At 45.5% G+C, this 182,181-nt stretch carries 164 protein-coding genes, 2 tRNA genes and 1 pseudogene (1 of these 167 only partly in view); 85 read left to right on the top strand and 82 right to left on the bottom strand.

Annotated elements, in window-relative coordinates; all coding sequences use genetic code 11:
* Positions 1-219, top strand: a 219-nt coding sequence (locus tag ABD846_RS12260; protein WP_344827364.1) for a hypothetical protein, incomplete at its 5' end; no start/stop codon positions are given.
* Here the strand turns inward: ABD846_RS12260 and ABD846_RS12255 are convergent.
* Positions 202-1,707: a glycosyltransferase family protein gene (locus ABD846_RS12255; protein WP_344827362.1), complete on the bottom strand. Its 1,506-nt coding sequence runs from the start codon at positions 1,705-1,707 to the stop codon at positions 202-204. The genes ABD846_RS12260 and ABD846_RS12255 overlap by 18 nt on opposite strands.
* A 107-nt stretch (positions 1,708-1,814) precedes the next feature.
* On the opposite strand from ABD846_RS12255, the gene ABD846_RS12250 reads away from it, so the two are divergent.
* The gene (locus ABD846_RS12250) at positions 1,815-2,588 is read left to right on the top strand and encodes a hypothetical protein (RefSeq protein WP_344827359.1); all 774 of its coding nucleotides are present in this window, start codon (positions 1,815-1,817) and stop codon (positions 2,586-2,588) included.
* A 3-nt stretch (positions 2,589-2,591) separates the two neighbouring features.
* Here the strand turns inward: ABD846_RS12250 and ABD846_RS12245 are convergent, their stop codons facing one another.
* From ABD846_RS12245 to ABD846_RS12230, 4 genes are all read right to left on the bottom strand, one after another.
* Positions 2,592-3,722, bottom strand: a complete 1,131-nt coding sequence (locus ABD846_RS12245; protein ID WP_344827356.1) for an endonuclease/exonuclease/phosphatase family protein — start codon at positions 3,720-3,722, stop codon at positions 2,592-2,594.
* A gap of 88 nt (positions 3,723-3,810) precedes the next feature.
* On the bottom strand, positions 3,811-4,788 hold the full coding sequence (locus ABD846_RS12240) for an electron transfer flavoprotein subunit alpha/FixB family protein (RefSeq protein WP_344827354.1): 978 nt from the start codon (positions 4,786-4,788) through the stop codon (positions 3,811-3,813).
* 31 nt (positions 4,789-4,819) lie between these two features.
* The gene (locus tag ABD846_RS12235; RefSeq protein WP_344827351.1) at positions 4,820-5,563 is read right to left on the bottom strand and encodes an electron transfer flavoprotein subunit beta/FixA family protein; all 744 of its coding nucleotides are present in this window, start codon (positions 5,561-5,563) and stop codon (positions 4,820-4,822) included.
* Between the two features lie 106 nt (positions 5,564-5,669).
* The gene (locus ABD846_RS12230) at positions 5,670-6,224 is read right to left on the bottom strand and encodes an IS1096 element passenger TnpR family protein (RefSeq protein ID WP_344827348.1); all 555 of its coding nucleotides are present in this window, start codon (positions 6,222-6,224) and stop codon (positions 5,670-5,672) included.
* A gap of 124 nt (positions 6,225-6,348) precedes the next feature.
* Between ABD846_RS12230 and ABD846_RS12225 the strand changes: the two genes are divergently transcribed.
* The 19 genes from ABD846_RS12225 to ABD846_RS12135 all read left to right on the top strand — a co-directional run bounded on the left by ABD846_RS12225 (position 6,349) and on the right by ABD846_RS12135 (position 32,579).
* Positions 6,349-7,584, top strand: a complete 1,236-nt coding sequence (locus ABD846_RS12225) for a DEAD/DEAH box helicase (RefSeq protein WP_344827346.1) — start codon at positions 6,349-6,351, stop codon at positions 7,582-7,584.
* A gap of 3 nt (positions 7,585-7,587) precedes the next feature.
* Complete coding sequence (locus ABD846_RS12220) at positions 7,588-8,019, top strand: YybH family protein (protein WP_344827343.1); 432 nt, start codon at positions 7,588-7,590, stop codon at positions 8,017-8,019.
* Between the two features lie 65 nt (positions 8,020-8,084).
* The gene (locus ABD846_RS12215) at positions 8,085-13,346 is read left to right on the top strand and encodes a S8 family serine peptidase (protein ID WP_344827340.1); all 5,262 of its coding nucleotides are present in this window, start codon (positions 8,085-8,087) and stop codon (positions 13,344-13,346) included.
* Between the two features lie 91 nt (positions 13,347-13,437).
* Positions 13,438-14,106, top strand: coding sequence for a DedA family protein (locus ABD846_RS12210; protein WP_344827337.1), 669 nt, complete (start codon positions 13,438-13,440; stop codon positions 14,104-14,106).
* Positions 14,107-14,140: 34 nt separating this feature from the next.
* Positions 14,141-16,240 (top strand): bi-domain-containing oxidoreductase, encoded by a 2,100-nt coding sequence (locus ABD846_RS12205; RefSeq protein WP_344827334.1) that lies wholly within the window; start codon positions 14,141-14,143, stop codon positions 16,238-16,240.
* Positions 16,241-16,254: 14 nt separating this feature from the next.
* Positions 16,255-16,857, top strand: coding sequence for a DUF445 domain-containing protein (locus ABD846_RS12200; protein WP_344827332.1), 603 nt, complete (start codon positions 16,255-16,257; stop codon positions 16,855-16,857).
* Positions 16,858-16,876: 19 nt separating this feature from the next.
* Positions 16,877-17,647, top strand: coding sequence for an ABC transporter ATP-binding protein (locus tag ABD846_RS12195; RefSeq protein ID WP_344827330.1), 771 nt, complete (start codon positions 16,877-16,879; stop codon positions 17,645-17,647).
* A gap of 11 nt (positions 17,648-17,658) precedes the next feature.
* Positions 17,659-19,371, top strand: coding sequence for a hypothetical protein (locus tag ABD846_RS12190; RefSeq protein WP_344827327.1), 1,713 nt, complete (start codon positions 17,659-17,661; stop codon positions 19,369-19,371).
* Positions 19,372-19,396: 25 nt separating this feature from the next.
* Positions 19,397-20,644 (top strand): peptidase T, encoded by a 1,248-nt coding sequence (gene pepT / locus ABD846_RS12185; RefSeq protein ID WP_344827324.1) that lies wholly within the window; start codon positions 19,397-19,399, stop codon positions 20,642-20,644.
* Positions 20,645-20,658: 14 nt separating this feature from the next.
* Entirely contained in the window at positions 20,659-22,053 is a 1,395-nt protein-coding gene (locus tag ABD846_RS12180; protein WP_344827322.1) for a hypothetical protein, read from the top strand.
* On the top strand, positions 22,050-25,052 hold the full coding sequence (locus ABD846_RS12175; RefSeq protein WP_344827320.1) for a M1 family metallopeptidase: 3,003 nt from the start codon (positions 22,050-22,052) through the stop codon (positions 25,050-25,052). The genes ABD846_RS12180 and ABD846_RS12175 overlap by 4 nt, the downstream gene beginning before the upstream one ends.
* A 35-nt stretch (positions 25,053-25,087) precedes the next feature.
* Positions 25,088-26,056: an isoaspartyl peptidase/L-asparaginase family protein gene (locus ABD846_RS12170; protein ID WP_344827317.1), complete on the top strand. Its 969-nt coding sequence runs from the start codon at positions 25,088-25,090 to the stop codon at positions 26,054-26,056.
* Between the two features lies 1 nt (position 26,057).
* Complete coding sequence (gene rdgB / locus ABD846_RS12165; protein ID WP_344827315.1) at positions 26,058-26,630, top strand: RdgB/HAM1 family non-canonical purine NTP pyrophosphatase; 573 nt, start codon at positions 26,058-26,060, stop codon at positions 26,628-26,630.
* A gap of 372 nt (positions 26,631-27,002) precedes the next feature.
* On the top strand, positions 27,003-27,218 hold the full coding sequence (locus tag ABD846_RS12160) for a hypothetical protein (RefSeq protein WP_344827312.1): 216 nt from the start codon (positions 27,003-27,005) through the stop codon (positions 27,216-27,218).
* A gap of 4 nt (positions 27,219-27,222) precedes the next feature.
* Positions 27,223-28,896 (top strand): T9SS type A sorting domain-containing protein, encoded by a 1,674-nt coding sequence (locus ABD846_RS12155; protein ID WP_344827309.1) that lies wholly within the window; start codon positions 27,223-27,225, stop codon positions 28,894-28,896.
* Positions 28,897-29,358: 462 nt separating this feature from the next.
* Complete coding sequence (locus ABD846_RS12150) at positions 29,359-30,111, top strand: FkbM family methyltransferase (protein WP_344827307.1); 753 nt, start codon at positions 29,359-29,361, stop codon at positions 30,109-30,111.
* Positions 30,112-30,241: 130 nt separating this feature from the next.
* On the top strand, positions 30,242-30,553 hold the full coding sequence (locus tag ABD846_RS12145) for a GIY-YIG nuclease family protein (protein ID WP_344827304.1): 312 nt from the start codon (positions 30,242-30,244) through the stop codon (positions 30,551-30,553).
* A gap of 124 nt (positions 30,554-30,677) precedes the next feature.
* On the top strand, positions 30,678-31,799 hold the full coding sequence (locus ABD846_RS12140; RefSeq protein WP_344827301.1) for a GNAT family N-acetyltransferase: 1,122 nt from the start codon (positions 30,678-30,680) through the stop codon (positions 31,797-31,799).
* Between the two features lie 24 nt (positions 31,800-31,823).
* On the top strand, positions 31,824-32,579 hold the full coding sequence (locus ABD846_RS12135) for a tRNA pseudouridine synthase A (protein WP_344827299.1): 756 nt from the start codon (positions 31,824-31,826) through the stop codon (positions 32,577-32,579).
* Positions 32,580-32,588: 9 nt separating this feature from the next.
* On the opposite strand, the gene ABD846_RS12130 is transcribed toward ABD846_RS12135, so the two are convergent.
* The 15 genes from ABD846_RS12130 to ABD846_RS12060 form a co-directional block, all read right to left on the bottom strand.
* Positions 32,589-33,743: a lytic transglycosylase domain-containing protein gene (locus ABD846_RS12130; RefSeq protein ID WP_344827296.1), complete on the bottom strand. Its 1,155-nt coding sequence runs from the start codon at positions 33,741-33,743 to the stop codon at positions 32,589-32,591.
* Between the two features lie 142 nt (positions 33,744-33,885).
* Entirely contained in the window at positions 33,886-34,107 is a 222-nt protein-coding gene (locus ABD846_RS12125; RefSeq protein ID WP_344827293.1) for a Sec-independent protein translocase subunit TatA/TatB, read from the bottom strand.
* A gap of 199 nt (positions 34,108-34,306) precedes the next feature.
* On the bottom strand, positions 34,307-35,926 hold the full coding sequence (locus ABD846_RS12120; protein WP_344827290.1) for an ABC-F family ATP-binding cassette domain-containing protein: 1,620 nt from the start codon (positions 35,924-35,926) through the stop codon (positions 34,307-34,309).
* Positions 35,927-36,031: 105 nt separating this feature from the next.
* Positions 36,032-36,994, bottom strand: coding sequence for a WD40/YVTN/BNR-like repeat-containing protein (locus tag ABD846_RS12115; RefSeq protein WP_344827287.1), 963 nt, complete (start codon positions 36,992-36,994; stop codon positions 36,032-36,034).
* Positions 36,995-37,075: 81 nt separating this feature from the next.
* Entirely contained in the window at positions 37,076-37,270 is a 195-nt protein-coding gene (locus tag ABD846_RS12110) for a cold-shock protein (protein ID WP_344827283.1), read from the bottom strand.
* Positions 37,271-37,370: 100 nt separating this feature from the next.
* Entirely contained in the window at positions 37,371-38,624 is a 1,254-nt protein-coding gene (locus ABD846_RS12105; protein WP_344827280.1) for a CinA family nicotinamide mononucleotide deamidase-related protein, read from the bottom strand.
* Positions 38,624-39,037, bottom strand: coding sequence for an acyl-CoA thioesterase (locus ABD846_RS12100; protein ID WP_344827277.1), 414 nt, complete (start codon positions 39,035-39,037; stop codon positions 38,624-38,626). The genes ABD846_RS12105 and ABD846_RS12100 overlap by 1 nt, the downstream gene beginning before the upstream one ends.
* A 105-nt stretch (positions 39,038-39,142) precedes the next feature.
* Positions 39,143-39,358, bottom strand: coding sequence for a hypothetical protein (locus tag ABD846_RS12095; RefSeq protein WP_344827275.1), 216 nt, complete (start codon positions 39,356-39,358; stop codon positions 39,143-39,145).
* 13 nt (positions 39,359-39,371) lie between these two features.
* Complete coding sequence (locus ABD846_RS12090) at positions 39,372-39,764, bottom strand: hypothetical protein (protein WP_344827272.1); 393 nt, start codon at positions 39,762-39,764, stop codon at positions 39,372-39,374.
* An 11-nt stretch (positions 39,765-39,775) separates the two neighbouring features.
* Entirely contained in the window at positions 39,776-40,696 is a 921-nt protein-coding gene (locus ABD846_RS12085) for a transporter family protein (protein ID WP_344827269.1), read from the bottom strand.
* A 72-nt stretch (positions 40,697-40,768) separates the two neighbouring features.
* Positions 40,769-41,152: a hypothetical protein gene (locus ABD846_RS12080; RefSeq protein WP_344827266.1), complete on the bottom strand. Its 384-nt coding sequence runs from the start codon at positions 41,150-41,152 to the stop codon at positions 40,769-40,771.
* 32 nt (positions 41,153-41,184) lie between these two features.
* Positions 41,185-41,883: a 2-C-methyl-D-erythritol 4-phosphate cytidylyltransferase gene (locus ABD846_RS12075; protein ID WP_344827263.1), complete on the bottom strand. Its 699-nt coding sequence runs from the start codon at positions 41,881-41,883 to the stop codon at positions 41,185-41,187.
* A gap of 137 nt (positions 41,884-42,020) precedes the next feature.
* Complete coding sequence (rpsT, locus tag ABD846_RS12070; RefSeq protein ID WP_344827261.1) at positions 42,021-42,275, bottom strand: 30S ribosomal protein S20; 255 nt, start codon at positions 42,273-42,275, stop codon at positions 42,021-42,023.
* 126 nt (positions 42,276-42,401) lie between these two features.
* The gene (locus ABD846_RS12065) at positions 42,402-44,375 is read right to left on the bottom strand and encodes a T9SS type A sorting domain-containing protein (RefSeq protein ID WP_344827259.1); all 1,974 of its coding nucleotides are present in this window, start codon (positions 44,373-44,375) and stop codon (positions 42,402-42,404) included.
* Between the two features lie 27 nt (positions 44,376-44,402).
* Positions 44,403-45,305, bottom strand: coding sequence for a hypothetical protein (locus ABD846_RS12060; protein ID WP_344827257.1), 903 nt, complete (start codon positions 45,303-45,305; stop codon positions 44,403-44,405).
* Between the two features lie 161 nt (positions 45,306-45,466).
* On the opposite strand from ABD846_RS12060, the gene ABD846_RS12055 reads away from it, so the two are divergent.
* Genes ABD846_RS12055 through ABD846_RS12045 form a run of 3 tightly spaced genes read left to right on the top strand, consistent with a single transcriptional unit; the run spans position 45,467 to position 48,057 of the window.
* Positions 45,467-46,786: a 4Fe-4S dicluster domain-containing protein gene (locus tag ABD846_RS12055; RefSeq protein ID WP_344827255.1), complete on the top strand. Its 1,320-nt coding sequence runs from the start codon at positions 45,467-45,469 to the stop codon at positions 46,784-46,786.
* Positions 46,787-46,789: 3 nt separating this feature from the next.
* Positions 46,790-47,251, top strand: coding sequence for a DinB family protein (locus ABD846_RS12050; protein WP_344827253.1), 462 nt, complete (start codon positions 46,790-46,792; stop codon positions 47,249-47,251).
* A gap of 26 nt (positions 47,252-47,277) precedes the next feature.
* The gene (locus ABD846_RS12045; RefSeq protein WP_344827250.1) at positions 47,278-48,057 is read left to right on the top strand and encodes a (Fe-S)-binding protein; all 780 of its coding nucleotides are present in this window, start codon (positions 47,278-47,280) and stop codon (positions 48,055-48,057) included.
* Between the two features lie 68 nt (positions 48,058-48,125).
* Here ABD846_RS12045 and ABD846_RS12040 read toward each other — a convergent pair whose 3' ends face one another.
* Genes ABD846_RS12040 through mqnB form a run of 5 tightly spaced genes read right to left on the bottom strand, consistent with a single transcriptional unit; the run spans position 48,126 to position 53,099 of the window.
* Positions 48,126-49,091, bottom strand: coding sequence for a proline and serine-rich protein 1 family protein (locus tag ABD846_RS12040; RefSeq protein ID WP_344827248.1), 966 nt, complete (start codon positions 49,089-49,091; stop codon positions 48,126-48,128).
* Positions 49,092-49,098: 7 nt separating this feature from the next.
* Positions 49,099-49,599, bottom strand: a complete 501-nt coding sequence (locus ABD846_RS12035) for an acyl-CoA carboxylase biotin carboxyl carrier protein subunit (RefSeq protein WP_344827246.1) — start codon at positions 49,597-49,599, stop codon at positions 49,099-49,101.
* 50 nt (positions 49,600-49,649) lie between these two features.
* Complete coding sequence (locus tag ABD846_RS12030) at positions 49,650-51,557, bottom strand: RecQ family ATP-dependent DNA helicase (protein WP_344827244.1); 1,908 nt, start codon at positions 51,555-51,557, stop codon at positions 49,650-49,652.
* Positions 51,558-51,562: 5 nt separating this feature from the next.
* Positions 51,563-52,393 carry a 1,4-dihydroxy-6-naphtoate synthase gene (locus tag ABD846_RS12025; protein WP_344827242.1) on the bottom strand — a complete coding sequence of 277 codons (831 nt, stop codon included), beginning with the start codon at positions 52,391-52,393 and terminating at the stop codon, positions 51,563-51,565.
* A gap of 34 nt (positions 52,394-52,427) precedes the next feature.
* Positions 52,428-53,099 (bottom strand): futalosine hydrolase, encoded by a 672-nt coding sequence (gene mqnB / locus ABD846_RS12020; protein ID WP_344827240.1) that lies wholly within the window; start codon positions 53,097-53,099, stop codon positions 52,428-52,430.
* Positions 53,100-53,166: 67 nt separating this feature from the next.
* Here mqnB and ABD846_RS12015 point away from each other — a divergent pair, with 67 nt between their 5' ends.
* The 4 genes from ABD846_RS12015 (at position 53,167) to ABD846_RS12000 (ending at position 54,489) form a co-directional block, all read left to right on the top strand.
* The gene (locus tag ABD846_RS12015; RefSeq protein WP_344827239.1) at positions 53,167-53,580 is read left to right on the top strand and encodes a 6-pyruvoyl trahydropterin synthase family protein; all 414 of its coding nucleotides are present in this window, start codon (positions 53,167-53,169) and stop codon (positions 53,578-53,580) included.
* A gap of 41 nt (positions 53,581-53,621) precedes the next feature.
* Positions 53,622-54,218, top strand: a complete 597-nt coding sequence (folE, locus tag ABD846_RS12010) for a GTP cyclohydrolase I FolE (protein WP_425568040.1) — start codon at positions 53,622-53,624, stop codon at positions 54,216-54,218.
* Between the two features lie 47 nt (positions 54,219-54,265).
* Positions 54,266-54,339: transfer RNA gene (locus ABD846_RS12005), tRNA-Pro, on the top strand.
* A 76-nt stretch (positions 54,340-54,415) separates the two neighbouring features.
* Positions 54,416-54,489, top strand: a tRNA-Pro gene (locus ABD846_RS12000).
* A gap of 742 nt (positions 54,490-55,231) precedes the next feature.
* Here ABD846_RS12000 and ABD846_RS14775 read toward each other — a convergent pair.
* The 4 genes and pseudogenes from ABD846_RS14775 to ABD846_RS11985 all read right to left on the bottom strand — a co-directional run.
* Positions 55,232-56,065: pseudogene (locus tag ABD846_RS14775) on the bottom strand (recombinase family protein); the annotation flags it as partial.
* Between the two features lie 70 nt (positions 56,066-56,135).
* Positions 56,136-56,585 (bottom strand): recombinase family protein, encoded by a 450-nt coding sequence (locus ABD846_RS11995; protein ID WP_344827237.1) that lies wholly within the window; start codon positions 56,583-56,585, stop codon positions 56,136-56,138.
* The gene (locus tag ABD846_RS11990) at positions 56,582-56,842 is read right to left on the bottom strand and encodes a hypothetical protein (protein ID WP_344827235.1); all 261 of its coding nucleotides are present in this window, start codon (positions 56,840-56,842) and stop codon (positions 56,582-56,584) included. The genes ABD846_RS11995 and ABD846_RS11990 overlap by 4 nt, the downstream gene beginning before the upstream one ends.
* Before the next feature lie 355 nt (positions 56,843-57,197).
* The gene (locus tag ABD846_RS11985; RefSeq protein WP_344827233.1) at positions 57,198-57,419 is read right to left on the bottom strand and encodes a hypothetical protein; all 222 of its coding nucleotides are present in this window, start codon (positions 57,417-57,419) and stop codon (positions 57,198-57,200) included.
* A gap of 362 nt (positions 57,420-57,781) precedes the next feature.
* Between ABD846_RS11985 and ABD846_RS11980 the strand changes: the two genes are divergently transcribed.
* The 25 genes from ABD846_RS11980 to ABD846_RS11860 all read left to right on the top strand — a co-directional run bounded on the left by ABD846_RS11980 (position 57,782) and on the right by ABD846_RS11860 (position 81,348).
* Positions 57,782-57,988: a DUF4248 domain-containing protein gene (locus tag ABD846_RS11980; protein WP_344827231.1), complete on the top strand. Its 207-nt coding sequence runs from the start codon at positions 57,782-57,784 to the stop codon at positions 57,986-57,988.
* A gap of 319 nt (positions 57,989-58,307) precedes the next feature.
* On the top strand, positions 58,308-58,562 hold the full coding sequence (locus tag ABD846_RS11975; protein ID WP_344827229.1) for a hypothetical protein: 255 nt from the start codon (positions 58,308-58,310) through the stop codon (positions 58,560-58,562).
* 3 nt (positions 58,563-58,565) lie between these two features.
* Complete coding sequence (locus ABD846_RS11970; protein WP_344827227.1) at positions 58,566-59,066, top strand: hypothetical protein; 501 nt, start codon at positions 58,566-58,568, stop codon at positions 59,064-59,066.
* Entirely contained in the window at positions 59,063-60,958 is a 1,896-nt protein-coding gene (locus tag ABD846_RS11965; RefSeq protein ID WP_344827226.1) for a hypothetical protein, read from the top strand. Before ABD846_RS11970 ends, ABD846_RS11965 begins: the two co-directional genes overlap by 4 nt.
* Before the next feature lie 30 nt (positions 60,959-60,988).
* A complete protein-coding gene (locus tag ABD846_RS11960) occupies positions 60,989-61,660 on the top strand; it encodes a hypothetical protein (protein ID WP_344827223.1) in 672 nt (223 codons plus the stop codon).
* Positions 61,661-61,765: 105 nt separating this feature from the next.
* The gene (locus ABD846_RS11955) at positions 61,766-62,476 is read left to right on the top strand and encodes a hypothetical protein (protein ID WP_344827220.1); all 711 of its coding nucleotides are present in this window, start codon (positions 61,766-61,768) and stop codon (positions 62,474-62,476) included.
* 37 nt (positions 62,477-62,513) lie between these two features.
* Positions 62,514-62,978 (top strand): hypothetical protein, encoded by a 465-nt coding sequence (locus tag ABD846_RS11950; RefSeq protein ID WP_344827217.1) that lies wholly within the window; start codon positions 62,514-62,516, stop codon positions 62,976-62,978.
* Position 62,979: 1 nt separating this feature from the next.
* Positions 62,980-63,555 (top strand): hypothetical protein, encoded by a 576-nt coding sequence (locus tag ABD846_RS11945; protein WP_344827214.1) that lies wholly within the window; start codon positions 62,980-62,982, stop codon positions 63,553-63,555.
* Between the two features lies 1 nt (position 63,556).
* Positions 63,557-63,985: a hypothetical protein gene (locus tag ABD846_RS11940; protein WP_344827211.1), complete on the top strand. Its 429-nt coding sequence runs from the start codon at positions 63,557-63,559 to the stop codon at positions 63,983-63,985.
* On the top strand, positions 63,978-64,322 hold the full coding sequence (locus ABD846_RS11935) for a hypothetical protein (RefSeq protein WP_344827209.1): 345 nt from the start codon (positions 63,978-63,980) through the stop codon (positions 64,320-64,322). The genes ABD846_RS11940 and ABD846_RS11935 overlap by 8 nt, the downstream gene beginning before the upstream one ends.
* A 7-nt stretch (positions 64,323-64,329) precedes the next feature.
* A complete protein-coding gene (locus tag ABD846_RS11930; protein WP_344827206.1) occupies positions 64,330-65,202 on the top strand; it encodes a hypothetical protein in 873 nt (290 codons plus the stop codon).
* 20 nt (positions 65,203-65,222) lie between these two features.
* Positions 65,223-65,420, top strand: a complete 198-nt coding sequence (locus ABD846_RS11925; protein ID WP_344827204.1) for a hypothetical protein — start codon at positions 65,223-65,225, stop codon at positions 65,418-65,420.
* A 2-nt stretch (positions 65,421-65,422) separates the two neighbouring features.
* Entirely contained in the window at positions 65,423-65,959 is a 537-nt protein-coding gene (locus ABD846_RS11920; protein ID WP_344827201.1) for a hypothetical protein, read from the top strand.
* Positions 65,960-66,036: 77 nt separating this feature from the next.
* Positions 66,037-66,933, top strand: coding sequence for a peptidoglycan-binding domain-containing protein (locus ABD846_RS11915; RefSeq protein ID WP_344827199.1), 897 nt, complete (start codon positions 66,037-66,039; stop codon positions 66,931-66,933).
* Positions 66,934-66,955: 22 nt separating this feature from the next.
* On the top strand, positions 66,956-67,348 hold the full coding sequence (locus ABD846_RS11910) for a hypothetical protein (RefSeq protein WP_344827196.1): 393 nt from the start codon (positions 66,956-66,958) through the stop codon (positions 67,346-67,348).
* A gap of 40 nt (positions 67,349-67,388) precedes the next feature.
* On the top strand, positions 67,389-68,096 hold the full coding sequence (locus tag ABD846_RS11905; protein ID WP_344827193.1) for a hypothetical protein: 708 nt from the start codon (positions 67,389-67,391) through the stop codon (positions 68,094-68,096).
* Positions 68,097-68,403: 307 nt separating this feature from the next.
* Positions 68,404-69,042, top strand: a complete 639-nt coding sequence (locus tag ABD846_RS11900; RefSeq protein WP_344827191.1) for a DUF6549 family protein — start codon at positions 68,404-68,406, stop codon at positions 69,040-69,042.
* Positions 69,039-70,094 carry a hypothetical protein gene (locus tag ABD846_RS11895; protein ID WP_344827188.1) on the top strand — a complete coding sequence of 352 codons (1,056 nt, stop codon included), beginning with the start codon at positions 69,039-69,041 and terminating at the stop codon, positions 70,092-70,094. The genes ABD846_RS11900 and ABD846_RS11895 overlap by 4 nt, the downstream gene beginning before the upstream one ends.
* Complete coding sequence (locus ABD846_RS11890) at positions 70,091-70,273, top strand: hypothetical protein (protein ID WP_344827185.1); 183 nt, start codon at positions 70,091-70,093, stop codon at positions 70,271-70,273. Before ABD846_RS11895 ends, ABD846_RS11890 begins: the two co-directional genes overlap by 4 nt.
* A gap of 2 nt (positions 70,274-70,275) precedes the next feature.
* Positions 70,276-70,995 (top strand): hypothetical protein, encoded by a 720-nt coding sequence (locus ABD846_RS11885; RefSeq protein ID WP_344827182.1) that lies wholly within the window; start codon positions 70,276-70,278, stop codon positions 70,993-70,995.
* Between the two features lie 5 nt (positions 70,996-71,000).
* The gene (locus ABD846_RS11880; RefSeq protein ID WP_344827180.1) at positions 71,001-71,657 is read left to right on the top strand and encodes a hypothetical protein; all 657 of its coding nucleotides are present in this window, start codon (positions 71,001-71,003) and stop codon (positions 71,655-71,657) included.
* Positions 71,658-71,682: 25 nt separating this feature from the next.
* Positions 71,683-71,916, top strand: coding sequence for a hypothetical protein (locus ABD846_RS11875; protein ID WP_344827177.1), 234 nt, complete (start codon positions 71,683-71,685; stop codon positions 71,914-71,916).
* Between the two features lie 18 nt (positions 71,917-71,934).
* Positions 71,935-78,768 carry a DNA (cytosine-5-)-methyltransferase gene (dcm, locus tag ABD846_RS11870; protein WP_344827174.1) on the top strand — a complete coding sequence of 2,278 codons (6,834 nt, stop codon included), beginning with the start codon at positions 71,935-71,937 and terminating at the stop codon, positions 78,766-78,768.
* 19 nt (positions 78,769-78,787) lie between these two features.
* Positions 78,788-80,674: a hypothetical protein gene (locus ABD846_RS11865; protein ID WP_344827171.1), complete on the top strand. Its 1,887-nt coding sequence runs from the start codon at positions 78,788-78,790 to the stop codon at positions 80,672-80,674.
* Between the two features lie 215 nt (positions 80,675-80,889).
* Positions 80,890-81,348, top strand: coding sequence for a hypothetical protein (locus ABD846_RS11860; RefSeq protein ID WP_344827169.1), 459 nt, complete (start codon positions 80,890-80,892; stop codon positions 81,346-81,348).
* A 121-nt stretch (positions 81,349-81,469) separates the two neighbouring features.
* Here the strand turns inward: ABD846_RS11860 and ABD846_RS11855 are convergent, their stop codons facing one another.
* The 4 genes from ABD846_RS11855 to ABD846_RS11840 form a co-directional block, all read right to left on the bottom strand.
* Complete coding sequence (locus tag ABD846_RS11855; protein ID WP_344827166.1) at positions 81,470-82,171, bottom strand: sensor histidine kinase; 702 nt, start codon at positions 82,169-82,171, stop codon at positions 81,470-81,472.
* A gap of 61 nt (positions 82,172-82,232) precedes the next feature.
* Positions 82,233-82,847, bottom strand: a complete 615-nt coding sequence (locus tag ABD846_RS11850; protein WP_344827163.1) for a hypothetical protein — start codon at positions 82,845-82,847, stop codon at positions 82,233-82,235.
* Positions 82,848-82,889: 42 nt separating this feature from the next.
* Positions 82,890-83,372 (bottom strand): hypothetical protein, encoded by a 483-nt coding sequence (locus tag ABD846_RS11845; protein WP_344827160.1) that lies wholly within the window; start codon positions 83,370-83,372, stop codon positions 82,890-82,892.
* A gap of 18 nt (positions 83,373-83,390) precedes the next feature.
* Positions 83,391-84,104 carry a response regulator gene (locus ABD846_RS11840; protein ID WP_344827157.1) on the bottom strand — a complete coding sequence of 238 codons (714 nt, stop codon included), beginning with the start codon at positions 84,102-84,104 and terminating at the stop codon, positions 83,391-83,393.
* Positions 84,105-84,351: 247 nt separating this feature from the next.
* On the opposite strand from ABD846_RS11840, the gene ABD846_RS11835 reads away from it, so the two are divergent.
* From ABD846_RS11835 to ABD846_RS11820, 4 genes are all read left to right on the top strand, one after another.
* A complete protein-coding gene (locus ABD846_RS11835) occupies positions 84,352-85,089 on the top strand; it encodes a hypothetical protein (RefSeq protein WP_344827154.1) in 738 nt (245 codons plus the stop codon).
* Positions 85,090-85,394: 305 nt separating this feature from the next.
* Positions 85,395-87,044 (top strand): T9SS type A sorting domain-containing protein, encoded by a 1,650-nt coding sequence (locus ABD846_RS11830; protein ID WP_344827151.1) that lies wholly within the window; start codon positions 85,395-85,397, stop codon positions 87,042-87,044.
* Between the two features lie 234 nt (positions 87,045-87,278).
* Positions 87,279-88,685: a hypothetical protein gene (locus ABD846_RS11825; RefSeq protein WP_344827148.1), complete on the top strand. Its 1,407-nt coding sequence runs from the start codon at positions 87,279-87,281 to the stop codon at positions 88,683-88,685.
* A gap of 3 nt (positions 88,686-88,688) precedes the next feature.
* On the top strand, positions 88,689-90,878 hold the full coding sequence (locus ABD846_RS11820) for a hypothetical protein (RefSeq protein WP_344827145.1): 2,190 nt from the start codon (positions 88,689-88,691) through the stop codon (positions 90,876-90,878).
* A gap of 74 nt (positions 90,879-90,952) precedes the next feature.
* Here ABD846_RS11820 and ABD846_RS11815 read toward each other — a convergent pair whose 3' ends face one another.
* Both ABD846_RS11815 and ABD846_RS11810 read right to left on the bottom strand, forming a co-directional pair.
* Positions 90,953-93,373 carry a T9SS type B sorting domain-containing protein gene (locus ABD846_RS11815; RefSeq protein ID WP_344827141.1) on the bottom strand — a complete coding sequence of 807 codons (2,421 nt, stop codon included), beginning with the start codon at positions 93,371-93,373 and terminating at the stop codon, positions 90,953-90,955.
* Positions 93,374-93,445: 72 nt separating this feature from the next.
* Entirely contained in the window at positions 93,446-96,403 is a 2,958-nt protein-coding gene (locus ABD846_RS11810) for a DUF7948 domain-containing protein (protein ID WP_486374924.1), read from the bottom strand.
* Between the two features lie 441 nt (positions 96,404-96,844).
* Here ABD846_RS11810 and ABD846_RS11805 point away from each other — a divergent pair, with 441 nt between their 5' ends.
* From ABD846_RS11805 to ABD846_RS11795, 3 genes are read left to right on the top strand one after another with little or no spacing between them, the layout of a single operon-like run.
* A complete protein-coding gene (locus ABD846_RS11805) occupies positions 96,845-97,291 on the top strand; it encodes a helix-turn-helix domain-containing protein (RefSeq protein WP_344827136.1) in 447 nt (148 codons plus the stop codon).
* Positions 97,292-97,316: 25 nt separating this feature from the next.
* Positions 97,317-97,652, top strand: a complete 336-nt coding sequence (locus tag ABD846_RS11800; RefSeq protein WP_344827134.1) for a hypothetical protein — start codon at positions 97,317-97,319, stop codon at positions 97,650-97,652.
* A gap of 56 nt (positions 97,653-97,708) precedes the next feature.
* Positions 97,709-98,116, top strand: coding sequence for a helix-turn-helix domain-containing protein (locus ABD846_RS11795; RefSeq protein ID WP_344827131.1), 408 nt, complete (start codon positions 97,709-97,711; stop codon positions 98,114-98,116).
* A gap of 85 nt (positions 98,117-98,201) precedes the next feature.
* Here the strand turns inward: ABD846_RS11795 and ABD846_RS11790 are convergent, their stop codons facing one another.
* From ABD846_RS11790 to ABD846_RS11750, 9 genes are all read right to left on the bottom strand, one after another.
* Complete coding sequence (locus ABD846_RS11790; RefSeq protein WP_344827128.1) at positions 98,202-101,228, bottom strand: S8 family serine peptidase; 3,027 nt, start codon at positions 101,226-101,228, stop codon at positions 98,202-98,204.
* Positions 101,229-101,373: 145 nt separating this feature from the next.
* Positions 101,374-102,333, bottom strand: coding sequence for a T9SS type A sorting domain-containing protein (locus ABD846_RS11785; protein WP_344827125.1), 960 nt, complete (start codon positions 102,331-102,333; stop codon positions 101,374-101,376).
* A 137-nt stretch (positions 102,334-102,470) separates the two neighbouring features.
* The gene (locus ABD846_RS11780; RefSeq protein ID WP_344827122.1) at positions 102,471-102,902 is read right to left on the bottom strand and encodes a T9SS type A sorting domain-containing protein; all 432 of its coding nucleotides are present in this window, start codon (positions 102,900-102,902) and stop codon (positions 102,471-102,473) included.
* A 76-nt stretch (positions 102,903-102,978) separates the two neighbouring features.
* On the bottom strand, positions 102,979-103,737 hold the full coding sequence (locus ABD846_RS11775) for a prolipoprotein diacylglyceryl transferase family protein (protein ID WP_344827120.1): 759 nt from the start codon (positions 103,735-103,737) through the stop codon (positions 102,979-102,981).
* 2 nt (positions 103,738-103,739) lie between these two features.
* Positions 103,740-105,254, bottom strand: coding sequence for a matrixin family metalloprotease (locus ABD846_RS11770; protein WP_344827117.1), 1,515 nt, complete (start codon positions 105,252-105,254; stop codon positions 103,740-103,742).
* A 19-nt stretch (positions 105,255-105,273) separates the two neighbouring features.
* Positions 105,274-106,056, bottom strand: coding sequence for a hypothetical protein (locus ABD846_RS11765; RefSeq protein WP_344827115.1), 783 nt, complete (start codon positions 106,054-106,056; stop codon positions 105,274-105,276).
* 630 nt (positions 106,057-106,686) lie between these two features.
* Positions 106,687-107,160, bottom strand: coding sequence for a response regulator (locus tag ABD846_RS11760; protein WP_344827113.1), 474 nt, complete (start codon positions 107,158-107,160; stop codon positions 106,687-106,689).
* Between the two features lie 259 nt (positions 107,161-107,419).
* A complete protein-coding gene (locus ABD846_RS11755) occupies positions 107,420-107,701 on the bottom strand; it encodes a hypothetical protein (RefSeq protein WP_344827112.1) in 282 nt (93 codons plus the stop codon).
* 14 nt (positions 107,702-107,715) lie between these two features.
* Entirely contained in the window at positions 107,716-107,961 is a 246-nt protein-coding gene (locus ABD846_RS11750; protein WP_344827111.1) for a hypothetical protein, read from the bottom strand.
* A gap of 158 nt (positions 107,962-108,119) precedes the next feature.
* Here ABD846_RS11750 and ABD846_RS11745 point away from each other — a divergent pair, with 158 nt between their 5' ends.
* Complete coding sequence (locus ABD846_RS11745) at positions 108,120-108,620, top strand: helix-turn-helix domain-containing protein (protein ID WP_344827110.1); 501 nt, start codon at positions 108,120-108,122, stop codon at positions 108,618-108,620.
* Positions 108,621-108,710: 90 nt separating this feature from the next.
* Here ABD846_RS11745 and ABD846_RS11740 read toward each other — a convergent pair whose 3' ends face one another.
* The 3 genes from ABD846_RS11740 to ABD846_RS11730 all read right to left on the bottom strand — a co-directional run bounded on the left by ABD846_RS11740 (position 108,711) and on the right by ABD846_RS11730 (position 112,798).
* Positions 108,711-111,650 (bottom strand): DNA polymerase III subunit alpha, encoded by a 2,940-nt coding sequence (locus ABD846_RS11740; RefSeq protein ID WP_344827109.1) that lies wholly within the window; start codon positions 111,648-111,650, stop codon positions 108,711-108,713.
* A 9-nt stretch (positions 111,651-111,659) separates the two neighbouring features.
* On the bottom strand, positions 111,660-112,076 hold the full coding sequence (locus tag ABD846_RS11735) for a DinB/UmuC family translesion DNA polymerase (RefSeq protein WP_344827106.1): 417 nt from the start codon (positions 112,074-112,076) through the stop codon (positions 111,660-111,662).
* A 65-nt stretch (positions 112,077-112,141) separates the two neighbouring features.
* Positions 112,142-112,798: a DNA polymerase Y family protein gene (locus tag ABD846_RS11730; RefSeq protein WP_344827103.1), complete on the bottom strand. Its 657-nt coding sequence runs from the start codon at positions 112,796-112,798 to the stop codon at positions 112,142-112,144.
* 331 nt (positions 112,799-113,129) lie between these two features.
* On the opposite strand from ABD846_RS11730, the gene ABD846_RS11725 reads away from it, so the two are divergent.
* From ABD846_RS11725 to ABD846_RS11710, 4 genes are all read left to right on the top strand, one after another.
* On the top strand, positions 113,130-113,531 hold the full coding sequence (locus tag ABD846_RS11725) for a hypothetical protein (protein ID WP_344827101.1): 402 nt from the start codon (positions 113,130-113,132) through the stop codon (positions 113,529-113,531).
* A 25-nt stretch (positions 113,532-113,556) separates the two neighbouring features.
* Positions 113,557-117,447 (top strand): nSTAND3 domain-containing NTPase, encoded by a 3,891-nt coding sequence (locus tag ABD846_RS11720; RefSeq protein ID WP_344827098.1) that lies wholly within the window; start codon positions 113,557-113,559, stop codon positions 117,445-117,447.
* 962 nt (positions 117,448-118,409) lie between these two features.
* The gene (locus ABD846_RS11715; RefSeq protein WP_344827095.1) at positions 118,410-123,809 is read left to right on the top strand and encodes a T9SS type A sorting domain-containing protein; all 5,400 of its coding nucleotides are present in this window, start codon (positions 118,410-118,412) and stop codon (positions 123,807-123,809) included.
* A 9-nt stretch (positions 123,810-123,818) separates the two neighbouring features.
* Positions 123,819-125,057 (top strand): T9SS type A sorting domain-containing protein, encoded by a 1,239-nt coding sequence (locus ABD846_RS11710; protein WP_344827092.1) that lies wholly within the window; start codon positions 123,819-123,821, stop codon positions 125,055-125,057.
* A gap of 485 nt (positions 125,058-125,542) precedes the next feature.
* Here the strand turns inward: ABD846_RS11710 and ABD846_RS11705 are convergent, their stop codons facing one another.
* The 3 genes from ABD846_RS11705 to ABD846_RS11695 all read right to left on the bottom strand — a co-directional run bounded on the left by ABD846_RS11705 (position 125,543) and on the right by ABD846_RS11695 (position 132,488).
* A complete protein-coding gene (locus ABD846_RS11705) occupies positions 125,543-126,406 on the bottom strand; it encodes a hypothetical protein (protein WP_344827090.1) in 864 nt (287 codons plus the stop codon).
* A gap of 343 nt (positions 126,407-126,749) precedes the next feature.
* Positions 126,750-130,592, bottom strand: coding sequence for a hypothetical protein (locus tag ABD846_RS11700; RefSeq protein ID WP_344827088.1), 3,843 nt, complete (start codon positions 130,590-130,592; stop codon positions 126,750-126,752).
* 57 nt (positions 130,593-130,649) lie between these two features.
* Positions 130,650-132,488 carry a hypothetical protein gene (locus ABD846_RS11695; RefSeq protein WP_344827085.1) on the bottom strand — a complete coding sequence of 613 codons (1,839 nt, stop codon included), beginning with the start codon at positions 132,486-132,488 and terminating at the stop codon, positions 130,650-130,652.
* Between the two features lie 475 nt (positions 132,489-132,963).
* On the opposite strand from ABD846_RS11695, the gene ABD846_RS11690 reads away from it, so the two are divergent.
* The 4 genes from ABD846_RS11690 to ABD846_RS11675 are packed head-to-tail and all read left to right on the top strand — an operon-like array spanning position 132,964 to position 139,047.
* Positions 132,964-134,322 (top strand): hypothetical protein, encoded by a 1,359-nt coding sequence (locus ABD846_RS11690; RefSeq protein ID WP_344827082.1) that lies wholly within the window; start codon positions 132,964-132,966, stop codon positions 134,320-134,322.
* Positions 134,298-134,972 (top strand): condensin complex protein MksE, encoded by a 675-nt coding sequence (locus tag ABD846_RS11685; protein WP_344827078.1) that lies wholly within the window; start codon positions 134,298-134,300, stop codon positions 134,970-134,972. The genes ABD846_RS11690 and ABD846_RS11685 overlap by 25 nt, the downstream gene beginning before the upstream one ends.
* Positions 134,969-138,130 (top strand): AAA family ATPase, encoded by a 3,162-nt coding sequence (locus ABD846_RS11680; RefSeq protein WP_344827075.1) that lies wholly within the window; start codon positions 134,969-134,971, stop codon positions 138,128-138,130. Before ABD846_RS11685 ends, ABD846_RS11680 begins: the two co-directional genes overlap by 4 nt.
* Complete coding sequence (locus tag ABD846_RS11675) at positions 138,127-139,047, top strand: hypothetical protein (RefSeq protein WP_344827072.1); 921 nt, start codon at positions 138,127-138,129, stop codon at positions 139,045-139,047. Before ABD846_RS11680 ends, ABD846_RS11675 begins: the two co-directional genes overlap by 4 nt.
* Before the next feature lie 327 nt (positions 139,048-139,374).
* Here ABD846_RS11675 and mgtA read toward each other — a convergent pair whose 3' ends face one another.
* Both mgtA and ABD846_RS11665 read right to left on the bottom strand, forming a co-directional pair.
* On the bottom strand, positions 139,375-141,921 hold the full coding sequence (gene mgtA / locus ABD846_RS11670) for a magnesium-translocating P-type ATPase (RefSeq protein WP_344827069.1): 2,547 nt from the start codon (positions 141,919-141,921) through the stop codon (positions 139,375-139,377).
* A 360-nt stretch (positions 141,922-142,281) separates the two neighbouring features.
* The gene (locus ABD846_RS11665) at positions 142,282-142,503 is read right to left on the bottom strand and encodes a hypothetical protein (RefSeq protein WP_344827065.1); all 222 of its coding nucleotides are present in this window, start codon (positions 142,501-142,503) and stop codon (positions 142,282-142,284) included.
* A gap of 733 nt (positions 142,504-143,236) precedes the next feature.
* Here ABD846_RS11665 and ABD846_RS11660 point away from each other — a divergent pair.
* Positions 143,237-143,980 (top strand): fatty acid desaturase, encoded by a 744-nt coding sequence (locus ABD846_RS11660; protein ID WP_344827062.1) that lies wholly within the window; start codon positions 143,237-143,239, stop codon positions 143,978-143,980.
* Positions 143,981-144,759: 779 nt separating this feature from the next.
* On the opposite strand, the gene ABD846_RS14770 is transcribed toward ABD846_RS11660, so the two are convergent.
* From ABD846_RS14770 to ABD846_RS11645, 4 genes are all read right to left on the bottom strand, one after another.
* A complete protein-coding gene (locus tag ABD846_RS14770) occupies positions 144,760-145,008 on the bottom strand; it encodes a hypothetical protein (RefSeq protein ID WP_425568039.1) in 249 nt (82 codons plus the stop codon).
* 104 nt (positions 145,009-145,112) lie between these two features.
* The gene (locus ABD846_RS11655) at positions 145,113-145,379 is read right to left on the bottom strand and encodes an RNA recognition motif domain-containing protein (RefSeq protein WP_344827059.1); all 267 of its coding nucleotides are present in this window, start codon (positions 145,377-145,379) and stop codon (positions 145,113-145,115) included.
* 153 nt (positions 145,380-145,532) lie between these two features.
* On the bottom strand, positions 145,533-145,751 hold the full coding sequence (locus ABD846_RS11650) for a hypothetical protein (protein ID WP_344827057.1): 219 nt from the start codon (positions 145,749-145,751) through the stop codon (positions 145,533-145,535).
* A 98-nt stretch (positions 145,752-145,849) separates the two neighbouring features.
* Positions 145,850-146,410 carry a helix-turn-helix domain-containing protein gene (locus tag ABD846_RS11645; RefSeq protein ID WP_344827053.1) on the bottom strand — a complete coding sequence of 187 codons (561 nt, stop codon included), beginning with the start codon at positions 146,408-146,410 and terminating at the stop codon, positions 145,850-145,852.
* A 657-nt stretch (positions 146,411-147,067) separates the two neighbouring features.
* Here ABD846_RS11645 and ABD846_RS11640 point away from each other — a divergent pair.
* From ABD846_RS11640 to ABD846_RS14765, 3 genes are read left to right on the top strand one after another with little or no spacing between them, the layout of a single operon-like run.
* Entirely contained in the window at positions 147,068-147,796 is a 729-nt protein-coding gene (locus ABD846_RS11640; RefSeq protein ID WP_344827050.1) for a porin family protein, read from the top strand.
* 33 nt (positions 147,797-147,829) lie between these two features.
* On the top strand, positions 147,830-147,994 hold the full coding sequence (locus tag ABD846_RS11635) for a hypothetical protein (protein ID WP_344827047.1): 165 nt from the start codon (positions 147,830-147,832) through the stop codon (positions 147,992-147,994).
* Complete coding sequence (locus tag ABD846_RS14765) at positions 147,994-148,626, top strand: TMEM175 family protein (RefSeq protein ID WP_425568038.1); 633 nt, start codon at positions 147,994-147,996, stop codon at positions 148,624-148,626. Before ABD846_RS11635 ends, ABD846_RS14765 begins: the two co-directional genes overlap by 1 nt.
* Before the next feature lie 601 nt (positions 148,627-149,227).
* Here the strand turns inward: ABD846_RS14765 and ABD846_RS11625 are convergent.
* The 9 genes from ABD846_RS11625 to ABD846_RS11585 form a co-directional block, all read right to left on the bottom strand.
* Positions 149,228-150,643: a hypothetical protein gene (locus ABD846_RS11625; RefSeq protein WP_344827042.1), complete on the bottom strand. Its 1,416-nt coding sequence runs from the start codon at positions 150,641-150,643 to the stop codon at positions 149,228-149,230.
* Between the two features lie 143 nt (positions 150,644-150,786).
* Entirely contained in the window at positions 150,787-152,514 is a 1,728-nt protein-coding gene (locus ABD846_RS11620; RefSeq protein WP_344827038.1) for an ATP-dependent nuclease, read from the bottom strand.
* 282 nt (positions 152,515-152,796) lie between these two features.
* Complete coding sequence (locus ABD846_RS11615) at positions 152,797-153,486, bottom strand: hypothetical protein (RefSeq protein ID WP_344827035.1); 690 nt, start codon at positions 153,484-153,486, stop codon at positions 152,797-152,799.
* A 287-nt stretch (positions 153,487-153,773) separates the two neighbouring features.
* Entirely contained in the window at positions 153,774-154,934 is a 1,161-nt protein-coding gene (locus ABD846_RS11610) for a hypothetical protein (protein ID WP_344827032.1), read from the bottom strand.
* Positions 154,921-155,448 (bottom strand): RNA polymerase sigma factor, encoded by a 528-nt coding sequence (locus ABD846_RS11605; RefSeq protein WP_344827029.1) that lies wholly within the window; start codon positions 155,446-155,448, stop codon positions 154,921-154,923. Before ABD846_RS11605 ends, ABD846_RS11610 begins: the two co-directional genes overlap by 14 nt.
* A 99-nt stretch (positions 155,449-155,547) precedes the next feature.
* The gene (locus ABD846_RS11600) at positions 155,548-155,976 is read right to left on the bottom strand and encodes a hypothetical protein (protein WP_344827026.1); all 429 of its coding nucleotides are present in this window, start codon (positions 155,974-155,976) and stop codon (positions 155,548-155,550) included.
* Between the two features lie 65 nt (positions 155,977-156,041).
* Positions 156,042-156,362, bottom strand: coding sequence for a hypothetical protein (locus tag ABD846_RS11595; protein WP_344827023.1), 321 nt, complete (start codon positions 156,360-156,362; stop codon positions 156,042-156,044).
* Between the two features lie 5 nt (positions 156,363-156,367).
* On the bottom strand, positions 156,368-157,186 hold the full coding sequence (locus tag ABD846_RS11590) for a choice-of-anchor J domain-containing protein (RefSeq protein WP_344827020.1): 819 nt from the start codon (positions 157,184-157,186) through the stop codon (positions 156,368-156,370).
* Positions 157,187-157,312: 126 nt separating this feature from the next.
* Positions 157,313-157,474, bottom strand: coding sequence for a hypothetical protein (locus tag ABD846_RS11585; protein WP_344827017.1), 162 nt, complete (start codon positions 157,472-157,474; stop codon positions 157,313-157,315).
* On the opposite strand from ABD846_RS11585, the gene ABD846_RS11580 reads away from it, so the two are divergent.
* The 3 genes from ABD846_RS11580 to ABD846_RS11570 are packed head-to-tail and all read left to right on the top strand — an operon-like array spanning position 157,473 to position 160,534.
* The gene (locus ABD846_RS11580) at positions 157,473-158,477 is read left to right on the top strand and encodes an aldo/keto reductase (RefSeq protein WP_344827014.1); all 1,005 of its coding nucleotides are present in this window, start codon (positions 157,473-157,475) and stop codon (positions 158,475-158,477) included. The two genes, ABD846_RS11585 and ABD846_RS11580, sit on opposite strands and share 2 nt — an antisense overlap.
* 9 nt (positions 158,478-158,486) lie before the next feature.
* The gene (locus ABD846_RS11575; RefSeq protein ID WP_344827011.1) at positions 158,487-159,377 is read left to right on the top strand and encodes a helix-turn-helix domain-containing protein; all 891 of its coding nucleotides are present in this window, start codon (positions 158,487-158,489) and stop codon (positions 159,375-159,377) included.
* Positions 159,378-159,436: 59 nt separating this feature from the next.
* Positions 159,437-160,534, top strand: a complete 1,098-nt coding sequence (locus ABD846_RS11570) for a TraB/GumN family protein (protein ID WP_344827007.1) — start codon at positions 159,437-159,439, stop codon at positions 160,532-160,534.
* Between the two features lie 49 nt (positions 160,535-160,583).
* Here the strand turns inward: ABD846_RS11570 and ABD846_RS11565 are convergent, their stop codons facing one another.
* Entirely contained in the window at positions 160,584-160,946 is a 363-nt protein-coding gene (locus ABD846_RS11565; RefSeq protein WP_344827004.1) for a winged helix-turn-helix transcriptional regulator, read from the bottom strand.
* Between the two features lie 131 nt (positions 160,947-161,077).
* Here ABD846_RS11565 and ABD846_RS11560 point away from each other — a divergent pair, with 131 nt between their 5' ends.
* The gene (locus ABD846_RS11560; RefSeq protein ID WP_344827001.1) at positions 161,078-161,440 is read left to right on the top strand and encodes a DoxX family protein; all 363 of its coding nucleotides are present in this window, start codon (positions 161,078-161,080) and stop codon (positions 161,438-161,440) included.
* A gap of 127 nt (positions 161,441-161,567) precedes the next feature.
* The gene (locus ABD846_RS11555; protein ID WP_344826998.1) at positions 161,568-162,281 is read left to right on the top strand and encodes a DsbA family oxidoreductase; all 714 of its coding nucleotides are present in this window, start codon (positions 161,568-161,570) and stop codon (positions 162,279-162,281) included.
* A gap of 251 nt (positions 162,282-162,532) precedes the next feature.
* Here ABD846_RS11555 and ABD846_RS11550 read toward each other — a convergent pair whose 3' ends face one another.
* A complete protein-coding gene (locus tag ABD846_RS11550) occupies positions 162,533-163,543 on the bottom strand; it encodes a LamG-like jellyroll fold domain-containing protein (RefSeq protein ID WP_344826995.1) in 1,011 nt (336 codons plus the stop codon).
* Positions 163,544-163,785: 242 nt separating this feature from the next.
* Between ABD846_RS11550 and ABD846_RS11545 the strand changes: the two genes are divergently transcribed.
* Complete coding sequence (locus tag ABD846_RS11545) at positions 163,786-164,289, top strand: PH domain-containing protein (protein ID WP_344826992.1); 504 nt, start codon at positions 163,786-163,788, stop codon at positions 164,287-164,289.
* Between the two features lie 11 nt (positions 164,290-164,300).
* Here ABD846_RS11545 and ABD846_RS11540 read toward each other — a convergent pair whose 3' ends face one another.
* The 7 genes from ABD846_RS11540 to ABD846_RS11510 form a co-directional block, all read right to left on the bottom strand.
* A complete protein-coding gene (locus tag ABD846_RS11540) occupies positions 164,301-165,230 on the bottom strand; it encodes an SRPBCC family protein (protein WP_344826989.1) in 930 nt (309 codons plus the stop codon).
* A gap of 246 nt (positions 165,231-165,476) precedes the next feature.
* Positions 165,477-165,860: a hypothetical protein gene (locus ABD846_RS11535; RefSeq protein ID WP_344826986.1), complete on the bottom strand. Its 384-nt coding sequence runs from the start codon at positions 165,858-165,860 to the stop codon at positions 165,477-165,479.
* 105 nt (positions 165,861-165,965) lie between these two features.
* Complete coding sequence (locus ABD846_RS11530) at positions 165,966-166,157, bottom strand: cold-shock protein (protein ID WP_344826983.1); 192 nt, start codon at positions 166,155-166,157, stop codon at positions 165,966-165,968.
* Between the two features lie 55 nt (positions 166,158-166,212).
* Positions 166,213-167,322 (bottom strand): DEAD/DEAH box helicase, encoded by a 1,110-nt coding sequence (locus ABD846_RS11525; RefSeq protein WP_344826980.1) that lies wholly within the window; start codon positions 167,320-167,322, stop codon positions 166,213-166,215.
* 34 nt (positions 167,323-167,356) lie between these two features.
* Positions 167,357-167,599, bottom strand: coding sequence for an RNA-binding protein (locus ABD846_RS11520; RefSeq protein WP_344826977.1), 243 nt, complete (start codon positions 167,597-167,599; stop codon positions 167,357-167,359).
* A gap of 357 nt (positions 167,600-167,956) precedes the next feature.
* Positions 167,957-168,223, bottom strand: a complete 267-nt coding sequence (locus tag ABD846_RS11515) for an RNA recognition motif domain-containing protein (RefSeq protein WP_344826974.1) — start codon at positions 168,221-168,223, stop codon at positions 167,957-167,959.
* A gap of 74 nt (positions 168,224-168,297) precedes the next feature.
* On the bottom strand, positions 168,298-169,023 hold the full coding sequence (locus ABD846_RS11510; RefSeq protein ID WP_344826971.1) for a fatty acid desaturase: 726 nt from the start codon (positions 169,021-169,023) through the stop codon (positions 168,298-168,300).
* Between the two features lie 329 nt (positions 169,024-169,352).
* On the opposite strand from ABD846_RS11510, the gene ABD846_RS11505 reads away from it, so the two are divergent.
* The 4 genes from ABD846_RS11505 to ABD846_RS11490 all read left to right on the top strand — a co-directional run bounded on the left by ABD846_RS11505 (position 169,353) and on the right by ABD846_RS11490 (position 172,895).
* Positions 169,353-169,679: a rhodanese-like domain-containing protein gene (locus ABD846_RS11505; protein WP_344826968.1), complete on the top strand. Its 327-nt coding sequence runs from the start codon at positions 169,353-169,355 to the stop codon at positions 169,677-169,679.
* Between the two features lie 352 nt (positions 169,680-170,031).
* Positions 170,032-171,324, top strand: a complete 1,293-nt coding sequence (locus tag ABD846_RS11500; RefSeq protein WP_344826964.1) for a T9SS type A sorting domain-containing protein — start codon at positions 170,032-170,034, stop codon at positions 171,322-171,324.
* A 176-nt stretch (positions 171,325-171,500) separates the two neighbouring features.
* Positions 171,501-172,250 (top strand): glucose 1-dehydrogenase, encoded by a 750-nt coding sequence (locus tag ABD846_RS11495; RefSeq protein WP_344826959.1) that lies wholly within the window; start codon positions 171,501-171,503, stop codon positions 172,248-172,250.
* A 63-nt stretch (positions 172,251-172,313) separates the two neighbouring features.
* Positions 172,314-172,895: a TetR/AcrR family transcriptional regulator gene (locus tag ABD846_RS11490; RefSeq protein WP_344826956.1), complete on the top strand. Its 582-nt coding sequence runs from the start codon at positions 172,314-172,316 to the stop codon at positions 172,893-172,895.
* A 15-nt stretch (positions 172,896-172,910) separates the two neighbouring features.
* Here ABD846_RS11490 and ABD846_RS11485 read toward each other — a convergent pair whose 3' ends face one another.
* The 6 genes from ABD846_RS11485 to ABD846_RS11460 form a co-directional block, all read right to left on the bottom strand.
* Positions 172,911-173,207: a hypothetical protein gene (locus ABD846_RS11485; protein WP_344826952.1), complete on the bottom strand. Its 297-nt coding sequence runs from the start codon at positions 173,205-173,207 to the stop codon at positions 172,911-172,913.
* 303 nt (positions 173,208-173,510) lie between these two features.
* Positions 173,511-175,034, bottom strand: coding sequence for an FAD-dependent oxidoreductase (locus ABD846_RS11480; protein ID WP_344826949.1), 1,524 nt, complete (start codon positions 175,032-175,034; stop codon positions 173,511-173,513).
* Positions 175,035-175,183: 149 nt separating this feature from the next.
* On the bottom strand, positions 175,184-175,660 hold the full coding sequence (locus tag ABD846_RS11475; protein WP_344826946.1) for a CinA family protein: 477 nt from the start codon (positions 175,658-175,660) through the stop codon (positions 175,184-175,186).
* Between the two features lie 22 nt (positions 175,661-175,682).
* Complete coding sequence (locus ABD846_RS11470) at positions 175,683-176,336, bottom strand: DUF6766 family protein (protein ID WP_344826943.1); 654 nt, start codon at positions 176,334-176,336, stop codon at positions 175,683-175,685.
* A 217-nt stretch (positions 176,337-176,553) separates the two neighbouring features.
* Positions 176,554-177,228 (bottom strand): YciE/YciF ferroxidase family protein, encoded by a 675-nt coding sequence (locus ABD846_RS11465; RefSeq protein WP_344826940.1) that lies wholly within the window; start codon positions 177,226-177,228, stop codon positions 176,554-176,556.
* Between the two features lie 118 nt (positions 177,229-177,346).
* Positions 177,347-178,345, bottom strand: a complete 999-nt coding sequence (locus ABD846_RS11460; protein WP_344826937.1) for a hypothetical protein — start codon at positions 178,343-178,345, stop codon at positions 177,347-177,349.
* Positions 178,346-178,590: 245 nt separating this feature from the next.
* On the opposite strand from ABD846_RS11460, the gene ABD846_RS11455 reads away from it, so the two are divergent.
* Together ABD846_RS11455 and ABD846_RS11450 are read left to right on the top strand one after the other, a co-directional pair.
* Positions 178,591-180,300, top strand: a complete 1,710-nt coding sequence (locus ABD846_RS11455) for an RluA family pseudouridine synthase (RefSeq protein WP_344826934.1) — start codon at positions 178,591-178,593, stop codon at positions 180,298-180,300.
* 21 nt (positions 180,301-180,321) lie between these two features.
* The gene (locus tag ABD846_RS11450) at positions 180,322-180,729 is read left to right on the top strand and encodes a hypothetical protein (protein WP_344826931.1); all 408 of its coding nucleotides are present in this window, start codon (positions 180,322-180,324) and stop codon (positions 180,727-180,729) included.
* Positions 180,730-180,819: 90 nt separating this feature from the next.
* Here ABD846_RS11450 and ABD846_RS11445 read toward each other — a convergent pair whose 3' ends face one another.
* Positions 180,820-181,593, bottom strand: a complete 774-nt coding sequence (locus tag ABD846_RS11445) for a DUF6515 family protein (RefSeq protein ID WP_344826929.1) — start codon at positions 181,591-181,593, stop codon at positions 180,820-180,822.
* Positions 181,594-181,735: 142 nt separating this feature from the next.
* A protein-coding gene (locus tag ABD846_RS11440; RefSeq protein WP_344826925.1) for a T9SS-dependent choice-of-anchor J family protein crosses the window boundary here: on the bottom strand, positions 181,736-182,181 show its 3' end. 3,352 nt of this gene lie beyond the right edge of the window; only the last 446 of its 3,798 coding nucleotides appear in the window; its start codon lies off the right edge, out of view; its stop codon occupies positions 181,736-181,738.

Genomic DNA, 182,181 nt, shown 5'->3' with positions numbered 1-182,181 from the left:
CCCCCCCCCCCCCCCCGTCCGTTTGATATCGTCCGGGATGGGCTGCACATTGTTACCGTAATTGGTCGGGGAAGTCCCGGCGATCAAACATTCCCGGTAGTGTGCGTAACGAGCGATCGCCAAGCTTACGATTATGCGACCGGTCTTTTTTTGAAAGGCTTAAGGAAAAAGGGCGATGAGTTTCAACTCATCGCCCTTTGTTTATTTGGAAGTATTTAATTCGTATAAAGTATATGGATTACTTCTGTCTACCCAGCCGTTGAAGTTCAGTTTATAGGTCCAGGTAGGAAGCCTTCTCCAAATAACCTCTGCTTTAGAACTGTCGAAGAAGGGGCCTGCGTACTGGAAAATAAATTCTTCTGACGGATAGCGGTATTCGCTGAAGAGCCATACATTTTTTCCGCGGAGTTTATTCGTGTCGTTCATTACCTCATCAATGCAGTAGCTTTCGATGAGGGGATTGGAGTAAAACGTTGCACCAAGCGTGTCGCCGTTTATATAAGGGTTAAATTCCTTGCTATAGATTACAATTGTGGGCTTTGCGATATGGCGGAAAATTTTCTGATTCAGTGCCAGCAGATCGTTCGCCGGTTTGGTGATCATGAGTAGCAGTGTGGCTGCGTTCACGACCCAGAATGCATTGCGCAGCAGTTTTACACTACGTTTATAACCCTTTTGCTCGTGGTGCTTTTTAAACCGTTCGTGCAGATATTCTATTGTCGTGATTGCAAAAAAAGGATAGAAGAATTCGAGTGGCCAGAGGAAGCGGAACTCCTTGTGCGCAACGACCATATGGCCCAGGAAAAATACCGGCATGATCCAGGAAAGAATGTGCCTGGGTCGTGCTACAGGCACAATAAAGATGCTCAGCAGCATAATAATGCTGAAAGGGAACAAGGCTTCTTTCAGGATTTCGGTAAAGTACCAGTACCAGGGAGATACGCCATAATAGGCCGCCTTGTTGTGGAAGATATTCTGTTCCACATACGACCATCCGCTGACGGTCCAGGTGCCGTAAAGCCAGCGTTCAAAACACAGACCTATTGCAAAAGCGACGAGGAACCCTGCGAATACATTTGCGATATTGCGGAATTTCGTTCTGTCGGAAAAGAGCATCCAGAGTCCCGCTCCGCCCAGCATGAAGATTGCCTGGAAACGGAATACCATGGACAGTCCCCCCATAAAGCCGAACAGCAGGTAACGGTTTCTGTTTTTTTCATCCCAGAGGAAGATCAGTGCCCAGGCAAAAGCCATTGCTGCCCAGTTTTCAGAAGAAAAGCGGACATGTATATAAACAAGTCCCCAGCCCAGTACCGAAAGAACAAGATGCACGCGGCGCATCAGATCGCTTTTCAGCTGCGGCGCCATTGCTTTGTGAAACGCAAATGCGGTAAGGAAGCCTGCCAGACCACTGATAAGTCGAAGCAGGAAAGCAAAATTGTACGGATCGCTGAATCCGGCAGCGTAATATGCTTTCAATGCGATATAAGCCATATAGGGCTGTAATCCGGGCCTTATTTGGGCAGGATACTCCCACGCAAGCTTGCTAAGTGGTGTTAAAGGGGACCCGAGCTTATAATTCGCAAATTCAACTATCTGATAATGTTCATCCGGATGGTGGAAGCCGATCGAAAACCAGGCTGCAATGATATGCGCAATAAGTCCCAGTAACAGGATTTTCTTTTCAAATGCAGAGAGGTTTTTCATCCAGAGGTATGTGTGGTCGCTTTAAATTTTGCGCAAAACTAAAAAATGTATTTAAGATAAGAATATTCTGTGCACACACTATTTTTGCCGGAACTAAAACAACAACCTTGAAACGTTTATTTTACGCTGTTTGCGCATTGCTTCCTACTGTTGTAACTGCACAGAATCAGTCAGTTTTCGTTGCCGCAGGTGGTGGCTATACACTGCATACCGGTGCTCATCATTCTGAGTACAGTTCCACGCTCATCAGCAGCGGATCCTATAAAGGCGATAAGAAACTTACTTATTCCTCGTTCCTTAAAACCGGATACCGTATGGGCAACCTCGGCCTGGGGGTCGGATTGGAAACGGGCAATTTCCAGAATCAGCATGATGCCACGATAACGCCGATCACATCGATTACACTTGACGGTACGGTGTATACAACCGGCAGATACTGGACGCCGCACGCTTTTGTGCAGTACCGCATTCCGGTCTGGAAGCGGATTTTTATAGAGCCGGGCGTTGCAGCAGGTATTTTTCTTACAAAAAGCACGCAGGGAGAAGGTATAGGCGTATTTGATGTTCCCGGCCAGTACAGTACATTGCTGTCGCTTGCCGGTATCAATGTGCCTCAGTTAGGCGGACTCGCAACAGCAGGCAGTAATGGGTCTTCCGGATCTTTAAAGGCAATGGTGGGCGCACAGATTGCCGTTGGTTGCCGTATAGCACGTAGATGGGCGGTATGGGGAGAAGCGGTATACCGTTATTCCAAGGCAGACTATCAGCTGGATCTTGGGGGAGTAGTAACACAGAATGTGAGTTTCCCGATTCATTATACTGCATTCCGGCTGGGCGGATCATTTGATATCTTTATACAAAAGAAATCCGGCGCTCAGTAACGGTTATTTCAGCACGAAGTTGGCGATCACGGGGTTGTGGTCGGAAAACTGCGGCGTTTTCAGGGATTGATAGCCGATGAGCTTCAGTGCCGAATCGCTGTAAAAGATATAATCAATCCTGAGGGTTGGGGAGATCATGTTATAGGTTCTTCCCAGCCCTTTTCCTTTTTGCGCAAAGGCGTCCGCAAGTCCACCCCTGATTGTGGTGTAGGTATAGGAGCATGGAACATCGTTCAGGTCGGCACACAATACCACAGGGTAGGGGCTTTTGTCGATTTCTGCCCTTGTGAGAATTGCCTGCGGTGCTCTTTTCTGATACGCACGATTCAGTTTTTCCAGGAAAGTATGTGTGTACGCTTTTTGTTTTTCCAGCTTCTTGGCACTTTTCTGAGCTTCCTCAAGCATTGCCTTTTCTTTGTCGGCTAACAGAAATGACTGAAGGTGTACGACGAATAATCTTACCTGCTGGCCATGCGGAAGCTGTACATCGCACTGCATGAGTTTAATGTATTCGTCGATCAGTGTTTCTTTAAAATTGGAAAGCGGATATTTAGAGAATATCGCATTGCCTATAAAGATCTTTGCACCCAGATCATTGTCGTACATAAAGCGGTACTCTTTGTATCCTGCATGCTCGAAATATTTACGCGCCTTCGGGTTGCTGCCGTCGTTATTGGTATAGAATTCCAGCATGCAGAGTACATCAGGCTGCTGCTCTTCGATAAGCGCAAACATTTTTTCCGGTCTTCTCTTATCCACCGGTCGATCGTACAGGCCCAGTCCATGCACGTTCCAGGTGAGGACTTTTAATCCGCCCAGCTGTGGCAGCATATTGTTCTGTTCAAAATAATTCAGTCCGAATACGGCAGGGATCATGCGGAAGCAAATGCCCAGAACGGCAAGTGACAAAAGACTGCGCCATTTTTTACGACTGAATAACCAGACGACGAAGAAGAGCGCATTGACGATCAGAGCGAATACTGTGCTCAGGCTTATAATGCCCAGGTACCGCACATCTGCAGGGTCTGTAGTGGATGCATAGCGGCATAGCAATAACCAAGCCGCCACTCCGAGATTGATCAGGAACAGGGTATGGCTAAAAAATGCCCGGATGAATAAGCCGAGTTTTTTCACTACTGCAAGTTATATGCTTTGAATATATGTTGCAATAAAAAAGAGCAGGACTTGTGATCCGGCTCTTTTTATAACAAAGAATGTTTAATTAGTGTTGTGTAGCCTTGAATTTCTTCAGTGCTTCATTCAGTTTGGGTGTTACCTCCAGCGCATCTCCCACCACGCCGTAATCTGCGGCTTTGAAGAAAGGCGCTTCCGGATCTTTATTGATCACCACGATGGTCTTAGAACCGTTTACACCTGCCAGATGCTGGATAGCACCGGAAATTCCGATCGCGATGTACAGGTTTGGACGAATCGTTCCGCCGGTCTGACCTACGTGCTCGTGATGCGGACGCCAGTGTGAGTCGGCAACCGGGCGGGAACATGCTGTAGCCGCACCCAGTGTGGCAGCAAGGTCTTCAATCACTCCCCAGTTTTCAGGACCTTTCAAGCCGCGTCCGCCGCTTACCACCAGTTCTGCTTCGCTCAAGGGAACAGAACCGCTTACTTTGTTCACTTCTTTTACCTGAACAGCAAAGTCTTTATCGTCGAATGTAACGGAAAGTGCTTCAACAGGGCAACTTCCTTCAGCTTTCGCCACCTGGAAAGAATTTGCGAGCAGGGTTACCACTTTGATGTCTGAGGTGATATTTACAAACGCAAAAGCTTTGCCGGCAAATACATTTCTTTTGATCACAAAACCGTTGGAGGTATCCGGGTAAGATACAGCTCCTGCTGCCAGACCTGCTTTCAGTCGGGATGCCACCTGAGGTGCGACTGTTTTACCAACCACATCGTGTGATGCGACAATTACTTTTGCTGCAGTATGTCCTGCTGCGGCAACCACCGCTTTTGTATAAGCGCGCGCGCTTAATTTATCCAGGCGTGCATCGGAAACATGCAGCACTTTAGCAGCACCATAGGCACCCAAAGCAGCCATTGCATCGTTACTGCAGGTACCCAGTACCAATGCAGTTGCCTGAGCACCCATTTTGGAAGCTACAGCCGCGGCATACTGAACCAGTTCAAAAGACTTCTTTTTAAAAGAGCCTTCGATATTTTCTACGAGAACTAAAACGCTCATGATTTATATTGAAAAAGAGTGTTTGAAAATATTAGATAACTTTTGCTTCGTTGTGCAGGGCGGCAACCAGTTCGTCCATCTGATCGATTGTGAACATCTTTACGCCTGTTTTTGCCGGAGGCATTTCATAAGAAACGATCTGCGTGAGGGTGTCCACGGTTGCGGGAGCCACCACTTTCAATGGTTTCGTACGGGCAGCCATAATACCGCGCATATTCGGGATACGTGCTTCAGCCATACCTTTCTGGCAGCTTACCACTAAAGGCAGCGGACAGGTATCCACTTCTTCTCCGCCCTCGATCTCTCTGGTAACGGTTGCGGATCCTCCGGCTGCTTCCAGCTTGGTTGCAAATCCGATATAATTATAATCGAGCTGGTCGGCAAGCATAGCACCTACGGCGCCATTATTGTAATCGATCGTTTCCTTACCGCAAAGCACCAGGTCGTACTGCTCTGCTTTTGCATAAGCGGCAATCTGTGCTGCGATTGCATAAGGATCGTTGGAGTCAGTGTCAATACGGATGGCTTCGTCTCCGCCCAGTGCCAGGGCTTTACGGATAACCGCTTCAGCATCAGCTTTTCCAACAGTTACGAGGTGCACAGCCGTTGCAGCGCCCGATTCTTTCAGTTCCAGCGCACGCACCAAAGCATACCACTCGTCGTAAGGATTGATCACCATAGTAACACCCTGTGTATTGAATTGGGTATTGTTGTCGGTGAACGCAATTTTTGTAGTTGTGTCCGGTACAGGACTGATACAAACTAATATCTTCATCGTCTTGTTTATTGATGTATTAAGAAGGTGTTCGTAAAATTTTGGGCAAAATTACGGTAAAATGCTGCATCGCAACACGCTACCGGTAAATTATGACCTGCAATGTTTAAAAATCGCTCTCGCTGTAGGATTCTTCGCTTCCTCCCTCTTCACTATCGCCTTCACTGCCAAAGCCTTCAGCCATTTCATCTTCTCCCAGGTCATACTTTTCCTCAATCTCCATCAGCATGCCGGAGCCACCGCCCGGCTTGTATTGCATAGGTGCCATCCCTTCCTTGCGTGTGCATGTGGGATAGCTGCGTTTGGGGTCCACATCATTTGATACGCCGATCAGCTCTACGAGAAAAGTCCATTTTTTCGCAGGGTCGTATTCATAGATAAATTTCTGATCGGGTACGGAAACCAAGGCGGATACCGGAGTTTTCACCATCGAAAGCTCTGCTGCTCCTTTTTTATTCGACAGTACTTCCGAAGAAAAAATGCGCAGGCGCTCCCAGCGGTCATTGCTTTCAAAAAAGCGCGCACTGTGCTTTCCATCAAAATCATAGGCTTTCAGAATGGCCTGATGGAAATCCATAAAAGTCTGGGAAGACAAAATATCAATGTCTCTGTAGATGAGATCGTCCTCTTCCCAGTAAATGCGGAATTTTAATAATGGCATAGCGCCAAAAATACGTCAAAGCCGAGAATGCCTGCATTTTTTTTGCAAAAGTGACGCAGATGCAGGCCCTTTTTTCATTTGCTTCCGTTCCGCATCGGCTAATTAGTTAATTTTGTATCATTATATGAAGTTTGAACAATACAATATTTCACCCCTGATCAAGCAAAGCCTGGACGAATTGGGTTTTCGTAAACCGACTGATATACAGTACAAAGCGATACCCTCCATTTTGAAAGGCGATGACGTTCTGGCCATAGCGCAGACAGGCACCGGAAAGACTGCAGCTTTTGCTATCCCGGTTTTGCATGTGCTGCTACGGCGTGACCGCTTTAATGTGCGGAAGCAGGTGAAATGCCTGGTAATGGTGCCTACGCGTGAGCTGGCGCTGCAGATTGCCGGCGTATTTAAAGAAATCGGCAGGCATACTCCTTTGCAGATACTGGGGCTTGTGGGCGGCGTCGCCGAAGAGCCTCAGATAAAAAAACTGGAAAAGGGTATTGATATACTGGTGGCCACCCCGGGAAGGATGTTTGATCTGTGCAGCCGTGGTATTATTGACCTCAGTCGTGTGGATATACTGATCCTGGATGAAGCAGACCATATGCTGGATTTGGGCTTTATCAAAGATATACGCGATATCCAGTCATATTTACCGGCGCGGCACCAGACGCTGTTTTTCTCTGCCACAATCGACGAAAAGATCAAGGCTCTTGCCTATTCGCTTGTGCGCGACGCGATCCGTATCCAGATATCCCCTAAAGATCCGGTTGCTAAAAATGTACAGCATTCTGTGGCTTACATTCCTATGGATGATAAACGTTTTTTCCTGGAACGGTTGATTAAAGAATATCCGGAAAGTAAGATCCTTGTATTTGTGCGTACCAAAGTACGTGCAGAAAGGGTTTTTGCCGCAATGGCGCGTGTGGGTATTGAGACCTTGACGATGCACGGGGACAAAGAGCAGACCGACCGCCTGAAGGTGATGCGTCGCTTCCGCGACGGCGAAGTGAAAATACTCATAGCCACCGACGTGAGCGCAAGAGGTATTGATATCCCGGGTGTTGACTATGTGGTGAATTACGACCTCCCCGACGTGCCGGAGAATTATGTGCACAGGGTGGGGCGTACAGGGCGCGGTACCGCACGTGGTATAGCCGTTTCCTTCTGCGCGCCGGAAGAAAAGCCGCTGCTTACGGCTATTGAGGAATTCATATCGAAGCCCGTTGCCGTAATGAATATCGATAAGGAAGACTATGTAAGTACGATCACCTTTACGGAAGATATTCCGAATACCAACTGGCAATTGCTTATCGATGAAGATGAGCGCGAGGAAAAAACGAAAAAGCGGAAAAAGAAATAAGCTATGATACGCTTCCGTTTCCTTTTCATAATACTCGCTTCCCTGATCTCTGTTGCTGCACAGGCAGGAAGGCATGACGAAACGGCCATCCGCGCTGTGTTGTCCAGGCAGCAGTCCGCCTGGAATCGCGGGGATATTCCGGCTTTTATGCAAGGCTACTGGGAAAGTGACAGCATGATGTTCATGGGTAAGAAGGGTCCGCAATATGGGTATGCGACCACGCTCAGCAATTACCTGAAGTCTTACCCCGACACAGCGCATATGGGTCAGTTGCAATTCGATATCGTGACCGTCAGGAAACTGGGCCGGAAGTATGCGATGGTCATCGGCAGGTGGCAACTGCGCCGTAGCGTCGGAGATGCAGGCGGCTATTTTTCGCTGCTGTTCCATAAAATACATCGTCGCTGGTTCATCATCATCGATCATACATCTTAGTCATATGTAGCTATAGTTTTCGTACCTTTCGGAATAACAGTTCAGTGTTCTCACCCGGTTTTCACATGAAATTTCCGAAAGCTCTCCGGCGCATATGCTGCTTTACTTTTTTATTGCTGATTTTTTGTCTGCCTGTCCGGGCTTACCGTATCAATAACAATGTTGTTTCGTTTACCGGTGATGTTATTTCCTGGAAAAGGAATCTGCAGTACACTGCCACAGATACGCTGAGTGTACTCCTGCATGCGCGTCACCTGTTGTCGGATGCGGAGCTGGATATGTTACCGGCTGCTGATATCTTCGTAAAAGAGTATGTGGGCGATTCTGTGTATACAGCATTGGTTCCTGCGTCACTTTCCTTTCTTCCTGCGGCATTTGATGGTATTGCCCTGCTCCGGCCGGAATTTAAGATAGATGTTTCATTGAATGAGCGGCTCGCAAGCGTAACGCCCCTTACCGTATGGGTATCCTTTTTTTCTTCAGTTACTCCGGAGCTGGTGCAGGATTGGATAACAGCGAATGGCGCGGAGGTAAACAAGCAAAAATGGGAAAGCCGGAATATTTATGAAATACAAATTCCGGCAAATAAGCTACCCGAAGCAGCACAATGGTATGGCGTGCAATGGGTTCAGCCTGCAATTACTATCCGGCCGCTGGATCAGGACAGTAAAATGTCAATGGGTGTTGCGCTGGTTGCTGCACCACCTGCTCTGGGCGGATGGGGGCTTACCGGCGATGGCGTGACGATCGGTCACGGCGATAACTGTTCCGGTATCTATCATATAGATCAGCGGGACCGTGTGATCAACCATAATTACGGTTACAAAACCAACCACGGAGTACTGGTGAACGGTCTGATGGGCGGACTGGGAATCATTGATCCCGCGGGTCAGGGTATTGCAACGCACAGCCGTTTTGTGAGTACGTATTTCGACGATGCTTTATTGTTGAAAACCGCGTTTTACAACCGTTACAACATGACACTCACCAATAACTCTTACCGCGCAGACAGAACGGATCTGTGCAGCTATTCGGGAGTGTATGATGTATTGTCTGCAAATCTGGATAAGCTTGCGCTGGAGAATCCCGCTCAGTTGGATGTATTTGCTGCTTCGAATGATGGTGCGACTACGTGTAATCCTTACCCCGCCGGGTATTACACTATTTCCGGTGGCTACCAGACCTCGAAAAATATTCTTACGGTCGGCTCGTGTACACGGGAGCTGGTACTGGCAAACAGTTCTTCCCGTGGCCCGGTAAAAGACGGGCGTCTGAAGCCGGAAGTCACGGCGCCGGGGCAGAATATTTATGTGCCGATACCGGATAATACTTACATGTATGAATCAGGTACCAGTCTTTCCTGTCCGCAGGCCACCGGCATACTTGCACTGCTTACCGAGCGCTATCGTCAGCTGAAGTCCGCTACGCCTCCGGGTGCGCTGCTCAAAGCTATTGCGATCAATGGCGCTACGGATATAGGGCGAAAAGGACCGGATTTCTGGTTCGGATTCGGATTGCTGAATGCCCGCAGATCATTGGCCATCATCGACAGTAATCACATCTACAGTGATCTGATCAGCAATACGGCCGCGCCGGTCAGGATCAACATTCATGTTCCTTTCGCCGCAGCTCAGCTGAAGGTATTGTTGTATTATCACGATTCCGCGGCTTCCATGAGTGCTGCCACGCAACTGGTGAATGATCTGGACCTTACGGTCGAAGACTTGTCCGGCGTGGTGCATCGTCCGCTTGTGCTCAATCCGGATCCGGTGCATGTGTCGGATATTGCCGTGGAGAAGGCAGATCATCTGAATAATGTGGAGCAGGTGGTTATTGATAATCCTGTTCCCGGTGACTATGAAGCTGTCGTAAGCCCCTTCGCTGTGCCGATGCGTACGCAGCGTTTTTACCTGGTGTATGATATTGTCCCTTCGGAAATTAAATTACTGTACCCTGTTACCGGTGTCGCGGCTCCTGCATCTTCAGATATGTACATCTATTGGTCCGGAACCGCAGATTCGTCTGTTCCGGTTACCCTTTCTTTTTCACAGGATGGTGGCGCTGTATGGACTACGATTGCGACGATTGTGAGCAGTGTTCGGATGTACAAGTGGGCGGTGCCGGCCATCAATTCCGGTAATTGTAAAATGCGCATTACCCAGGGTACAATGGTGGATGAGACCGGACCCTTTGCAATCAACGTGCAACCCATATTGTCCCTTTCGGCTGATCAGTGCCCCGGCTCTGTCTCGTTGCAATGGTCTGCCATTCCCAATACAGATATGTATTATCTCCTGCAGAAGCAGGGTTCAGATTATATAGTTGCGGATTCTGTAATGGGAACAGATACGACTTACACATTCAACGGCCTTTTCGTCGATTCCGAATATTGTTTTTCCGTTGTGCCTTCGCTTGGGGGATTGAATGGCTATCGTGCAAAAGGCCTGCTGCGCCGGCCCAACAGCGGTGCCTGCCTGAGCGCCGCTCCGGGAGATCTTGCTATTGAGGCTATTGCTGCTCCGGTGTCCGGACGCAGGTATACCGCATCGGCCTTGTCCACTGCAACATGGTTGCGTGCGAGGATCCGGAATCTGGATAAGGTTCCGCATAATTATCGCATCCGCTATAATATTAACGGCACCGGATGGAAGGTCGTGGACGGCTTCAGTATAGGGGCCGGCGTGCTGGCTGTTCAGGATGTTGATACGGTGGATATGAGTGCCGTGGGTTCTTATTCCATTGTGATGACGGTGCAGGATAAGGATATTCTTGATCCCGTACGGGTAAATGACACTGCGCGCAGCTCTGTACGCCTGATCGCAAATGATACCATTCTCCTGACGGACCCTTTCTTAGAGGATTTTGAAGATTTTCCGGATCTTCAGCTGACAAGCGATCGGACGGGTGTAGACTTCCCGGGTTACTGGGATTTTGCGAACAGCAATGACACAGGACGTTTTTTCAGTCGTGTACCTGTTGCGGCTTTCAGTACCGGGATAGCCTCTGCAAGCCTTGACGTATTACTCAACAAAGACAGTGTATTTAACGCTTTTACAGGCACCTTCAATCTGGGCGCTTATGATACGGCTGCAGACGAAGTCCGCTTTGATTTTGATTATGTGCTTCGGGGCAATCCAATCATCACCGACAGTAATGCTGTACAGGTGCGTGGCTCAGATCAGGACCGCTGGCTGACAGTCCTGCGCTTAAAGGCCGCCAGGGGATTACAGTCTTCCGGCACGCTTTCATTGCGTGATATTTTCCGGCGCAACGGTCAGAATTTTTCCGCTTCCACGCAGATCCGCTTTGTACAGTCGGATACCACAGTGATTACAGATGATAATGGCGCGGCAGGGTTGAGTATTGATAATGTCCGCCTGTATCAGGTGCTGAAAGAAATCAGTCTTGTAAGTATTATTAATCCGGACCCCGAGCTTTGCTCAGACGTTCCGCAGACACTCAGGGTGCGGCTGCGGAATGGTACAAAGACGCCGGCAACTTCAGTTAGTCTCGGATATATAGTCGACAATAATGCGGCAGTAAACGAAATGCTGAGCGGCGATATTCCGCCAGACGATAGTCTGGATTACGGCTTCGTTTCTGTTCTGTCGGGACTGGGTAAAGGTTTTCATGAACTGAAAGTCTGGGTGCACATGCCCGGAGATGATCATCCGGAGAATGATACGCTCACCCTGCGTTTCCATATATCGTCTTCCATCGACCAATATCCTTCACTACAGCAATTTGAGCAAAAGGACAGCAGTTGGTATGTCGATGGTGTCAATGCCAGCTGGATAATGGGCACACCTCAGTCGGCCACAATCAATAATGCCGCTTCCGGATCGGTTGCCTGGAAAACCAATCTGCGCGGTGGATACAATATCTCCGAACATTCTTATCTCGTTTCTCCTTGTCTCAGCACCGCTACTATGGCAGCACCTATGCTCAGCTTCAGTCTCGCGTTCGAGATGGAAAACTGCGATCCGGAACCCTGCGATTATCTCTATATGGAATATTCCACGGATCGGGGACGTAGCTGGAATTTACTGGGCAGGCGCGGGGAGGGTACCAACTGGTACAATAAATACGGCAACAACTGGTCCGGCTCCTGGCAGCGCTGGCACGCCGCAAGTATAGAATTGCCGCGGGCAGCCTGGCTTAAGCTGCGTTTTGTTTTTGTAAGTGATAAAGCGAAAGTGCTGCAGGGTGCGGCTATTGATGATATTCATATCTACGATCGGGATGGTCGCACCGTATCTGTGCGGGAAAAAGATTATGTAAAGAGTTCCGTAAGTGTAACAGTCCCCGGCGTATGGATTCCGTTATTGTCCGATACGCTGATTCTTGCCTCTGTGAACACCACAGGCAGCAACCTTTCTTCAGACGCTGCCGTCTACCGGCAACCTGTTGTTTCCGACGGTTTCAGGAGGCAGTACACAGTGCCGGTCAGCTGGCGCTTACAGGCAAGTCCTGTGCCTGCGGAAAAATCACTGATCCGGTTGTACCTGGAAGACAGTGCGCTGATACCACTCTGGACAGATAGTTCCTGCAAAGACTGTACCCGCCCTCCGGATATCTACCGTATGGGTATTACACATTTCGGGAGCCCCGGCAGCAATGACAGCCTCCTTGCCAATAATAAAGAAGGGGTTGCGAGCTATCTGAAGTGGCCTCAGATAAAATGGGTACCCTATGATAAAGGCTATTATGCAGAATGTGCTGCCATACCCGATGGGGAATTCTGGCTGAATGACGGTGGTATCACCGGTAATCTGCTGCTGAACTCGGATTATGTGGATCTGAATGCCCTCCGGTACGGACCGTATTCTGTGCAGGTAGCCTGGACTTGTCCGGTCGATCCGGATATGCAATCGTATCTGCTGGAGCGGTCTTTCGACGGTGTGCATTTCCGGACAGTGCTGGAGCAGGCGGCGGGAGGGTCTTTAAACTATCAAACCATAGATGAGGTTTTCCTGAAATATGGGGACTCTGTGAGCTACCGGATTCTGGGTACGGCAAAAAACGGGAAGTCGTTTTATACACCTGCGCGCGTGGTGTACTGGGAAGACGCAAAGGGCATTCTGGACGTATATCCGGTTCCGTCGACAGATCACCAGCTGACAATCCGTTGGAATGCAGCGGCCGGAACACCGCTGGGAGTACAGCTCTTTGATATGGCCGGCCGTTTGGCGGCGCAGCAGCAGCTTGTTGCCGACAAATGGATCAGCGAGCAGCAGGTATCTCTGAGATCGCTGCCGGCAGGCACCTATGTGCTGGATCTGGAGCTGGACGAACAGCATCAGCGGCGCCTGGTTGTGATTCAGTAGCGATACAATCGTTATATATGTATTGCTGCGGGCATTTCTTAAGGGGATTTGCCTAAATTCGCCATCTGAACAATACACCCAATCCACTTTTATGTCAAATTTTGTTGAGCTGCTGAAAGAACTCATGAACGCCGAAAAACTGGCGCATCTTGTTGAATTATACGGCGGCTTGTACCTTGTGGCACTGATCATCTTTGCCGAAACCGGATTATTCGTTGGTTTCTTCCTGCCGGGAGATTCTCTTTTGTTTGTTACCGGGTTGATGATCGCAAACTCTTCGTCTCCTTTTGGTAATAGCTTTGCGAATCTCGCTTACTGGATTTCGCTTATTGCCCTGTCCGGGGTGATCGGGAATATGGTCGGCTACTGGTTCGGTTGTAAAACCGGCCCGCTGATCTATGAACGGAAGGATACCTGGCTGTTTAAGAAAAAGCATATTAAAGACGCACACGACTTTTATGAAAAGCGTGGCGGGGCCGCTATCATCCTTGCCCGTTTCCTGCCGATTGTACGCACTTTTGCACCTATCGTTGCGGGAGTGGTGGGTATGGACCGGAAAAAATTCCTGAGCTATAACATTGTTGGCAGCTTCCTGTGGGTGGCAAGTATGGTGCTTTCCGGATTTTTCCTCGGAGAAATTCCCTGGGTGAAAATGAACTTTGAAAAAATCGTAATCGGACTGATTGTCGTGACAACAGCGCCGGTGTTATTTAAAATGTTCTTCGGAAAGAAAAAGCCGGAAACGGAGGTAACTCAGTAAAACCCGATGGTGCGGGTTTCCGGGGTCGAAGTTTATGAAGCAGATCATTCAGAATCTAAACAGCGGTGAGACTTCAGTGATAGAAGTGCCGATGCCTGTTCCGGGTCCGGGTCAGGTAGTGGTACGCAATACGCGGAGTCTTGTGTCTTCGGGGACCGAACGCATGCTGTTGGATTTCGGAAAGGCAGGCTGGCTGGGTAAAGTACGTCAGCAACCGGAACGTGTACAGGAGGTGATGCGCAAGGTGCGTACAGACGGCTGGATGGCCACGCTGGACGCTGTTCAGAATAAAATCAATAAAGAAATACCGCTCGGCAACTCCTCTGTAGGGGTTGTTGTCGCTTTAGGTAATGAGGTCACCGGATTAAAGATCGGGGACAGGGTAGCCTCGAATGGCGCTCATGCGGAAGTCGTCTGCGTTTCCCGGAATCTGTGTGCATCGGTGCCCGATTCTGTTTCCGACAATGATGCGGCTTTTACGGTGATCGGCGCTATTGCGTTGCAGGGTATCCGGCTGATCAACCCGGCTTTCGGAGAGCACGTGGTCGTATACGGATTGGGACTTATCGGTCAGCTTGCGGTGCAATTGCTCAAAGCAAACGGTTGTCGTGTTACAGGAGTTGATCCGGATGCGCAGAGATGTGCGCTTGCCCGTAAATGGGGCATTGCGGTTGTTTGTAATGCAGATGGCAGTCGCGCTGCATCTTTTGTAAAAAGTCTGAATGATAACAAAGAAGCAGACGCCGTTCTGATCACCGCGTCTGCAAAAGATGACGAGATCCTTTCCGACAGCGCAGACATGTGCCGGAAACGCGGACGGATCGTACTTACAGGAGTGGTTAATACGCAGTTTGCCCGTAACGATTTCTATAAAAAGGAGCTTAGCTTTCAGGTGAGCAGCGCTTATGGACCGGGGCGTTACGATTATGAATATGAATCCGGAACAACTGATTACCCTGAAGCATTTGTCCGTTGGACGGCCCGGAGAAATATGGAGGCCGTATTGCAGGCTATGGCAGCCGGACAATTATCTCCTTCGGAGACAGATGTGGTAATCAGGCCATTTTCTGAATATAAAGAAGTATATGAGGCATTGGGTAGCGGCGACGGGATTGCTACGCTTTTTGCCTATCCCGAAGATGTTTCTGTAAGTGATATCGTCAGATGCCCCTCTGCCAGAGCCGGCTCCGGTGAGGCTGTTGCGGTAATAGGAGCTGGTAACTTCTGCACGAGGGTGATATTGCCGGCTTTGCAGAAGCATCATCTGCGTGTGGAGATGATAGCCAGCGAACACGGACTTTCAGCCGCTCAAAGCGCAAAGAAATTCGGTATAGCGGCAGCTACGTCTTACACCAGGCATATATTCGAACATGACAAGGTAGATACTGTATTCATTGCCACGCCGCATAATACCCATGCCACTCTGGTAATCGAATCACTACAGGCTGGTAAAAATGTCTTTGTTGAAAAGCCGCTGGCGATTAACAGTGAAGAACTTGAGGCAATAACCGCTGCATACAGGAAGGCGGGTAAAGTGCTGGACGTAGGCTTCAACAGACGCCATGCTCCGTATGCCGTTCAGGCAAAGCGACTGATGGGCGATGGCGACAGGAACATAAATATTACGGTAAATGCAGGTGCAATCACTTCGGCGAACTGGCTCAGTGACAGAGCCGCGAGCGGGGGCAGGTTGATAGGAGAGGTCTGCCATTTTATTGATCTGGCTGCTTTTTTTGCCGGAGCTCAGGTACACTCCGTTTGTGCACAGACATCTTCTTCAGATGAGGAAAATGTAAGTATGCTGCTTCGGATGGACAATGGTTGCTGTGCAGTGATCAACTACTTTACAAACGGAAATCCTGCTTACGGGAAGGAACGCATTGAGCTGTACGGATCGGGCAAGACAATCGTGATCGATAACTGGAAGAGCATGAAGGCATATGGTTTTAAACGTACACCTTCCTTTGCTGCCGGACAGGATAAAGGCCATGCGGCTCAATTTGCCGCAATAGCGGAAAGAATCAAAAAAGGAGGAACAGCGCTTATCCCTTTTGAAAGTATTTACAACACAAGCAGCACGGCGCTTGCTGCACTTGAGAGTCTGCGTGACGGATGCTGGAAGTCTGTACGCTGAAAATGATTTGATTTATGGGAACTGCCAATTTGATTTTATTACCGCTTATCTCTGCTTTTATCGGATGGTTTACGAACTGGATAGCTATAAAAATGCTGTTCCATCCGAAACAGCCGAAGCGTATATTGGGAGTGACCTTTCACGGAATCTTTCCCAAGCGCCAGCAGCAATTTGCGCGCAAGCTGGGAGCAGTGGTTGCGTCTGAACTGCTGCATTTCAACGACATCGCCAAACGTATTGCCGATCCGGTACATCTGGAAAAAGTAAAGCCTTTCATCAGCGAGCATATCGATAACTTTCTGCAGCATAAGCTGGCAGAGAAACTGCCGGTGCTCTCTATGTTTATAGGCCCGTCCACGCTCACTCCTATAAAGGAAGGTCTTATTGAAGAAATCGATTTATTGCTGCCGCAACTGATGGAGCGCTATGCTGCAAACCTGAGTACTTCTATCGATATCGAACGTATGGTCGTGGAAAAGGTGGAAGGTTTTTCTTCTGATAAACTGGAAGAACTCCTTGTGGCAATTATGAGCAAAGAATTCCGTTTTGTTGAACTGATCGGTGCGGTGCTCGGATTGGTGATCGGAATTATTCAGATTTTGCTTACCCGTTTATAACTAATAAAAGAACCCATTCATGGAACCTATCATTCAATTAAAAGGCGTTTCCAAGCAGTACGGAGAAAAAGAAGTACTGAAGAACGTAAATCTGGATATCATGCCCGGTCAGATTATCGGGTATATCGGTCCGAACGGTGCGGGAAAATCCACCACTGTGAAAATTCTCACCGGTGTGATACAGGATTATACCGGCACGGTTATGGTGAATGGACGCGACATCAGGGAAAATCTGCTGGGCGTAAAGCAGCTGATCGGATATGTGCCTGAACTGGCCGATCTCTATGATCTGCTGACACCAAACGAATATCTGCACTTCATTGGTGCGCTGTATAATATGCAGGACGATGTGGTTACCGAGCGTGCAAAACGGATACTTGATTCATTCGGTATCCTGGAAAATTTTGACCAGCGCATGGACAGCTTTTCAAAGGGTATGCGTCAGAAAGTATTGCTTACCGCGGGTATCATTCACAATCCTTCTATTGTGATATTGGACGAGCCCATGAGCGGGTTGGATGCGAATGCGGTGATTGTGGTGAAGGAGTTGCTGCAGATGCTGAAGCAGGACGGGAAGACGATTTTCTATTGTTCGCATATGATGGACGTTGTGGAAAAAGTGTCTGACCGTATTGTGCTGATCGATAAGGGCACCATTATCGCAAACGACACGATTGAAGCGCTACGTGAGGGAGGGAACCAATCGCTCGAATCAATTTTTGCAGAAAAGACCAGCACCGGTGATCTGAATCGCTCTGCAGGTTCTATTGCTCAGGCTTTACACGATTAATCCGCCCGCATATGAATCGATTTTTTCTGTTTCTGATCATGTTGCCTAAAGGGCTGTGGAAGCCTTTAGGCGCGGATATTCCGCAGCTTCGTGCTATTTTGAACGTCCGCCTGAAGTTAGACGACCGCCGTCCGCTCGCATTTGGGCGGGGAGCGGCTAAACGTAAAAAGCCCGCGCGCTTCATGAGTGCGCTGAGTGTTTTTTTGTCGGCCATTTTTGGGATGATGTATATTTTCCCGATGATGATCGAAGATACCTACATGGGGCTCTGGCTGTATTTTTCCTTGTTTATCGTGATGCTGAGCATCATGCTCATCAGCGATTTTTCCACCGTACTTTTCGATACCCGTGACAAGACTATTCTTTTGCCGAGACCTGTGAACGAACGCACGTTGCTGCTCTCACGTATGCTGCACATGCTCATCTATCTGATGCGTATCGTATTGCCGATGTCGCTTGCGGGGTGGGTCGTAATGGGTCTTGATAAAGGATGGAAGGCTGCATTGTGGTTCCCGTTTGGTGTAACGATGCTTACCCTGATTGCGCTGTTTCTCGTAAACGGAGCTTACCTGCTGCTGCTGAAATGGGTGAAGCCTGAAAAGTTCAAAGATGTGATCAACTATTTTCAGATCGCGTTCTCCGTTGGCTTTTTCGCGATGGCGTATATTATGCCCCGGGTTACGGCAACGGAAAGTTTCAGTCTGCTGAAATATACCAATTATCCCTGGGCGAAGTTTACTCCGAGTTTCTGGCTTGCAGCGTCTTACAGCTGGGTCGCTCCCGGTACAGCGGCGCTGCGCTGGGTCAGTATCCTTGCTGTGGTCGGGCCGCTGATCCTGATCTGGCTTACCATAAAATATCTTTCTCCAAGCTTTGCCTCCCGCATTGCTTTGATTGATACCGTTGCGGAGACGAAGCCGCAGCAGGCAAAGCCAATGGTTACGGAAGGGCAACGCATTTCTCCGTCTGGTAAAAATAAGTTATACCTGTTGCTGGCCGATAAGTTGAATAAGAATCCGTTATCCAAAGCGGGTTTCAGCATTGCCTGGCTGCAGACCGACAGGAGCCGCAATTTCAAAATGCGCGTCTATCCGACCTTCGCTTATGTGCCGGTATATTTTTTCTTTATTACTACCCAGAGCAAGATACCGCTGAATGAGATATGGGAAAAAATGCCGGGGACCTATAATTATATCACGCTTCTGTACATGACCTCTTTCATTGTAATGCAATTGCTGGCCATGACTGTGTTCAGTGAGCAGTACAAAGCTTCATGGATTTATTACAGCGCGCCTGTGGAGAAGCCGGGAGCGGTGATGGCCGGCGCATTCAAGGGAATATGGGTTAAATATTTTGTGCCGATCTTCATTATCGTGAGTGCATTCGTGTTATATGTGTGGGGCATGGGAAAGCTGGTGGATATAGCATTGGCATTTGTAAATATTACGGTGTTCGGATTACTCATTTCACGCGTTGCCTACCGCAGGCTGCCTTTTTCCTCTGCCGAGCAGATGAATGAAAAGGGCAACCGTTTCCTGAAAACCCTGTTCGTGATGATCGTGCCTTTTGCATTCGGATTCGGGCATTACTGGGCAGCACATACGCCTTTCGTATGGCTTCGCTGGCTTTTCCTCGTTCTTTCCGGGGTACTGCTGTGGCTGTTCTGGGACAGTTACAGTAACACAAACTGGACAGAAGTAAGAAAGGCGGATCTCGATGCCTGATTTAAAGATAATTATACAGCATATTATGTCAATACAGAATTATGAACACACTACTGCCGAGCGCCTGATGCGTTATGTGCAGATCGATACACAAAGTGACCCCTCGTCTTCCACACAGCCCAGTACCGAAAAGCAGAAGGATCTGAGCCGTATGCTGGTGGAGGAATTGCATGCATTGAGCATCACCGATGCACACCTGGATGAACATGGCTATGTATACGCAACCATACCGGCTACCACGGATGGCGACATACCGACCATCTGTTTCTGTTCCCATGTGGATACAGCACCGGATTGTTCCGGCAAAGATGTTCGTCCGATCCTGCACCGTAATTATGATGGTTCGGATATTGTATTGCCCGATGATACTTCAGTGGTGATCACTACACAGGAGCACCCTTATCTGCTGAAACGTATCGGTGACGATATCATTACTGCTTCAGGCAAAACATTGCTCGGTGCGGATGATAAAGCAGGCGTAGCAATCATTATGGATCTCGCCGCTTACCTGATGCAACATCCGGAGATTCCGCATGGTAAGATCCGCATTCTGTTTACTCCGGATGAAGAAGTAGGCAGGGGTGTAAACGCCGTTGATATGAAAAAGCTGGATGCCCGTTTCGGATATACCTTAGACGGAGGGGAACGCGGCCATCTCGAAGGAGAGAATTTCAGTGCAGATGCTGCTGTGGTTACATTCCATGGTGTAAGTGCACACCCGGGATATGCAAAAGGGAAAATGGTGAACGCAATGAAGGTGGCGGCAGCTTTCCTGGATATGCTTCCCAGAAATGAATGGTGCCCGGAAACCACTTCCGGTGATGAAGGCTTTGTTCATCCGGTAAGCCTGCAGGGAGAACTGGAGCGTGCAAGTGCTACGTTTATTGTGCGTGATTTTAACACGGCTCAGTTGCAAGTGCATGAGGAACGCCTTAAGTCGCTTGCAGCAGCGGCCGTCGCATCCTTCCCCGGTTCTTCCTTTGAGTTTACGGTGAAAGAGCAATACCGCAATATGGCGGAAATACTGGTGCAGTATCCTGAAGTGATGGCAAATGCCGAAGAGGCCTACCGCCGCGCGGGTGTGCCTTGCGAACGCATCAGTATCCGCGGTGGTACCGACGGTTCCCGTCTTTCTTTTATGGGAATGCCCTGCCCGAATATTTTTACCGGAGAAATGGGTATTCACTCTAAGCAGGAATATGTAAGCGTTCAGGATATGAACGCTGCTGTGTCTATTTGTGTTCATCTGGCTCAGGTTTGGGCCGGCAAATAAACGGGGAGCGATAATTGGAAACAGCAAAGCTGCCTAAAAAGCTGATCTTCTGGACAGGCACCATCGGTTTTCTGCTGATGGTGCTGGGTTCATTGTTTTATTGGAAAGAACGCATGGCTTTCACAGATGCGGCATACCATTTGTTCCACATCCTGGCGAGAAATGAATACGCAATTCAGAGCTCACGTTTTGTCGCGTATTTCACACAGAGTTTCATACTCTGGCCCTCACGCTGGGGCGCACCGTTGTCTGTTGTAGCGCAGTTGTATTCGGCAAGTTTTCCTGTTCTTTACCTGTTATGTTTCTGGACCCTGACACTGGTGTTCCGTAATTACAGACTGGGATTAGCCTACCTTTTGCTGAGTTTCCTCATGACGACAGCCTCTTTCTTCTGGTGTCTTTCGGATATCATTCAGGGCTATGCGTTCCTGTTTATTTATCTCGCTTTTGTGCTGCGGTATGTCGAGCAAGGAAAGCGATTGAATCTGCTGCACCGGCTGCTGATGCTGGTGTGCCTGGTTTTTTCTGTCTTTTCACATCCGCTGATGCTGTTTTCCGCAGGTTTTATTTACCTGTTTTTTATCGTTCGTTATCCGGCATTCCGGCGCATGCTGTTGTTTGAGTCTGCCGTCTTTCTGGTATTATTTGCGATCAAAACTTTTGTGTTCATCAGTCCTAATGACGCGAATGCTTCAAGTGCGTTTAAGAGCGGACTTAAACTGTTTCCCTACCTCGACTTACGTGCCAACAGGGATTTTCTGGGTTTCCTGGTACGGGATTATTACTGGGTGGGCATACTGTTCTTCGGGGCATTATGGTTCTATCTGAAAAACGGAAAAAAGTGGCATGCAGCTTTCCTCGCCTGCGCTTTTATCGGTTATGTACTGCTGAATAATATTACAGCTCCCGGCGGAACAGATCAGTTCTATGTGGAGAACCACTACATGGGCATCTGTGTATTTGTGGTATTCCCTTTTGTATGGGATATGCTTCCCGGTATGCGTATCACAAGGCTACGATCACTTTTTTTGCCTTTCGCCATAGCAACCAGTTTGCTGGGTGTATACCGGCACCATTTCATTTTCACGGAACGGGTCGATTGGATCGAAGGTCTGATCGGCCGTATGAAAAGCGAGAGGAGCGACAAGTGGATCATACGTAAAGAAAATGCTCCGCAGGACAAATTATTTATGTTCTGGGGTGCAAGCTTCGAGGTATGGTTACTGTCTACCGTGGAGGAAGGACAAACCTATTCTGCGATCATACAGGAGCGTGATGGAGAATTTGACGATGGGCTTTACTGCAACACCTGTTTGCGTACCACCTGGGAGACGTTCCCGTATGAAAAGCTGAATCCCCGTTATTTTGTATTCCGGCACACCGGCTTTCCTTATTCCTTTCATCAATGATCCGGAATGCCACACTTTTATTGTGCTGTTTCCTGCTGGCGCAAACAACATGTGTGCTGGCTTACTGGCAACAGCGTACGGATGTTTCCATAAATGTATTACTGGACGATCAGGCGCATATGCTCCATGGATTCGAATCCCTGAAATATGTGAATCAGTCACCCGATACACTGCATACCCTGATCTTCCATCTGTGGCCGAACGCATATAAAAATGACCGGACTGCCTTCTGCGACGAAATGATTCAGCGCGGCAAAACAGATTTTTATTATGCAAAGGAATCGGAGCGCGGATGGATAGACAGCCTGAGATTCCGCTCTGAAGGACTGTTAATCGACTACAAGCCTTTCGAAGAAGCCTCAGATATTATTCAGCTGGAACTGAATCGTCCTCTGCCACCGGGTGACAGTATGGTCATTGAAACACCTTTTCGCGTAAAGATACCACGCCAGTTTTCCCGCCTCGGACATTCAGGCAATGCTTACTTTATCAGTCAATGGTTCCCCAAACCGGCCGTCTATGACAGCCGGGGCTGGCATCCGCTTCATTACCTCGATCAGGGCGAATTCTTCAGTGAGTTTGGCTCGTATGACGTAGCGGTAACATTGCCGGAAAATTACGTGATACTGGCTACAGGTCAGCTGCAGGACGAAAGAGAGCGACATTGGCTCGATTCACTTTCCGAGCTTCCTTTACAAACGGATTCTTTTTACAGAAGCGCATCTGCACTTAAAACGGCAGGGACAAAAACCGTTCATTTTTCCGGACAGAACATCCACGATTTTGCCTGGTTTGCGGATAAACGCTGGATCGTCCGTGCAACATCATATGAAGGCCCGGCAGCTGCGGGACCCGTTAAGATATACACAGCCTGCCTGCCTGCTCATCGCCGTCAATGGAAGGATGCACCGCAAATGGTACGTTTCGCGCTCGAACAATATGGCACACGCGTGGGGCCTTATCCATATCCGTCGCTTAGTGTGGTGGAGGGAGATCTCCTGGCCGGTGGCGGGATGGAGTATCCCGGCGTGGCACTGATCGACCGGTCCGCAGTATCCGCGCTTTCCGAAGTAATTTTTCATGAGGTAGGCCATAACTGGTTTTACGGTACGCTGGCTTCCGATGAGCGTTCTTTCCCCTGGATGGACGAAGGCATGAATAGTTATTACGAGCGATTGACACAAAGGCTATGGCAGCAACAGCATAGCCTGCGCTCCGGACCCGGTATCGACGATGTGATCCCGTTTTACCTGCAGTCCGTACAGGAAGATCAGCCTGCCGGTCTTCCTGCCCCGGAATACCGCTACGTCAATTACGGCGGAGATATCTACGCAAAAGTCCCTCTTTTATTTGAAAGCGTTGCCGCATGTAACGGAACGGAGGAAGTTGACAGTATGTTCCGGGAATATTACCGTTCCTTCCGATTCCGGCATCCGTACCCCGCAGACTTCGATACTATTTTCGCACGCCACTTTGCGGCGAAGGGCTTTTCGTCGTCTTGGCTGCATGCATCACTTGCGTCCGATCAGCCGCTTAAACTCAGCATCCGTTCTGCACGCTCTATCAATCATGGGGTACAGGTGCGCCTGCAAAACAAATCTGATATCGCTACAACAGCGCTGTTGCAGATTGGGGAATCCGGGTTATTAGTGCAAAAAGCAGTTCTGTTTCCGGCGCATAGTGACACCACGCTGACCGTCGATTCCGTAACTTCCTGGAAGTATGCGTCGATCGCTGGCGCATGTACGGATTATTCCTTAAGGGATAATAGTGTCTTCAACAGACTGTTTCGTCGAAAGGGTGTATCCATCGGGCCGGGTTTCGGACTGCAGCGCACACCCGCGTATCGTATTTTTGCGGCACCGGTTCCCCTGTACAATATTTACGACGGCCGGTCCGTCGGTATCATGCTGCATAATCTCAGCTTTCCGCTCAGCCGGTTTCAATTTATTATTGCACCGGTGTTCAGTATGGGTTCCGAAAGGATGAACGGAGTAGCGGGACTATCTTATTCCTGGTATCCCCGAAAATCATTTCTGAAGGAAATCCTTCTGCAAACAGATCTGAAAACGTTCAGCCGGGATAAAAGCGATCTGAATATAAAAGACCCGCTCTTTGCCCGTTATTTTAAAGAAGCCTCCGCACTGGAAATCGTATTCCGTAACAAGGATCTGGTCTCGCCCGTTCATCAACATGTCCTGTTCAGGCACTACCATGTTTATGAGCAGGGTTTCGGATACAGTCTTAGTCCCGCCGATAGTTTGTACCGGCCTTATCTGGTCGGGCAGTCAAACAATTATTTTTTAGTGAAATATGCTTATCAGAACCGGCAGACTTTCCACCCCTACGGTTATGCCATGCAGGCGGAGCTGGGAGCGACTTTTGTTAAGTTAGGACTTGAAGCGCGTAAACGCATCGATTACGATTTACCCCATAAGTCGCTTTATCTGAGAGCCTATGCGGGTAAGTTCTTAGATCTGCAAAACACCAGTTCAAATTCCCGCTATTGGCTCAATAGCACATTCACCGGAAAAAATGATTACCTGTATGACGCATTGTTCACCGGCCGCTCAGAAATAAGCGGTTTCAGCGCCGCACAATTGTATGAAAAAGAAGGCGGGGCCAAGACGCCCACCAACCAGTACATTAATCCCCTGGGCCGTTCGGGGAATTGGCTGCTTGCGTTAAATCTCAGTTCAGACCTGCCCTTGGGCAAACTTCCGTTACGAGTGTATCTTGACGTACAGACAACCGCTGATGCGAAACGTCTGAATCCTGCAGGGAATGCCGTTTCTTTTCAGTCCGGACTAGAACTCCATCTGATCCGCAATCTGGTACACGTCTATATGCCGTTATTGCTCAGCAGCGACTACCAGGATTATCTTAAGAGCGTTTTCCCTAAAGACCGTTTACTGAAAAGTGTTACGTTTTCAGTACAGATCACCGACTTCAACTGGATGCGCACGCACGAGCGGTTGTTCGGTTTGCTCGTGCAATAAATCGTCTATCTTTACAGCTTAAATCAATGCCGATAATGCAAAAATTGACTCTCATCATACATGGTGGCGCCGGTAATATCTACAAAGGGATGCTCACGGAACAGCAGGAAACTGATTATACAGACGGACTCCGGTTTGCACTGGACAAAGGTTACGGGATACTGCAGCAGGGCGGAACTTCCATAGATGCTGTGAAGGCTGCTATCGCGGCAATGGAGGATAATCCTTTGTTCAATGCGGGACGCGGGGCGGTGTTCACCAAGAAAGGCTTGCATGAGATGGATGCATGCATCATGGATGGAAAGGATCTGAGCGCAGGTGCAGTAGCGGGTGTTCGCCATATTAAAAATCCTATCCGGCTTGCAGATGAAGTCCGTTGCCATTCCGGACACGTATTTCTCAGCGGTTCCGGCGCAGGAGAGTTTGCGTTGCAGCAGGGAATAGAAACCGCTCCCGATGAATATTTTTTCAATAAAGAACGCTATGAGCAATGGATAGAGATTCGTGACAGTAATTTTTATCAGCTCGATCATAAAGCAGATAATCTGAAAGGAGTGGCTCCCAATCCCGATCATAAGTTTGGGACGGTGGGTGCCGCGGCTTGTGATATGTATGGCAATATTGCTGCCGGTACTTCCACCGGAGGTATGACCAACAAAAGGTTCGGTCGTATCGGTGACAGTCCTGTAGTGGGCGCCGGAACTTATGCAAACAATGATACCTGCGCCATTTCCTGTACGGGACACGGAGAGTTTTTCCTTCGGGCCGCGGTGGCACACGATATATCCTGTCTTATCGAATACAAAGGGCTGTCGCTTGCAGACGCATGCCGCCTGGTGGTGAAAGACAAACTCGTGAAAATGGGCGGAGAAGGCGGATTGATAGCGGTGAATAGAATAGGCGAGTTTTGTTTTTCTTACAATTCGGCAGGAATGAACCGGGGCGTGCGTACCAGTGAAGGAACAGATTACGTTGCGTTTTATGGCGATTCCAAAGACAATTGATATGACGCAACTCGTACTGGCATCACGCAATAAAAAGAAAATTAAAGAACTGGCTGAGCTATTATCCGGGGTGCAGGTCCTGTCCCTGGACGATATCGGATTCAGGTCTGAAATTGAAGAGCCTTATCTGACATTCCGCGAAAATGCCTGGCAGAAGGCGAATACCGTATTTCAGTTTTGCGGATTAAATGTGCTCGCTGACGATTCCGGTATTTGCGTTCCGGTACTGAATAATGAACCTGGTGTTTTAAGTGCACGGTATGCCGGCGAACACGCAAGCGACGACGCAAATCTGCGGCTCCTGCTGAAAAATATGGAAGGTCACACAGACCGGCGTGCATTTTATAAAGCGGTTTTGTGCCTGTTCTGGAACGGCGTGCCAAATTATTTCGAAGGCACCTGTCATGGTATGCTGTTGCGGCACGAACAGGGTAGCGGCGGCTTTGGGTACGATCCCATATTTGTACCGGATGGCTATGATGCCAGTTTTGGAGAGCTGGATGCTTCCGTAAAACAGCAGATATCGCACCGGGCAAATGCGATGCGACAGTTGATTGCATTCGTGCAGCAGTAATAAAAATGAACTTTTTTTGAGGCCCCTGCGTAAGTAGGGGCCTTTTTGTTTTTTATACCACTCTTCTATCTCGTCTTGCTGATTGTCAATTCGTTTGCACAATACGCGCAATGGTTTTCTTTAAAATACACTACAAAAGTACTGTTCGGTATTTTCGGACGCGGACCAGTTTTTGAATTGAGTATTGTACTCTTTGGCTACGCTTTAGTGAAAAAATACATAGAATAATTTTGGAACGTTTTTAGTATTTGTATTTCATGGGCGAAGGTTCCTTATAGGAAGAGGTTGCAGCACCTGTTTTTTACCGGCATTGTGACTTTGTACGATCAGGAGGGAGGAGTTCATTATTAATAACTAATAAACAGATTGACTATGCAGTATCTTTTGCATGATTTGATTCGACTACCCCTGGTCGAACGCCTGCGCATCATCGAACAGGTGTTACACGCAGATCCGGACACCTCAATTGTCTCGGAAGCGCTCAGCGATGTAATGAGCCAGATTTTTCCCTCTGGCGAAGCAATTATTATCGCCGATACCACAAACATAAAACCCGCTATTAATAATAATTCGACTCGTTATGCATAATAAAATGAAAAAAACAATTAAGGCGCTCGGACTGTTGGTTGCTCTGGGCATTGGCAGTGACGCGATGGCGCAGAGTGTTGCACTATATGGCGGTTCCAGTGCCGGTAAAAGTATCGGCGTAGGAGGGACAGATGCGGATGGTGCGGACTCCCTGTATATCGGTGCAGGAGCACACACCATCGATGGTACCTGGGAAATATTCAGTTCCTGGGTGATGATTGATCCGGCCGCAGTTATTACTGGTTCCGGTACGATCATTTTCAGAAATCCCGCCCTCGGTTTCGGCAGTTCCGTTCCCACCAAGATCGATGCCAATAATCTTAGTACCGCTATCGGGGTAAACGTGGAAATTGATAACGACCAGGCTCTGGAGATAACCGAGCTGCCCTGGTCCGGCGAGCTTTTAGCCATAGGCTGGACGCATAATACTGCCAACAATACACTTAGTTCTTCCGCGGATATCAACTTTAATGTTGACGGAGGAAACATCGTGTTGGGTACAGGTGTGAAAGGTGATCTGCACCTGACCAGCTCCGGAACCTTAACCGGTTTCCGCCCTACGCGGTATGTTGTTACAAACAACAGTATCCTCAGCCACGTACAAAAGGATGCATTTACCACGTTTACCTTCCCGGTCGGCAAAGGCAGCTCCGGCGATTACACTCCTGCAAAAATTACGAATACTTCCAGTAATACGGTTAGTGTAAGCGTTCAGGACTATGGAGCATCGACATCAGTGGAAGCGGTTGCAGATGGTACTGTTGCTACAGCTGACGGAATGAACCGTACATGGCACATTTTTGCGACAGATGCATTCGGAGCAAATGTAATGCTGCAGCACAACAACCTTACCAATCAGACTGATTTTGATGCCACAAGCAATTTTGTTACTCAATGGAGTGCCACTACACCGAATACAACGGGTGATAAATCCGTTGCGTTTTCCAATTCACCCTGGCAGACAAATACTGCAAAGTCAAGCAGCACAGGGGCATTGTCTTCGTCCGGATCTGTGTCCGGATCCAATGTGAATGACCGCGACTACAGTGCGCTGGCTACAAGTGGTACCGCTCCCGAAAGTTATTTCTCCAAAAGCTCTGATATAACTCATCCGCTGCCCCTGCAACTACTCAGTTTTACGGCCAAGTCGCGGGAGTGCGGTACGCAGTTGGAATGGACTACCGGTTTGGAAGACGGCATTTCATCTATGGAATTGCAGCGCAGTACAGACGGAAACGTATTTACTACTTTAGCTACCCTGCAGCCGCAAGGAAAACCGGCTTATTATACTGTCAACGACATTACACCGGTTGAAGGTATGAACCTGTATCGTTTACGGTTAAACGCTGCATCGGGATCATACAGCAATTCCACAGTTCTGAAGGTAAATATACATTGCGGTAATAAAGCAACAGTGAAGCATATTTCCACTTTCCCCAACCCTGTTACAGATGTACTGAATGTAAGCGGTCTGTCTTTGTCTGAACTCGCGCAACAGCAGGCACCGGAAAATTACAATCTGCGTATTGTGGATATGTACGGACGTGTTGTGCTCACTCAGGCAATCAAAGGAGATAAAGAGATCGTTGATATGAGTCAGCTCGCTCACGGAAATTACATATTACAGGTACAGAACGGAGGAACGATCACCGAAAATATTCACGTGCAAAGAGACTAATCAGGTATTCATTTTTCACGTCAGGACGATATTGTAACCAAAGGAATTTGATCAAGCAAGTACCTTATTCCCGATACAGGATACAGGTAACTTAATTCTTGTAATCCTCATCTGAAGAATCGGTTTTTATTTGTCGTCAGGCGTGTAATCAGGTGCACTCTGTATCCTTCAAAGGATCTCAGAGGCACCTTTTTTAATGCGTATATCGGAAGTAGCCCTACATTTTTTTTGCGGCATTGCAGAATCACTACAAAAGTAGGGTATGTCCTATAATAGCATGGTATGTGGTTTGTTTTATCATTCTATCAAATCGGAGTATGCACCCGTGTGCACATTCATCTTTCCGGATAGACTAATAAAATTAAAATGAGCACTACACTTCGTCGGTTGACTGTCCTCTGGTCCGTAACCTCCTTTAATGAATTTTTAATTATTCTTTACCATCACTTTTTAACCCGGCGATTGGCAAGTGTCCGTCCTGAGCTACATCGTTTATTGTTGTTCGTGGTTGGTTGTGTTAAACGTGATATCATCATGGACTGGCGGGGCGAATTACTGCTGCTGCATTGGAATGAGGCCGGACGTGAGGTTACTTTTTCAGTACGCAAGTACAGCCGTGACCTTTTTGTATTTGCCGATTTTTTCCTTGAAAGAGATTACGATAAATTTTGTGTTCTGCTGGAGAACAGGGTAGGTAATATGCGTTTCATCGTAGACGCAGGTGCCAATATAGGTTGTTCCGCTATTTTTTATAAATGCCGGTTCCCCGATGCAAAAATCGTTTGTATTGAACCGGAGTCTTCCAATTTCGATCTGCTCAACCATAACATTCAGGTTAACCAGATGCAGGACCAGATCGTGTCTCTCAAGAAAGCATTGTGGACGGAGAAAACTTCTCTCGATCTGATGCAACGGGACTGGTCGCACGATGGCTTCCTGGTTATGACAGGCGAACGTGAGGACGAGGTGATCGATCAGGTAGAGACCGTAACCTTAGCGGAAATTCAGGAGATTTTCGAATCAGGTCACATAGACCTGCTCAGGAAGATATTGAAGGTGCGGAAAAGGAATTTTTCTCTAAAAAGGAGCATACTTCATCACTCTGCGATCACACCAACGCCATTTTTATGGAAGTGCATCCTGAGTTTATTCCGGAATCTGAGGTTGTGCGATCCCTTTCCCTCATGCAATTCCGCTGCGAACCAATCCATATAACGGGGCAACCTGTTTCTATCTGCGCCACCCGCATACTGCAGTTGCTTTAGCAAAGGCCAAATCAAAATACTCGACCAACCTGTAAATAATCAGAAGAGAAATGCAACCACGAAACTGTGATCGATACAAAATGTTATACTCCGGAGATTTTACTGCTGAAGTTTACTACGTGTACATCACCGCAAATAAAAATAAGTCTATCATATATACCGGCGTAAGCACAGACTGGCGTCAGAGCATCGAGGAGCATCGCGAAGATGCACAAGGCGTCAAGCAGACTTTCCCCGGAAGGCACAATTGCGAATGGTTGTTATTGCTTGAGGAATACGGCACGCCAATCGAAGCAATCCGCCGCGAAAGACAGATTAAGAGCTGGGTGCGCGCCAAGAAAGAGGCCCTTATTTCGTCCGTAAATCCCAAATGGCGCTTCCTGAATAAATAGTTTCTGTAGTATGCCGCAAGTCCTGTTTTAAGGATGCTTTCCTGCACGCAAGGTAAGTGCTCCCGTTTCGTTCGCTTAACAAAAATGAACTATCTTGCTGCTCAGTTTATCAATCTACAGTGTTATGTCCGTTCAGATCAGGCCTTGTTCCAGTTCCGCAGATTTTAAAGCTTTTGTACAGTTTCCGTTCGACTTGTACCGGAACAATGCATATTGGGTACCTCCTATGAAAAAGGATGAACTCGCTGCGTTACAACCTGCTACTAATCCGGCGTTCCGCAATTGCGAAGCTCAGTTCTGGATAGCACTTGACGGAGACAAAGTGGTGGGGCGCATCGGCGCTATCGTGAACCACGTGTACAACGAAAAGACAGGGACTAAATTATGCCGTTTAAGCCGTCTGGAATTTGTGAATGATCGCTCTGTCAGCACAGCGCTGCTCCGGACAGCTGAAGAATGGGCAAAAAGCAAAGGCATGTCCGGTATACACGGTCCTTTGGGTTTTACTAACCTCGATCACCAGGCTATCCTCATAGAAGGTTTTGATCACCTGCCTTCCATCGCATCTGAATATCATTTGCCTTACTATAAAGAACATCTTGAAGCTGCAGGCTACGAAAAGGAAATGGATTGGGTCGAGTTTCGCCTGAAGCTTGAAAAAGAAATTCCTGAAAAGGCATTGAAGCTGAATGAAATGATCCAGAAGCGCTATAGTCTCAAGGTTGTTCATTTCAGCAACAGAGACGAAATGAAGGCCTATGCTCAGAAGATATTCGATCTGCTCAATAATGCATTCAGCGATTTGTTCAGCTTTGTGCCTATGGACCAGGAATTATGTACATTCTACATCAACAAATATTTCAGTTTCCTCAATCCCGAATTTGTAAAGGTGATAGAGGATAAAGACGCAAATGTGATCGGCTTTATCGTAAGCCTGCCTTCCCTGAGCGAGGCAATGCAAAAAGCCGGCGGAAAACTATTCCCATTGGGTTGGTGGTACCTGTCTCAGGCACTTAAAAAGCCCAGGGTGGTTGATTTGCTGCTTACCGGCATTCATCCCGACTGGCAGGCGCAGGGCGTAAGCGCATTGCTGATAACGGAGTTGCAGAAAGTGATGCAACGCCACGGCACGGAATTTGTCGAAACAACAGGGATGCTGGAAACAAATGAAAAGGCCATCAATCACTGGAAAAACTACGATCATATACAGCATAAGCGGAAACGGTGTTTCCGCAAAATGTTCTGATATCAGTAGTTTTGCAATCTGCCTATGCCCCGCTATTTTATTGAAGTAAGTTACAATGGTACCGCATTTCACGGTTCTCAGATCCAGGGAGACACACCCACCGTGCAATATGAACTGAACAAAGCGCTCAGTATCCTCTTGCGCCGCCCTGTGGATACCTGGGGGGCCAGCCGCACGGATGAGGGCGTACATGCCAGCTGCAATTTCTATCATGCGGATATGGAGGAAGCGCTTACTCCGCGACATATCTACAGTCTTAATGCCATTCTCCCTGCGTCAATGAGCGTTAACCAGATTTATATCCCGCAAAAGCAGGACGCGAACGCCCGTTTCGATGCAACAATGCGCCAGTACCGGTACCGGATTTACCACCGGAAAAATCCTTTTCTGTTTGAACGTGCTTATCATTTCCCCTATCAGTACGATCCGGAGATACTCAAACAAACGGCCGCAATACTGATGGAGTACACCGATTTTGAGAGTTTCAGCAAACGGAATGCGCAGACAAAAACGTATAACTGCACGCTGAGCAGATCAGAATGGGAACAGCATGGTTCCGAGCTGCACTACGTTGTTTGGGGAAACCGTTTCCTGCGTGGTATGGTGCGCGCTCTTGTAGGTACGCAATTGCGCGTGGCAAGAGGGAAACATGATCTGTGTGCATTCCGCGCTATTATAGAATCACGGGATTGTAACCGTGTGGACTTCAGTGTTCCGGGTTTCGGACTATACCTGGAGAAGGTTGTTTATCCCGAGGGACTGTTGCTGCCGGTTTCTTAAGGTTGCAGGTTACAACAATAATTCCTGGAAGTATTTTTCGGATTTAGCTGCTATAGCCGCACGTTTCTCCGTGTACTCATCCATTTTGTCTTTAGGGAAACGGAATTTATATTCCGAATCCGGATAGATGTTCATCACAAACAGGTCGTAATCCGGGTTCCATCTTTCCAGCAGATGTTTGTCTACCTGAAGTTCCTGCTCAATGATCTCAAAGCTCAACGGACGTTTGAGGTGCAGGATAGACATGTTTTTGAGTTCTGCTTCTGTGAACGCAACCTTAGGTTTCGGCTTTTTGATTTCATTTTTCAAAGTGGCCATTTCCGGATGCATGACGAAATCGTCGGGAATGTTGCCGCTTGGAATGAAATGCTTCATGTTTTCAAAAATCGAAGCCGTGGCGATAAAAGCAAGCACATGTCCCTGGGTTTCAAGCGGGAGGTATTGTTTGATTTCCCAGAAGTTGTGGCTTCCCGTTTTCTCAATAGCGCGTTTTACCGGAGTCGGACCACAGTTGTAGGAGGCGATCACAAGCAGCCAGTCCTGCATTTCCGCGTACAGGTAATTCAGGTACTTAGCGGCTGCATTGGTGCTTTTGAACCAGTCTGTGCGGTCATCGCGTTTGCCGTTAACGGTAAGTCCCATAAGACGTCCTGTTTCCTCCATAAACTGCCAGGGGCCTACAGCCCCCACCGGTGATACCGCCCTGTTATTAAGGGCCGATTCAATAACGGCAAGGTATTTCAGCTGATGTGGCAGATTGTTTTTGGTCAGCACATTGTCGATCATCGGAAACTTACTCTTAGACCGCGTGTCAACGGTGAGCAAAGTTTTATTATGACTGGCCAGGTATTTGCGGACGAACTCGATAACGTAATCGTTCATGCCTTTGAAATAGCTCTTCTGGCCGGCCAGCGGAACCATTGCTTTCTGGCGCTGGTCGCGGGATTCAGCCAAAGCGATCGCAATCACGGAGCGCGCTTCCTCTTCTTTACAGAACTGTTCTCTTGCTTTTGCAGAGTCGATACGCAGTTGCTCGCGTTTTTTCTCCTTTACAGGATCTGTTCCGCGGCCTGCGGCCATCCGTTCTTTCCAATACTGTCCGGAGCTGCTCAGTGAAAAGCAGCCAAGTAAACCGGCGATAAAAAAAACTTTTAGTTGCATCATTTCTTGTTTTGCTAAAAATCAAATAACCACGTCAATGATTGTTGATTGAGGGCATTCCAAAAAAGCGCAATGGCTTTAGACAGAAATGATGCAATGCAGGAAGACCAGCATTGCATCATCGAATAAAATTAAGGGAAAAAGACTACTTTTTTTCAACTTCTTTGGCACTCATTCCCGCCTCAATATCACTCTTCACGCCTTCTTTCGCATCATTGAATTCACGGATTCCTTTGCCGATTCCGCGAGCGAGTTCGGGGATTTTTTTACCTCCGAACAATACAATCACTACCAACAGGATTGTGATCCACTCACCACCACTCGGCATCGAAATCAGGAACTGTGGGTTGATGTTTGCAATAGTCATAATTGTGTTTTTAAAATTGCTTGTTTACTAATACAAATATACGGCCTTTTGCGTAATAGGGATGTAAAAAAGGTAGGTTTAACAGCTTTTCCGCCGCAAGCGGCTTCAGATATGTTTCGCAATCAGTTGTTATGGATATATCTGAAATGAAAACAGCCCCGCTGAAGGGGCTGTTTTATAGATGTAATAATCGCTATGATCATGCGTACATTTCCGCACGCAGGGCTTTCACTTTGTCGTCGTTGATATATTCATCAAATGACATTTCGCGGTCGATCAGTCCTTTGGGTGTGATTTCCAGGATGCGGTCAGCGACTGTCTGGGCGAGCTCATGGTCACGTGTGGTGAACAGAATTGTTCCTTTGAAGTCTTTCATGCCATTGTTCAATGCGGTGATGCTTTCCAGGTCCAGATGGTTCGTCGGTTCATCCAGGCACAGCACGTTGCCTTTCAGCATCATCATGCGGCTCATCATGCAACGCATTTTTTCACCTCCGCTGAGTACCGTACATTTCTTGAGGGTTTCTTCCCCGGAAAACAGCATACGGCCCAGGAAACCACGGATGAAGGTTTCGTCCTTCTCTTCGGAATACTGACGCAGCCAGTCGATCAGGTTGTCGTCAGAGCCCGCGAAATATTCGGTGTTGTCATTGGGCAGGTAAGTAGCGGTAATGGTTACTCCCCATCTGAAGCTGCCTTTGAAGTCGGTGTCTTCGCCCATGATGATTTTGTAAAATGCGGTTGTGGCAAGACTGTTGTCGGAAAGCACCGCGATTTTCTGTCCCCGCTTCAGGTCGAATTTCAGATTGGAGAACAATACTTCGCCATTCTGAACTTTGGTGAGTCCGTCCACTTCAAGAATCTGGTCGCCTGCCTCACGAACCTGGTTATTGAACAGGATCGCCGGGTATTTACGGTTGGAAGCCGTCATATCTTCCAGCTTGATCTTATCCAGGGCTTTTTTACGGCTGGTTGCCTGCTTGGATTTGGAGGCATTTGCCGAGAATCGCGCAATGAACTCTTTCAGTTCGGCAATTTTATCTTCTGCTTTTTTATTCTGCTCACTGCGTTGTTTCAGCAACAACTGGCTGCTCTCGTACCAGAACGTATAGTTACCGGTGAAGATATTGATCTTACCGAAGTCGATGTCCGCAACGTGGGTACAAACCGTATCCAGAAAGTGACGGTCATGCGATACCACCAGTACGATCTTGTCGTATTCCGCCAGGAAGTTTTCCAGCCAGGCAATTGTTTGCAGGTCCAGATCGTTGGTAGGCTCATCCAGCAGCAGGATATCCGGATTTCCGAACAGTGCCTGGGCGAGCAGTACGCGTACTTTCTGATTGCCATCCAGCTCCTTCATCTGCTTATAGTGCGTGTCTTCCTTAATGCCAAGGTTAGACAGGAGTGTGGCAGCGTCGCTTTCTGCATTCCAGCCATCCATTTCTGCAAACAGGCCTTCCAGTTCTCCCGCGCGGATACCGTCCTCTTCGGTGAAATCTTCTTTTGCATAGATCGCGTCTTTCGCCTCCATGATTTCATAGAGCCTGGTATTGCCGCGCATTACGGTTTCCAGTACCGGTGTTTCGTTGTACTCGTGGTGGTTTTGTTTCAACACACTCATGCGCTGGTCTTTGGATATCTCCACGCGACCTGTAGTCGGTTCGATTTCCCCGGACAGGATTTTCATGAATGTGGATTTACCCGCACCGTTTGCGCCTATGATGCCATAGCAATTGCCTTCTGTAAACTTGATGTTTACGTCTTCAAACAATACGCGCTTCCCGTAACGGAGGGATAGATTTTGAACTGAGATCATTTTATTTTACTGCTTATGAAATTCTGGAAGAAAAAGGAAATGCAACATGTGGTTGCATTCAGGGGCGCAAAGATACGAAAAGATTAGCGCTAATCGGGATAGTCTTTAGTGCCTGAGCCGGAACAAAGTTCCCTGCTCTCCGCCGGCCAGCCACTCGCCCCAGGGACAGTGCAGGATAAAACGGAGATGCTTATCCGTAAAGCGGTCCAGCTCAGACCAGTGCGATCCGCCATCGCTTGTGTAGATAACAAGCCCGTTTTCGCCGACCGCATACCCTTCCTGTGCATTCGCAAAACAGATATCCCACAGCCGGTATTGGGGATAGGTAATGTTTCCTCCGTTGCGTAAGCGTTTCCAGGTTTTCCCGCCATCAGCGGACTTGTATATATAGCCGCTTAATCCGCAGGTGTACAGCAGGTTTCTGTCTGCTGCCGTAATGCTCGTGAAATTATCACCCGTAAGTGGCAGTGTAAGCCAGTTTTTGCCTGAGTCGTCTGTTCGTACGCCGATACCGCTGCCTACCGCAATGCCGCTTTTTTCGTCGAACATCAGTACGTCATGCATTGCGCGGGTAAGATTGGTGTACCGGATGAGCCGGAAATTACTATCACATTGTGCAATGCCACCGGTGTCGGTCGTGGTGCTTACGGTAATGAATCCGTTGTTGGTTCCGGGAAAGCTGATCGCTTCGGAGAAGGAGTAGGGACCAGCCACACGCCCGTTAGACCAGGTTGCAAATCCGTCACTGCTTTTGTACACATTGAGGCCATAGCCACAGCAAAACAGCTTCCCGTCGCGGCTTTCGGCAGCGCCGAAAAACCCTTTGCTGTCATCCGGTAACTGCTGCAGTGTCCAGGATTTGCCGGCATCTGCAGAACGTAGCGCAATGGCTGTGCCAAAACGGCTGCCGCCCCCAATGATGCACATCCCGTTTTGCAGCACCATTCCGGTGTTCAGGTTTTCGGTAGTACCGGTAGAGATCTGTTCGGCAAGCTGCCAGTGGAGCCGGTCTTTCCTGCAGGATGAAATGCAGAGCAGCAGCGGTAACAGGAGACGGAGCGATTTCATAACGAAGCTCAAAAATAGACGCGTTGCGGCATAAAAAAAAGCAAGCCGGAGCTTGCTTTTCAGGAAAAGATATGAATGAGATTAGATAAGCTTTACATTAACCGCATTTAGACCTTTTTTTCCGTTTTGAACCTCGAAAGAGACTTTGTCCTTTTCACGGATACGGATTCCGTTGAGGCCTGTCACGTGAACGAAAACATCCTGACCACCATCGTTAGGGGTGATGAAGCCGAAACCTTTCGTCTCATTGAAGAATTTTACTGTACCTTCTTGCATTGTAATAGAAAATAAAAAAATGAAATAATCACGAATGTATGCAAAAAGACATTAGAAAATCAGTCCGGGGCAGAAAATATTAAAAAAGTAAAAGAAACCCCTATTCCGGACGTATAAATTCGAATGCCTGGTAAAGGGCCAATTGCGTCGCAGTTTCCTTATTCTGAACGCGATCGTAATGCAACTGGTACTTTTTTGCGCGTATTTCTCCGGGACCGGCTACGCTGATAAAAATTGTTCCGACCGGGGATTTATCTTCGTACGGATCGGCGCTGAGTATGCCTGTAATGCCGATTCCGATGTCACTATGCAATAATTTGCGTGCGGCCTGCGCCATTTCTGTTGCGATTGCTTCGCTTACCACTCCTTCTTTTTCGATAACAGCGGCGGGGATGCCCAGGATGTCGGATTTTGCAGATGTAGCGTAAGAAATAATGCCGCCTTTGAAAAACGCGGATGATCCGTTGATCTGAGTCAGCTTATGCCCGATATAGCCACCGGTGCAGCTTTCCGCAAGGCCGATGGTGAGATTCTGTTTCTTTAAAGCATTGGCCAGCAGCAATTCAATCGGGTGGTCTTCCAATGCAACCAACCTGTTTTGCACCCTTGCGGCAATAAGGTCGCGATGGTGTTCTACTTCTTTTGTGAGCGCCGCTTCGTCTGTTCCTGTTCCCGTAAGGCGCAGTTTTACGGCCATAGGGGAGGGCAGGTAGGCCAGGCGTATGTGTGCGGGCAGGGCCGCTTCAAGGTCGCTGATGCGCTCGGCAAGAAAGCTTTCACCTTCGCCGATGGTAAGGATATTGCGATGAACGATTGCCTGGGTAGACCCGAATCTGGTTGCAAAATCAGGCAGCAGTGTTTCCGTCATCATCGCTTTCATCTCAAAGGGTACGCCCGGGAGCGATACGATCCATTTGCCGTTCTGTTCAAACAGCATACCGGGTGCAGTGCCCATAGGATTGTGTATTACCCGGCAATTATCCGGCACTTCCGCCTGTTTCATATTGCGTTCTATAATGGGTCTGTTGCGCTTCCGGAACAATTCCGTTACGTGTGCCAGCACATCTTCATTTACAACAAGTTTGCCTCCGAAGAAAGAACAGAGCACGGGCTTGGTGATGTCGTCCGAAGTGGGGCCGAGTCCGCCTGTCAGCAGGATCAGGTCTGCTTTGGGTATTGCCTCCGACAGCGCTTCAATGATCGCATCACGGGTGTCTCCGACCGCAATGCGTTCTTTTACCGATATACCGAGTATATTGAGCTGTTGCGCGATCCATGCGGAGTTGGTATCCACGATCTGTCCGATCAGCAGTTCATCGCCGATCGTGATAATAATTGCTTGCGTATTGTTCATCAGGAATGAAAATATGGTTTGAGTTTGTCGAGCAGTATTTCCGGAATCAGGGTTTTCTTCTTTGCTGCGATATCATAGAATACCAGCCGCGTAAGTCCTTTATTGATCAGCTTGTTTTTTTCATTGTAGATTTCGGTATGAAACTCGATGAATGAATCTTCCGGTAATGTGCGGATGCTTGTCTTCACAAGCAGCAGATCGTCGTAAAATGCCGGGCGCAGATATTGCAGGTTGCATTCGGCCACAGGTAAAGCCACACCGGCTTCTTCCATAGCTTTATAGGTCAGACCCAGGTTGCGGATCGCATCGGTACGTCCCACCTCATAGTAAAGCGCGTAATTACCATAATAGAGATAGCCCATCTGATCTGTTTCGCCGTAGCGAACCCTGATTTGCGTACTGTATTCATACATAGAGCGCAAAGGTAGTGCTGAATCGGGTCTTCATTGTGAGAATAAGTGTCTGTATCACAGGCAGGCAAAAAAAGGCCGCTCATAAAGCGGCCTTTTCGTCATTTTTTATGGTTGAACAGTGCGCTGTCCCGATGCGATTCTTGCAGACATGGTATAGGTCTTGGTGAGCATCAGTATGGCTGCTGCTGCCGCTCCGATCATCAGTGTAAGCCAGTCGTTGCCGGCAAGCCCGAACAACAGGTCGGGCAGCGTATCTATCATGATGAGCGCTCCGATGCTGATGGCTGCTGCGATACCAATAATGGAAAAAGGACTTTTCATAAAAGTATTGGTTTTATTGAATGCTGAAGGTACGATTTTCTGTTTTCTGATGACCGTCGTGATCTGCTTCCACGGTGAGGGCGAGATTCAGGGTTTGTGCTTCGCTCTGGTCATCTACCCAGAATGTGTCGATGCTGAAGCTGCTGCCATGCACATGTTCATCCATGCCCCATATTTCCGTGGAGTCTTTCCCTGTAATGGAAATTTCATAGCCATGCATTTCTGTAGTGTAGGATGCTGCGGCTTTGATGAATACCGTATCGCCTTTTTTATAGGTCTGCGTGGCAAGCGGACTTTCGATGCTCACTTTGAGGTTGTCCGGATTGAAAGCGGTACTGTCTTTCTTCTGACAGGCCGTTATGCAAAGGATGAATATTGTACTGAGTGTTATAAGTTGTTTGTTCATTATTGTTTTTTTTAAAAAAGAAAAAATACACTGCATTCCCAGCGCGTCCGGGTATGCACATAACCTGTGGCATAATGCTGGTAGGCCGGAATATAGGCCATTGCCCGGAGGCCCGCCTGTTTCAGCATTACCTGCGCACCCGCTGTGACAAAGGAGAGTACACCACCGGTTTGCTCGTTGAGCCACTTTTTGTCGTAATTATCGTAGTCGTGCAGCGCATGCTCTACGCGCAGGCCGCATTGCGGCACAAACGTAAAGGCTCCCGACTTTTTCCAATAGAAGGCGTTCAATGCCAGGGCTGTTTTATTGCCAAACTTATACCGGCTCCGGTTGGGCGTGGTCATTGAAAACGAACCTTCGGCATTGTATCCCCATCGGGAAAAGCGGCGGGTATAACTGAGATTCCCGTTCATGTCCCAGGAGCCGGTGCCGGTTTGAACGTTCGGCAGTCCCGTACCTGTATTTGCCAGTGAATCGTAGTGCCCCGTAGGTGCTTTAATGCCCAGGCCGGCCAGCAGCAGGCGTTCTCCTTTGGACGGACGCTTCAGCGGTACGGAATAGTTGACCATAAGGGTAACATCGCCAATGCCGCTTTTGGTAATTGATGCACTCGTATCCTGGTTGGTGTTATGCAGGTAAGGCACAAAGGCGAGCAGCTGAAAGCGTTGACTCAGCCTGATCCTTCCCCATAGCTGCAGACTGCGGAATTGCTGTTCCGTATGTTCATCCGGTTTGCCCTCAAATAAGGCCGGATGGTTACTGACTGAGTGATAAGTGAGGTATTGCAACCCCACGAAATTGTTTGAAAACTGGGGTAGCAGCCCCAGGCTCTGGATGTTTGCCGAACAGCCGCATACATCACAGGCTATACTGTCGGGGGCTCCTGCAGACAAAACAGATGTCAGTAGGAGGCCAAGCGTAATACGCCGCATAATAATCAGATTTTTACCAATAAGAAATCTGCGATACAGGATCGCAATTGTCCGGATGGAGCTATCGTTCTGCTATGCAGCGGGGGGATGGAATACGGAAGCCTGAAATATAGTGCAGGGAAGGTCTTTGACAATACCGTTCCGCGGACTTAAAGATTCCGGCAGTATAGAAGGTGCTGTGTCGACAGACGCAGGCAGAATAAAAGAGGTGATTTCGGTTTTGTCCGGTTTGGCACTGTGCTGCTTCGGATTGTTTTTTTCGATACCGTCCGCTTTAGCCAGGTGTCTGGTGAGTACACATTTACCGCAACATACAAGTTCGGGGCGATCCCTGTTCTCGCAGAGTGTGGCCGCGATATACTCTTTATTCAGCTCAAACCATGTGTAAATGGAGAGTTTCAGCACGCATTGGCAGCTGAGGCATAAAAAAAGTAGTATGGCTACGATTTTACTCATCGTCGCGCAAAATTAGGGAGAAACGGAAGCAGCTAACTGTTTTTTCTCAGAATAATATTTTCTGCAAGTATCAGATCTTCAGGTGTGGTGATCTTAATGTTTGTTTTTTCTCCTTCCACCAGGCGGATCGGGTGGTTCAGGCTTTCCACCACGGTTGCTTCATCGGTAAATTCGATGTGGTAATCCTGGCGGAACGCTTCCAGAATCCATTCGGAACGGAATGCCTGCGGCGTTTGTATCACGCGGAGTTTTGCGCGGTCGATGGGTGTGAAACTGTCATCAGCGCCGGCGATACGAACACTGTCTGTCATGGGAATTGCGGGTATGGCGCTGCCGTATTCCGCTGCGGATCTCAGGCATCGTTGAATCAGTGCATCACTTACAAACGGACGTACACCGTCGTGTACAAGAACCAGAGAGGTTTCTCCGACCTGTGCAAGTCCCCGCTTTACGCTTTCAAAACGGCTTGTTCCTCCGGCAACCACCGTAAGGTCTATACGGTCTGAGAAGTGCGAAAGGATCATCTGCAATTTGCTGATATCGTCTTCCGGCAACACCAGCACCATATGCGCCTGTGGCAGCGCCCGTGCAAAAGCAGCGATGGTATGATACAGGATCGGTTTCCCGGCAAGCGGAAGAAACTGCTTGGGTAAAGCCATTCCCATCCGGGTGCCTTGCCCGCCGGCAACGATAACCACGTAAACAGGGATGTCGGATGTTGTGCCAATCATATCACAAAGATAGGAGCGCGCTGCACTGCGCTGTGTTAAAGAGGTTTGTCTTTAACGGAATGATAGTGTTAAAAACAAAAACGAAAAGGTCGTTTGCCCGGAAGCAAACAACCTTTTTCAAAAAGATTTCCGGCGGATTAAGCCAGTTTATTAACCGCTACCGTGATACCTGATTTCAGGTTGGAAGCTTTGTTTTTGTGAATGACGTTGCGTTTAGACAGCTTATCAATCATAGAGATAACTTTCGGCATTTCCTTCAATGCTTCTGATTTATCAGAGATTGCTAAAAGCTTACGGATAGCGTTACGGGTAGTTCTACCGTAATAACGGTTACGCTCACGGCGTTTTTCGCTCTGCCTTACGTCTTTTTTGGTTGCTTTATGATTAGCCATTACAATTCGGTACTTTTAGTAATTTTTTAATTTTCGGAGGGCAAATGTACGAATATTTTTATTCCGAACAATTAATTTCTGACACCTATTCAAAAATAATATCGGAATTCGTGTTTTTCTATCCCGTTATTGCCTGACAATTTTTTGTACTGCCGGTTTTGTGCCGGGTATATCGAGCGTCAACAGGTAATAGGCGGCGGACAGTGAAGAGATATTCAGGCTGACCGAAAGTTCTTCTTTGTCTGCATACACCGTCTCGCTCATCACCGTACGGCCGTTGATATCGCTGAGTTGCAGCCTTCCTGTTCCTCTTACACCGTTTGTATTCACATGTACGGTGAGTATGCTGTTTGCCGGGTTGGGAAAGCAGATCATGGACGGTGTGCGGAGCGCGATTTCATTTATAGCGGCAGGTTTCGGATAGCTTACCGTGGCTGTATCGCTGATGCCCAGCCCCAGGTTGTAATAAGTGCCGGACGGGTTAGCCTGCAGTTTGCAGGGTCTTACCATAAAATAATGCAGACCGTTAACTCCTGTAGTATCTCTGTACGAAGTGCCGGTAAGGAGATGCGACAGACGGGTGTAGGTGCCGTATAAGCTGTCGGTGCGGTATACATAATAGCCGATCACGTCCGGATCGGGAGAGGCCGTCCAGCTGATAGTGGCACCCTTATCGGGTACGGTTGTGATTGTAAGGGATCCTGCAGGTTTTATATAATCGGTACGCAGGCTCAGGTCGCCCATAAGCGCGACGTGGACCGCCTGGGCCATATACCCTCCGGGAACATATACCGATCCTCCCATTGTCTGCGTGGTAAGCACCGAGTAGCCGATATTTTCGCCCATTGCCATATGATGCAGGTACCAGTTAGGGCGTCCTGCCCAGCAGGAGGTAAGTGCCGGTTCCGGAGCGCAAAGGGGCGCCCTCAGGAAGTTATTCTGCACATCCCAGTCGGCAAAATAGCTCCCGAACATCATAACAAATATGCCTTTGAAGTTCTTTGCCGCAAAATCAGCGCTCACGCCGATACCGCTGCTGCTGGTGTAGGAGCCTCCACCGCAGCCGTAAGACCATTGGTAGGCAGAGTCTTTCATCGTGGTGATCAGATCGCCGGATATAATATTATTTCTGCCGATCATCACCGGGTAATTACGCCATGCATTGGCCGCAAAAGCTTCTCCGCCAAATGCGCCGAAGTTGTCGTCCACCACTGCTTTATGCGAAACGGTCAGTGTACCTGTTTTGTAAGCGTGGGCTTTATTCAGGTAGCTTTTCATCAACCCTGCTTCGGTTTTCAGGAAAGCAGGCATTTTGTTGAAATCGATCCGGCTTACCTGCAGGACGGGTGGGGCGGGAGGGTTGTTCTGGTCCCATTTGCCATCGCCCGGAATATTCTGGTTTTCCGGACGGGCCGCGGCAGCGTCATTGATCGTGGCGTCTGTCCAGGTTCCGCTCATATCTGCATAATACACGTCTGCGGGCCATGCACCAAGATGGTCGGCATGGCCATCTGGGTTCAGATCGCCGCTGTAAGGGACGGATATATGTCCTAAAATCAATACTGCTTTCAGGTCCGGACGGGCCGTGTAATCTGCGCGGATCATTTTTTTAACGACAGAGTCCGGAACAGAGCGCGATACATCGTGGCGCATTACCGACCAGCCGTCTCCGCTGAGGTCCTGCATCAGTCGTGCAACTTCGGTAGCGCAGGAGTCGCGGAACAACGTGTCGCAGAGGATCAGCAGCGAGCCCCGGTTGTGTGTTGCCGGATTATTGATACCTGCATATATATAGCCGAATGCGGACGCGATACCGCCGAGACTGAATATCTTGTATTCGTAGGCAGAGTCGCTTGCAACGGAATTGTCAATATAGAAACTGTCTGTGGTGGAAGCAAGGATGGACCATGCCGGCGCTCCTTTAGCTTTTTTCTGGATGGTATAGGAAGATGCCCCGCTGATTCTTTTCCAATTGAGCGTCACCTGAGCGGGCGCAACCCGTACATTAGCCTCAACCTGGATCGCATAGTCTGCCGCTGTCTGGGCAAAAGCGATACTTCCTGTGCATAAAGCAGCAGTGGTAAGTAGTAGTTTTTTCATATATACAGAGTGGTTTTCCTGTTGGGATCACTTTCCTGCATCCGGCGCCGCCCCGTCTTTCAATTCCATTACCGGTATGAGGTTTTCAATTACGCGCCATTTGCCATTCGACCAGCGCAGGCCGTTGTATTGTCCCGTAGGAATATAAGTATATTTCCTGTTGGGGTCGTTCACTTCAGATGCCAATTCATCATATACGATCGCATTGTACTCTGCGTCCCAGTTCATACCCACCGATGCTTCCTTCTTGTATTCGAGGATAAAGCGGTTAACCGGCTTGTCCGGGGATTCCATCGAGCCCATCGCAAATAAAGGCGCTCCGAACCGGACACTGTTCCCGCTGAAGGTCATCGGATCGATCATTTTTTTATTGCTGATCGGGTTGCCGTTATTCACTCCCAGTATAAAATAGACCGTTCCCTCCTCTGTCTCTTTAGGGATAATATTATAAATCAGGGTTCCCATCCAGTCGTTGCTGGTACATTCCTTGTACGGATCGGGTTTGCTCAGCATATCCGTTTTGTCGAACAGCGGAATCAGTTTCAGCTCCGGCTCATTCATCTGGATAGCCGCATAATAGCGGACGCGCACGTCACTGTAAGCGAGCGGCCAGTTGAAAATGCGGAATTTGTTATCGGGAGAGGAGACGATGTTGATCGTCTTTTTCAGGCTGTCGAAGGGGTAATTGTAAGATCCGGGTGTTTTCAGCGTGCGTATCAGCTGTTTTACGAACAGCTCACATTGCTCTGTACGGAAATCGGGGATCATGATATTGTAGATGGAATCGGCTGTTACCAGCAGCGAATCTTCCATCTTTCTGAAATAGTCTTTATCAATTGCAGGCGCATTGTCCTGGGCATGCGCTTTCAGTCCGGGAATCAAACAAAATACGGTCAGACACAAAAGTGTGTTGCGGAAAAACTTTTGCATTGGTAACAACTTCATCTACCAAATTTACTCGTTATAATCGAAAAGGTCAATATCTGAATATGAAAAAGATACCGCTTTTCGTTGCTTAAAAAAAAGGAATTACTTTCGTGCCGGGTAAGCATTCCCGCGCGGAATCGTATCTAAGAATCAAATAACAGCTTATGCACGTATTGCAACAAATCCTCTTTCTCTTATTGCTCGCGGGCGCATCTTTTCTGTTTTATAAAAAGATCCGTTCCATCCGTCGTAATATCCTGCTGGGTAAAGACCGCAGTTTCGGAGGCGACAGTGCACGGCGCTGGCGCAATGTGCTGCTGCTGGCACTCGGACAGAAGAAGATGTTCAAAAGAATGACACCGGCAATACTGCACTTCTTTGTATATGCCGGGTTCGTGATCATCAATATCGAAATGCTGGAGATCATCCTGGACGGTATGCTGGGCACGCATCGCTTGTTCGCACACGCGCTGGGAAGCCTGTATCCGGTGCTGATCGGCTGCTTTGAATTCCTAGCGGCCACCGTTCTGATCGGTTGCGCGATATTCCTGGTACGCCGCAATATATTACGTCTGAAGCGACTGAATCAGCCTGAACTGGACGGCTTTCCCAAGACAGATGCAAATGCTATCCTGATCACAGAGATCGTATTGATGGGCTTATTGTTTACCATGAATGCCGCTGATCAGCAATTGCAGCAGCTGGGTTCTGAGCATTATGCACAGACGGGCTCTTTCCTGGTTTCCGGTATGATCGCACCGCTGTTCAACGGTATGAGCGAAACTTCGCTGATAGCGCTGGAACGCACTACCTGGTGGCTGCATATCATCGGCGTACTGGCGTTCCTGAATTATCTGCCGTATTCCAAACACCTGCACATCGTGCTTGCATTTCCCAATGCTTATTATGCTCCGCTGGAGCCTGCCGGTGAAATGCACAATATGCCTTCCGTGCAGAATGAAGTACTGTATATGATGCAGCCCGAGCTTGCGCCTCCCGTAAGCGGGGATGCCGCACCGCAGCGCTTCGGAGCGAAAGATGTGATGGATCTGAGCTGGAAGAACCTGATGGATGCTTATGCCTGCACCGAGTGCGGACGCTGTACGAGCGTGTGCCCTGCGAACATTACAGGTAAAAAGCTGTCTCCGCGTAAGATCATGATGGATACGCGTGATCGTGTGGAAGAAGTGGGGCGCAATATCGATCAGAACGGCAGTTTTGCGGATGACGGGAAATCGCTGGTGCACGATTATATCAGCGTGGAGGAACTCAGGGCCTGTACCAGTTGTAATGCGTGTGTGGAAGCCTGTCCTGTCAGTATCAGTCCGCTCGAGATCATTCTGGATGCACGCCGTTATCTGGTAATGGAAGAGAGCAACAGTCCTCAGGAATGGAACATGATGTTCGGTAATATTGAAAATAATATGGCACCCTGGAAATTCAGTCCCGATGAACGGGATCTATGGGTAGCCGAAATGCAATAAAATATGGCAACTCAGATTTTCGACAATATCCGTGCTGTGCGGACTAAGATCGCGGCACAGCTCGACGGATTCTCCACAGAACAGCTCAACAAGATTCCCGAAGGGCTGAACAATAACCTGGTCTGGCAGCTCGGTCACTTGGTGGTGTCAACGGAGATGCTCTGTTACTGGCGCTCCGGGGCAATGAAAGAACGCGCGGTGCCACTGGCAGACAATTACCGCAACGGCTCGAAGCCTGAAGCATTTGTTCCCGAAACGGAGATCGCAATGCTGAAAGAACGTTTCTTCAGTTCTATCGATACGCTGGAAGCGTTCTACACAGAAGGTGCGCTCAGAGTGGTCGAACCATTTGCACTGGGTACTTTCGGTATTCCCGCCAACAATATGGACGAATTGCTGCAGATGTGCCTCTGGCATGATACGTTGCACTGGGGTAATATCAATGTTATCAGGAAACTGGTTTAATTTTTTCAGTAAAAAACAATTTACATATGCATATTAAGTCGATGGCGGAATATATGGCCGAGGGTGCACAACCCGAGGTGCTGTTTTGGGTAGGTTGTGCGGGCAGCTTTGATCAGCGTGCGCAGAAGATCACCAAAGCATTTGCTGCTATTCTCAATAAAGTGGGGGTTAGTTTTGCGATCCTGGGTAAAGAGGAGATGTGTACCGGCGATCCGGCACGCCGTGCAGGAAATGAATTCCTGTTCCAGATGATGGCATACAACAATATACAGGTGCTGAACGGGTATGAGGTGAAGAAGATCGTTACTGCCTGTCCGCATTGCTTCAATATCCTGAAGAACGAATATCCTGCGCTGGGCGGTCATTACGAAGTGATCCACCATACCACTTTCCTGCAGTCGCTGATCAACGATGGCAGACTCGTGCTGCAGGGTGGCGGCGCATTCAAAGGTAAAAAGATCACGTACCACGACAGTTGTTACCTCGGGCGCGCGAATAACGTGTATGAAGCTCCGCGCGCGGTGCTGGAAGCATTGGACGTGGAACTGATAGAAATGAAACGTTGCCGTACCAACGGGTTGTGCTGTGGCGCAGGCGGTGCGCAGATGTTCAAGGAAGATGAGCCGGGAGATACGCGTATCAACCTCGAGCGCTCCAATGAAGCACTGGCAACCGGGGCGAGTGTGATCGCTGCCAACTGTCCGTTCTGCACCACGATGCTTACCGATGGTGTGAAAAATAAAGAACAGGAAGATCATGTGCAGGTGCTGGATATTGCCGAAATGGTGATCCAGTCGATGCAGTAAGATTTAAGAATAATAAAAAAGCGCGATCGTCATTGATGATCGCGCTTTTTTATGAGCTCTCTGTTTCTTTATTTGTTCAGGAAACCGAGGAAATAGCTTTTGACATCTTCATCGGTGATAAGCGAAGCGAGGGAGGGAAACTCTGCCTGATCACTGATCTTGGGATAAAAGGCTTTCAGCGCTGAGAGCCTCGCCACATCGCTGCTGAGCAGTTCGGTAAGTTCGGCCGCCTGTCTTGTGGAGAAGCAATTGTTTTTAATGGCGCCCTGTATAATGCCCAGGCGCTGGTCTTCATTCGTGACGAGGTTGAGGTCTGTGCGCAGCCGGATAAATCTTTCGTCGCCGATCACGCCCGCACAGTCGCTATTGGTTACCGTTCCGCCGGTGATTGCACCGTTTCCTGTTTCATCTGTGGCTTTTGCAATAGTGCCACCTGTGGCCTGTTCATTGTTGAACGTAATATTCTCGATAAACCGGGGAGCCTGTTTGCCGGAAGGTTGTGGGACTGCAGCAGTATTGTTCTGATTGTTGCCTTCGTTTGCTTCGGGTTCGTAGAGCTTTTCGGAATCCGGGGTTTTTACGTTCGTTTTTTCCGTTGCGGGAACTTCCCGTTTCGGGGTTTCCACTGCATTGACAGCCAATGTCTGGTTGGTGACAACGGCGGGCATATGGTCTTCTTCAAAAGAATTGTCCGACAGCAGGTAGAAATTCTGTTCCAGGTCGTACAGCGCATACTTACCGTCTTTCGAGCTCAGCAGAAATGCGCGTTTGCCATTTTCAGGTACGAGGATACGGAAGTTCAGTGGCGGATGTTCGTTTTGCTGGAACAGGATTTCGATGTTGATCGGGCCTGGTGCGAGCGGAGCGAGCAACGCGTAGTTTTTACCATAACGCGGCATCATTACGCCTTCCACTTTCGTGTAAATAGGCGTCTTTTTATCTCCCTGTATGAATATGTAGGAGAACTGCTCAGCCGCGACGATCCGGGCCTGCAGCAGCAACAATGAGAATAAGAATATACGGATTGCTTTCATGTCGGCATTATTCCATTTCGATCAGCACCGAACCTTTTTCGACCGCAGTGCGTTCTTCAACCTTTATTGCTTTGACGGTGGCGGGGCCTGTTGCTTTCAGTATGTTTTCCATTTTCATGGCTTCGAGGATCAGCAATCCGTCACCTTTCTGTACCTGCTGGCCGGGGCTGACGAGTATTTTCAGGATCAGACCGGGCATAGGCGCTTTCAGCGGAGCGGCTTTCATTCCGGCGGCCATATTAATGCCCATTTTTTCCAGCAGCAGGTCAATGTCTTCACGGATATTCATCACCACGCGGTTGCCGTTGATACGAACCACGAGTTCTTTGTTGTCGCGGTCCACTTTTTCCACTTCTGCGGTATAGCTTTTATTGTCGAGCAGGATGCTGGCCTCGGTTGGCGACATCCAGCGGATGTCCGGCTGCACGGATGTGCCGTTGATCAGCACTGTGTCGCCGTTTTTTTCTACGGAGAAAGATGCTCCCCCGTTTATATTGATCTGAGACATTGGATGTTGAAAGTATTAAGTTCCAAAAGTACATATTTTCCCTGACGCAATCAGGACCGGCCGGGAAGGGTGATATTCCCTAATCCGTCGGTGATGATCAGTCCGGATTCCGTCATTTGCCGGATGCATTCTATGGTTGCGGTGGTATCGGATGGGTTCATTGCATGCAGCAGTTCCTGAAGGCTGAGGCTTTCGTGTGTTTCCAGCAGTTGAACAATGCGTTGTTCCAGCGATGCTTTCGGCTCCGCAGGAGCCGATCTTTTTGCGCAGATGTAGCAATGGCCGCACCATTCAGGAGCCGTTTCGTCGAAATAGGCCAGCAGCATACGATTCACGCAGGTATCCCTGTTTTGCAGGAATGCGGTCATGCTTTCAGTGCGGAATTTTTCATTTTCACGCAGGCGCGCAATGCGTTTATGGTCGATGATCAGGTCCCGGGAAGGCACGCGGTAATGATGCACATGGATCATAGGGCCCGAATGAGCAGGTTTGAACTCGATCAGGTTCATGGCGTGCAGTTGCAGCAGCATGGTTTCGAGGTCGTCTTTCTTCAGTTGCAGTTTCCTGGCCAATCCGAATACATTTACCGGGACGGGATAATGGAAGATACCGGTATACAGGCGCAGCATGCCTGTGATCACAACCGACAGCCGCGGATACTGCTCCTGCACCTGGTCCAGTGTATTGCGCGAGGCAGTCACCTGTATCTGGGCCGGGCGGAACACCGCGTCGTTCAGACTCCATAAACCCTCCTGCGCGAGCAGGCGCAGCGCGTGTGTGGCCGGAACGGATTCCAGCCGGAAGTTTTTCAGGAATGTTTCAAGATCGAATTCGTAGTAGTCATCCAGCTCTGTTCCGGTAGGTATCTGCAGGAAGTCGCAAACGTACTGGTATATCCTGCGCAGGTAATCTTCAGGCGGGAAATGCTGTTCAACGCTTTCGCCCAGTCTCTGCAGATCATAATTGCCATACAGCAGGATCGCCCTGGATGGCTGTCCGTCGCGTCCGGCCCTGCCCGTCTCCTGGTAGTAGGCTTCGAGGTTTTCCGGGGACTCAAGGTGCAGCACCGTGCGCACATCCGGTTTGTCTATACCCATTCCGAAAGCGGTAGTGGCCACCATCACCTGCAATTCGTTTTGCATCCAGGCCTGCTGCACAGCATGCCGTTGTTCGCGCGGAAGTCCGGCGTGAAAAGCTGCAGCCTGAATGCCGTTCTGTTGCAGCAGTGCGCTCATCTCCTGCGTGCGTCGCCGGCTGCGGCAATAGATGATCGCGCAATGCTCGTTGTGGCGGAAGAAGTTTACCGTATCCTGGAGTTTGTTTTCCGTGTAGTGAATGGTGTAATGGATGTTCGGGCGTGCAAAGCTTTTACGGAACACCGCCGCGGTGCTGATGCCCAGTTGCTGTTGTATGTCGGCCAGTACTTTATGGGTGGCACTTGCCGTAAGTGCGAGGATGGGTATCTGCCGTCCTTCCTCCCGCAGTGTTTTGATCTGCAGGTATTCCGGCCGGAAATCATGGCCCCATTGTGAGATACAGTGCGCTTCATCCACGGCTATCAGCGCGATTTTCAGGTAGGGGAGTGCCTGACGGAACAGTCTGTTCTGCAGCCGTTCGGGAGACACGTATAATAATTTCAGCGTTCCTTTTTCCGCCTCGGCAAGGATACCCTGAACCTGCTGCGCACTGAGTCCGCTATGGAGGTAGGCTGCGTTGATGCCTTGTTCCTGCAGGCGTTGCACCTGATCCTGCATCAGGGAGATCAGCGGCGATACCACCAGTGTGAGACCTTCCATCAGCAGGGCAGGCACCTGGTAGCACAGCGATTTGCCTCCGCCCGTGGGTAGCAGCGCGATACAGTCGGCGCCTTTGAGGACGGTTGCTATGATGGGTTCCTGTAATTCCCGGAACGCATCATATCCCCAGTATTGCTGTAATACTTCCCTGGCGCTGCTCATAGGTATCAGTAGAATATATTTTCCGGCAGGTTTCCTGCTATCAGTCCGCCGGATTTTGCTTTCGAGAATAAAGTCTCTATGCTGTGCCTGCCTACAGGACCGAGGTCGGTAGAGAATTCATTTACATAGAGATTGATATGCTGGCGCATTACGGATTCCTCCATTTCCTGTGCATTTTCCTGCACGAAGGGAGAAAGTTCCGGGTAATGTTTCCAGGAATACTCCAGGCTTTCGCGGATCAGACGGTCCACATCGGCAGCAATGTTTGCCGGAAGACTGCGCCGGATCACGATACCGCCTAAGGGAATAGCGGCACGCATTTCGTTTTCCCACCAGTCGCCCAGGTCCATGATCTTATGCAATCCCCTTGCTGCGTAAGTGAAGCGGCTCTCATGGATGATCAGTCCCGCATCGAAACGCCCGTCGAGCACCGATTGCTCGATATCGCTGAATAATACTTCCGTTTTATCTTTTGCTTCCGGGTGAGCGAGGGACAACAGCAGGTTGGCCGTGGTTTTTTTGCCGGGGATCGCAATGCGGCAGCCAGCAAGTTCCGACCGTTCGATTGGCTGGCTGCTCACCAGCAGCGGACCTACGCCTTTGCCTAATGCACTGCCCGAATGCAGTAACGCATAAGGGTGCGCGAGATCCAGGTAGGAGCCATAACTGAGTTTGGTAATGTCGAGCTTTGCTTCAAATGCCCACTGGTTGAGCGTTTCCACGTCCTCCATCACATAGTCGAACGAATAGATGCCGGTATCGATTTTTTTGTTCACCAGTGCATCGAAGATAAAAGTATCATTGGGGCAGGGGCTGAAGCCCAGCGTGAGTTTCATATTTGTGGAAATTGCGACCGTAAAATTAGGGTCTTTATTTGCTAAAAAAATCCTGTAAATGCTGGTTCAGGTTCCTGATCGCCAATCCTATCTGCCATGCATCGCGGTCGCGCGGGGTTACGTAGTTGGATATGGCCCGTATCTGCAGAAAAGGCAGTTGCTGTTGCAGGCACGCGTAATGGAATGCAATTCCTTCCATGCTTTCGAGTACGGCACCGTATCTTCCGGCACGGGCGGCAATGGTGGGACTATGTCCGCTCACGGTATTCACGCTGATGGCGGGAACAAGGTCCAGCCCCATTCCTGCTTCAAACGGTTTCAGGTTCAATAGTTTTCCGTCCGTAAAAGGGTAGGTGTCCTTTTGCAGGAAGCCCAGTTCATATATATCTATATAAGCCCCGCGGTTCTCTGCGCCGAGATCTGCATAGCATTCCGAAGCAACGCCCAGTACCGAGCCCAAAGGTAGCTGCATATCGAAGCATCCGCCGATACCGGCCTGCAGCGCAGCATCGTAGGTATTGCGGGCAAGCGCAACGCCAAGATTGTAAGCTGTGCTCATCATGCCCACTCCCGATATCAGTATATCCACCGAATAGCGTTCATTCTGAAAGGAATGCTGCGCGACTGTCCGGAAATTGGCTTCCAGGAAGCGCAGCAAGGGCAGGATTTCGGCTTCTGTCGCAGACACTATCAATAAATTCTTCATCAGCTGCAAGTAAAGTTATTTTTTTGATAAGCAAGCAGAGGGTACTTTTGCGGACTAATTACAAAGCATGGTGTATCTGACACGGGTTGAGCATTTTAATGCAGCCCACAAACTGTATAACGAGTCCTGGACCGCCGAAAAAAATGAAGAAGTATTCGGTAAATGTGCGAATGCGAACTGGCACGGCCACAATTATGAGCTGCATGTAACCGTGAAGGGAGAGCCGAGTAAAGAGACAGGTTTCGTATGCAATGCGAAAGAGCTCGGAAGTCTCATCAAGCAGGTGATCGTAGAACAGGTGGATCACCGCAACCTGAACCTTGATGTTCCGTTTATGAAAGGTAAGTTCACCAGTGCCGAAAACCTGACCATCGCTATCTGGGACGAATTGCGGCCTCATGTGGAGCAGATGGGTGTGCAGCTGCATAAGCTCATGCTGCGCGAGACACGCAATATATACGTAGAATACTACGGTGCCTAAGCGGCAGTTTTTTTCTCCCTTCTAAAAAACATACAAGCAACGTGGCTTATAAAAAAGAAGAACATTTTGATCCGCATATTACGGATGCCCTGATGGCGCATTACCGTTCTTCGCTGGAATTGCTGGGTGAGGATGCGGACCGGGAAGGTCTGCTGGATACACCCAAGCGGGTGGCGAAAGCGATGCAGTTCCTTACACAGGGATACAATATGGATGCACGCCAGATACTTGAAGCGGCAAAGTTCCATGAGTCGTACAGCGAGATGGTGATTGTGAAAGATATAGAGCTGTATTCGCTTTGCGAGCATCATATGCTGCCCTTCTTCGGAAAGGCGCATGTGGCGTATATACCGAATGGGGTGATCACCGGGCTGAGCAAGATTGCCCGGGTGGTGGACACGTTTGCGCGCCGTCTGCAGGTGCAGGAACGTCTTACGCACCAGATCCTGGATGCGATCCAGGAGACGCTGCAGCCAATGGGTGTGGCAGTGGTGATTGAGGCACAGCATTTGTGCATGATGATGCGCGGAGTGCAGAAGCAAAACAGTGTAACGACGACCTCGGCGTTCAGCGGACAGTTTGAAGCGCAAGAGACACGTAGTGAGTTCCTTCGCTTAATTTCTTCGAAGCTGAATTAGTTTTTTTCAAACAAAATTTTTACTTTTGCGGCCCTCCCTGAGGAGTTCGGGACGTAGCGCAGCCCGGTAGCGCACTTGCATGGGGTGCAAGGGGTCGCTAGTTCGAATCTAGTCGTCCCGACCGAACGAAAGAAGCCTGCGCGAGCAGGCTTCTTTTTTTATCCAATGGAGTGAAGTATTTATAGTATTGAGTCCTTCGGGATGTAGCGCAGCCCGGTAGCGCGCTTCGTTCGGGACGAAGAGGCCGCTGGTTCGAATCCAGTCATCCCGACTTGACTTGACAAGGTAGCAGAGATGCTACCTTGTTTGTTTTTATCCTCCTCTGAAACCCGCGCCAGGCTTGCGAAAAGCGCAAAGACAGAATTTACTTTCTCGGTTCGAAATGCCTGTTTTTCCAAATTATAGTAAACACCGTCCGGAAATACCAGTTTTTGTAATGCCTCTTTTTGTTTTGCAGTGCTGGAAGTCCATGTAGAAGCGAGTTTCACGGAAAGTTGAGCTGCTGTTTCAAGCAATTTTGTAAGGTTCGAACTCATCGTTACAACATTGTTTATTTCCTGTGTGATTTCAGCTCGCTGATCAAGGTATTTGAGTTTAAATTTCTGATAAGTTTCTCCGGACATGGTACCTTTTACATGAAAATTTTCATCAATATTGTCAAGGTACCCTTCAATCTCGGACAATCTCTTTTTTAATTCCTGATGGCGCTTGGCATCGTCCTGGTTCTTCTGATAATGATAAGCCGTCATGTCCTTTATAAGCGGCTCAACGAACTCTTGCTTTATGGAGTAGGTACTTAGGAACTCGATAAACTGTTCGTTCATCGTTTTGGCGCTCTTGTTGCATTTACAACCTGTTGTCCGACATTTGTAATAGTAGAGGTTTTTAGCCTTAACTATATAACCGGTAAAAGCGTTACCGCACCTGTCACATTTGGTAAACAATTTTAATGGGATTTCGTCACGTTCATTTTGATGGTAGGTACCAAACTTTCCTTTTGCCTCCGCTCTAACCTGATTCACTTTCAGAAATACCTCTTCGGTAATCAGTTTAGGGTGAATTCCTTTTACCACTTTACCGTTAAGCATTTTATTTACAATGATACCGGCATAAAAGGGGTTAGAGAATATCTGACTTAATTTCTGTTTGTAGGTGGTTACCCCTAATGTTTTCAATCTACGAAGTATTTCTTCATTTGATGTGCCGCTTAGCTTCCACGTAAATGCTTTTCTGAGTTGCTCTCCGGTCTGGTTGATTACAATCTCGCGTTTCCCATTGATCATAATAGCATCATACCCTAAAGGCGGACGCAGACACCAAATCCCTTGCTCCAGATGTTCCTTGGAACCGGCCATTGTTGCCTGCCTGCGCAGTTCATTATCATATTGGGATATGAGCAGCTCCATATTCTGATGAAATTGCCCTGTTGGGGTAGCTGTATCGGTTGGCTGGGTTACCGCTAATACACGTACTCCATAATTGCGACGTAAGTCTGCAGCCAGTTTGATGGCACCCCCGCCTGTTCGGCTAAACCTTGATGTCGTATAAATAAGTATATAGCCTATGCGTCCTTTTTTCTTTTTGATATATTCGAGCATGCGCTGGAATTCCTTCCGCCCGTCCGTTTTTGCGGATTCAAATTTGCCACCAAAAGAAGCATGTACTGTAAAGCCATTTCTTGCCGCATATTCATCGATTGTTTTATTCTGGAAGTCCAGACTAAGGTTAGTATCCTGCTGTTCTTTTGATGATACCCGTGTGTATTTTACCGCTTCTTTAAAATCTTTTTCAAAGACCGGTTGACCGGAAAGTTTAGCGAATCGTTGAAATGATGATAAGTCTGCCATATTTTATTTTTTTGAGTGAGCTTTCTTAAGAAGATTTTTTTTGTTTGATGCAAACTCAGTTGAGAGTATGTTAAGGCTCCATGATTTGCGTCAGGTATGCTGGAGTCGCATATTCTGCGTGGTTGGTTACAGTCAAAACTTGCACTCCGTAAAAACTTTTAAGGTCTGACGCCAGTTTGATAGCGTTGCTACCGATTCGGTTAAACCTCGAATTGTCGTAGATAAGTATGTAACCTATCTGGCCTTTCCTCTTTTTTATATAATCCAGCATTCGCTGAAATTCTTTTCGACCGTCTGTTTTTGCCGATTCAAATTCTCCGCCGAAGGATGCGCGGACTGTAAAACCATTGCTTGATGCATATTCATCAATGATTCTGTTTTGTGCATCGATGCTCAGGTTGGTATACCGTTGTTCTCTGGACGCTGAGCGCGCGAATTTCACTGCTTCTTTTTGATCGTTTGCAAAGGCAGGCTGTTCTCTTATTGTTGCTGATTGCTGAAAGAATGATTCGTTTTTCATGCTGCTAAATTTTGTTGGTTGTTTTGTTGTGGATTTAGAATAGTGCTTAGTTTCCTTTTTGTTCCTGTCTGCTCGCTGGCGATGCCATAAAGTAATTCTGCTAACAGATGCAGGTTACTTGTAATTTCCTGAGCCTCCTGCTCTGTCAGTTGTTCACAACCGGGGTAGGTTATTAACTCCTGGGCGGTGAGCCGATTGTTTTCTTCGCAGGACAAGTCAACTTCTGGTATTACCTCCTTCACCTTTTTCTTATTCATGTTAAGAAGTGTTTGTGCTTTTAATCCGCTAGTCGCTCCAGATGGCTTAAGCCTTCCTGATGATTATCGAATTGAGGATAGTAATACACCCATATTCCGATGCAGTCATCACAGTTAGTAAACACCCCCCCTGTTGAGAAGTTGTATTGCTCAAGCACATGGACAAAGGCTACAACATTATCCTTGTGTACGTAGAATTCTTTTGCATTCCTTTAGGGCTTTTTCTTTATATGCAAATATACAAAAGGTTGATTATCAATAATGTGTATTTGAAAAATTGTGCCTCTGAAACAAATAATTAGCTGATTTTAAGCGGGGTTTGAAAAAATATCTGGTTACAATAGCATCCGAGGCACTACAGTTTCTGTAAAAAACCTTCGATCCGCCGCACTCCTTCACATTGATGCGGCTTTGCCAGGTTTACAAACAGTGCGAGTTTTAAAAACTGGTGATCTTTACTGACGTGGTTTATCTTAAACCTGATACGGTGAAGCCATATAATGCTGAGCACCTCTATAACGAGTATTGCAGGAATGGAAAAGTGAAACGTTTGAGACGCTTTTAAAGTTGAACGCATAGACATTTGTTTTTTGCGGGTTAAAAAATGTGCGTTTTGCAACGCCGCTTGCCTGCAAAGTGCTAACAAGCGAAGTGTGCGATTCAACATTTGGCAACTTTTAGTACGATTCAGTAACATTTTATATCATTCTGCAACATTGCTGTATTGCCAGGTGTAATAGATCCGTGAAAAAGCCGGTTAAATTTGTAATGAGAGGCGCAGATAATCTGTAAAGAACGTAGTGTATCCGTAATGGTACTATGCCGTGTAACTCTTTGCCACAGCGTTTCTTGTAAAATTTTATAGGAAGTAATAATGTTTTACAAGAAAGTTACAAATAAGGTTCCCGCCGTTTACTTTTGAAAAAAGATCATCGGAATATGTTTGAGATAAAAGCTTACACGCGCAAGGAACTCGCTCAGTTGTACTTCCCGGAATTCAACAGCAGAAGCGCATACATGCTGTTTCGCAAATGGCTTCTGGAGCATAAAGACAAGCATCCGGAGTTTTTGGAGCAGTTACGCTTCAGGCATGTTTTCCGAAAAAGTGATGTTGAAAAAATAGTTGAGATCCTGGGAGAGCCGTAATGCGGCTCTCCTTTTTAATGCATTTTTTTTTCAACAAACACCGCTGGCTTTTTGATGTAGTATTTTGAAGCAGCCATTCCGAATAATCAAAATGCCCCGATAGTAAAGCGTTTGGTGTTCTACATAGTGTACTACATTACTTTTTGAACAGTTAGAGCTATATAGAACTGCACCCGCATCATACGATGTCAATTGTTTCGAAATGATATAAAATGTTATTGAATTGTACTAAAGGTTGCTGAATCATATCAAATGTTATTCCGCCCTTTTTCGCTCACCTCATCTTTGTTTCACGATCAGAAAAAAGATCAAAACAACGATGCACCATTTTACCTCCAACGATCATTCTCCTTCGGAACAGCCCTCGTTATTTGGAACTACTTCCATCTGGACAGTAGCATTCAGTACCATAGGCGGTGTGTATAAGGCTCAGGCCATCCCTCATTTGCTCATGGACAGCCTCACCCTGGACGGAAGTATTGCCGTAATGTCCTATGCTTTTATCAGTGCCGTGGTTGGTTACTGTACCAAGAAAGGACTGGATTATGTGTTCGCCAAATTCAGAAAGAAATAAGCCATGCATCCTGCGGTCAAGATAGGTATCGGTGTTGGTGCGTTCCTGATAGTGAACCGTATGCTCCAGTTAAATAAGCTGGTGGCTAATGTTACCGTTGCTTTATCCAAAGTCCGCGTCCATAAGGTAAACCTTTCAGGCATTGAGATTGCTGTTACGGCCAAGATCAACAACCCTTCAAACGTATCAGTTACTATCGTTAACCCGGTAGTACGGCTTTGGGACAGTAAGGGGAACATGATTGCAGAAAGCCCGGCTACAGGGAAAAGCTTTCCTATTGCTGCCAACAGGCAAAGTGAAGTGGGGGAAATCATGCTTCCGGTAGGCTGGACAGCAGTCCTGCCTTTAATGGGAGTAAAGAATATTACCAGCCTTGTGCAGCTTTTTTCAAAGAACGGAACGACCGGATTGCTTCATGCATTCAGCAGTCCGGTTGCGATGACGGTTATCATGCAGGTAGATGGAATGACCCTTGAAACTCCTAAAACGGTTATCAACAAATGATGCGGATTTTAGACAGGGAGTACCACCCGGATTATGAGATCAGCAGCGGGCAGCGGGTTATCCGGGAAGACGGTGCACGGTTTGATTTCCTGTTTCCCAAGGCAGCGATAACGGATAAAGTCGTTTCTGAAGATGGGGAGGTTAAGGACACTCTCAAGGTAATAGACCAGGTTGTCCGCACCACGCTGTCTCAGACAGCAAAGATCGCGTCCGTACTGAAACAGGATACACTTGAAGATACGCTGCGTGCTGTGTGGGAATTCTTGTACCACAATATCCAATACCACCTGGATAAACCGGGAATGGAAGAGTTGCGCAGCCCGCGCAGATCCTGGAACGACCGGCTTAAAGGAATCGATTGTGACTGTTTTTCGATTTTCTGTTCTTCAATACTGTGCAATCTCGGCATTCCGCACCGTTTTCGCATAACCCGTTATTCGGCTGCGCACTGGCAACACATATATGTGATTGTACCTAAAGCAAGCGGCAACGCTTATTACACAGTGGATGCAGTACTGGGGCGGTTTAACTACGAGAAGCCTTTCACGCAAAAAATGGATTATAATATGCCATTAGACGGAATTAAAATCGCTGTTCTTGACGGCGTAGAAGATACTTCGCCATCCGTAAATGATACCGGCAGAATAGTAATGAACTCCATGCAGCTCGCTGCTGCGAATAACACGGCATTACATGCCGCCATATTCGGAGTAGACTTACAGGGGTTAGGTATCCTGGATGGCGAACAATATTTACTGGGAGCGGTCAAAGACCCGCAGATAGAGCGCGGCCTGTACCGCTACCTGGTAGCCACCCGGCAGGCAATTGCTGAAAACCCGGTAGCCTCTTACGTAGCAGGCTATAACCATGACGAGATACTGAAGATGCTTGATTATGCTATCCAGTATTGGTTTACCGACAAACGCGACCAGGCGCTAGGCCAGCTTATTGCTAATGAGGCAATGCTTGACCAGTTGAATGGTTTTGGCAATCTGGATGGCCTGCTCAGTGACGATGAATTGTACGGTGATGATGATATTCTTACGGGTGAAGACGACTATCAACTCGGAAAGGCAAAGAAAGGAAAGCCCAAGAAAAAAAAGAAAGGCTTTTTTAAAAAGGTAGGCGGTGCGATAAAAAAGGTCGGTAAAGGACTGATGCGCTTTAACCCTGCCACCATTGCTGCCCGTAACGGCTTTCTGCTGGCGCTCAAACTCAATATCGGCAAAATGTCCTCGCGGCTGAAGTGGGCATATGCGACGCCAGAACAGGCAAGTGCAAAGGGAATCAGTGCTAATACCGTAGCCAAAGCCAAAAAGGCATTGGAGAAAGTAGAAAAGCTGTTTGAAAAGATCGGCGGGAAAAAGAGTAACCTGAGAAAAGCGATCCTGGCAGGTAAAAAGGGTAGCCTGAGCGGATTGGGAGACCTGGGTATCATCCCGGTTGCAGCTGCGGTTGCTGCCGCCACTCCGTTGATTACTGCTGTGATCAAGATCATGAAGGATTCCGGACTGGCTAAGAAAGACGAAGTAATAGACATTTCCAGTACTGAAGGAGCAGCAGTAGAAGATGACGGAGTGAGCTTTGACGACAACAATACGGCTGCGGCCTTACCGGAGGCACGCAGCACGGCGCTTACGGTTATGGACGCAGGAGAGAGCACCACTGGGGATGAACCGGTTGACGGGCTGGGCAGTATTACAACCGGGGCGGTGAAGTTTGCCCAAAACAATCCCTTGTTAAGTCTGGCCATTGGTGGTGCTGTCATGTTCGGAGTGTACAAACTGTTATCCGCAGATGATCATAAGGATCACGCACCATCCACACCTGCGCTTTCCGGTCCATCGGGCAGGCATCCTCCAGGGAAACCCAAAACATTCCATCTGAGTTAAACGATTTCTAACAACTTAAACTATCATACAATGGCGACAACAACAGCATTAGGCATACCGGGCAGGTCTGCCGGGCTTAAAGATGTACTGAAGCAACTGGCACCGATGATGCAGCATGTAGGCGGTTTTGTATTGGGAAACGTGGCAATTAACGGCATTAATCTTGCTGCTAAGAAATTTGCCAATGTTGACCTGACCGATACAACGCAAAAAGGAATGAAGCGACTATTGCCGGTTCTTCCCCCCGTAGCAGTGGCAGCAGGTTCTGCCATAGGATCACTGAAAGTAGACAATCCCGTTATTAAAAATATCCTTCAGGGTGCAGCCATAGCGGGCGCGTATAAAACTGTAAAAGCGGCTCTTCCGGGCGTAAGCATACTGGCCGGGGATGGCGGGCTTGGACTGACACCAGTTTCGGCTGTATCCAACACAGACCGCTGGCTTTACCACGAACGCACTCCTGTTTCGGGGATGGGCTTTCCTGACCTGGGAGCCGTTCAACCACCTAACGGTAGCTCCGGTTATTATATAGATGCACCGGCGTATATGGGTGCAGCGGACATAGATCCGAACCAAGGAGGTGGCTATTTTAATGGCGGAGGCGCGGATGATCAGTTCTATGGTCAGGATGACGACCTCAGCGGCCAGGACGATGAAATGTCCGGACAATTTTCCGGGTCGGATGACTTTGAAATGCTCTAAGGTGTTCCTTTCTTTTTATACAAGACCGCTCCTGTTTTAGTCTTAATCCTTCTTAGCCTGTTCCGGATACAGGAGCCGGGAACAGGCTTTCTCAAAAACACAGTTATGTTTACATTAGGTCAGATCAATGACAGCGAGTACAACCTGCTGGGCGCAATGAATGAAGCGGATTTTCTTGGCGCGGTGGAACAGGCTCCGGCAGAAGAGAAAGCACGGTTCTTTCGCAAAACAAAGGAGATTGCCAAGCAAAGCGCGGGTAAGAACGCAAGGGGCAGCCGCAGTGATTTTGAAACCCGCATTAACCTGCTGCCTAAAGATATACAGAAGGGTCTTGCGAGCAAGTCTTTGCAATCAGTAGATATTTCCTACTACGCGGTAAAGGATATTGCAAACAGCAAGGTGGTGAAGATGCTGCGCGATGATGATAATAAGACGGTAGGCTATACCAATATCAGCTCTGCCAAACTTGAAAAGGGTGCGTTCTTCCTGCTGCATGGCATGCGCCTGCTGTACGGTATCTCAGACCAGAGCATAACGAACCCGCTAACTGTCAATTTCTCCATCATACCGGACTTCCTGCGTAATGGTGAATTCGAGTTCAAGGCGAACGGTGCGGTATTGATCCCTAATACTACGCTGGAGGTTTTCAATACCAAAGGCAATGCGCAGCTGGTGGAAGGAACCTATATCCTTGATAATCCCAAGCTGATCCGTGACCAGCAGACCATAGAGATGAACCTGGAATGGGGTACTAATGCACCTCAGAACGCTTACCTGAAGCTCATCCTGATCGGTACTACAGTTGTGAAAGCATAAACGAGCTTTTCGGGTAACATTTTAAGTCAAGCGTCAGATGAAAAACAATAAATTCCAACGCATCCGGCTGCGGGTGTCCGCAGCCGGAGAGACGATCAGGTTCAACGCAGTTTGCGATAAGGGCTACCGCAGCCTGAAAGGCATTTTTGTATCCCTGCCGCAGGACAAAGCGATCCAGGGTGCGACCTTAGGTTTCCGGCTCAATAACGTGGAAGTGCTCGATGACGGCCACGAGGTGAAAAATCTTACAGCTTCCAACAGTGTTGCTCCCAATAGTAAATTCTTTGTGTTCCCCGAAAAGATAGACGCATCCAGCGGTAGTATTGAGGGGCGGTTTACGGATGGCAGTAAATATCCGCTGTTGGTGGATAATGGCGAAGATACAGGCGTGTATGATCCGGGTAAGGTAGATTTTAAGAACCTGTCCGGCTACAACACCAATCCTTATGGTGTGTTATTTCCCTATGATGTTATTATCAATATCTGGCTTTCCAACGATTAAGATGATGATACGTTCTTTCCGATTCCAGAAAGTGAGCCTTAGAATTTCAGCCGCCGGTCAGCGGGTGTATTTCAATGCGGAAAGTCATAAGGACTATAGTCTTCTTAAAGGTATTTCGCTGAGCGTAGGTTATGCAGACGCACTCTACGGCAGCACTTTCGGGTTGAGAGTAGATGAGAAAGAAATACTGGATGAAAGCCATGAGGCGCATCTGCTTGTATATGGCGATGATGTTCCACCCAATAAGAAGTTGTTATTGTTTGATACTCCGGTACCGATCAGTTCATCCAAAATAGAGGGTATTTATACAGACAGTTCGATTCAGGGATTGCTGGGCAATGCCAGTTATAGTCCTGGCGGCGGCGTAATCCCAAAGAGTAATGTAAATATTAAAAAGACCTACGTGTCGGGTAAGGAGCTGGTTAAGTTCAGCAATTTCACCGCGGATCTAGTTCAGTTACAAATGGGTACCGGGCTGATAGGTGTAAGCGGTGGCTTTAGCCCGGTAAGAACGGTTCCGGTTGCGTCGCTCTATTATCCTTATGATGTAAAGGTTTCGCTGTTTTTAACCCGATAATATGTCCTCTGTACGCACTTCTTTTTACCCGGTGCAGTTTATAGTGCTGCATCCTCATATACCGGTAGCGATCAATACGGTATTGCCAGGGCATATCGTGAAGATCACCGGCATCAAAGTTGTGCATTCGGTAGGTGTTGAAAATATGACCAGTGAAGCTTACTTGCCGGTCGTAGGTCATCTGAGCCTGGAGTTCAACAGCAGGCAGTATCATTTTGGTAATGTAGATGTACCCTTTGACAACCAGGCACAGGCAAGTGATGAATATTTGGATGCGGATATCGACGTTCAGCGCAACACCCTGCTTACCGGTAACTATGAGAATAAGGTTTTTACCGGTTCTGATTATGTAAAGGCGGATGGCACTGTAACGGACAAGTGGAGTAATTACATCGTTACCATTTATTTAAAGACGAGCAGTAATGATTAACATAGAGGACTATGTGGAGCGGCAGATGAAGCGGCGTGGTATTGAGATAGCGTATGCGCGCACAATGCCTGTAGTAGTGCGGCGTATTACAGACGCAAGCGGGGCGGTGCTGAGCAACAGTATTGAGTTTGATGCCTATAACCAGTATTGGTTCCTGGTTAATGCTTTCGAGCTGCCGCTGGGTACGCGCATCACTTCCGATACTAATGTGATGTTGCTGGAGGCACATTCAGGAGACGTTATAGAGGAGTTCTGGGGACGGATCACAATTCAGTTGCCAGACAGTTTTACAGGCAGTTTAAGTCAGGCACTTTTTTACCAGGTATTACCAAAATAAACAAGCAATGGCGCAAAGCGATTTTCCAGAACTGCGTTCCCTTTTTGATAAAAACCGTGAGGTGGTCAGGATGTTGAAAGGGGAGAAGCAGCTTTCAGATAAGCAGATTTATTTTACTGCGATCTACAGCAAGCTTGGCAAGAAGATAGCCGAGAGCAGGGACAGAACTTCCCTTACGGCTTTTACTACAGTAATGTGTGGCCGATACCAGGTCTGCCAGCCGGACAGCATTACCGTCACCTGGCATAACGCTGATACCGCAGAAAAGCTATTTGAGCATACGTTTAATATCAGTCGCATGCAGCGTGAAGCTGAAGTACGTCAACAGAGCGAACCATTGACACAGCCACAGCCTACAGGCAGTTTTCAGGGGTTGGGGGAAGTAGAAGTCAACAACCTGGTGGAAAAACGTCTGACTGAGCTGCGCCAGAAAGAGGAATATGAACGGCTCCGGGAAGAGAACCAAAAGATGCAGATCCAGATTGCAGAGCTGGAATCGCGCAACGCAGACCTGGCGCACGATATTGCCGCAAAGGAAACGACGGAAAGCTACCTGAAGATTGTAGGTATGGCGCTGCCTGGCATTGCTAAGTTCTTTGGTGGTGCAAGCTTGCTCAGTATGCTGGCCGGAGTGGATGAACAGCCGGGGCAACAGGCACAATCCCTGGGCACAGCCCCGCAACCAGCGCAACCGTCAGCATCAGATCAGCAGCAGCCCAGGGATGAACGCGAGCAGATGATCTTTATGCTGCGCGATTATATGAGCGAAGAACTCAGCCAACAGGAAGTGGCGACACTGTACCTGATGTTTATGGAAATCCAGAAGGATAAGACCCTGATTCAAAAAATACTTAATCACATAACCCAGCAACAGCAATGAAACTACCAGGATTAAATGCTATGCGTCAACCTGCGGGCGGCAATAATCGCAGCTACACTATATCCGTGCAGGTTCAGGCAGGAAGCGAGGCAGAAGCCGCGCAGATGCAGGAGGCGCTGCAAAGCTTTATTGCTCATTTCACGGTGGCGGAAATGAAAAGCGCAGCACACAAACTTAAAAGCGCTGCAAACAGGAAAATGATCAAAACGTTTTTATAGCCATGTCGGAAAGCAGCAACAAATTAAAAGAACAGTTCGTGAACACCCTGCCCATGTTGTTGCTGGCAGGAGGTGCCATCTACCTGGTGAGCAAAGTGCTGAAGGGGGCAGGTGAAACGGCAGACAGTATTGCCCAGGCATTGCAGTTGAAGAAGTCCGATGAGCAGGTTAAAAGTGAGCAGCGTTCGTCTGCAGCCATAGAGCAATATGTGAACGATGTACAGAAGGTTCAGAAATCCACCAGGCCGGATGGGTTCTGGGCGCAGATAGCCGAACGAATTTACCGTGATACGCGCTACAGTGCTACCGGCGATAACCACGAGGATGCACGCTATTGTATGAGTTATGTACAAAATGACGCGGACTTTGCGCTGCTCTATAAATATTACGGTAAGCGTCAGGAGACATGGTTTGGTGTTATCCCTGACGGCGATCCCAAAGATTTAACCCAGGCCATATCCTCGAACCTGAACAACGCACAGAAGAAAATCATCAACGCGGATTATGCCCGTAAAGGGGTTTCCATCCGCTTTATATAATCAAGTCTTCATATCGCATGGGATCATAAGCGGGCTGCAAAGCCCGGCAGAGAACCTTTGCTTAATAACAGATACCAATGGAAGCTGCAAACAAAAGTCCAAAGAAGGAAAATGTTGTGCTGTATATCGTTTATGCGACTGCTGCCTATTTTGGCCTGCAACTCATATTTAAGCCCAAGAGGGCTGCCGGTGCTACCCTGGTTACCACACCTACGAAACTTGCCGCTGAATCTAAGACAGATGTAAATAGTGGGTCGTCAACAGATACGATTTCTTATCAGCCTTCGGATGCAGGCACTTCAAAAAAAGTTCCGAAGCAGGCTGTCACCTGGATAGGGGAGCAGTTCCCGTTGCAAAAAGGGATGAAAGGGGAGCGCATCAAAACGTTTCAGAAGAAGCTTGGCATAAGCAGTGATGGTAAGTTCGGAACGGATACAGAGAATGCGGTCTACAGCAGGTACGGAACGAAAGTTGTCTCCCAGGTATTATATCAGCAGATTGTTACTCCTACGTCTTCGGCCAGTGCGTTCAGTAAACTGGTGGATGCCTTTACCAAGCCGCAGGTATTGCTGCAGGCAGGCAGTAAAGGGGAAGATGTATACCGGCTTCAGAAATGGCTGGGTTTTAAAGATAAGGGAGCAGCAAAGAGAGGGGAGCCTGTGGCGGATAGGATTTTTGGAAATCAGACACTGGCCGCACTTAAAAAACGAACGGGCAAAGCCAGTATCACGCTAAGCGAACTGAACCAATATACAGGGCAGATTTCCGGTATTGTGAACGGAGAACAATGGCTGGTCACTACCCGACCTGCGATGGTGCTGGATAGTAACCTGCGGCCATACCGGGAAGTGCCGGCAAGTACAATATTGGGGGTAAGAATGTTGGAGTTTATTGATCCTGGTCAGCAAAAGGCGTATATGCAGTTTAGGACTGTAGATGGTTTTGCCCGTTGGGTCGAAAAAGACGCTGTTTAATTCATCCTGAAAAATAGCAACAATGGCAAGTTTTTCACTCCGGTCTCAGCGCACCGGGCAATACAAAGAATTTTCGCTGCTGGAAATCCTTTACCTGTTGGGGGATAGGGTGAACGATGAGATATTTCTGGAGGATGGCGAAGATGTGTATAACCTGTCGAGCTTTCGAGAGATCGGCTCAGGATCAGGGCAGCAGCCCTCCGGAGGTAACTGGAGCATGGAGGCTCCAGTACCCTCCAACGGGCAGAGTGTATTTCTGCTGCAATACAATCCTTCAGGTGCTGTATTGCTGGTTCTGCTCAATGGCCTTGCACAAAACCGGGGTAATGATTTTTCCTTACAGGGACGAGAGATCCGTTTCTCTTTTCCGCTCAGTAGCAGGGACAGCCTGCAATTCCTGTATCAATTCCAATAAGTGACCGGTCAACTTTTCATAACAACTAAAAAAAACAAAAATGGCAGAAACAAGAATCAGGCTTGACAAGCAGGTGCAAAAGGCACCTGCATCTAAAATGGTGCCTTTGTCAGACGCTAATGGCGAACTTCAGTACTTAGACTTCAACCTGTTGGTAAAGGCAGGTGAAACGCTTACTGTGCTGAACTCCGTTGAAGTGGTCGGAGGTAACCTTGTGATTAAGTATACGGCTGAAGATGGCCGTCAGCAGGTTGTTTCCACGGCGCTGAACTACAGTCAGACCGATATTAAGGTTACTGATGCAAAGCTGGACAACCCCAGTTCCGGAGTATATCGCCTGCTGCTTACCGAATCAGATGGCAGTACATTCCCGGTTGACCTGTCGGCGTTGCTGGCGGTAGTCTCCCAGAATACGGAATTTGTGGTGTTGGATGGAAACGGTACACCGCAAAGCCCGTTGCGAATCAGCCTTACTGATTTCTTCTGGAACTCTATTCCGCGCCCCGAACTCACAGAAGTATACCGCGACCTCTCTCAAGGCGACTCCATTACGCTTGCGGCTAAGGCGGGCAATATAGCCCAGGAAAGTATCAAGGTGTACCGTAACGGAATGCGCCAGGATCAGGACTTCGACTACAGCTTTATAGTGGATGGAGATAATGCAACTATTCGTTTTAACGAAGGGTTTACCGATCGCCTGAAAGAAAAGGTTGTGGTGGATTACCGTCCGATCCCGGCAGCGATATAATACATCACTTATGCATATGGATGACCTGGAAGCAGGTCATCCATTCTTCCAGTCTCAAGAATCTAACCAACAATTATGCAATTCCCTTTTAAGGCATTTCAAAGACTTTGTTCGGCTACGCCCCGTAACAGTATTGTATTGTGGCTTCTTATGAGTGGCGCATACGCTTTTGCGATTATAGTCGCGGAAGACTTCGAGCTGATCCATGCAATAGGCTTCACTCCGAAAGCAGAAAACCTCATACGTGTTTGTGGTGTTTATCTCTACATAGTCTTGACAGCCTTTTCATTTTATCAAACCAACAATAATGAAAACAATCATAACGATCCTCAAATCCCCGCTCACACGGATGCTCCTGATGAGCCTATGCGTAACAATGCTGCTGCGCGAAGTCAGGAGCCTACGTTCCGAATTGAGCCGGATGAGCGACAACCAGGAACTGATAGCGCAACATCAGCAGGAGGTGCTGCTGACCGGGGGCAGGATCGCAGCGCAGACAGGAGTGCTGGAGCTGCGTCAGAGAGAACTGAACAGTCTTTTCCCCGATTTGCGTCGTGAAGTCGCCCTGCTGGGTGCCCGAATGGGTAGCTTAAAAGCTGTTTCCACACTATCTGTACAGGAACAAAAGCAGATCGTTACCCGGCTCAGGGACAGCATATCAGTTACCAATGCAACAGCAGCAGGTCAGTTTGCCCACCCGGCTGATACCCTCAGTTACCATGTGTTCCATTACCACGACGAGTATTACGACATACATGGCTGGGCTGATTCTGTTCGGCAGTGGCTGAACATCAGCAGCCGGGATACGATGACCCAGGTTGTGTATGTACGCAGACGCTATCCCTGGCTATGGATTCTTAGTCCCAGGAAGCTGGAGCAACGGGTTTATTTTAAAAACCCCGGTGCGCATATCGAGTATTCACGCACGATAAATATTATACGATGAGCGAGAAAGGTAAAGGCGGCTTTTTATTGCCTCTTGGAATAGGGGCTGCGGTATTGTTATTGCTGGCTGCAAGCAGGAAAAAGCAGGAGCGGGTTACAGGTAATGCAGCTGCGGGACAGCCGTCAGCCATCCTTCCGGAAGGTACTTCAGCGCAGGCGGTGCTTCCCCAGATTGTTCCGGCAGAAGCCCCTTCTTATGCGCAAGTCAGTGCAGAAGCAGGTAACAGACAGGACGACGACCAGCAGCAGGAAGACTCTTCAGCCGCGAGCGAGGAACCGGACGAACAGGACGGTACATCTTCGGATGAAAGCCAGCAGGAAGATGCTGCTTCCGTCAATTCGGATGATGAGGAGGGCGGCAATGAAGAGCAGTATGCCACGGGAGCCAACAGTTACCCGGCAAGCCCGGACAACCGGAGTACGGCACGAAAAGCTCCTTTACCTAACGCTGTCAATCGTTCAGGTTCGGCAGCTCCTGCTGTTGCTGCAACTGCCAGATCGCTACCCGACGGCGGACGGTCGCTTCGGTCTTATTCTGATCAGGCCAGAGCCGCAAGACAGAAGCAACGATCCTTTAATCAGGCGCGTCTTGAGAAGCAAAATCGGCAATTTGCCCAAAGGTCTGCCAATGCGCAGTCCAATGCAAGGACAGTAGCCTCAAATCCTGCTTTACCATCAGTGGTCACCAGTGCAACCCAACCGCTTATTCGGCTCACGACCAGTGCCGGTAGTTCGGCAAAGAAAGGTTTACCGGCGGCCTTACGCCAAACGACAATTTTCCCGCTGCGTTTCGGATCGTCCAGTCCCTACGTAAAGGAACTGCAAAGAAGAATCGGTGTATCTGCTACAGGGTACTTTGGTGCCATGACACGCACGGCATTGCAAAAGCGTTTTGGCGTGTCAGAAGTATCTGAGGCGCTGTATAAACAGATTATTACCGGTAAAGTTCCTGCTGCAGTCGCCGTAGCGCATAAAGGAGCCACGGGCAGACCGGTAGCACGCAAGGGTTATAAACCAGCTCCCGGCAAATCAAGAATTAAAAAGCGCAGGTGATGGAGCAGAAGCGAAGCAACACCGGTTGGTATCTGCTGGCAGCAATCAGCTTGTTATGGATAACCGCAGCAAAGATGAAAAGCAAAAGAGAACCGATGGCAACCGGTGATAATACCGATAGAAACGCTCCGGCAGATACAGCAGGAAATTCAGAAATCATCATTACCTCAAAAGCATAACTATGGCACTTCGCACCCAGGTGTTCCCTTCAATTAATGCACCCTGTCCTTTTTCCTTAAAAGAGATGCATGTATTCCTGAACAGGATTAAGTCTAACTGGTTGCCGTATTTCAGGCAGGCGGCTCAGATTACCGGGTTGCCGCTGGCCTTGTTGGTGGCCAAGTCGGCAGTGGAGAGTGGAGGGAACCAGAAGACTGCGAACATTAATTATGTTGGATTGATGCAGGTGGGCAGGAATACTATTTCTGATTGCCTGGATTATTTACAAGGCAAAATGCACGCGGATGGCAGAAAGTGGGTTGCACCTGCTGCATTGATTTCCGGTGCGCTACCTGTTATCCGTCGGTCTTTTCCGCAATTTGGCAATGGTGGTGTGATTAGTAAGGATGCGGCTTTTGCGCTTGCCCGATCTGACACAGCTGCGGGAGCAGAGTTTAATGTGCTGATGGGAGCCATTTACCTGCAATTCCTTTGCCAGAACCCTAAATTTCACGATGGCGAAGTGTTGCGTCTGGACAAAGTGATGAGCGCCTATAATACAGGACCGAATTACGGTTTTTACAAGACCCCTGTTGCGGATACCGGCAGCTTAGTGCGCATCATAGGCGATTCTTCGCTTTCAGCCGGAAAAAAGCTGGAGACCAGCAGGCATATTCTCAAATTCTGCGGTATCGGCGGGGCGTTCGACCTGCTGTTCAATAATAAGTTTTCTCTTAATTAAACGATATGGCACTGATCCATATAGATCATCCGAATATACCTCCTTCTATCCGGGCTGCTTTTGGCCGAAAGGTGGAGCAAATTGCTGCATGGCTCATCATTGACCCCAACTGGTTAATGCAGGTAATGTATGCAGAGAGCCGTCTGAAGCCTACGGCACAGAACATTCAGAATGGCAGGGTTGTGGCAGCGGGTTTGCTTCAGTGGACAAAGGCCTCTGGTGTTCCCGGCGCACCGCAAAGCCTGCTTCGCTATGACCATCTGCAACAGCTGGACTTTGTGAAAACCTATTTCGCCCCTTACAGGGGCAGGATGAAGAGCTATTTTGATGTATACCTGGTAACGTTTTTCCCGGCTGCGGTGGGCCAGCCCGATGACTATGTGTTCTCAACAGCTAAACTGTCTGCATCTCTTGTAGCGGCACAGAATCCGGCGATCAACAAAGTAAAGGATGGCAGGATCACGATGGCTGAATTCAAGCAATATGTTTGGGATAGCACACCGGATGCAGTAAGAGGGTTGGTGTTTAAGGCCCGGCAGGTGTATGAAGACGTAAAAAGCGAAGTACAACGTATTACTGAAGACGGAAACGGGCAGTCAATAGCAAAGGCAGCGGGTGGTATTGCAACGATCATAGCTTTTTTTTTCTCATCCGCCATATAGCGCAAAAGCAAAACTGATTTTGACAATGCCAACGATAACAATTACGCATCAGTCGGAACGTACCAAACATCGTTTTACGGTTGCAAACCCGGATATGCTCAGTGAAGAAGAGGTGAATGCGATTTGCCAGGAAATGTACGTGGAATCTTTATTTATTAACGGAAAGTGGTACGATTGTACCCGCAGGCCAAGTATTGCGGTATACCTGGAAATGCAGGATAAAAAGAAGAAGAAGGGCAGTAGAAAAGGCAGTAAGTGAGCGTAACACCTGATGCTTGTGGAAAGGCTGTCAAAGGAAATAATTTACCTGGATTTGTTCAGTGGTATCGGAGGTTTTGCTGAGGGTCTCAGACAGGCAGATTTTGTTTTCAAACAGCATTTTTTCAGCGAGATAGATGTGCATGCAGCGGCGAACTATCAATATCATTTTAAGGACGCAAGCAATGTTGGAGATATTACGAAGTTTAGCGGAAAAGAAATCCCGGCACCAGATGTTATCACTTTCGGGAGTCCCTGCCAGGATCTTTCCCTTGCTGGAAAAAGGAAAGGTCTCAGAGGTAAACGCAGCGGACTATTCTTTGAAGCCCTGCGGATCATCAGAACCTGTCTTCCCCGTGTTTTTGTCTTTGAAAATGTCAAAGGCATTTTCTCCAGTAACGGCGGCAAAGACTTTGAAGCAATATTGCGGGCGTTTGCCGAGCTTGGGGTATATGACCTCCAATGGCAACTTGTTAATAGTGCCTGGTTTTTACCCCAGAATAGAGAGCGTCTATACCTTGTCGGACATCTTAGAAAATCGGCCCGGACAAAAGTATTTCCTATCGGAGAAGGGAAAGGCTTACCTGGACAGGTCTTTAGCACGGGGAAAGGCAGGAGGGAAAATATTGTCTCCGCGCTGACCAGTACCTACAGCAAAGGAGTGCATGGACGTGGAGAGACCTATATAAAACAGAAAGGCTCAAGATTACGCCGGTTGACACCTTTGGAATGTGAGCGGCTTCAGGGATTTAGCGACCAATGGACACAATATGGTTTATATGAAGGGGAGCGACGGGAGATAGCGGATACGCATCGCTATCATATGCTCGGTAATGCAGTCAGCGTAGCCCCAGTAAAAGAAATTGCCAGGCGATTACTCGGTAAAGATTTTTCACTGGGGCAAATACAATCAGCCATGATTTACGAACAAAAGCCCGAAATAGTATTAGGTAATGCAACTGAGGTAAATATTCCTGAGCTGAACGTTACTTATTCACGGACGGGCAGACCATTTTTAGGGCATATCGGTAGTTCTGATGATGTCTCCCGATTTTTACGCAGCACCTTCCAGGAAGGGGAAGTGGAACTGCATGAATGTTTTGTTGTATTGTACCTGAATACCGCACACGATATTATCGGCTATTATTGTCACACCAAAGGCGGAATCGCAGCTACGCTTACTGACGTTAGGATTATCCTTTCAGTAGCGGTAAAAGCCTTAGCAACGGCCATTATTATCGCTCATAACCATCCAAGTGGTAGTACACGTCCTTCGGAACAGGATCGTGTGATAACCCAGAAAATCAAGGAAGCCTGCTCGTCTTTGGATATTATGCTGCTGGATCATCTGATCATTACTTCCACGGATTATTTTTCTTTTGCCGACAACGGTATGGCAGGTCTTGAGGTAGCTATGGGCAGTCCGCGTGATCGTTTTGTAGAGGCCGTAAAGCAGGGGCTTATTACGGGCCAAAGAAATACAAAAGTAACCTTAGAGCATCTGGCCCTTCAGTTTAATATAAAAGATAAGAACGAGGTAAAGGAGTATACAGAGCTCGCTATCGTGGAAAGGGCGCGCAGTATTGCCCATGATCCCGGATTAGAGGTACATGACCGCTTCAGGTCAATTGTTTCACTTTATGAACACCAGGTGAACCTTTCGCACCGTACCTCACAGAGTATCCTGTTGCAACAATACAGCACACCGGCACCCATAGGATACCTGATGGGGGTTTTTTGCCGTATTGATCAGCTTCATTTAAGCGGCGGTTACGCATTTGAGCCAAGTGCAGGCAACGGATTGCTGACCATAGCTGCGAGACCGGAACGGGTATATGTGAACGAAATTGATCCATTACGCAGGTCAAACCTGCGGGCGCAGGGTTATGCAAATGTGGGAGAAAGGGATGCCGCCCTGCCATTCACTGATATGGCAGGGCGGTTTATGGCCGTACTGACTAATCCGCCTTTTGGGGTACTGGACGCTAAAGTCCAATTTAACGGATATGCCATCCGCTCACTGGAGCATGTGATGGCTATTTATGCGTTGAACTGCATGGCGCAGGTAGGTAAGGCGGCCATTATTGTTGGGGGGCATACGACATGGGATCCTAAAGGCCGTATCAGTGCAGGCCGCAACCGGATATTCCTGAATTACCTGTACCACCATTACCACGTTGCAGATGTCATCCAGGTAGACGGAAAGAAGCTGTATTCGCGTCAGGGAACCTCGTTCAACACGCGCCTGATATTGATCAACGGCAGAAAACACCAGCCGGAAGGCGCGGCACCGGTTTATGATGCACAGCGGGACAGTGTGGTCAGGAGCTTTGACCAACTGTATGAACGTGTAATAGCAGCAATGGAGGATATGCCGGACGATCCGAAGCTGAAAGGCTACCGGCATACAGTAAAGCGGTACGAAAAATACCTGAAACTGTCTGGGCAGCATCCGCAAACCCTGCTCCTGTATCGTCATGGTGACAATTACGAAGCCTATGGTGACTATGCGCTGTGGGTTACGGCTAATACCAAATTAAAGTTGAGTAAAGAATTTTTATACGAAGGTAAAGCGATACCGGTAGTCAGCGTCCCATCCGCGCAGCTGGAAATGCTGGGGAGCCTGATGAAAAGAAAGCGGATAGGGCTTGCGCTTGCGGATGAACTATTATCCCCGGAACAAGTAAAGAAGGAACATATGAACAATAAGGCTAAAACAATTCTGGCTGCGTTAAGAAACCGGACATTAGGTGATCCGGAAGGTTTTGAACTGACTACACTGCCCCCAAGATCCGGTTTGTCGGCACTTGAGCCGGATGAGGTTTTTAATGTGAATTATGACCGGTTGTTTGAGGAATTTGAATCAAGAAAGGCAAGCGCAGCAGGACAGCTGTACCTGTTTGCAACGCCAGGTATTTTTATAGCATTCAACGAAGATGCGGAAATAATGGCTGCCGTTTGTGCCATCAGGATGATCAAAGTTGTTCGTGCAGGTAAATTCCGGTATTTTCTGGCTGCTTCTTCCCGGCCGCTGCTTCAGGCACGTGTGGCTAAGCTCAAAGAGGCGGGACACCAGCCGGTTCTGGTAGAGGATGCATACCCACCGGACAACGGAGTCCAGGAGCCAGGAACCCGCGAAATCAGCAAAATGCTAGACAGCTTTGATAAGGAGCCTACGGATGATGGGATCGGCGCACCTTACAATCCTACTTCCAACGCCTGCGTCGTGCTGGAAACACAGGTGCCTGACAGTATGGCCTTTGAGACGCATGAGGCGCTCGCGCAGATTAAAGAAGAAGTAGGGGGAGACGTAGATAATTTTGTCCGTGACCGCCTGGGTTATGCAACCAAGACAGCATTGTGTAAAGCGCTTTCGGCGGAACAGACCGATGCGGTGATGATGGCTATATACAACATAGAAGCGAGGGGGCAGGGAATGATTATAGGCGATCAGACAGGGATAGGCAAAGGGCGTGTAGCTGCTGCAATGATCCGCTATGGTTGTCAGCAGGGATTGAAGCCAGTGTTTCTTACTGAGCGTGCCAACCTTTTTTCTGATATATACCGGGATTTGTATGCTATCGGCTCCGGCAGGCTCCGGCCTTTTATTGTAAATGCGCGTGATAGCAAAACAGACATCAAAGATGAAGAAGGGGAAGTGATTTATGAGGCACTCCCTTACCAGGAGCAGAGCGATATTTTTAAAAGCAGAAGTGTTCCTGCATCATTTGATTTTGTTGTGGCCACCTATTCACAGTTCAACAGCCCGGAGAAAAAGCCGGAAAAGCCTTCTTTTCTTTTGGACATTGCGGAGGATAATATTTTTATCCTGGATGAGGCGCACAATAGCAGTGGCTCCTCCAATACAGGGAACTTAATGCAGGGTGTGGTATCCAAAACGCGTGGTGTTGTCTTCCTGTCCGCCACATTTGCCAAACGTCCGGATAATATGCCTATTTATGCTATGAAAACCTCGATAGCAGATTGTAACATGAGCCGGGAGGAATTAGTGGAATCCATTCAGAGGGGTGGGGTTGCCTTGCAGGAGGTTTTGTCTTCCCAACTGGTGGCCGAGGGACAGATGTTACGCAGGGAAAGGAGCTTTGAAGGGGTAGAGGTCAATTATATTACCCTGACCGATAAAGCAGAAGAGCACAGCGCCATTGCAGATAATATCACAGGCATTATCAGGGATATCATTCGTTTTCAAAAGGACTTTATCAATGTAGTCGTCGAAGAGCTGGATGATATAGCCGTTGCAGAAGGAAAACAGGTGGATTTAAGAGAAGGAACCAGTCAGGCAGGTGTTGACAATACACCGTATTTCAGTAAGGTGTTTAATATCATAAACCAGATGCTGTTTTCCATCAAGGCATCTTCAGTAGCCGAAAAGGCAATTGAGCGGCTCAGGGAAGGGAAGAAGCCAATTATTGCGTTTTCTTCCACAATGGGTCGTTTCCTGGAAGACATGGATGATGAAAGGGGGCTTTCTGTCAGCGACGGCTCAATGATCAATCCTGATTTTTCTGAAGTGTTGAGACGGGGACTGGATGGGGTAATGCGTTATACTGAGCGGGATATAGATGGTCAGCCGGAGTACAAAAAATTTGAGATCAGTGAATTGTCACCTGAAGCACAACAGGAGTATCTGCGGATTCAGAAAAATATCGAACAGATCGCTACCGGTATCACCTTGTCCCCGATTGATGTGGTGGTCAGTAAGATCAAAGAGGCAGGGTACAGTGTTGCAGAAGTAACCGGAAGAAAATACGAACTGCAATTGCAAACTGCGCATCCTGAGGCAACAGGCATTCCGATGGCCTTGGTACGTTCACGTAAAAAGGTCAATACGAACGATGCTTTCCGGCAGTTTAACAACAATGAAATAGATGTGCTGCTCATCAACCAGAGCGGAAGTACGGGAGCGTCCGCACATGCGATCATCACGCCTAAAGTTCCCAGGGAACAGGTAAAGCAGAGAGTGATGATCGTGCTTCAGGCCGAACTGGATATAAACACCGAAGTGCAGAAGCGTGGCCGTATCAACAGAACCGGACAGATTATCAAGCCTATTTATGATTATGTGACTTCAGCCATTCCGGCTGAAATGCGCCTGATGATGATGCTCCAGAAGAAGCTGAAATCGCTGGATGCAAACACGGCCTCCAATCAGAAGCAATCCACTAAAATTTTAGACGTTCCGGATTTTCTCAACAAATACGGTGACAAAGTGATTAAGGAATACCTGCTGGAGAACCCGACGGTGAATAAGCTGCTGGATGATCCGCTGAAGCTCAAGGATAAAACGGACAGTGACCAGGGCGAGGCCGAGGTGATGGAAAATGCAGCCCACAAAGTAAGCGGACGTGTAGCGGTGTTGTCTGTGAAAATGCAGCAGGAATTCTATTCGGAGATAACGGAACGGTACAACGACTATGTTTCCTACCTGCAACAGATGGGAGAATATGACCTGGAACTGGAGGCGATGAACCTGGAGGCAGAGACGATTAATAGCAGGGTGGTAAAAATGGGTAGCGGTTCTGGCAGTGTATTCAGTGAGGACAGCATACTGGAGACAGTTCAGGCGAACGTCTTAAAAAAGCCGTTTACGGTAGTGGAACTGGAGAACCTCATAAAGGAATCGTTACAGGGACAGGATGCAAGGGCGGCACAGGCTGAACTGATAGCCGACTACTCGGAAGAAACAGGTATGGCTTTGGAGATCGAGGAACAGGAGATCAAAGACCGTTTCGATGAAATGGACAGGCGCATTTATACTGAGAAGAAATTCCAGCGCCTGAAAACGGATCAACAGCGGGAGGAGTATATAAGCAAGCGGGAGAATGAGATTGCAGAAGGCCGCATAAAAGCACTAAAGCAAGTGCGGGAAAAGGCAGAATCAAGGAAGTTCTACCTGCAAAAGATATTCAATTTCTACTATGTTGGACGGAACCTGCACTACCCGGTTCATAGTGATAACGGTTTTAAAGATTATGTGCCAGCTGTGTTCCTGGGTTTTATGGTGGACTGGAAACGAAAGAACCCATTTTTACCTTCAAAGATCAAGCTGAGGTTTGCCTTGGCAAATTCAAGTAAATACCTGGCCATACCTGCGTCCTACGACGATGCCGAACTCATTATAGGTGCGAGTGCGACACTACCTGAGCTTCCGATCGAAGAAACTTATCAGAACTGGGGTAGCTACATACAGAATAATACCGTAGACCGGAAAGTGCGGCATATTGTTACCGGGAATCTGCTACAGGCTTTTTCTGATTTTAAGGGCAAACTTGTCAACTATACGACCTTAGACGGAAAGATCCGCAAAGGCATATTGCTTCCGGATAATTGGGCGGCGGATGAGCAAGCCGGCGACAAGGTAGCCATCCCTGTCATTAAAGCGCTATCATTTATCAAGTCCCTCGTTATAGGTAAGGCCATTACGACCAATACGGGGATCGGCTTTTTGCGCGAAGCTCAAGGGTATAAGATTATTGTTTCCCAGGCGCGTAAAGCCGCCGGGGAAATATACCTGGACAAAGATTTGCTGCAACTTGTTGTGGGGGAAAATTTTAATAAAGTGTCAGATAAAATGGTGGCCATCGTAGAACAAAGCAATATAACCCGCTTTGTAGAGGTCATCCAGGATAAGCATAACTGTTCTGTGATCATATCCCGTTACCAGTTTAATTCAATGGAAAGGGAGCAAAGCGGCAGACGGAACCGGAAGCCGATCCGATTACCGGCACCGGAAGACCAGGGTGCAGATCAGGCACGACGGTTAGAATTGCTGAGCCTTCAGGCAATGGCCATCAAACTGAAGCTAAGATTGAAATTGAGAGCTGCTGCATAAAAATCTTAAATCAAATTTTATGAAACTGACTGAACGTAATTACTTCCAGGCCGTACCTGGTTATATTGATATCATCAATAAGGACAAAGACCTCAAAGATTCATATGCTTTTATCAACGAGGTAACGCAATATGGTAAAGAACCGGATACCATCAATGCCACAGCCGATATTCGTGAGACCTTTGATATGTATTTGCAGTTGCTCAACCAGGCAATTGCTTCGGAAGGTAAAGCAAGGGCAGGCAAGGGAGGTAAGGCTGCTGCCACCTCTGCATCGAAATCCGCTAAGGCTGAACCTGTCGCAAGGAAAAAGTCGGTCAAAAAAGCAAGTCCTGCCCCACAAAAGAAGAAACAACCGGAGCCGGAACCTGAACCAGAGGCCGAACCGGCCGAAAAGGTAGAGCATATTCCATCAGATATTGCACTTATCAAGCGCTACCTGAGTTTGCACGATAAGGAGAAAACTTATGAGCAGGTGCTTTCCGTGTGGAGGGCGTTTAATAAAGCTATTGTAGAACGGAAAGTAACCAGGGATTCTATCTATAAGCCGGAAATAACTTTAATGAATAAATCTTTAACCACAGCCCTGGGAGAGGCAGAAGTCCTCGGCACCTTGCATATGGTAATCCCTGCTGCACGGCTGAAACATTATCAAAGTCTGGCAAAAAGTGTGGAGCGTTCAACAGGGGCTGCCTTGTTAACTGAATACATCAATATAAGCGGACGCAAAGCAATGGGCGAACGTGCGCAAAGACTGATCACGCGCATCGACCGTGCAATAGAAACAGGAAAGATGGCTGGTGACAGGTATATGAAAGAAGTGAAAAGCGCTAAAGCCGAATTGGAAGCCTTTGTCAATAAAGAGACAGAGCTGGTTTCGGTAAGCAATTACAGTTTAAATGGTATTGGCGAGATAGCCGTATTCGGTTGTCCATGCGAGTACGGTGAACTGTCAGGCTTTACGCGTTCACAGAATGCAGTGGTTTACAAACTCATTGAGGAAAAGGTGAAAAGCCTTAGTGATCAGGAGCTGGATCGGGCATTTAGTGATACTGTTGCACCGGGCTTATGTAAAACAATTGCGCGCAAACTGATTGAAGGTCGCCAGCTTACAATGAGCCTGATACGTGATCCGGCTAAGGTTACAGGTGTATCCGCCAGAAAGGCACCCAGGTCAAAGTTTGACTTTAAAACCGAAGTGATGGATATGCGGCTTCGCCAGGCGGGAAAGAAAAAGGAAATGCCCTCAAAGGTCAGTCAGGCAGGTTTAGGAGGTACAGACCTGGATTCCGAATTGTCGTCTGCGGAGGAAGACGTGAGAATCATTTCCGCTGTGGAAATGGTGGGCATGAAATTCCGTACACTCGGTCTGCAGGGACGTTACCGTAAGCTCATCGGTGACCCGGAACCCGGCTTCTCTGCAATGATCTATGGCAAACCGTTCCAGGGTAAGTCCACAATGGCCATAGATTTTGCCAAGGAACTGACCCGTCATGGTAAAGTGCTGTACTGTGTATATGAAGAAGGTCATGGAATGCTGCTCCAGGACAAGATCAACCGGAATAAGGCAAACGTTCCGGGTCTTGATTTCGCCAACAAGCTACCTGCGGAACTGCGACCCTACAATTTCGTTTTTATTGACAGTGTAACCGACGCGCGTCTCAATGAAGAAAGTTTTGGTGCGCTCATCAAACAGTATAAGCCTCAGGAGGTGTCTATTATCGGGATTTTTCATGCTACCAAAGACGGCAAATTCCGGGGCGGGCAGACCTTTGCCCATGATGCAGATATTGTGATCCGAGTAGAAGACGGTATTGCTCATGCCCGGGGACGGTATGGGCCACCATCGGAGATTCCTATAGCAGCTATCCAGCCGGATAATAGCAATCTAAGGCAGGCAGAATAAAAAAAGCCCACGAATGTATTTCGTGGGCTTTTTTAATACCGGTTACCGTGGTACACCATTGACTATATCCCATTCCATACCTTTGTTAGATGGATTATTTAAAAGAGCTGGCGGCGTGCCGGAACGGAACGAGTGGAAGACCTGAGGCCATATGAAAATGACCGGCGCGTCCACAGGTCTGTTACAAAAGCTAAAACACTAGGATAAACATTACTATGGATTCAGTATATCTGGTTACAACAAAACCCAAAACGGAAAAAGAGAACTTCTTCTCTTTAATTGACTGCTGCATAAAGCACGGGTATTACTTTCAGACGAATGGCTATATGGAAGATCAGATTTCTCCCAAATTAGCTATTTCGCTTAGCAAGACATGGGAAGGTGATACCATCATAACAGGCAAGTATATCAGCACCTTCATTTTTAACGATAAGGCGATTCATGACAGATATGAAAATTTTCCAGTCATTAAAGACGGTGCCGAGTATTTTCCCATATTTGCCTTTGAGTGTGAGGAAGCTGATTTCCTGTTGGATTTCGTGGTGGCTTATTTAAAAGATCATATCGATTGCTATATTGCCAATGTAGCTCTTCGCATACAGGATATAAACCTGCTGCAACAATACAAGCAGGAAGATAATCACAAATGGATGTATGAAGGCGTATGGGATTAAACAAATGGTATAGTCCCGATTTGCTTGAACAACCCTACAGGAGTTAAACAAAGCATATTTAAATTTGTACCACCTTAAAAACCGGATGGGCTGTATAATAAACTAAAATTTTATCCCAGCATTATAATGTACGCTTCGTGAATGCGTTCGGTATAACCAGTGTGACTGCAGTACCTTTTCCCGGTATGGATGTAATTGAAATATGACCACCTACAATCTTTGCCCTTCGTTGCATATTGTTCATGCCCGTGCCCTTTTTAAAATCAATGGTCGAAATATCTATTCCTTTGCCGTTGTCGGTTATGCACATGTCAAAGTTTTGCTCTCCGAAATTAAGTTGAATAGTTACCTTTTTAGCTTCAGAATACTTGATAGCGTTATTAAGTGATTCCTGAGCAATACGAAAGGCCATGAGACTTGTTTGATCAGGCATTTCCTGACGCTGCCCGTTAATTTCAAGGTCACATTGCAGCCTTCCTGTTGCGTTGAGCCAGTCGGCCTCATCCCTGATAGAGGGTATAAAGCTTTTACGTGCGACGTAATCGGGATTGAGTGCATGTCCTATATTTTCTGTATCCTGGAATAAGGTGTCGGTCATCGCTTTGATTTTCTCTGCGAGTATTTGCTTTTCTTGAGATAATTGCAAGCCGTCCAATAGCGCAAGAAAATTCCAGTTGATAGCTCCGAGCACCTGGTTAACGTTGTCATGAATTTCCATTGATAAGGTGCGCATCAGGTTTTCCTGCTCTTCGTTAAGCGAAAGTAGGTATTGCTGGCTTTTCCTGTTCTGGCGCTTGTTTAGCAGAACGAGCGTGAATGCCATAAAAAATGTAATTATGACCGTTAGCACAGTTGCCGTAATAACAAAGGGGACGTAAGGAGTGTCAAACATATAGCCTTTTCATTTTCGGGTAGAGCAGGTAAATGATCCAAAGGGAAATGTAGGTTAAAATACTATTAGAGATAAGCAGGCAATGTAATAATTCTGTTGCCTCGAGGTCATCTTCTTTCATGTATTGGTAAGTTTCCCAACTCCATAAAGAGCCGCATTGGTATAGGATCAATATGCAGGGGATCCAGAAATTTGTCTTTTTATTCAGCCTGATATTGTCATTGTCGATTTTAAGTAAGTTGTATAGTGAATAAAGCGACAGACAAAGAATACCCATGCACTCAAAGAACAGGAAGTTGGATTCGAGTGCATGGATATTACGGACCAGGAGGTTGACAACACCAAAAGCTATTCCGGCAGATGCTATAAAATATCCTTTATGTTTTTTTTGCAGCGTACTGTTAGCATGCGTGTAGTAAAGGGTAAGCAACGTCCATTCAATGATTGTTGAGATATTATAGACAGTTGTGTTTTCCTTAAACAGCTTTATGGTCGCCTGACCGATTATTTCAGTTAAACCACCAAGCACGATAAACAGGGATATAAACCTGCTTGTGGGATCGGTTTTTTTGAAAATGGCAAGTACATAAACGGATAGAGATAGCAAAATGCACAAGTATATATTGAACAATTTGGCGGCCATCTGCAATTAGTCTTCTTTTTTAAGAAGGTTACTGGAAGCGGTTCCGTAATCAGGGCATAACCTGGGGCAGGGACCGCAATGGTCTAAAACCGTGTTGTCTGATGCGAATACATAATTATTGTCTCCGTCGTAACCTGCAACGACCAGTGTCAATGCATCACTCCTATACCCGGCAGGTTTTCCTTCATTTCCGGCATGAATATATTCCAGCCTGTGTGCAAACATGAATTTTACCTTTTGAATGTCAGAATGTGTGTTCAGGTAGGATCGCAGTTCATTGGCGTCCATAATCAGAGAACTCAGGTCGGGAACCTTCCCGGTAGTTGTATCTGAATCAATGCTGGAAAGGTAGCTGGAGATCATTACATTTGCTGTATCCATTGGAATAAAGCCAGAGATAGTAGTGCTGGATAAATCTTTGTGACCTGGCTTACATGCATTGAGCAATAGAAGCCCTGCTCCGAGCAGGGACAATCGGATGGTTTGCATAAAATGTGAATTTAAAGGTTATTGAATTTTGAAAAGTTTCTGATAGTTGTGGTCTTCCAGGTCAACGTAGCCATTTACGACGGCATACATCACAAGACCCGTTCGTGATTTTGCTCCCAACTTTTGAAAAAGCTTATTGCGGTGGCCTTCTATACTTTTTGCTGTTGTTTTCATCAACACCGCAATCTCTTTATATGTTCGGTCTTCAATACAATATTTAAGCAGTTCCAACTCCGCTTCCGAAAGTTTAGGTACAAACTCTTTTTCCTTGTGCGTTTGAAGGCTCCTGATCTCTTTCTGGCTGATTAGGTCGTTGCAATAGATGCCAGTGCGCTGCACCTCGATCACTGCTTCCCTTATTGTTTGAGGATGGCTGTTCTTGGAGATGTAGCCATGAACGCCTGCAAAGATCATACGAATGATAAAGGTGCTGCGCGAGTAAGCGGTTAAGATAAGCACCTTCATGTTCGGCCATGTTTCCCTGATTTCTCTGACGGTACTGAAACCATCCATTTCCGGCATCTTAATATCCAGTATGCAGACGTGAGGTTTCTGCGGACTACTTTTAATGGCTGAGATCAGTTCCACACCATTTGAAGCGGTCAGAATTACTTTTACAGGTTGGAACTCGTCATTTGTTTCCAGGTAGGGTATCATGGTTACCCTGATCAATTCGTGGTCATCGGCAAAAGCTACCAGTATGGGTTTGTTTGTTTCGTTCACGGTAGGCATAGCTCACTGGTTTCAATCGTTTATAAGGTGGGTTTATTTATCACAAATGTATAGCGGTATTCTATATCCTGTTAGGGGATTAATCCCTCTTGTTTTTTTAACGCATTACATTTACGATTCAGGTATTTCGTTTTGTACTATTTCAGAACAGACAGAGAAAATCATTCATAAGGAGGGGATAATCCCCTAAAAAAATTTCTTTTTTCGTCCCAGTTTTGCTGAAAGGAACCAATAAACATTCTATCAGATGGAAGGAGATTCTGTAGAGTTCTGCGGCTTGAAATATTATCCTCTTGGCCATGCCACATTAAGCAGACAAAAAAGCGAACTTGTCGTTTCCAGGATGAAGAGCGGTATGAACGGCTTTAGTGTTGATACGGGCAATGCCTTGGATGTGTCTATTCAATTAGCGCCTGTGGATATTACCGAAGACATTTCATTCGCTGTTACTTATAACATGACTGACCACTCCAACTATCTTAGGACAGCGGGTCAGTGGATGCTTACCGGAGGTGATCAGGTGGGTTCTTCGACTTTACTGTTGAATCCGAAATATGAAGAACGCTTCGTAGAAGTGTCTGGTTTATTATGGGGCAAAAAACTGTTTGACCGAAAATTGCGGCCTGGTTCAATACAGCAGGATAATTGGTGTGATCTCGGCTCTTTTCTTGCGGCAAAGCATTGCCCGCGCTTATATAGTCTGGATTTTGAAGTTAACGTAAACAGAGGCGAGGATGGCAAAATTATCTTCCTGAAAACTACAAAGACAATCGGAATAGCGGGAAGCTTTAAACCATCTGGTGCGTTAAAAGGTGAAACGCTTTCAGCAGGCTCAAAGTTATTTCGCGTTGATAAATTGCGGGTCAGCTCTGTGACGTATTATCCACAAGGTTTATCACGCAATCAGGAGAGTTTTATTTCTCAACTGTTGGTCAGTACCCAAGATATTAGTTCTCTTACTGTAAAGGTATGCGAGGCATTCTGATTGGGAGGGAAAAATCCCTGTATTTACAAGCCTTTTGAGGGGATAATCCCCTATTTTATTTAATAAGACCGTATCAATTTTGTTTGAGCAAGATAAGGCGCTATCGTTTTGTATTGCGTTCACCTTAACGGTCTATAATGAAACAGTTTTATCAGAATCCCGATCATCAAAAGCCCCCGCGTTGCAGCGAACAAAACGGGGACTTTGAAATGATGCAGCGTTCGGTGCATCCTCCTTAGCTGTGCAGCGTCATGGAAACCCTTTTGACCGAACACAAACAAACATTCATTCTAAAACGCTAATTTATGAAAAGCTCAGCTATAGCAATACTCTTAGCCTTTGCAGGCACATCACAAGTAATGGCCGCACAGGTATCCTGTCCGATGGTTACGCTTTCCGGAACCTTATCTAACCGCACGCTCGACGCGGATACAACTTATCTGCTTTCCGGTTGTGTTTCTGTCCCCTCAGGCGTGACCATAACCGCCCAGGCGGGCGTAGTGATCCGGGGCGAGAAATCTTCTTCCGGGAATCTTGTTTTCCGTAAGGGATCCAAATTCATATCCCAGGGAACATCCGCTCTTCCTGTCATTTTCACTTCCGACCAGGTGGCTGGAGACCAGAATCCAGGTGACTGGGCAGGACTGGTTTTTGAAGGGGATGCCCCCAACAACAACAGTAATTCAATAACACTTACCAACCGTACCTGCACTTCTGTTACGGGCGGCGGAACTTCACAGCACGACAGTTCAGGCGTACTGAAGTTCTTGCGTATTGAATATGCTCAAAATAGCCTGACGCTTTTGAGCGTGGGGGATAAAACGGAAATGCACGATATACAGATCAGCTCAGCAGCAAACAATGGGCTGGAGCTGTATGGCGGTACCGTAAATTTCAAACGGATGGTTTTTCTCAACAACTACGGTTATGATATTCTCGCTACTTACGGTAATCGCTCCAAGGCTCAGCAGATTCTCAGTGTTCGGCTTGATAACAATGCCCATTTGGGTTCTGACGTAAGCAGTATCGTGTTTAAAAACAATGATAATGCGCCGTCTTACGCAGGAGCAACGGCTTCTGTGAATACACATCCGATTTTTAGTAACGTTACATTGATCGGCCCTAAATACTGTGGCGCATCAACGATCAGCGGCAATTTTAAAAATGCGATATTGATGACCAACAATACCGAAGGTGGTATTTACAACTCTTACATCGACGGATGGCCTACCGGCTATCGTATTGAGGGAACCGCGGCAGTGCAGAATGCTAATAATAACGGAAGCATCCTGTTTAACTACAATTCGTTTTACAATAATGTGTCTGCATCTTATTCCAGCACTACCTGGTCTACAGGCTGTGAAACAAGTATCGGTAACTGGCTGACCTCAACCCTGAATTCCTGTGATCAGCAGGGTATTGAAACAGGAGTATCTATGGGATACAGCGCAACTGTATGCGGGTCTTATAGCTCTTCGGCTCCTGATTTTTCACTATCCTCCAGTTCCGTTTCTTCTCCTGACTTTACGCTGGATGAACTCTCTGATAACAGCAGCTTCTTTACAGCTACCACATTGCGCGGTGCATTTGATAGTGAAGATTGGACTTCAGGCTGGGTAAACTGGTACCCCACCGGTAGCGACTACTGCGTTCAAAACAGGGGTATGGTTGGCACAGCAATTAAAAACGTAACGACAGGTAATTCTGCCCTACTCCTTGCTCCGAACCCTGCAACAGGTATTACTTATGCCAGCTTCTCTACTGAAGATGCCGGAACGGTTCATATTACTGTTACTAACAGTCTCGGCCAGACAGTCCGCAGTATGGAACAGCCTGTGCTTAAAGGAAGCCAGCGTATCGCTATTCCTACCGATGGATTAAGTGTCGGAATGTACCTGATCAATGTGAACAATGATAAAGGTTCTGCGCAGCATGCACGACTGATCGTGAAATAAGCAAACAACCTAACAGGTAAAAAAAAGCTCCTGATCTCAGGAGCTTTTTTGTTCTGGTATTTTCAATGATCAGATGAATTATTATTAGGTTTTCCGCAAGTAAAATTATTGATTATGAATAAATAATAAAACAATGGGCTTTAATCGGAGATATTCGTGTAGAGATAAATAAATATTAAAATTTTGTTTTTTAAAATAAATTATATATTTATAATGTCTATTTACCACCTCGCTATGTCACAGAAAGCTGATTTACTTGATTCGATCATATCAGTAAGCATGATTCTTTTCATTGTTTCTGTTATCGTCGAAAAATTCACGCAGTTGATTCGCAAATATTCCCCCTTCTTTCCAGTTCACAATCGTATTCCGGTCTGGCGGAACATCAGTAAGAAGCAAGTCGGAAGAAACGATACTGTTGAGAAACTTATCGAGAGAGAAGTCAATTCCCTAAGTTTTGTAATTGGTTTGGTGATTGCTGTCGTTTTTCGGATTGATCTGTTTAAAATGCTTTCAGTTGATGATCCTAGGCTTGTATTGTTGTGGAATGATGGGTTAAAATATAAAGGATGGGATATTGTTTTTTTTCTTCTTTCGTTGCCGCTTACTGCTTTCTTTTTGACTTTTGGTTCAAAGTTTTTTCATGATTTGCTTGATACGCTAATGCAGGTGAAAAACCTGAAGAGAAAGATTGTAGATCCCAATACATATAATTCTGAAGATATTGATCACTTCGATAATTATCTTAAGCAGGGGTATGATGACATGATTGATGCGGCGATTAGTCAGAACGCGGAACTTTTTAAGGGCGCATCTTTACTTTATCCGCCGATTCATGGTAGAATGATGCAAAGCGGGCAGTTGGTCGATTGCATAGAAGTACATCTTTCAGATAACGATAAAGGTAAAATTCAGGAAAAGGTTTCAGTAAAGCTTTCCGATGGACGTAAGGTAATGATACCCGTCAAAGTTGTAATGGGCGTGGAAGCTCCGAAGGCTTTAGTTGGACAGGGCGACCAAATCGCAAGTTCATTCAGCTCTGATTTCGCAGGATCTATTTGCTGTCGTATCCGCAGAGGAGATAAAAAGGAATACCTGACCTGCAGTCATGTCTTTACTGGAGGAAATCCGATTAATTATTTTGGAGACATTAATGACGTGCCTGGAATACTCAACGGTGTTCAGAAAGGGAACTTTGATTTTAGCGAGTTGACTTCTGAGTTGGACGTCGCATTGCTTAGAATGGATGATGACGAAGACTTTGTTTATCAAATTAACCCACAAAAGGAAAGGGACATTACAATCCATGATATTATGACCACCAGTATCAGGGTTTGCAGGCGTGACGGTAATATTACAGAGGGAAGAATTACCAATAATTGTGTGAATAATCCTATCCCGATCACTTACGAGAATGGTAAGGTGAAAAAGATGACCAAGCTGATGATCTTATCAGACATTGGTAACGAAAACGACATAGACACATATAAGACGCTTACAAAACCAGGAGATTCCGGTTGCTGTGTATATGATAGCAGCGACCGTCCCATTGGTATGATCGTAGCAGGCAATAATCGTTTTTCTTATGCTGTACCTATTGTGAGTATTCTTAAAGCTATTCAATCATCCATAATCACATAAACTATGAATCGGAAAATTACCTTATTGCTTCTACTGCTCTTATGCAGTATTACTTTGCCTTGTTTTTCTCAGGATATTATCATTGATACGAAGGGCATCAAATCTGCTTATCAAACCGATTTGAAAAGGAGCTTTAAACTCACTTTTATTAACAATATAAAAAACGATGAGTTGCTTATTCGTCTGTTGTCAGATGATCAAGGCGCCCCAGTCTTAAAGAAGGGAGTGCCAAAAGGTACCTTTAGTATTGACTTTACTTACAAAGGGGATCAATTATCGGTTAAGGATCCAAATGATAAAGAGCTGCCGGTAAATGGAAATTTCAAAATCAAATACGAGGACGAAGTTTTTGAAATTAAACAGGGTCCGGCTACAATTGTTATAAACGTTAATGATATTGACAACGGTGGATATACCGCTGATTTTGCAAAGGACTTTGACATACAACTTATAAATAATTCGAACGACCCGAAATTGATCTTAAGTGTGCAGGTCGGAGATAAAAGCTCCACATTGAAAACTGGATTTGAAAGTGGTCCGTTTACAATTCATTTTACATCTTCGGATGGCAAGCTGACGACATTAGACCAAGTAGGTAAAACAGTGGAGTTAAGTAGTCCTTTCACTCTGAAATATGGGAAAAAGAATATCCTGGTAAAAAGCAAAGTGACTGTTGATCCAGGGGCTGCAACAAAAAAAGCTACTGACGATAATAAGCCGATCCAGACTCCTTATTGGAGTTATTTAAAATCCACTAATTGGTCATTTAGCTTAAGTGATTTGCGAAAATTTGTCCCTGATTGTAACTGTTGTTTCTCTCCCTTTTCATTTTATAATCCACTGTATTGCCAAATTAGCTACAATGGATGTCCTAGTGAATGTCAATCTTGTGACGATGCTGCGTTTGATGAAAACAATCGCGTGATATACGATGCGCAATCTGGTTTGACGTATTTTGTAAAACGTGAGAACGCGACTGATTATTCTACAAACAAATCCAAATATATTGTTGATCACAAAAAAAACATTAAACTATCAGCTGGTGATCCGCTTATCCTGGTAATTAAAAATGTCAATCCTGCACTTTATGATATAACCTTGTCAGATTCTGTTCTTTTGACCAATAATCAGTCCAATGCTTTGCTTGAAGCATTGTTATTGGGAAGGTCGGAGTCTATTCCGTCTGCACCAGGGGTTAATAAAGCGGAAGGTGGATCTATGTCTGAAACTGATATGAAAGATTATCTGACTGTAAAAGCCGCACTCCTTGTTGTTCAGGCTGAGATGGCGCAAACACTGGAATTTTACCATACATCAAATTTGTATCTGCACAATTGTATTGTAGAACGAAAAAAAGCGGCGCTGGCTAGAATAGACGCATCATTACATAATATTGTCGGAACAAGCTATGACAAATATACTTTTCTTCAAATGGTAAATCTGTTCCTTGACCAGAGTACAGTTGATTCAAATCTTAATCACCAGCTTAAAGCACTTTATGGTGAATTTCTGTCAGCAGATTATGTCATTGCGCATCGCTTGGGACAAATGCCGGAACAGGATATGTTATTCTTACGGTTGGGTATTATCGCCAAGAAGAATTGTCCATATCCAAGTTTGCTATCAACAACATCTTCTCGTCCCACCCAAACTATCTATATAAAAAATTTCTTCAAAGTTGATGTTAGTACTGGATTGTACTATGGTTTCGGTAAAGATGAAAATTATGCATTGGCAACTCGAACGTCATCTGTAAAAAGTGCTGCCGGTGGTGATTCAACAATACACCGATTATATAAGGAAAACGACGGATCAAGCGAACTCGGTTTTATGGCTTTTGTTCATCTCTATCCCAAATGGGGGACTACTGTGAATGGAAGCTTTACTGTCGGTGCCGGTCTCAGTCTCACTCAAACTATTCGTCCGCGTTATTTTACAGGATTTAGTTTGTTATTTGGAAGCAACAACCGTTTATGTTTAACAGGAGGAGTAATGTGGGGGCAATTTCAGCAGTTAGGTGATCAATATGAAAAAACCAGTGGAGTTCTAAATGATCTTCCTGTAAGCGAAACTTCAGTTAATTATAAGACTACTTTTAAAGGAACAGGATTTTTCGCAATTAGTTACAACCTCGCTTTTTTAAACCGTTCCGGTAATTCTGATGTGAAAACAGCAAATAAAAGCACCAATTAAAGTAGTATGGAGTATGTGCTTAAAAAGCCTTCCTTTTACGGAAGGCTTTCTCATGTTTCTGACCACAATTGATTTTACCGGATCAGGATCACATCACCTTTGAGCATGATCGTCTTGTTTTCTGCTGTTTCAATATTTATCAGGTAGTAGTAAGTTCCCAGCTCCATCGGTTTACCGTTAAAAGTGCCGTCCCATCCGTCTATATGGCTGCCGCTGGCTGCATAGACCATTTGACCGTAACGGTTGTACACCTCAAATTGCCGCACGAAAATATAGCCGCTCGCTACAGGACGAAAGCGGTCATTGAGTCCATCTCCATTAGGTGTAAACGCATTGGGCGTAAGTACCGAAGGGGTCACGGCTATCATAATAGAATCCGTCCCGATGCAGCCACTAAGCTCCGACCTTCCTATAACAATGATCGTTTGCGTGGTATCCAAACTGAGGGCTTGGGCTTTAGCAGTCGGATCGGTAATAAGACCGGAAGGAAGCCACGAAAGCACCGTATACGGTTCGGCAGCGCTTGTCTGAAGTGTTACCCACTCGTTCTGATTGACCAACTCCTTATCAGCAACGAGGTGCAGATCAAAGCTGCGTATTGCAATATGCAGTATTGCCGTATCTGAACAACCTTCGATGCTGGTAGCGGTGAACGCAGCAACAAAGCTCCCCGTATCCGTATAGGTACGCCATACGGAAAGCTGCCCCGAAGTGTACCCCTTTTCAAAAATCCATTTCCATACAGGAGCATCAGTACTCCCGCTGAATGATAACGGCACACCGAGGCACCCATTGGTATCAGCACTAACCGTTACTATAGGAACAGGGAGCGCCCCAATCCGGACAAACAACGTCGTGTCGCATCCGCCGGGGCTAATCACCCGGACACTGTACGCACCCGTGTCCAAACCCTTAATCGTATCCCCCAGCGCACTAAAATGCTGTTGCAGCGTCAATCCGGCAGCATTCTTCCAGATATAGCGCACCGTTGCGGTGTCAGCCGATAGCGCACCACACCATGCCACACCCTGCTTCTGACCAATACAGCTAAAGCCATTGGTGCCTGTTTTAGGTACATGATAGAAAACGACCCGGTAGGTATCTATAGCGTATGCGCAGTTCAGGTTGATGTAGCGGACAAGGTAGCTGCCATCATGGCTCACAGTGATACTACGGCTCCTGCTGCCGTCACTCCACAGGTAATGCCTGCCGCTGTCTGCGCTGATACGCACACTGTCCCTGAAGCATACAGGAACAATGCGGGTAGTGCCAGTGGTATCAGGAGCCGGAGCCAGAGCAATATCATTGGGCAACCCGCGCTCACTCCATAATCCGCCCGGCATAGCCAGTGCATAAGGAACTACAGCGCATCCTGTTCCTGCTGCGTTAGGCGCATCAATGCGGTGCATATACGGTACATAAGGTGCAGCTGGCTTACCCGAACCAAAGTATATCTTTCCGTCCTTACCGCGTTTAAGGTCTCCCATGTTATCCAACTGGTTCACCATATCCGTGAACACAATAGTATTGGAGGCAATAACCGCAGCAAGGCTGCCGAGGCTCAGGTCAAACTGCCGTACTTTACCGTAATGCATGACCGTGCCAATACCAAAGGAAGAAGTAGACGCATACAGCTTGCTGCCATCCGCAGAAAAACACGCGCCATAATAGTATCCCAGCGTCCTGCTGCTGTCCAGTACACGGGCATTGGTAAGCATTCCGGTACGGGTATCGAAATCATATAGTTCCAGACCACCGGATAGGGTATAAGGATCATTGCAGGCCGCAGCCACCACTGAGCCGTCTGGCGAAAACTTAATTACCCCGCAACGGTACCAGGAAAGCGGCAAATGGCCAACCGGAGAAACCACAGGGTTCGTAACGATACCCGTGTCGTTAATCTCAAAGGCACGGTACTGATTGGCCGTCTTTGAGCGTACAAGCACCCAAATGTTATTACAGCCCTTTACAACCGTGAGCTTTTCCATCAGGCCGCCGGACAGCGGGATGCCCTTCTTACCGCTTACAATGCCTCCCTTGCCGCTGTTCAGGCTCATGTCTATCTGGCTGTAGTATAACTGACCGGAAGAAGACAGGCTGAATATGTAATACAACCCTTTGTGGGCAGGAACAGCGGTAATAGCCGCAGACTGTGTCGCCCATGATCCGCTATAAGGCATCATAGGCGGGTAAGCAGTAGGATATACAGGGTTCACCACACCCGACACACCGCCCGTCAACTCCGGCATGATCTCATGGGCACGGTTCCAAACCCAGCAGCCGTTGGTATAAAACAGTAACTGTCCGCTTCCGTCACAAATGGAAGCCGTTCCTTCATAACCCTGAGACAGGTTGTTGGTAACAGGTACAGGAATGCCCGAACTGAAATCCAGCCCGGCCTTATCACCGAACGCCCAAATGTTCTGTTCGTTTTGTGCGAACGCCCGTATGATGCCCAGCAACAATACAAGCAATAGGTTTACGCGCTTTTTCATATCATCAGATGTTTGCTTGTTAAAAAGAAAAAGCCGGAAGGATCACTCCTTACCGGCTTAGGAAATCAGCCCCTATTTCCCATTATTTGATGTTGACTTTATTAGTTTCTGTGTGCCGGTAAACAGACCATTGGTATCGTAGAACTGAAGCAGGTACAACCCGGCAGGAAGCCCTGAAATATCCACCTTATTAGTGTCACTGCTGTGAAGCAACAACCTCCCGTCTGTGGCCAGAACGGAAACGCCTGCAACTGCTCCGGTTACGCTGAAGTAATCCTGTGCCGGGTTAGGATATACGCTGACAGCATGACCGGAGTTTAATTCAGCAATTGCGGTAGGAGGCAGGTAAGCAGTAGAAGTAGCGCTGCATCCATTGCTGTCCGTAACGGTCACACTGTAGGTACCCGTAGTGAGCACAAGCGTATAAGTTTGGTTGGTGGCACCGGTTATCGGGCTTCCGTTATGGTTCCATTGGTAAGAACTGAACAGGCCGGTGCTTAACAGGCTGCCGGAAGCAATAATTACCGGAACCGGTAAAGGATGCACGATCAGCGAATCAGTCAGGGAAGTATCAGCACAGCCAAAAGCCGAAGTAACTACAACGCTGTATATGCCGGAATGACGCGCCTTATAGCTGGCTGCATTTGCACCGCTGATACCGGAACCGGAACTCAGCCATTGGTAGGCAGCACCGGAAGAAGCGGTAAAAGTAGTACTGTCACCGTCACATATCTGAACCGTTACTGAAGGGGTGATCAGCGGGAGCGGTTGTACATATACCGGTTTAAGGGTTATAGTACTGCTGCCACAGAGGTAATTAGCTATTACCCTGATCGTATCGCCAACCGCTCCGGCAGTGACACTAATGCTGTTCGTTGTACTGCTGCCACTCCAGCCTGAAGGGAGCGTCCATGTGTAGGAGACAGCACCCGGTAAAGCTGCCACGCTGTAAGTGTAAGTAAGGCCACGGCAAACCGTATCATTACCCGTTACCGTAGCGGGAGCAGTCAGCACACAATCATTGATACGTACAAGAAAGGCATCGTAGTTATTGCCGCCAAAGCCGGACTGATAACTACCCGCAGTAGCCAGATCGCTTGTACTCGCTGTAGAACCGCCGATATACAACTCAGATAATGGAGTACAGTAAAGGGAAGTGGCCAGATCGTTATCATTACCGCCGAAGTAGCTTGCCCAAATCCTTGCTCCTGAAGTGTCGAATTTAACCAGCATACCATCGCGCGAACCGGATAGCGTATCTTTCATTGCTCCTGTGCTGGCAATACCCGAAGAGCTGGAAGAAACCCCAAGCATATAGACATGGTTCAGGTTATCGCATTGGATGCTGTAACCGTCATCATACCCGCCGCTGCCGTAGTAGGTTGCCCATGACAGGGAGCCGGAAGGCATGAACTTTGCCAGAAAGGCTTCATCCAGTCCGCCGGAGGCAGTCTGGTAGCTTCCCGCAGTAGCAATGCCGGAAGTGCTCAGAGCGTAACCGGTAAGATAGATATGGTCAGATGGGTCTGAAGTTATACTCAGCCCCCTGTCGTTAGCTGATCCGCCCATATAGGTACTCCACTGCCTTGCACCGGAGCTGTCAAACTTGGCTACAAAGATGTCTTCTCCTCCGCCGATAGTTGTCTGGTAGGCTCCTGTGGACGCAATGGCTGTACTACTCTTGGTATATCCTGTCAGGTAGACGTTCCATGCTTTATCAGCGCGAACCGACAAGCCTGCATCAGTAGAAGTACCACCAAAGTAGGTTGACCATATACGGGAACCTGAACCGGAGAATTTAAACAGGAACGCATCCTGTACGCCTCCGTAAGTAGCCTGATAGCTGCCGGTGGTAGCTATGGCAGACGAGCTTTGCGTGTAACCACCTACATACAGGTTGCCGGTACTGTCAACGGAGAGACACATCGCCTGATCAGTTGCAGTACCACCGATGTAGGTTGCCCATTTGCGGGTTCCGGTGCTGTCCAGTTTGACGAGAAATCCGTCTGTACCACCACCGATGGTTGCCTGATAGCTGCCGGTAGTAGAGATGGCGGTAGTACTGTTGGAGTAACCGCAGAAATAGACATTGCCAGCACCGTCGCAGGTAATACCGGTAGCATAATCCTGCCCGGTTCCTCCATAGTAGGTACACCACTTCATAGCACCTGTTTTGCTGAACTTGGCCACATAGGCATCGTTATTGCCGCCCAGTGTGGTCTGGTAGGCTCCGGTAGTGGCAATAGCAGCCGTGCTGTTGGTATAGCCTGCAAGGTAGACATAACCCGCAGTGTCAACACTCACGCAGCCGGTATTACTACGGTCGTCCATGCTGCCACCGAGGTAGGTACACCAGCTGAGCGCGGGATCAATAACCAGCGTACCGGAATAGTCGCTTACTTTGAAGCGCACTGTGTTGTTTTCAGTTTCATAAGCTGAGGCGATTGGCTTCTTACCGGCAAGCAAATAGGAAACCGGAGCTGCTTCAGTTATTGTTCCTGCCGGTGTAACTGCGATCAGGTTACCCTGGTTATCTGATGATAATCGGATAGTGCCACCATACTGGAGCGCAATATCGCTGACCTTACCACCGGGATGCACAACAAAGTCGTATTCCACTTTGCTGTCCCGTACATACAGCACCCAGTCAATGTTGGGGTATGCATTCTTATAGGTGATCTTTTGGTAAGCGTGAGCAGAGGCGGTATTACCGGAGCGGTAATGCAGTTCCGTGTAAGGTTGCTGTTGTTCTGTAAGCACACGGGCGTTTGTATCCGCTCCGATCAGGGTCACATCCATACGGTAGATGTCCGCCTGATCTTGCGTAGCGCGTGTCCACTGGTAATGCAGACTACCGTTACCAATAAACAGGTTCACACCGCCTGATTGAATGCGAAAGTCAATGTCGGATCGGTAGTGATAGTACTGATCAGTGATCTGCCCTTTGTTTTCGATAAAAGAAAAGGGCGTTTGGCCGGCAATGGTTGCTTTTGAATGTTGAGCATTTGCAGATAAAGCGCCGCTTAACATTAGGGAAAGGAGTAGAGGCTTGGTACGCATTTTTATGTATTTAGAAATTAAAACGCATTGGTTGAATGCGGCCATCTGCTAAATACATCGGTTATTGCTTAGAAATCCAAATATGCTGTCGGGTACTTTTAAAGGAAAGTCCTGAAAGAGCGTAGGCGCTCAGCTTATATCCAGATCGAGGCCGGGCAGGCCATTGACGAACAATAAGAGAGCAGCCCACGCCTTTTCAGGACGTGAGCTATTCACCTTATCACCTCGTCAGTTAAAAATTTGCCCTTTTCGATCTGAGGTTTCAAAGCGAATACTTCAAATATTTTGAAGCCGCAAAAATAATATTTCTCTTGCAAAGTGAATGCAGGAAGGTGATAATTCAAAAAATTGAAGTATATGTTTTGTTTTTGGTAGTTACAAACTGTAACTTTGAGTACAAATAAATTTGCTATGCCAAAGCCAATAGATCTTGAGGATTTGTTTAAAACGATCGGCGAAAATTTCCATACTATAAGAAATGCAAGAAAAGAAAAGCTTGATGTGGCGGCTGAAGCTGTCGGCGTGTCTCACCCTGTTTTAAGTCGTATCGAAAATGGTCGTTATTCAGGATTGAGCGTTGAACTATTAGTTAAACTCTGCAATCACTATCAGGTTAAACTCCAGCAAATTTTAGGTTTGGAAGTAATGCAGGTATTCAATCTTTCGCAAAGCGCTGAAAGCGGCTCTTCAAGTACTTTAAAGCAAGTTGTGAATGACGTGGCTGAAGGGTATATTCAAGCTTTGGAACAAGCAAAATCAGAAATAGCCTTTTTGCGTTCATTGGTTACACTTCCTGAAAAGGCACCCGTTGAAGTTTTTCAATTGAATGGGGCAAAATCAACGAAAAGGAGCAAGTAAAAATCTTGGTTATTGAAATTGAAATATGAAGATAACATATAAGACGACCGGATTTCTATTAGATGCAGAATACACAGCTGATTTATTAAACTTGTTGAGAGGTTATGCCAATAGATTCCCGCAATTGGATTTTCTTCACTTGGAGGTAAGAGAGTTACCATATCCATTAATCGGTAGAGATCTTATTGAGCCGTTTGAGTTTATAAAAGAAGAAAAGAAACTTGTTGTCCGGTTAACAGCACATAAATATTATGATCAGAAGGGAAAGGAAACTGGGAAGCCGGGAGTGGGAAGTGTATTTGAGAAAATTCGGTTTATGCTGAACAAGGCAATTGAAATGTTTGAAGCAGAAGAAATGTAATTAATTTTAGTCTGAAAAGAGTATTATATATGGACTTAGATAAACGAGAATATAAAATGCTGCGCGTTTTACGCGAGGTTAAAGGCTATACACAGGAGTATGTTGGTTCTTTTCTGGGTGTAGAGCAGAACACTTACTCCAAAATAGAGAATGGTCAGATCAGGTTGAAAGTTGAGCACATTCAAAAGCTGGCTGAATTGTATCACGTGGATGCGAGTGTTTTCCTTTGGGATGAAGGGCAGATTGTGAATTATAATTCCGGTGAAGGAAGCAAGAGCTACACTAAGAATACCATTAATGCAGAGAACTATCATGAGAGCGATCTTACAGCGATAAAAGAGCTGTACAGTCAGATCATTGCAGATAAAGACGTTCAGATAACTCTACTCAAAGAAGAGTTGAAGGAAGCGAAAGGTCAATTGAACAACCTTTTTGAAAAATTTGCTGAAAAACTCTCACTATAAGAAAGGGTTTAAGAATAATGTATAATAAAAGGGTTGCCATTGGCAACCCTTTTTGCTACCGAGGTAGCTGCTCAGAGAAAAATCCTTATTGTTTTTGCAGGTTTTTTGCATCCATAACTTTGCCGTCACACACAAGTATGGCAGTGTATATACCTGGCTGCAAATTAGCCAAATTTATTGTCTGGGAATTTTGTGTTACGTCGATCAGGTAATTGTTGATAGTAACATTTCCTGTTTGCACCAGTAAAATGTAAGCGCTTGTCACATTATCCAGTGTGTAGCTAATTGTCGTGCTGCTTGTTGCCGGATTCGGATACAGGCTTGTAATGGTTCCTGTTTTAACGTTCACCTGCACTTCATCATAGGATTTAAAGCCGTCAATGGTGCTTACCACTTCGAGTTTATATTTTGAAGTAACATCCGGATTAATAGTGAGGTCTTGTCCTTTATAAATCAAGTCCCCGTTTTCATCATACCAATTATACACAACAGCTTCCTGAATTGTAGCAGCGTCTATAGTAACCGGTGTATATTTGTCGGTAGTTTGATCTGGGCCTGCATCCGCTTTAAATGTGCTGTTAGCATAGTTATTGATCGTAAAGTTTTCTGCACCGAGCACATGTGCGGGTGTATCTGCAAATGATTGAGTAATGCAATACCTGTATTTTGTTTTTGTCGTGTCAGTGCTGTCAGTCATAAAACTAAATCCAAAGTATACTGGGATGCGGTAACCTGCTGCAAATTCTATATTCGGAATTGTTATGTCCGGACTACTCATAATAACCGTATTGTCTCCGGCATATTTTACGCCTTCAACGTTTAACATTCCTGCACTTTTCATGAAAGCGAAATCATTGTCGTTTGCAAAGTACAGGCTCACTTCTCCCATCTTTGTTATGTCGGTACCAAGCAGATCGTGAGGAACGAACAGGTGGAAATTATAACGCTGTGTATTTCCTGTAGGGTTTCCAATGAGTACAGTTCCTCCATAGGGAAGTACACGACCTCCCTGGGTGTAGATATGCGGTTTGTTATTGATATTGTTTACAACAAGTTCGTTATGTAGCGCGATGTTATTATTCAGGTCAACGTCCTGGTCAAGCCGCCCCGGATACACAGTTATCGGGTCCCAATTTGAGTTTTCAATGCGTGCTAATACACATGCAGACTGATTAATCTGAGAGCTGTCTAACATCCACGCAAATTCAAATGTTGAATCCTGGCCGGGCTGTATGGGCGGTATGTCTATGGTGCCGATTTTGTTTCCCAATGAATTGGAGCCATTCCAGTTTTGCGGCCATGATTGCCAGCTTGATTTAGCGCTCCAGTATACGCTCAGTTTTTCATGCCCGTATCCCGCGTTGCTGTTACAACCTTTATTGCGCACGGTGACATAAACATAAACCGGTTGCGTGCGACTATATTCGGGGCTTTCATTTTCCCGGTTGGTAAAGCCGTCTGGCTGATTGCGTACCCACACGTCCGGGCTTTCGTCATCAGTTACATTAGGCGGATAAGTTGCAAGAGGGAACCCGAAGTCACCGACAAAATCGCGAATATATAGATCATAGAGCTGATTGGTGATCATTCCATTCGCTAAGTAAAGTGCATCATCAACTTTTAGCCTTCCGTAACCGACTTCCTGATCCCATCCGGGACGGTTGGGGTCACTGTTAAAACCGTAGTGTTGTAGCGCACCTCCCAAATGATCTTTGTCGGCGGTACTTTGCAATATATCTTTTATTTGCTTGGGAGACAGGCAGGGATTAACAGAGAGTAGCAATGCTGCAGCGCCGCTTACGATGGGAGCTGCAAAGGAAGTGCCAGTAAATGCATCATAGTCTGATCCGGCGGATGTCCAGGTTGTGGTAACAATGTCTTCGTCCGGGGCTACTATGCTCAGTTCGTTGCCGAAATTGGCAAAATGGCTCCGGTATGTTCCATTATTTGTACCTCTTTGCACACCACCTACGGCTATAACAAAAGGGTTATTTGCCGGGTATTCCACGGGGGGAGAACTGACATTTGTTGCGGAGTTGCCGGTCGAGGCAACCAGGGTGACACCATGATCATAAGCGTATTTGATGGCAACATTCATTGCTCCGAATCCTACTGTATCAACCAGGCTGGTAGTGGTAGCCGTTCCGGTCATGTCAACAGGAAATCCTAAGCTCATATTAATGACTTTAGCTTTCATCATCGTTGCATAATATATCGCGGGATAGATGTCGCTCATGTGTGCTTCATTTATCTCCTGACCGGAAGATGTATAATGTGTATAGCCAACATTTAGCCCCATCAGCTTAACTCCGGGATTATTGCTGTAACCACCAGCCATACCGTTGTAGCCAATGCCCTGACTGTAGGAGTTTATGTTGCCGGTTTTTTCTGCGATCACTCCGGCCACCTCAGTGCCATGAGCGGATAACGGCGTGTGCACGTCATTGGTATTAGCGTAAAAGTTCCATCCTTTATAATCGTCGGCAAAAAGGTTTACATCCGGGTCTGTATGATGGCCTGTTGTTGGATCGTTCTCGTTAGACCAGGGGTCTCCGTAATTGCGGTAGATATTGGTGATGTTGTCTGTTGAGAATCCGAGATCCTGGTGCTCCCAATGAAGCCCCCAATCCAATACCGCAACAATTATAGATGTGTCACCTCCGGTGTACTGTTGTGAATTAAAGTCTGCACTTACCTGCGCAATATGGTATTGATCGGCTGTAGGGTTGGAGCCTGGGTTGTTTTGAGTAGCACTAGGATCATCATGAATTGTAAATATACGGTCAATGTCTACGCTTCTGACGACGGTGTTTTTCTTAATGTTCTTAATAAAATTGAACATATCATAGACGTTTCCGTTCAGTGTATAATTGTAAAAGCCAAGGACAGGTCTTCCTTTGCGGTAGATTCCGCTATTGTTTTCAAATTCGGTGATAGTTCCGTCAGATGTACCGGGGGCATATTGTACGATCAGGGAATTGTCTGCAATGGGAAAAAGCTTTTGTGTTGCCTGCTGGAAGAAATACCAGTGCCCACCGCTAAAGACATAGGTGCTTCCCTGGTAGGTTTGTGTTGTAGTAGAATCCTGTGCGGCTGATTTTTTTGTTTGCAATAGGCAGGTAAATAGCAATAAATAGAGATATTGCTTTTTCATAAAGTTTGTGCGTTTAAATGTGGTTTTTAAAATGATGAGTGTAAGAAGTTCCACTCGCTGTGAACGTCACAGCGGCTATACAAGAACAGTGTAGCGTCAAAATTTATTCCTTTATGAATTTCAGAACCCCGATGCCTTTGTCTGAGGACAGATTCAAAAAATAGAGACCCGGAGAGAGATTTTGCACATTGATCGTATTTGTGTTTTGCAGGCTTCCGGATGACACTAATTTACCGTCAGGTGAATAGATCGAAAATCCTGAAAGGCGGATGTTCTGATCCATTTTAATAGATAAGGACAACTTAGTAGGATTTGGGTAAAGTTGTACCGATTGACTGGATAATTCATTGATACCGCTTGGATCGGTATCCGGCTCTTTCCAGGTAGATACGTATTCTACTTTACAGTCATAGTATACGTGAAATTTCCAATAGCGCAGGAAATTATACCTGTAAACTACATTCACAAAAGTTGGTGTAATTGTAGCTGTAACATCATCTCCCCAATTCTGAACTGCCGGAATGGCTGCGTACTGTATACCTGGTATTGTCTGAAACAAGGCTACCATTTTGGGCATGTTAAAATAGTCGCTATCGGTCTGAAGTGATACCATATTGCCGGATGCGCTGAAAACACTTAAATGATAAGTGTTAAGCAGGCTGTCTATTCGATGGTAACCGCATGGGATAATACTATTGACCAGATTTTTTGCCCATTGCTGAGAAGTATCACACACGATGTCCAAGTCTGATATGCCTGTTGTAGGATATGCGCCTATATGCCGGTAATTGATGATCGTATCTCTTACCGGCAGGCTTGTAGCATTGTAAATCGCCACAATTGCTCTAAGGAACGTGTCTCTTTTCATCGGATCTATAGCAATACTGTCTTTATAGGCGGTATTATTGCTGTAAGAGGTTCTTACTGCCAATTCGCTTGCGTTGTACTTGCATTTATTGATAACTGAATCCGGTCCGGTGCATGACGAAATTACTGTTTGTGCATTGCTGCCATAATGAAGCAAACCAGATAGTGCAATTGCCAGTGTAACTATCTTTTTCATAAAGTCTTTTTTGTTGTTGCTGATAAGCCGGTTTCCCTGCTCAGCTGCAAAAGTTATTGTTAATAAAAGTTGTCTATCAGGTGTTGTGATTTAAAAGGTGCAGGTTGAGCATTCACCTGCACCTCAAAAACAAGTCACTATTCTTTTAGGAGCTTGAACGATTCACTTGCGCCATTTTTGTCAAAAAGCCTGACGATGTAAAAGCCATGTAGAAGCCCGGAGGCATTGATCATACCGGTCTGGTTGTTCAGGTTTTTCCCAGCGCATACAATTCGACCTGTGACATCACTTACACTATAATTTACTACCAGGTTGTCTGCGCCCATATCGTAATAGATAACGTCTGAGAACGGGTTGGGGTAGAGCTTGGCAGTTCCTGCTGTGTTGATCTTTCTACCGTTTGAACCACATTCATTAACGATCAGTTGATAGGTTGTGGTGTCTGTGAACTGATCACAGTTATCATACGCCACAGACATGAAGTTGTAGGTTCCTGGTGTATTATAGCTTACCGTTATGGTTTGCGTGGTAGCGGTACTACTATTAGGATAAATCCATAAATAGTGCAAGTAGTATGAAGGTGCGGTAAGCGCGACCGCTGATCCTGTACATCTTGTTATGGTTGTATCCTGGCTGCGCGCTATGCTAACGAAGGCCAGTAGGCATACTAAAATTATTATTGATTTGACCTGTTTCATTTTTGATTGTTTTTAAACTGATTAAAAAAATTGCTGGCATAAGCATAACCAGACCCAGCGATATAAACTGGTTCAGTGTTAATCCCCAATAAAGCATTCGGTTGGTTCGGATAAACTCAATCAGGAACCTGCTTAACGGGAATAGGAATAGTGATGAGAGTACAATTTCCCTGTACTTCCCATTCCTGAACGCAAAGAGGTAGACAATGCATAGGAAAAGATTTAACGTCATTTCATAAACGGGTGTGGGAAAGACAGGGAAAAGTGTTTGCTTATACCCCCATGTGTACCTTATTCCCAGTCCTGAGAATGTAACTCTGCCGTAGCAACCATCTGCGCTCAAATGGCAGCCAAGCCGTCCGATACTGTAGCCGAGGTGAAAGATTATTTCAAATAAGGCTGCAATTCGCAGGTATTCTCTCTGATCCCTCGCAAATTTCTGTATAAAGAATATGCTCAGAATTACCAGTGGAATATAACCGCCATAGAAAGTAAGTCCCGATCTGTTGTTAAATATCTTGTCCCAGCTAAGCTCGCTGGCGGGAGTTGATTCAAGAATAGATAACACACGTGAACCTAAAAGCCCAATGACAAATACTAAGCCTCCGTAGGCCAACAAGTCTGCTATCTTTACGCGTTTGAACGTAAGGATGCCAATCAGCAGTATGCAAAGCAGAACGGCAAGGCTATAAAGGCGTAGGTACATTGCTAGTTCAGATTTGAGTCGTGCGCTAATATGAGGCTCTCGTAAGCCTGTTTTATATTTCGTCCTCTGAAGCTTGGCAGAAGGGCATTTGTAAACGCTATTTCATCTTTGAACCTGTCTGAAATATTTAACTTCAGAAGTTCATTATTGAAATTTCGCAACAGTGCGATCTGGTCATCGGTAAGATAGAGTGCAGGATTCCCTTCATTATCTGCGCAACGGAACGTAGCATCAAAGACAGGCGAAAATGCGTCTATGATTTTGTCTAGAGCGAAAAAGGCGTTTGCATAATCTTTATACTCGTCGCTCATCTGCCTGCCGCCGGTTGTATACCTTTCATATTTGGTAAATGCGTCAGTCAGCAGCTCTTCATTTTCTAATACCATTATGAGCGCTCTACGACTTCTTGGGAAGTCGTAAGGATGTGTTGCGGAGGCATAGTTATTAAAGTTATTTACGGCTGGTTGACTGATGCCAAAATTATTTGTTGGCGTTTTATTGCCAGTATTTTGGAATACACAATAGAAGCCTGCATGTGTTGTGCCGTTTTCGTCATTGTAACAATAAGCATGGTCATGGGTCGGGTCTCCGCCATTATCCTGATTACTGCTGCATCCATCACCGCTCCCTAGCCCGTCTCCTAAACCAGGAACTGTACGACATTTTACATAATGCTGGTTTCCGGTATACCATTTCCCGCAGGATACAAAGCCAATATTATCTCCGGGATCAGTACCTCCGGCAGATGAAAGACCACGATTGTATAAAAAGCGAATAGCGGCCTCATCTTCAGGAGAAAGATCGCGGATTATTGTATTTGTCGGTAATGTTTCAACCATTACCGAATAAGTGCTCGCATTATTTTTGATATGGCCTAAACCAAGGAAGTGCCCTAATTCATGAAGAATCGCAGAGGGGTAATCATAGCAGATACTTGAATTGTAACCTTGGCCAGACCCTTGGTGGGGATTAGAAGTTGAGGGCGGTATTGCGACCCATCCATACTGCCCGGTAACGAAAGCATGTAAGATTATATCCGTTTCCTGGAACACCCTGGATTGAGAATTGCAAATATTAGGTTTAGCATTGTAAGTAAGACGATAGAAAGTAATTGCAAGGTGCGTAAAATCATTTCGGGTCATGTAGGTTCCATCCTGGTCGAGCCAAATGGAATTCATTGCGTCCGAAGCCGTTTTACTACCGGGGTTTTGTGAACTGACATTAATAATTATGTGAGGAATATTGGTTTGGTTTAATGTCGCGTCAGACCAAACTTGAGCCATCTGTTGCGTGACAGGAGTAAAATAGTAACCTGCGGCTGCCAGTGTGTAATCAACTGTTATAGTAGTGGAAATATCGGTTGACGGTATCTGGTACATAGATGTTCCTCCGGCAGGAGGTTCTACAGAAATGTAGCCCCAGCGCCCGAAAAAGTAGTTCATATCGTTATCTGGGATAAAGGTGCCAGAAGCGAGTATTAAGCAACACGCTAGTAATGGCAAAAAGAGTTTTTTCATAATTTGTAGTTTATGGTGATTAATGATGGGATAAGAATCCTTTGATGTCTTTTAGGGAGAGCTTATGGCTTTCGTAAGCACTGCTAATATCATGTACTCCCATAGATAAAATAAATGAGGTAGGGCAGTAGCTATCGTCTGCGTCTTTTAGACTGATACCGATTTTCTTCAGGTACAGCATTTCCATGTAATCCCATTTGTTCAGGACGAACAGATAGGTTTTACCAGCGTCGTAGGGTTTTACATCTCCGATAAAATCGTATGTGACCTTATGTGTGATTTTGCTTCTGTGCAAGCCGTACAATTGCGTTTTGGCTGATACAAAATCACCAGGCTTTACGGCGTATCTGCTGTGTATTACCTCCTTGATTTTAATGAGCACATTAGTGGCCAGGAAATACTGACCTGCTTTTGCAGAGGTGTCTTCGTTTAGGACGTTTGATACTTCTCCAATAATAATCAATGGGGAAAACGCGAGATTCAGCTTAGTCTGATCGTCCAGGTACTGGAACCTGCTGTAATGCTCCGGGTTCAGCAATGCAGTATCAACCAGGCCGCGTACTATTGGCAAATAGTAATAGCTGAACTTGTCACCCCCGCGCAGGCAAGGGTATTTTTTGAAATACTGGTTGGTGTAAAAAGCTGCTGTGTCCTGAGCTTTCGGTTCCAGCATAGGCTCGTCCAAATTCGAGTTTTGAATGCAACCAGGGTCGCCAACGTGAGATCTGCCAAGTGTTTTTGAAAGGTAAATACCGGTAAGGCAGGCAATGAAAAGAAAAGCGTACAATGAGAAATGCTTCATAGTTAATGTTTGGGTGTAAAATGGATGTGTGGTTCACCGCAGCACGTTGTGCATTGTGGGTTTTGCGAAAAGTCAGAATAGTTATGGATTTGGAAGTCGCTAAATTGAAACGTATGAATGCAAAGGACATTAGATGCCTTATAGCGGCTCACTGGTTGCTCCGTGGACAAGCCGGAGACAGATGACGCATTTGAGCAAGTCTTGGTGCCATAGTTAACGTTTCTGCCTGTTACCTTGGTTGGCAGCTGTGATACAGCAGCTTCAGAGCCTGCTGTAGCTTGATTAACAATAGAGCAGTATGTTAGCAACAGGAAGGAACAATGCCTGTTCATAACGCGGATTTAGCTTCATAGAAGGAGTCTTCGATTAATGAGTCCAAGCATATAAGGCGGTAGCTTCATATCTCTGTAACGATGTTGGTCAGAGTAAGTCCGGGAAGAGTTAAGTTCAGTAGCGGTCAGTAACTACAAAGTAAGGCACAATGCATGCAACCAATCTGCAAGCTGTAAATAATGTTTACGGCGCTGGTAAACAGGTATGCAAGTTTGCTGGCTTACTTAGGACGAAAGGTACGCAAATTGCCTTATATATTTTATTTAGAACGATTTGCGTTTGTTTGAAATAGAAATTTTACAATGCCATTGCGGAACTATTGTAGCAAACATTCCCTTGTTCATAAAAGTATTTCAACATGGCTTGCTTCATCCAGTCGGATATGTAATAGCCTTTGTGTACAATTTCGTATAAACCCTCTTTCCATTCATCAGGTTGACTGCATTTAGGCAGGAAACTCTGGCAGCCCCCTTTAAGCATTAAGATCAGTTTTTCCACGCTCTTTTCTGAAGACATACCCATGATTCTTACCGATGGGTACTTTTCCCGGATAATGGCAGCCGCTTTATCTCCTGTAAGCAAGGGCATTTGGTGATCAACTATACATACCTGCGGTAGTTTTTCTGCTTTATTCAGTAGATCAAGCAAAGTGCTGCCATTATCAGCAAGGAGTATAATCTTAAATCCCATTTGTGTGAGATAAGATTCCAGAGCATCTCTTATCTGGCGGTGGTCATCTGCGATTGCAAGCGTGATAGATTGGTTATGCATAAAAGGCAAATTTGATGCACAGCTATAACTGCGCAATTTGGTTACTGCCGGGCAAGTAATAAAATTTCCTACGATCTATTCTCAGGACGAAGGAAGGTCAAAGAATCTTTTTTGACAAGTTCAATAAGTGATAGTTTAGTCAAAAAAGGGATAAAGGACTTTCGGGAGGGAAGAACCCGGTGGTTCATGGTGGTGCCATGAAAGTACAGCATTTTCCTAACCGGATTATCAACTGCCCCCTTTTTGGGGTAGAAGTGGGTTATTTCCGGTTCTTCAACTCCGTAGTACCGTTGTCCGATACCAGAAATTCAACCTGCAGCAGATTCAAAATATTGGTAAGTTCCGGAGCAATGTTATTTTCGATATGATCTACAAAGGTTTTAAGTGCCAGCAGGTCCAGACCGAACTTGAAAAGTTCCTGCTTGCATCTTCTGCATCCACATAGGTTATAGTTTTGCTCCATTGCATCGTAAGCACGTTGGTATTTCGCCAATAGGGCTGAATAGGACTGATAAATGGCGAGGTCGGTGAGGTTTTTCATGGGGGAGGTGAGTTTTATGGTTTAGGTTCGTTTTCCAGTTCCTGCAACGATTTGTTCAGTACAGAACATATCGCCTGTTTTGTCTCTTGGCGGACGTAAGTATTATCATCTGGTCGCATGTACATAATCCGGCGAAGAGTATGAATGCTCTGACCTGATTTTAAGATGATTGCCTGTATTGCATCCTGCCTTTTCTTTACAGACAGGTTCATCAGCCAGGCTCGTAGGTTGAATCGGAATTCACGGTTAATTGCCTCCATAATAGTTTGGTTAAAAAGGGTAATTTATTTGTCTTTTCTTCTAAAATTTTATAAATTTGGAGCAAGTTTAGCGAATAAAGTTACATAAAAGGACAATATAAATTTACCAAAAAAGGACAATAATTGTCCAATAACAATTAAATGCTATCGGAATCTTTATGAAATTTGATCTTAAAAAATTCAGGATGCACTACGGTTTCCATAAGCAGAAGGATTTTGCTGATAAGGTTAATTACCAGGCTCCGGTAATTTCCAGGATGGAAAAGGATGAGCAGGGAAAGCCGGTAAGTGACAAGCTATTAATCGCAATAGAAAATGCTTTTCAAGTAAACCTGGATCAGTTTAAGCGATATGATCGAAACAAGCTGGGATTGTACCGCGATAACGTTTTACCTGCGGATTTTTTCCAGGAGCGTATAACTACAAAGCAAGGCGGTGGCAGTCATAAAGAAAATGACAACCTTAAACAACAGCTCATTGGCCTTTTGGAGGAAAAGAGTGCATTAGACAATAAGTATTTTGTGTTGTCTAAGCAACAACATCAGAAGACGGTAGATCTTGCTCTGTTACAGGAACAGCTTTCTTTAATCCGCAAGCTGACTGATGATTCTCAACAAATACTTGAAAGGCTGTTAGCTTCAGAGAAAATACCATTATGAAAATAGAGTGGGTTGCATAAGGATAGCAACTCTTTTTACATCATAATGAACGTGCTGTTAATCGGGAGTATCTGGCATGTAAGGCAATAGTTATTCGCTGCGAGGATCGGGCTTTAAAGGCATTCGCCCGATTTTGCTGACTTCAATTGCCGGGCAGCCAAATTCACTGACGACCTTTCCTTCCACCAGGTAAAGTCCGTTGCCATTGAGTGGATAACGGGCGAGTGATTGCGGAAAATGTACCGTGTCAAAAAATTCACCGCTTACGTCCAGGAAGGTGCCAAATTTCATCACTTGACCGTTCCTGGTCTGCACGTATTTATCACATACAAAATCACCGACCATACGTACCGTTTTTCCTACATAGCCTATCAGTGCCTGAGCAGATGCATCTCCCCGAAAAGATGATCTGGCCAGGTCAAACATGGTAGCACTCACAGGAAAGCCGATCAGTTCGATCTCGTCGTAAATATCTTCCAGCAGGCTATGCTCCAGGCTGGGTAATTTTGGATTTTGCGCCGGGGAACCGAATAGCAGGTTGGGGTTACGCGCTTTTGTTTTAGGTGTATTGAGCAACATCTGTGCCTCCCATAACAGTTCTTTCTTGCCGATGCCAAGACTACGGAATGCGCCACAGCGGATTAGCAGGATAATCTGCTCCAGTCCGGCTCCGGTACGCAAACTGAAATGCTCAATGCTGGTATATGGGCCACGCGCCTGACGTTCTTCTGGGATGCGCAGCGCCAGTTCCCGTTCCATGTGCAATAGGCAGTCGAAGCCCAGGTAAATATCTGTTCCGGTTATAGAAGTATTGAATGCGCTGGTATTAATGCAGGGCAGGTTGATGTTTGCCCCGGAAATGCGCGCTTCATTCACATATACCTTGCGTTGGTAAAAGCCGCCATAATTATTGAGTACGGCCACCATAAACTCCAGCGGGTAATAGGTCTTCAGGAACAGGCTCTGGTAGCTTTCAACTGCAAAAGAAGCGGAGTGTGCTTTATTAAAACTATATCCGGCAAAGCTCTCCATCTGCCGCCAGATCTCTTTGGTAATCGCTTCATCATAACCTTTCTCCCGGCAATTAGTAAAAAATTTGTCGTGTATCTCTTCCAAATGCTTTTTGCTACGTCCTTTACCACTCATCATGCGCCGCAATACATCTGCATCCGCCATATCCAGACCACCGTAATGATGACCGATCTTCATGACATCTTCCTGGTACACCATGACTCCATAAGTCTCACCCAGTTGCTCTTCCATAATGGGATGCAGGTGTTCAATCTTGGTAGGATCGTGATGCCGCTCAATAAAAGCCTTCATCATGCCAGACGAGGCTACTCCCGGACGGATAATTGAACTGGCGGCTACCAGCGTCCTGTAAGTATCGCAGGCCAGTTTAATGATCAACTGCCGCATGGCAGGTGATTCGATATAAAAACAGCCAATCGTTTTTGCAGAGCGGAGCTGCGTCGCAATCACCGGATCTTTAAAAAACTCCTTTGGTCTGGATGTATCTACGACCACTCCCCGGTTGGCCTTGATGATCTCTTTGCAGTCTTTGATATGACCTATACCTCGTTGGGAAAGGATGTCGAACTTTTCAAACCCTATGTCTTCGGCCAGATGCATGTCGTATTGCACAGTCGGCAATCCTTTGGGCGGATAATCCAGCGCAGAATAACAGGTCAGCGGCTCTTCAGATATGAGTACACCGGAAGCATGGATCGTTCGCAGGTTTGGGAAATCCTCGATCTGCTGATAGACGTTCAGTATCATCCGGGTAATTTCATTTTTGTTGAGGATACTGTCCGGCTCATGAACCAGACGGTCAATATCGCCCTTCGGCAATCCGTAGACCTTTCCCATCTCCCGGATAATACTACGTGACCGGAATGTGCTCATCGCCCCCATGAGTGCGGTTTTACCGCCCTGGTAGCGCTTAAAGATGTAATCATACACTTCATCACGTTCGGCCCAGGAAAAATCAACATCAAAGTCCGGCGGAGATTTCCGCTTGGGATTCTGGAACCGCTCAAAGGGCAGGTTCAGTTCAATCGGGCATACATCAGTAATACCAAGACAATAGGCGATCAGGCTATTAGCTCCGCTACCACGTCCCACATAGTGAAAATTACGATGGCGGGCATACCGGCAGATATCATCCGTAATTAGGAAGTAAGAAGAGAAATTTAGGTTGTCGATAATTTCCAATTCCCGTAACGCTCTTTGTTTTGCGGCCTGGTCTCTGCGGCCATAACGGTGCATAAAACCATCCATCGCATATTTTTCCAACAGCAGCTTATCATCATAGCGGTTGCCAGTAAAGGTTTGTTTGTTACGCTGACGGTTGAAGTCAAAGTCAAAAGAACAACCGGATAAAAGGCATTCGGTATTAGCGATCAGTTCCGGAAAGTCTTTAAACTTAGCCAGCAACTGCCTGCGAGAAGGGAATACTTCTCCTGCATCGGCGCATTCGCCGGGCTTTAATTGTGATATAAGCACGTTATGGTCGATAGCACGCAACTGTGTATGCAGACGGTATTGGTCATTAGTAATGAAAGTAACCGGCTGCCAGATGACATAACGTTCGTATAGCCCTTTCTGAAGGCGGATTTTATTTAGATGCTGGTGTCGGATACCGACGTATTCATTGTCCCTGAATGGCCTTTCCAATTCAGTTCCGAATGGATAAATCACATTTACATGTTGCCATTGAGGTGCGGTCTTTGGCAATGCAGATTTTTCACGGTTGCACCTGGTCATTAATTCATTCAGTTCTTTAAATCCTGCCGGGTTACGGGCAATGCCAACATACAGCAAAGTATCTCCGTTGCGAAATTCCATACCCGCAAGACCGCGTATACCAACCTGACTACATGCTTTAATAAATGCAAGAGAACCGGTGCTGTTGTTGATGTCCGTCAGTACAGCACAGTGATAGCCGCGCTGTTGCAGCCCCTCCACCAGTTCTCCGATAGAGAGCGTGCCATAACGCAGGCTATAATAACTATGAATATTGAACAGCATAACATTACTTTAAAGGCTAACACCACGCATGATTTTTTCAAGGCCGAAACGGAGCCGGATGTGATCCATTGCTGTAGCCAGTGAGAGGTCTCTTTGTTTGTCATCAAAGAGGTCGATCTGGTAACTACCCCCGATTAGCCCGCTGAACCGGACACCAATCAGGCGGATAAGCATACGGCGGCTGTATAGTTTCTCAAAGAGCTGTAAACAGAGTTCGGATAAAATGCGCTCCGAGCTGGTATAAGCAATCTTTACCTGTTTTGTATGAGTGTCGTGATTGCTGTATTTTATTTTAAGCGTGAGACAAGACGTTAGTTTCTGGTCTTTACGCAGCTCAAAGGCCAATTCGTCGATCATAGTGAGCATGACCTTGCGTAGTAATTGTATATCTATAGTATCCTGTTCAAAAGTCTGCTCTTTGCTCATGCTTTTTTGTTCTGAGTAGGGTACTACAGGGCTTTCATCCAGGGCATTCGCCTTCCTCCAGATTGTTACCCATTTTCTCCCAGCGCCTGCTGCATGGTTTCCACTTCCATTTGCTGAATGGTGTAAATTTTAGAGACACCCATATTGCGCAGCAGCATATAGGTCTTCTCTCCGACCATCGGGATTTTGCGAATAGATAAAGGTGCCAGGAAGGGCTTTTCGTCGCCGGTAGGCACCTGCTTTTTGCCGCAGGGCTTTGCTGTGCCGGTAGCGATCTTAGAGACCGTTTTATTTATTGAAAGACTGAAAGAAATAGGCAGGCCGGTTTCTCGGATAATGCGGCTCCGGAGTTCTTGGGTCCATTTCCAGCAACCGAAGTAGCGATCCAATCCGGTTATATCTAGGTAGTGTTCGTCAATAGAGGCTTTTTCCACCAATGGTGCAGCTTCCTGAATGATTTCGGTCACTATGTTGGAATATTTGCTGTATTGTTCATAGTCACCTCGCACCAGAATGGCTTCCGGGCATAGCTGGCGGGCAAGGCGCATAGGCATGGCACTGTGAATGCCATAACGCCGCGCCTCATAAGAACAGGAGGCAACTACGCCACGATCTGAACTGCCGCCGATCAATACTGGCTTTCCAACGAGGCTGCTGTTTTGCAGCCGCTCAACGGATACAAAAAACGTATCCAAGTCACAATGCACGATATGGCGTTCCATCCTATTGATTTTAAAATGCTGAAAGCTATTTTTGATATTTTTAGCATCAAATATTTGCTATCAATAGTAACAAACCAATATTGCAGAACAAAATTTTTTTTGCTCAGTTTTTGCTAAGTTCCTCAGAAACAGGAAGAAAATAAATCAGGAATATCTTTCGCTAAATGATTATTAAAATCACACAAGCTGCAAGAAAAAGCATGCGGAGAAAATAACGAAAATGAGAAATGAAGTTCACGTATTCTTATGAACTGTGTATAATGATAATGGTGACTGTTAAGAAAAAATATAAATTGTTCTATCTTGTATTGTTATAACCTTATGGCTGTGTATGCTAACTGAAACTGATGTTATAGAGAAGCTTTCCGAATATTTCATTCAGCTGGATTATCAAATAATCCAAAAACTCACCCTAAGACAAAAGGGAATTGACATTATCGCTAAAGATGTCGAGGGGACTTTTATTTATATAGAAGCTAAGGGCGAAACCAGTGGCACTAAAAATACTAAACGCTTCGGAAGACCATTCAACGGCAACCAAATATGGTCGCATGTGAGTGTTGCACTTTTAAAGTCTTTGACAACAATCAATGAGCAATACGGAAAGGAAATTAGGGCCGGTATGGCGTTTCCCGAAAATCATAGGCACTTACTTGAAAGAATTAAACCTTCTTTAGAAAAGTTAGAATTGACAGTTTACTTAGTTAGTGAATCAGGCGTTTCAATTCTTTAGTAATCTTACTTCCATAAATACTATTATGTCTGTCACTAAAAATGGCCCCACAGGTTACGATTATCAATACCTGGTAAGCTTATATATGATTTTGTTATTCTCAAAAACGAAAGCAATTGATGAAATCTATATCGATAAACTTGATCGTGAAGATTTAGCGTTGTCGCTTGTAAATCCCAAAACAGGTTTAAAAGAAAACTTTGAATTCGAGTGCAAAAACAAATTGTCTCCATTAGATAAGAACTACTTTATAGAGTGCGTTACAAAGTTCACTGCCAAGCGAGACGACGAATATATTTTATCAAAAATCACATCTAATCAGCTCCAAAGATTCTATTTGATTACCTCAGCGAGAGCAGAAGCATTTGCAGAGGAATACCGAATAATCTTGAACAATTCCAAATTCGAGAAACCCTCATATGCGAATCAAATTGCTCAAAAGGTTGCGAAAGAATTCAAGGAAAGTATACTCAAGCGAGTTAAGGATGGCAAAGCAAAGAAGGACGCTTTCATAATAAACCATTTATCCGGTTTAACTATTCAGGAGATCATCAACCTAATGGATAAAATTTTCATTGCAGATCAACTGGATGAAAAATTTATCTATCAGCGTGTCTCTGATTTACTGACTTTATTCCAAATCACGGTGGTATCCCATTTTATTGCAATTGAGGAATTAACTGGCGTGATAAAAAGTAACCGGACAAATGGTGTTAATATCCTTGGAGAGATAAATAGAGTATTACTTTCTTATCGATCAAGACCACCTGCACAGAATACAACTTATATACCAACTGGAGAAGAGAATGATTTGTACAACCTGCTCAAAAAGGACAAATTATTGCTATTGACAGGAATCACTCTATGTGGCAAAACTCAAATGGCCTATTACATAGTCAATCGTTTAATCGAGGAGTGGCCTTCAATTAACTACCGGCCAGCGCTTAATATCAGAGAGGCAGAACAGTTCCTGTTTGACTATGCAACCGAGGCACGTGTTTGCTATCTAGAAGATCCTTTTGGGCAATATCCTGACCAAATAGATTCGACCGCATACAAACAATTTGAAAATCTTGTAAGCGGATTAAAAGGCTATCCGGATAGATATTTGATCTGTACCTCTAACGATGTTATTGTTAACAAAATAAAAGGAGCATACTTGCGAGGTTACATCTGGCATGATCAAACTATATTAAATCGATCCTTTTTACACAAGGTGTGGAGACAACTATGCAAAGCCGTACCGAATATTTCTTTGGATAATCAGAAGTTAATAAACAAAGCGATTGAAGATCTTCCCGATTCAGACATACTTCAACCTGGTCAACTTGTTCATCTTGCAAAAGATAGCGGGAACATCGTTGCAAAAACGGTAGATGAAATAAAACACTTTGCAACATTTAAGGCAATCGATATTACTAACCGGATTTTATCCGATGAGACCACTGTTTTTTTGATGCAAATTTTTGGCATTGGTGTGTCAACTCAAAGAGGCCTTATGAACGCTGACCTGGATTACATTTTAGATGTTACAAAGGACTACCTGCCGGGCATAAATCAAAACCTTACAAGGTCTATCGGTAGTAGCCTATTCGGATCTAATTCGATCCCGAAATATAAAATCAGGGAATATGAACAACCCGAAGCACTTAATAAAGAAGCTCGGCAGACTCTTTCTAAAGTGATAGATATAGGGTATATCAATTTTACTGGCACTGAATATGTGTTTAGTCATCCGATTTACCAGGAAGGGGCAAGAAATTTACTTAATGGTAAAAATCCTATAAGGTTCGATGCTGCATTAAACGCATTCGGGAAATTGATAGGATGTTTGAATGCTAGTGTTGCATTGCAAGCGGTAAAAAATCTATATCTTTTGATTCGCAATTGTGTTAATCCGAAACAACACCAACGAGTGGTTCAGTTGGGAATATTAGCGAGTCAATCAACATTTGTATCAGTAAGAGACAACAGTATTATTTTCTTGGTTAATAATTATGCATATCTCAATGATGCACAAAGGGAACAATTAAAAGTGCAATTTGAGAATCGTATAGACTTTGGCACAGAAAATTATTATTGGCAAGACGGTATAGCATTTATACCGGATACGGAAAGTATTGAAACAACATGGAATAGATCAATATACTTTGAAAATAAAGAGGCATTAACTCTTTGGGCGGAATATCAAGTCAAAATGGAATTACCCAATGCCTATCAGGCCTTTGGCTTAATGAAAGCTCTAATAAAGGCAACAAAGGGTAAGAAAAAGCGGATATCATACGATATCCAAGCGTTAAAACCCTTCTTAAAATTTGATGAAGCTTCCATAAGAGAACGCGCAGCATTCTTAATTGCAGCGAGTATCACAGATAAGACTGTCGACGAATTAACAAGCATTTATTTTGAGAACGACCCCTATGTGAAATTTCAGCTTATAAAAGGTTTATTCCGGTCATGGCCATACATAAAAGACAATACCCAAAGGAACTACCTATTAGCTTTTATGTTGAAAGCCTTCGACGAGCCGTTTGTTGTTTTAAGCGCAGTTCAATTATTTACGCAGTTTGCTTCTGGCCATGCTCACGCAGCGTTTGATTGGATGTATGATATAGAGAATTCTGTTGAAAGAAAAATGTGGTATTTGTGGGGGGAACTAATGATTGTTCTTTTTAAACATTTGCCATCAGACGTTCATATTAACACTGGTCGGTTTGGTGGGGCGCTATATGAGGCAAAAGTGAATATAGGAACTAAAGTTAAAATAATGCATGCCTATCTTGACTGGCTTCCAGGTCATCTTGAGGGTAAAAATTACAATACAAACTTATCTGACACCCTCCATCAGTTTATCTACCAGAACTTTAATGAAATTTCCAAGCAAAAAAGGTTAGTGCTCATTAAGCGACTTTTTAAAATCGAAATACCTATTTTTCAAGCAAGAACTATAAGATTATTTGTTTGCAATTGGACAAGTCTTTCACTCCAAGAACAAAATTATATTATCAAACAAATTCCGGGATTGCCTGAGATCACTAAAATTGTAGCCTACACGTCTGAGGATTGTCCAATAGAAATTCAAAAAGCATGCTTCAATGTAATTAGTAATGATAAATCTGTTGAAGAATTGATTGAAATATTATCGGAAGAATTAATCCTGAAAATTCTTACGTCTCTTTATTTGTATTATCCGACTAAAGATATGGAGGGAAAAGATTTTGAAAGTTGGAATCCGGTTTTAAAACATTATATCGGCAAAACGAACAGCGAAGGATTCAAATTAGCATTTTTGGTTTTTACAGAAGACATTATTACCTGGAGAACGCACCGAAATGGCCTTTGGTGTCACCCCAAGCAAATCATCCGACATATAGCCAATGAAGTTGATAAAAACTATATTGACATTGTTTTCGATATACTTTTGCTACATCTGGTCGGGTATCATCGTTCTGAAGCCGGCATTTACCTGTGCTTCTTTGTAAAAATGATACCGGACGTCCATCACGAAAGGCTTGCAGAAAAATTAGCCTGTTACATTGAAGCTATCTCGTATCATGGAAATATAACAGGAATACCAATAGAGCTTTTTTCACTTGGAATTAAGGATAAAATTCATGTAGACAAGATGATTATTTTTATGCTAGACTCCAATCCTTTTGTCAGAGACAACGATGATAATTGGCAAATAGCTTTCATTAAAATTGTCATGATGTTCATCGAACACAAAGAGGTTCGTACCCACCAGGCGTTAATGTTGTTTTCCGACTGGGCCAAAAGCAATTCTTCATTATTTGAGCAGACGCAGCTTGATTTGATTAAAAGATATGAGAGCGAATTTGCAGAGGTTGTCGGAATACAGGAAGTTGAATTTAGTGATATAGTTGAGGATTTTTTTAGGCCATATATTGTTGAATAAATTTTTAAAAAGTGAATTACCCCTATAAGTACAAATTAATTTATGGTTGGTCTTTTGTATTAGTATATTACCTTTTCACTGCATTCTCCCCTTAAATTCTTTACATACATGCTACACAGCTTTTTTTGTTTGCGGCGTAAATACATTGTACCCGCATGTGAAAAATAGACTTGCAATATGCAAAGTCGTTGTTATTGGATATACCTCAATTTGAACTGAAGTCATGTAGCAAAAAAGCGCAACAGCGCCGGGAAGCGTTTATCAGAGTTGGGGAGCTAGTTATAAATCGTTAATCAACGATTTAAAGCAACTACACCATATGATATAGTCAGACGAAATTGTCTGAGGCTTGGTCACCACAGCTAATTATAATCCGTTAAAAGGTCAAAATATGCCGTTGGTCGCGTAAAAACGGTGTTTTACAAAAAAGACAAACATCTGATGTTTGCTCAAGCTACTTTTATACTGCTAGAGGTTTTTCGTTCTGATTAAAGGCAAAGCAATTAACGGGAAGAGATTATGAGTTATTTTCGCTCAATAAAGAAACAAAAATCAGATTGTAGAAAATATTAGCGTTTAGCGATTATACAACACTGCCGGTAAAAGTTCGAAAATTAAGTACGCAGTCAGGTATAAAGCTTAACGCCCGCGCAGGTAGCGTGGGTGTTAGCTGTACTTGCGTACGAGGGCTTCGAACCCCTTACCGGCGAGTATGAGTGAAGCCCATGCTACCTGATTGTTTTAAGGCGGCAGCGGCCACGAGGCAGATAGGGAGTAAACAATATTGTTCATCCTTTAAAATGCTTGCACCTATGCAACCGATATTTTCCGCGCGCGGCGGAGCCGTTCGCTACTTGAAGCGACGGTAGTATTGCTTTCTGTTCGGCCTAAATAGGCGTTCCCTTCCTTTCTTATAACCCTTCAATTTCCCCTTTCTAATGAGAAAGCTTTTACTCCTTCCTATGCTGCTTCTGACAGCATGGATTTGCCGTGCGCAAGACAGTCTGCAACATGGCTTTTGCGGACTGAACAGGCCGGGACAGGACAGTCTAACCGTTACTGCTCCTTTTACCGGTGCGACGGCGGCCTTAACTGCCCCTGGAGCTTTTCCTGCATCCGCCATTGACACCTGTGGTAAATTTATCCTGTATTATGAAGACAGGAGAACCGGTGCTCCCGCAGGGGGCTTTTCCGATACGGGCGGTATCGGGCTTGCGAGGCGTAATACGATGTGCGCAGTATTCAGTTATGTTCAGTCCGTATTTGATTTTAGCGGACTGAATACAGCTGCTGGCGAATACATCCGAATACACGTCGATACTTCCTACAGCAAGTCCTATACTTTTTCATCAAGCTATTGGGCCTCAACCCTCGGAAATGCAACACCCTTCTTTCCTTCGTCTTCCCTCGTAGCCGGGGCTTATGAAAACGGCTTCGTGCACCGCTTCGTCACCAGCGGCACAGACCCGAACCCAGGGGATTACCATGCTAATATGCGAATGAACTTCAGGGCTTTTAAGCCTGAGATGTTTGATTTTTCACGCAGGCTGTCACCTCCCTCCTCCATGGAACCTTCATTTAATAATGGAACTGGTATGCCCACACCCATGCAGTATGACCTGTATTCGGAATTGCTGCATTTTGTGAGCCACCTGCTCGGCTGGTTTTCCTGGCAGGATGTGGGCGGAGCGCATGGTGTATCTTCCACTCGCCTGCCCGTTTCGTTTTACGACACATCCCTGCATATAATCCCAGACCCTATGGTGACTCTTTCGCCCTTCGATTCGATCAGACATCTGATCGGGTTCGTAAAGCCTCCAACAGGTAAGATGTATTTTGCTGTAGGGAACGGCAAGCGCCCCCCGCACAACTTCTTTGTCTATAACACAGACAATGCCGCTACTACCACCGACTATTCCCATGTAGTCTGGGGCATATATAGCTTATACCATAGATTGACCCCCGGAGACTACCAACCGTCGGTAATGTACTCCTGGATCAGGGAAGGAAATAGCATCCGTACTTATTCCAAGCAGGACATAGAAACCTTCCGGGATATTATCCGGTTGCCTTTAAACCCAACTTTCAGCGCTGCTTCCACTACACTGCTCACCAACAATATCCCCTGGAGTAAGCGCATGAACTCGGATGCATACAGGGCTATTTTTCCGGACTCTTCAGTATCTGAGTTGCTGCCAGCGGATTACACGCTGAAAAACGATTCGGGCGCAACGCTCACGATTAACCTCGGCTTGGACACCACACTTATGGATGAAGACGGCGACACTTTATCTGTGTACCCCGGTTCGCTGGTCAACTTCCGCGGCTGCGGTAATCCTGGCAACAACCACGACCTGGTGGTGCTTAGCAACAGTAACCGTACTATTACCTTTTCTCCCCGGCACAACTTTTACGGACGGGCACATTTTGGTTTTAACCTCTACGACGGTAAAGAAAAAGGGGGATTTGTGGTCTATACCATCAATGTAACAAAAGGGAATAATGTGTCTGCGCCAAAAGGCAGCAATATGATTCTCAACGGCGACTTTGAAGCAGGAACCGAAGTGAAGACGCTCACCGACAGCCTTGTCAACAACACGTTTATCAATGGGCCTATGTTATATGCGCTCATCGGGCGTCTGAATGGAACCCATTTGTCGGACGGCTATCCGTACATCTGCAAGTCTAACTATGCCTACGGCACCTGCATCCGCGGCAGCTACCATGAAAATTCGGATGGTGTGCTGCCCGCCTTCGGCATGGCTCCTTCCTCTTTTCCCTGGACATGGCCCGGTTCCAGCTTCTACATCTGGCCTTTCGCGCTTAAATCGGACGGCCTTCCGGACGCCAAGGTAATGCCTTCCGGCAGCAACAACCGCTATCAGCCTTTGGGTGCGGAAGGTCTGTTAATTCAACTGGCCGATACACTCAAACAATGCAAGCGTTATGTGATTGAATTTGATGCGATACGTACTTATAAACCAGGTTCTACTGTATCCGGCGGTTATACCTACCCGGTAAAAGACTCTCTTACGCTCGGCTTTACCAACACATCGCTGGTTGATGGGTTGCTGAGTACTCCCTGGCCGGGAGGTTCAAAGAGCTTCCGCACCGATTCAATCAGCACTTCCGGTTGGCAGCATTTTAAATTCAGCTTCGGTTATTGTGGCAGCGAAACTATTGATATGTTACAGTTGCGTATTGCCGGAGCTAAGGCTACGAACGAATGTATTGCCACGACTGCGATAGACAATCTTTCCCTTACGGAAGTAGACCTTGCAAACGTGGTGAAGATCACAGATTCGGCTACCGGTGGCTGCAAGTCTTACCTGCTGGCCGGTCCTCCGTCTACCGGATGCCCTTCGATGACGTATGAATGGAAGAATGCTTCGGGAACGGTAGTGAGCACCAATCGTGTACTGCCTGTGATCACCTGGGACACGACTTTCTACTCCGTATCGGTAAGCGATGGCTGTTCCAGCGCAAAGGATACATTCCGCGTCGTACCGTGTAGTTGCTCTCCGGCAAAAGTATTTAAAACAAGCAGTTATACGCCGCTGTCCGGCAGTATTTCGGGCAGTCTGGCTCCCGGATATTACCACGCCCGCGGCGACCTGAGCATGAGCAGCTCGCTTACCTTCGACAATGTGCAGATGCTGATGGAGCCGGGTGTAAAGATCAGTGTAGTCGGCAATGCGGTGCTCACGCTGGACAGCAGTCACCTATTTGTATGTCCCGATACCAGCAAGCTCTGGAAAGGCATAGACCTGACCAGCGGCGGTGGCTATTCCGGACGCATTACGGTGAAAAGCCACAGCCTGATAGAAGATGCAGATACAGCCATCCGTGCGGTGAACCCAATTACACCCGCTTCCGGCTATATGGTGAGCATCGACAGCGCGGTGTTCAACCGTAACGTAGTGAGCCTGCTGATGGATAATTATACCGCCGTTACCAGCGATACCACTTATCCGGTGCTGGTACAGAATGCAGCCTTTGTGAGCCGCAAGTTTACCAAAACGGGCAGCACTTACCCGTTGAGCTGGCCGGACTATTACAGCCTGCGTGCGCCGATCAGCAATGGAGCTAAACCTCCGTTTGCGGTACACAACGACTATGATCCGGTGTGGACGAAGAATGGAAAGTCTGCCGTGGCGGGCATCATGCTACGTGGCATAGGTACTTATTCAGGCAGCAAATACTATCGTATACGCGTTGGTAATGTCGGCGGAACTATAGACAGCTTCCGGGCGAACCTGTTTGATAATACCAGTGCAGGTATCTATGCTGAGAGGACAAACCTGGTGAGCTGGAACAACTATTTCATCAATATGCAGCAACCTGATCTTCCTGCGACGGGAGGTATTCCACCTCCTCCTAAAATCTACATGGGCTGCGGCATTTACGCAGCAGCAGGAGGCAGCGGGCAGTACCTGTTGTCTGTGGTTCAGCCACCGATAAATACCAATGCACCCAATAAGTTCTTCGATTGTATTACCGGTATACAGGCATCGGATTTTTACGATACGTACATTCAACGATGCAGGATAGCCAGCAGTAACAATGCCACAAACACCCCGGCCTTTTATGGCGTCAACATTACCAATCTCAAAAATCTTTATGGTAATGTGGTAATTAGCGATAACGTGATGGGGAATATTCCTACTGCCATTTTCTTACGGCCGAATAAGCCGAACGCGAATCGCTCCACACATATTGAACTAAACACGCTAAGCGCTACGCACCCCTGGATGAGTGGAGGCAGCACCTCCGGCCAGTACATGCAGCAGGCAATCAGCGTACAGGGCATGTCTAGCGCAACTTCATCTACCCCTGCTGATACGGCGGTTATTGCCAACAATAACCTGAGCGGTGTATATAACGGCATAGAGGTGACCGGTATGGCTGCCATCCGTGCTTTGGTGGAAAACAACACGATCAGTATGAGGTTGAACGGCACAGCGAAGGCGCAATACGGTATCTACATAGGCAGTACACAAAAGGGTACCGTCCAGAACAACATCCTAAGCGGTGACGGCAGCACGAAAAGTAGCGATAAGATAAGGGCAGTATTTGCAGCCTTCAATACCGACCTGCGGGTGTGCGTGAACAGCACGACCAATATAGGCCGTGGATTTGACTTTGGACTTACACGCCCCCAGACCGGCATACGCTGGTATGGCAACAGTATGAGCAATGGTGTTTACGGTTTTATTCTAGGTAGTGATGTCGGTAACCTGAATTCTGAGATCGACTTTATGACGCATGTACCACCTCTAGGCTACGGAGCCGGACTGAATACATGGAGTGGATATACAGGAGGAACAAGCTTTGAGACATTTGGAGAAAACTTAAGGGATACACGACTGTCCAAGCTTTATTTCAGATCAAGTTATGCAACGGAAACACCTTCACATAACTCTGGATCTCCCGTCGTACCACCATACATATTTTACTCCTCTAGCTTAATGGCTACGGATTACACTTCAAGCTGTCTAGGCAGCAGCCATTTTCCAAGTCGTTACTACCCATTGTCCCGTCTTCGTTCGGTTGGGCCAAGCCTGGCTATGTTGGTATTGGCGGATAGCCTGGGTTACGGACAGGACGGTAAACCGGCACAGTGGATGGCACAGCTATCACTGTATGAAGCGGGGCTGATCGACCCAAGCCTTTCGGACAGCTTTCCCACCTTTGCCACGTTTATGACCCAAGCAGCAGGTAGCCGTTTCGGTTGGGTGACTTCTGTGCAACAGGCATTAGCGGATGGTGACGTGGAAACGGCAGCAGACCTGATCAGCTACCAACCTTCGGCTACAGGCTTTATACCGGTAGATACAGACGTTTCAATCAGTGATTATACTGAAGCCGATACGGTAGTGGACAACTATGCATCCTACTTCAACTATTACCTGTCCTACCTTACCGGAACATTTACCGACACGGCAGGCTTGCAGCTGCTCGCGCTCAAATGTCCGTCAGTGGATGGGGCAGCGGTATTTATGGCGCGTACCCTGTTGGGGATCGTAAACGGTGTGCATGTAGTGTATGACGACGATGGCTGTAACCGGAGCAGCGCCAGCAGCTTTTACCGTATCGCGGACAACCAGGAGGTAAAAGGATCTGCAGCCTATAGCCTGTACCCGAACCCAAACACTGGCAGCTTTAGCCTGGTTCAGTATGTGCCCAATGCGGAGACGGTACCGGTAAAAGTGTACAATGCTCTGGGTATGGTTGTTTACACATCAAATCTTACCTTTAATAATGGGAGGAGCGATATTCGTCTGACGAATGCAGTTCCTGGCGTATACCTGGTTTGTATCGGTAACGGTCAGAGTACCTGTTTACGTTTTGTAGTTCATTAACCTGCTATTATGAGAACACTACTCATCTGCATAATATTGTTGGTCTGTGCTTTGCCTTCTGGCAGGGCACAGACCAATTATGTACGTAACCCTTCTTTTGAGCGGTATGATACTTGCCCATACAACGGAGATCAATTAACGTTTGCGACTTACTGGCGTGGGGTAATCGACTCAAATTATTGGGGAATAGGAGAATATTTCAATGCCTGTGCAAATACTTCTCTCGATCACTATACGCATGTGCCAGATAATACCAGCTTTTACCAAAAAGCGCATTTTGGAAATGGAGTTATAGGAGGACATTATTACTACGATAAAACTTCACCTGCACCTCCTAATCCTCCTTTACCTTTTGACTATAGGGATTATGCACAGGTACGTTTATATGAAACTCTCAATGCGGGCAAGAGTTATTGTGTAACCTTTTATATAAATCTTGCAGAAGCATCAGGTTACGCACATAACAAAATTGGAGCATATTTAGACGACGGAAGTGTTAACAGTCTTCCACTAGCTACAGGGTCAGAGATAACATCCGTAATGCCACAAGTATACACAAACAGTGTAGTAAGTGATACTATGAACTGGACAAAAATTGAAGGCACTTTTACTGCAACCGGCAACGAAATATATATTTCACTCGGGAACTTCGCCAAAAATGGCGTCGTAACGGCTATAAGTACCGGTTCACTGGGATTTAAGCAATACTCATACTACCTCTTTGACGACGTAAGCGTAGTGGAAAGTGACCTGCCAGCTGTTGCCGGGCCAGACACTTGGGTAGAAGTAGGAAAGACCGTTAAAGTAGGGCGTGTTGGGGATACTACTGCCGAAGCACTTGACTGTAAGTGGTATCATCAGGGAAGCCTGATTGATAGCGGCGCGATCATCTCCGTAACTGCCAATGCAACTGTTGGTGCAACGGATACTTACATCGTGGTACAGACTGTCTGTGGACTGTCCAAAAACGATACGGTGCTGGTACGAACTGTGCCTTTGGGCATACAGGAATGGGATATGAACCATTCGATAACAATCTTCCCAAACCCTACACATGGATCTATTCACATTCAGTCTATAAGCGATTTGCAAAGTGTGCGCGCATTTGATCTTAGCGGACGTGTGGTAATACAGCAACCAGCCTTAAAAGGTAACAGTACTTCACTTGATTTACCAGCGGGGCTTTATATTGTAGAGGTGCAAACTACCGCCGGAGCGACAGAAAGGAAAAGGGTGATGGTGGATTAAGCCGCCTTAAATCATCTAATCTTCCCCCAATCCTGCCCACGGTACGATCCACATTCAGGCAAGCGGTGACCTCATATGTGTACGTGCGTTTGACCTCCGCGGCGTGTGGTGTTACAACAAGCAGTAAATGGTAATAATACCCTGCTACATTTACCAGATAGGCTGTACATTATAGAGGTATAGTCATCGGGTGGTCTTACAGAAAGGCAGAAGGTGAAGGTGGAGTAAAGACATATCAAATTACGGCATTACTATTTATCAGAGAGGAGGCTGTAAGGAGTAACAGGTATTGTTTATCCTTTAAACAACTATCATCTATACACTCTGGACTCTTATTCCGCAAAGGGGGCAAGCGTAATCTGAGGCGGAGAAAGTATATAATGGAATAGTTATGTACTCTTTGCGTTAAAAGGGTTTATGCACAGTACGAACAACATCATCCACTATTGCAAAATCCAATTTCAGACAAAATAGACTACGCTGTCTTATATAGGTGGAAGTACAGTGATTTTAATACCAGATGCCCTAGAAATCGCTTCATATGGGAAGTCATGGATTATTAAAGAGGCTCCAGAGTAATCATCTCCGATAGTGCTGATCTGCATTACAGCTGGCGCACCTTCACTCTCTTGGTTGACCTCCTTCATGAGCAAAAGCAATTCCCTGGCGTCACTATAATGCTTCCGGTATTCATGATCGGAAATAATTTTATTAACGTACTCCAATAGCTTGAATTTTTGATCAATGAGGTGCATTAGATCAAATTCATTTTTCTGCTGTTTTAAATCCTCTTTTACCGTTTTACCCCAGCTATCAAAATTGGCTAAAAGATTATCCCTTTCAAGAAGTAAAGTAAATGTATTGCCATGTTCATCAGAAGTCAGTGATATCGATCCAGCAGGCAGACCACAATGTTGTGCGTAATTTCTAAGCTTACTTAAAAATCTATAGGCAAAACTCGAATCAAAACACTGGGATGTTACGTTCTTAAATAGTTGGAATTCCGATGATACTTCACCATATTTTCTTTTAAGTCTGGTTTCTGTGTGGTCTAAATAAGTGCGGATAGAGGAAAGAAAGTTCAATACCATCCTGTTTGAATCCAAGTATATGAATCCTAAATCAAATACCTCGCTATCATCTTTGTAGAACCTATAATTTTCTATCTTTTCCCTCAGATCTTGATAGTTAAGTTCTATCAGTTTGAATAATTTACCTTCAGCTTGAAGAATATGCAATCGCTTGATTTGACCTACGTATTGATCAAACTGTTTATGAGAAAGTTCTCTCAGAAATGTATATTTCTCTCTTGTTACTGACGCTAATCGATATGTGACTTCTCTTGTCATAATAAGTAATTACAAATAAGTTCTCAGTTTGTATTGTCCTAAGCAATATGATACACGGCAACGTGTTCAAAACGGAACAATGCATGTGGGTGGAAGTTTCAAGACCTAAGATAATGGGAGCACAGAAAAACGTAGTACTGTAGAAAATAGGAACATCAAATATAACCTCGTCCTTTACCGGAGCGTTGGATAAGAGTAAGGTATTGTCAAGCATCACGAACCTTAGTAGCGATTCCGTCGGGTGGTTGTTAAGCCCTTTAGGTTTTACAACCAAAATTACAGAGCCTATTAGAACGATACTTATTTTACGAATTGGTGACGTCAATGGGAAGCATGGATTTTGCTAATCATACCAACTAAACCGCGCTCTATTAGACTCTATTTCTTGATCAATATCTTGCTGTACACGCTGTAGGCATCTTCCCAAAAAAATCATTACCGCCGTCGAAAATTGATTTTTAGCAATCACTTTTTCAAACAGTTCTTTCTTTTGAACATCAATTGGATACGGACCGTTTCCCGATTTTGATTTAATTCCGCCATTAAAATAGAAGTCATGCCCAAAGAAATCCGCCGTTTGATGGAATGTTGGTGTTTTCTGAATAAGAGCAAAATAAGCATCTGCAATTGCGCACATTGAAAGAATAAAAGGTTCTGACGTGGGTGAAAAGATTGAAAGTCCCTTTGCCAAACCCATCAATGCATGTTCATTAGTCTTGAATTCCTCTAACAGAGACATTGATTTTTCCTGCATGAGTATTGTAAATCCCTTGTTTGGCCGAAACACTTTCAAAATCTGCCGTTCTAGTTGCCACTCAAATTGATCCGGATTGAGAGTAATGAACTTTCGTAAGACAAACATGAATCGCTCCGCTTCAAGCTTTTCCTCGGAAACCTTGGTTCCCATACGATGGTCGTCGAATGAAAATAGCCCATACGTGCTACTTGCAATCTTCTGCTCTACCCATTTCCTGATAAAAGTGTACAACTCATCAAATCCAAATCTCTCTTCTATGAAGTTCAATACCTCGTTGCCACCAAATGTCTCATCAAGTGGAATGACTTTTTTATGTTTGTGCAGAAGTGCCAAAAGATCTTTCGGGAAGGCTGTGGTCACTGCTTCATCGCTATAGATATGATGGAAGACACCGGCAATTTGGTCTTTGTGAAGAAGAGGTAGAATAGTGTCATAAAGTGCCAGTGTCCTGTGCTTATCCACAAATAGATAATAAATAAGTTGGCTTTCCAATAGACCGATTGCCCTGGAGTCCTCTTGGTTAATGGCCGTTTCAAAAACGTCTAAGTCACTTGCGAAGCGATAATCCACTTCTTGATTTTTGCCATAGACTAACATCCACACGACGCTGGCTATATGTTCGGGATGTTTCGATAGAATAGTTTCAGTTGTATCGTTAAAGTACGCTTGGTCTTGGTTATTTGATCTAATCAACAGTGCATACAGTGGGATTTGGTCAGGGTAATTGTGAATAATTCGCTCAAATAGCGCCTTCGAAAACTCCGGTGCGTGCGCCACAAATGCAGTAAGGCATTCATGGAACGGGGTCGACATTAACTTCTGTCCCGCGTTTATCGATATAAAGTCCTCGATAAATTGCTCGTTATCGCTGTACTCCTTTAGAATGCGCAGGCAGTTGTTTCCGGCATTTTTCCTGCTGTCAAAATAATCCTGGCTTCCAAGCAGCAATTGCAGTTCTTCTTTTAGGCTGCCCGCGGCCTTAGTTAGAAACCTTATTGCTTCTATTTTCAACTCAAATTCCGGGCGTATCTCGCTTTTATTGCGAATCTTAGGTGCGTTGGCAACTGCAATCTTCTCCCACAATTCAGGTTGTTCTTGTAATATATCTTGCAGAAACGAAAGAATAGCATCCATTTCGGCGTCGGTATTAAACTTATAGCGCTCGGCGCTGGATTTTGAAACTTGAAATAATTTTTTCCCCAGTGCAGGAAGCAGTTTTTGTTTTTGTTCAAGCGTAGCATGTCCGCTTTTATAGAACGCAATTATTGCTTGCACAGATTCAATGCGGAACTGCTTTGCGTGTTCGCAGTCGGGCAATTGGTACCAGCCCCAATGAAGGGTCATCGTGAAATTGTCGTAGTAAGTTTCGTCATTAAACTCCAGCTCCATCAATACATCGTGCGCTTCTAATGCTATTCGGATTTGACTTGGGTCGTTTGCATTCGACAGGAATTGAACTATTCTGTCCTTAAGAAAATGCTGTAAACCACAACATTCGGTCAAACGATATCCGTTACACTTACAATGCCAGTGTCTAAATCCGAAACAGGCATTAAGGACCTTATAATAGCCACTTGCCTTGATAAACTGCTCGATCAGCTCAAACAGCTCCGGAAGCTTTGTTTTATCATGTACGAATGCCTCGGCAACGACGTTTCCTAAAATGCAAGCCACAATTTCGTTAGCTGTTTGTACCAATGTTTTTTGCGTATACCCGTCATGCTCCAACAATGCAGACGCATCCACTGCTAACAGCTTCATCCATTCAGTTACGACTATAACAGCGGATTTGGGCTTACTATAGCTTAAATTCCTGGCGAACTCCAAGGCCGCTGTTAGCCTTCGAGGTGGTGTGGTCGGATCCGAAACTATCGCAAAGTATTCCTTGAGCATTTGCTGGGTAAAAAGGTCTTTCTCATTACTCGGAATTTCCGCTTCAGCCAGATTTTTCACAATGTTCTCTACATATTTTTCTGCACCTTGCTGGTCTTTTACCCGTTTGATTAAGCGCATGCTGCTTTTACATGCCTCTGCAAGTATTACATCGCTGTAAGGATCAGGTTTGATTGAAATTGTATTAGTCTTTTCAATTAGTTCCGCGTCCGACAACCTGTTAATGATAGTCTCTACTTTTTCTTCCGCCACTTCCATCATCGCTGCGATGAACGCAATATTATTGCCATCATTGTTCACCGGGCTTATGATTGAAAGCACTTGCAAGAGATCAATTGTTTTTCCCTGTGCTATTCCAGATTCACGAAAAATGCTGTTTGCTGCTTCCATGACAATATTCATTACATTAGTCGCAAAGAAGTTATTGGTAGAGATTGTATTGATACTCTGTCCATTTCTTACAGCCCCAATAAGTTCCAGAATCACATTTGGTACACCTCGCGAAATATCCCTCAAGGCAAGAAGATTTCTATGCTCTATATGTGGTAGTTCTGTTTGCAGCATCTTAAGTGCCACATCCGGCGCGAGGGCTTTTAATTCATGCTTCTTTACATCGCTATTATGACTGCTCATTCGCCCGAGAGTTTGATTGAAAAGAGTATTTCGGGTTGTAAGCAGGAGCTTTACGCGACCCTTTGTCGCTTCAATCTGCCGTTTTACATCATCAACGATATCGGGCACCTCATTAGCATTGTCCAATAGTATAAGCAACCTTCCAGACTCTCCTAACAGCCGTGCGAGTTCGTTAGTGTTATACCCATGGTGAACAAGCACAAGTGGTAACCAATCGTTCTTCTCTCGCTCTACCCTCCGCATGAACTCGATGCACAGCCGGGTTTTGCCATAGCCTCCATTGGATACAAGTGCAAGAGAAAATAAATCATCAGATGATAGGAATGCATGTAAGACGCTAAAATCTTCATCTCTTCCGAAAAACTCATTATTGAAACGCATCCCTCTTGCGTTGCCTGCAGCGAGAGAGGAAGCAAAGAACTCTTTATAGGGTCTCAATGATGTTGATCCGTAACCCCAATGCCAATGGTATAGTACGGGATGAATTGGTAAAACGCTTTCAAGAAAAGCTTTATGCCAGATGATTGGTTCGCAGTAAGCTCCACAATTCATAAGAGCATCCTTCGCAATTTTCAATAGCTCCTTTTCCTTCACAGGTGTAAGATTCAGGTTGGTGATAAACACCAAAAAATTTTCGCCCGCATAATGGTTCCGAATATCCTCTGTAATATCGCGCTTGAGTGCGGACAAATCTTTACTATTATTGCCGGACGAGTGGAATTTATCTTGAAAGCGCCATTCGCCTGTTTTTCCGGCATATGTCCCTGAAAAAAGCTGGTCGATTCCTCCATCCGCTCCCGGTGCAGAAAATACATGAGAATGTTTTGATACCTCAAGGAGTAATAGCTCATTACAAAACTGTTGAAACTTTTGACCATCAAACTGCTCCCAAGAAATGCTCATGAGATAACTTACTATTAATAGGTGAATATAAATTGCTGTGACTACGAAGTTAACTTATCAGATCTTCGCTTTTATTTTGTCTTTCATCTTGCTAATAAGAATTGCGCTTGGATATGCACCCTGAATTTGACCCTCTATCATATCAATTATTTTTGCTACCCTTTCAATCCTCGAGCCGTTTTTCAATACGGTCTTAGTAAGGAACTTTAGCGCCCAAGAGGCATAGGTATTACCAATAGCTTTGCCTGCCTGGTTTAGAATGAAGCCTCGTAAATTCCAAGTAGACAAACGCTTTTTGTCCTTCTCATACTGTTTTACAAAATAATTGTAAGCGTCAATTGTTTCCTCAAGGTCTTCATGAGACTTGGATTTCTCTGAAATAGCAAAAACTAACTCACGAAATCTGTTTATTTGACCACCTGTAAATGTCTTGGCAAACTCAAGAACAGGAACATGCTTTGAAATGGCAAGAATCTCTTCCACTGCAAAGTTTGTGTAGCCCGGATTGGGAACAACATTATGTTCGCCAGGGACACCGGAATAGAAGTTAGCAATAATTTCGCAAAATGGCGATATGTCAGCATTTAGATCATAACATGGCATAAGTATGGATCCAGTTGCGGCGGCCAGCTCAACAGGTGGAGCGGCCATCATCAATTCCAATTTCAGGTCATTACCGGTTCTATGCTTTAGTATCGGATCGAGAATATTGATAATTCCGTAACTGCTAAGAATAGTCGAGTTACTGTCATTGATGGCATTCGGCAAAGAAACCCATCCATGTCCGGTATCGGCAACAATTTTTCGCGCTACGTTTCGGATTTCATCTGGTAGAAATGCTAATCCTTCATCCACCGTTCGCAACAACAACTGCTTATCAGATGTCGGTATAGCCGGAAACAAGAGAGGATTTCGCTTTCGGTTCTCTTGTAGTACGAGGGTATTAATAGACCTTGTAAAATGAATATTACCCGGATTTGCAGCCAGTGCATCTTCTATAAATGGCAGGTGATATTTGTCAACTGAGTTTGGAAGCATCAATTGCACCTTGCTCATCTCAATTAACCCAATCAGTTCCTTTTGAGTTACACCTAATGAATTTAAGAACTGATCAACCCGATCGCCACCAGGTGGCACTAGACAAATTTGGTCGAACAAAGACAAATAGTTACGAATGTTATCCGGCTGAAAAATGGAACAATCAACAAGAGCGCGACCACGATTTTTCGTAAGCGAGTCTGGGCGATAGTCTAAATCCGACGGTTTATTGAGGATAGTCTCCCTATTAGACGACCATGTGTCTTCATCCTTTTCCCATGCTTGCGAAAGACTCTTACTTAACTTATTGCGAATTTTTCTCGCCGCTGTTATCCTTTGGAACAAGTCAGCAACTTCTTCTTCTTTCGGCAGCTTTCGTGATGAGTCTGAAATGTACCTTACTTTTAGAGGGAAACTATTTTTCTCAAATATTTCATTGAGTTCTCTTTCCCCATCTTCAGTAATCGGTTCCGTGAAATTGATGAGAACAATGGGTGTATACTCAAGAATCTGGTAGTCTGGATAGATACTTGGGATTAACAGATTGATTTCATTTGCAACGTCCCCGGCAGTTACAAGGTATCCTGTTCCAGAAGGCTTGGCTTTGCTTATATGTTCATCAATTCGAACGGAGCGTTCCGGTACAGAGTTGACTATGCTGATCCACACCCCTATAATACGATTGTTTTCGAGCCACTGGTGAATAGTTCCACCTTCTATAGACGGTGTTTGCATATCCGACTGTGGACAGAGAATGTAATACTGGCCAGTCTTAAAATAAAGCCCGGTGGTTTCTATATTATACTGAAATAACTGGAACTTCTCAAAGGTGGCAAACGCCAATGGGTTATAGTGCATCTTGCGTAACAGGCTATATTGAGCAAATTTATGACTTTGTAAGGTTTGAAAATGTTTATATGATCGATAAAAATATCATACTTGTTTTGGGTGACTATATAATGACATAACGAGATTCACCGAGCTGGTTGTTAATGGCGCCTATAGCTTAGCCAATGGGATTGAAAGGAGCAGTATATCTCGAAGATGCCAGAGAGGTTGTTATAAACAACTACAACAAATTGGTAGCTGCTATATCATAGCCGTATGACTTAATCTTTAAAATATTCTAGCTTCACGATAGCTCAAGGTCACTGCATTGTTAACGGTTGTGCAACTTTCTTAAAACTGAGCGGTATTGCCGAATGAATGCCGATCACCATATGTAGAGTGCCGTTTTGTGTTGGCGAGAACAGTTAGTTGCAGATTAGGAAAATATCATTTTTTTAATAAATTTGAATTGTATGAAAATTTATAACAATAGTTGGCTCGTGTGTTGAGAAAAAGAGAATTATATAACAAATACGATCTCCTTCTTCCTTCAAAATTTGATGGAGGCTATTTGATTATTGCTCTTTATGAAAAACTCAAAAACAGAGAAATCGAAGAATACTTTACACAAAAAGAGATCAATCAGATTCTGACGGATATAAAAACTGATTTTCATCTGGATTCTGTTCGGCAATGGAGCAATATTAAAGACAATCTATTTCACTATTTCCTGCGGAGCCATCCTGATGAGCCTTGGAAATATTATCTGACGGACTACGCAAAAAATGTAGTGGATCTGATGATAAGTAAGTTAGAAAATCCGTACAAAAATCATCCTCTCAAAAAAAGTGTTCAGGATTCATTTACTCTACGTCACGGCGAAATAAAGACCGTTGAAGATCTTGAAAGGAAGTTCGGAAGAATATTCATTCAAGGTTCAAAGCAAATTATCACAGATCATTTAGAATCATTGGAGGATGAATTACGGGAAGCTTACAAAAAGCTAAACGATATTCTCCGAAAAGAAGATGAGCAAAGTGCCACTTCTTTAGTTAAGGATTTTACTGTTGTCTTTAGAAAGTTCGGAGAAAGAGCAGAAGATATTACGGAGTCGATTATCTCCAAAGATAAATTTCTTAATGACCTACTAAATATAGTAGATCAATTTTATAGAAAAATGGAAGATGATGGGAAATTCGATACAAATAATGTACACAAAAGTAAAAGTGATTGGGAAAGGGCAGAGGAAATATTTACGGATATAAGGGAATTTTTCAATTCTATAGACCGTAAAGTATACATTATCCGCAGACAAATCAACCACGCCAGTGAAAAACTGACCGAGTTGCAGGAGCAGTTTTCTGCACGAGCTTTTTTTAGGTTACAACTAAAAAAACTGCATCGAACACTCTTGGAAAGTTCACAATATACTACCGAAGGCGTCAGGTTTAGCAATAATTTTCCGCTAAAGCAAGTGGTATATGAGCCTATTCGAATATTGTACCCAAAACATTACGAGTTTGAACCTCCGAAACCAAATATCATTGTAAATATTGAGGTTGATGAAACGTATGAACGTAATGAAAAGCAGAAAATAGCAAAAGAAATCAACCGCCAGCAAATTATCAATCAATGGGTTGATAAAGCCAAAGATATTCTGGAAAGCAAAGGTCAGTTATCTGTAGATGAACTTATGAATAGTATCGTGGATGAAGAAAAAGACCTGTCTATGGCTTACCAGGTAGCATCTCGTATGACAGCTTACACTTCGGAGAATAGCAATGTATTGATCGATGTAGAACAAAAAATCATTTCCTTATCACAACAAAACCTATCCCTATGGAAAACGAAAATCATGAAATAAGCGATTATTCTTTTCTAACGGAGGAGCGCGTTGAAAAACATTTTGCAAACATCAATATACTGCTATTATCGGGCAAACATATTGACCACAAGTATTACACGGAATATACCGTATTGGAAAGCTATGAACCGCAGTGGAGCATTTTTTACAGCAATCTGTACAGGCTAAATCTCGTTTTCGATATCTCTGACGGAAGCCGGTATTATTATCTCGACTTCGCAGAAAACGGGAAGGGGAAATTAAGTGATGCAAGCCGTAATAAAGAACTTACTGAATTACAAACACTGATTGGATTGACGCTTTTAGATATGTACTACCAGAAGTATTTTGACGAAGAAAAGATTATTTACTGGAATGACATCAAAACACAAATATTAGAGAGTGATCATCAGGAAGCATACAAACGGATTTTGTTCAATGACATCAGAGCGTCTTATGATGAGAAGGAATGGAATGAAGTGCATACAAAATTCAGCAAAACGATTGAGAATTTTGATAAGTTAGGCTGGGTAGAAAAACAATCGGGAAAGAACGAAGACCTGGTTTTTGAAATAAGACCAGCTATTCACCGTTTGGCCAAACTGTACACTAAGGAGCTTCAGGATTTTAGTGCATTTAGCCAGCAACTTAAAAATGATGAAGCGCCATGAGTTATCCAAGAATCTACTCCTTATCCACCGTAGGTGTTCTGAAGCATTATATACACGATTACCTCTTTCATCCGACAAGAACAGATTTTGTTGGCTCCAATGGCGTGGGGAAATCCATTATTGCAGATTTACTCCAAATGATATTTGTATATGATAAGGATCTTGTCAAATTCGGGACTGATGGTGTAAAAAAAGAAGAAAGGCAAATCAGTACGCTTCCGTACAAAACTAAATGTGCCTATTGCTTTTTGAATATCGAAGTTGATTCAGGCAAATTTATAACTATAGGAATACAGATAAGCAGTCAGAAAAGCAAGCGTATTATTCCATTTGTTATCACTAAGCAGGCAGATATAAACCTTAGGATAAATGAACTGGCTCTTGAAAAAGACGGGCTGATCTTCGCCAAAGACGTATTGAAAGAAAAAGAATCTGGTGAGAAAGAAATAGTAGATATACAGGATTTGGCGACATTCCTTTACGAAAAGCATGGACTTCGGCTAAACTTCTTCGGTAATAATGAAGGCGTCAATACCTATTATAAGTTCCTTTATGATAAAAACATCCTTCCTCTGAATCTCAGCCAGGATAAAAATCTAAAAGCCTTTGCTAAGGTTATACAATCTTTTTCAAAAGCTAAAACACTGAATTTGAGTGGTAACCAAGCGTCCAGAAACTTAAAAGAATTTCTCTTTGAAGAATCTGACGAAGATATTCTTGCCAATTTTCAGAAAGAGCAATCCGAACTCGAAAAGATTTTGAGAGAATATGAAAGTCTCAATAAAGACATTCAGAACCTATCCAACAAGCAAAAAAGATTAACCAGCTTAAGGGAATTGGAGCAGTCTCATAAAGCAAAATTCCAATCGTTTAAAGAAGCTGAACTACAAAACGCGTATATCGAATTAAAGCAATTACAGGATAAAGAAGCAGAAGGCAAGACAGTGGTAGCAACCCTTCAAATTGAACTTGATGATCTTAAAACAGCTATCGAATACCTTCCAGCGGAAGAAAAAACTGTAAAACAAGGTTATGAAGAAGCGGATACAAACTTTAATATGTTCAACCGCTATGAAGAGTTGGCAAACAGTATAGAAAAGTTGGGTGAAGATATCACCGAGCTTAAAATGTTTATATTTCCTGAAGTAGATGATAGCTGGAGAAATGAGATACAAAGAATTGATATTTCAAACAGGAATAATGAAACTATAAAAAAAGAAATCGCTTTTGCGAAACCGTATCTTGAAAAGTATAAAGTACTTAAAAACATTGTCCGAATCAGAAAAGAACAATCTGAGATTTTGGATGAATTAAAATCCTCTTTAAAAGAGGAAAAAGCCGCCAAAGAAAAGCTGTTGTCATTATTACAGGACAATGATGAAGATGGTCTTTTATATTGGTATCTCAAGAATCTACCAACGTTAAATGATGAGCAATTACAGGCTATTTTATATTACGCTACCATGCCTGTTTCTGAAATTTCTAATCCGGACGGTTCATTTCAATACATTAATCCCGATGAACTAATCAAAGATTTTGAAGCTAACTCATCCCCAAAAGGACTTTGGCTGAAATTAGGCGCATTACGTCAGTTCATCCAATTGAATCCTGATGCAGCGCTATTGGGAGATAGAGCGAATCTGCAGCAATCGGTTCAACAATTAATCAATAAGTTGAATGCAGAAATCAACTCGATGAATAGCAAGTTGGAAGCATTGGAGCATATCGCAGATGGAAAATCTTATGATACCAGCCTTTTTAACTATTCCTTCGATATAGCAATTGTCGAAAATAGCAATATCGAAAAATTAAGAAACGCAGTAGCTTGTATCTTGCAGATTGACGAAAGGCTTACTCAATTACAAGCACAAAAGAAAAGGGAGGAAGAGGAATTATCGGAAATTAAAAACAGGTTTAAGGTTGAATACGATGAGCCTGAAGTTGTAAAAAAGGAATTGTTGAAGATTCGTAAAGAATGGAGCGATAAGAAAGATAAGTTTTACGAACAAAAAGGAGCCAAACAAAGCAGGTTCAAATCTCTGGAAAATGATGTACAGCGTGATAAGCAGGATTTGCAAATCATTATCGGCAATCTGATAAAAAAGCAAACGGAATTTGATACGCTCAATAGTGCTTACTACAAAGATTTCCAGGAAAACGTAGAAGATTTTCCTTTAACACCCAATGATATTGAAGAATTGGGACAAAACTACAATGAGTTATGGGAAGAATATAAAACAACATTTATTGGAATATCTAATTCATTTGAAGAAACGAGTAATGAAAAGAACCCGGCAGTTCAATTAGCAATTAAAGACCAGGGTTTTTCATTCAGGGTTTTGGAAGAAGCATTATTGGGAAGCAAAATCAAATCTACCGATGATATTGCTACAGCTTTACAGGAGGCCAATCAAACCCGAACGACCATAGCCAATGGTATCAGGGACAATATGATTAAAATATTCAGTAGAACTACTGAACGCTATGACAAATATGATGACCAGGTAAAAAGAATAAATGCATTTTTTGTTGACCGAAAAATTAGCGGGAAGTTTTATTTCAAACTCGAATTTGATGGTAACAAAGAAATAAAGATTGATTATATCAAACAGATGGCTTATGAGGTCAGGAATACTGCAACAAAAGGAGAACTACACTTTGGTCAATCTATAGTTGACTTTATTGAAGATTTCTTCAGGAAACAAGCAAAGATCAAAGACAAAATTCCGATTGATAAATTGCTAAATCCAAAAACATACTTCGAGCTGTCAGCTAAACTCACAGACCAGTTTGGAACAGAGGTTCCTGGCAGTACCGGAGAAACTTATTCTGCTATTGCATTACTAGGCATCGCGAGACTTTCTGCTGTGCAAAAAGAAAAGCGTAATGGTTTAAGGTTTATTATTCTGGAGGAATTGGGAAGTCTTGATAATACGAATTTTAATACTTTCCCTGCCATTGCAGAGGAATTTCAATATCAGATTATAACAATGGCTCCGCATACATTCAACATCGGATTGTCTGATGAGTGGTATGCTCATCATTTGATTAAGGGAAAAGAGGATGATAATATTAATTACTGCCCTTCAGCTTCTTATTTTAAGACAAAAGATAGCAATGAAGATCTGAACATCTATATAAACAGAATTGCAAAATGAATTGGATTGAGTTAAGGGCATTAAATAATCTATATACAAATGGCGAGGTAAAGTTGAACGATACCCTGGCAAAAAGCGGTGAAATTAATTACCTGATTAACTCCCTTCGGATAATTGATAGGTCACATAATAAACTCTTCACTTTACACGGCTTTACTGAGATTTATGAAAAAGATTATCTGGAAAAGTATAACCACTATAAAGCCTTTTTGTCAGATAATGAACTATTAAAACATCAGCTTCGTTTTGAAGAGTCCGATATTAAAGTATTGATGAGGATAAAAGAAGATATGGATACTGGCAACCTATTGCCACTCAGGGAGCAAATAATCAAAAAGGAAGCAACTGTTAGAATTGTATCCCTTATGTTTTTCAAAAACGAAAAGTATCTATTGGGAAAGGAGGCTTTAATTAATGCTGTAAAAACACTCTTGCGGATTGAGGCGTTAGCGGACGATAAAGATTTACAATACAAATATGTGCTTGAATGCAACAATCCTAAGTGCATTGTACTTTGTGAAAATATTGACTTTTTGAAGCGTCCTACATTGGCTAGGGCTAATAATATAGAATTGTGGTATGCTGGGGGTAAAAATGTGAATAAACTGGACTTTTCTGATCCAAGAGGATTGCCGATTTACTATTCCTGTGATTGGGATTTTGATGGTCTATTTATCATTTATCCATTGGTGAAAGAGAAGATACCAACAATTCAACTTCTCACACCCAACGGCGCTCCAAGAGATATTGACGAAACTGAGCATAATAGTAAATGGACGACTAAAGGTAGAAATATAGACTCTTTATTGACTTCCAAGCAACAAAAGATAATAAATGAACTTATCCAAAATAATCAATGGATTATTGAGGAGTCAAATGATGTAGCAGAAATTTTCCCCACACTTCACTGCTCTTAATTTTTTCCATGCAGGGGAAGCGATTCAATAAGTTCGAACCAATTTAAACATAATAAATCTTAGCATTGAGTGCGCAATCCATACTTTTGATATTTTGGTTGATTTTCAGACACTTAGAAGGTGTTGTCGAAAACTAATTTTCTTAAGTCTTCCAAAAAATGGTTCGAAAATTGTCCCGACAGGACGACTTTTCTAAAATTTTAGAAAAACGGATAAAATTTTATCCGTTTTTCTATTTTAAGCCTGATTACCTAATCCCGCAGTGTATAATCTTTGCCCTGACTGACAACACACTTGGCTCGCACCATATGCACGCATCGTCACTTGCTAATATGCACTTATTTTCATTTTCTTATAGAACCACTGTTTGGTGATTTCTGCCGAAATAATATAAAAGGTAACGATAATAAACATCCAACCGTAGTATTTAAGCGGTAATGGGACAAAAGCAAACAAAGTAGCAAATGGTAGATAGGGTAATGTTATCACGGTTAAAATAATTGTACAGGTAGCAATGCTTAAATACTTCCCTGGCAAACTCTTAAAAAATGGCAATCTTGTTCGCATTACCAAAACGATCAAAGCGGCCGAGATAACTGATTCCACAAACCAGCCCGTCTGAAAAATCTTTTCGTCTGCTTTTAAAATATAATGCAGTATGCCAAAAGTGAAAAAGTCAAAAACTGAACTGAGAAGCCCAAAAACAATCATAAACTTCCGGATAAATTTAATATCCCACTTATGCGGTTTCGCTACGGCAGTATTGTCTACCCGGTCTGTAGCAATAGTCATCTCCGGAAAGTCGGTCAGGAGGTTAGTAAGAAGGATTTGTTTCGGCAATAATGGTAAAAAGGGAAGAAGTAAAGATGCTCCTGCCATACTAAACATATTGCCGAAATTCGCACTGGTAGCCATGAAAACATACTTCATGGTATTAGTAAATGTCTTTCGCCCTTCGACTATTCCAGTAATCAGAACATTTAAATTCGGGGTTAGCAGCACAATATCGGCAGCTTCTTTAGCTACGTCAACAGCTGTATTTACCGATATGCCGACATCAGCAGCATGCAATGCAGGTGCGTCATTTATGCCATCCCCCATAAAGCCAACCACATTGCCTGATTTTTTCAGGAACAGAATAATGCGTTCTTTCTGGTTGGGTTCTACTTCGGCGAAAATATCTGTTTTAGATACAGCATGTATTAGAGCGCGATCACTCATTTCACGCATCTGCCATCCGGTAAGGATTTTCGCGTCGTTAATACCAATTTGTTGTGCCAGACTTTCGGCAACGAGCGCATTGTCGCCGGTGATCAGCTTAAGTTGGACTCCTAATTCATGCAGATTTTGAATTGTTTGTTGTGCGTCCTTCTTCGGTGGATCGAACAACGTAATGAATCCCAAGAATACCATGCTGGTTTCATCATCCCTTGTAATATCTTTGTCGTCGTTAGTTAACTTATAAGCCAGTCCTAATACTCTTAAACCCGCCGCGCTAAGTTTCTTATACTGTGCGTTAATAGCATCCAGCTTGTCTTGAAGTGGTAATACATTGCCGTTGGCTATTTCAGCACTATCACATACGGAAATTATATTATTTAAAGCTCCTTTTGTAACGGTGAAATTTGCACCATTTTTTCTTAACTGTATAGATAGTCGTTTTCGGATAAAATCATAGGGTATTTCAGATTGTACATGGTATCCCTGAAGATCACCTTGAAAATCTACCCGGATCGCTTCGTCGATAGGATTTTTGAAACCCTGTTGCAACGATGCATTTAGCCATGCATAAAGCCGTGTTTTTTCAGAATGGTTGCCGTCTAAATCCAAAGCATCTTTTACTGCAACTTTACCTTCCGTGATCGTACCTGTTTTGTCAGAACAAAGAATATTCATGCTTCCAAAATTTTCTATGGAAGAAATGCGTTTTACGATTACTTGTCGGGCTGCCATTGCCCGTGCACCTACCGATAGATTAACGCTAATGATAGCTGGAAGTAATTGTGGCGTAAGACCAACAGCGAGGGCCAGCGAGAATAAAAAGGAATCGAGAGCAGGTTTATGCAATAGCATATTGATAGCAAATATCACGATCACCAATACTAAAGTTATCTCCATAAGCATGTAGCCAAACTGGCGTATGCCATGCTCGAAGTCTGTCTCTGGCATTTTCCTCTGGAGCTGCTCTGAGATCTTTCCGAACTCAGTTCGTATACCCGTTCGGACGATAAGGGCTTTAGCTCTGCCACTAATAACATTTGAGCCCATAAACAATACATTACTGCGTTGCGATAAGGGGGCATCAATAGCTACAATGCCAATATTTTTCTCAACTGGATAGGTTTCTCCGGTAAATGCAGCTTCGTCAATGAATAATTCCTTAGACTCCAAAATGAGGCTGTCTCCGGGAATGATATCACCGGGAGCAAGAAGGATAATATCACCGGGTACTGCCAGTTCGCCGGGGATTTCAATCTGTTGGCAATTACGTATAACGTTGTATTTTATCTGCACCAACTTCCGCAACTCATCCACCGCATTTGCTGCACCACGTTCCTGCCAGAAGCCCAGCATGCCACTGATAATTATGATGAATAGTATAATGATTGCATCGCTGAAATCGCCAAGCACCATAGACAGTAATGCTGCTGCAATCAGCATAATGCTGATAGGGCTTTTAAATTGCTGAAGTAGCAAAACAAATGTTAATGATCTTGAGCGTTTCTGGAAAGTATTAAGTCCGTATTGTTTTAAACGATTTTCAGCCTCATCGTCAGACAACCCGTTTTCAGAGGATTCAAGGGTCTTAATAACCTCCTCGGCCCGTAGGCTCCAGAAATGGTCAATTGGGTTAGTAAAATGTTTATTGTTCATTCCGGATTGCTATTTCGCAAGCTAATTTTATTCTATGTTATAGCTCTGAATCTCTTGTCTTCAATTTTTATGTCCACGAAGCCATATAGTTTTCTTTTTCCATCGTACTTATTACTGAATTCGCTTTACTAAACTGTTTAAGAGCGCGGTAGCCTCTTTCTCAAAAGTATCAAGCGGCATGTTTTCGATATATCTATGTTTATTTATTCGGTTTTAAAATGCTTAAGCGTGAGAAAAGTTTTTATGCCTCATTTGTACTGTTTTTTTGCACAAAGAAAACAGACAGAGGGAAGCTGCCTCTGTCTGTTCTGCACTGTTGTTTTCACGGTATAAACGAGAAAGGTTACTATTCCGGGAGAATTAGTTTTTCTGGCTATTATGGATTATATCAATCACTTCTTCGCGCTTTTTGTTCAGTTTTTTTTCAACCCGCGTAAGCAATTCGTGCTCTTTCCCTTCTTCAAACTTCAGGTCTGATTCCGTAAGTGTTGGAAATTTGCTCTGAAGCTTCTTTGCCTGCTCAGTCCAATCACCTTTAATAGTGAGCACTTGTTTACTTTGCTCTTTATTTGTGTCCATCATTCTGTAATTTTATTTGCAACGGAATTGTTACAATGCAAAGGTGATAGTATTAAATACATTTTTCCTTACACTCTTCGCCGACCAGCTTACAGAGATCATAGATTTTCGAGATTCTGTTCTCGCCTTCTCTTTATCCTTATGTAGAAGGTAGGTGTAGAGCCGCCGCAACCTACTATTTTGCCGAAATTGGTACATTACCATTATCAAAACTACAATTGTAAACAGATTCATTCAGCTACTTTAGTAACATTTTTATCATGATAGGTTTGGCAGGCGATGAATAGAGCTAAAAAAGCAAAACAATTTTTTCTCGCAATATATTTGCTTTGCTTTAATGGAAAGACAATTATGGGGCCGGATAAGCCTCCTTGTTTGTGTTGAGTATACGAGATACGATTATTATGCGTATCCATGTTTAGAGGTTAATTGTTTGTCCTACTTTTAAGATTTAGTGTGTAGATACTATCGTTAACACCATTAATTCTGGATTGTGCTTACGCAGAAAGTAATAGTGCTATAGACGTACCTCATTGATGGATATGGGTTGGCAACCAAGGCTTGCTATTGTTTCAGAGATTGTGTAGCTTTCCTTATTGAGCAGCCAAATGTCATTTGATAATGTCACAGGAATGTGGTATCTTCACTCTGTCTTCTTGTAACGATCGCGTCCGTTTCTTCTTTATTTCCGATCTGAATAATTGAGATTTTCCTACGTCTTTCTAAATTCTCAATTATGGGTATTCTTATTTTTTTTATTCTACATTGGTATACTTCGCTTTTTTTTCAATCGGTGTTTCATCACAGGTATGCTGCTCATAGTATGTTTACTATGTCGCGCACTTGGGAGCGGTGTTTCTATATCGGCTGTTTCATTACACAGGGCTCTTCTTATATTAGTGCCTACACATACGGGTTGATGCATCGCCTGCATCATGCACATACTGATAAGGTAGGTGATCCGCATTCTCCGTATAACGAGCCTAATGCCATCCGTCTGATGTGGTTGACCCGTAAAAATTATCAGAATTTGCATACTGGAAAATTGGGTACAGATGATAAGTATAAGAAGAACCTGCCGGAATGGGTGCGCTTCGATATAATTGCCCACAGCGGCCTGTCTCGGATAAGCTGGGTGTTTATCTATGCGATAATCTATTCTTGGCTTACTACAGCATGGTGGCAATGGATGCTTTTCCCGTTTACTGTAGCGATGGGGTCGCTGCAGGGTGTAATCGTTAATTGGTGGGCACATAAATTCGGTTATGAGAATTTTGATATTGCCGACACTTCCAAGAATATTCTTCCGATAGATTTAATTTTCTGGGGAGAAGCTTACCATAATAATCACCATAAACACCCAAGTAACCCGAATAATGCTGCAAGATGGTTTGAATGGGATATGGGTTTTCAGACCATGCGCCTCCTGAACTTTTTCCATATTATTAAACTACCTAAGTACCGCTCGACGAGCGCCTAGATTTTTCTAATTCCTGCCAACATAACTATTGCGGTAAAAGTTAGTGCTTATAATGATTTTTCATCTCTCAAATTATGCTATGTCTTCCGACAAAAAGAATTCGCTTTATCTCAGCAGAGATAAAAGTCACTTGACTGATCAGGTTGGGCATCCGCTTTTCGAAAAATCACATAATGAAATCGGGATCTTCTACCAACCTGTAGGCGTAGAATCGCCTGCATACAAACGCATCTGTACGAAAACTGCTCCGCTTAAGGTGTGTACGGTTTGGGAGAACAACTATGAATGTATTATTTGGGATGATGTGGATGTATGCACCCATTGGGATCTTATGTCGGTGGGTTACGCCGATATAAGTTAAGTCCGGGATAAGAAGGAAACCTCCGCTAGCTTACGAAGTAGTACTAAACTTACCAGGGCTAGTTTAATCTGAACGGTAAGCATTTTCGCAGATATATTAAGAATGTACTCGTATTTTGAGATTCGAGGAAATAGGAAGCGTAACTGGTATGTAATGACCTGAGGAGGGAAGCTGGCATTCAATCTTACAGTGTGGCAAATTTACTTACAATAAATAGTAATGGATAATTTTAATGGAGTATCGAAAGGGGTTCGCAGAAGAAGAAGAAGGTTGCTTCTTCATCAGGCAATCAAATATTTTGTGATTTACGCTTTGGGATTTATCTCATGCTTGCTTTGCCAGTACCTCATCTTCATGCGGAGATGAGGATGAAAAGTTGAACGTATACGATAGCTCTCCGCAAGTTTCACCAGCTGAATTATTGTAAAAAGCCGTGGTCTATTTCCCAGACCCTTAGAAAATGATTCATGAAATTAATTTCGTTTAATGCTCTAACCGCATTTTTCCCCTGTTCCATCTCTGGCATATCGACATAAGCCGAGCCTAGCGATTTCCCATTTTTGTCCCTGCAAATCGTTACCTCAGTAATGCCCCCGAATACTATGAACAGACAATACAATTCGCGTTCATCCAATGCCTCCGGTAAGTTCTCCACATATAGTCTCATACCTTATAAATTAAAACATGCGCAATCGTTTTTCTGGTCAGTGGTGATTAAGTTTTTATTGCCAGTTTTCTGGTATTCGAAGAGTAATTATAAAAGCATTCGCTTCAGTATAATTCGCGTGAATCACGATAGCCCGACGTTGCCTCACTAACTTCGAGGTTCAGATTCTTATACTTTTTATTGTCCAGCGATGCTATAGCCCTGAGCCCTTCATCTTTACATTCCATATCCACAAAGCCAAATCCTTTGGACTTGTGGTTTTCTTTTCCCATTATGATTCTTACTGAATTCACTTCGCCGAATTTTGTGAAGAGTGCGGTGATCTCTTTCTCAGAAGTATTAGGAGACATGTTTCCGATATATATGTTCATTTGTTTTAATTTAAGCGATAAAGCTTGCTGAAGCCCTCGACGCATCATTGAGTTATTTTTGAAAGAAAAACAGACAGAGTGAAAATGCTCTGTCTGTTTTATATTGTTTTTTGTTTTCACCGTATGAACCAGAAAGGTTGTTGCTTTCCGGGATTACTGGGTTTGACTGTTGTGGATGATATCAATGACTTCCTCCCGCTTTTTATTTAGTTTGTTTTCAACCCGCGTAAGCAATTCGTGCTCTTTTCCTTCTTCAAACTTCAGGTCTGATTCCGTAAGTGTTGGAAATTTGCTCTGAAGCTTCTTTGCTTGCTCAGTCCAATCGCCTTTAATAGTGAGCACTTGCTTACTTTGTTCTTTATTGGTGTCCATGATTCTTTAACTTTTTTTGCAACGGAATTGTTACAATGCAAAGGTGATAGTATTAAAGACATTTTTCCTTACACCCTTTGCCGTCCAGCTTACAGATATCATAGATTTTCGAGATTCTGCTCTCGCCTTCTCTTTATCCTTTTGTAGAAGGTAGGTGTTAGTCCTGTTGTTTTTTTAAACTGATTAGATAGATGGGCGACACTGCTGTAGTGCATCATGTAAGCAATTTCCGTCAGCGTTTGCTCGTTATACAACAGTAATTCCTTCACTCGCTCAATTTTATGCAAGATGATAAACTGCTGGATAGTGATGCCTTTCACTTCCGAAAAGATGCCTGATATGTACGCATAATCGTAACCCATTTTTTCACTGATGAATACTGAGTAATTTTCCTGAGGAAGTTCTTCGCTATGGTGGATCATATCAATAATGACATTTTTTACTTTTTCTATCAGAATATTCTTTTTATCTTCCAATAATTCCAGCCCCAATGTGCGTAATCCTGCACTTAGTTCGTCGTGCTGTTTCTGCGACAAGGGCAAATATGTATCTATTACACCAAGCTCTATAGAGGAAATGCCTATTCCTATTTTGCTTAGCAATTGCTCAACCATCATTTTGCATCGAAGGCTAACCATGTATTTTATATACCATTTCATAGTTGGGATTTTTTTAAAAGAGTCTTTAATTGGCGAAGGGCGGGGGGTGAAATTCGCGGACTAAAATTTAGTTCCACCCCGGGTACTGCCTAGCTAATGTCCTTAAGGAAGCGGGCTATGCAAGTAATGTATATGCTTTGCGTTCACGGTTACCGGAGGCGACGCAAACTCTGGATATTGGACCTGGTCTACAGAAAAGTAACTTGTTTCAGGAACGGTTTCAACAATGGATAAAATGCATTTATGAGGAATGATGTCCGGCAAAATGGGAAGCAGATCGTTGCCTGACCAAAGTTGTGCGTTTTAGTAAACCCTCATGACCAAATCAAAATCTCTCATAGAGCATGAAGCAATCCGCAAAACCGGTAGGCTACTAAAGGTAGCCTTTTTTGATTGGAATTTCAGGGGTATATGTTATTAATAATGATCAAATTTTTAAGTAGAGAGTACCGCTATCACTTTGTCGGCGCAGGACGACGTAAGGGGAAATTGCCTTCTTTTTGGAACATTGTGCTTCAAGTGTGTAACGAATGCTTTCCTTTTCCAAGGGATCTTTGCTAAACAATTGGGTGGATCTTAAGTATACCAAGCGATTTGGCTTTTCCAACCAGAATATCTGTTATGTTAATTAGAAGTAAAGAGGTTTAAATTGATAAAATGAAAACTATGAAGAATAAATTTAGTTACCTATTAGTCGTAATGGCTTTACCGGCATTACAGGCTGTCGCTCAGGAAAGAGTGGAGTACCGGACAGAAAGATCCTTACCGCTGAAGTTTGGAGTTAAGGCAGGACTGAATGTGGCAAATATTACCATTGATAATAGTGGGCAGGTGCAAAACAAGCAAGCCATTGCCTCCTTTAATGCGGGTGTGTATGGCGATTTGGCATTGCTTCCTATATTGTCGATTCAACCTGGTCTTTCGGTGAGCGGTAAAGGTTCAAAGTTTGTTCTTGGTGAAGAGGGTAGTAATAATTACACGCGCGTAAGTACCAGACCCGTATACGTTGAACTGCCTGTTAACTTACTTCTGAAATTACCCCTTATAAAAAGGGTGAAACTTTTCTTTGGTGCGGGTCCGTATTTCGCTATGGGAGTCGGGGGGAGAAATAAAGTCGACGGTAAAGCTTTGGGTCAGACATTTTCAAGTACCTCTAAAATCAAGTATAGTAGCAATAGTACCCAGCACAGCGCAACCACTTACGAAGGTAACTTCAAGCTTTTTGACGCGGGATTCAATATCCTTGGTGGCATAGAGATCAGCCGCCTAACGCTTAACGCCGGTTATGGTTATGGTGTGGTAAATACCAAACCCGGTACCGAAAACGGAGTAAATAACAAATATCAAAACCGAGTCGTAACGATTCAGCTGGGACTTCTTTTGTAAAAAAAATTAATCACTGAGTAAAGTAAAACTGAAATGATGGATGAAAATGAGAAAATGGAAAAAATGCATCAGATTGACATATCCGGCTTGGTCGGTACTGCGCTTGAGGCCAAAATTTTTAGAGAGTTGGAAGATATTCGGATGCGTCTGGCTCGTCTGGAACAGGAATTAGAGAAACTTAAAAAGGAGAGAAAATAATGTTATCTCAACCAATAGAGCGTGCGAAGCTACTCGACATAAAAAGGATACAAATGCTCACCGATGCAATTTTTGCAGTCGCAATGACCATATTGATACTAGAATTAAAGATTCCAAGTGGCTTGAGTACAGCGAATGTTTCTTCTGAGTTTTTCACGCACACAATTTGGCAATTGGGATTTTACTTTTTTAGTTTTGTTATTTTGGGTATATTCTGGACCGGATCGCATTTTCATCATCACCTGATAACGGAAACAGACCGAGTAAGTAGCTGGATGAATATATTTTTTTTGATGTTTATTTGCATCATCCCTTTTTCCGCAGGATTCATCAATCATTACAGACATGAGCGGCTTAGCATAATTTTTTATGCCCTCAATCTCATTATGGCTAGCCTATTTAATCTATTAATGTTGGCTTACGCATGGAAGCGAAAGTACATTCAGCCGTATGTTTCCAAAGCCGATTTTAATAATGCTCGGCAAAGAATACTATTCCCTATTTACATCTATGTTTTGGTGATTGCGGTTAGTTTTGTTTCAACTCGTATTGCCATACTCCTTTTTTTCACTCCAATATTGTTGCACTTGATTCCCGAAACGATTAATAAAAAGCAAGTCAGAGGTTGCTAAAAAGATGGCTGTCATGATCCCGATCTTAATACTTTGCAGATTCCCAAATAGATGCTTTTTTTGATTCAATACAGTAATGGTTATCCAACTACAAGATAACTATCACTGACCACTATGAATTAATTAATCGCTCAAATACGGATTAGTTTACCACTGATTACTTCTTTAAATCATTAGTGCTTTTTACAAAATTATGTATTTCAATTAGTTTGCTTAATAAAGAGTTCGAAATCTGTCCAGTTGCCGCGACCAAATCCGGATAAGCCCGCGCGATAGCGTGGGTTTTTTGTTGGTGCCCGTTCAGTTTGTTTTAGTCTATTAATGCTGTAATACGCTACCGTAAAGATTTGATGGAGTTCGAATCCTGTAGTCTGTGCTATCGTTTAATTAAGATGTTTACTAAATTGAAAAGCATTGGCGATATGACGGTAATTCATTGTTCGTCTACTAGACACCGATGCTGAATAAATGTACAAATGTTCAATGATTATTTTATCGCTAAATAGCGTTCGGTCACGCTGGAACAATCGCTGATTGGCGATTTGCTGCTGATTGTTTTGCTTCGCCTCGCCATATTGCCAAAGCAATGTTAGCTGCAGGCTTATACTCCACGAACTTCATACAATTGTGTCAACTTTGTATTGATTGCCGCAGATATATTGTACCACTCAGATATTGACAAGCCTTTTATTGGCCTTAGTGTAAAGAGTTCTGCATCACGGTAAGATTTCATTTCTACATCTGTGTCATTACAAATAGTTGTCGGAGTCTTGCCAAGAATTACTTTTTCAACAAAAGTATTTTTGAAACAAATACCGAGGTCTTTGAAGAAACCTCTTCCATTCTCAAGATGAGGGATAAAAACTTCTTTAAGATTTGGCTGCTGATAAGCTTCTGCTATAATAATATCTATTTCGCTTAACACTTGCTCAGTTATAGTATTCTCGTCAGGCAGATTTGATGACCGCAAGAGTTCTGCTATATCAAACTTTTTGCTTTGTCTATATATTGGAGCATAGTTTTCCAATAGCAAAAAATATATAAATCCATGTTCATTGTTGTCCAACATTGACTGACATCGTTTTCCCCAAGCTTTAAATTTTTCGTCTTTAACTGGAATATTTTTTACTAAGTTGTTCGGCAAGTTCAAAGTAAGAGTTGCGATAGCGGAAGAAATATGAAAGGCCTCAATGAAATCGCTGATATGTAAAATGTTTGCAGCAAGGTGAACAGCCACATTGTAAAGTGCCAAGTCTTGATTATAAAGTAGTTTTAAAAGCGTTTCATTGCCATAATATTTTACTTGGAATGGCTGTTCTGTTTCGCTTAGTTGAGAAATGTATGCCATGTGCCATTTTACCTCCTCAGAAGTAGAATTAGTTTCTAGCAATGACGCAATAGAAATAGGCATTCTCATTAAAGGGACATTGTCAAAGGATTTAAAATGAACAAAAGGAATCGGTTGCGTTTCATCAGAAATCCCCTGTGCATCAAATTTAATTCCCGATGTCGTTGTCCATTGCCAACGTCTATCCATTCTGTCCACAGGGGTATAGTTATATTCTTCTGTATAATAATCTGCGTAAAAAAGCTGATTCTCTTGATTTTTATATTTAATAATTGTTTTAAAGTTTGCTATATCTCCTTGCAGCCTAATATTTGCGGATTTTAAGTATTCAAGAATGAGTCTTTGTCCCCATAAAGTAGCTACGTGGTCAACATAGTGCCGAATCTCATGAAAAAGTGTCTTTATGTGTTCAATATTAGCAGAGGTAAATGGATTAGCTCTGATTTTAAGTAAATCAGCTTCTGCTATATCTTCAAGATAAATGTAAAATGTAGCAGGGTCGTATGACGCTACAACTCTTTTTAGAGTTGGGAATAATTTTCCAATCTGTTTTAATCTAGGCATAAAATGGGTCTGAATGCTTGCTGCTAACGTTAAATCATTGGCGATGTGGTAATATTTGAAAGTCGTCAGACCGTAACCGCAGCTAAATTTATTACTAAAACTCATTGTTATTCTGTTGCTCGACGTTATCCGTCAGCCGAAATCGACGCTGAGTAGCGAACAAAAAGCTAAGAACATATTCGTCGCCCCGCCATATTGCCAATGCAATGTTAGTTGTATGCCGTTTGCATCTATTCATTATGTTTTAATTAAAAACTTACGCATTCTTCAATTCCTCCAATAACTTTCTTGACTTCTAAATCTATTTCGTTAACCTGCAGATTTGACGCTAACTTAATCGGACTTAAAGAAACCTTGAAATTATCTTGTGTCCACGAACTTAAAATAGAAATCAAATCCTTTCCACACACTCTATTGTTGAGAGAATCAATTCTCGATTTTGCAAGTCTTCTTGCACTTGAAATTCCATGTTTTCTATCTTCCTTTTGAATTCCATCCGCTAGTTTGTCAATTAAATCATCTTCCATTTCTTTAGCTTTTTCAGAAATTACATTTTCAATATCAGCTACTGTCAAATGAGAAGCTTTCTTACTTTCTTCTTTTAAGATGCGTAAGATTGTTGTCGGTATAATTAAATAGTTTTCAATTTCTTTCTTTGCCCAAATATGAATATTGACTTTTACCTTTTTTGCTTCTGCCAAACGAGCCGAAACTTCAGTTTCTGTGTGATAGTCGGAATCAAATAAGCAATAAATGTTTACATTATAATCTACTGTTTCCTTTAGAAGCATGCTGCTTCCTTTGGCATGATTCCATCCTCCCCATCCACCAATGTCAAAATTAGGAATAGAGTCAAATGTTTCATTTGTATTTGGATATAAGACATTTTGAAGACGTTTTAAAATTGCAATGTCTTCTCCTTCGACAATTAATAGTTTTTTAGAAGCCCAGAGCTTTGTGAGTTGGAGATTGTGTATACTTCCAATCGAATTTAGTATTCCTTGTACTACAGGAACTTTATTTGCATAAACAGATTTACTTTTCTGTTTGTCAATAATTAGAATATTATTTGGTTCAACCTCAGAAATAATTTCAATCGAATGTGTTGAAACAATTACATATTTGTACCGACTTCTTAATAGTCGTATTAGTTTTCTCTGTAAATCTGGATGCATGTAAACATCTGGCTCATCAAGAATGATAATTTCGTTTTCATTTACTCTAGAAAGAAACCACATAATTTGCAACCACATTTGTAACCCAGAGCCCATCCATCCAACTTCAGAAACAAAACTTCCATCTTGAATTAAAAGGGATAATTTGTCATTGCTACCTTGTTGCCCGTTTCTTCCATCAAAAGTTCGTATTCTTAATCCGCTCCATGATTGTTCGGCTAATTCAGTAAATTTTGGATAACTCTCATATAATAGTGCTAACTGATTCCGAAAATGTCGAGATGCTAAATCTGTAGCCAAATTTTGTCTAATATAATCCCGTCCTAAAATAGTTTCTTCTTTTTCTATTAAACCAATCTGTGGCAAGATGTTTACCTGAGGAATATTAAGAAGATTTGCTGCTCCTTTGGTAATGACATACTCACTTCTATTATTTTGAAGTGTACAAAAAAGTTCGGCATTATTTCCAATATATACTGTTACTATCAGCTTGCTTGAGAAAGTTGCCGTTATCACACTTGGGGCATCGCCATAATTGTGAAAAAGGTTTTCAGTATTAAATCCAAAACTCTTCAATGAAGGAGTTATCCCTTTTGCTATTAAAGGCAAATCAAGCCAGCTGGGATGTGATTGATATGATACAGAACCGAATCTACTAGTAGCCAAAGAAACTAGTCTTAAAGCTTCGATTAAAGTAGATTTCCCTGCGTTATTTTTGCCAACTACTATGGAAAAGTTCCTCAACTCAATTTCGTGTTCGTCATAACAACGATAATTTTCTATTTTAATCTTGTCAAGCATTTATAGAAGTTGTAATTTGTTTAGGTATCCATATACGGTTGCAGCTAACGTTCAGGGTTTGGCGATGTGGCTGTCTTTGAAGAACCCTCAGCCCGTAACCGAAGCTAAATTTATAAATAATGTTCATTGTTTATTCTATTGCCAAGCGTTGTTTGTCGGCCGTAACTGAAGCTGTATAGCGAACGGAATGACGAGTATTTGCAGGTCGCCCCGCCATATTGCCAATGCAATACTAGCAGCAGTTTTTATTTATATTTATTTCCACTGTCCTTGCAATGTTTTTTACTTTGGGGTAGCTGCTGTTAACGGCTGTATTTTCTTATTCTTGAGTTCAATTTTCAAAGTTTTTTTAGTGTCCTTGTCCAATTCGTAAGATAATTTCAAAATATTATTTTCTAAAGTCATTTCGTCAAACTGATGCTGTGGAATAATTCCGGTTAGATTTTCTTTAAAAGGAACTTTCAATGTTCTCTTGCTATCGACGTAGTAAATAATTATGTTGTCTGATTTGTTAGATAAATAAACAATAAAGTCAAAGTTATATTTGTGTGCGTGTTCCCATTTTATATCTGTGTCAATACAAATGAGTTGGTCAAACTCTTTTAATTTTTTGCCATTGGCTTTGTCAATGAGAGTGTAAGTGCACGGTCCGTTCGCTGGACAACCACTTCTAAAAAGTAAGCTCTCCTTAAATTCTTTTATCAAATGATACCCGAGTCTATATGTAAGGTTGTACAATTCGACTTCTACTTCGTCAATTACAAACTTTTGTCCGCTTGAGTTTTCAAGTGTCAGCCAAATACGGTCGCAGTTGTATTGCCAATAAAGTTTGGAGTTATTTTTGAATGTAGTTGTGTCGCAAGAAACTGTCGCGCCATTCATTAAAGTGTCTTTATCGCAAAAGCACTGCTTAATCTGTCCAAAGGTCGGAAGGGTAAAGAGTAATAATATGATCGTTAAGTGTCGTGCCATAATAGCCGCTAATTCAAAAATAAGCGTTATAATATTATTTTAAAAATATCATATTGCATAATTCGCTTATCTGCCAATTACTTTTAAACAATGTGTAGACGATTGATACGTGTAACCCACTGAATTTTGTTTGGGATTGACGATGTGGTTCAAATGTGTCCGGTCGCTCCGACCAAAAATCCGGAAACACCCGCACGATAGCGTTTTGTTAGACGTTAGCAGGAAACCTGGGTCTTACCATAACGATCAATAAAAGCACTCCTGCACAGCGGGTGAGGGTTTTTCCACTACTCATGAAACACATAATTAAACCCTACGTTCACTCCGGAATTGCGGATTTCCTGACGGTTTACGTACATGTAGGTGGAGAGTCCCTGGCGATACTGTATATGCAATGCAAGTCGCTTCCCGACGGTATAAGCGGCATTGCCCGTCATGCCTGCGTCCCAGTTGCCCAGCGACTGCTTTTCCTGCAACAGATTGTTGCTGACCACAGCGGGGTCTATATGTGCTTCGTCTTTTAAAGAAACAGAGGGGTTCAGATTACGGTACAGACTGAAGCCGCAACTCAGCGACAGTTTGCGCGTGATGCGATAGCCCAGCGCCGGTGTGATGCCCGCAGCATATACGTTGTTCCCATATTGTACATCCACCGGTTTGTTGCTTAGTGAATTGGCCGTGCCTAAGTTGGCAGTGATGGCCGGGTATTCGTTTCTTTCCACATAATTCACTGCAGTGGACGCAACGGCTACCGTTCCTTCTGCATAGAGCTTTTCGGTAATGCGCTGGTGTACTACGAGGCCCAGCTGGTAGCGGCCACTACCTACGTTTGCTTTTCCCAGCTGAGCTGCCACGCCCAGCGTAAATGCGGCGGACTCGTCTTTATCCGGGGAATATTCACGCCCGGTGTGCTGCAGGGTAGGGACTGGCTGTGCAGTTGCAAACGCACGCATGTCCCATGTTGGTTTCAGTGTGTCGATGTCTGTGGCTGTTACCGGGTTTACAGGGTTCAGATTGTCCTTCGCCGGCTGTTCGTTGCCGGTTGTTGTAGTCGCTTGTGCCGGAGACTGCGTGTGCTGCAATATCCGCGGTGCTGCCTGTACCAACGGCTGCGCAATAGTAACCGGTGCCTGTACTGCTTGTGCCTGTTGTGGTGTCTGATGTTTGTACTTAGGCTGACTCACCGTAATAACGCCTGGGACATTATTGTTCTTGCGGTCTTCTGCTACATAATACAGCACACCACCCAGTGCCGTCAGCAGTAAGACAGAGGCGGCGATCCGGAAGCGCTTGTGCGAAGGCAGCAGCAGCAGCAGAGCTTTCTTTCTGTCTTTTTGCGCAGGTTTATCCATTGCCAGCCTGACGCGTTCCCAGGATGCTTCAGAGGGCACAAACTCCTGTTTGTCCAGGGAGTCTTTCATCCATTGTTCCAACTCATCTCTGTTCATAGGATACTTTTTGAAGTTCTGATTGTTGCGTCATCATTGCTTTGAGCTGTTTGCGCGCCTGGTGCAGTAAGAGGTAAGTATGATTTTCGGTGATGTTCAGCAGCGCCGCTACTTCCTTATAGGTATATGCTTCAAACACGATCAGGTTGAAGACGAGTTTCTGCCGGTCTGCCAGAGCGGTAATCATACGAAGCAGATCTTCGGCAGACGTTTTGCTGATAAATTCATTTTCCACGTAGTTGTGTGCTTCCCAGGACGGATCTTCGGGATCGACGCTTTCCGTAATCACCTGCGATTGTGCGTGATGGGCTCTCAGCCTGTCGATACAAAGCCGTACCATGATCTTCCGGATCCAGCCTTCAAATGATCCGAGATACTGATAGGTATGCAGTTGATCGAATATTTTCAGAAAGGCATCCTGCACCCATTGCTCCGCATCTTCCCGCGCAGGCGCATAGCGGATACCGATGCGCATCAACAGCGGATAATACGCATAATACAATGACTTTTGCATGAAGGGATTATTCTTCATGCATCCGTCAATCATGGTATGTAGCGATGGTTGTTCTATGGTTGCTTCTTGTGTTTACAAAGATGATGTCAGCTGTATGAATCAAGGTACCCTGAGGATATAAACCGAGGTATCCGGTGACGCATTTCCGATGGTTTCTTCCGCCTGTTTTGTTCCGAAAAGATAGGTGCCTTTTGTTTCGGGCGTAAAATACACCAGTGTCTTCAAACCGGAAGCCTGCAGGCAGTTGCACTGCTCGTCTCCTGAAGGACTCACCGTCACTGTCGCGCCAACCTGAACGTAATTGTCACGCATATCAACGATACGGCCTTCCACGCTGCGGATACATGCATTGTCGGGTTGCGCTATCGTGAGTACGATGGCAGCAGTATCACCCGCTGCAATCCTATCCGGTCCGGTGATGGATTGTATCGTTGCAGGAGCTGTTGTTTCCGTACCGGCACACAGCTGTTTTTTATTGCAGGAGCCGATTGCCAGTACCGCTAACAGGATGGGGATGATTGTTTTCATACATCGGTTTCTTTTGCCTGAGTCTGTAGTCCCGGATGCCTGCCGTTGGCGGCTTTCGTGTCTGCTTACCATACGCAGTTAATGGTGATCACTCCTTCGTTTTCGTGGTACATATTGCAGATATACACCGGTAGGGTGCTGCAGTAGCTCGTTTCGCTGAAGGTAACATTCACGGCTGATCCGCTTACATAATATTGCAGTATCTCACTGTTGCATACCAGATAATCTTTCTTCAGGTAGCGTATATAGGTCCCCGTACAATCTTTAACGACGGTGACCGGTCCGGAATAGCCGCCGTCTGATACACACCGGTAATCTTTCTTTTTATTGCAGCCGCTGCCGCATATCGCGGCAAAGATCAGGCTGGCGGATAGTATTTTCTTCATGGTATTTATTGTTTAGTGATGGAGACTACACCTTTTTTCTGTTGTTCGTCCGTCAGCACGAGCATGTAGCTGCCGGAAGGAATGCGGGACAGATCCGCTACCGGTTCAAAGCGCTGGCGCAGGATATTCCTGCCGCTTATGTCATAGAGTTCCATCCGGGTGAACGAAACGGACGAACGGATATGCAGGGACTGATTTGCCGGTAAGGGAAACACCGTGAAGTCCTCTCCGGCGCGATACCCATCGCGAATGGCCGTGGGGGTCGACGAACTGATCGCGAGATTATCGAAGCGGACATCCAGCCAGTTATTCACTGTATGGTATCTGAAAGCGATATAAGCGTCGCCGGTTACCGGAGGGATCGTTATATTGCCCGTCTTGTTCCACACGCGATCTGCAACGTACCGCGTATCGCGGAAGTCGTACAATAAAGTAACAGAGCTTGCCAGTGCGGGATCAGGATTGCCTGTAAGCAGGTAGAACGCTACTGTATCTCCGCTACCCGGCACGCCGAATCCGGAAAACTGATGTCGGATCGAATCGATCTTTCCGCCGTCGGGTAAGGAAAATGCCGGCGATACCAGCCAGTCGTCGGTAACGCTGCTGCCGCCCACCGGGTATCCGTGAAACAATGCGTGATTGCCTGCGTAGGGTGCATTGTCTACAGTCCATAAGTAGTAAGGGCTTGTGTCACCTTTGCGTATCGGCTTCCAGTCGATGGTTGTCATAGGGTCTTCAAAGCCGGTGAAGTAGGGCAGTGGAGTAGTCTGGGCCTGAGCGCCAAGGCTTGCGCAAACGGCAATAAGGGATAGGGTTTTGTTCATGTCGGTTTTTTTAAAAGGAATAGTAATAGTGTATACAAGGGCTTTACTATAAAGACGGAGGGCCGCATCCGTTTCTTAGCGAATCATTGGTATATTTTTTTGTTTCATACAAATGCCGTTCACGGTTTATGTGTTCATCCGTGCTGTTGCGGTGTTGATGCGGCTGTAATCAATAAGGTGTCGGGCGATGGGCTTTGGTCTCATGATCTCCCCGATTCCGTGATTTGCTGAACAGATACGGGGATTTGCATACATGCGCGCAATGATCTGTGCAGATCTTTGTTCCATGGAAATAAGGAATATAGCACTGGGAAGTCAGGGATTGACTGTTCCGGTAACAGGATTAGGCTGTATGGGAATGACCGGATTTCAGGATGGTCATATCTATGGTCCCGCCGATGAGCAGGAAGCGATAGCCACCATTCATCGTTCGCTTGAACTGGGCGGTAATTTTTTGGATACTGCAGACCTGTACGGCCCTTTCGAAAATGAAAAGCTTATCGCGAAGGCTATTAATGGCAAGCGCGATCAATTCATCATAGCGACCAAATTCGGTTGGGAGATCAATGACAGTAACCAGATCACCTGGGCAATCAACGGTAAGAAAGAATATGTGAAGAAGGCGGTCGAGCGCTCGCTGAAAAATCTGAACACCGACCACATCGATCTTTACTATATGCACCGCCTCGATAAAAATACGCCGATAGAGGAAACTGTCGGGGCGATGAGTGAGTTGGTGCAGGAAGGTAAGGTCAGCTATATCGGTTTATCAGAGGTGTCTTCGGAAACAGTAAGACGCGCCCACGCCGTGCATCCCGTTACTGCGGTGCAAAGCGAATATTCCCTCTTTGAACGGACAGTGGAAGAAAGAGGTGTGCTGCAAACCCTGCGGGATTCAGGAATTGGTTTCGTGGCTTATTCGCCTCTGGGTCGCGGCTTTCTTTCCGGACAGATCAAAAGCACAGACGATTTGCCGGAAAATGATTTCCGCCTCGGTATACCCCGGTTCCAGGGCGAGCACTTCCGCAAGAATATTGAATTGGTCCGCACCATTGAAGCAATGGCTGCGCAAAAAAACGTCACGTCCTCACAATTGGCGCTGGCCTGGATAATGAAGAAGGGTATAGTGCCGATTCCCGGAACGAAACGCCGTAAATACCTGGAGCAAAATATTGCAGCTGCTCAGATTGAAATGAGCGAGTCCGATATGCAGCAGTTGGAGCAGATTGTGCCTTTGGGAACGGATACCGGAGCGCCTTACGATGAATTCAGTATGGGTCTGATTGATTAATTTTATATGATGAACACCATTCATTCGCTGACGCAATTTCACCGCTTACTTTCTTTGCCGGAACCCAGGCATCCGCTGGTCAGCGTTATCGACCTGTCGGAGAGCATATTCCTCGAAGATGATATCTGGAACGGTTTTGTGAACAGGTTTTATTGCGTGGCACTGAAACGGGATGCTAAAGGTAAATTCCGCTACGGACAGCAGCATTATGACTACGATAAGGGTGTGCTGAGCTTTACCGCCCCCAATCAGGTGCAGCAGCTCGATCTGCAGCATATGGAATGCGGTTCCGGACTGCTGCTGATCTTTCATCCTGATTTTTTACTGGGGCATCCGCTGAATGCATCGATAAGCCGATACGGCTTTTTTGACTATGCCGTAAATGAAGCCCTCCATCTTTCCATTGAAGAAGAGGAAGACCTGATGCGGATCCTGCATAAAATATCTGAGGAGTGTACCCATATTGATAAACATACACAGGAGATCGTCATCACACAGATAGAACTGTTGTTGAATTACTCGATGCGCTTTTACGAAAGGCAGTTCATTACCCGGAAAAGCAGTAACCACCAGCTGCTCACCAGATTTGAACAGTTGCTGGACGAACATTTCAGCCAGTCTGCGTTCAGCGAATTGCTTACCGTGCGGCAGGTAGCTGCGCGCCTGAACCTGTCGCCTAATTACCTGAGTGATCTGCTACGGGTTCATACCGGTCAGAATACACAACAGCATATTCATGAAAAGCTGATCAGCAAAGCCAAAGAACTGCTGTCTGCAACCAGCCTTTCCGTCAGCGAGATTGCTTATGCATTGGGCTTTGAGCATGCACAGTCGTTCAGTACCTTGTTCCGGAAGAAAACCAATCTGTCTCCCCTGGAGTTCCGGACATCCTTCAATTAAAGGCCAAAGTACTTCCGTTACCGTCAGGAAAGGCGTATATTCGGAAACACATCATTGTTATGGCCTTCAACTTCTGGGGAAAGACCCGTGTGGTTTTTCTTTTTATGTTCGTCTTTCCTTATGCGCCCATCTATGCTCAGGGCAGGGTTTGTTTAAGTAATCGTTCAGGTGGGTTTGATAGCGGCTTCCCGCTCGCAGCGATGGACTCACTGCTGCATCCGGGCAACTGTGATGCGTTCTTTTATGGCGAAACACACACCCGGTATTTCGAACCGATGTTTAAACTTCATCTGGTAAAAATGCTCCACTCGGAACAGGGTGTCCGTGATGTATTTATGGAAATGGGATTTGCGCCGGCCGTCGTATTCAATAGGTTTCTTGAAACGGGCGACACTTCTTTGATAAACATAAAAGTACTGTACACCACACCGTATTATATGGAATTCTGGAAGCAGTTATACCGCTACAACAAAGTCCTGCCGGAGGACAAAAAGATCAGGATTCATGGTGTGGATTTTGAGGCTACCACTGCATTTTTTCACGCATTGCTCTTGCTGGTACCGGATCATGCGGAAATACCGGAAGCCCTGAATGCTACTTTCCGGAAGCTGCGGGCATATTCCGCTAAGGAAGCGATGAACCCAAAAGAGTTTACCGAAAGCGTGAAAGAAATAAAAAATGCCTTTCATGCCCATCAGGATCAAATCCCGAAACTATATGGGACTAATTACCGTATGGTCAATAAGATATTCGATAATGATATTACGATGACCGACAAGTTGCGGGACAAAAAAATGTACCGGCATATGCAAACCGTACTCACGGAAAATAATATCACCCGGTTCGTGGGCTTCTTCGGCGGGGATCATGTCAACTACGAATACAAGACTTCGTTGCCTGATCAGCTGATTGAGGGTGGAATGCTAAAAGACAAGATCCTGACTATTCGTGGTGTGTATTTTGATGCTTACGATAACTGGTCGCATGATACTGTGGAATGCATCGGTGTTTATGATGAAAAGGAGGGTCATGCCCTCCACGAACGTTACCGCGACAGCTCTTGCCGGGCAATACTTATTCCATCAGGTTTCAAAGATAACATCCTAAAAAATTCCGCCGACTTTTACCTGTTTGTCGATGATAAGGCCCGGCCGTGAAAGACTTACAATAGTCCCGGCAGTTTCACCACGCATGTGAAACCGGTTCTCAGCTTTTCTTAAACAGGAATTTCCGGTGCGTAACACCCCAGGTGGAGATCGCGTCGATCACGGAGCTTAATGTCTTACCATGTTCCGTGAGTTCGTATTCCACGGTGATCGGTTTGGTAGGCATCACCGTGCGGACCACTATCTGGTTTTGTTCCAGTTCCTGCAGCTCTTTAGAGAGCATTTTGGCGGCAATACCCTCTATTCCGCGCAGCATATCCATAAAACGCACCCGGCCATACAGCAGCAGCCATCCGATGATCTGAATTTTCCATTTCCCCGATAGCAGGACCATCGTATCCCGGATCGCAATTAACTGTTCCCTGCAATCCGGTGCCGGCGGGGCAGTTTTTTTTACGTTCATAGAACTCAAAAGTACTGCAAGCACTGTGCCAATGGCAACCTGATTTCCTGCAGGAAACTAATTTCAGAAAGGAAACAGATAACTATTGTAAAGTGGCCGGAAAATAATTTTGTGTCATTAATAGCTGAATCATGCAAAAAGAAAAAAGAATTTATTGGGTAATCACGATTATTACGATGGCTTTGATCGTGCTTCCGTCGTATTTTGCTCCGCGGGAATACCTGGTGGAAGCCATACACAGAATGGGTTTCCCGGATTATTTCGGCCTGGAACTGGACATCTGCAAGATCGTCGGTGCGATCATCATCCTGATACCTGCCATACCCACGATGTTTAAAGAATGGGCTTATGTCGGTTTTGGAATATTGCTGCTTTCCGCAAGTCTGGGGCATTGGATCGCTGATGGTCCGGTAAAGGGTGTCGCACCATTGATCCCGTTTGCGATACTCAGTGTATCGTACTATTATTTCAGAAAACTGAATTATGCCCGGTAAGAAGCCTGCGGTAATAGCAGTCATTTTGTTGACGTTGATTGCCGTTCATTTATATGGCGGGAGCGTCATAACCGGAATGAATGAATTGAAAAGCAAGAATACCAATCATAGCGAAAAGCAGAAAAAAATGAAAATAGAAATCTGGAGTGATGTGATGTGCCCGTTTTGCTATATCGGCAAAAGGAATTTTGAAGCTGCGCTGGCACAGTTTCCCGGCAGGGAACATATAGACGTGAAATGGAAAAGCTTCCAGCTCGATCCTTCGATTCCCGAGGTGCCGCAGCACCGGGAAAATGTGTATCAGTTTGTTGCTTCCCGGAAAGGAGTCAGCTATGAACAGTCGGTACAGATGCATGAGCAGGTGGTGAAAATGGCTAAAGATGCGGGTCTCGACTATCATTTCGATAAAGTGCTCGTGACAAATTCCCTGAAAGCCCACCGGCTGATCCAGTTTGCGAAGACAAAAGGACTCGGTGAACAGGTGGAAGAGCGTTTGTTCCATGCATACTTTACGGAGGGAAAGGATCTTTCCGTTGATGCGGTGCTGACGGAACTCGGCAGCGATATCGGACTGACGCACGATCAGGTAACAGAAGCGCTTACCGACCCGACTTTTCTGCATAAGGCGGAAGCCGATGCAGCGGAAGCAGGTGAGCTGGGGATAACGGGAGTTCCGTTCTTTGTGATAGATCGCCAATATGGCATCTCCGGCGCACAGCCGGTTGCCGGAATGCTCCGTGTATTGCAAACCGCTTATGCAGCATGGCTGCAAAGCAATTCCGCTCCGTTACAGGTGGTTGATGGTAAGACCTGCACGCCAGGCAGTGAGTGTGCGGAATGATGTTGATTAAGGAATAATCATTTCCCGTTGTGTCTGCCAGGTTCTGAAAGTATTCATTAACGCGCTTCGTTCGGGATGGAGAGGCTGCCGGTTCGCATCCGGTCATTTCTAACGATAGTAATAAAAAAGTTCCCCTTAAAACCCAACGCCCCTGCTACCTTATAATATAAGCAGGTAACAGGGGCGGGAAATAATACGGTAAAAATAGGAATGTACCCGTGTGTTTGTCGCTCCGGGCTCAGGCAGCGGCGCTATTGCTTGATCACTTTCACCCGCATCAGCACATCATCGGTTTGGTAAGTAACAAGGTACATGCCTGCTGCCAGGTGGTCTACAGCAACCTGCTGACGATCCAGGCGGGCAATCTGCAGTAAGGTTCTGCCGGACAAGTCGGTAATCGTCAATACGCCTCCCATATCCCGGTTGTTCAATCCTAAAACGAGTTCGTTGCGTACCGGGTTGGATAAGAGCGGCAGTACTTCTGCATCCTTCAGCTCACGAATGGACAACTGCGGGTTTGCTTCGCTGCACACAGAGTCGATTTCCAATGTATTGAGCGCCCTGTTGTAAATGCGTATTTCATCCATCGCGCCGTTGAACCAGTAAGGATAGCTGGTATTGTCGTGCTTGCCCAGGAAAAGATCCTGCGTATTGGTGCCAATGCTCGTTGCGGTTGCGAAGGAATGCCGCAACACGCCGTTTACATACATCTTGGCGGTTGCGCCGTCGAATATATAAACGAGGCAATCCCATTGTCCCTTGATAATGTAGGGTGGGTTATTCCTGATCGCTTCGGATGGAATCTCGTTGTAGAACTGTCCGTAATAATTTTGTTTGGTGGAATCCTGAACGTTGCAGTCGCCGCCGGAAATGGAAGTATGGAACCGTAAGCTGTAGCTGCCGCTGATATAGTCCGGACTTCCTTTATCGACGATGCTGTTGCCATAGCAGGTGCCGTTATAAAAGCCACCCACATTTACCCTTGCACAGATCGTTATCTGCGCATCGCATTGCAGGGTTGCATCATTGGGGATACGCATGTAATTGTCGACTCCGTTAAACTGATAAGCGCTGTTGGGATTGCCCCACTGATCGCTGGTGAGCGTCGCGCCGAAGTTGAGGGCGTGGTTGGCATTAGGACTTGCATCCAGCGTGTTGCCTTTAAATGGCAAATAGAGCATTAAGCCCTTATTCAGGTCTACCTGCGCAAGGAGCGCAAACGAATTTACGATGCAAAACAGGGAGAGTACAGTTGTCTTCATATGTATAGCTGGTTATGATACGAATATATAAAAAAGTTCTTAACGGGACTTGGTTTTATGGGTTCAGTTCATGATAATTTTTGCCCATCGCAGTCAGTGATATTCAATTGATTCGTGTTATCATTGCATTGCGGCCTGTCGTTAGGTGCCGTTAATCCGGAGGCATGCACCTGGTTGCCGGTTACCAGAGTGTATTAAAGGTCGTATCGAAAATAATTATCAAAGCACCAATTGTTACCTGAATGATACACAGAAGCCGCTTGCAGCATGTTGCTCACTTATGGTACCCGTTGCTTGTTGTCGGTTCGCTGATTGCGTACGCTGCCATTAGTTACAAGAGTGAGGACCTGTGGGTTTTCCGGGTGTATTCCGGCATTTTGATCCCGCCGCAGTTGTTAGTAGTGGCATTGCTTCATTTAAAATATACGTCTGCAAACAAAGGAATGGAGCTTACGCTTGATACCGCTCGCGGAGTTGCCCGGGTCCGCAGGAATGGTCAGGAGTTTTGTGTCGGTAAGGGCGATGTACAGAAGTGTGTGTGGTACGTATCCCCGAAGCGGTATTATAAAGGGACGCTACGTGTTGCTTTATGGGATGAATACCAACACCTGGTTGTGGAATTGCGGGATGGCAGCAGGGTAGTGATTTCCAGCTTGCTTGCCGATCCGGAAGAAGTAAGCTCATTACTCAATGCCGAAACAACAACACGTATCTGGTTCCCTGTTCTGTTCAGGCGATTTGTTTAGCGGGGGATGTGTCACGATTGTACCGGGGATGCGTTGTGCTCTGCGCTTTTCTTTATGTGTGCCAATACTCTTCTGTGGATAGTGTGGACGATGTATTCGCTCCAAAGCTGCCAGTAAAAAGCGGGACTGATGTTGTGGTAATACCAGGTAGTTCCCTCCAGCTGTGTGTTGCCGTTCGGTAGTTTCGTCAACTTAAATTGCCCTTGTTTCGAAATAAAGTAGTCGTGGAGGTGAGGCGCATCAATATCCCAGAAGCTTAATTCTTTCATGGGTTCAGGCTGCTCCTCTACCCTGAATTTTAAGAGATGAGGTGGGTCCCAGACTGTGATTGGTTCCACAAAACTTCCGGTGGTGAAATTGCAGTACCTGACAGCGTTCCGGCCTTTTCCTACGATTGTCGCATGTGTCGGGTAGGCAATTCCTGCTTTGAAAATAAATTCATCCGGTTCATCCAGTTGCGGAAACTCAAGCACATTTTGCCAAACCACTTCGGGTGCTGCATGGATTTCTATGCTCGTTGTAACAGAGACCAGAGCCGGTTGATGCGCTTCCTCGATAAATGCGACTGCTGGTATGGTGCAGGTTAATAGTATTAACACCGGCACTGCAGTGTTCCGTTTTTTATTCACGATTCCTGCACCCAGTATACTTCCGATCCAGGTAAGCAGCAAACCTACAGGTGCAGCCATTGCGATGCAGATGAGTCCTTCAATGGCAAAGAGTAAGAGACACGCAATATAAATGAGCAATGTAAGGAATGCGATCCGCCGTGCTGTCCGCGGAATAATACCTCTTTTATATCCGTATAAAATTGAAGAGCCTGCACCGATAAAGAGTGGCGTAAGAATAAACAGTGCTATTCCATACTGTCCGATTCCATAAATGCCCCAAAGCGTCAATAGCTCCGAGATAATAACGGTTATGCCAATTGAAATCCACATTCTTTTTGAATCGTTATTCGGTGCTGCGCTTCCCATATTTTTTGTTGCGGTGGTACGGAAAAAATTTAAAGTTATGTATTAGATGGCGAAGCGATGGAATAAGTCGTCGATTGAGAGCAGCTGCCAGGCTTGGTGCATGCTGTAAAATTGGCTCGTTTCTGTACTCTCTCGTAGATTCTTTTCAATATGACCTTCTGATTTTTTAATGTTTAATGATTTTTTTGCTTGCTCATCGTTTGCGGTTTATCAGTTAGTTTTTCCGGCAAAGCCGCCGCAGGGGTGCGGGAGGGTGTCCGGTGTTCCGGCAAGGTCGCCGCAGGGGTGCAGGAAGCAATCCGGCGTTCCGGCAAAGCTGCCGCAGGGGTGCGGGAAGGTTTCCGGTGTTCCGGCAAGCTCGCCGCAGGGGTACGGGGAGCTTTCCGGTGTTCCGGCAAAGGCGCTGCAGGGCTGCGACTGAGTTTTCTGCTGATCTGCAAAGGCTAAGCCACCTGCGGGGGCGCATGGATCTGTGTGTAAGCGTTCCTGAGGGTTATTTTTTAAATAATCTGTTTTGGTCGAAAGGCGTGCCAGTGAAATCAGGTGCGGCGTATCGCCACAGAATATTGTCTCACCGTCAAACGGACGGCTCATCAATGACACTGCTATTGGGTAGCAGCGATAAAATACATTAGCTTTTAAGCATAAAAAAAGGGTTAAGACAGCCTGTCTTAACCCTTTCTCAGTAACGGGATTTGTTTACGCCAATCTAACGTTAACAGCGTTCAATCCTTTACGACCTTGTGCTACTTCGAATACCACGCTGTCGTTTTCCCGGATTTCACTTTGGAGTCCGCTAACGTGAACAAAAATATCTTCAGAGCCATTATTAGGGCTGATAAATCCGAAACCTTTTGATTCATTGAAGAACTTTACTTTACCTTCTTGCATTGTTTGATTTTTATGTTGATTATAAATGTACTGATTATTATTGTAATTGTAACAACTACCAGGTTTGTACGGGCACCTGAAACCCGATAAGGCTCTGTATCTGTTTCAGATCAGACCTTTCGTCTTTTCCGCAGAAGGATATCGCAACGCCGTCTTTACCTGCTCTGCCGGTCCTGCCGATCCTGTGAACATAGGTTTCTGCAACATTCGGCAATTCATAGTTTACCACGTGCGGCAGCTCATCGATATCAATGCCTCTTGAGGCGATATCTGTGGCTACCAGTACGCGTATCCGGCTGTTTTTAAAATCGGCGAGTGCCAGCTGGCGGGCATTCTGCGATTTGTTTCCATGTATGGATGCTGCCTGTATACCGGTCGCACCTAATTGCTTCACCAGCTTATCGGCACCGTGTTTCGTCCTCGTGAATACCAGCGAACGCAGAATAGATGCATCTTTCAGCAGGTGGATCAGCAGGCGTGTCTTTTCTTTCTGCTCCACGAAATATACAGATTGCTGTATAGTTTCGGCAGTGGAAGAAACAGGAGTTACCGTTACTTCCGCCGGATTGTTCAATATCGAATCGGCGAATTTACGGATGGCTTTAGGCATCGTAGCGGAAAAGAACAGTGTCTGTCTTTGCGCCGGTACTTTTGTAAGGATACGCTTAACATCGTTGATGAAGCCCATGTCGAGCATGCGGTCTGCCTCGTCGAGCACCAGGATTTCCAGTTTGGAAAGACTGATATAGCCCTGTTGTATCAGGTCGAGCAGGCGGCCCGGAGTCGCAATGAGCACTTCCGGATTTTTCTTTAACCCTGCTACCTGTTTGCCCTGCGGCACGCCTCCGAAAATCGACAGCGTACGTGTTTGCAGATACTTGCCATAGGTAGTAAAGTTTTGCTGGATCTGCAGCGCGAGTTCCCTTGTGGGAGTCAGTATTAATACGCGGGTTGCGGAAGCTGCGTTACGTTGCTGCATTTTTTGTAACACCGGAATCGCAAAAGCTGCGGTTTTTCCGGTTCCGGTCTGAGCACAACCGATCATATCGCGTCCTGCTAATACGTAAGGGATGGCTTTGGACTGGATCTCTGTAGGAGCAGAATATCCGGCTTCAGCTACTGCCTTTTGTATTGCGGGTGATAATGCAAATTGATCAAAATTCATGTTTAATTTTCCCGGTGATACCGGTCTCTAATGTTTACGAACCGTTTTGTATTTCATAGACACGCAAAAAACGATTCATAAAATTGATCGTGTCTAATTTATTAATGGCGGTATTCCCGTCGTAATCTTTTTTAATATCCACATAAGCGACCCCTTCCGATCTGCCATTCCGTGTTCTGCGGATATCTACCTGTGTGATGCACCCAAAAGCGACAAACAATTGGTACAATGCACGCTCTGTTACCTCAAAGGGCAAGTTTTCTATACATAACCTCATAAAAGATAATTTATGTAACGATTTAGTATTCCCTTACGGCACCAGACGAAAAGGGACTCTGAAATGAAAAAGAGGCAAAACTACCGACGATGCACATTATGGATGAACCCGCATGAGTGGGGCGCAGCATGAAATGCGTGAGTAAGCTAATTGAGCAACCCGGTAACTGAGATGGCGGAAACTGAAAAAGAGAAAAACCTGAAATTCTAAACTAAAACAGAGAAGGCAAGGCAGGAACCTATCAAACTTCGAGAATGTAAAGGTAATACTATTTATTTGATTTGAGCAAAATATTTTTAATATTGTTGTTGTGGCAGGTAAATAGTAATAATTCCGGTAACACTGCAACAGACATTATCAATACAGATCCCTGGGATCACTGTACCCGGACATCGCTTCGCTCACCTCGAGATAGTTTTCTTTAAATTTTTTATTGTCCAGAGAGTGTATTGCCCGGTTGCCGGCGTCTTCGTCTCCCATGGATACGAATCCAAATCCTTTCGACAGGACGTTGTTTTGCTCCATGACGATCCGTACGGATTCGACTTCACCGAACTGCCTGAACAGCGCTTCAATTTCCGGTTCCGGAATAGTGGGGGGTATATTGCCGATATAGATATTCATATGCTTTGTTTATCGTTTAAGTTTTTCAGTAAGTATTTGCTGTACGCTCTCCGGGTGACCACGGATTCATTCAGTTACCTGCAGATTTTAATGACTTTAAAGTGGTCCAGCACTCTCATGCTCTGATAGCCCATATCCCATTCAAACCACCTTGTGGCATTATTCGGCCGATTGGGGTGCCTGTGGTGATTATTATGATAGGCCTCTCCCCAGAAAATCAGATCCACGGGAAGTATATTTTTTGATGTGTCGGTAAGATTGAAATTCTCGTAGCCGAATTTATGCGCCCACCAGTTGACAATTATTCCCTGCAACGATCCCATTGCGATGGTAAACGGCAGTACCAGCCATTGCCACCATGCGTTGGCCAGCAAGGCATAGATCACTATATATACCATTACCCAGCCTAAGCGAGCCCAGCCACTGTGCGCTATTTTGTCAAATCGGGTCCATTGCGGCAGGTTCTTTTTATACTTATCGTCAGCTGTCGATTTGCCGGTATAAAGATCTTTATAGTTATTCCGTGTAAGCCACATCAGCAGAAAGGCATTTTCTTCGTTATGCGGAGAATGCGGGTCGCCGGCTTTATCGGTGTGCGCATGATGCAAGCGGTGCATTAAGCCATAGGTATAAGCACTGATGTAAGAGGAACCCTGCGTGATAAAGCAGCCTACGTAGAAGAACTTTTCCCAGCCGCGGGACATGGTGAACATATTATGCGCAGCGTATCTGTGGTGGAATATGGATTGAAAAAACAAGGATGTGTACCAGTGTACAATAAAAAAAAGAAGAATGCCCATAATGAGATTTTAGGAAGACGTAGGAGATCTCGATTATGCAGGAAAGCAAGACAAAGAAAAGCGAACGTGATCGTTGCGAGAAATGAAGTTAGCTTTTTTTAATGATCTTTCAAAATTAAATGATAACAAATAGGTTCGTTGTTCATATAGTACCTGCATTACGCAGCTGATGAATCGGCACGGGAAAGTATGAGTAGGAAAGGTGACAGGCATCTCCGGATCAGGTGGATTAAATGCAGCAGTTACTCCGCACCGGAACCGCATTTACTGCTGACTACAGTTCCCGATCATGCAGGGAAGCCTATCTTTGGGCAAATAAATTTTAAAGAATGAACGCAGACCAGCAACCATCGATAGCCGTAGCGGCATTAAAGTCTTTATTGGCCGAAGCTCCCGAGTCGGTGCTTGTTGTCGATGTACGTAATCCCGATGAGTATGCACGCCAGCATATCCCCATTGCAGTCAACATTCCCGTAAATGAATTGCAGGACCGGCTTGCTGAATTGCCTGCCGGAACGAAGATCGTAACGGCCTGCGGCAGCGGCGGGAATCGTTGTAAGATCGGAGCCGCGAAACTGAGGGAACTCGGTTTCGCGGATGCAGCTTTCCTCAGCGGAGGAACAGTGGCCTGGCATGAGGAGCAGGGGAAATCGTAATCGGTCACAAGCGGCTTCTGAAAGTAAGAAAAGCACTCTGGGCGCTTCCCGTTTGCTGTGCGATCAGCATACGGCTGCCCGGAATGGAGGGTACCGTATTTTCTATATTCTGTTACACCATATCCGGTTGTTACCAGTCGTGTAGCGTATGCTTAGATTGACAAAGAAAATTCGGAGAATTTTTCTGCTCAGGAATCACTGTTGGTAAGTGTTTTAAGGTATCGGCGTGTCGTGTGGTATATTTTGTGTATTCCGGATTCTCTCGGGAAGTTTATAATAATCTATATTTCGTGAAGGTTGGATTTTGAAAATCTTACCTTTTTTTCTAATATTGTTTTATAAACTACAGAACATGAAAGAGATTTTTACTGGTTTGACTTTTTGCTTCACCGTTTTAACAGCGGGAGCCCAAGTCTCCACACTCTCCGGTTCCGGTATTGCGGGCTACCTGGATGGAACTGCAACGTCTGCTCAATTCAATTATCCGAATGGTATCGGAATGGATAAAGCAGGTAACTTTTATGTTGCCGACTGGAATAACCATATGATCAGGAAGATCAGTCCCACAGGTGTGGTATCTACCTTTGCAGGCACCGGCGTGCGCGGGTATATGGATGGTCCGGCTGCCACCGCACAGTTTAATGATCCTTGGGGAATTGCAGTAGACGGATCTGATAATGTATATGTGGCCGATGCAAAGAACAATGTGATCAGGAAGATCACGCCGGCCGGAATAGTGAGTACACTCGCAGGATCAGGTATTGCGTCGTTTGCCGATGGTACAGGGACAGCAGCCAGTTTCAATTATCCCGCAGGAATCGGCGTGGATGATGCAGGGAACGTTTATGTTGGCGATGGCAATAACAACCGTGTGAGAAAAATCACACCCGCCGGTGTTACCACTACCGTAGCAGGAGACGGTAGTATGGGTTCTACGGATGGTCCTGCTGCATCCGCCAGTTTTTATGGACCTAATACAATGGTGATCACCTCCACGGGTGATATCTATATAACCGATGTGGGTAACTGCCGGATCCGCAAAATAAGCGGCGGGTACGTTACTACGTTTGCTGGCAGCACTATGGGAACCGCAGACGGGAAGGGAACAGCAGCACAGTTCAATAAGCCACATGGCATTTTGCTGGATGCTGATGGTACTTTTTTTGTTGCGGACACGGAGAATAACCGCATCAGGAAAATAGCAGCGGACGGAACTGTCACCACGCTTACCGGTTCTGCCGCAGGCTTTAGTGATGGTCCTTTCAATACTGCATTATTTTCTATTCCCAAATGTATCGCCAGTGACAAAAAAGGCAATTTATACATTACCGATGAGCATAATAACCGGGTACGTAAACTAACTGGTGTCGCTACCGGAGTTAAAGAAGCCACCGGAACCCGGGAAGTCTCTCTTTACCCTAACCCTGCGAAGGATATGATCGATATACATTGTCCTGCTGCAGAAGCCACCGCGCAGATCCAGGTGTACAACATGCTGGGGCAGCTTGTTTTGGAAAAGACCGTTGCTACACCGAATTATCAATTGAATGAGCGAATCAGCCTGAGCCAGCTTACCCCCGGCAACTACAGCCTGCAGGTCATCTCCGGTAATACAAAGTCAGCAGGCACTGTAAGCAAATATTAGTCGGTACTTTCGCCGGAAGACCGATAGAAAAGTTCCGTGTATGGCTCACGGAACTTTTTTGTTATCACTAGTTACTATACCGCTATAAAACAATGTTAGGCTCATTTTGGAACGTTTATTCCGGAATTGCTGTACGTTTGTGGAATAATCATTCCAAAATAAAAACAAACCAACAAATGAAAAAATTAGCAAACAAAGTAGCGGTAGTAACAGGTGCATCCAAAGGAATAGGCGCGGGTATTGCGCGTCAGCTTGCTGCAGCCGGAGCAGCGGTGGTGGTAAACTATGCGTCGTCAAGAGAAGGGGCTGAAAAGGTGGTCGCAGACATTACCTCGAACGGTGGAAAGGCAATAGCGGTTCAGGGAAGCGTACGCGACGAAGCGGACGTCGCAAAGATATTCGAGGAAACAAAGCAGGCTTTTGGTCCGGTAGACATCCTTGTGAACAATGCAGGTGTGTATAAATTCGGGGCCATCGACGAACTGAGCGCAGATGATTTTCATACGCAGTTCGACACGAATGTGCTGGGCTTATTGCTCACCACGAAGAAAGCATTGCAGCATTTTAACCCGGACGGCGGCAGCATTATCAATATCGGATCTGTGGTAACGAATATCGCTCCTCCCGGAAGCGCTATCTACACGGCCACCAAAGGTGCTGTGGATGCAATCACGCATGTGCTGTCGAAAGAACTGGGCGGTCGGAAGATCCGCGTAAACTCGATTAATCCGGGAATGGTGGAAACCGAAGGAACACATGCCGCAGGATTTATCGGGAGCGATTTCGAAAAAGAAACGGTACGGAACGCCCCGCTCGGCAGAATAGGACAACCGGATGACATTGCAGATGTAGCGGTGTTCCTCGCTTCTGAAGATGCAAGATGGCTTACCGGGGAAACCTTGCTTGCAGGCGGTGGTGTACGCTAAGGAACCTATCAGTTATCGTAAAATTGGATAGCTTTGCTTTGTAAAGAGCAAAGCTATTTTGTTATGGCAAGAACGAAAGATTTTGATGAACAGGAGGTGCTTGCCAGGGCGATACAGTTGTTCTGGCTGAAAGGCTATAACGGTACCTCCATGCAGGACCTTGTCACACATCTGGGTATCAGCCGCTCCAGCTTATACGACACTTATACCGATAAGCATACATTATTCCTGAAAGCGCTTGAAAGTTACCGCAAGGCGGGCGAAGCGCGTATCCGCGATATTGTCGAGCATACAGATTCTGCGAAGGAGACAATCAGGAAACTACTGGAACTGGTTACCCGCGACCTGCTGAGCGATCAGCAGCAAAAGGGTTGTTTCATCGTAAATGCCGAGGTGGAAGTGGCTGCCCACGATAAGGAGGTGAGCGAACTTGTCTGCAGTAACGACAGGAAGATGGAAGAAGTATTTTTTCAGGTGGTGCAGAAAGGGCAGCAGTCCGGTGAGATAAAAAATAGAGAGGATGCCCGTGCGCTGGCAAGATTTATATTCAATTCGGTAAAAGGAATGCGCGTCACCGCCAGATCTGCGGCCGACAGCGGCATATTCGGAGACATCATTGCACTCACTATTTCTGTATTGCAGTAGCAGCGCCTCCGGCCTTTAATAATAGCTTTCCACAGCGATCATCCCGATCTCGTTAATGACCTCGTCTAAATGTTGCGTCAATGCCGTGCGCAGATAAAACGGGTCGGCAAGCGTTGCATTATTTTTCATTTGCTGCAGTTCGTGTATCTTATTCACGATGTTTTCATTTTCCGGAAATCGAAAATGTACCTCCTCCAGTAGTTTTTTATACTCCCTGAACAAGGCTTGGGTCATATTGTCCTCCAGCTGATCTGCAAATTTCCGGACCAGAAAGCTAAGCTCAATGAATCCGAACTGTAAGAAATTTTTCATTTTATATCGGTTTAGTTAACAGATGCCGATTTTCATTCTTCCCCGCAACCGGCTTGAGGTATACAGACAAGCGTACGCCTCGCAGTAACAACTGCAGGTACAGGCACTATTCCGGATTGTTTGGATAGTTACGGGTAACAAGACGCTATTGACATCTTGCATAAATGAGAAAACCGGTGAATGATTTCAAGCAGGTTAAAAAGGTGCGCTGTGCAATATGTCGGACGGCTGTATTGAGCGGTGGGAGCGGTTTGTCAGCTTACATTTAAAATCGACTATCGTCGGTTGGTATACATAAGTATACTAATCTTTATTAAAGGTAAGCTTTTTTAATGGTTTATTGGCCGGTCCGTTCAGGATTTCTCCACTTATCGAGAAGCGTGCGCCATGGCAGGGGCAATCCCAGGACAATTCACTTTCGTTCCACACTACTGTGCAGTGTGCGTGTGTACATGTTGGCAGTATTGCGTGAACGTGATGATGCTCGTCTTTATAGAACGCAATCTTCTGGTTATCCAGTTCCACAAGTTTAGCCTCACCTGCAGCGACATCAACAAATGCATCGATATGTTCCGATGAAAATTTACCTGAAACAAACTCTTTGACCACATCCGCATTTTCCTTTACAAAATTATGAAATGCTGCCGCGGGTTTGATGCGCGAAGGATGGAACAGGTGCTCAAATCGCGAAGAACCATTGACGATGAGATCCGATATAATGCTTGCCGATAGGGTACCGTAGATCATTCCGTTACCACCGAATGCCGTTGCGACAAATACATTTTTCCCCTTACCCGGCATATGACCGATAAATGGAAGTCCGTCTACTGACTCATAATATTGCGAAGACCATTTGAAAGAAACTTCAGCGATATCAAAATAACTGCGTACGTATGACTCTAAGCGGCGGAACGGAGCATTTGTGTTCTCTTCGTGGCCGGTTTTGTGATCTTCACCACCGGCGATCAGGTATTGCTCTCCGTCTATCACATGCGTACGGAAATAGTGATACGGGTCACATAGATCATATAGAAGGTGATCAGGGTAGCTGTTATCTTTCAGCTTGCAGGCAATCACATAGCTGCGATAGGGCGCACACCGGAAGTGGATCATATTGACGCCCGTGGGTATGTGTGTGGCAAACACCACATTCCGTGCTTTGATAATTCCCAATGAAGATTGCACATTCAGAATTTCGCCGGGAGCGATCGCATCGGCTTTGCAATGTTCCAATACCACACCGCCGGCATGCTGAAATTGCTCTGCAAGGGCGTGAATATAGGATACAGGATGAAACTGTGCCTGGTCTTTTGCCTCTGCTATCCGCAAATAGGGCATGGTGATCGGGGCGTTCACCACATATTCCATATCCACACCATGCTCTTTGCACGATGTAAGAATGTCGTCCAGTTCTTCTACCTGTTTTTGTTTTACTGCATATAAGTAAGCCGGTAGTTTCCGGTAATCGCAATTGATGGAATACCGTTTTACGCGGTCTTCAATTGCAGACATAGCCAGTTTTACACCATCGGCAAGCAACTGTGCATTTTGCGCACCGAAGTTTTTTTGCACGCGCCAGAATGGTTCATCCACGAATGTATTCAGATGAGCAGTGGTGCCGCCGGTAGTCCCGAATCCCAGCGTATGTGCTTCGATCAGCACGCATTTTTTGCCTGCCTGCTGCAACTGCAGCGCCGTCGATACTCCTGTGATACCTCCTCCGATGATCAATACGTCGAATATCTGTTCATTGAAGGGCTGATGTACCGCTGTAAAACGTTCTGTGGATTGCCAAATGCTTGTATTGGCCCCGTCTCTGCTGATCATGTTGTTTGAATTTTATAATGGCTGGATGTAACTTTTTTTTATGCCGACGTTTAATCGCATGCTGTCGCTTCACCAAAATTCTTTCAAATTGCGGCGGAATATTTTCCAGCATTACACAATTTGTTTACACATTACGATACAGTACGGTATCACGAAAGACGTCTGATGATGAGCTCCGCGGCTTTATCGATAGACTGGGTAACGACTGATTGGGGTTTCCCCCCGAATACACCTCTGAATGCCACTGCGCCATCCGGGAATTGTATATGCAGGAATATTGTTCCTACCGGCTTCTCTTCGTTTTCACTGCCACCAGGACCGGTGAGGCCCGTTACCGCAACGAGCACATCCGTATTGAAGATGGGCATGCCCTGCTGTGCAAGCGCTGCTGTTACCTCCGCGGATTCAGCTGTATAGGTTTTGATCAGTTCCGCAGGAATTTTCAGCAGGCTTTCCTTTACGCACGCGTCGTAGCATACGATACCACCTTTCAGTATCTCGCCCGATTCCCCGCACATGGAAAATTCGGCGCACATGCGGCCAGCCGTGGCGCTTTCGATAAAAGCAATTGTATAGCCTTTTGCAGCGAGCAGTTTGCTGCATTGTCGTACTGAATCTGAAATCATCTTGCGTAGTTTTTAAGGTCAGTTATTTCCCGGTTTCACTATTAGAAGCATCTACTGGCTTGGACTGGGGAGAGCCTTTCTGGCGCAGGTAAATAGAAAATACGATCAGTATAAAAACCGATAAAAATTCACTCTGCCAATTCTGAAACGATTCGAACCAGAAACGCGGATCGCCTATATAATCGGAAGCGCTTACGGGTAACTCCGCTTTCAGCGCCCGTTGTTCATTTTCGTCCTTGAAACTGCCATAGAAGTGCAGCGTAAAAGAAATAATAAACAACAGGAAAAGGCTGAGTGTAAGCGAGCAGGAATACAGTTTCAGAAGCAAACCTCCCTTTTTTACCGGTGCCGGAGCTCCGGGCCGGTGTGGATCCGGCTCCCGGTCCACTTCCTCCTGCTTGTCTAAATCTTTGGATTCAGAAGATCCCTTTTGTTGCAGGAAGATCGTAAATACGACGAATAAGGCCATTTGCAGGAATTCACTTTCCCAGTTTTCAAACGTGGCTTCTATGAAATGGCCGGTATGCAGATAATCCGGGAAAGAGACCGGAGCTGCATTCTGATTCATCCGGTCTTCATTATATTCCGAAAATCCGAGTCTGGCCTGTCCCGCTATGGCGCACAGGAATATCAATCCGAATACGATCGAGAGTCCGTTGTTCCTGAAAAATTTCATTGTGTTATTGTATGGGTCGGTAGTTGATGTGCATCAAAAAAAGTGGCAAAATAGTTTTGCCACTTTTTTCTCAACAAACAGATGATGTCGCATTATCCATGCTGTATGAACCGGAACCTGCATAGATACACAAGATCTGTTCATGCCAGCTACACAATGCTAATCGAGTTTTGAAGATCTGTATTTATAGAAAACGCAGGGTTTAATGCTGCGCGGTTTATTCTTCTTCCTCTGCTTCTACGGGTTCTTCAATAGGTTCATCCTGTTCTTCTTCCGTATCTTGTTCTTCCTGCTCAGGTTCGTCGTAGTCGGCCATCGGGTTTACTTCGGTTTCTGCAATTTCAGAGAGCATTTCATCTGCATCGCTTTCTTCCATCAGTGTTTGTTCCAGCAGATCGGCTGCATCGTCGTGACCAAGCGTCAGAGCTACCTGCAGCAGGCTGCCATAAGCGGCAATCTCGTAATGCTCTATTTTTTGCGCGGAAATAATGATGCCGGCATCGCGTGTCATAGATCCTTCCGGTGTTTCTTCAATCATCTTATTGCCTTCTTTCACCAGTGCTTCCATCACCGGACACTTGACCGCTTTCGCGTCTTTGCCCAATAACTGGAACACCTTTTCAAGGCGTCTTACCTGCTTTTTGGTTATGTGCAGGTGATCTTCCAAAGCTTCTTTTAATGACTCCGTAGATGCCGCTTCAATCATTTTGGGAAGTGAAGCAACGATATGTTGTTCTGCCCACAAAGTGTCCTTCAGGATATCTTCAAACATTTTTTCAAACGGAGAATTTTCCTTGGAGGCAGCTTCCTTCATTTGTGTCGAGGCGCTTTTACGCGATCTTGCGGCCGTAGTTTTACCTGCAGCGGAGTTGCTGGTCTTTTTTGTGCTCACGCTTGCTTTTTTTGCAGCGGGTTTTGATTTTGTTGCGGTTGCCGTTTTCATTGCTTAATTAGAAAAGAGGTTAAAGAAATAACGGCGGCTACTTTATTCACCGCCGTTTATTATTCAGTTAACGTCCGCGACGGCTGTTGTTGTTGTCCGTACGGGAAGTGCGCATGCGGTCGCTTTTTGATTGAGAAGCGAATCCTTTCTTGCCGGAATTTCTGGAAGTGTAATCCTCGTTATTGTTGTTGCGGGACTGCATACCATTTCTGCCGTAAGAAGAAGAGGAGTCGTTTCTTTCATCGCGTGACCAGCTGTTGCCCCAATTGCCGGAGCCATTGCTGTTGCCGCCACGTCCGTAGGAAATGTCAGAATTGTTGCGGAGATTGTTGGAGCCGCTGCGACCATAATTGCTGTTTCCGTTGCGGGAAGAACCGTAGTTGTTGTTGTTATTGTTGTTGTTGGAATTGCGGGAAGATCCGGATTGCCAGTTATATTGGTTATCGTTGTTCTGGTATTGTCCGCGGTTAGTGTTGTTGTTACGGCTGCTTCCGTTACGGCCTGATGTGCCGTTTTCGCTATGGTTCCATCCGTTCTGACTGCCATATCCATATTCGTTGGAACGACGTCCGGAACCGTTGTTGCCATACCCGTAGCTTTCGCGGCCGTTACGTGCTGCAGTACGTTGTGTGTTGTTGCGATCGGATTGGTTATAGTTGCGGCTACTTCCGTTTGAAGAATTGCCACGGCGGGAATAGCCGTTCATATCTTCATCATATCCGTATTTGTGGCGACCATTCTGATTGTCATCTTGACCATAATGCTCGTCATCTTCGTATTGGTCGTCGTACTCGTTTTCAAAATCGTCTTCTGTATCGTATTCGTCCTGATCTTCGAAATCTTCGTTATAACGGTTGCGCGTTTCGTAGTCGTGATCATGATCGTCGTGACCATACTGATCGTGCTGGTCGTACTGATGTGTGTCGTATTGGTCGTTTTCCTGGTAGTTATCTTCACTACCGTAACGGCTGTTTTGAGTTGAGTAGTTTGTTGTGTTGCCGGAGTTGCGACGGCGGCCGGAATCTGCTCCTGCTGAATTGCGGCCATTTTGAGTTGATTGTCTCATAAAAGTTTTGGTTTTAATTATTTTAAGCATTAATCACATCACAAAGGACGTAACGGATAGAGTGCTGTCTGTTGTCGGATTTGTTACAGAAATTTACAGAATACCCACATGGGTATAAAGCCATAATGATGTAATAACGAAGTGATGTTTTTTTCGTAATAATAACATCCGAAAAGGCGGATTGAGGGAGGTCTTTTTAGAAAATCGTCATTTAAGCAATACTTTTGCGGTTTCAATAAATTAAGTTGACAACGCGCGACGACAACAGAGTGCATTATTTCCCGGCAGAACAGATAAGCGATATTACGCTTCCGGAGCGCTTTACTTTTCCGTTTTATTACGAACCGCATCCATTGGCGCTTATAGCTGCCGAAGCATTGCAGCATTACCTGGAAAATGAAGTTGTACTGGATCACAATTTCGGACTGGAGGGAGATGCGCAGGAATCGGTGATCGGGAAGATGTTTGGTGTGCTGGTGGTGCAGGATAAGGAGGGTAAACCTGGTTATTTGTGGGCTTTCTCCGGGAAGCTTGCCGGTACAAATGACCATGCCCGCTTTGTGCCTCCTGTATTTGATATGCTTGTCGAAGAGGGCTTCTTCCTGAAGGAGCAGGAGTTTATTATTGCGATCAGTTCCCGGATTCGCGAGCTGGAATCAGATCCCCGGTACCTGCAATTGCAGGCCGCGTTTAAAGAATATTCCTCCCGGTTTGCAGAAGATCTGAACTGCATGCGGCAGGAGATGAAGCGCAATAAAAAGCACCGGGACGAATTGCGTGTATCGCTTTCGCTGCAAAGCGATGGGGAGGCACGCCTGAAGCTGGAGTCCGGGCTGGTCAATGAAAGCCTTCGTGATAAGCGGCAGCTCCGCGAGATGATTTCCCGTCAGGAGGCGCAGCTGGCCGAATTGCAGGTCCGGCTTGATGTGCACACTGCGAAGATCGATGCATTAAAGAACGAGCGCAGGGAACGCTCAGCGGCATTGCAGGAACAATTATTCACACAGTATGTGTTTTTAAACAAGGACGGCAGGGAAAGAAGTCTTCGTGATATATTCAGCGCGACTGCTTTCGGAAAGCCTCCTGCGGCAGCCGGAGAATGCGCGACACCCAAATTGTTGCAATATGCGTTCCGTAACGGTTACCGGCCAATCGCCATGGCAGAGTTCTGGTGGGGCGCATCACCCAAATCGGAGATTCGAAAGCACAGGCAATTCTATCCCGCCTGCACCGGGAAATGCAAGCCGATACTCGCGCATATGCTGAGTGGTATTCCTTTGGAAGAGAATCCCTTCCTGCAGACAACTTCCGGAGAGCGCGGCTTATCTGTCCTATATGACGACGCACATTTTGTGGTGATTCACAAACCGCATGGGTTACGTTCTGTGCCCGGAGTGAATATTGCAGATTCTGTATATAGTCGTCTGAAACAACTGTGGGATGGGGCGGAGCCGCTTATGGTGCATCGTCTGGACATGGATACTTCAGGGCTGCTGGTGGTGGCCCGTACACCGGCCGCACATAAGCATATACAAAAACAGTTTCTGCAAAGGACGATCAGGAAGCGCTACACGGCCTTACTCAGCAAACCCCTGGAGGCAGATGAAGGCGTAATTGAACTGCCGTTGTGTGCCGATCCGTTTAACCGGCCGAGACAACTGGTGGATTTCGAAAAGGGGAAAAAGAGCATTACGCGATGGTGCGTAACAGAACGTTCCGGACAATTCACGAAAGTATCTTTCTGGCCGCTTACGGGCAGGACGCACCAATTACGTATGCATGCTGCGCACGAACTGGGATTGAATGCACCTATTGTCGGCGATGATCTTTATGGTACACCGGCGGAACGGATGTTTCTGCATGCCGCCGAACTGGAGCTGGTTCACCCTGTTACCCGGCAACGGATGCTGTTTCAGATAGCCGACGATTTCCCGCGGCCGGATTCCATATCTTAGTGGGTAAACCCATGTGCCACTATGAAGGCGATTGCTTTTTTCTTCGGACTTAATTGCCTGAATGGAGCTGCTCACGCGCAGCAATCCCCGGCAACCACCCCGGCGCGCGATACTCCGCGCATTATTTATGCTCATCTTCAATTGCGTCAACCCAAGTATCGGGAGGATATTCCCGGGTATGTGCTGGAGCATTTTCGCCCCGACCGCAGTGTTGTTTACGGAAGTTGTTTATTGAAGCTCCGTATTGATAAATATGGCCACCAGTACGGGCGGCCGCAAGTTGTCCGGTCGCATTCGCGGAAGCTGGATCGCGAAATGAAGCGTATAGCGGCAACTATGAAGGATTGGGAGCCTGCCGTAAATGTACATACCGGTAATTCTGTCGCGTGTGTAACGGAGGTGGTATTTTCCGTTCCCCGGAAATTATGATCAAATGCAAATCGCGGCCCGCTTTAGTTTACAGGCCGCGAATGCATAAGGGCAAAGTTTACTTATCTGAACGTGTGCTATTGCCACCCGTCAGTTGCCGTATATGTCATCTTGCTGCGATTGCTGGCTTTGCTGATTGTTGCCCTGATAATTGTTGTTTGGATAATTGTTATTGTTCGGATAGTTATTGCTGTTATTCATCGGCTGGGTGTTCAGCACACCATTTTTGCCGACCACTTCATAAGCGGTATAGCCGTTGTTGTCCGTAAAAGGCTGGTAATACACGCCGTTGTACTCATAGTACTCCACACCGTCAATGATGACAGATCTGCTGCCTGAAGGGATGTTCGGCACAGATGCACCGAGCGGTGGTGCAATCACGGAGTAACCGTTGTTATAGGGTTGGTAGAAGGTGCCGTCGGCATAATAATACCGGTTGGATCCCCAGTAGAACGGATAATATCCCAGCGGTAATGTGCCCAGCCATATGCCGACACGGGGGTAATAATAAGGCCGGTAATACCTGTTCCAGCCCCATCCGCCGCGAAAGCCGCCACGGTAAAAGCCCCGGTCGTAATATCCGCCACGATAAGCGCCGGAATAGCCGCCTCTGAACGGGACGCCAGCTCCGTAACCTCCGTGGAATCCGCCATAACCACCTCTTGCAACTACTCCTCCGCCGTGAAAACCGCCTATCGGAGCTGCCCGGTATCCGCCGCCACCGTGAAAACCACCTCCGCCGTGGAACCCACCGCCCCCATGAAATCCGCCTCCACGTCCCTGCGCAGATGCGCTGTAGTTTGCCCCTAATAGAATCAGTCCTGCAACTGCGAGTCCTGCGAAATATCTGCCTGCCGTTTTCATAACCTTTGTTTATTCTTTGCCGTTTTGACTTGCAAACGTTTCCGCAGTTTAGTGGCCGTCCGGTAATGAATCGTTAACGATGTCGTACAAAAAAGCCGCCTTGTTTCAGAGGCGGCTTCCTTGTTGCATAGAAAAAAGTGAATTAACGCGAGTGTTTTACAATTTTCTGTTTTAGCAGTACTTCCTGGTTTTTCCCTTTCAGGGTGAGCAGGTACACGCCATCCGGTAGCGCGGAGCAATCCGTTTCTGTTTGCCGGATACCCTGCATTACCGACCTGCCCAGCAGATCGCTTAGCTCTGCCTCAAAAGGAACGGGGCATTCAATATGCAGTTTTCCCGATACCGGATTGGGGTAAATCCGCACCGTTTCGCTGAGATCGAACTGCGATACGCCGAGCGTTGAATCATTTACCGTTAGGGTGTTCGATTCGCCCGTACAACCGTTTGTGTCCGTTACGAGCACTTTATAGTTGCCGTTTAAAGTGAGGTTCAGGGTGTCGTCCGTACGTCCCGGCATTTCTGTGCCGTTGCGGAACCATTTATAGGCAACAAATCCGAACAGTGTGCTCAGCGTATAGCTTGTTCTGG

The sequence above is a fragment of the Rurimicrobium arvi genome, from assembly GCF_039540495.1.
GTDB lineage: Bacteria > Bacteroidota > Bacteroidia > Chitinophagales > Chitinophagaceae > Rurimicrobium > Rurimicrobium arvi.
This window is presented reverse-complemented; position numbering and strand designations above follow the sequence as displayed.

What these genes read in the sequence shown, in the direction of transcription:
- ABD846_RS12255 (WP_344827362.1), bottom strand. Translation starts at nt 1,707, where the DNA reads ATGAAAAACCTCTCTGCATTTGAAAAGAAAATCCTGTTACTGGGACTT.
- ABD846_RS12240 (WP_344827354.1), bottom strand. Translation starts at nt 4,788, where the DNA reads ATGAGCGTTTTAGTTCTCGTAGAAAATATCGAAGGCTCTTTTAAAAAG.
- ABD846_RS12235 (WP_344827351.1), bottom strand. Translation starts at nt 5,563, where the DNA reads ATGAAGATATTAGTTTGTATCAGTCCTGTACCGGACACAACTACAAAA.
- ABD846_RS12230 (WP_344827348.1), bottom strand. Translation starts at nt 6,224, where the DNA reads ATGCCATTATTAAAATTCCGCATTTACTGGGAAGAGGACGATCTCATC.
- ABD846_RS12225 (WP_344827346.1), top strand. Translation starts at nt 6,349, where the DNA reads ATGAAGTTTGAACAATACAATATTTCACCCCTGATCAAGCAAAGCCTG.
- ABD846_RS12220 (WP_344827343.1), top strand. Translation starts at nt 7,588, where the DNA reads ATGATACGCTTCCGTTTCCTTTTCATAATACTCGCTTCCCTGATCTCT.
- ABD846_RS12215 (WP_344827340.1), top strand. Translation starts at nt 8,085, where the DNA reads ATGAAATTTCCGAAAGCTCTCCGGCGCATATGCTGCTTTACTTTTTTA.
- ABD846_RS12210 (WP_344827337.1), top strand. Translation starts at nt 13,438, where the DNA reads ATGTCAAATTTTGTTGAGCTGCTGAAAGAACTCATGAACGCCGAAAAA.
- ABD846_RS12205 (WP_344827334.1), top strand. Translation starts at nt 14,141, where the DNA reads ATGAAGCAGATCATTCAGAATCTAAACAGCGGTGAGACTTCAGTGATA.
- ABD846_RS12200 (WP_344827332.1), top strand. Translation starts at nt 16,255, where the DNA reads ATGGGAACTGCCAATTTGATTTTATTACCGCTTATCTCTGCTTTTATC.
- ABD846_RS12195 (WP_344827330.1), top strand. Translation starts at nt 16,877, where the DNA reads ATGGAACCTATCATTCAATTAAAAGGCGTTTCCAAGCAGTACGGAGAA.
- ABD846_RS12190 (WP_344827327.1), top strand. Translation starts at nt 17,659, where the DNA reads ATGAATCGATTTTTTCTGTTTCTGATCATGTTGCCTAAAGGGCTGTGG.
- pepT (WP_344827324.1), top strand. Translation starts at nt 19,397, where the DNA reads ATGTCAATACAGAATTATGAACACACTACTGCCGAGCGCCTGATGCGT.
- ABD846_RS12175 (WP_344827320.1), top strand. Translation starts at nt 22,050, where the DNA reads ATGATCCGGAATGCCACACTTTTATTGTGCTGTTTCCTGCTGGCGCAA.
- ABD846_RS12170 (WP_344827317.1), top strand. Translation starts at nt 25,088, where the DNA reads ATGCAAAAATTGACTCTCATCATACATGGTGGCGCCGGTAATATCTAC.
- rdgB (WP_344827315.1), top strand. Translation starts at nt 26,058, where the DNA reads ATGACGCAACTCGTACTGGCATCACGCAATAAAAAGAAAATTAAAGAA.
- ABD846_RS12160 (WP_344827312.1), top strand. Translation starts at nt 27,003, where the DNA reads ATGCAGTATCTTTTGCATGATTTGATTCGACTACCCCTGGTCGAACGC.
- ABD846_RS12155 (WP_344827309.1), top strand. Translation starts at nt 27,223, where the DNA reads ATGAAAAAAACAATTAAGGCGCTCGGACTGTTGGTTGCTCTGGGCATT.
- ABD846_RS12145 (WP_344827304.1), top strand. Translation starts at nt 30,242, where the DNA reads ATGTTATACTCCGGAGATTTTACTGCTGAAGTTTACTACGTGTACATC.
- ABD846_RS12140 (WP_344827301.1), top strand. Translation starts at nt 30,678, where the DNA reads ATGTCCGTTCAGATCAGGCCTTGTTCCAGTTCCGCAGATTTTAAAGCT.
- ABD846_RS12135 (WP_344827299.1), top strand. Translation starts at nt 31,824, where the DNA reads ATGCCCCGCTATTTTATTGAAGTAAGTTACAATGGTACCGCATTTCAC.
- ABD846_RS12130 (WP_344827296.1), bottom strand. Translation starts at nt 33,743, where the DNA reads ATGATGCAACTAAAAGTTTTTTTTATCGCCGGTTTACTTGGCTGCTTT.
- ABD846_RS12125 (WP_344827293.1), bottom strand. Translation starts at nt 34,107, where the DNA reads ATGACTATTGCAAACATCAACCCACAGTTCCTGATTTCGATGCCGAGT.
- ABD846_RS12120 (WP_344827290.1), bottom strand. Translation starts at nt 35,926, where the DNA reads ATGATCTCAGTTCAAAATCTATCCCTCCGTTACGGGAAGCGCGTATTG.
- ABD846_RS12115 (WP_344827287.1), bottom strand. Translation starts at nt 36,994, where the DNA reads ATGAAATCGCTCCGTCTCCTGTTACCGCTGCTGCTCTGCATTTCATCC.
- ABD846_RS12110 (WP_344827283.1), bottom strand. Translation starts at nt 37,270, where the DNA reads ATGCAAGAAGGTACAGTAAAATTCTTCAATGAGACGAAAGGTTTCGGC.
- ABD846_RS12105 (WP_344827280.1), bottom strand. Translation starts at nt 38,624, where the DNA reads ATGAACAATACGCAAGCAATTATTATCACGATCGGCGATGAACTGCTG.
- ABD846_RS12100 (WP_344827277.1), bottom strand. Translation starts at nt 39,037, where the DNA reads ATGTATGAATACAGTACGCAAATCAGGGTTCGCTACGGCGAAACAGAT.
- ABD846_RS12095 (WP_344827275.1), bottom strand. Translation starts at nt 39,358, where the DNA reads ATGAAAAGTCCTTTTTCCATTATTGGTATCGCAGCAGCCATCAGCATC.
- ABD846_RS12090 (WP_344827272.1), bottom strand. Translation starts at nt 39,764, where the DNA reads ATGAACAAACAACTTATAACACTCAGTACAATATTCATCCTTTGCATA.
- ABD846_RS12085 (WP_344827269.1), bottom strand. Translation starts at nt 40,696, where the DNA reads ATGCGGCGTATTACGCTTGGCCTCCTACTGACATCTGTTTTGTCTGCA.
- ABD846_RS12080 (WP_344827266.1), bottom strand. Translation starts at nt 41,152, where the DNA reads ATGAGTAAAATCGTAGCCATACTACTTTTTTTATGCCTCAGCTGCCAA.
- ABD846_RS12075 (WP_344827263.1), bottom strand. Translation starts at nt 41,883, where the DNA reads ATGATTGGCACAACATCCGACATCCCTGTTTACGTGGTTATCGTTGCC.
- rpsT (WP_344827261.1), bottom strand. Translation starts at nt 42,275, where the DNA reads ATGGCTAATCATAAAGCAACCAAAAAAGACGTAAGGCAGAGCGAAAAA.
- ABD846_RS12065 (WP_344827259.1), bottom strand. Translation starts at nt 44,375, where the DNA reads ATGAAAAAACTACTACTTACCACTGCTGCTTTATGCACAGGAAGTATC.
- ABD846_RS12060 (WP_344827257.1), bottom strand. Translation starts at nt 45,305, where the DNA reads ATGCAAAAGTTTTTCCGCAACACACTTTTGTGTCTGACCGTATTTTGT.
- ABD846_RS12055 (WP_344827255.1), top strand. Translation starts at nt 45,467, where the DNA reads ATGCACGTATTGCAACAAATCCTCTTTCTCTTATTGCTCGCGGGCGCA.
- ABD846_RS12050 (WP_344827253.1), top strand. Translation starts at nt 46,790, where the DNA reads ATGGCAACTCAGATTTTCGACAATATCCGTGCTGTGCGGACTAAGATC.
- ABD846_RS12045 (WP_344827250.1), top strand. Translation starts at nt 47,278, where the DNA reads ATGCATATTAAGTCGATGGCGGAATATATGGCCGAGGGTGCACAACCC.
- ABD846_RS12040 (WP_344827248.1), bottom strand. Translation starts at nt 49,091, where the DNA reads ATGAAAGCAATCCGTATATTCTTATTCTCATTGTTGCTGCTGCAGGCC.
- ABD846_RS12035 (WP_344827246.1), bottom strand. Translation starts at nt 49,599, where the DNA reads ATGTCTCAGATCAATATAAACGGGGGAGCATCTTTCTCCGTAGAAAAA.
- ABD846_RS12030 (WP_344827244.1), bottom strand. Translation starts at nt 51,557, where the DNA reads ATGAGCAGCGCCAGGGAAGTATTACAGCAATACTGGGGATATGATGCG.
- ABD846_RS12025 (WP_344827242.1), bottom strand. Translation starts at nt 52,393, where the DNA reads ATGAAACTCACGCTGGGCTTCAGCCCCTGCCCCAATGATACTTTTATC.
- mqnB (WP_344827240.1), bottom strand. Translation starts at nt 53,099, where the DNA reads ATGAAGAATTTATTGATAGTGTCTGCGACAGAAGCCGAAATCCTGCCC.
- ABD846_RS12015 (WP_344827239.1), top strand. Translation starts at nt 53,167, where the DNA reads ATGGTGTATCTGACACGGGTTGAGCATTTTAATGCAGCCCACAAACTG.
- ABD846_RS11995 (WP_344827237.1), bottom strand. Translation starts at nt 56,585, where the DNA reads ATGAAAAACGAATCATTCTTTCAGCAATCAGCAACAATAAGAGAACAG.
- ABD846_RS11990 (WP_344827235.1), bottom strand. Translation starts at nt 56,842, where the DNA reads ATGAATAAGAAAAAGGTGAAGGAGGTAATACCAGAAGTTGACTTGTCC.
- ABD846_RS11985 (WP_344827233.1), bottom strand. Translation starts at nt 57,419, where the DNA reads ATGCGTTCAACTTTAAAAGCGTCTCAAACGTTTCACTTTTCCATTCCT.
- ABD846_RS11980 (WP_344827231.1), top strand. Translation starts at nt 57,782, where the DNA reads ATGTTTGAGATAAAAGCTTACACGCGCAAGGAACTCGCTCAGTTGTAC.
- ABD846_RS11975 (WP_344827229.1), top strand. Translation starts at nt 58,308, where the DNA reads ATGCACCATTTTACCTCCAACGATCATTCTCCTTCGGAACAGCCCTCG.
- ABD846_RS11970 (WP_344827227.1), top strand. Translation starts at nt 58,566, where the DNA reads ATGCATCCTGCGGTCAAGATAGGTATCGGTGTTGGTGCGTTCCTGATA.
- ABD846_RS11965 (WP_344827226.1), top strand. Translation starts at nt 59,063, where the DNA reads ATGATGCGGATTTTAGACAGGGAGTACCACCCGGATTATGAGATCAGC.
- ABD846_RS11960 (WP_344827223.1), top strand. Translation starts at nt 60,989, where the DNA reads ATGGCGACAACAACAGCATTAGGCATACCGGGCAGGTCTGCCGGGCTT.
- ABD846_RS11955 (WP_344827220.1), top strand. Translation starts at nt 61,766, where the DNA reads ATGTTTACATTAGGTCAGATCAATGACAGCGAGTACAACCTGCTGGGC.
- ABD846_RS11950 (WP_344827217.1), top strand. Translation starts at nt 62,514, where the DNA reads ATGAAAAACAATAAATTCCAACGCATCCGGCTGCGGGTGTCCGCAGCC.
- ABD846_RS11945 (WP_344827214.1), top strand. Translation starts at nt 62,980, where the DNA reads ATGATGATACGTTCTTTCCGATTCCAGAAAGTGAGCCTTAGAATTTCA.
- ABD846_RS11940 (WP_344827211.1), top strand. Translation starts at nt 63,557, where the DNA reads ATGTCCTCTGTACGCACTTCTTTTTACCCGGTGCAGTTTATAGTGCTG.
- ABD846_RS11935 (WP_344827209.1), top strand. Translation starts at nt 63,978, where the DNA reads ATGATTAACATAGAGGACTATGTGGAGCGGCAGATGAAGCGGCGTGGT.
- ABD846_RS11930 (WP_344827206.1), top strand. Translation starts at nt 64,330, where the DNA reads ATGGCGCAAAGCGATTTTCCAGAACTGCGTTCCCTTTTTGATAAAAAC.
- ABD846_RS11925 (WP_344827204.1), top strand. Translation starts at nt 65,223, where the DNA reads ATGCGTCAACCTGCGGGCGGCAATAATCGCAGCTACACTATATCCGTG.
- ABD846_RS11920 (WP_344827201.1), top strand. Translation starts at nt 65,423, where the DNA reads ATGTCGGAAAGCAGCAACAAATTAAAAGAACAGTTCGTGAACACCCTG.
- ABD846_RS11915 (WP_344827199.1), top strand. Translation starts at nt 66,037, where the DNA reads ATGGAAGCTGCAAACAAAAGTCCAAAGAAGGAAAATGTTGTGCTGTAT.
- ABD846_RS11910 (WP_344827196.1), top strand. Translation starts at nt 66,956, where the DNA reads ATGGCAAGTTTTTCACTCCGGTCTCAGCGCACCGGGCAATACAAAGAA.
- ABD846_RS11905 (WP_344827193.1), top strand. Translation starts at nt 67,389, where the DNA reads ATGGCAGAAACAAGAATCAGGCTTGACAAGCAGGTGCAAAAGGCACCT.
- ABD846_RS11900 (WP_344827191.1), top strand. Translation starts at nt 68,404, where the DNA reads ATGAAAACAATCATAACGATCCTCAAATCCCCGCTCACACGGATGCTC.
- ABD846_RS11895 (WP_344827188.1), top strand. Translation starts at nt 69,039, where the DNA reads ATGAGCGAGAAAGGTAAAGGCGGCTTTTTATTGCCTCTTGGAATAGGG.
- ABD846_RS11885 (WP_344827182.1), top strand. Translation starts at nt 70,276, where the DNA reads ATGGCACTTCGCACCCAGGTGTTCCCTTCAATTAATGCACCCTGTCCT.
- ABD846_RS11880 (WP_344827180.1), top strand. Translation starts at nt 71,001, where the DNA reads ATGGCACTGATCCATATAGATCATCCGAATATACCTCCTTCTATCCGG.
- ABD846_RS11875 (WP_344827177.1), top strand. Translation starts at nt 71,683, where the DNA reads ATGCCAACGATAACAATTACGCATCAGTCGGAACGTACCAAACATCGT.
- ABD846_RS11865 (WP_344827171.1), top strand. Translation starts at nt 78,788, where the DNA reads ATGAAACTGACTGAACGTAATTACTTCCAGGCCGTACCTGGTTATATT.
- ABD846_RS11860 (WP_344827169.1), top strand. Translation starts at nt 80,890, where the DNA reads ATGGATTCAGTATATCTGGTTACAACAAAACCCAAAACGGAAAAAGAG.
- ABD846_RS11855 (WP_344827166.1), bottom strand. Translation starts at nt 82,171, where the DNA reads ATGGCATTCACGCTCGTTCTGCTAAACAAGCGCCAGAACAGGAAAAGC.
- ABD846_RS11845 (WP_344827160.1), bottom strand. Translation starts at nt 83,372, where the DNA reads ATGCAAACCATCCGATTGTCCCTGCTCGGAGCAGGGCTTCTATTGCTC.
- ABD846_RS11840 (WP_344827157.1), bottom strand. Translation starts at nt 84,104, where the DNA reads ATGCCTACCGTGAACGAAACAAACAAACCCATACTGGTAGCTTTTGCC.
- ABD846_RS11835 (WP_344827154.1), top strand. Translation starts at nt 84,352, where the DNA reads ATGGAAGGAGATTCTGTAGAGTTCTGCGGCTTGAAATATTATCCTCTT.
- ABD846_RS11830 (WP_344827151.1), top strand. Translation starts at nt 85,395, where the DNA reads ATGAAAAGCTCAGCTATAGCAATACTCTTAGCCTTTGCAGGCACATCA.
- ABD846_RS11825 (WP_344827148.1), top strand. Translation starts at nt 87,279, where the DNA reads ATGTCACAGAAAGCTGATTTACTTGATTCGATCATATCAGTAAGCATG.
- ABD846_RS11820 (WP_344827145.1), top strand. Translation starts at nt 88,689, where the DNA reads ATGAATCGGAAAATTACCTTATTGCTTCTACTGCTCTTATGCAGTATT.
- ABD846_RS11815 (WP_344827141.1), bottom strand. Translation starts at nt 93,373, where the DNA reads ATGAAAAAGCGCGTAAACCTATTGCTTGTATTGTTGCTGGGCATCATA.
- ABD846_RS11810 (WP_486374924.1), bottom strand. Translation starts at nt 96,403, where the DNA reads ATGTTAAGCGGCGCTTTATCTGCAAATGCTCAACATTCAAAAGCAACC.
- ABD846_RS11805 (WP_344827136.1), top strand. Translation starts at nt 96,845, where the DNA reads ATGCCAAAGCCAATAGATCTTGAGGATTTGTTTAAAACGATCGGCGAA.
- ABD846_RS11800 (WP_344827134.1), top strand. Translation starts at nt 97,317, where the DNA reads ATGAAGATAACATATAAGACGACCGGATTTCTATTAGATGCAGAATAC.
- ABD846_RS11795 (WP_344827131.1), top strand. Translation starts at nt 97,709, where the DNA reads ATGCTGCGCGTTTTACGCGAGGTTAAAGGCTATACACAGGAGTATGTT.
- ABD846_RS11785 (WP_344827125.1), bottom strand. Translation starts at nt 102,333, where the DNA reads ATGAAAAAGATAGTTACACTGGCAATTGCACTATCTGGTTTGCTTCAT.
- ABD846_RS11775 (WP_344827120.1), bottom strand. Translation starts at nt 103,737, where the DNA reads ATGTACCTACGCCTTTATAGCCTTGCCGTTCTGCTTTGCATACTGCTG.
- ABD846_RS11770 (WP_344827117.1), bottom strand. Translation starts at nt 105,254, where the DNA reads ATGAAAAAACTCTTTTTGCCATTACTAGCGTGTTGCTTAATACTCGCT.
- ABD846_RS11765 (WP_344827115.1), bottom strand. Translation starts at nt 106,056, where the DNA reads ATGAAGCATTTCTCATTGTACGCTTTTCTTTTCATTGCCTGCCTTACC.
- ABD846_RS11760 (WP_344827113.1), bottom strand. Translation starts at nt 107,160, where the DNA reads ATGCATAACCAATCTATCACGCTTGCAATCGCAGATGACCACCGCCAG.
- ABD846_RS11755 (WP_344827112.1), bottom strand. Translation starts at nt 107,701, where the DNA reads ATGAAAAACCTCACCGACCTCGCCATTTATCAGTCCTATTCAGCCCTA.
- ABD846_RS11750 (WP_344827111.1), bottom strand. Translation starts at nt 107,961, where the DNA reads ATGGAGGCAATTAACCGTGAATTCCGATTCAACCTACGAGCCTGGCTG.
- ABD846_RS11745 (WP_344827110.1), top strand. Translation starts at nt 108,120, where the DNA reads ATGAAATTTGATCTTAAAAAATTCAGGATGCACTACGGTTTCCATAAG.
- ABD846_RS11740 (WP_344827109.1), bottom strand. Translation starts at nt 111,650, where the DNA reads ATGCTGTTCAATATTCATAGTTATTATAGCCTGCGTTATGGCACGCTC.
- ABD846_RS11735 (WP_344827106.1), bottom strand. Translation starts at nt 112,076, where the DNA reads ATGAGCAAAGAGCAGACTTTTGAACAGGATACTATAGATATACAATTA.
- ABD846_RS11730 (WP_344827103.1), bottom strand. Translation starts at nt 112,798, where the DNA reads ATGGAACGCCATATCGTGCATTGTGACTTGGATACGTTTTTTGTATCC.
- ABD846_RS11725 (WP_344827101.1), top strand. Translation starts at nt 113,130, where the DNA reads ATGCTAACTGAAACTGATGTTATAGAGAAGCTTTCCGAATATTTCATT.
- ABD846_RS11720 (WP_344827098.1), top strand. Translation starts at nt 113,557, where the DNA reads ATGTCTGTCACTAAAAATGGCCCCACAGGTTACGATTATCAATACCTG.
- ABD846_RS11715 (WP_344827095.1), top strand. Translation starts at nt 118,410, where the DNA reads ATGCTGCTTCTGACAGCATGGATTTGCCGTGCGCAAGACAGTCTGCAA.
- ABD846_RS11710 (WP_344827092.1), top strand. Translation starts at nt 123,819, where the DNA reads ATGAGAACACTACTCATCTGCATAATATTGTTGGTCTGTGCTTTGCCT.
- ABD846_RS11705 (WP_344827090.1), bottom strand. Translation starts at nt 126,406, where the DNA reads ATGACAAGAGAAGTCACATATCGATTAGCGTCAGTAACAAGAGAGAAA.
- ABD846_RS11700 (WP_344827088.1), bottom strand. Translation starts at nt 130,592, where the DNA reads ATGAGCATTTCTTGGGAGCAGTTTGATGGTCAAAAGTTTCAACAGTTT.
- ABD846_RS11695 (WP_344827085.1), bottom strand. Translation starts at nt 132,488, where the DNA reads ATGCACTATAACCCATTGGCGTTTGCCACCTTTGAGAAGTTCCAGTTA.
- ABD846_RS11685 (WP_344827078.1), top strand. Translation starts at nt 134,298, where the DNA reads ATGGAAAACGAAAATCATGAAATAAGCGATTATTCTTTTCTAACGGAG.
- ABD846_RS11680 (WP_344827075.1), top strand. Translation starts at nt 134,969, where the DNA reads ATGAGTTATCCAAGAATCTACTCCTTATCCACCGTAGGTGTTCTGAAG.
- ABD846_RS11675 (WP_344827072.1), top strand. Translation starts at nt 138,127, where the DNA reads ATGAATTGGATTGAGTTAAGGGCATTAAATAATCTATATACAAATGGC.
- mgtA (WP_344827069.1), bottom strand. Translation starts at nt 141,921, where the DNA reads ATGAACAATAAACATTTTACTAACCCAATTGACCATTTCTGGAGCCTA.
- ABD846_RS11665 (WP_344827065.1), bottom strand. Translation starts at nt 142,503, where the DNA reads ATGATGGACACAAATAAAGAGCAAAGTAAACAAGTGCTCACTATTAAA.
- ABD846_RS11660 (WP_344827062.1), top strand. Translation starts at nt 143,237, where the DNA reads ATGGGTATTCTTATTTTTTTTATTCTACATTGGTATACTTCGCTTTTT.
- ABD846_RS14770 (WP_425568039.1), bottom strand. Translation starts at nt 145,008, where the DNA reads ATGAGACTATATGTGGAGAACTTACCGGAGGCATTGGATGAACGCGAA.
- ABD846_RS11655 (WP_344827059.1), bottom strand. Translation starts at nt 145,379, where the DNA reads ATGAACATATATATCGGAAACATGTCTCCTAATACTTCTGAGAAAGAG.
- ABD846_RS11650 (WP_344827057.1), bottom strand. Translation starts at nt 145,751, where the DNA reads ATGGACACCAATAAAGAACAAAGTAAGCAAGTGCTCACTATTAAAGGC.
- ABD846_RS11645 (WP_344827053.1), bottom strand. Translation starts at nt 146,410, where the DNA reads ATGAAATGGTATATAAAATACATGGTTAGCCTTCGATGCAAAATGATG.
- ABD846_RS11640 (WP_344827050.1), top strand. Translation starts at nt 147,068, where the DNA reads ATGAAAACTATGAAGAATAAATTTAGTTACCTATTAGTCGTAATGGCT.
- ABD846_RS11635 (WP_344827047.1), top strand. Translation starts at nt 147,830, where the DNA reads ATGATGGATGAAAATGAGAAAATGGAAAAAATGCATCAGATTGACATA.
- ABD846_RS14765 (WP_425568038.1), top strand. Translation starts at nt 147,994, where the DNA reads ATGTTATCTCAACCAATAGAGCGTGCGAAGCTACTCGACATAAAAAGG.
- ABD846_RS11625 (WP_344827042.1), bottom strand. Translation starts at nt 150,643, where the DNA reads ATGAGTTTTAGTAATAAATTTAGCTGCGGTTACGGTCTGACGACTTTC.
- ABD846_RS11620 (WP_344827038.1), bottom strand. Translation starts at nt 152,514, where the DNA reads ATGCTTGACAAGATTAAAATAGAAAATTATCGTTGTTATGACGAACAC.
- ABD846_RS11615 (WP_344827035.1), bottom strand. Translation starts at nt 153,486, where the DNA reads ATGGCACGACACTTAACGATCATATTATTACTCTTTACCCTTCCGACC.
- ABD846_RS11610 (WP_344827032.1), bottom strand. Translation starts at nt 154,934, where the DNA reads ATGAACAGAGATGAGTTGGAACAATGGATGAAAGACTCCCTGGACAAA.
- ABD846_RS11605 (WP_344827029.1), bottom strand. Translation starts at nt 155,448, where the DNA reads ATGCAAAAGTCATTGTATTATGCGTATTATCCGCTGTTGATGCGCATC.
- ABD846_RS11600 (WP_344827026.1), bottom strand. Translation starts at nt 155,976, where the DNA reads ATGAAAACAATCATCCCCATCCTGTTAGCGGTACTGGCAATCGGCTCC.
- ABD846_RS11595 (WP_344827023.1), bottom strand. Translation starts at nt 156,362, where the DNA reads ATGAAGAAAATACTATCCGCCAGCCTGATCTTTGCCGCGATATGCGGC.
- ABD846_RS11590 (WP_344827020.1), bottom strand. Translation starts at nt 157,186, where the DNA reads ATGAACAAAACCCTATCCCTTATTGCCGTTTGCGCAAGCCTTGGCGCT.
- ABD846_RS11580 (WP_344827014.1), top strand. Translation starts at nt 157,473, where the DNA reads ATGGAAATAAGGAATATAGCACTGGGAAGTCAGGGATTGACTGTTCCG.
- ABD846_RS11585 (WP_344827017.1), bottom strand. Translation starts at nt 157,474, where the DNA reads ATGGAACAAAGATCTGCACAGATCATTGCGCGCATGTATGCAAATCCC.
- ABD846_RS11575 (WP_344827011.1), top strand. Translation starts at nt 158,487, where the DNA reads ATGAACACCATTCATTCGCTGACGCAATTTCACCGCTTACTTTCTTTG.
- ABD846_RS11570 (WP_344827007.1), top strand. Translation starts at nt 159,437, where the DNA reads ATGGCCTTCAACTTCTGGGGAAAGACCCGTGTGGTTTTTCTTTTTATG.
- ABD846_RS11565 (WP_344827004.1), bottom strand. Translation starts at nt 160,946, where the DNA reads ATGAACGTAAAAAAAACTGCCCCGCCGGCACCGGATTGCAGGGAACAG.
- ABD846_RS11560 (WP_344827001.1), top strand. Translation starts at nt 161,078, where the DNA reads ATGCAAAAAGAAAAAAGAATTTATTGGGTAATCACGATTATTACGATG.
- ABD846_RS11555 (WP_344826998.1), top strand. Translation starts at nt 161,568, where the DNA reads ATGAAAATAGAAATCTGGAGTGATGTGATGTGCCCGTTTTGCTATATC.
- ABD846_RS11550 (WP_344826995.1), bottom strand. Translation starts at nt 163,543, where the DNA reads ATGAAGACAACTGTACTCTCCCTGTTTTGCATCGTAAATTCGTTTGCG.
- ABD846_RS11545 (WP_344826992.1), top strand. Translation starts at nt 163,786, where the DNA reads ATGATACACAGAAGCCGCTTGCAGCATGTTGCTCACTTATGGTACCCG.
- ABD846_RS11540 (WP_344826989.1), bottom strand. Translation starts at nt 165,230, where the DNA reads ATGTGGATTTCAATTGGCATAACCGTTATTATCTCGGAGCTATTGACG.
- ABD846_RS11535 (WP_344826986.1), bottom strand. Translation starts at nt 165,860, where the DNA reads ATGAGCCGTCCGTTTGACGGTGAGACAATATTCTGTGGCGATACGCCG.
- ABD846_RS11530 (WP_344826983.1), bottom strand. Translation starts at nt 166,157, where the DNA reads ATGCAAGAAGGTAAAGTAAAGTTCTTCAATGAATCAAAAGGTTTCGGA.
- ABD846_RS11525 (WP_344826980.1), bottom strand. Translation starts at nt 167,322, where the DNA reads ATGAATTTTGATCAATTTGCATTATCACCCGCAATACAAAAGGCAGTA.
- ABD846_RS11520 (WP_344826977.1), bottom strand. Translation starts at nt 167,599, where the DNA reads ATGAGGTTATGTATAGAAAACTTGCCCTTTGAGGTAACAGAGCGTGCA.
- ABD846_RS11515 (WP_344826974.1), bottom strand. Translation starts at nt 168,223, where the DNA reads ATGAATATCTATATCGGCAATATACCCCCCACTATTCCGGAACCGGAA.
- ABD846_RS11510 (WP_344826971.1), bottom strand. Translation starts at nt 169,023, where the DNA reads ATGGGCATTCTTCTTTTTTTTATTGTACACTGGTACACATCCTTGTTT.
- ABD846_RS11505 (WP_344826968.1), top strand. Translation starts at nt 169,353, where the DNA reads ATGAACGCAGACCAGCAACCATCGATAGCCGTAGCGGCATTAAAGTCT.
- ABD846_RS11500 (WP_344826964.1), top strand. Translation starts at nt 170,032, where the DNA reads ATGAAAGAGATTTTTACTGGTTTGACTTTTTGCTTCACCGTTTTAACA.
- ABD846_RS11495 (WP_344826959.1), top strand. Translation starts at nt 171,501, where the DNA reads ATGAAAAAATTAGCAAACAAAGTAGCGGTAGTAACAGGTGCATCCAAA.
- ABD846_RS11490 (WP_344826956.1), top strand. Translation starts at nt 172,314, where the DNA reads ATGGCAAGAACGAAAGATTTTGATGAACAGGAGGTGCTTGCCAGGGCG.
- ABD846_RS11485 (WP_344826952.1), bottom strand. Translation starts at nt 173,207, where the DNA reads ATGAAAAATTTCTTACAGTTCGGATTCATTGAGCTTAGCTTTCTGGTC.
- ABD846_RS11480 (WP_344826949.1), bottom strand. Translation starts at nt 175,034, where the DNA reads ATGATCAGCAGAGACGGGGCCAATACAAGCATTTGGCAATCCACAGAA.
- ABD846_RS11475 (WP_344826946.1), bottom strand. Translation starts at nt 175,660, where the DNA reads ATGATTTCAGATTCAGTACGACAATGCAGCAAACTGCTCGCTGCAAAA.
- ABD846_RS11470 (WP_344826943.1), bottom strand. Translation starts at nt 176,336, where the DNA reads ATGAAATTTTTCAGGAACAACGGACTCTCGATCGTATTCGGATTGATA.
- ABD846_RS11460 (WP_344826937.1), bottom strand. Translation starts at nt 178,345, where the DNA reads ATGAGACAATCAACTCAAAATGGCCGCAATTCAGCAGGAGCAGATTCC.
- ABD846_RS11450 (WP_344826931.1), top strand. Translation starts at nt 180,322, where the DNA reads ATGAAGGCGATTGCTTTTTTCTTCGGACTTAATTGCCTGAATGGAGCT.
- ABD846_RS11445 (WP_344826929.1), bottom strand. Translation starts at nt 181,593, where the DNA reads ATGAAAACGGCAGGCAGATATTTCGCAGGACTCGCAGTTGCAGGACTG.